General features: G+C 49.3%; 219 protein-coding genes, 2 tRNA genes, 1 other RNA gene, 14 pseudogenes and 1 other annotated feature (1 of these 237 cut by a window edge). Of the genes and pseudogenes, 99 read left to right on the forward strand and 137 right to left on the reverse strand.

The features are described 5' to 3' along the window. Positions 1-201: 201 nt before the first annotated feature. The 6 genes from narU (at position 202) to A7589_RS02335 (ending at position 9,310) form a co-directional block, all read left to right on the forward strand. Positions 202-1,590 (forward strand): nitrate/nitrite transporter NarU, encoded by a 1,389-nt coding sequence (gene narU / locus A7589_RS02310; protein ID WP_108188703.1) that lies wholly within the window; start codon positions 202-204, stop codon positions 1,588-1,590. Between the two features lie 93 nt (positions 1,591-1,683). Next, positions 1,684-5,424 (forward strand): nitrate reductase Z subunit alpha, encoded by a 3,741-nt coding sequence (gene narZ, locus A7589_RS02315; protein ID WP_108188704.1) that lies wholly within the window; start codon positions 1,684-1,686, stop codon positions 5,422-5,424. Next, entirely contained in the window at positions 5,421-6,965 is a 1,545-nt protein-coding gene (gene narH, locus A7589_RS02320; RefSeq protein WP_000702538.1) for a nitrate reductase subunit beta, read from the forward strand. Before narZ ends, narH (A7589_RS02320) begins: the two co-directional genes overlap by 4 nt. Next, entirely contained in the window at positions 6,965-7,660 is a 696-nt protein-coding gene (narW, locus tag A7589_RS02325; RefSeq protein ID WP_001166379.1) for a nitrate reductase molybdenum cofactor assembly chaperone, read from the forward strand. The genes narH (A7589_RS02320) and narW overlap by 1 nt, the downstream gene beginning before the upstream one ends. Continuing rightward, the gene (gene narI / locus A7589_RS02330) at positions 7,657-8,337 is read left to right on the forward strand and encodes a respiratory nitrate reductase subunit gamma (RefSeq protein ID WP_000617143.1); all 681 of its coding nucleotides are present in this window, start codon (positions 7,657-7,659) and stop codon (positions 8,335-8,337) included. The genes narW and narI (A7589_RS02330) overlap by 4 nt, the downstream gene beginning before the upstream one ends. A gap of 79 nt (positions 8,338-8,416) precedes the next feature. Beyond that, positions 8,417-9,310: a PhzF family isomerase gene (locus tag A7589_RS02335; RefSeq protein ID WP_000804306.1), complete on the forward strand. Its 894-nt coding sequence runs from the start codon at positions 8,417-8,419 to the stop codon at positions 9,308-9,310. A gap of 124 nt (positions 9,311-9,434) precedes the next feature. On the opposite strand, the gene nhoA is transcribed toward A7589_RS02335, so the two are convergent. Then, the gene (gene nhoA / locus A7589_RS02340) at positions 9,435-10,280 is read right to left on the reverse strand and encodes an N-hydroxyarylamine O-acetyltransferase (RefSeq protein WP_000187936.1); all 846 of its coding nucleotides are present in this window, start codon (positions 10,278-10,280) and stop codon (positions 9,435-9,437) included. 174 nt (positions 10,281-10,454) lie between these two features. On the opposite strand from nhoA, the gene A7589_RS02345 reads away from it, so the two are divergent. Next, on the forward strand, positions 10,455-11,024 hold the full coding sequence (locus A7589_RS02345; protein ID WP_000077276.1) for a flavin reductase family protein: 570 nt from the start codon (positions 10,455-10,457) through the stop codon (positions 11,022-11,024). 3 nt (positions 11,025-11,027) lie between these two features. Here A7589_RS02345 and pptA read toward each other — a convergent pair whose 3' ends face one another. Further along, positions 11,028-11,255: a tautomerase PptA gene (gene pptA / locus A7589_RS02350; RefSeq protein WP_001120153.1), complete on the reverse strand. Its 228-nt coding sequence runs from the start codon at positions 11,253-11,255 to the stop codon at positions 11,028-11,030. 311 nt (positions 11,256-11,566) lie between these two features. On the opposite strand from pptA, the gene A7589_RS02355 reads away from it, so the two are divergent. Together A7589_RS02355 and A7589_RS02360 are read left to right on the forward strand one after the other, a co-directional pair. Continuing rightward, positions 11,567-13,543: an alkyl/aryl-sulfatase gene (locus A7589_RS02355; RefSeq protein WP_001176570.1), complete on the forward strand. Its 1,977-nt coding sequence runs from the start codon at positions 11,567-11,569 to the stop codon at positions 13,541-13,543. 105 nt (positions 13,544-13,648) lie between these two features. After that, positions 13,649-14,698 carry a GGDEF domain-containing protein gene (locus tag A7589_RS02360; protein ID WP_000236734.1) on the forward strand — a complete coding sequence of 350 codons (1,050 nt, stop codon included), beginning with the start codon at positions 13,649-13,651 and terminating at the stop codon, positions 14,696-14,698. Here the strand turns inward: A7589_RS02360 and A7589_RS22720 are convergent. Next, positions 14,699-14,803: pseudogene (locus tag A7589_RS22720) on the reverse strand (thioredoxin domain-containing protein); the annotation flags it as partial. Between the two features lie 266 nt (positions 14,804-15,069). Here A7589_RS22720 and ansP point away from each other — a divergent pair. Continuing rightward, positions 15,070-16,563: an L-asparagine permease gene (gene ansP / locus A7589_RS02365; protein WP_000033724.1), complete on the forward strand. Its 1,494-nt coding sequence runs from the start codon at positions 15,070-15,072 to the stop codon at positions 16,561-16,563. Between the two features lie 125 nt (positions 16,564-16,688). Here the strand turns inward: ansP and yncE are convergent, their stop codons facing one another. Next, positions 16,689-17,750 (reverse strand): 7-bladed beta-propeller protein YncE, encoded by a 1,062-nt coding sequence (gene yncE / locus A7589_RS02370; protein WP_000550658.1) that lies wholly within the window; start codon positions 17,748-17,750, stop codon positions 16,689-16,691. A gap of 240 nt (positions 17,751-17,990) precedes the next feature. Between yncE and pqqU the strand changes: the two genes are divergently transcribed. Next, positions 17,991-20,093 carry a TonB-dependent receptor PqqU gene (gene pqqU, locus A7589_RS02380; protein WP_105282638.1) on the forward strand — a complete coding sequence of 701 codons (2,103 nt, stop codon included), beginning with the start codon at positions 17,991-17,993 and terminating at the stop codon, positions 20,091-20,093. A gap of 39 nt (positions 20,094-20,132) precedes the next feature. On the opposite strand, the gene curA is transcribed toward pqqU, so the two are convergent. Beyond that, on the reverse strand, positions 20,133-21,170 hold the full coding sequence (curA, locus tag A7589_RS02385) for an NADPH-dependent curcumin/dihydrocurcumin reductase (RefSeq protein ID WP_000531466.1): 1,038 nt from the start codon (positions 21,168-21,170) through the stop codon (positions 20,133-20,135). A 180-nt stretch (positions 21,171-21,350) separates the two neighbouring features. Between curA and A7589_RS02395 the strand changes: the two genes are divergently transcribed. After that, positions 21,351-21,869, forward strand: a complete 519-nt coding sequence (locus A7589_RS02395; protein WP_000027830.1) for a GNAT family N-acetyltransferase — start codon at positions 21,351-21,353, stop codon at positions 21,867-21,869. Next, entirely contained in the window at positions 21,866-22,315 is a 450-nt protein-coding gene (locus A7589_RS02400; protein ID WP_001076559.1) for a DMT family transporter, read from the forward strand. The genes A7589_RS02395 and A7589_RS02400 overlap by 4 nt, the downstream gene beginning before the upstream one ends. Here the strand turns inward: A7589_RS02400 and ydcY are convergent, their stop codons facing one another. Both ydcY and A7589_RS02410 read right to left on the reverse strand, forming a co-directional pair. After that, on the reverse strand, positions 22,316-22,549 hold the full coding sequence (gene ydcY / locus A7589_RS02405) for a DUF2526 family protein YdcY (protein WP_000018633.1): 234 nt from the start codon (positions 22,547-22,549) through the stop codon (positions 22,316-22,318). Between the two features lie 85 nt (positions 22,550-22,634). After that, positions 22,635-22,808, reverse strand: a complete 174-nt coding sequence (locus tag A7589_RS02410; RefSeq protein ID WP_000051844.1) for a GhoT/OrtT family toxin — start codon at positions 22,806-22,808, stop codon at positions 22,635-22,637. Positions 22,809-23,001: 193 nt separating this feature from the next. On the opposite strand from A7589_RS02410, the gene yncL reads away from it, so the two are divergent. Next, on the forward strand, positions 23,002-23,097 hold the full coding sequence (gene yncL / locus A7589_RS02415; RefSeq protein ID WP_071598995.1) for a stress response membrane protein YncL: 96 nt from the start codon (positions 23,002-23,004) through the stop codon (positions 23,095-23,097). A gap of 98 nt (positions 23,098-23,195) precedes the next feature. Here the strand turns inward: yncL and patD are convergent, their stop codons facing one another. The 8 genes and pseudogenes from patD to hicA form a co-directional block, all read right to left on the reverse strand. Then, positions 23,196-24,620 (reverse strand): aminobutyraldehyde dehydrogenase, encoded by a 1,425-nt coding sequence (patD, locus tag A7589_RS02420; protein WP_001163917.1) that lies wholly within the window; start codon positions 24,618-24,620, stop codon positions 23,196-23,198. A 21-nt stretch (positions 24,621-24,641) separates the two neighbouring features. Next, positions 24,642-25,436: an ABC transporter permease gene (locus A7589_RS02425; protein ID WP_000555449.1), complete on the reverse strand. Its 795-nt coding sequence runs from the start codon at positions 25,434-25,436 to the stop codon at positions 24,642-24,644. Further along, positions 25,426-26,367 (reverse strand): annotated as a pseudogene (locus A7589_RS02430) (ABC transporter permease). The gene A7589_RS02425 and the pseudogene A7589_RS02430 overlap by 11 nt, the downstream one beginning before the upstream one ends. Further along, positions 26,368-27,381 (reverse strand): ABC transporter ATP-binding protein, encoded by a 1,014-nt coding sequence (locus A7589_RS02435; protein ID WP_000220386.1) that lies wholly within the window; start codon positions 27,379-27,381, stop codon positions 26,368-26,370. A 17-nt stretch (positions 27,382-27,398) separates the two neighbouring features. Then, positions 27,399-28,544 carry a putative ABC transporter substrate-binding protein YdcS gene (gene ydcS / locus A7589_RS02440; protein ID WP_105282637.1) on the reverse strand — a complete coding sequence of 382 codons (1,146 nt, stop codon included), beginning with the start codon at positions 28,542-28,544 and terminating at the stop codon, positions 27,399-27,401. A gap of 241 nt (positions 28,545-28,785) precedes the next feature. Beyond that, a complete protein-coding gene (locus A7589_RS02445; protein ID WP_000760664.1) occupies positions 28,786-30,195 on the reverse strand; it encodes an aminotransferase-like domain-containing protein in 1,410 nt (469 codons plus the stop codon). 78 nt (positions 30,196-30,273) lie between these two features. Continuing rightward, on the reverse strand, positions 30,274-30,690 hold the full coding sequence (hicB, locus tag A7589_RS02450) for a type II toxin-antitoxin system antitoxin HicB (protein WP_077630331.1): 417 nt from the start codon (positions 30,688-30,690) through the stop codon (positions 30,274-30,276). Between the two features lie 44 nt (positions 30,691-30,734). After that, positions 30,735-30,911 carry a type II toxin-antitoxin system mRNA interferase toxin HicA gene (hicA, locus tag A7589_RS02455; protein ID WP_000812246.1) on the reverse strand — a complete coding sequence of 59 codons (177 nt, stop codon included), beginning with the start codon at positions 30,909-30,911 and terminating at the stop codon, positions 30,735-30,737. 221 nt (positions 30,912-31,132) lie between these two features. Between hicA and A7589_RS02460 the strand changes: the two genes are divergently transcribed. Further along, positions 31,133-31,363: a YncJ family protein gene (locus A7589_RS02460; protein ID WP_000494239.1), complete on the forward strand. Its 231-nt coding sequence runs from the start codon at positions 31,133-31,135 to the stop codon at positions 31,361-31,363. A gap of 93 nt (positions 31,364-31,456) precedes the next feature. On the opposite strand, the gene rlhA is transcribed toward A7589_RS02460, so the two are convergent. Together rlhA and A7589_RS02470 are read right to left on the reverse strand one after the other, a co-directional pair. Continuing rightward, the gene (gene rlhA, locus A7589_RS02465) at positions 31,457-33,418 is read right to left on the reverse strand and encodes a 23S rRNA 5-hydroxycytidine C2501 synthase (protein ID WP_010356229.1); all 1,962 of its coding nucleotides are present in this window, start codon (positions 33,416-33,418) and stop codon (positions 31,457-31,459) included. A gap of 72 nt (positions 33,419-33,490) precedes the next feature. Next, positions 33,491-34,027: a helix-turn-helix domain-containing protein gene (locus A7589_RS02470; RefSeq protein ID WP_000429072.1), complete on the reverse strand. Its 537-nt coding sequence runs from the start codon at positions 34,025-34,027 to the stop codon at positions 33,491-33,493. Between the two features lie 52 nt (positions 34,028-34,079). Between A7589_RS02470 and ydcO the strand changes: the two genes are divergently transcribed. Beyond that, the gene (ydcO, locus tag A7589_RS02475; protein WP_071988075.1) at positions 34,080-35,291 is read left to right on the forward strand and encodes a BenE family transporter YdcO; all 1,212 of its coding nucleotides are present in this window, start codon (positions 34,080-34,082) and stop codon (positions 35,289-35,291) included. 34 nt (positions 35,292-35,325) lie between these two features. Here ydcO and A7589_RS02480 read toward each other — a convergent pair whose 3' ends face one another. From A7589_RS02480 to tehA, 3 genes are all read right to left on the reverse strand, one after another. After that, the gene (locus A7589_RS02480; RefSeq protein WP_001261028.1) at positions 35,326-35,994 is read right to left on the reverse strand and encodes a DUF3313 domain-containing protein; all 669 of its coding nucleotides are present in this window, start codon (positions 35,992-35,994) and stop codon (positions 35,326-35,328) included. Positions 35,995-36,277: 283 nt separating this feature from the next. Next, positions 36,278-36,871 carry a tellurite resistance methyltransferase TehB gene (gene tehB / locus A7589_RS02485; RefSeq protein ID WP_108188705.1) on the reverse strand — a complete coding sequence of 198 codons (594 nt, stop codon included), beginning with the start codon at positions 36,869-36,871 and terminating at the stop codon, positions 36,278-36,280. Next, complete coding sequence (gene tehA / locus A7589_RS02490) at positions 36,868-37,860, reverse strand: dicarboxylate transporter/tellurite-resistance protein TehA (protein WP_001190281.1); 993 nt, start codon at positions 37,858-37,860, stop codon at positions 36,868-36,870. Before tehA ends, tehB begins: the two co-directional genes overlap by 4 nt. 123 nt (positions 37,861-37,983) lie before the next feature. Between tehA and ydcK the strand changes: the two genes are divergently transcribed. Then, a complete protein-coding gene (gene ydcK, locus A7589_RS02495) occupies positions 37,984-38,964 on the forward strand; it encodes a YdcK family protein (protein WP_001234029.1) in 981 nt (326 codons plus the stop codon). On the opposite strand, the gene rimL is transcribed toward ydcK, so the two are convergent. The 4 genes from rimL to hglS form a co-directional block, all read right to left on the reverse strand. Next, a complete protein-coding gene (rimL, locus tag A7589_RS02500; protein ID WP_108188706.1) occupies positions 38,959-39,495 on the reverse strand; it encodes a 50S ribosomal protein L7/L12-serine acetyltransferase in 537 nt (178 codons plus the stop codon). The genes ydcK and rimL overlap by 6 nt on opposite strands. A gap of 62 nt (positions 39,496-39,557) precedes the next feature. Beyond that, positions 39,558-39,782, reverse strand: coding sequence for an HP1242/YdcH family protein (locus A7589_RS02505; RefSeq protein ID WP_010351400.1), 225 nt, complete (start codon positions 39,780-39,782; stop codon positions 39,558-39,560). A 141-nt stretch (positions 39,783-39,923) separates the two neighbouring features. Further along, on the reverse strand, positions 39,924-41,579 hold the full coding sequence (opgD, locus tag A7589_RS02510; RefSeq protein ID WP_000375982.1) for a glucan biosynthesis protein OpgD: 1,656 nt from the start codon (positions 41,577-41,579) through the stop codon (positions 39,924-39,926). A gap of 224 nt (positions 41,580-41,803) precedes the next feature. Further along, entirely contained in the window at positions 41,804-43,147 is a 1,344-nt protein-coding gene (hglS, locus tag A7589_RS02520; protein WP_000013826.1) for a 2-oxoadipate dioxygenase/decarboxylase HglS, read from the reverse strand. Between the two features lie 216 nt (positions 43,148-43,363). Between hglS and A7589_RS02525 the strand changes: the two genes are divergently transcribed. Beyond that, positions 43,364-44,287, forward strand: a complete 924-nt coding sequence (locus A7589_RS02525; protein ID WP_000414571.1) for a LysR substrate-binding domain-containing protein — start codon at positions 43,364-43,366, stop codon at positions 44,285-44,287. A 37-nt stretch (positions 44,288-44,324) separates the two neighbouring features. Here A7589_RS02525 and A7589_RS02530 read toward each other — a convergent pair whose 3' ends face one another. Further along, complete coding sequence (locus A7589_RS02530) at positions 44,325-45,965, reverse strand: methyl-accepting chemotaxis protein (RefSeq protein WP_000557616.1); 1,641 nt, start codon at positions 45,963-45,965, stop codon at positions 44,325-44,327. Between the two features lie 400 nt (positions 45,966-46,365). On the opposite strand from A7589_RS02530, the gene A7589_RS02535 reads away from it, so the two are divergent. After that, the gene (locus A7589_RS02535) at positions 46,366-46,515 is read left to right on the forward strand and encodes a type I toxin-antitoxin system Hok/Gef family toxin (RefSeq protein WP_024165206.1); all 150 of its coding nucleotides are present in this window, start codon (positions 46,366-46,368) and stop codon (positions 46,513-46,515) included. A 352-nt stretch (positions 46,516-46,867) separates the two neighbouring features. Further along, positions 46,868-47,017, forward strand: coding sequence for a type I toxin-antitoxin system Hok/Gef family toxin (locus tag A7589_RS02540; protein ID WP_024165206.1), 150 nt, complete (start codon positions 46,868-46,870; stop codon positions 47,015-47,017). A gap of 72 nt (positions 47,018-47,089) precedes the next feature. Here the strand turns inward: A7589_RS02540 and A7589_RS02545 are convergent, their stop codons facing one another. Both A7589_RS02545 and cybB read right to left on the reverse strand, forming a co-directional pair. After that, positions 47,090-47,263, reverse strand: a complete 174-nt coding sequence (locus tag A7589_RS02545; protein ID WP_000712683.1) for a YdcA family protein — start codon at positions 47,261-47,263, stop codon at positions 47,090-47,092. A 273-nt stretch (positions 47,264-47,536) separates the two neighbouring features. After that, positions 47,537-48,067 (reverse strand): cytochrome b561, encoded by a 531-nt coding sequence (gene cybB, locus A7589_RS02550; RefSeq protein ID WP_000428981.1) that lies wholly within the window; start codon positions 48,065-48,067, stop codon positions 47,537-47,539. A gap of 188 nt (positions 48,068-48,255) precedes the next feature. On the opposite strand from cybB, the pseudogene gap reads away from it, so the two are divergent. Further along, positions 48,256-49,257, forward strand: a pseudogene (gene gap, locus A7589_RS02555) (type I glyceraldehyde-3-phosphate dehydrogenase). A 95-nt stretch (positions 49,258-49,352) separates the two neighbouring features. Here the strand turns inward: gap and A7589_RS02560 are convergent. The 8 genes and pseudogenes from A7589_RS02560 to hrpA form a co-directional block, all read right to left on the reverse strand. Further along, positions 49,353-49,597: pseudogene (locus tag A7589_RS02560) on the reverse strand (aldehyde dehydrogenase family protein); the annotation flags it as partial. 69 nt (positions 49,598-49,666) lie between these two features. Beyond that, a complete protein-coding gene (locus A7589_RS02565; RefSeq protein ID WP_108188707.1) occupies positions 49,667-50,368 on the reverse strand; it encodes a DUF2931 family protein in 702 nt (233 codons plus the stop codon). Between the two features lie 10 nt (positions 50,369-50,378). Further along, the gene (locus tag A7589_RS02570) at positions 50,379-50,696 is read right to left on the reverse strand and encodes a hypothetical protein (RefSeq protein ID WP_016158317.1); all 318 of its coding nucleotides are present in this window, start codon (positions 50,694-50,696) and stop codon (positions 50,379-50,381) included. After that, positions 50,644-50,781: pseudogene (locus A7589_RS23615) on the reverse strand (aldehyde dehydrogenase); the annotation flags it as partial. The gene A7589_RS02570 and the pseudogene A7589_RS23615, both read right to left, overlap by 53 nt. 90 nt (positions 50,782-50,871) lie before the next feature. Then, the gene (locus A7589_RS02575) at positions 50,872-51,558 is read right to left on the reverse strand and encodes a DUF2931 family protein (protein WP_001253647.1); all 687 of its coding nucleotides are present in this window, start codon (positions 51,556-51,558) and stop codon (positions 50,872-50,874) included. A gap of 10 nt (positions 51,559-51,568) precedes the next feature. After that, a complete protein-coding gene (locus tag A7589_RS02580) occupies positions 51,569-52,774 on the reverse strand; it encodes a phospholipase effector Tle1 domain-containing protein (protein WP_108188708.1) in 1,206 nt (401 codons plus the stop codon). Between the two features lie 526 nt (positions 52,775-53,300). Then, complete coding sequence (gene ydcF / locus A7589_RS02585; RefSeq protein ID WP_105282633.1) at positions 53,301-54,101, reverse strand: DUF218 domain-containing protein YdcF; 801 nt, start codon at positions 54,099-54,101, stop codon at positions 53,301-53,303. Between the two features lie 273 nt (positions 54,102-54,374). Continuing rightward, positions 54,375-58,277, reverse strand: a complete 3,903-nt coding sequence (gene hrpA, locus A7589_RS02590) for an ATP-dependent RNA helicase HrpA (protein WP_105282632.1) — start codon at positions 58,275-58,277, stop codon at positions 54,375-54,377. A gap of 200 nt (positions 58,278-58,477) precedes the next feature. Between hrpA and azoR the strand changes: the two genes are divergently transcribed. Then, positions 58,478-59,083 carry an FMN-dependent NADH-azoreductase gene (gene azoR / locus A7589_RS02595; RefSeq protein ID WP_000048935.1) on the forward strand — a complete coding sequence of 202 codons (606 nt, stop codon included), beginning with the start codon at positions 58,478-58,480 and terminating at the stop codon, positions 59,081-59,083. Between the two features lie 39 nt (positions 59,084-59,122). Here azoR and A7589_RS02600 read toward each other — a convergent pair whose 3' ends face one another. From A7589_RS02600 to A7589_RS02620, 7 genes and pseudogenes are all read right to left on the reverse strand, one after another. Next, entirely contained in the window at positions 59,123-59,989 is an 867-nt protein-coding gene (locus A7589_RS02600) for an aldo/keto reductase family oxidoreductase (RefSeq protein WP_108188709.1), read from the reverse strand. A 210-nt stretch (positions 59,990-60,199) separates the two neighbouring features. Beyond that, positions 60,200-62,617: an autotransporter domain-containing protein gene (locus tag A7589_RS23620; RefSeq protein ID WP_502693646.1), complete on the reverse strand. Its 2,418-nt coding sequence runs from the start codon at positions 62,615-62,617 to the stop codon at positions 60,200-60,202. A gap of 165 nt (positions 62,618-62,782) precedes the next feature. Further along, a pseudogene (locus tag A7589_RS23625) lies at positions 62,783-65,245 on the reverse strand (beta strand repeat-containing protein); the annotation flags it as partial. A gap of 120 nt (positions 65,246-65,365) precedes the next feature. Beyond that, positions 65,366-66,337 (reverse strand): annotated as a pseudogene (locus tag A7589_RS23630) (BigA/YdbA N-terminal beta-barrel domain-containing protein); the annotation flags it as partial. Between the two features lie 322 nt (positions 66,338-66,659). Then, positions 66,660-66,983: a YdbL family probable chaperone protein gene (locus A7589_RS02610; protein ID WP_000831644.1), complete on the reverse strand. Its 324-nt coding sequence runs from the start codon at positions 66,981-66,983 to the stop codon at positions 66,660-66,662. 7 nt (positions 66,984-66,990) lie between these two features. Further along, positions 66,991-67,176 (reverse strand): YnbE family lipoprotein, encoded by a 186-nt coding sequence (locus A7589_RS02615; protein WP_000706311.1) that lies wholly within the window; start codon positions 67,174-67,176, stop codon positions 66,991-66,993. Further along, positions 67,173-69,812, reverse strand: a complete 2,640-nt coding sequence (locus A7589_RS02620) for a YdbH family protein (RefSeq protein ID WP_108188711.1) — start codon at positions 69,810-69,812, stop codon at positions 67,173-67,175. Before A7589_RS02620 ends, A7589_RS02615 begins: the two co-directional genes overlap by 4 nt. A gap of 207 nt (positions 69,813-70,019) precedes the next feature. On the opposite strand from A7589_RS02620, the gene ldhA reads away from it, so the two are divergent. Then, positions 70,020-71,009 (forward strand): D-lactate dehydrogenase, encoded by a 990-nt coding sequence (gene ldhA, locus A7589_RS02625; RefSeq protein ID WP_000762228.1) that lies wholly within the window; start codon positions 70,020-70,022, stop codon positions 71,007-71,009. A 156-nt stretch (positions 71,010-71,165) separates the two neighbouring features. Then, complete coding sequence (gene hslJ / locus A7589_RS02630; RefSeq protein ID WP_010349010.1) at positions 71,166-71,588, forward strand: heat shock protein HslJ; 423 nt, start codon at positions 71,166-71,168, stop codon at positions 71,586-71,588. Here hslJ and A7589_RS02635 read toward each other — a convergent pair. After that, positions 71,585-71,851, reverse strand: coding sequence for a putative hemolysin (locus A7589_RS02635; protein ID WP_001203005.1), 267 nt, complete (start codon positions 71,849-71,851; stop codon positions 71,585-71,587). The two genes, hslJ and A7589_RS02635, sit on opposite strands and share 4 nt — an antisense overlap. Positions 71,852-72,124: 273 nt before the next feature. On the opposite strand from A7589_RS02635, the gene nifJ reads away from it, so the two are divergent. From nifJ to uspF, 3 genes are all read left to right on the forward strand, one after another. Beyond that, a complete protein-coding gene (nifJ, locus tag A7589_RS02640; protein ID WP_000628219.1) occupies positions 72,125-75,649 on the forward strand; it encodes a pyruvate:ferredoxin (flavodoxin) oxidoreductase in 3,525 nt (1,174 codons plus the stop codon). 365 nt (positions 75,650-76,014) lie between these two features. Next, a complete protein-coding gene (gene ompN / locus A7589_RS02645; protein ID WP_000836967.1) occupies positions 76,015-77,148 on the forward strand; it encodes a porin OmpN in 1,134 nt (377 codons plus the stop codon). 140 nt (positions 77,149-77,288) lie between these two features. After that, positions 77,289-77,723 (forward strand): universal stress protein UspF, encoded by a 435-nt coding sequence (gene uspF / locus A7589_RS02650; RefSeq protein ID WP_001082294.1) that lies wholly within the window; start codon positions 77,289-77,291, stop codon positions 77,721-77,723. 284 nt (positions 77,724-78,007) lie between these two features. Here the strand turns inward: uspF and A7589_RS22900 are convergent, their stop codons facing one another. Further along, positions 78,008-78,151: a hypothetical protein gene (locus A7589_RS22900; protein ID WP_165797956.1), complete on the reverse strand. Its 144-nt coding sequence runs from the start codon at positions 78,149-78,151 to the stop codon at positions 78,008-78,010. A gap of 949 nt (positions 78,152-79,100) precedes the next feature. Here A7589_RS22900 and A7589_RS02655 point away from each other — a divergent pair. After that, positions 79,101-80,444, forward strand: coding sequence for a sensor domain-containing diguanylate cyclase (locus tag A7589_RS02655; RefSeq protein ID WP_108188712.1), 1,344 nt, complete (start codon positions 79,101-79,103; stop codon positions 80,442-80,444). Positions 80,445-80,538: 94 nt separating this feature from the next. On the opposite strand, the pseudogene A7589_RS02660 reads toward A7589_RS02655, so the two are convergent. The 12 genes and pseudogenes from A7589_RS02660 to A7589_RS02720 form a co-directional block, all read right to left on the reverse strand. Further along, positions 80,539-80,658 (reverse strand): annotated as a pseudogene (locus tag A7589_RS02660) (tail fiber assembly protein); the annotation flags it as partial. An 18-nt stretch (positions 80,659-80,676) separates the two neighbouring features. Then, positions 80,677-80,970 (reverse strand): hypothetical protein, encoded by a 294-nt coding sequence (locus A7589_RS02665; RefSeq protein WP_108188713.1) that lies wholly within the window; start codon positions 80,968-80,970, stop codon positions 80,677-80,679. Between the two features lie 10 nt (positions 80,971-80,980). Next, positions 80,981-81,685, reverse strand: coding sequence for a tail fiber domain-containing protein (locus A7589_RS02670; protein ID WP_108188714.1), 705 nt, complete (start codon positions 81,683-81,685; stop codon positions 80,981-80,983). A gap of 12 nt (positions 81,686-81,697) precedes the next feature. Then, the gene (locus A7589_RS02675; protein WP_001544317.1) at positions 81,698-81,967 is read right to left on the reverse strand and encodes a hypothetical protein; all 270 of its coding nucleotides are present in this window, start codon (positions 81,965-81,967) and stop codon (positions 81,698-81,700) included. Then, positions 81,967-83,256 (reverse strand): phage head spike fiber domain-containing protein, encoded by a 1,290-nt coding sequence (locus A7589_RS02680; RefSeq protein WP_133174879.1) that lies wholly within the window; start codon positions 83,254-83,256, stop codon positions 81,967-81,969. Before A7589_RS02680 ends, A7589_RS02675 begins: the two co-directional genes overlap by 1 nt. Further along, positions 83,253-83,684, reverse strand: coding sequence for a hypothetical protein (locus A7589_RS02685; protein WP_133174880.1), 432 nt, complete (start codon positions 83,682-83,684; stop codon positions 83,253-83,255). Before A7589_RS02685 ends, A7589_RS02680 begins: the two co-directional genes overlap by 4 nt. Before the next feature lie 61 nt (positions 83,685-83,745). Beyond that, positions 83,746-83,955, reverse strand: a complete 210-nt coding sequence (locus A7589_RS02690) for a hypothetical protein (RefSeq protein WP_000126790.1) — start codon at positions 83,953-83,955, stop codon at positions 83,746-83,748. Further along, positions 83,933-84,865, reverse strand: a complete 933-nt coding sequence (locus A7589_RS02695; protein ID WP_053287080.1) for a GREB1-related protein — start codon at positions 84,863-84,865, stop codon at positions 83,933-83,935. Before A7589_RS02695 ends, A7589_RS02690 begins: the two co-directional genes overlap by 23 nt. Continuing rightward, positions 84,858-85,646, reverse strand: coding sequence for a ParB/Srx family N-terminal domain-containing protein (locus tag A7589_RS23460; RefSeq protein WP_001291102.1), 789 nt, complete (start codon positions 85,644-85,646; stop codon positions 84,858-84,860). The genes A7589_RS02695 and A7589_RS23460 overlap by 8 nt, the downstream gene beginning before the upstream one ends. Positions 85,647-85,783: 137 nt before the next feature. Further along, positions 85,784-87,241: a Trk system potassium transporter TrkG gene (gene trkG / locus A7589_RS02710; protein ID WP_001097897.1), complete on the reverse strand. Its 1,458-nt coding sequence runs from the start codon at positions 87,239-87,241 to the stop codon at positions 85,784-85,786. A gap of 137 nt (positions 87,242-87,378) precedes the next feature. Beyond that, a complete protein-coding gene (locus tag A7589_RS23635) occupies positions 87,379-87,813 on the reverse strand; it encodes a lysis protein (protein ID WP_502693645.1) in 435 nt (144 codons plus the stop codon). After that, a pseudogene (locus A7589_RS02720) lies at positions 87,803-88,054 on the reverse strand (DUF1367 family protein); the annotation flags it as partial. The pseudogene A7589_RS02720 and the gene A7589_RS23635, both read right to left, overlap by 11 nt. 867 nt (positions 88,055-88,921) lie before the next feature. On the opposite strand from A7589_RS02720, the gene A7589_RS02725 reads away from it, so the two are divergent. After that, complete coding sequence (locus A7589_RS02725; RefSeq protein ID WP_001445776.1) at positions 88,922-89,263, forward strand: TehB family protein; 342 nt, start codon at positions 88,922-88,924, stop codon at positions 89,261-89,263. Between the two features lie 82 nt (positions 89,264-89,345). Here the strand turns inward: A7589_RS02725 and A7589_RS02730 are convergent, their stop codons facing one another. Further along, positions 89,346-89,471, reverse strand: coding sequence for a Hok/Gef family protein (locus A7589_RS02730; protein WP_001445775.1), 126 nt, complete (start codon positions 89,469-89,471; stop codon positions 89,346-89,348). A gap of 522 nt (positions 89,472-89,993) precedes the next feature. On the opposite strand from A7589_RS02730, the gene A7589_RS02735 reads away from it, so the two are divergent. Then, on the forward strand, positions 89,994-90,767 hold the full coding sequence (locus A7589_RS02735) for a KilA-N domain-containing protein (protein WP_000200358.1): 774 nt from the start codon (positions 89,994-89,996) through the stop codon (positions 90,765-90,767). A 120-nt stretch (positions 90,768-90,887) separates the two neighbouring features. Here A7589_RS02735 and A7589_RS22735 read toward each other — a convergent pair whose 3' ends face one another. The 7 genes from A7589_RS22735 to A7589_RS02775 form a co-directional block, all read right to left on the reverse strand. Next, a complete protein-coding gene (locus A7589_RS22735) occupies positions 90,888-91,391 on the reverse strand; it encodes a hypothetical protein (RefSeq protein WP_000137958.1) in 504 nt (167 codons plus the stop codon). 162 nt (positions 91,392-91,553) lie between these two features. Further along, positions 91,554-91,976: a DUF977 family protein gene (locus tag A7589_RS02750; RefSeq protein WP_001141108.1), complete on the reverse strand. Its 423-nt coding sequence runs from the start codon at positions 91,974-91,976 to the stop codon at positions 91,554-91,556. A gap of 15 nt (positions 91,977-91,991) precedes the next feature. Then, a complete protein-coding gene (locus A7589_RS02755) occupies positions 91,992-92,753 on the reverse strand; it encodes a DUF1627 domain-containing protein (protein WP_000450662.1) in 762 nt (253 codons plus the stop codon). A gap of 22 nt (positions 92,754-92,775) precedes the next feature. Next, positions 92,776-93,522 (reverse strand): ATP-binding protein, encoded by a 747-nt coding sequence (locus A7589_RS02760; protein WP_000788970.1) that lies wholly within the window; start codon positions 93,520-93,522, stop codon positions 92,776-92,778. A gap of 6 nt (positions 93,523-93,528) precedes the next feature. Next, positions 93,529-94,386: a YdaU family protein gene (locus tag A7589_RS02765; protein WP_000899746.1), complete on the reverse strand. Its 858-nt coding sequence runs from the start codon at positions 94,384-94,386 to the stop codon at positions 93,529-93,531. Positions 94,387-94,398: 12 nt separating this feature from the next. Then, complete coding sequence (locus tag A7589_RS02770) at positions 94,399-94,821, reverse strand: toxin YdaT family protein (protein WP_000693801.1); 423 nt, start codon at positions 94,819-94,821, stop codon at positions 94,399-94,401. Then, positions 94,818-95,072, reverse strand: coding sequence for a helix-turn-helix transcriptional regulator (locus tag A7589_RS02775; protein WP_001072343.1), 255 nt, complete (start codon positions 95,070-95,072; stop codon positions 94,818-94,820). Before A7589_RS02775 ends, A7589_RS02770 begins: the two co-directional genes overlap by 4 nt. Before the next feature lie 79 nt (positions 95,073-95,151). Here A7589_RS02775 and A7589_RS02780 point away from each other — a divergent pair, with 79 nt between their 5' ends. The 3 genes from A7589_RS02780 (at position 95,152) to A7589_RS02795 (ending at position 96,162) form a co-directional block, all read left to right on the forward strand. After that, entirely contained in the window at positions 95,152-95,571 is a 420-nt protein-coding gene (locus A7589_RS02780) for a helix-turn-helix domain-containing protein (RefSeq protein WP_000233320.1), read from the forward strand. Between the two features lie 290 nt (positions 95,572-95,861). Continuing rightward, positions 95,862-95,996 carry a phage protein gene (locus A7589_RS23470; protein WP_000233809.1) on the forward strand — a complete coding sequence of 45 codons (135 nt, stop codon included), beginning with the start codon at positions 95,862-95,864 and terminating at the stop codon, positions 95,994-95,996. 10 nt (positions 95,997-96,006) lie between these two features. After that, positions 96,007-96,162, forward strand: a complete 156-nt coding sequence (locus A7589_RS02795) for a YdaF family protein (protein WP_001169151.1) — start codon at positions 96,007-96,009, stop codon at positions 96,160-96,162. On the opposite strand, the gene A7589_RS02800 is transcribed toward A7589_RS02795, so the two are convergent. After that, entirely contained in the window at positions 96,159-96,647 is a 489-nt protein-coding gene (locus A7589_RS02800) for a superinfection exclusion B family protein (protein ID WP_108188717.1), read from the reverse strand. The genes A7589_RS02795 and A7589_RS02800 overlap by 4 nt on opposite strands. A 441-nt stretch (positions 96,648-97,088) precedes the next feature. Between A7589_RS02800 and kilR the strand changes: the two genes are divergently transcribed. From kilR to ttcA, 10 genes are all read left to right on the forward strand, one after another. Further along, on the forward strand, positions 97,089-97,310 hold the full coding sequence (gene kilR, locus A7589_RS02810; RefSeq protein WP_000560230.1) for a killing protein KilR: 222 nt from the start codon (positions 97,089-97,091) through the stop codon (positions 97,308-97,310). Further along, positions 97,310-97,480, forward strand: a complete 171-nt coding sequence (locus A7589_RS02815; protein WP_108188736.1) for a YdaE family protein — start codon at positions 97,310-97,312, stop codon at positions 97,478-97,480. Before kilR ends, A7589_RS02815 begins: the two co-directional genes overlap by 1 nt. Before the next feature lie 74 nt (positions 97,481-97,554). Continuing rightward, positions 97,555-97,830: a hypothetical protein gene (locus A7589_RS02820; protein ID WP_108188718.1), complete on the forward strand. Its 276-nt coding sequence runs from the start codon at positions 97,555-97,557 to the stop codon at positions 97,828-97,830. Positions 97,831-97,931: 101 nt separating this feature from the next. Beyond that, on the forward strand, positions 97,932-100,532 hold the full coding sequence (recE, locus tag A7589_RS02825; RefSeq protein WP_108188719.1) for an exodeoxyribonuclease VIII: 2,601 nt from the start codon (positions 97,932-97,934) through the stop codon (positions 100,530-100,532). Further along, positions 100,525-101,334 carry a recombination protein RecT gene (recT, locus tag A7589_RS02830; RefSeq protein ID WP_108188720.1) on the forward strand — a complete coding sequence of 270 codons (810 nt, stop codon included), beginning with the start codon at positions 100,525-100,527 and terminating at the stop codon, positions 101,332-101,334. Before recE ends, recT begins: the two co-directional genes overlap by 8 nt. 56 nt (positions 101,335-101,390) lie before the next feature. Next, positions 101,391-101,585 carry a type I toxin-antitoxin system endodeoxyribonuclease toxin RalR gene (gene ralR, locus A7589_RS02835; RefSeq protein ID WP_001317028.1) on the forward strand — a complete coding sequence of 65 codons (195 nt, stop codon included), beginning with the start codon at positions 101,391-101,393 and terminating at the stop codon, positions 101,583-101,585. Continuing rightward, the gene (gene rcbA / locus A7589_RS02840; protein ID WP_000276809.1) at positions 101,578-101,787 is read left to right on the forward strand and encodes a double-strand break reduction protein RcbA; all 210 of its coding nucleotides are present in this window, start codon (positions 101,578-101,580) and stop codon (positions 101,785-101,787) included. Before ralR ends, rcbA begins: the two co-directional genes overlap by 8 nt. Positions 101,788-101,865: 78 nt before the next feature. Continuing rightward, positions 101,866-102,081 (forward strand): excisionase XisR, encoded by a 216-nt coding sequence (gene xisR, locus A7589_RS02845; protein ID WP_000079604.1) that lies wholly within the window; start codon positions 101,866-101,868, stop codon positions 102,079-102,081. Position 102,082: 1 nt separating this feature from the next. Next, positions 102,083-103,318 (forward strand): site-specific integrase, encoded by a 1,236-nt coding sequence (locus A7589_RS02850; RefSeq protein WP_000040858.1) that lies wholly within the window; start codon positions 102,083-102,085, stop codon positions 103,316-103,318. A gap of 51 nt (positions 103,319-103,369) precedes the next feature. After that, complete coding sequence (ttcA, locus tag A7589_RS02855; protein WP_105282424.1) at positions 103,370-104,305, forward strand: tRNA 2-thiocytidine(32) synthetase TtcA; 936 nt, start codon at positions 103,370-103,372, stop codon at positions 104,303-104,305. Between the two features lie 94 nt (positions 104,306-104,399). Here the strand turns inward: ttcA and dbpA are convergent, their stop codons facing one another. The 3 genes from dbpA to zntB form a co-directional block, all read right to left on the reverse strand. After that, positions 104,400-105,773 (reverse strand): ATP-dependent RNA helicase DbpA, encoded by a 1,374-nt coding sequence (gene dbpA / locus A7589_RS02860; protein ID WP_000123724.1) that lies wholly within the window; start codon positions 105,771-105,773, stop codon positions 104,400-104,402. A gap of 29 nt (positions 105,774-105,802) precedes the next feature. Then, a complete protein-coding gene (ynaL, locus tag A7589_RS22905) occupies positions 105,803-105,976 on the reverse strand; it encodes a proline-rich small protein YnaL (RefSeq protein ID WP_001296046.1) in 174 nt (57 codons plus the stop codon). A 274-nt stretch (positions 105,977-106,250) separates the two neighbouring features. Continuing rightward, positions 106,251-107,234 (reverse strand): zinc transporter ZntB, encoded by a 984-nt coding sequence (gene zntB / locus A7589_RS02870; RefSeq protein WP_016158374.1) that lies wholly within the window; start codon positions 107,232-107,234, stop codon positions 106,251-106,253. Positions 107,235-107,491: 257 nt separating this feature from the next. Here zntB and A7589_RS02875 point away from each other — a divergent pair, with 257 nt between their 5' ends. After that, the gene (locus tag A7589_RS02875; protein ID WP_000207189.1) at positions 107,492-108,724 is read left to right on the forward strand and encodes a sensor domain-containing diguanylate cyclase; all 1,233 of its coding nucleotides are present in this window, start codon (positions 107,492-107,494) and stop codon (positions 108,722-108,724) included. A gap of 20 nt (positions 108,725-108,744) precedes the next feature. Here the strand turns inward: A7589_RS02875 and smrA are convergent, their stop codons facing one another. After that, positions 108,745-109,308, reverse strand: a complete 564-nt coding sequence (smrA, locus tag A7589_RS02880) for a DNA endonuclease SmrA (RefSeq protein ID WP_001046817.1) — start codon at positions 109,306-109,308, stop codon at positions 108,745-108,747. A 447-nt stretch (positions 109,309-109,755) separates the two neighbouring features. Beyond that, positions 109,756-109,951: pseudogene (locus A7589_RS23640) on the reverse strand (LysR family transcriptional regulator); the annotation flags it as partial. A 14-nt stretch (positions 109,952-109,965) separates the two neighbouring features. On the opposite strand from A7589_RS23640, the pseudogene A7589_RS02890 reads away from it, so the two are divergent. From A7589_RS02890 to uspE, 4 genes and pseudogenes are all read left to right on the forward strand, one after another. Further along, positions 109,966-110,103, forward strand: a pseudogene (locus A7589_RS02890) (hypothetical protein); the annotation flags it as partial. 10 nt (positions 110,104-110,113) lie between these two features. Further along, a complete protein-coding gene (gene ogt, locus A7589_RS02895) occupies positions 110,114-110,629 on the forward strand; it encodes a methylated-DNA--[protein]-cysteine S-methyltransferase (RefSeq protein ID WP_000945003.1) in 516 nt (171 codons plus the stop codon). A gap of 194 nt (positions 110,630-110,823) precedes the next feature. Then, positions 110,824-111,576 carry a fumarate/nitrate reduction transcriptional regulator Fnr gene (fnr, locus tag A7589_RS02900; protein ID WP_000611910.1) on the forward strand — a complete coding sequence of 251 codons (753 nt, stop codon included), beginning with the start codon at positions 110,824-110,826 and terminating at the stop codon, positions 111,574-111,576. Between the two features lie 151 nt (positions 111,577-111,727). Beyond that, positions 111,728-112,678 (forward strand): universal stress protein UspE, encoded by a 951-nt coding sequence (uspE, locus tag A7589_RS02905; RefSeq protein ID WP_001262134.1) that lies wholly within the window; start codon positions 111,728-111,730, stop codon positions 112,676-112,678. Between the two features lie 49 nt (positions 112,679-112,727). Here uspE and A7589_RS02910 read toward each other — a convergent pair whose 3' ends face one another. Next, positions 112,728-112,985, reverse strand: a complete 258-nt coding sequence (locus A7589_RS02910) for a DUF2534 family protein (protein ID WP_000606103.1) — start codon at positions 112,983-112,985, stop codon at positions 112,728-112,730. Between the two features lie 243 nt (positions 112,986-113,228). On the opposite strand from A7589_RS02910, the gene ynaI reads away from it, so the two are divergent. Beyond that, positions 113,229-114,260, forward strand: coding sequence for a low conductance mechanosensitive channel YnaI (gene ynaI, locus A7589_RS02915; protein ID WP_000559884.1), 1,032 nt, complete (start codon positions 113,229-113,231; stop codon positions 114,258-114,260). Positions 114,261-114,317: 57 nt separating this feature from the next. Here ynaI and A7589_RS02920 read toward each other — a convergent pair whose 3' ends face one another. From A7589_RS02920 to mppA, 3 genes are all read right to left on the reverse strand, one after another. Further along, positions 114,318-116,243 (reverse strand): GH25 family lysozyme, encoded by a 1,926-nt coding sequence (locus A7589_RS02920; protein ID WP_016158375.1) that lies wholly within the window; start codon positions 116,241-116,243, stop codon positions 114,318-114,320. 3 nt (positions 116,244-116,246) lie between these two features. Next, the gene (locus A7589_RS02925; RefSeq protein ID WP_105282426.1) at positions 116,247-117,233 is read right to left on the reverse strand and encodes a glycoside hydrolase family 25 protein; all 987 of its coding nucleotides are present in this window, start codon (positions 117,231-117,233) and stop codon (positions 116,247-116,249) included. A 283-nt stretch (positions 117,234-117,516) separates the two neighbouring features. Then, positions 117,517-119,130 carry a murein tripeptide ABC transporter substrate-binding protein MppA gene (gene mppA, locus A7589_RS02930; RefSeq protein ID WP_105282427.1) on the reverse strand — a complete coding sequence of 538 codons (1,614 nt, stop codon included), beginning with the start codon at positions 119,128-119,130 and terminating at the stop codon, positions 117,517-117,519. Between the two features lie 182 nt (positions 119,131-119,312). Between mppA and mpaA the strand changes: the two genes are divergently transcribed. Beyond that, positions 119,313-120,041, forward strand: coding sequence for a murein tripeptide amidase MpaA (gene mpaA, locus A7589_RS02935; RefSeq protein WP_010344731.1), 729 nt, complete (start codon positions 119,313-119,315; stop codon positions 120,039-120,041). Here the strand turns inward: mpaA and ycjG are convergent. Next, the gene (ycjG, locus tag A7589_RS02940) at positions 120,016-120,981 is read right to left on the reverse strand and encodes an L-Ala-D/L-Glu epimerase (protein WP_010357011.1); all 966 of its coding nucleotides are present in this window, start codon (positions 120,979-120,981) and stop codon (positions 120,016-120,018) included. The genes mpaA and ycjG overlap by 26 nt on opposite strands. A 118-nt stretch (positions 120,982-121,099) precedes the next feature. On the opposite strand from ycjG, the gene tpx reads away from it, so the two are divergent. After that, positions 121,100-121,606: a thiol peroxidase gene (tpx, locus tag A7589_RS02945; protein WP_000078459.1), complete on the forward strand. Its 507-nt coding sequence runs from the start codon at positions 121,100-121,102 to the stop codon at positions 121,604-121,606. Positions 121,607-121,650: 44 nt separating this feature from the next. On the opposite strand, the gene tyrR is transcribed toward tpx, so the two are convergent. The 8 genes from tyrR to pspA all read right to left on the reverse strand — a co-directional run bounded on the left by tyrR (position 121,651) and on the right by pspA (position 127,838). Continuing rightward, complete coding sequence (tyrR, locus tag A7589_RS02950) at positions 121,651-123,192, reverse strand: transcriptional regulator TyrR (protein WP_010357009.1); 1,542 nt, start codon at positions 123,190-123,192, stop codon at positions 121,651-121,653. Positions 123,193-123,342: 150 nt separating this feature from the next. Continuing rightward, positions 123,343-124,401, reverse strand: coding sequence for a YcjF family protein (locus tag A7589_RS02955; protein WP_000138701.1), 1,059 nt, complete (start codon positions 124,399-124,401; stop codon positions 123,343-123,345). After that, positions 124,398-125,795: a YcjX family GTP-binding protein gene (locus tag A7589_RS02960; RefSeq protein WP_108188721.1), complete on the reverse strand. Its 1,398-nt coding sequence runs from the start codon at positions 125,793-125,795 to the stop codon at positions 124,398-124,400. Before A7589_RS02960 ends, A7589_RS02955 begins: the two co-directional genes overlap by 4 nt. Before the next feature lie 118 nt (positions 125,796-125,913). Further along, entirely contained in the window at positions 125,914-126,228 is a 315-nt protein-coding gene (gene pspE, locus A7589_RS02965; RefSeq protein ID WP_000473120.1) for a thiosulfate sulfurtransferase PspE, read from the reverse strand. Positions 126,229-126,302: 74 nt separating this feature from the next. Beyond that, positions 126,303-126,524: a phage shock protein PspD gene (gene pspD, locus A7589_RS02970; protein ID WP_001295585.1), complete on the reverse strand. Its 222-nt coding sequence runs from the start codon at positions 126,522-126,524 to the stop codon at positions 126,303-126,305. Between the two features lie 8 nt (positions 126,525-126,532). After that, positions 126,533-126,892 carry an envelope stress response membrane protein PspC gene (pspC, locus tag A7589_RS02975; protein WP_000907387.1) on the reverse strand — a complete coding sequence of 120 codons (360 nt, stop codon included), beginning with the start codon at positions 126,890-126,892 and terminating at the stop codon, positions 126,533-126,535. Next, positions 126,892-127,116, reverse strand: coding sequence for an envelope stress response membrane protein PspB (pspB, locus tag A7589_RS02980; RefSeq protein WP_001274965.1), 225 nt, complete (start codon positions 127,114-127,116; stop codon positions 126,892-126,894). Before pspB ends, pspC begins: the two co-directional genes overlap by 1 nt. Before the next feature lie 53 nt (positions 127,117-127,169). Continuing rightward, positions 127,170-127,838 carry a phage shock protein PspA gene (gene pspA / locus A7589_RS02985; RefSeq protein ID WP_108188722.1) on the reverse strand — a complete coding sequence of 223 codons (669 nt, stop codon included), beginning with the start codon at positions 127,836-127,838 and terminating at the stop codon, positions 127,170-127,172. A gap of 166 nt (positions 127,839-128,004) precedes the next feature. On the opposite strand from pspA, the gene pspF reads away from it, so the two are divergent. Beyond that, the gene (gene pspF, locus A7589_RS02990; protein WP_016158379.1) at positions 128,005-128,982 is read left to right on the forward strand and encodes a phage shock protein operon transcriptional activator; all 978 of its coding nucleotides are present in this window, start codon (positions 128,005-128,007) and stop codon (positions 128,980-128,982) included. A 121-nt stretch (positions 128,983-129,103) separates the two neighbouring features. Here the strand turns inward: pspF and puuE are convergent, their stop codons facing one another. The 5 genes from puuE to puuD all read right to left on the reverse strand — a co-directional run bounded on the left by puuE (position 129,104) and on the right by puuD (position 134,673). After that, positions 129,104-130,369, reverse strand: a complete 1,266-nt coding sequence (puuE, locus tag A7589_RS02995; protein ID WP_016158380.1) for a 4-aminobutyrate transaminase — start codon at positions 130,367-130,369, stop codon at positions 129,104-129,106. Between the two features lie 37 nt (positions 130,370-130,406). Continuing rightward, complete coding sequence (puuB, locus tag A7589_RS03000; protein ID WP_000134879.1) at positions 130,407-131,687, reverse strand: gamma-glutamylputrescine oxidase; 1,281 nt, start codon at positions 131,685-131,687, stop codon at positions 130,407-130,409. Position 131,688: 1 nt separating this feature from the next. Then, complete coding sequence (gene puuC, locus A7589_RS03005; protein ID WP_016158381.1) at positions 131,689-133,176, reverse strand: aldehyde dehydrogenase PuuC; 1,488 nt, start codon at positions 133,174-133,176, stop codon at positions 131,689-131,691. A gap of 149 nt (positions 133,177-133,325) precedes the next feature. After that, positions 133,326-133,883 carry an HTH-type transcriptional regulator PuuR gene (gene puuR, locus A7589_RS03010; protein ID WP_001278727.1) on the reverse strand — a complete coding sequence of 186 codons (558 nt, stop codon included), beginning with the start codon at positions 133,881-133,883 and terminating at the stop codon, positions 133,326-133,328. 25 nt (positions 133,884-133,908) lie between these two features. Continuing rightward, a complete protein-coding gene (gene puuD / locus A7589_RS03015; protein ID WP_010357809.1) occupies positions 133,909-134,673 on the reverse strand; it encodes a gamma-glutamyl-gamma-aminobutyrate hydrolase in 765 nt (254 codons plus the stop codon). 212 nt (positions 134,674-134,885) lie between these two features. Here puuD and puuA point away from each other — a divergent pair, with 212 nt between their 5' ends. From puuA to sapF, 9 genes are all read left to right on the forward strand, one after another. Then, on the forward strand, positions 134,886-136,304 hold the full coding sequence (gene puuA / locus A7589_RS03020) for a glutamate-putrescine ligase (protein WP_000449633.1): 1,419 nt from the start codon (positions 134,886-134,888) through the stop codon (positions 136,302-136,304). 150 nt (positions 136,305-136,454) lie between these two features. Continuing rightward, on the forward strand, positions 136,455-136,619 hold the full coding sequence (locus A7589_RS22740; protein ID WP_123058196.1) for a YmjE family protein: 165 nt from the start codon (positions 136,455-136,457) through the stop codon (positions 136,617-136,619). Continuing rightward, a complete protein-coding gene (gene puuP / locus A7589_RS03025; protein WP_010350589.1) occupies positions 136,609-137,994 on the forward strand; it encodes a putrescine/proton symporter PuuP in 1,386 nt (461 codons plus the stop codon). Before A7589_RS22740 ends, puuP begins: the two co-directional genes overlap by 11 nt. Positions 137,995-138,126: 132 nt before the next feature. Then, positions 138,127-138,372, forward strand: coding sequence for a YmjA family protein (locus A7589_RS03030; RefSeq protein WP_016158382.1), 246 nt, complete (start codon positions 138,127-138,129; stop codon positions 138,370-138,372). A gap of 307 nt (positions 138,373-138,679) precedes the next feature. After that, the gene (gene sapA, locus A7589_RS03040) at positions 138,680-140,323 is read left to right on the forward strand and encodes an ABC transporter substrate-binding protein SapA (RefSeq protein WP_001250189.1); all 1,644 of its coding nucleotides are present in this window, start codon (positions 138,680-138,682) and stop codon (positions 140,321-140,323) included. After that, positions 140,320-141,285 carry a putrescine export ABC transporter permease SapB gene (gene sapB, locus A7589_RS03045; protein WP_000583302.1) on the forward strand — a complete coding sequence of 322 codons (966 nt, stop codon included), beginning with the start codon at positions 140,320-140,322 and terminating at the stop codon, positions 141,283-141,285. The genes sapA and sapB overlap by 4 nt, the downstream gene beginning before the upstream one ends. Continuing rightward, complete coding sequence (gene sapC / locus A7589_RS03050; protein WP_001146145.1) at positions 141,272-142,162, forward strand: peptide ABC transporter permease SapC; 891 nt, start codon at positions 141,272-141,274, stop codon at positions 142,160-142,162. Before sapB ends, sapC begins: the two co-directional genes overlap by 14 nt. Then, on the forward strand, positions 142,162-143,154 hold the full coding sequence (gene sapD / locus A7589_RS03055; RefSeq protein ID WP_001128858.1) for a peptide ABC transporter ATP-binding protein SapD: 993 nt from the start codon (positions 142,162-142,164) through the stop codon (positions 143,152-143,154). Before sapC ends, sapD begins: the two co-directional genes overlap by 1 nt. 1 nt (position 143,155) lies before the next feature. Beyond that, on the forward strand, positions 143,156-143,962 hold the full coding sequence (gene sapF / locus A7589_RS03060) for a peptide ABC transporter ATP-binding protein SapF (RefSeq protein WP_000573415.1): 807 nt from the start codon (positions 143,156-143,158) through the stop codon (positions 143,960-143,962). Between the two features lie 59 nt (positions 143,963-144,021). On the opposite strand, the gene A7589_RS03065 is transcribed toward sapF, so the two are convergent. The 5 genes from A7589_RS03065 to A7589_RS03085 form a co-directional block, all read right to left on the reverse strand. Further along, positions 144,022-145,185 (reverse strand): multidrug effflux MFS transporter, encoded by a 1,164-nt coding sequence (locus tag A7589_RS03065; protein WP_000135026.1) that lies wholly within the window; start codon positions 145,183-145,185, stop codon positions 144,022-144,024. An 8-nt stretch (positions 145,186-145,193) separates the two neighbouring features. Beyond that, positions 145,194-146,567: an efflux transporter outer membrane subunit gene (locus tag A7589_RS03070; RefSeq protein WP_000946221.1), complete on the reverse strand. Its 1,374-nt coding sequence runs from the start codon at positions 146,565-146,567 to the stop codon at positions 145,194-145,196. Between the two features lie 3 nt (positions 146,568-146,570). After that, positions 146,571-149,678, reverse strand: a complete 3,108-nt coding sequence (locus tag A7589_RS03075; protein WP_165797958.1) for an efflux RND transporter permease subunit — start codon at positions 149,676-149,678, stop codon at positions 146,571-146,573. Then, positions 149,678-150,799 carry an efflux RND transporter periplasmic adaptor subunit gene (locus A7589_RS03080; RefSeq protein ID WP_000873795.1) on the reverse strand — a complete coding sequence of 374 codons (1,122 nt, stop codon included), beginning with the start codon at positions 150,797-150,799 and terminating at the stop codon, positions 149,678-149,680. The genes A7589_RS03075 and A7589_RS03080 overlap by 1 nt, the downstream gene beginning before the upstream one ends. Before the next feature lie 147 nt (positions 150,800-150,946). Beyond that, positions 150,947-151,513: a TetR/AcrR family transcriptional regulator gene (locus tag A7589_RS03085; protein ID WP_000203296.1), complete on the reverse strand. Its 567-nt coding sequence runs from the start codon at positions 151,511-151,513 to the stop codon at positions 150,947-150,949. Positions 151,514-152,026: 513 nt separating this feature from the next. Here A7589_RS03085 and fabI point away from each other — a divergent pair. The 3 genes from fabI to A7589_RS03105 all read left to right on the forward strand — a co-directional run bounded on the left by fabI (position 152,027) and on the right by A7589_RS03105 (position 156,100). Continuing rightward, on the forward strand, positions 152,027-152,815 hold the full coding sequence (gene fabI, locus A7589_RS03095) for an enoyl-ACP reductase FabI (RefSeq protein ID WP_000506490.1): 789 nt from the start codon (positions 152,027-152,029) through the stop codon (positions 152,813-152,815). A 143-nt stretch (positions 152,816-152,958) separates the two neighbouring features. Continuing rightward, on the forward strand, positions 152,959-154,098 hold the full coding sequence (locus tag A7589_RS03100) for a CMD domain-containing protein (RefSeq protein ID WP_000437864.1): 1,140 nt from the start codon (positions 152,959-152,961) through the stop codon (positions 154,096-154,098). Positions 154,099-154,165: 67 nt separating this feature from the next. Continuing rightward, on the forward strand, positions 154,166-156,100 hold the full coding sequence (locus A7589_RS03105) for an exoribonuclease II (RefSeq protein ID WP_108188724.1): 1,935 nt from the start codon (positions 154,166-154,168) through the stop codon (positions 156,098-156,100). 64 nt (positions 156,101-156,164) lie between these two features. On the opposite strand, the gene A7589_RS03110 is transcribed toward A7589_RS03105, so the two are convergent. Further along, positions 156,165-156,287 carry a hypothetical protein gene (locus A7589_RS03110; RefSeq protein ID WP_000221850.1) on the reverse strand — a complete coding sequence of 41 codons (123 nt, stop codon included), beginning with the start codon at positions 156,285-156,287 and terminating at the stop codon, positions 156,165-156,167. A 53-nt stretch (positions 156,288-156,340) separates the two neighbouring features. On the opposite strand from A7589_RS03110, the gene pdeR reads away from it, so the two are divergent. Next, positions 156,341-158,326, forward strand: coding sequence for a cyclic di-GMP phosphodiesterase (pdeR, locus tag A7589_RS03115; protein WP_016158387.1), 1,986 nt, complete (start codon positions 156,341-156,343; stop codon positions 158,324-158,326). On the opposite strand, the gene A7589_RS23645 is transcribed toward pdeR, so the two are convergent. Next, positions 158,308-158,436, reverse strand: coding sequence for a hypothetical protein (locus A7589_RS23645; RefSeq protein WP_235613308.1), 129 nt, complete (start codon positions 158,434-158,436; stop codon positions 158,308-158,310). The two genes, pdeR and A7589_RS23645, sit on opposite strands and share 19 nt — an antisense overlap. A 35-nt stretch (positions 158,437-158,471) precedes the next feature. On the opposite strand from A7589_RS23645, the gene A7589_RS03120 reads away from it, so the two are divergent. The 3 genes from A7589_RS03120 to osmB all read left to right on the forward strand — a co-directional run bounded on the left by A7589_RS03120 (position 158,472) and on the right by osmB (position 159,970). Next, the gene (locus A7589_RS03120) at positions 158,472-158,645 is read left to right on the forward strand and encodes a YciZ family protein (protein ID WP_001288366.1); all 174 of its coding nucleotides are present in this window, start codon (positions 158,472-158,474) and stop codon (positions 158,643-158,645) included. An 88-nt stretch (positions 158,646-158,733) separates the two neighbouring features. Beyond that, positions 158,734-159,483 (forward strand): DNA-binding transcriptional regulator YciT, encoded by a 750-nt coding sequence (yciT, locus tag A7589_RS03125; RefSeq protein WP_001088635.1) that lies wholly within the window; start codon positions 158,734-158,736, stop codon positions 159,481-159,483. 268 nt (positions 159,484-159,751) lie between these two features. Continuing rightward, complete coding sequence (gene osmB / locus A7589_RS03130) at positions 159,752-159,970, forward strand: osmotically-inducible lipoprotein OsmB (protein WP_000498252.1); 219 nt, start codon at positions 159,752-159,754, stop codon at positions 159,968-159,970. A gap of 125 nt (positions 159,971-160,095) precedes the next feature. Here the strand turns inward: osmB and yciH are convergent, their stop codons facing one another. From yciH to pgpB, 5 genes are all read right to left on the reverse strand, one after another. Continuing rightward, positions 160,096-160,422 carry a stress response translation initiation inhibitor YciH gene (gene yciH, locus A7589_RS03135; RefSeq protein WP_010355617.1) on the reverse strand — a complete coding sequence of 109 codons (327 nt, stop codon included), beginning with the start codon at positions 160,420-160,422 and terminating at the stop codon, positions 160,096-160,098. Continuing rightward, positions 160,422-161,159, reverse strand: a complete 738-nt coding sequence (gene pyrF, locus A7589_RS03140) for an orotidine-5'-phosphate decarboxylase (RefSeq protein ID WP_000176260.1) — start codon at positions 161,157-161,159, stop codon at positions 160,422-160,424. The genes yciH and pyrF overlap by 1 nt, the downstream gene beginning before the upstream one ends. 191 nt (positions 161,160-161,350) lie before the next feature. Further along, on the reverse strand, positions 161,351-162,520 hold the full coding sequence (lapB, locus tag A7589_RS03145) for a lipopolysaccharide assembly protein LapB (protein ID WP_000891365.1): 1,170 nt from the start codon (positions 162,518-162,520) through the stop codon (positions 161,351-161,353). 6 nt (positions 162,521-162,526) lie between these two features. Then, the gene (gene lapA, locus A7589_RS03150) at positions 162,527-162,835 is read right to left on the reverse strand and encodes a lipopolysaccharide assembly protein LapA (RefSeq protein ID WP_000876293.1); all 309 of its coding nucleotides are present in this window, start codon (positions 162,833-162,835) and stop codon (positions 162,527-162,529) included. 148 nt (positions 162,836-162,983) lie between these two features. Then, positions 162,984-163,748, reverse strand: coding sequence for a phosphatidylglycerophosphatase B (pgpB, locus tag A7589_RS03155; protein WP_001256524.1), 765 nt, complete (start codon positions 163,746-163,748; stop codon positions 162,984-162,986). A gap of 169 nt (positions 163,749-163,917) precedes the next feature. On the opposite strand from pgpB, the gene ribA reads away from it, so the two are divergent. Beyond that, complete coding sequence (ribA, locus tag A7589_RS03160; protein WP_001176295.1) at positions 163,918-164,508, forward strand: GTP cyclohydrolase II; 591 nt, start codon at positions 163,918-163,920, stop codon at positions 164,506-164,508. A gap of 63 nt (positions 164,509-164,571) precedes the next feature. On the opposite strand, the gene acnA is transcribed toward ribA, so the two are convergent. From acnA to topA, 6 genes are all read right to left on the reverse strand, one after another. After that, the gene (gene acnA, locus A7589_RS03165) at positions 164,572-167,247 is read right to left on the reverse strand and encodes an aconitate hydratase AcnA (protein WP_016158388.1); all 2,676 of its coding nucleotides are present in this window, start codon (positions 167,245-167,247) and stop codon (positions 164,572-164,574) included. Between the two features lie 162 nt (positions 167,248-167,409). Beyond that, positions 167,410-167,505, reverse strand: coding sequence for a small membrane protein YmiC (gene ymiC / locus A7589_RS22750; protein WP_016158389.1), 96 nt, complete (start codon positions 167,503-167,505; stop codon positions 167,410-167,412). A gap of 116 nt (positions 167,506-167,621) precedes the next feature. Continuing rightward, positions 167,622-167,792, reverse strand: a complete 171-nt coding sequence (locus A7589_RS03175) for a YciX family protein (RefSeq protein ID WP_000261430.1) — start codon at positions 167,790-167,792, stop codon at positions 167,622-167,624. Positions 167,793-167,795: 3 nt separating this feature from the next. Beyond that, positions 167,796-167,936: a YmiA family putative membrane protein gene (locus A7589_RS03180; RefSeq protein ID WP_010355623.1), complete on the reverse strand. Its 141-nt coding sequence runs from the start codon at positions 167,934-167,936 to the stop codon at positions 167,796-167,798. A 318-nt stretch (positions 167,937-168,254) separates the two neighbouring features. After that, the gene (gene cysB / locus A7589_RS03185; RefSeq protein WP_000776255.1) at positions 168,255-169,229 is read right to left on the reverse strand and encodes an HTH-type transcriptional regulator CysB; all 975 of its coding nucleotides are present in this window, start codon (positions 169,227-169,229) and stop codon (positions 168,255-168,257) included. A 209-nt stretch (positions 169,230-169,438) separates the two neighbouring features. Next, the gene (gene topA, locus A7589_RS03195) at positions 169,439-172,036 is read right to left on the reverse strand and encodes a type I DNA topoisomerase (protein ID WP_010355625.1); all 2,598 of its coding nucleotides are present in this window, start codon (positions 172,034-172,036) and stop codon (positions 169,439-169,441) included. Between the two features lie 379 nt (positions 172,037-172,415). Here topA and A7589_RS03205 point away from each other — a divergent pair, with 379 nt between their 5' ends. After that, complete coding sequence (locus A7589_RS03205) at positions 172,416-172,667, forward strand: YciN family protein (protein WP_001031530.1); 252 nt, start codon at positions 172,416-172,418, stop codon at positions 172,665-172,667. Between the two features lie 35 nt (positions 172,668-172,702). On the opposite strand, the gene sohB is transcribed toward A7589_RS03205, so the two are convergent. Then, entirely contained in the window at positions 172,703-173,752 is a 1,050-nt protein-coding gene (gene sohB / locus A7589_RS03210; protein ID WP_000422075.1) for a protease SohB, read from the reverse strand. A gap of 218 nt (positions 173,753-173,970) precedes the next feature. Here sohB and A7589_RS03215 point away from each other — a divergent pair, with 218 nt between their 5' ends. Both A7589_RS03215 and cobO read left to right on the forward strand, forming a co-directional pair. Further along, positions 173,971-174,729 (forward strand): YciK family oxidoreductase, encoded by a 759-nt coding sequence (locus A7589_RS03215; RefSeq protein WP_000559295.1) that lies wholly within the window; start codon positions 173,971-173,973, stop codon positions 174,727-174,729. Further along, entirely contained in the window at positions 174,726-175,316 is a 591-nt protein-coding gene (gene cobO, locus A7589_RS03220; protein ID WP_001278900.1) for a cob(I)yrinic acid a,c-diamide adenosyltransferase, read from the forward strand. The genes A7589_RS03215 and cobO overlap by 4 nt, the downstream gene beginning before the upstream one ends. Before the next feature lie 52 nt (positions 175,317-175,368). Here cobO and A7589_RS03225 read toward each other — a convergent pair whose 3' ends face one another. The 5 genes from A7589_RS03225 to rnm all read right to left on the reverse strand — a co-directional run bounded on the left by A7589_RS03225 (position 175,369) and on the right by rnm (position 179,354). Next, positions 175,369-175,677, reverse strand: a complete 309-nt coding sequence (locus A7589_RS03225; RefSeq protein ID WP_016158392.1) for a hypothetical protein — start codon at positions 175,675-175,677, stop codon at positions 175,369-175,371. Between the two features lie 10 nt (positions 175,678-175,687). Then, positions 175,688-176,710, reverse strand: coding sequence for a hypothetical protein (locus tag A7589_RS03230; RefSeq protein WP_016158393.1), 1,023 nt, complete (start codon positions 176,708-176,710; stop codon positions 175,688-175,690). Positions 176,711-176,879: 169 nt separating this feature from the next. Further along, a complete protein-coding gene (gene rluB / locus A7589_RS03235; RefSeq protein ID WP_001291217.1) occupies positions 176,880-177,755 on the reverse strand; it encodes a 23S rRNA pseudouridine(2605) synthase RluB in 876 nt (291 codons plus the stop codon). A gap of 100 nt (positions 177,756-177,855) precedes the next feature. Next, positions 177,856-178,476, reverse strand: a complete 621-nt coding sequence (locus A7589_RS03240; protein WP_001516499.1) for an L-threonylcarbamoyladenylate synthase — start codon at positions 178,474-178,476, stop codon at positions 177,856-177,858. Further along, positions 178,473-179,354: an RNase RNM gene (gene rnm / locus A7589_RS03245; protein ID WP_001285653.1), complete on the reverse strand. Its 882-nt coding sequence runs from the start codon at positions 179,352-179,354 to the stop codon at positions 178,473-178,475. Before rnm ends, A7589_RS03240 begins: the two co-directional genes overlap by 4 nt. Positions 179,355-179,491: 137 nt before the next feature. Here rnm and trpL point away from each other — a divergent pair, with 137 nt between their 5' ends. The 9 genes from trpL to A7589_RS03290 all read left to right on the forward strand — a co-directional run bounded on the left by trpL (position 179,492) and on the right by A7589_RS03290 (position 187,858). Next, positions 179,492-179,536: a trp operon leader peptide gene (trpL, locus tag A7589_RS03250; protein WP_001700591.1), complete on the forward strand. Its 45-nt coding sequence runs from the start codon at positions 179,492-179,494 to the stop codon at positions 179,534-179,536. Then, positions 179,513-179,606, forward strand: a sequence feature (Trp leader region). It overlaps the preceding gene by 24 nt. Before the next feature lie 23 nt (positions 179,607-179,629). Further along, positions 179,630-181,192, forward strand: a complete 1,563-nt coding sequence (gene trpE, locus A7589_RS03255) for an anthranilate synthase component I (protein WP_001194569.1) — start codon at positions 179,630-179,632, stop codon at positions 181,190-181,192. Next, complete coding sequence (gene trpD, locus A7589_RS03260; RefSeq protein ID WP_016158394.1) at positions 181,192-182,787, forward strand: bifunctional anthranilate synthase glutamate amidotransferase component TrpG/anthranilate phosphoribosyltransferase TrpD; 1,596 nt, start codon at positions 181,192-181,194, stop codon at positions 182,785-182,787. Before trpE ends, trpD begins: the two co-directional genes overlap by 1 nt. After that, positions 182,788-184,149, forward strand: coding sequence for a bifunctional indole-3-glycerol-phosphate synthase TrpC/phosphoribosylanthranilate isomerase TrpF (trpCF, locus tag A7589_RS03265; protein ID WP_000983854.1), 1,362 nt, complete (start codon positions 182,788-182,790; stop codon positions 184,147-184,149). An 11-nt stretch (positions 184,150-184,160) separates the two neighbouring features. After that, positions 184,161-185,354: a tryptophan synthase subunit beta gene (trpB, locus tag A7589_RS03270; RefSeq protein WP_016158396.1), complete on the forward strand. Its 1,194-nt coding sequence runs from the start codon at positions 184,161-184,163 to the stop codon at positions 185,352-185,354. Then, positions 185,354-186,160, forward strand: coding sequence for a tryptophan synthase subunit alpha (gene trpA, locus A7589_RS03275; RefSeq protein ID WP_000443099.1), 807 nt, complete (start codon positions 185,354-185,356; stop codon positions 186,158-186,160). The genes trpB and trpA overlap by 1 nt, the downstream gene beginning before the upstream one ends. A 380-nt stretch (positions 186,161-186,540) precedes the next feature. Continuing rightward, a complete protein-coding gene (locus tag A7589_RS03280; protein WP_000807651.1) occupies positions 186,541-186,720 on the forward strand; it encodes a con-10 family general stress protein in 180 nt (59 codons plus the stop codon). Between the two features lie 85 nt (positions 186,721-186,805). Then, positions 186,806-187,306, forward strand: coding sequence for a YciE/YciF ferroxidase family protein (locus A7589_RS03285; RefSeq protein WP_001056502.1), 501 nt, complete (start codon positions 186,806-186,808; stop codon positions 187,304-187,306). A 45-nt stretch (positions 187,307-187,351) separates the two neighbouring features. Continuing rightward, a complete protein-coding gene (locus A7589_RS03290) occupies positions 187,352-187,858 on the forward strand; it encodes a ferritin-like domain-containing protein (RefSeq protein WP_001079483.1) in 507 nt (168 codons plus the stop codon). Positions 187,859-187,916: 58 nt separating this feature from the next. Here A7589_RS03290 and ompW read toward each other — a convergent pair whose 3' ends face one another. Continuing rightward, complete coding sequence (gene ompW, locus A7589_RS03295; RefSeq protein WP_000737249.1) at positions 187,917-188,555, reverse strand: outer membrane protein OmpW; 639 nt, start codon at positions 188,553-188,555, stop codon at positions 187,917-187,919. 354 nt (positions 188,556-188,909) lie between these two features. Here ompW and A7589_RS03300 point away from each other — a divergent pair, with 354 nt between their 5' ends. From A7589_RS03300 to yciA, 3 genes are all read left to right on the forward strand, one after another. Beyond that, positions 188,910-189,653, forward strand: coding sequence for a YciC family protein (locus A7589_RS03300; protein ID WP_000028528.1), 744 nt, complete (start codon positions 188,910-188,912; stop codon positions 189,651-189,653). 29 nt (positions 189,654-189,682) lie between these two features. After that, the gene (locus A7589_RS03305; protein WP_000808667.1) at positions 189,683-190,222 is read left to right on the forward strand and encodes a septation protein A; all 540 of its coding nucleotides are present in this window, start codon (positions 189,683-189,685) and stop codon (positions 190,220-190,222) included. Between the two features lie 104 nt (positions 190,223-190,326). Further along, positions 190,327-190,725, forward strand: coding sequence for an acyl-CoA thioester hydrolase YciA (yciA, locus tag A7589_RS03310; protein WP_000108155.1), 399 nt, complete (start codon positions 190,327-190,329; stop codon positions 190,723-190,725). A 39-nt stretch (positions 190,726-190,764) separates the two neighbouring features. On the opposite strand, the gene tonB is transcribed toward yciA, so the two are convergent. Then, entirely contained in the window at positions 190,765-191,484 is a 720-nt protein-coding gene (gene tonB, locus A7589_RS03315; RefSeq protein WP_016158397.1) for a TonB system transport protein TonB, read from the reverse strand. A gap of 223 nt (positions 191,485-191,707) precedes the next feature. Here tonB and A7589_RS03320 point away from each other — a divergent pair, with 223 nt between their 5' ends. After that, the gene (locus A7589_RS03320; protein ID WP_000967596.1) at positions 191,708-192,004 is read left to right on the forward strand and encodes a YciI family protein; all 297 of its coding nucleotides are present in this window, start codon (positions 191,708-191,710) and stop codon (positions 192,002-192,004) included. Between the two features lie 300 nt (positions 192,005-192,304). Then, the gene (kch, locus tag A7589_RS03325; protein WP_010350461.1) at positions 192,305-193,552 is read left to right on the forward strand and encodes a voltage-gated potassium channel protein; all 1,248 of its coding nucleotides are present in this window, start codon (positions 192,305-192,307) and stop codon (positions 193,550-193,552) included. A 53-nt stretch (positions 193,553-193,605) separates the two neighbouring features. On the opposite strand, the gene A7589_RS22755 is transcribed toward kch, so the two are convergent. Then, positions 193,606-193,779 (reverse strand): YciY family protein, encoded by a 174-nt coding sequence (locus A7589_RS22755; RefSeq protein ID WP_001309467.1) that lies wholly within the window; start codon positions 193,777-193,779, stop codon positions 193,606-193,608. 142 nt (positions 193,780-193,921) lie between these two features. Here A7589_RS22755 and cls point away from each other — a divergent pair, with 142 nt between their 5' ends. Beyond that, positions 193,922-195,382, forward strand: coding sequence for a cardiolipin synthase (gene cls, locus A7589_RS03335; RefSeq protein ID WP_000214525.1), 1,461 nt, complete (start codon positions 193,922-193,924; stop codon positions 195,380-195,382). A gap of 34 nt (positions 195,383-195,416) precedes the next feature. Then, positions 195,417-195,746: an HI1450 family dsDNA-mimic protein gene (locus A7589_RS03340; RefSeq protein WP_000366958.1), complete on the forward strand. Its 330-nt coding sequence runs from the start codon at positions 195,417-195,419 to the stop codon at positions 195,744-195,746. A gap of 51 nt (positions 195,747-195,797) precedes the next feature. Here A7589_RS03340 and oppF read toward each other — a convergent pair whose 3' ends face one another. The 7 genes from oppF to ychE all read right to left on the reverse strand — a co-directional run bounded on the left by oppF (position 195,798) and on the right by ychE (position 202,767). Beyond that, positions 195,798-196,802: a murein tripeptide/oligopeptide ABC transporter ATP-binding protein OppF gene (gene oppF, locus A7589_RS03345; protein ID WP_000994881.1), complete on the reverse strand. Its 1,005-nt coding sequence runs from the start codon at positions 196,800-196,802 to the stop codon at positions 195,798-195,800. Beyond that, positions 196,799-197,812, reverse strand: a complete 1,014-nt coding sequence (oppD, locus tag A7589_RS03350) for a murein tripeptide/oligopeptide ABC transporter ATP-binding protein OppD (RefSeq protein ID WP_000110935.1) — start codon at positions 197,810-197,812, stop codon at positions 196,799-196,801. Before oppD ends, oppF begins: the two co-directional genes overlap by 4 nt. An 11-nt stretch (positions 197,813-197,823) precedes the next feature. Beyond that, positions 197,824-198,732: an oligopeptide ABC transporter permease OppC gene (gene oppC / locus A7589_RS03355; RefSeq protein WP_000979659.1), complete on the reverse strand. Its 909-nt coding sequence runs from the start codon at positions 198,730-198,732 to the stop codon at positions 197,824-197,826. Between the two features lie 14 nt (positions 198,733-198,746). Then, the gene (oppB, locus tag A7589_RS03360) at positions 198,747-199,667 is read right to left on the reverse strand and encodes an oligopeptide ABC transporter permease OppB (protein ID WP_000911117.1); all 921 of its coding nucleotides are present in this window, start codon (positions 199,665-199,667) and stop codon (positions 198,747-198,749) included. 84 nt (positions 199,668-199,751) lie between these two features. Beyond that, positions 199,752-201,383, reverse strand: coding sequence for an oligopeptide ABC transporter substrate-binding protein OppA (gene oppA / locus A7589_RS03365; protein WP_024257304.1), 1,632 nt, complete (start codon positions 201,381-201,383; stop codon positions 199,752-199,754). Between the two features lie 229 nt (positions 201,384-201,612). Continuing rightward, a complete protein-coding gene (locus A7589_RS22910) occupies positions 201,613-201,750 on the reverse strand; it encodes a hypothetical protein (protein WP_157945225.1) in 138 nt (45 codons plus the stop codon). 369 nt (positions 201,751-202,119) lie between these two features. After that, positions 202,120-202,767 carry an NAAT family transporter YchE gene (gene ychE, locus A7589_RS03375; RefSeq protein ID WP_000616769.1) on the reverse strand — a complete coding sequence of 216 codons (648 nt, stop codon included), beginning with the start codon at positions 202,765-202,767 and terminating at the stop codon, positions 202,120-202,122. A gap of 479 nt (positions 202,768-203,246) precedes the next feature. Here ychE and adhE point away from each other — a divergent pair, with 479 nt between their 5' ends. After that, positions 203,247-205,922: a bifunctional acetaldehyde-CoA/alcohol dehydrogenase gene (adhE, locus tag A7589_RS03380; RefSeq protein ID WP_000301665.1), complete on the forward strand. Its 2,676-nt coding sequence runs from the start codon at positions 203,247-203,249 to the stop codon at positions 205,920-205,922. Positions 205,923-206,227: 305 nt separating this feature from the next. On the opposite strand, the gene tdk is transcribed toward adhE, so the two are convergent. Further along, positions 206,228-206,845: a thymidine kinase gene (gene tdk, locus A7589_RS03385; protein WP_016158403.1), complete on the reverse strand. Its 618-nt coding sequence runs from the start codon at positions 206,843-206,845 to the stop codon at positions 206,228-206,230. 603 nt (positions 206,846-207,448) lie between these two features. On the opposite strand from tdk, the gene hns reads away from it, so the two are divergent. Next, positions 207,449-207,859, forward strand: a complete 411-nt coding sequence (gene hns / locus A7589_RS03390; protein WP_001287384.1) for a histone-like nucleoid-structuring protein H-NS — start codon at positions 207,449-207,451, stop codon at positions 207,857-207,859. A gap of 146 nt (positions 207,860-208,005) precedes the next feature. Here hns and galU read toward each other — a convergent pair whose 3' ends face one another. From galU to rssA, 3 genes are all read right to left on the reverse strand, one after another. Then, complete coding sequence (gene galU, locus A7589_RS03395) at positions 208,006-208,914, reverse strand: UTP--glucose-1-phosphate uridylyltransferase GalU (protein ID WP_000718987.1); 909 nt, start codon at positions 208,912-208,914, stop codon at positions 208,006-208,008. A 201-nt stretch (positions 208,915-209,115) separates the two neighbouring features. After that, a complete protein-coding gene (rssB, locus tag A7589_RS03400; protein WP_000193438.1) occupies positions 209,116-210,129 on the reverse strand; it encodes a two-component system response regulator RssB in 1,014 nt (337 codons plus the stop codon). A gap of 86 nt (positions 210,130-210,215) precedes the next feature. Continuing rightward, complete coding sequence (gene rssA / locus A7589_RS03405) at positions 210,216-211,127, reverse strand: patatin-like phospholipase RssA (RefSeq protein WP_010350469.1); 912 nt, start codon at positions 211,125-211,127, stop codon at positions 210,216-210,218. A gap of 112 nt (positions 211,128-211,239) precedes the next feature. On the opposite strand from rssA, the gene A7589_RS03410 reads away from it, so the two are divergent. The 5 genes from A7589_RS03410 to A7589_RS03430 all read left to right on the forward strand — a co-directional run bounded on the left by A7589_RS03410 (position 211,240) and on the right by A7589_RS03430 (position 213,133). Beyond that, complete coding sequence (locus A7589_RS03410) at positions 211,240-211,698, forward strand: YchJ family protein (RefSeq protein ID WP_016158404.1); 459 nt, start codon at positions 211,240-211,242, stop codon at positions 211,696-211,698. A 49-nt stretch (positions 211,699-211,747) separates the two neighbouring features. Next, positions 211,748-212,590 carry a formyltetrahydrofolate deformylase gene (gene purU / locus A7589_RS03415; RefSeq protein ID WP_000555850.1) on the forward strand — a complete coding sequence of 281 codons (843 nt, stop codon included), beginning with the start codon at positions 211,748-211,750 and terminating at the stop codon, positions 212,588-212,590. A 159-nt stretch (positions 212,591-212,749) separates the two neighbouring features. Beyond that, positions 212,750-212,834: transfer RNA gene (locus tag A7589_RS03420), tRNA-Tyr, on the forward strand. Positions 212,835-212,867: 33 nt separating this feature from the next. After that, positions 212,868-212,952, forward strand: a tRNA-Tyr gene (locus A7589_RS03425). Between the two features lie 48 nt (positions 212,953-213,000). Then, positions 213,001-213,133: non-coding RNA, RtT sRNA (locus tag A7589_RS03430), on the forward strand. Between the two features lie 16 nt (positions 213,134-213,149). Here A7589_RS03430 and A7589_RS03435 read toward each other — a convergent pair. The 8 genes and pseudogenes from A7589_RS03435 to narK all read right to left on the reverse strand — a co-directional run bounded on the left by A7589_RS03435 (position 213,150) and on the right by narK (position 224,513). Beyond that, a pseudogene (locus A7589_RS03435) lies at positions 213,150-214,241 on the reverse strand (fatty acid desaturase family protein). After that, positions 214,228-215,118 (reverse strand): annotated as a pseudogene (locus tag A7589_RS23180) (sterol desaturase family protein); the annotation flags it as partial. The pseudogenes A7589_RS23180 and A7589_RS03435, both read right to left, overlap by 14 nt. Beyond that, positions 215,113-215,805: pseudogene (locus A7589_RS23185) on the reverse strand (sterol desaturase family protein); the annotation flags it as partial. The pseudogenes A7589_RS23185 and A7589_RS23180, both read right to left, overlap by 6 nt. Before the next feature lie 262 nt (positions 215,806-216,067). Continuing rightward, the gene (gene narI, locus A7589_RS03445; RefSeq protein WP_001160106.1) at positions 216,068-216,745 is read right to left on the reverse strand and encodes a respiratory nitrate reductase subunit gamma; all 678 of its coding nucleotides are present in this window, start codon (positions 216,743-216,745) and stop codon (positions 216,068-216,070) included. Then, a complete protein-coding gene (gene narJ / locus A7589_RS03450; protein ID WP_000571677.1) occupies positions 216,745-217,455 on the reverse strand; it encodes a nitrate reductase molybdenum cofactor assembly chaperone in 711 nt (236 codons plus the stop codon). The genes narI (A7589_RS03445) and narJ overlap by 1 nt, the downstream gene beginning before the upstream one ends. After that, complete coding sequence (gene narH, locus A7589_RS03455) at positions 217,452-218,990, reverse strand: nitrate reductase subunit beta (RefSeq protein ID WP_000702663.1); 1,539 nt, start codon at positions 218,988-218,990, stop codon at positions 217,452-217,454. The genes narJ and narH (A7589_RS03455) overlap by 4 nt, the downstream gene beginning before the upstream one ends. Then, positions 218,987-222,730, reverse strand: a complete 3,744-nt coding sequence (locus A7589_RS03460; RefSeq protein WP_000032862.1) for a nitrate reductase subunit alpha — start codon at positions 222,728-222,730, stop codon at positions 218,987-218,989. The genes narH (A7589_RS03455) and A7589_RS03460 overlap by 4 nt, the downstream gene beginning before the upstream one ends. Before the next feature lie 391 nt (positions 222,731-223,121). Further along, the gene (gene narK, locus A7589_RS03465) at positions 223,122-224,513 is read right to left on the reverse strand and encodes a nitrate transporter NarK (RefSeq protein ID WP_000019814.1); all 1,392 of its coding nucleotides are present in this window, start codon (positions 224,511-224,513) and stop codon (positions 223,122-223,124) included. A gap of 338 nt (positions 224,514-224,851) precedes the next feature. Here narK and narX point away from each other — a divergent pair, with 338 nt between their 5' ends. Both narX and narL read left to right on the forward strand, forming a co-directional pair. Beyond that, on the forward strand, positions 224,852-226,648 hold the full coding sequence (narX, locus tag A7589_RS03475; RefSeq protein ID WP_000918093.1) for a nitrate/nitrite two-component system sensor histidine kinase NarX: 1,797 nt from the start codon (positions 224,852-224,854) through the stop codon (positions 226,646-226,648). After that, entirely contained in the window at positions 226,641-227,291 is a 651-nt protein-coding gene (narL, locus tag A7589_RS03480) for a two-component system response regulator NarL (protein WP_000070495.1), read from the forward strand. The genes narX and narL overlap by 8 nt, the downstream gene beginning before the upstream one ends. Here the strand turns inward: narL and A7589_RS03485 are convergent, their stop codons facing one another. Beyond that, complete coding sequence (locus A7589_RS03485; protein ID WP_000087128.1) at positions 227,292-228,686, reverse strand: YchO/YchP family invasin; 1,395 nt, start codon at positions 228,684-228,686, stop codon at positions 227,292-227,294. It lies immediately after the preceding gene. 183 nt (positions 228,687-228,869) lie between these two features. Here A7589_RS03485 and ychN point away from each other — a divergent pair, with 183 nt between their 5' ends. After that, positions 228,870-229,223: a DsrE/F sulfur relay family protein YchN gene (gene ychN, locus A7589_RS03490; RefSeq protein WP_001169665.1), complete on the forward strand. Its 354-nt coding sequence runs from the start codon at positions 228,870-228,872 to the stop codon at positions 229,221-229,223. A gap of 55 nt (positions 229,224-229,278) precedes the next feature. Here ychN and chaC read toward each other — a convergent pair whose 3' ends face one another. Both chaC and chaB read right to left on the reverse strand, forming a co-directional pair. Beyond that, the gene (gene chaC, locus A7589_RS03495) at positions 229,279-229,974 is read right to left on the reverse strand and encodes a glutathione-specific gamma-glutamylcyclotransferase (RefSeq protein WP_010355523.1); all 696 of its coding nucleotides are present in this window, start codon (positions 229,972-229,974) and stop codon (positions 229,279-229,281) included. Between the two features lie 157 nt (positions 229,975-230,131). Further along, positions 230,132-230,362 carry a putative cation transport regulator ChaB gene (gene chaB / locus A7589_RS03500; RefSeq protein ID WP_001146436.1) on the reverse strand — a complete coding sequence of 77 codons (231 nt, stop codon included), beginning with the start codon at positions 230,360-230,362 and terminating at the stop codon, positions 230,132-230,134. Between the two features lie 268 nt (positions 230,363-230,630). Between chaB and chaA the strand changes: the two genes are divergently transcribed. After that, positions 230,631-230,686, forward strand: the start of a protein-coding gene (gene chaA / locus A7589_RS03505; protein ID WP_000180147.1) for a sodium-potassium/proton antiporter ChaA. Its footprint extends 1,045 nt past the window's final position; the window shows 56 of its 1,101 coding nt (coding positions 1-56); the start codon lies at positions 230,631-230,633; its stop codon lies beyond the right edge, outside the window.

Genomic DNA, 230,686 nt, shown 5'->3' on the forward strand with positions numbered 1-230,686 from the left:
TAAGTTGGAGTCATTACCTTTGTTACATTCAGTAACACATAACCCTTCAGATAATCCGCATTCTCGCCGCGCGGCTGCGCTTTCTTATCTATCCTTTCAGTCAGTATCTCACCTGATTCTCTTAATTCTAAAAGTGGGTCATCGCGCCCAACGTCCTGTCTTTCTTTTTTTCATTACCAACGTGTGCATGTGAGGAAGAATATGGCACTGCAAAATGAGAAAAGTAATCGTTATCTTTTGCGCGACTGGAAGCCAGAAAATCCGGCCTTCTGGGAAAATAAAGGAAAACATATAGCACGAAGAAATCTCTGGATATCAGTCAGTTGTTTACTTCTTGCATTCTGTGTCTGGATGTTATTTAGCGCAGTCACCGTTAATCTCAATAAAATTGGCTTTAATTTTACGACCGATCAGCTTTTTTTATTAACCGCATTACCCTCCGTTTCTGGCGCATTATTACGTGTCCCCTACTCCTTTATGGTGCCTATATTTGGTGGGCGTCGCTGGACTGTTTTTAGTACCGCGATCTTGATTATTCCCTGCGTCTGGCTCGGTATTGCCGTACAAAACACCCATACTCCTTTTGGAATATTTATTGTTATTGCCTTGCTGTGTGGTTTCGCTGGCGCGAACTTCGCTTCCAGTATGGGTAATATCAGTTTTTTCTTCCCGAAAGCAAAACAAGGTAGCGCATTAGGGATTAATGGTGGATTAGGCAATTTAGGTGTCAGCGTGATGCAACTGGTTGCGCCACTGGTGATTTTTGTTCCGGTATTTGCCTTTCTCGGTGTTAATGGCGTACCGCAGGCCGATGGCTCGGTGATGTCACTGGCGAACGCCGCATGGATTTGGGTGCCACTGCTGGCGATTGCCACTATCGCCGCCTGGTTTGGGATGAACGATATCGCCAGTTCACGCGCGTCAATTGCCGATCAGTTGCCTGTGTTACAACGCCTGCATCTCTGGTTGTTGAGTTTGCTCTATCTTGCCACCTTCGGTTCGTTTATCGGTTTTTCCGCTGGTTTTGCCATGCTGGCGAAAACTCAGTTCCCGGATGTGAATATTCTGCAACTGGCGTTCTTTGGGCCGTTTATCGGCGCGATTGCCCGGTCAGTTGGCGGTGCTATCTCCGATAAATTTGGTGGCGTGCGGGTGACGCTTATCAACTTTATTTTTATGGCGGTTTTCAGTGCCCTGTTGTTCCTCACTCTGCCTGGTACAGGTTCCGGCAATTTCATCGCATTTTTCGCCGTGTTTATGGGGTTGTTCCTGACAGCGGGTCTGGGTAGTGGCTCCACCTTCCAGATGATTGCCGTCATCTTCCGCCAGATAACCATTTATCGCGTCAAGATGAAAGGCGGCAGCGATGATGAAGCGCAGCGAGAAGCGATCACCGAAACGGCGGCAGCTCTGGGCTTTATCTCAGCCATTGGCGCAGTGGGCGGCTTTTTTATTCCGCAGGCGTTTGGCATGTCGCTGAATATGACCGGCTCTCCGGTGGGCGCGATGAAAGTGTTTTTAATCTTTTACATCATCTGTGTACTGCTGACCTGGCTGGTCTATGGTCGGCGAAAGTTTAGCCAAAAATAAGAGATCGATGCCTGACGCGTCGTGTCGCACCCGTAAGCCGGATAAGGCGTTTGGCATCAGATCCCAAATCATTCCTGGAGCAGGAGTCATGTCATGAGTAAACTTTTGGATCGCTTTCGCTACTTCAAACAAAAGGGCGAAACCTTTGCCGATGGTCACGGACAGGTGATGCATAGCAACCGCGACTGGGAGGACAGCTATCGCCAGCGTTGGCAATTCGACAAAATCGTGCGTTCCACCCACGGCGTTAACTGTACCGGCTCCTGTAGCTGGAAAATCTACGTTAAAAACGGCCTGGTGACCTGGGAAATTCAGCAGACCGACTACCCACGCACTCGCCCTGACCTGCCCAATCATGAACCACGCGGCTGCCCGCGTGGCGCAAGTTACTCCTGGTATCTCTACAGCGCCAACCGCCTGAAATACCCGCTAATTCGTAAACGGCTGATTGAACTGTGGCGCGAAGCACTTAAACAACACAGCGATCCGGTACTGGCGTGGGCATCGATTATGAATGACCCGCAAAAGTGCCTGAGCTACAAGCAGATACGCGGGCGCGGTGGCTTTATCCGCTCCAACTGGCAGGAACTGAATCAACTGATTGCCGCTGCTAACGTCTGGACCATCAAAACCTACGGCCCGGATCGCGTTGCCGGTTTCTCGCCGATCCCGGCGATGTCGATGGTCTCTTACGCCGCCGGAACGCGTTATTTATCACTACTTGGCGGCACCTGCTTAAGTTTCTATGACTGGTATTGTGACCTGCCGCCCGCCTCGCCGATGACCTGGGGCGAGCAAACCGACGTGCCGGAATCCGCCGACTGGTATAACTCCAGCTACATCATTGCCTGGGGTTCTAACGTACCGCAGACGCGCACGCCAGACGCCCACTTCTTTACCGAAGTACGTTACAAAGGCACCAAAACTATCGCCATTACCCCGGACTACTCGGAAGTAGCAAAACTGTGCGACCAGTGGCTGGCGCCAAAGCAAGGCACCGATAGCGCGCTGGCAATGGCGATGGGCCATGTGATCTTAAAAGAGTTCCACCTCGATAACCCCAGCGACTACTTTATCAACTACTGCCGCCGCTACAGCGATATGCCGATGCTGGTGATGCTGGAACCGCGCGACGATGGCAGCTACGTGCCTGGACGCATGATCCGCGCGTCTGACCTGGTGGATGGTCTGGGTGAAAGCAACAATCCGCAGTGGAAAACCGTGGCAGTTAATACCGCTGGGGAACTGGTGGTGCCGAACGGTTCGATTGGTTTTCGCTGGGGAGAAAAAGGCAAATGGAATCTGGAATCCATTGCCGCAGGTTCAGGAACAGAGTTGTCGTTAACCCTGCTCGGTCAACACGACGACGTTGCAGGCGTGGCTTTCCCCTACTTTGGCGGCATTGAAAACCCGCATTTTCGCAGCGTAAAACACGATCCGATTCTGGTACGCCAGCTTCCGGTGAAAAATCTGACGCTCGCCGATGGCAGTACCTGTCCGGTGGTCAGCGTTTATGATCTGGTGCTGGCGAATTACGGTCTCGATCGCGGGCTGGAAGATGAAAACAGCGCGAAAGATTACGCTGAAATCAAAGCCTACACGCCGGCCTGGGGCGAGCAAATTACCGGCGTGCCGCGTCAGTATATTGAAACCATCGCCCGTGAATTTGCCGATACTGCCCATAAAACCCACGGACGTTCGATGATTATCCTCGGTGCTGGTGTTAACCACTGGTATCACATGGATATGAACTACCGTGGGATGATCAATATGCTGATCTTCTGCGGTTGTGTCGGGCAAAGCGGTGGCGGCTGGGCGCACTATGTCGGTCAGGAAAAACTGCGTCCGCAAACCGGTTGGTTACCACTGGCCTTTGCGCTTGACTGGAACCGCCCACCGCGCCAGATGAACAGCACCTCATTTTTTTACAATCACTCAAGCCAGTGGCGCTATGAAAAAGTCACCGCTCAGGAATTGCTCTCACCGCTTGCCGATGCCAGTAAATACAGCGGTCATCTGATTGATTTCAACGTTCGCGCCGAACGCATGGGCTGGCTACCTTCTGCGCCGCAGTTGGGGCGTAATCCGCTCACGTTGAAAGCCGAAGCCGACAAGGCCGGATTGTCACCCGCCGAATTTACCGCTCAGGCGCTGAAATCGGGAGATTTACGTATGGCCTGCGAGCAGCCAGATAACGGCAGCAATCATCCACGTAACCTGTTTGTCTGGCGTTCTAACCTGCTTGGCTCCTCCGGCAAAGGCCATGAGTATATGCAGAAATATCTGCTGGGTACGGAAAGCGGTATTCAGGGGGAAGAACTTGGGCCGACGGAGGGAATTCAACCGGAAGAAGTTGAGTGGCAAACCGCCGCGATAGAGGGCAAGCTCGACCTGCTGGTGACGCTTGACTTCCGCATGTCCAGCACCTGTTTATTCTCCGATATCGTCCTGCCCACCGCGACCTGGTACGAAAAAGACGATATGAATACCTCGGATATGCATCCGTTTATTCATCCGCTTTCAGCGGCGGTCGATCCGGCGTGGGAGTCTCGCAGCGACTGGGAAATCTACAAAGGTATCGCCAAAGCATTCTCGCAAGTCTGCGTGGGGCATCTTGGCAAGGAAACGGATATTGTACTGCAACCGTTGTTACACGACTCTCCGGCAGAACTCTCCCAGCCGTGTGAAGTGCTCGACTGGCGCAAAGGCGAATGCGACCTGATCCCAGGTAAAACCGCGCCGAATATTGTGGCAGTGGAGCGCGACTACCCTGCCACCTATGAACGTTTTACCTCGCTGGGGCCGTTGATGGACAAACTTGGCAACGGCGGTAAAGGGATTTCGTGGAATACTCAGGATGAAATCGATTTCCTCGGCAAACTCAATTACACCAAACGTGATGGCCCGGCACAGGGGCGTCCGCTGATTGACACCGCCATTGATGCATCAGAAGTGATTCTGGCGCTGGCACCGGAAACCAACGGTCATGTGGCGGTAAAAGCCTGGCAGGCGCTGGGCGAGATCACCGGGCGCGAACATACTCATCTGGCGCTGCACAAAGAGGACGAGAAGATTCGCTTTCGCGATATTCAGGCGCAGCCGCGTAAAATCATCTCCAGCCCCACCTGGTCCGGTCTGGAAAGCGATCACGTCTCCTATAACGCGGGATACACCAACGTTCACGAGTTAATTCCGTGGCGCACGCTGTCGGGGCGCCAGCAGCTCTATCAGGATCATCCGTGGATGCGAGCCTTTGGTGAAAGCCTGGTGGCTTATCGTCCACCTATCGACACCCGTAGCGTCAGTGAAATGCGCCAGATCCCGCCAAACGGCTTCCCGGAAAAAGCACTTAACTTCCTGACGCCGCACCAGAAATGGGGCATTCATTCTACCTACAGTGAAAACCTGCTAATGCTGACGCTCTCGCGCGGCGGACCGATTGTCTGGATCAGCGAAACCGATGCCCGCGAACTGACCATTGTTGATAACGACTGGGTGGAAGTGTTTAACGCCAACGGTGCGTTGACGGCTCGAGCGGTGGTCAGCCAGCGCGTGCCGCCGGGCATGACCATGATGTATCACGCTCAGGAACGCATTATGAATATCCCCGGATCGGAAGTGACCGGAATGCGCGGCGGTATTCATAACTCAGTCACCCGCGTTTGCCCGAAGCCGACGCATATGATTGGCGGTTACGCGCAACTGGCCTGGGGCTTTAACTACTACGGCACCGTCGGCTCGAACCGCGATGAATTCATCATGATCCGCAAGATGAAGAACGTTAACTGGCTGGATGATGAAGGTCGCGATCAGGTACAGGAGGCGAAAAAATGAAAATACGTTCGCAAGTCGGCATGGTGCTTAACCTCGATAAATGTATCGGCTGCCATACCTGTTCGGTGACCTGTAAAAACGTCTGGACCGGTCGCGAAGGCATGGAGTACGCATGGTTTAACAACGTCGAAACCAAACCGGGCATTGGTTATCCGAAAAACTGGGAAGATCAGGAAGAGTGGCAAGGCGGCTGGGTCCGCGATGTGAATGGAAAGATACGCCCGCGTCTGGGCAGCAAGATGGGCGTAATAACCAAAATCTTCGCCAACCCGGTGATACCGCAGATTGACGACTACTACGAACCTTTCACCTTCGACTACGAACATTTGCATAGCGCGCCGGAAGGTAAACACATTCCCACCGCCCGCCCACGTTCGCTGATTGACGGCAAACGGATGGACAAAGTGATCTGGGGGCCAAACTGGGAAGAATTGCTGGGCGGCGAGTTTGAAAAACGCGCCCGCGACCGCAACTTCGAAGCCATGCAAAAGGAGATGTACGGTCAGTTTGAAAACACCTTCATGATGTACCTGCCGCGCCTGTGCGAACACTGTCTTAACCCTAGCTGCGTGGCGACCTGCCCCAGCGGCGCTATTTACAAACGCGAAGAAGACGGCATTGTGCTGATCGATCAGGATAAATGTCGTGGCTGGCGCTTGTGCATTAGCGGTTGTCCATACAAAAAAATCTACTTCAACTGGAAAAGCGGCAAGTCAGAAAAATGCATCTTCTGTTATCCGCGAATTGAGTCTGGTCAGCCAACGGTCTGCTCCGAAACCTGCGTGGGTCGCATTCGTTATCTTGGTGTACTGCTCTACGACGCCGACCGCATCGAGGAAGCGGCGAGCACCGAGCGCGAAGTTGATCTCTATGAACGCCAGTGCGAAGTGTTCCTCGATCCGCACGATCCATCAGTGATCGAAGAAGCCCTGAAACAAGGTATCCCGCAAAACGTGATTGAGGCAGCTCAGCGTTCGCCTGTTTACAAAATGGCGATGGACTGGAAACTGGCGCTACCACTGCACCCGGAATATCGCACCCTGCCGATGGTCTGGTACGTGCCGCCGCTGTCGCCGATTCAGTCTTACGCCGACGCGGGCGGACTGCCCAAAAGCGAAGGCGTGCTTCCCGCCATCGAAAGCCTGCGTATTCCGGTGCAATACCTCGCCAATATGTTGAGTGCGGGCGATACCGGCCCTGTACTGCGGGCGCTGAAACGGATGATGGCAATGCGCCACTATATGCGTTCGCAAACCGTAGAAGGCGTAACTGATACCCGCGCAATCGACGAAGTCGGGCTGAGCGTCGCCCAGGTGGAAGATATGTATCGCTATCTCGCTATCGCCAACTATGAAGATCGGTTTGTCATTCCGACCAGTCATCGGGAAATGGCGGGCGACGCCTTCGGTGAACGCAACGGCTGCGGCTTTACTTTTGGCGACGGTTGCCACGGCTCTGATACTAAATTCAACCTGTTCAACAGTAGCCGGATCGATGCTATCGACATTACCGAAGTACGCAATAAAGCGGAGGGGGAATAATGCAAATCCTCAAAGTGATCGGCTTGTTGATGGAGTACCCGGACGAGCTGCTATGGGAGAACAAAGACGACGCGCTGGCGCTGATTCGCCACGACGCGCCGATGCTCACCGATTTCACCTGCGATCTGCTTAATGCGCCGCTGCTGGATAAACAGGCTGAATGGTGTGAAGTGTTTGACCGTGGACGTACCACCTCGCTGCTGCTATTTGAACATGTTCATGCCGAGTCACGCGATCGCGGTCAGGCAATGGTGGATCTGCTGGCGGAGTATGAAAAAGTCGGCCTGCAACTAAATTGTCGCGAGCTACCTGATTATCTGCCTTTGTATCTGGAGTATTTAAGTGTGCTACCCGACAACCAGGCTAAAGAAGGTTTGCTCAACGTTGCGCCAATCCTCGCCCTGCTTGGCGGGCGCTTAAAACAACGCGAGGCGCCGTGGTATCCGTTGTTTGACGCCCTGCTGCATCTGGCGGGAAGTACACTCTCAAGTGACAGTGTCACAAAACAGATACGCAGCGAGGAGCGCGACGACACCCGTCAGGCACTGGATGCGGTGTGGGAAGAGGAACAGGTGAAGTTTATTGAAGATAACGCCACGGCGTGTGACAGCTCGCCGCTTAATCAATATCAGCGACGCTTTAGTCAGGATGTCGCACCGCAGTATGTGGACATCAGTGCGGGAGGTGAGAAATGATTCAGTATCTGAACGTCTTTTTTTACGATATCTACCCGTACTTGTGTGGCACGGTTTTTATCCTCGGAAGCTGGCTGCGCTACGATTACGGGCAGTACACCTGGCGTGCCTCCTCCAGCCAGATGCTGGATAAACGCAGGATGGTGCTGTGGTCGAACTTGTTCCATATCGGCATTCTGGGGATCTTCTTCGGTCATCTGTTCGGCATGTTAACGCCGCACTGGATGTATGCGTGGTTCCTTCCGGTGGCGGTAAAACAGCAGATGGCGATGGTTCTCGGCGGTATTTGCGGTGTATTAACGTTGATTGGCGGTGCGGGGTTGCTGGTGCGCCGTTTAACGAATCCGCGTATCAGGGCGACGTCTTCTGGTGCGGATATCCTGATCCTCGCTATTTTGTTAATTCAGTGCATTCTTGGGTTAACCACCATTCCCTTTTCAGCACAACATCCGGACGGCAGTGAAATGATGAAGCTGGTGGGATGGGCGCAAAGCATCGTCACTTTCCAGGGCGGCGCATCGACGCATCTTGATGGCGTAGCTTACATCTTCCGCGTTCATCTGGTGTTGGGAATGACCATCTTCCTGCTCTTCCCGTTCACCCGACTGGTGCATGTATGGAGCGCACCATTTGAGTACTTTACCCGCAGGTATCAGATTGTACGTTCGCGGCGATAATTCTCATGCTGGCCGGATAGCCTTTCGCTCTCCGGCCGATTGCAGGCTATGATAGTTCTCCAGCCACAGGAGAACGTTAATGAAACCGCAGATTTACCACGTCGATGCTTTTACCTCTCAACCGTTTCGCGGCAATTCTGCCGGTGTTGTTTTCCCTGCCGATAATCTTAGCGAAGCGCAAATGCAACTTATCGCCCGCGAGTTAGGCCATTCGGAAACGGCTTTTCTGCTGCACAGTGACGACAGCGATGTACGCATTCGCTACTTTACGCCAACGGTTGAAGTGCCGATTTGCGGTCACGCGACGGTAGCAGCGCACTATGTACGTTCAAAGGTATTGGGTTTGGGAAATTGCACCGTCTGGCAAACATCGCTGGCGGGAAAGCACCGTGTCACTATCGAAAAACAAAACGGGGATTATCGTATTTCTCTGGAGCAAGGCACGCCGGGCTTTGAACCGCCGCTGGAAGGTGAAGCTCGCGCGGCAATTATCAACGCGCTTCATCTCACTGAAGACGATATTTTGCCAGGCTTGCCAATTCAGGTGGCAACCACAGGACACTCAAAAGTGATGATTCCGCTGAAACCGGAAGTGGATATCGACGCCCTTTCGCCTGACCTTGCTGCGCTGACCGCTATCAGTAAACAGATTGGCTGCAATGGTTTTTTCCCCTTCCAGATCCGCTCAGGCAAAAATGAAACCGATGGTCGCATGTTCTCGCCTGCGATTGGTATTGTGGAAGATCCGGTGACCGGCAATGCCAATGGCCCGATGGGCGCATGGTTAGTGCATCACAACGTATTGCCCCACGATGGCAACGTGTTGCGTGTTAAAGGCCATCAGGGGCGAGCTCTGGGGCGTGACGGCGTGATTGATGTGACGGTGACTATTCGGGACAACCAACCGGAGAAAGTCACCATTTCTGGCACAGCGGTGATTTTGTTTCATGCCGAATGGGCCATTGATCTCTGAAACCGTTGCCGGCCCCAATTGCCTGATGCGCTTCGCTTATCAGGCCTACAAGGCGTATCGTAATTTATTGAATGTGTTGGCTAATTTAGGCCGGATAAGGCGTTTGCGCCGCATCCGGCACAAACTATTTCCCTGCCTCCGGATGCGTATCAAACGCCGCCATCACCAGTGCCAGTTCATCCACGGTAAACCCATGTTTCGCATCATCCACTCCCAGCCCAAATTGTTCCTGCATCACGGCATATAACGACGCCACATCTGGCAGATTCCGCTGATCCACCGCGTGCCCATTTTCATAATGGGTGAAATGGAAATTGGTCAGCGTCAGTTTGCCACCGTCCGGCAAATGGCGGCACATCAACAGATGATGGCGAAAATGCGACTGCGGCCAGTGCGCCGACCAGAAATTGCCCATCACATAATCACTTTGTTGCTGCTCGCAGAGATCAAAACGATACATCGACTGCCAGTGCTGATGATGATTAAACTGCAAAACCCAGTTATCACCCTCCTGCAACAACCGATACTCTCCGTGTGGCGTGGTTTGCGCGATATCCGGCACTAAACGGATTGGCGCGGTCAGCGTCTGACCACCAAAACCGACGTCGGCAATCCATTGTTCACCTTCCAGTTCCACTAACAACAGACGGTGCGTGCGCGGCGGTAACGATGCGGGGTTAGATAACACTACGCGACCTAACAAACTGCGAACGTTAAATCCCAGCTCGCGTAACACCCGCTCAAACACACCATTCTGCTCAAAACAGTAACCGCCACGTCGCGCAGTCACCAGTTTCTCTTCCAGCGATTGATCATCAAGCTGGATTTCTCTCGGCAGCAAAACGTCGAGATTTTCAAATGGAATAGTGCAATTGTGTTTCAGGTGTAATGCTCTTAGCGTATCGATATTGACCGCAGCAGCACCCGTCCAGCGAATACGGGCAAAATAGTGATTCAGAATGGGCGTCATCAGGCGTTTCCCTTAGTGGTTTTCTCAACTTATAACCTGGAATAGATGCCACACCGGCTATTTTGTGCGATCGCGGACAAGCATCACGTTCGCAAATCGCCAATCCCGTTAATTTCGTTACTTATTGCGTTACGAGCTACGCTTTTAAAACAACCTTCTTAGCGAGGCGATACCGTGAGCCAGTTTATTCCCGTTGAGTTGCATCATGCCAGCCGTCTGTTAAACCACGGACCTACCGTCTTGATCACCAGTTTCGATGAGCAATCCCAGCGACGTAACATTATGGCTGCGGCCTGGTCGATGCCCGTAGAGTTCGAACCACCACGCGTGGCCATTGTGGTTGATAAATCGACATGGTCACGGGAGTTGATTGAACGTAGTGGCATGTTTGGCATTGTGATCCCAGGAGTCGCAGCAACTAACTGGACGTGGGCAGTGGGCAGCATTTCTGGGCGTGATGAAGATAAGTTTAACTGTTATGGCATTCCGGTTGTGAAAGGCCCGGTACTTGGCTTGCCGGTGGTCGAAGAGAAATGTCTGGCATGGATGGAGTGCCGCTTGCTTCCCGCGACTTCTGCGCAAGAAAAATACGACACGTTGTTTGGCGAAGTGGTATCAGCAGCGGCAGACGCTCGTGTTTTTGTCGAAGGCCGCTGGCAATTTGATGACGATAAACTCAATACGCTACATCATTTAGGCGCTGGCACCTTTGTTACCAGCGGCAAGCGTGTTACGGCAGGTTAAGCATTACATGCTGTAACCGGGTTTCTTTATCAACGTCTCCATTTGGGGCGCGATCTCGGCGTCCCAGACCGCTTGCCATGATTCCGGTTGTATCTGTTGTAGTGCAATGCTTATCGAACTCTCTTTACTGTTCAGATGGCGAATAATGACGTCGGTAATCTCCGCCGCCAGTGCCGTTTTTTGTTGTTCATCCAGTTCACGGGGAAAACATTTAATGTCTATGTGTGGCATTGTTGTGCTCCTTTTTAAAGACTGCCAGCAAAATTAGCACAAGCCGAAAACGTCATGTGTTATTTGATGCGAAATGATGTGCGATATATACGCCGTCACTTTAATAACGTACATATACTATTAGCTTCCGCGCCAATACGCACCCGTCCTGTAACATACAGAATCTATTCTTTATTTCTTATCATATTAAGAAAATTCACGACGTCCAACTTGCTGATTTATTAATGCCAATTATAGTTATTCTTGCCCTCAATCATAATTTTCACTCGTAATATCCTTTCTTTTATAAAGTCTTTCTGGAGACACTTGCGATGCAGCTTAACCATATTGCTAAAAGTCTGCTAGTCATGGGATTATTCACAACAAGTTCACTTCCTCTCATCGCAGCAGAAGCGCCAAAAGAGGCCTCCGCTGCCACCCAACAAGCGAATAACGCACTTTATAGTCAATTGCCGTTTTCCGATAACAGCGATTTTGCTGATGCTCATAAAGGTTTTATTGCTCCTTTACCTCAGGAAGTGATTAAGGGTGAACAAGGGAATGTTATCTGGAACCCACAGCAATATTCTTTTATCAAAGAAGGCGATAAAGCACCTGATACTGTCAATCCAAGTTTATGGCGTCAGGCGCAACTGATAAATATCAGCGGCTTATTTGAAGTGACTGAAGGCGTCTATCAGATTCGCAATCTCGATTTATCAAATATGACCATCATTGAAGGTAAAGAAGGTATTACCGTTGTTGATCCACTGGTTTCAGCAGAAACAGCTAAAGTTGGCATGGATCTTTATTATAAAAATCGCGGTCAAAAACCAGTGGTGGCGGTTATCTACACGCACAGTCATGTCGATCACTACGGCGGCGTTCGCGGTGTGGTTGATGAAGCTGACGTTAAATCAGGAAAAACAAAAATTTATGCGCCAGCCGGATTTTTAGAAGAGGCTGTTTCAGAAAATATTATGGCTGGCAATGTAATGAGCCGACGAGCCAGTTATATGTACGGTAACTTGTTGAAACCTGATGCTAAAGGTCAGGTCGGCGCTGGGCTGGGAACAACTACCTCAGCCGGAACGGTTACATTGATTGTCCCCACCAACTACATCACCAAAACCGGACAAAAAGAGACTATCGACGGGCTGACCTATGATTTTCTGATGGCGCCCGGTTCCGAAGCACCTTCCGAAATGCTGTGGTTTATTGAAGAAAAGAAACTGATCGAAACCGCAGAAGATGTCACGCACACCCTCCACAACACCTATTCGCTGCGTGGTGCCAAAATTCGTCAACCTCTTCCGTGGTCTAAATACATCAACGAAGCACTCAATCTGTGGGGCGATAAAGCGGAGATTATTCTCGCCCAGCATCACTGGCCAACCTGGGGTAACGATAACGTTGTCAAACTGCTAAAAAGCCAACGCGATTTGTACCGTTATATCAACGATCAAACGCTACGCATGGCGAATCAGGGGCTGACTCGTGATGAAATTGCCGCAAACTTCAAATTGCCCTCTTCGCTTGCTAACACCTGGGCGAATCGCGGTTATTACGGTTCAGTGAGCCATGATGTGAAAGCAACTTATGTACTTTATCTCGGCTGGTTTGATGGTAATCCTGCGACTCTCGATGAACTGCCACCAGAAGACGCCGCTAAAAAATTCGTGGAATATATGGGCGGTGCTGATGCCATTTTACAAAAAGCCAAACAGGATTATGACCAGGGAAATTTCCGCTGGGTTGCCCAGGTTGTCAGTAAGGTGGTGTTTGCCGATCCAAACAACCAGGCAGCAAGGAATCTGGAAGCCGATGCGCTTGAACAGTTAGGCTACCAGGCCGAATCCGGGCCATGGCGTAACTTCTATCTCACTGGCGCACAGGAATTACGCAATGGTGTGCAAAAACTGCCTACGCCAAATACAGCCAGTCCTGACACCGTTCGTGCCATGACGCCGGAAATGTTCTTTGATTATCTTGCTGTGCATATAAATGGCGAGAAAGCGGCAGACGCTAAAGCAGTATTGAATTTTGATTTCGGTGAAGATGGCGGCACTTATAAAGTGGAACTGGAAAACGGTGTGCTCAATCACACTGCTGATACGCAAGCCTCTGACGCCGAAGCGACTATCACCCTCTCCCGCGATGTCTTGAATAAAATTATCCTGAAGGAAGAGACATTAAAAGAAGCCACGGATAAGGGCGAAGTAAAAATCACTGGAAATGCGGAAAAACTCAACGAACTGTTAGGGTATATGGATAACTTTGAATTCTGGTTCAATATTGTAACGCCATAATTTTCGTGTAAGTCGGGCAGGTTCCCTGCCTTTTTTGGGTTATAAACAAAAATGAATTCTGACAAAAGAAAACACCCTCATTATTCATGGAAAAACCGCCAGGATATGGTTATTCGCGGTATGGCGATTAGCCTGCCGTGGTTTGCGTTGATTAACATCAGTTTTGCATCGTTGGTTTTGCTTCGAGGGGTTTTGTTTAATGAAGGCACGACTCCATGGTTTAATGAGAAAAATCTTGTACACACTATTGATATTTCATCATTAGGTATTTTGCTAATCAGTGGTCTTTTATTAGTTAGCCCACGCAACAAAGTACAGTATATTCAGCAGTTATTGGTCATACTAAGCCTACTATGGTCATGGTGTTGTTTTTATTTTATTGCACACTGGACGCTACCTTTTGCATATCCACTGTGTGTATTACTAATGCTTAGTGCCGTTGTTGCGCTATATTTCCACACCCCATCACTCCTCGCATTTGTCATTCCATTATGGTTTACCATCCCGATAGCCAGTCTTGTGCTCAATCAGCATGTGAATATCCATTTTGCTGTTATCTGGAGCATTTTTTCACTGGCTCTCTATGGCGGACGGTTTATTTTGTTGCGTTGGTTTGAAGAAGCATGGCAACAAAATAAGAACAACAACCAGTTGATTCATCGCCTCGATGCATTAGCTCATCGCGATCCTTTAACTGGAGTGGCAAACCGACGAGCGTTGGATAGTATTTTACGCGATGCCGTAGAACAAAAGACGTCGTTCGTTTTAATTATGCTAGATGTCGATTTTTTTAAACGCTACAACGACACTTATGGGCACCCTGCTGGCGATCGTTGTCTGATACAAGTTGCCAACGCACTGCAACGCGCAATTCGCCAGCCCGAAGATGTAGTTACGCGTTATGGTGGCGAAGAGTTTGCCATTATTCTTTTCAATGCGGGCTTGCAGGAAGCCGAAGCGATAGCAGCCAGAGTTAAGCAAGAACTTAAACTGGCAGCGATTGCGCATCAGACATCTTCCGTGAGTGAAGTTGTTACGGTTAGTCAGGGGATTACCTGTTCTACCCCCGCAAAAACGACTGAACAAATAGTTGCTGATGCCGATGCCGCGTTATATCGAGCGAAAGAAAATGGGCGAAATCGGTGGGCTAAATAACTCTATTCCGCTGACATCAACAAACTTATAGGGAATATCAGCCAGAGTCAGTATCAGTTCACTGATGGTGGAACCCCATCCTGGTACGCCATAAACCTTAATCATATCTCCCCCGTACAGCGTTAAAGCTTAAGTGTAGGTCAGTAAACAGGGCAACCCGGACTAAGATTTGTCATTTTTTCAGCAATCCTTTTAATCCCCACTCAACTTGTAAGGGGATATTTTGCATCGTTTATCGATAACAGGTAGGATGCTGCGCCGATAGTTTTATACCCATAAAGAATAATGGTGATAACTGTCATCGCCAGGATGAATAAACATTGTTCATGGCGACTTATAAGACTTTTTCAACGAAGCAATCAGGGAGAGCAATGAGTAAACACGACACCGACACTTCAGATCAACACGCCGCGAAACGCCGCTGGCTTAATGCCCACGAAGAGGGTTATCACAAAGCGATGGGCAATCGTCAGGTGCAGATGATCGCCATTGGCGGCGCAATTGGGACTGGTTTGTTTTTAGGCGCAGGTGCCCGACTGCAAATGGCCGGCCCGGCACTGGCACTGGTTTATTTAATCTGCGGCCTGTTTTCGTTTTTTATTTTGCGTGCGTTGGGTGAGTTGGTATTACATCGCCCTTCCAGTGGTAGTTTTGTCTCTTATGCCCGTGAGTTTTTGGGTGAGAAAGCCGCTTATGTTGCCGGCTGGATGTACTTCATCAACTGGGCGATGACGGGGATTGTCGATATCACCGCCGTCGCACTGTATATGCATTACTGGGGCGCGTTTGGCGGCGTGCCGCAATGGGTATTTGCGCTCGCTGCGCTGACCATCGTTGGCACCATGAATATGATTGGTGTGAAATGGTTCGCAGAGATGGAGTTCTGGTTTGCGCTGATTAAAGTGCTCGCCATTGTGACCTTTTTGGTCGTGGGTACAGTGTTCCTCGGTAGCGGTCAGCCGCTGGATGGCAACACCACTGGCTTTCATTTAATTACCGATAATGGTGGTTTTTTCCCGCACGGTTTGCTGCCTGCGCTGGTGTTAATTCAGGGCGTGGTATTCGCTTTTGCCTCCATTGAAATGGTCGGAACTGCAGCCGGAGAATGTAAAGATCCGCAGACTATGGTGCCAAAAGCAATTAACAGCGTGATTTGGCGTATTGGCCTGTTTTATGTCGGTTCTGTCGTGTTGCTGGTCATGTTACTGCCGTGGAGCGCCTATCAGGCCGGTCAAAGTCCTTTTGTGACCTTCTTCTCTAAACTCGGTGTGCCTTATATTGGCAGCATCATGAATATTGTGGTGCTGACCGCCGCGCTCTCCAGTCTGAACTCTGGCCTTTACTGCACCGGGCGTATTCTGCGTTCGATGGCGATGGGCGGATCTGCGCCGGGTTTTATGGCGAAGATGAGTCGCCAGCATGTGCCGTATGCCGGGATTCTGGCGACGCTGGTTGTGTATGTCGTCGGCGTATTCCTCAATTATCTGGTGCCGTCGCGCGTATTTGAGATTGTCCTGAACTTCGCATCACTGGGAATTATTGCCTCGTGGGCGTTTATCATTGTTTGTCAGATGCGCCTGCGTAAAGCCATCAAAGAAGGTAAAGCAGCGGATGTCAGTTTTAAACTGCCTGGTGCGCCCTTCACGTCCTGGCTGACATTACTGTTTTTACTGAGTGTGCTGGTGCTGATGGCATTCGATTACCCGAACGGGACTTACACCATCGCGGCGCTGCCGATTATCGGTATTCTGCTGGTTGTGGGTTGGTTTGGTGTACGCAAACGCGTTGCCGAAATTCACAGCACTGCGCCGGTAGTCGAAGAAGAAAAACAGGAAATTGTGTTTAAACCTGAGACGGCGGGTTAATTGCAAAATGTGCCCGGCTACGAGCCGGGCATATTCATATTGCTGACGAGGTGCTCCGCTTGCCGAATGCAGCGCTTGCGCCGCATCCGGCCTACGAAAGACAAACTCCTCCATGTCTGTGTCTGTTACAGCGCAATACGAATCACATCGTCCGGCTGAGTGGCTTCTTGCTGTTTAGTCGATTTTTGCTTCACGCTGACATACAGCGTTTTGCCATCGGCAGAAAGCGCCAGGCTGTTAGGATGGGTCGGCGTGTCGAACGTTTTCACCACTTTGTAGTTTTTCGCGTCAATCACACTGACTTTCCCCGCCTGCCGATGCGTCACGTAGGCTTCATTACGCGCCGGGTTAAACAATACAGCCAGTGATTCCGGTGCCGCTACCTTCGCCAGAATATTGCCGTTACGGGTATCGACCACTAACACTTCTGCCGCTTTGGAGTCAGTGATAAATGCTCGCTGGTTGGCAGTATCGAGACTGATGTTGATAAAGAAATGCTCTTTGCCATCATCCAGCAGCTTTTTACGGCTCAGGATTTTATTGTCGGCGGTGTCGATGGTAATCAATTCGCCGTCAGCGTTAGTGGTGTAAAGACGTTTGCCTTTGCTATCCAGCGCCAGACCGGTACTCATTTTACCGGTGTTCTGGATGGCAGTTTTCAGTTTGATATTCTCGCCATCAACCACCCAAATCACACTCTCTTTCCCAATACCGCTGATGTAAACAGTGTTCGTAGCATCATCAGCAACCAGCTCACGCGGCTGTAGCGGACGCACTTCTTCTGTACGTTTGCGATCGTCCAGTACCAGACGCCCTTTCACTTCGCCCGTTTTGGCATCAATTGCCGTGACCGCACTGTTTACTGTGTTACCAAACCACAACGTTTGAGTCGCGTTGTTGATAGTGGCGCCAAACGGCTTGAGATCGTTATGAATTGCCTGAGTGACTTCCAGAGTCACCGGATCGAGACGATAAACCACACCGCCTTTGTCCAGTTTGCGGCTTTGCGATGTGGCGAGCCACAGCGCGTTTTCCTGCTGGCTATAAGCCATTTCGTAGGCACCTTTACCTACCGCTTTACGCAGCATTTCTTCCGCTGCCTGCGTACTGAATGATGAAGCAACGAGCAATGAACCTAACAGTAGCGAACCACGCAGGCGCGATGAAAACAGATGACGTAAATGCATGACGACTCCCTTTGATGAACCGATTTATAGCTGCTTCACAATGCTTCGTTGAGCATAATCTTCGTTACGCCCTTGTTATAAATGGGAATGGTAATCATTATTTTCTCAAATGTGGAGCATTTCTTGTCGCTACGACTACAATTTTCCCAATTGATTAACGTATTGTGCCGTTTTGTTTTCTATAAATTTACAAATTCATTACCATGACGGTGTTTTCCCATTCTTAACCTGGCTTTTTTCATGAAGATCTTTTCCGTCCGACAGACCGTTTTGCCCGCACTGATTCTCCTTTCTCCTTCAACTTTTGCCGCTAATGAACAAACCATGATTGTTAGCGCCGCGCCGCAGGTAGTTTCTGAACTGGACACACCCGCTGCGGTAAGCGTGGTCGATGGCGAGGAGATGCGTCTGGCAACGCCGCGCATTAATTTGTCTGAATCACTGACCAGTGTGCCTGGTTTGCAGGTACAAAACCGGCAGAACTATGCGCAGGATCTCCAACTGTCTATTCGCGGATTTGGTTCCCGTTCCACTTACGGTATTCGCGGTATTCGCCTGTATGTTGATGGCATTCCCGCCACTATGCCTGACGGACAAGGGCAAACGTCTAATATCGATTTAAGTAGTGTGCAAAACGTGGAAGTGCTACGAGGCCCCTTTTCTGCCCTGTATGGCAATGCGTCTGGCGGCGTAATGAACGTCACCACACAAACCGGCGAACAGCCACCAACTATTGAAGCCAGCAGTTACTATGGCAGTTATGGTAGCTGGCGCTATGGACTGAAAGCGACGGGCGCAATGGGCGACGGCACACAGCCTGGCGATGTCGATTACACCGTCTCAACCACGCGTTTTACGACCCACGGTTATCGTAACCATAGTGGCGCACAGAAAAATTTAGCCAATGCCAAACTGGGCGTACGCATTGATGACGCCAGTAAGTTAAACCTGATTTTCAACAGTGTGGACATCAAAGCCGATGACCCTGGTGGGTTGACCGAAACAGAATGGAAAGCGAATCCGCAACAAGCGCCTCGTGCTGAACAGTACGACACGCGTAAAACCATCAAACAAACTCAGGCTGGATTACGCTACGAGCGCAGCCTTAGCGCGCAGGATGAGATGAGCGTGATGATGTACGCAGGCGAACGGGAAACGACCCAGTATCAGTCGATCCCGATGACCCCGCAGCTTAACCCGTCACACGCAGGCGGTGTAATTACCCTGCAACGTCATTACCAGGGTATAGACAGTCGCTGGACACATCGTGGCGAACTGGGTGTTCCGGTCACTTTCACTACTGGCCTGAACTATGAAAACATGAGTGAAAACCGAAAGGGTTACAATAACTTCCGCCTTAATAACGGCGTGCCGGAGTACGGACAAAAAGGTGATTTGCGTCGCAACGAACGCAATCTGATGTGGAACGTCGATCCCTATTTACAAACCCAGTGGCAACTAACCGACAAACTGTCGCTGGATGCTGGCGTGCGCTACAGCTCCGTGTGGTTTGATTCTAACGATCATTACGTTACCCCCGGCAATGGTGATGACAGCGGTGATGCCAGTTATCACAAATGGCTTCCTGCGGGATCGTTGAAATACGCCATGACCGATGCCTGGAATGTCTATCTGGCAGCCGGACGCGGTTTTGAAACACCAACCATTAATGAGCTTTCTTACCGTGCCGACGGGCAAAGTGGCATGAACTTTGGTTTAAAACCGTCCACTAACGACACAATCGAAATCGGCAGTAAAACGCGTATCGGCGATGGCTTGTTTACCGCTGCGTTATTCCAGACCGATACCGATGATGAAATCGTTGTTGATAGCAGTAGCGGCGGGCGTACCACTTATAAAAATGCCGGGAAGACGCGTCGTCAGGGGGCCGAGCTGGCGTGGGATCAGCGTTTTGCCGGAGATTTCCGTGTGAAAGCGTCGTGGACGTGGCTTGACGCAACTTATCGCAGCAATGTTTGTAACGCTCAGGACTGTAATGGTAACCGAATGCCCGGGATCGCCCGCAATATGGGCTTTGCGTCGTTAGGTTATGTGCCAGAAGAAGGCTGGTATGCAGGCACAGAAGCACGTTATATGGGCGATATCATGGCGGATGACGAGAATACGGCAAAAGCGCCCTCTTACACTCTCGTCGGTTTGTTCACCGGCTATAAATATAATTACCGTAATATGACAATAGATTTATTTGGTCGTGTCGATAATTTATTCGATAAAGAATATGTCGGCTCGGTGATTGTTAATGAATCCAATGGTCGATATTACGAGCCTGCGCCTGGGCGGAATTATGGTGTAGGCGTAAATCTCGCATGGCGATTTGAATAATATTCATTAGTGGCGGCAAGAATGCCGCCACCTGAAATGTTAATCATCATCCGCAACACGGATCACGACTTTGCCGAAGTTTTTACCATTCAGCAGGCCGATGAATGTCTGCGGGGCGTTTTCTAAACCATCGGTAATTTGTTCACGATAGTGAATTTTCCCCTCCTTCACCCATTGCCCCATCTCTTGCTGGAACTCATGGATGCGATGACCATAATCCTGACTAATAATAAACCCTTGCAGGCGAATACGTTTTTTCAGCACCGTAGCCATAAGTAGCGGTAAACGATCCGGCCCGGAAGGCAGTTCGGTGGAGTTATAACCGCTCACTAAACCGCAAACGGGAATACGCGCGGATGTATTGAGTAAAGGCAGCACCGCATCAAACACCTTACCACCAACGTTTTCATAATAGATGTCCACGCCTTTCGGACACGCTTTCGCCAGTTGTTCGGCAAAATCATCTGCGTGATGATCAAGACAAACATCAAAACCCAGAACGTCTATGGCATGACGACATTTTTCCGCGCCACCGGCAACACCCACCACGCGGCAACCTTTTAGTTTGCCGATTTGCCCCACTGTCGCGCCAACCGGCCCAGTTGCTGCAGCAACTACCAGCGTTTCTCCCTTTTTGGGTTGACCGATATCCAGCAGCCCCATATAAGCCGTAAAGCCAGGCATTCCCAGCACACCCAGTGACCACGAAGGATTTTCCGGATGATCGCCAAGTTTCACCAGATCATCGCCACTGGATATGTCGTAATCCTGCCAACCGCTGTAACCCAGCACCCAGTCGCCAGGCTGGTAATCCGGATGATTAGATTCCACCACCCGACTCACCGTGCCGCCGACCATCACGCCACCAATATCAACCGGTGGTGAATAGGATGGCTCATCGCTCATGCGCCCGCGCATATACGGATCCAACGACAGGTAGACCGTGCGTAATAACACCTGTCCTTCACCCGGTGTGGCGACATCATCTTCTTCAAGACGGAAATTCTCCGGAACCGGCGCGCCGTATGGACGCGACGCCAGAACCCAACGGCGATTACGCTGCTTTTGTTGCCCCATAATGCTCTCCTGTGCTTTTGGCATGAATCCATCAATAGTAGCAGGCTCACTGGATTGGTTTTGTTTTCAGCCGTCACATCCCCTCTGCAACACGCAATAATTTCATTGAGGAATCCGTTGCTTCGGGCTGTTTTCGATAGTATTGATAACGTCATCATCATTATTTTATCGAGGCTTAAGATGTCCATCCGTTCTGCCCGCAAAGCCGATTGTGCTGCAATTGCGGAAATTTATAACCACGCTGTACTGCATACGGCAGCTATCTGGAACGACCAGACTGTGGATACAGATAACCGCATTGCCTGGTTTGAAGCACGGACTTTATCGGGTTATCCGGTGCTGGTGAGCGAAGAAGATGGCGTAGTTACAGGATATGCCTCGTTTGGTGACTGGCGTAGTTTCGACGGTTTTCGCCATACCGTGGAACATTCGGTTTATGTCCATCCGGATCATCAGGGTAAAGGTCTTGGGCGAAAATTGTTGCGCGCGTTGATTGATGAAGCGCAGAACTGCGGTAAGCATGTGATGGTTGCCGGCATAGAATCACAAAATCAGGCGTCGTTGCATCTGCACCAGTCGCTGGGATTTGTCGTCACAGCGCAAATGCCACAGGTAGGCACTAAATTTGGTCGCTGGTTGGATCTCACCTTTATGCAATTACAACTTGACGATCGTAGCGAACCGGATTCACTCGAATGAATCAGTCGCTTACCCTTGCCTTTTTGATTGCTGCCGGGATTAGTCTTGTGGTGCAAAACACATTGATGGTACGCATCACCCAGACATCCTCCACCATCCTTATCGCCATGCTGCTGAACTCACTGGTGGGGATTGTGCTGTTCGTGTCTATTTTATGGTTTAAGCAAGGAACAGCAGGCTTTGGCGAACTGGTGTCCAGCGTGCGCTGGTGGACTCTAATCCCAGGTTTGTTGGGATCGTTTTTTGTTTTTGCCAGTATCAGCGGATATCAGAATGTTGGCGCGGCAACGACCATTGCTGTACTGGTCGCCAGTCAACTTATTGGCGGTCTGGTGCTGGATATTTTCCGCAGTCATGGCGTGCCACTTCGGGCGCTGATTGGCCCAATTTGCGGGGCAGTTTTATTGGTAGTTGGCGCCTGGCTGGTGGCCAGACGCACGTTTTAATCAGAGGATGGTGCCGCCTTTGGTTAACTGTTCGTGGCGCGCTTCCATATCTTCTTTATGCTTGCGACCGTGATGAGCAATTGCGGTGCGCAAACGCTGCTGCTGGGTGTAACGATCTTCCCGGCTTAACTCTGCGTCATCGCTCAGGGCGATTAACAACTCGTTCATATGGGCAATGACGCTCTCCTCAATCGCGGCATCCACGCGCGCGATGACTTCATCCAGATGCGACATACTTTCTCCTCAGCCACTTGTGAAATTTATCGATTCACCCAAATGATATAAGTCTGCGTTGTGCCGTCAAGCCAGCGAGTGAGATTTAAAATAGAGAAAACAGTAGCGCCACCGGAAAACTCATCGGCCATGTAATCCCCACCAGAAAGGCGCTCAGAAAGCGAATGCTCTTCTTATCGTGGGAAAGAAACCAGGTAATGAGAAAGGCGATTGCTGCCATGACAGCATAAAAAACAAGCAAACATTGAAAAAGAGACATGTACGGGCATCCAGCCAGATGAATAAAACGCGCGCAAATATGCGTCATTTCTTGATGTATATCAAGTTTTCAGTCCATTTGAGATAAATTCAATAACCTACGGCATGTTCTTGTCCATCTTCAGAATAAGTATGATTGCGGATTTTCTTAACCCGTACTATACACATAAGGGCTATGACAAAAGGTGGCAAAAATGAACGTTTCCAGTAGAACTGTAGTGCTGATAAATCTCTTTGCTGCTGTTGGGTTGTTTACTCTTATCTCTATGAGATTTGGATGGTTTATCTGATGTAGCAAAATTGCACGCAGTACGCACTGTCAGAGAAAAATCAACTCTCTGACAGTACGTTAGATCTTCTCACACTCTCCAGATTTACAACATTATCCTTAATGTTTAACCATTACGTGGCGTACTACGGTGTAATCTTCCAGCCCATAAAGTGACATATCTTTGCCATAGCCTGAGAGTTTCTGCCCGCCGTGCGGCATTTCACTTACCAGCATGAAATGGGTATTAACCCAGGTGCAGCCATATTGCAGACGCGCGCTGACGCGATGCGCCCGACCAACATCTTTCGTCCATACCGAAGAGGCCAACCCGTACTGGCTGTCATTCGCCCAGTTAACCACTTGTTCTTCGCTATCGAAAGCCGTCACGCTCACTACCGGCCCAAATACCTCTCTTTGGACGATGGCATCTTCTTGTAACGCACCCGCCAGCAGTGTCGGCGCATAATAATAACCATTACCCTGCCGTTTTTCACCGCCGGTGATCACCTTAATGTGTCCCGTCGCCTTCGCCTCTTCCACCGCCCGGCTGACGCGTTCGAGATGTGCCTGCGAACTTAAAGGACCAAGCTCTGTGGATTCATCATCCGGCGCGCCTGATTTTAACGTTGCCACTGCGGCACCAAGTTTTTCTACCAGCACGTCGTAAATGCCTTTTTGCGCGTAGATACGACAGGCAGCAGTACAATCTTGCCCGGCATTGTAATAGCCAAATGTACGCACACCTTCGACAACCGCTTCAATGTCAGCATCATTAAAGACAATCACTGGCGCTTTACCGCCAAGTTCCATATGAGTGCGCTTAATGGACGGTGCGGTATGACTGATGATGTGCTCCCCAGTGGCGATAGACCCCGTCAGCGACACCATCCGCACTTTGGGATGACCGGTCAGCGGATCGCCCACCGTTTTGCCTCTGCCAAACAGTACGTTGATCACGCCTGCCGGGAAGATATCTTTCGCCAGTTCTGCCAACTTCAACGCTGTCAGCGGGGTAATTTCTGATGGTTTAAGCACTACGCAGTTCCCTGCCGCCAGCGCCGGAGCCAGTTTCCACGCAGCCATCATCAGCGGATAATTCCACGGTGCAATAGAGGCTACAACCCCCAACGGATCGCGGCGGATCATCGAGGTATGACCTTCAAGATATTCGCCTGCCGCCAGACCGTTCAGGCAGCGCGCCGCTCCGGCGAAAAAGCGAAAGACATCGACAATCGCCGGAATTTCATCATTGAACGCACTATGCAGCGGTTTGCCACAGTTACGGGACTCCAGTTCGGCAAAAACCTGACCGTTTTCTTCGATAACATCCGCCAGTTTCAGCAGGCATTCTGCACGCGCTTTCGGCGTGGTTTGCCCCCATTCAGCAAATGCTGCATCTGCCGCGCGAACAGCAGCATCCACCTGTTCTGCGGATGCCTCGGCAATCTCCAGTAATACTTCCCCCGTTGCCGGATTATAGACAGGCTGTTTTTCCCCTTCGCCGCTAACCAATTCTCCGTTAATCAGTAACTTATGTTGCATAGCATATTCCTGTATCAGTGGTTATTGACCATTGTCGCCTTCGCGGGTTAGCCACCAGGCTCCCAGGATCGGCAAGGTTGTTACCAACATAACCAGCAGTGCCACCACGTTGGTTACCGGTACATCACGCGGTCGCCCAAGCTGATTGAGTAACCACAGTGGTAACGTTCGTTCATGACCTGCCGTAAAAGTCGTAACGATGATTTCATCGAACGACAAGGCAAACGCCAGCATTCCTCCTGCCAGTAGCGCCGAACTGAGATTCGGCAACACCACGTAGCGGAAGGTTTGCCAGCCATTGGCTCCAAGATCCATTGACGCCTCTACCAGACTCCACGAGGTACGGCGAAAACGGGCGATGACATTGTTAAACACCACCACTACGCAAAAAGTCGCATGACCGACTACGATGGTGAAAAATCCCGGCTCCAGATTGATAGTTTTAAACGCGGTTAATAACGCCAGGCCTGTGACAATGCCCGGCAACGCAATAGGCAGCAGCAGTAACAGCGAAATGGCGTTTTTGCCGAAAAAGTCTCGTCGCCAGAGCGCGGCGGCTGCCAGCGTCCCTAACACCAGCGCGATCAATATCGCCAGCGTCGCCACTTTAAGTGACAGTGTCACGGCATCAAGAATATCACTGCGCTGTGCCGCCACGCTAAACCAGTGCAGCGTCAAACCTTGCGGTGGAAAACTAAACGCCGCATCTTCAGTGTTAAAAGCATAGGCCGCGATAATCAGGATGGGAAAATGGAGGAAAACCACGCCGCCCCAGGCCGCCAGTTTGAGGAAAAACGGTGCGCGTTCAGAGTGCATCGAACGCTCCCAGACGTTTCACGAACGCCAGGTACAGTGCGATCAAAACAATCGGCACCAGGGTGAACGCTGCTGCCATCGGCATATTGCCAATCGCGCCTTGCTGCGAGTAAACCATGTTGCCAATAAAATACCCTGGCGGACCAACCAGTTGCGGGACAATAAAATCGCCCAGCGTTAGCGAGAAGGTAAAAATAGACCCGGCTGCAATGCCAGGGATCGCCAGCGGTAACACCACATAACGGAAGGTTTGCCGTGGACGTGCGCCTAAATCCGCTGAGGCTTGCAAAAGTGACGATGGCAAACGCTCCAGCGCCGCCTGTACCGGCAGGATCATGAACGGTAGCCAGATATAGAGAAACACCAGAAAGCGCCCAAGCCCGGAAGTTGACAGCGTATTGCCGCCCACCGCAGGTAATGTAAGGAACGCAGTCAGCAGTGGTTCCAGCCCAAGATGTTGTAAAAACCACTGAGCCACGCCATCTTTTGCCAGCAATAACGTCCAGGCATAGGCTTTAACAATGTAGCTCGCCCACATCGGCAACATTACCGCAATATAAAAAAACGCTTTCATCTTACCGCTGGTGTAGCGCGCCATATACCACGCCATTGGAAACGCCAGAAAAGCACTGGAGATGGTCACAGCAACTGCCATGGTTAACGTGCGCAGAATGATGTCATAATTGGCCGGATTAAACAGCGCGCGGATATTCGCCAGTGTCAGTTCCGGTGTTACCGACATGGTGAAATCATCAAAGGTATAAAAGCCCTGCCATAACAGCGTCAGCAGCGAACCGAAATAGACAATGCCAAACCACATCAACGGGCCAAGCAGCAGCAAAAACAGCCCCAGCCCCGGATTCCGCTAGAAGAAACCGGACACCTTGCCCAGACCTGGACGTGAAGGTGATTGCAATACGTTCATCGCCATTCACCTCTCCTCAACCAGCGGCACCATCACATCGCGCGCCCAGGAAACCATCACCTGTTGTCCTGGAGTAAGCGTAGCGGGGAGTTCTTCCCCCGTCATATTGGCCTGACTAACCAGCAGTTTTTCACCGCCGCTCAGTGTCAGTTCAAAACGGGTCGCCGCGCCCTGATACTGCACCGCCTGGATCGTGCCATTAGCCTGCACTTCGCCAGGTGTATTGAGGCGAATATGTTCCGGGCGCAATGCGAAGCTACCCATCATTCCGCAAAGTTTCTCTGCCATCAGCGCATCAAAAACATTTGATGTCCCAACGAATCCGGCAACAAACGGCGTGCGCGGGCGCATATAGAGATCACGTGGTGAATCGACCTGCTCAATGCGACCGTTGTTGAATACCGCAACACGATCGGACATTGATAATGCCTCGCCCTGATCGTGGGTAACGAAGATAAACGTAATGCCGAGAGACTGTTGCAGCTTTTTCAGCTCAAGTTGCATCTGCTCACGCAACTTGAGATCCAGCGCGCCGAGTGGTTCATCCAGCAATAATACGCGCGGTTCATTCACTAACGCTCTGGCGATAGCAACCCGCTGGCGCTGGCCTCCAGAAAGTTGTGATGGCTTACGTTGCTGAACAAAACCCAGCGCCACTTTTTCCAGCGCCTCTTGCGCCATGATGTAACGCTGTTTTTTCTCCACACCTTTGACCATCAGCCCGTAGGCCACATTATCGAGAATCGACATATGGGGAAACAGCGCATAGTCCTGGAAAACGGTATTAACATCCCGCTCCCACGGTGGCAGATTGCTGGCGGGTTTACCAAAGATAGCGATCGCCCCGCCGGAAAGTTGTTCAAATCCGGCAATCAGGCGCAGGCAGGTCGTTTTGCCGGAGCCGGACGGCCCCAGCATTGAAAAGAACTCACCATCTTTTATCGCAATACTGACGCCATCTACCGCGCGCACGTCACCGTACAACCGCGAGACGTTGTCAAACTCCACTGCGTACGTCATAAAACACCTCAGCGAAGTTAGCGACCGCCCATAATGGCAATGTAATCCTGCGTCCAGCGACTGTAGGGAACAAACTTGCCCCCTTCTGCTATAGGCGTTTTCCAGAAGGCGATTTTATCGAAATAGTTAAAACCGTTGGTCTCACAGCCTTTTTCGCCTAATAACGGACTGGCTTTACATCCTTCCGGCACTACCGGCAACGAGCCAAACCAGGCCGCCACATCGCCCTGCACTTTTGGCGTTAATGACCAGTTCATCCATTTGTAGGCGCAAACCGGATGTTTCGCTTCGCTATGCAACATGGTGGTGTCGGCCCAGCCGGTAACGCCCTCTTTCGGGAATACGGTAGCGATCGGTTGGCCTTCGGCTTTCAACGCGTTGGCCTGATAGGGCCAGGCACTGGAAGCCACGACACCCTCGTTTTTGAAATCGCTCATTTGTACGGTGGTGTCATGCCAGTAGCGATGGATTAACCCATGCTGATCGCGCAGCACTTTCAGCACCGCCTGATACTGTTCTTCGGTGAGTTGGTATGGATCGCTGATGCCCAACTGCGGCTGCGTAGCTTTGACAAACAACGCGGCATCGGCAATATAGATGGGGCCATCATAGGCTTGTACCCGGCCTTTGTTGCTCTTGCCGTCCGGCAGATTCTGCTCAACAAAAACCACTTGCCAGCTATCCGGCGGTGTCGGGAATGTTTTGGTGTTGTACATCAACAGGTTAGGCCCCCACTGATACGGCGTACCATAAACTTTACCGCCGACGTTAAACCAGTCGCCTTTTACTACACGAGGATCGAGTGTTTTCCAGTTAGGGATGAGCGCGGTATTAATCGGCTGCACGCGTTTACCCATAATCAAACGCAGCGAGGCATCGCCGGACGCCGTAACCAGATCGTAACCCCCTTTGGTCATCAGGCTGACCATTTCATCGGAAGTCGCGGCGGTTTTCACATTCACCGCGCAACCTGTCTCTTTTTCGAATTGCGTTACCCAGTCGTATTGTTTATCGGTTTGTCCGCGTTCGATATATCCCGGCCAGGCGATTATATCCAGGCGCCCTTCCGATTTATCTAAATTGGCGGGGGGCTCGGCGGCGTGGGCAGTCATTATTGCCATGGTGAGCGCACACAGGCTGCTGCGGGCAAATGTCTTGCTCATAAGGTCTTACTCCTGTCGTAATTAATTGTTCAGCCGCCGTGCCGTAAAAATATCTCCTTGTTTAACCATAGACGGCGGCTTGCAGGCACACCTTCGCCCCTGAGAAAATTTAATCAGGTTGTGAGCTAACGCGCATTATGCCGTCTGTGAAGCTATCTTCTGGAGTATAGACAAGGGGTTACGAAATATGGCTTCTATTCGAAATTCATATTACCCAACCTGAGAGGAATTAAATTGAAAGCTACTTAAGATGTTCTTGAATAAGTTTGCCTAATTCTTTTACTGCCTGCTCTTCACGCTCTCCCCATTGCCACGCGGTATTAAAACGGAAAAAACGCGACCAGCGTTCGCCAGTAGAAAACATTTTACCCGGCGCAATACTGATGTGATGCGCCAGTGCCGCCAGGCTTAATTCACCCGCATCTAACGGTTCGGGAAGTTCCAGCCAGAGAAAATAACCACTGTCGTTATGGTGTATTTTCACTTCCGCAGGCAGGTAACGCAGCAGCGCCTGCCAGGCGCGTTGTTTGCGTTCCGCAAGCTGACGACGTAGACGACGCAGATGGGCGTCGTAACGGCGTGTAGAAAGGTAATCCACCAGGGCAAGCTGCATCGGTGAACTGGTGGAAAGTGTACTCATCAACTGCAACCGTTGGATTTTACGCGCATGTTTTCCTGCGGCGACCCAACCGATGCGAAAACCTGGCACCAGACATTTGGAGAATGATGAACAATGCAGCACGCCATCGTGGCGATCCCACGCTTTTGCGGGCAGCGGTTTTTCCCGTCCAAAGTAAAGTTCGCTGTAGACGTCATCTTCAATCAGCATCACGTTGTACTGACTAAGGAGTTCTACCAGCTGTGCTTTTTTCTGTGGCGTTAAGGTAAAACCGAGCGGGTTCTGGCTGTTGGTCATTAACCAGCACGCTTTCACTGGATACTCTTGTAACGCCAGTTCAAGCGCCTGAAGGTCGATCCCTTCGTTAACATCCGTCGCCACCGATAACGCCTTCAGCCTTAGCCGCTCCAGCGCCTGTAACGCGCCGTAGAAACAAGGATTCTCGACAATCACCCAGTCACCCGGTTCGGTTACCGCTTGTAAACTGAGATTTAGTGCTTCCAGCGCCCCGGCGGTGATGACGATCTCATCGGGCGAAATTGTGATGCCCTGTAGAGCATAGCGACGAGCAATAGCCTGCCGCAGTTCTGCGTTTCCTGGCGGTAAGTTTTCAATCACGCTCATCGCCGTTGCGGTTTTGCTTACCTGGGCTAGGGAGCGATTAAGTTGTTGAAGCGGAAACAAGCGCGGATCGGGAAAAGCGGACGCAAACGGCACCACTGAAGGATCGCGACTGGCCTGCAACATGTCAAAAATATAGGTATTGATATCGACCGTTTCATCACGTGTGACCGGAATGACTGGCGCTTTCGGCAATTTTAATGCCTGTGGCGCAACGTAATAACCCGACTGCGGTCGCGCGATAATATGTCCCTGACTTTCGAGCAACTGATAGGCATGGCTGACGGTCATAAAGCTCATGCCAGAAAGCGCCACCTGTTCACGCAACGAAGGCAAACGATCGCCGGGTTGCCAGATGCCCGACACAATTTGCTCGCGTAATTGTTCTGCCAGTTGCTGGTATTTTTTCATTATCGGATCGTTTTTATGTGCAGATAATCCGGCAGTCTATATCAGTTGTTAAAAATGACAACTTTTCGTTAACTGTAATTAAACCATCACCAGCGATAACTCTTTGCCCAGAGCTTTAGCCGCAAGCTGGACGGCGTCGATTTTTGTCGCATGGTGCAAATCAAACAAGCGGGTGATCTCCTGCTTAGGTTTACCAATTCGCTTCGCCAGCTCTTGCTGGGTGATTTCTGACTGCAAAAAAGCATTTAGCAGCAATACCTTAGAGGCGACGCTTAAAGGTACTTCAATAAAGTGATCGTTATTATTTAATGGCGAAGGTAACGGGATAAGCTCGTTGTCTTCAAAATAAAAATCAAATGCGGTGATTAAGGCATCTTTTGCTGCCTCCATCGCTTCAGCGACAGTTTCTCCCTGAGTCAACGCTTCAGGAATATCCACAAAAGAAACCACATAACCGCCTTCCGGCGCGGGTGTAAGAGTGACGGGATAACGCATAATTTCGACTGTCTCTCGCATGTCATTAACCTTTTAACTGGCGATTAACTCAAACCGAGTTGTTTCAGAATGGCTTTACGCAATGGTTCTTTGATCTCATCGCTTGGGTGACGCGGCATGACACTGCGCCTCCCGCGAAACCGGAGTTTCAAATGGTTGCTGCCATTCGCCACATCGACGCCCTGAGATTCGAGCCAACGTCTGAACTCGTTTTGTTTCACATCGCCTCCCTGCCGCTGAGTATATCAACAAAGTAAACATTATTGTTTACCTCCGTGTGTAATTTGCTCGAAAATAGCACTTAATCGCCGCAACGGCAGAATGCGATGCAAAATCAGGAAGGCTGATTCCAGAATTTCTTTGCGCTAATTTGCAAAACTGAATAATAACCTCAAGAAACTATCGGCATCATAGCGGCAAAAGGTAAGAAAAAGGTGTCGGGATGTTTACGAAGGCGTTATCGGTTGTCTTATTAACGTGTGCGCTGTTCTCTGGGCAGTTGATGGCAGGACACAAAGGACATGAATTTTTGTGGGTAAAAAATGTGGATCATCAACTGCGTCATGAAGCGGACAGTGATGAATTGCGCGCCGTTGCGGAAGAATCGGCAGAAGGTTTGCGCGAGCATTTTTACTGGCAAAAGTCACGCAAACCAGAAGCGGGACAGCGTTGAGTCGTTTGTTGCCGGATACGGTATGAACGCCTTACCCGGCCTGTAATATCTTCAAATTCAATAAGTTGCGAAAAGGCCTGAAAACTTGCATTTTTACCCTTTTCGCTTCGGCAATGTTTTCATCAGTTCATCCGGGCTTACGGAGGCGACAACACTCCCCGGTAACGGCATTTTCAGAATGTGATTTTTGATTTTGCCGATGACGTGCATCTCACACGGGCGGCAATCAAACTTCAGCGTTAACACTTCATCACCATTAACCAGCTGCATTGGCGTTGCTTTCCAGCTTTTTATATTACCTTTCGCCTGCTTCGGACACAGATTGAAGGCAAAGCGCAGACAGTGCTTGGTGATCATTACCGGCACTTCGCCCTTCTCTTCATGCGCTTCATAGGCAGCATCAATCAGTTGCACACCATAGCGATGATAAAATTCACGCGCTTTCTGGTTGTAAACGTTCGCGAGGAAACTCAAATGTGTTTGCGGATAAACTGGCGCAGGGTCAGCAACCGGTTTACGACTACCGCGCTGATAACTGGCAAGACGCGCAGCATCCAGCATTTCAGCAGCCTCACGGCGGAACTGATTTAACAGACTGTTTGGCACAAACAGCGCACCCGGCAAGTTAATTTGTACATTACGAGCGTAATAGATAGTCTGCCCCAGCTTCGACAATCCTTCGGTCAGATTGTTGAGTGCTTTTTCGGCATTATTCGCCTCGTCGAACTGCCCGTCCAAGGTATGCGTGATATTGACGCCCTCTTCGCTGGTCAGAGTCAGAATCAATTGTTCCTGCCAGCCGCCCAGTTCAATGTCTACCGCCACCCGACGTTCGCTGGAGGTTTTGGTCAGCGCCTGCTGCCAGTTATGGTCCAGGTTGCGATTAAGCGGATGGTGTGGGCGAATTTTGTGCAGCTCCGCTGGCATCTCATTTGGCCAGACGCGGTACTGATTTTCCCCGGTTTTTTCTACCGTATTAGCGCGAAAACCGACGACTTCACGTTTAATCATCACGTTCAGGCCATCACCGTTAGCCAGTGGTTCGGTCACCTCAACATCAAGATGATCTTTCGCCACTTTCACGACTTCACCCACCGGCAGGCCGATAAATTTCGGCGAATCGAACGCGCCAATATCGCCTTTACGCGCGTTAACAAAGTAGTCTGTACTGCCACGATGGAAGGTTTTTTCCGTCGACGGAACAAAGAAATGTTCAGTACGACCGGATGAAGCTCGCGCCAGATCGCCACGTTCTTCAATAATGGCATCCAGCATCTGGCGATAATGGGCGGTGATATTCTTCACGTAGCTCATATCTTTGTAACGCCCTTCAATCTTGAAGGAACGCACACCTGCATCAATCAACGCGCCCAGGTTGGCAGTCTGATCGTTATCTTTCATCGACAGCAGATGTTTTTCATAGGAAACCACCCGCCCCTGATCGTCTTTCAACGTATATGGCAAACGGCACGCCTGGGAGCAATCACCACGGTTGGCGCTACGCCCTGTTTGCGCATGAGAAATGTAGCACTGACCGGAATATGCCACGCACAGTGCACCATGAATAAAGAACTCAATGGTCGCGTCCGTGGCCTGATGAATCGCGCGGATCTGCTCCAGATTAAGCTCACGCGCCAGCACAATCTGCGTAAAACCGACGTCCGAAAGAAACTTCGCTTTCTCTACAGTGCGAATATCACACTGCGTACTGGCGTGTAGTTCAATCGGCGGAATATCAAGTTCCAGAATCCCCATATCCTGAACGATCAGTGCATCAACGCCTGTCTGGTAAAGGTCGGTAATCAGTCGCTGCGCCGGTTCCAGTTCATCGTCATGCAAAATGGTGTTAAGCGTGACGAAAATTTTTGCACCATAACGATGGGCAAATGGCACCAGCCCGGCAATATCTTTCAGGCTATTACTGGCATTATGACGGGCACCAAAACCAGGGCCGCCGATATAAATAGCATCGGCACCGTGCAAAATAGCTTCGCGGGCAATGGCGGCATCGCGTGCCGGACTTAACAGTTCAAGGCGATGAGAAGATACGGTCACATTCTTATCCAGTAGCTGAAAAATGGCGGCTATTTTAGCCACAAGCGCGACGTTGCGAAATAGTTTTCCCGCTTAACTGCGTGGGTAATGAATGAGGGAATGAAAATGTACGGCTTGCTTGCCGCCATTACGATAGATATGCATGACGTCGGCAGCAAAACGAGCACCTTCTCCGCAATTAAGGCTACGCCATTCACCATCAACGCACAGATCTAGCTGCCCATCAATGACGACAACATGCTCAATTACCCCCTTTTCGTGCGGCGTCGATTCGCTTATTGCACCGGGTGCCATCTGAATCGAGAAGTGTTCAAAGCAAAGTTGCGGATCATAAGGAAACAGCGAAGTGATCACCATTGCCTGCTGTTGTGGATCATAAACTGATGGCGTGACGGTCTGTGGCGGCGAAATAAATGTCGAAAATGGCACGTTCATCCCGGTGGCAATTTTCCATAATGTCGCGACCGTCGGGCTGGATTCATTGCGCTCGATCTGCCCTAACATCGCTTTAGAAACGCCCGTGGCTTCTGCCAGTCGCGAAAGACTCCAGCCTCGCTGCTGACGAAGATGTTTTAGCGTGGCGGATAAATAGTGAGCGAGATTTTCCATGCGAGTCCTCCTGCAAAACAGGAGTTTATCACTTGTGCGTTATAACGGACAAATGATACGGTGCCTGTACGCTATAACGCACGAGGTGACTATGCGTCTGTTTTCTATTCCCCCACCCACGCTACTGGCGGGGTTTCTGGCGGTATTGATTGGCTACGCCAGTTCAGCAGCAATAATCTGGCAAGCGGCGATCGTCGCCGGAGCAACCACTACACAAATCTCCGGCTGGATGACGGCGCTGGGACTGGCAATGGGCGTCAGTACGCTGGCGCTGACATTATGGTATCGCGTGCCTGTTCTCACCGCCTGGTCAACGCCTGGCGCGGCGTTGTTAGTCACCGGTTTACAGGGATTAACGCTCGGCGAAGCCATCGGCGTTTTTATAGTCACTAATGCATTAATTGTCCTCTGCGGCATAACGGGACTCTTTGCTCGTCTGATGCGCATTATTCCGCACTCGCTTGCAGCAGCAATGCTTGCCGGGATTTTATTACGCTTTGGTTTACAAGCGTTTGCCAGTCTGGATGGTCAGTTTACGTTGTGTGGCAGTATGTTGCTGGTGTGGCTGGCGACGAAAGCCTTTGCGCCACGCTATGCGGTGATCGCCGCGATGATTGTTGGGATCGTGATAGTTATCGCACAAGGTGACGTTGTCACAACTGACGTTATCTTTAAACCCGTTCTCCCTGCTTATATCGCCCCTGATTTTTCGTTTGCTCATAGCCTTAGCGTTGCCTTGCCTCTGTTTCTGGTGACGATGGCATCGCAAAACGCACCGGGTATTGCGGCAATGAAAGCGGCCGGGTATTCGGCTCCGGTTTCGCCACTGATTGTATTCACTGGGTTGCTGGCGCTGGTTTTTTCCCCTTTCGGGGTTTATTCCGTCGGTATTGCGGCAATTACTGCCGCTATTTGCCAAAGCCCGGAAGCGCATCCGGACAAAGATCAGCGTTGGTTGGCTGCCGCCGTTGCGGGCGTCTTTTATTTGCTTGCGGGTCTGTTTGGTAGCGCCATTACCGGAATGATGGCAGCCCTACCGGTTAGCTGGATCCAGATGCTGGCTGGTCTGGCGCTGTTAAGCACCATTGGCGGTAGTTTGTATCAGGCGCTACATAATGAGCGTGAGCGCGACGCTGCTGTGGTGGCATTTCTGGTAACAGCGAGCGGGCTGACATTGGTTGGGATTGGTTCGGCGTTTTGGGGATTAATTGCCGGCGGCGTCTGTTACGTGGTGTTGAATTTAATTGCTGACAGAAACCGATAATAAGAAGCGCCATCTTACGATGGCGCGGCTGGCATTACTTTTTGTTAACGTCAAACATGGTGGCATCGGTCGCCATGTCATCAATAACTTGCTTAATGTTTTCAAAAGCCATTGGCGTACTTTCGTTATTCAGATCTTTACCTTCGCCCTGACGAACGACTTTGATAACAGGTTTATTGGTAGCCGCATCAATCAGTTCACCTTCAAAGTACAGGCGGGTATCCATGGTACGGTGACCGGTTGCCATTTGTGTTCCCGCTACCACTAATGCAACAGGAACCACTTCATAGAATTGCAGCCCTTCTTTGCTTGTATCAACACCGGTAATGGCACCACGGAAAATCAGACTACGCGGGCCAGCGGTAGTCACCAGTGGTTTACGCTGCGCAATCGCTTCTTTCATTTCGGTATTGGTATAACTCAAAATTCTATCCAGCACTTTCTGCCCTACCTGAGTAGAAGGTTTTGGCACCGGATAATAAGTGATTGGATTCCAGACAATACTGTCATATTTACTTTGGTCGAAATCAGGGGAAACCCAGCGTAAAACGGGTTTACCTGTTGCCGATGTTGTTTCTTGAAGATCAGAGTAATTCTTTAAAAAGCCAGAGTATTTATCCGGCTGGGTGATTTTAGAGGCACAGCCGGACAGAGCCAACAAGCCGCATAAAGCTGCAACTTTCGCAATTGATGTGGTACGCATGAATAGTTTCCTGAGATGATTATATTACTTTTTAAGTTATAGCAAAAAGCACCGCTTCGTGTTGTGGCAAAAAAAGTGTTGGCAGAAATAAATTTATCGGCCCCTTTTTCGACAATATAGTCAATGCTGAAAAAGGAGCTGAGTCAATCATCATTGATTTATTTTCAGAGACTTGAGGCGATAAAAAAGCACATCCGCTGTGACTTATTTCACATCATCCTGCTAAAAAATATGCTTACCGAATAGATCAACAGGCAAACTTCTTACGTTGATCCTTTTCAGGTCATTTTTTACGTGCCAGCATAGTCGCGAAACGCAGTTTAATACGATTACCGTTGGCATCGGTGCGGTGTAATTCACCGACATCTTCATTGTATTTCAAGAAATCCCAGCCTTCATAATAACGATGTAGCTCCCCTTCTTTGAAGGCAAACGGAAAGCCGACGGTACATGGAAAATCAGCGGTATCCATCGCCGCCACAATCAGATTGTAACCGCCAGGTTTAGTGCAACGTTGCATATTGCCAATCAGCCCTGGGATGGTTTTCGCCTCCAGGAACATCAGCACCACAGTCGAAAGAATAAAATCGTACTGTCCATCAAACGTGAGGCTATTCAGATCGACAACCTGAGTACGTAAATTTTCCAGATTTTCAATGGCTTTAATGCGCTCAACGTTGGCAATACTCATGGCATTTTTATCCCATGCGTCCACATCATAACCATTGGCTGCAAGGTAAAGACTGTTACGTCCATTGCCACAGCCCAAGTCCAGCGTTTTCCCCGGTTTAACGATTTTCACAGCTTCCAGAACTTCGGAGTGTGTGCGGGTGAGTTCGTATTTGTTAGTAAAGTAGTTTTCGGCACGAATGATCATTCTCTGTCCTCGGATTTCATTAAAACGGCGCGCTCAGTTCTGATTAACAATTTTCCCTGCATCAGAAGCGCGAAAGTACGGATGAGCAATAATGCAATAATAAAATTGGTAAAGATAAACAGCGGCACCGCCAGTGTATGGAAAAAGCCATTATCGCTGCCGCTTCCCAGATGCAAACCGGTGGTTGCCAGCGCAGAAACACCGAACGAAAAACTCCAGAATGAGGCATTAAACGGCTGTGAGAGATACCACGGCATCAGGCGCAGCATAAACAGCAATTGCAGCAGCCCATAGCCAAAGAGCATTTTCGCCAGCGTGTCACCCTCGCCGCCATTGACGCTCAACCAGGCGCTACAAGCCACCAGCGCAGGGGCAAGCTGAATGCCGAGCGATGTCCGCAGCGCCGTGGGTAATTCTCCCGAACTGCGCAGTCGTTGAAGGATCACCGGTTCAAGGCTTAACCAGGAGAAGACGCCAGCCCCTAAAAATACCAGTCCGGCATCGGTATAACCCAGCGCACCGCAGGCCATCGCGCTGATAAAGTTATTGGCAACCGTCGGCAAATAAAGCCCCGGTGTCGTCGCTTCTTCAGGGTGAGAACCGCGCCATAATCCGGCAGTTTGCCAGGCGGCGTAAACCAGTTGAATCACTACCCCAACGCTGAACAGACACACCGCCAGCGGGCGATACCACGGCACAAAACCAATTGCCACCAGCATCGTCGTCGCCGGAAACAAACTAACAAAACTGCTCATCACCGGATGGCGCACTTCCGCCAGCACGCTGTGCGGAAAGCGCATAAGTCGGGTAATAAATGCGGTGGTCAATAATCCCCAGATGACCATCGCCAGAATCACCAGCCCATCCCCCAACCAGTGACTGACCTGCCAAACCTGGCTGGCATAGCGCCAGGCAAATCCCATCCCTATCGTCCCCAACACAATGCCAAAATAACCTGCCGGTAAATTGAGCACTTTATCGCTCTGCATCTTCTTACTCATTTTGTTTAATTTATAAAGTATATTTGAAATGCATTTTATGGAAATTTCTCAAGCATAGCCAGAGCCGCAGAATTTGCTACGGTTATAGTAAGTCACCTGCGGGAAAAAGCTATGCGCAAATATCGTCTAAGTGAAGAGCAACGAGCCTTTAGTTATCAAGAAGATGGCCTCAAAAAAAGTGTGCTATTACGGCAGATTATTGCCATAGCCGATTTTAACGATGTGATAGCAGGAACGGCTGGTGGTTGGATCGATAGCGAAACTGTGCTGGCGCAGGAAGGAAATTGCTGGATTTACGACCAGAATGCCCTCGCGTTCGACGGAACGGTTGTTTCCGGTAATACGCGCATCACCGGGACCAGCGTGCTATGGGGAGAGGTTTTCACGGCGGATAACACCTGGATCGATAATAGTGAAATCAGCCAGGGCGTCCATATAAGTGACAGTGTCACCATTCGTGATTCATTAGTTTGCGGTCAGTGTAAAATTTTTGGTCAGGCCTGTATCGATCAACATTCAATGATCGTCGCCGCACAAGGGTTAACGCCCGACCACCATCTTCTGCTGCAAATTTATGACCGAGCCAACGTCAGCGCCTCGCGCGTTGTCCATCAGGCGCAAATTTATGGCGATGCCGTCGTCCGCCATGCTTTTATTGAGCATCGTGCCGAAGTTTTTGATTTTGCGCGTATTGAAGGTAATGAAGAAAATAACGTCTGGCTGTGTGACTGTGCGAAAGTCTACGGTCACGCACGTGTGATTGCCGGAACTGAAGAAGATGCGATTCCAACAATTCATTACAGTTCTCAGGTGGCGGAATATGCCATTGTAGAAGGCAATTGCGTGTTAAAACATCATGTTCTGATTGGCGGAAATGCCGTTGTGCGTGGCGGCCCGGTTCTGCTCGACGAGCACGTTATAATACAAGGTGAGAGCCGTATTGCAGGTGCGGTAATGATTGAAAACCATGTCGAGTTAACCGACCACGCCGTCGTTGAAGCCTTTGATGGCGACACGATTCATGTCCGTGGTCCAAAAGTCATTAACGGTGAGGAACGTATTACGCGAACGCCTCTGGCAGGGTTATTATGATTCGATAATGCGCGCGTATAAGTTCACATCATCATAAGCATCATTAAGGAACTCAGCCTGTTTCAGGCAACCTTCGAGGATAAAACCATTGCGCAAGGCAACCTGGTTGCTTTGCGGATTGTCCACCCGACATTTGATCACGAAGCGTCTAAGTTCACTAGACTGGGCGTAATGATGAATCAATGCCTGTAGCGCCTGAGAAATGATCCCCTGCCCCTGATGAAACTCGTCCAGCCAGTAGCCGATTTCAGCGGTTTTATTCAGCGGTTCAATTCGATTAAACGATATAACGCCGACGAGTTCATTTTCTTTAAAAATCATAAACATTTTGGCATAGCCGCGTTGATGCAGCATCACATTCCCCTGCACCGTTTTTCGCGTGTCCTCTTCGCTGAGAACAAACTGCGGCCAGTTTAGCGACTGCTGTAACCAGTTTTTATTTTTACAGGTTAACTGATAAAGAGGTGTGATATGACTTTCTGCAACGGCATGTAATTCAAGTGAGTCGCTTACTTTTATCATTTCAGTCATCTTATCTCCAGTCACTCTTTGCAGTCGTTAAAAAAGCCGCCTGCCAGGCGGCTCAGCAAAGTTTACACCTCTTTGACGCTCTCCTGTTGCAGGATTTTAAGCATCTCATCCTTCATTTGTAATTTCTGTTTTTTCATGCGGGCGACTTCCGCATTGTATCCTCGACCGTCAGAACCTTCCTTTCTGGCAATTTCATGATCAAGTTTATTGTGTTTATCGAACAAGGACATAAAGCGAGGATTTTCGTTTTTCAGACGGGATATTAAATCTCGATATTCTGGAAACATACGCACTCCCTGTTAGTGGCTGACAACATGTATATGAAATATACAACATCAGATTACCCATTTAACTTGAGGAAAAATGCGAGCGGGATCGTGTTTAACCAGACGGCACCCTCCCGAAAGAAGGTGCCGAAAAAATGACGCTTAGTTCATCACGCGATCGTCAACATACTGGCGCTTATCCGGTGCTGGAGGAAAATACTGATACAACCATGTTTCACTGATAGCATCGCCCTGGCAGCGCAAATACATACGCATATCGACCGGATCAGTTGAATCCGAAGTCGGATACCAGTCAAACTGAATACGGTAACCATCAATCGGCTCAATGTAGAGAATTTCTATTTGTTTCGCTTCACCACTGGAAAGTGTGATAACAGGCTCAATCCCTTTCGGCGCAGCAGCTTTCAGATCACCACCGACAAAATCGACGGCAAAACGACGAGCCCATATTTCCGGATAATGCTCACCTGGCGCCCAGCCTTCAGGGAAGCCCCCCATGCCAGTACGCGTCGCCAGGACTCGTGCTAATGGACAATGAACGGGAGGTTGCGCACTCCAGTAAAGGCGATACTGAAACGCCAGTTCGTCGCCCGCTTTGACTGCTTTTTCTGGTTGCCAGAAACAAACAATATTATCCAGCGTTTCGCCGGTCGTCGGGATCTCCATCAAACCGATAGTGCCCTTACCCCACTTGTTACGCGGTTCCACCCACAGACTTGGGCGTTTGTTATACCAACCCATAATGTCCTGATAATGGGAGAAATCACGATCCAGCTGCAACAAGCCAAACCCTTTTGGATTGTTATCGGTATAGGCATTGAACTGCAATTTCTGCGGATTATTCAGCGGACGGCAGATCCACTCGCCATTGCCCCGCCACATGGAAAGACGGTCGGAATCATGGATTTGCGGATGAATAGTGTCGCACATACGACGTTCGTTAGTCCCGCAACTGAACATACTGGTCATCGGCGCGATGCCCAGCTGTTTAATGTCTTTACGCGCATACAGGTGATTCTCGACATCCATAATCACCTGATTCTTCTCACAGTGGATGGTGAACTTGTAAGCACCAGTAATGCTGGCACTATCGAGCAACGCATAAACGGTAAAAGTGGTCGCGCCAGGTTTTACCGTATCGAACCAGAAGGCGGTAAAGTCGGGAAACTCTTCTTTGCTGTCGGTGTAAGTGTCGATCGCCAGACCACGCGCCGATAAACCGTATTGATAAGTGTCATCAACGGCACGGAAATAGCTGGCACCGAGGAAAGAAACCACGTCACGGCGCGCCAGTTCCGGGGCTTTAAACACACGGAACCCCGCAAAACCGAGATCGCTTTGCCCTTCTAATTGTTTGGTATCAACACCCGCATCGTTGTATTTGAACAACTCCGGACGGAAGTGTATTTCGCGCGCCAGATGTGTTGCTGGATCAACAGAGAACATGCGAACACGGCGACGGAATCCCATCCCCATATGGAAGAACTGAGCGTCCAGCTGGCGGTTCTCAACGTTATGCCAGAGTGATTTTTCGGCATCATACTGAATGCTGTTATAAGCCTGCGGCGTCATCGTCGCCAGCGTATCGGGTAACGGACGCGGCGCACCACGCCACGCTGTTTGCGCTAAGTCGTGCGCCATCGACTGTAAAACAGAGAAGTCAAAACGCTGGGTTTGCCCGTCGGCAATGTCAGATTCTGCTGCGAACGCAGCCTGAGAAAAAAGAGAAGCAATGCCGCTAGTCCCGCACACGGCGGCCATAGCCATTGAACCTTTAATAAATCGTCTACGATCCATACCTGAAAGTGAGTCCTTCTGGTGTAGTGAATGGTCCCGCGCTGGTCGTATTCAGCGGCAAGAAAATGCTTATTAATGACCGCTCACTCTAGACAATATTTATTAATAATCCAATTGTTGAACTCAGAGAATATGCATAAATCGGCAATTTTTTTCTGTCGATGGGATGAGCCTGATTCGTTTGTAAAATCAGGCAAATTTTTGCAAAGTCGGTTGGACAGAATTTAAAGCAAACCACAGCGGCGTTTACTGCGTTCTTCCGCTTCCTGGTACAACTGAAACTCATCAAATACCGGACACCCCAGCGCCAGTTCAAAAGCCTCCCGGCTGGCATTACCGTGACTGCGCATTTGCGTTTCATTACCCAGATTCGACTGGAAGATCCCCGCAGCACTAACCGGCAGGAAATCCTCATAGGTAATAGGTTGCGCCACTACCCAACCACGTTCGATCAAAGGCTGTGGATCGTCACCGGGATGGATCGCCTGACGATGCGCCTCACCCGATGGCGTCAGGCGATAGCGAAACCATGCCAATCCCTGCTGGCGCATCAGAAATTCACTGTCCGGGAAGGCGCTGAAGGTTTCCTGCAAATGCAGTTGGTGAGTGAGATTATCCTGTCCGATTCCGGCGTTACGCAGAAGCTCATCATACAGTTGCCGTCCTTTCGGCGTTAATGCCACACCACGTTGCTCTATCTCACCAAAGCGTGCGGTATGTGTTCCCTGCTTTTGCCCTGCAAACAACACTGTCTCTTCCAGCGCCTTAAAACTGGTCTGGCGCAGTAAAATCGGCACCTCGCGGCGCGGCGGCCCTTCGATCAGAATTTTGGGTTCAATACCGCATTCGGGCATCATCGACTGCACCCGGTCAATGTCGAGCGTGCGTGGCGTCAGGTGGTTAATATGACAGCCAGGAAAACAGACCACATCAGCAATCAGTCGATGTTCGTTGTGCAACGCGCGATAGGTTTCTTCATCTACTGTTGCTGACTGATGCCAGCGAAACGTCTCCAGGGCTTCCTGCACAAACTCCCGCGCCTGAGCTTTGCTAAAGCCGCCCTCCTGATCATATACATCTAACAGTTGTCGACAACGCGGGGTAAAGATATCGCGCTGGTGTAAAATCTCCGCCGCCTTCTGGCGCAAGGTTTCGTTTTCGATGAGTTCAAGGCGAAGTAATGAGGTAAAAACCCGGAAAGGATTACGCGCCAGCGAGGCATCATCGATAGGACGAAATGCTGTGGAATGTACCGGCACGCCCGCCTGCGAGAGATCGTAATAACTGACCGGATACATCCCCATAATGGCAAATATCCGCCGTAGAGTGGCAAGCTCTTGTGCGGTGCCGACGCGAATCGCCCCATGACGTTCAACGTTAAGTCGCGCCAGTTCGTCCGCATTTACCATTTTTTCATGCAATTGGGGATTGTTTTCCAGCACAGACAGATTGACGTCAGCCACCAGTTCCAGCAGCGTACCGTACTGTGGAACTTCTTGCTGATACATGGCTGACATAGCCTGCGAAAACTGTTCCCGAATCTCATCCGCCGTGATGCTGTTCGCCATAATCTCTGCCTCCAGTGGTCAGTAATCTGGAGTGTAGGTAACCACATTTACTCTGGTGGGAAGAATTTACAAACTGTGATCTCCCCACGAAATCAGTAAAACCACGACTGGAAACGTAACAAAATTGCTTTATATGTTAATAATATTTTGCAATCAAGTTATCATAATCAAACAACTTCACTTGTCAGCGGCACCGCTTCGTTTTTAACATCGCTTATGGAAAAAAATAGTCTGTTTAGTCAGCGCATCCGTTTGCGCCACCTTCATACTTTCGTAGCTGTCGCACAACAAGGAACTTTGGGGCGCGCGGCTGAAACCCTTAATTTGAGTCAACCTGCGCTCTCTAAAACATTGAATGAACTTGAACAATTGACAGGCACCCGCTTATTTGACCGTGGACGTCAGGGCGCACAGCTTACCTTACCTGGCGAGCAATTTTTAACCCATGCAGTCAGAGTGCTTGACGCCATCAACACCGCAGGTCAGGCGCTTAATCGTAAAGAAGGGCTTAACAATGATGTTGTAAGGGTTGGTGCATTACCCACTGCTGCACTGGGGATCTTGCCTTCCGTTATTGGTCAGTTTCATCAGCAACAAAAAGAGACCACTCTGCAAGTTGCCACTATGAGTAACACCATGATTCTGGCAGGCTTAAAAACGGGGGAAATTGATATCGGTGTTGGTCGGATGTCAGATCCTGAACTGATGACCGGGCTTAATTACGAATTGCTGTTTCTCGAATCACTGAAACTGGTTGTCCGGCCTAACCACCCGCTTCTTCAGGAAAACGTGACGTTAAGTCGGGTACTGGAATGGCCGGTTGTCGTATCGCCAGAAGGCACTGCGCCCCGCCAACATTCAGATGCGTTAGTACAAAGCCAGGGCTGCAAAATTCCTTCGGGTTGTATTGAAACGCTTTCAGCATCGCTTTCGCGTCAGCTTACGGTTGAATATGACTATGTGTGGTTTGTCCCTTCTGGCGCTGTAAAAGACGACCTGCGTCATGCCACGCTGGTGGCGCTACCTGTTCCGGGACATGGCGCAGGCGAACCGATTGGAATACTGACCCGCGTAGATGCAACGCTCTCTTCCGGCTGTCAGCTAATGATTAACGCAATTCGGAAATCAATGCCGTTCTGAAAGGTGAAGGGATCTGACGATCCCTTCTTTGACATTATCACGCCGTTGCCAAACTAACCGAGCGCCCTGCCCCTCGTTGATTCGCAGGTAACGATTGTTTCTTCAGGCGGAATACATCCACAGCCTCAGTTAATCGTGCCGCCTGCTCTTCAAGAGACACTGCCGCTGCAGAGGCCTCTTCCACCAGAGAGGCATTCTGTTGCGTTACTTTATCCATTTCAGAAATCGCCTGGCTGACCTGCGTTATTCCCCTGCTTTGCTCATCGGAGGCAGCGGCAATTTCCTGCATGATATGTGTGACGCTCGCCACGGCATCCACAATGGCACTCATCGTTTTCCCGGCGGTTGTAACCTCATCTGACCCTTGCCCAATTAATCTGACTGATTCGCTAATCAAGCTTTCAATTTCTTTCGCCGCCTGGGCGCTGCGACTGGCAAGTGTACGCACTTCGCTGGCGACAACCGCAAATCCGCGACCTTGCTCACCAGCTCGCGCAGCTTCAACGGCGGCATTGAGCGCCAGAATATTTGTCTGGAAAGCAATACTATTGATCACGGCGGTAATTTCGGAAATTTTTTTCGAGCTACTGGAGATATCGCCCATCGTTTTCACCACGCCGGAGACTGTCTTCCCGCCATCGCTGGCTTTAACGGAAGCCTCTTGTGCCAGACGGCTCGCGTGGTGTGCATTGTCCGCATTCTGTTTCACCGTCGCGGTGAGTTGCTCCATGCTGGCAGCGGTTTGTTCAATCGCCGCCGCCTGTTCTTCCGTGCGCGAAGAAAGGTCAGCATTGCCAGCGGAGATTTCGCTGGTGCCGCGATAAATCTCCTCCGCCCCCTGGCGTACCGTCCCGACGGTCATCACCAGAGAATGCTGCATTTTCTGTAGATGACGACTTAATCGTCCTATTTCGCTGCGCCCCGTCGGTTCGTCGTTCATTGTCAGATCGCCACCGGCGATTTGTTCAATACGTTGCGCGGCATGTTGCAGAGGTCGAATCACAATCCGACGCAAAACGATGAAGGTCATCAGCGTCATGACCAGGGCAAGGATAAACGCACCAATCATAAACATCACACCCAGTCGAGTGCGCTGATGCGCCTGCTCCGCCAGGTGGTTCGCTCTGGCGCTACGTATTTCAACGGCTTTGTTTAATATATGGGTATAACTATTATCCAGCGTTCGGATCTGCTCACTTTCATGATTAATAATCGCTTCAAACATGCCGTTTTTGGCATATTTCAGCATAGGCAGGAGGCCAGTTATATAAGCCTGAAAACGTTGATTTAATTCAGCATCCAGAGCTTCATCTGCAGCCGTTTTCACCTGGCGATTCTGGTAAGTACGATAACCTTGCTGCGATTGTTTAATCTGCAATTCCGCTTGTGCAATATTTCGCTTCATCTCTTCCATTTCTGCGATACGGCTCGCCGCCCCGGCCTGAATCATATTGATGCGGGCTGAACGCAGATAATCAGAGCTATTTGCCAAACCGGTGCGAGTCTGGATCTCCGCAGTAGCGTCACGCTGATCGCGGTCAGCCTGCCAGAGAAAATACCCAGCCAGAGCTGAACTCAGGGCAAATAGAAGTAATATGCCGCCCAGAATACAGGCAAATAGCGGAACCAGCCTGATGTGATATAAAAAACCTAAGCGGTGTGAGGGTGTTGTATGCATGGCCGTTGTCTCTCTTCCAGATTTACTCCCGAGAGAGAATCATCGGCAATCGGTGGTAATTGCTTACTGCCAAAAACGTTTTCACTTCACATTTTTACAACATTTTATGCGTTAACAGATCATCGGGCGCCGCAATGAATAGGCTGGCGAATAAGGATGCTTTGTGAGGTGTATTGCGTGAAATTCTGGAAAGCGTTACGCACTTTCGTAAAGTGATTATTTTCCTGCTAAGAGAAACTGCATAGGATGATCGCGGGTGCCTGAGACTTTCTGTTTTCAGGCTAACCGGGAATCAGAAAGACGAAGGCCCCGACCGATATTTCTATCAACCGAGGCCGACGAATGAACCCAACAATTCAGATGTTAGCCTCTTACCCGCCATCCGGCAAGGAGAAAGGCTATGAAGCGCAACCCTCTGGTGGTGTGTCTGCTCATTATTTGTTTCACAATACTGGCATTCACACTTCTGACCCGACAAACGCTCTACGAACTGCGGTTCCGGGACGGTAATAAGGAGGTGGCGGCTCTCATGGCCTGTAAGTCCAGGTAAGGGTCTGCGCGGGGAGTTTTCCCCGCGCATCTGGATGGCGGGTTCATTTTCTCATGGCACCCCTTTTCATACTGCAACTGCAACCGGAACCTGGCTCGCATTTAATCCTGTCGTTTATGTTATCTGTTTAAAATTTGCCGGAAGCCGTCACGCAATTTCGCAAAGTGATTATTCCCCTGCTAAGAGAGGCTGCATAGGATGATCGCGGGTGCCTGAGACTTTCTGTTTTCAGGCTAACCGGGAATCAGAAAGACGAAGGCCCCGACCGATATTTCTATCAATCGAGGCCAACGAATGAACCACACAATTCAGATGTTAGTCTCTTACCTGCCATCCGGCAAGGAGAAAGGCTATGAAACGCAACCCTCTGGTGGTGTGTCTGCTCATTATTTGTTTCACAATACTGGCATTCACACTTCTGACCCGACAAACGCTCTACGAACTGCGGTTCCGGGACGGTAATAAGGAGGTGGCGGCTCTCATGGCCTGTAAGTCCAGGTAAGGGTCTGCGCGGGGAGTTTTCCCCGCGCATCTGGCGGCAGGTTCATTTTCTCATGGCACCCCTTTTTTCCTTTCAGTTAGTACATGTCTTTTTCGATGCGCTGATAGATCCATCGTTACAAACAAATTTGCCACCAGCAGTACAGTGGGATATTCCACCTTTTGCACCAGAACACGGCTTGCGCCCGGCATCGGCATAAAACGAAACAAGCATTCCCATAAACAAGATAAGTGCAAATTTTTTCATATAACCTCCATTGTTTACCAAATCTTATGTTCGGTATAAAAGTTATACGCTGGGTGGACTTGATTTCACTTAGCGAGATCAAAGATTGAGGAAAATGGATTTCAATCTTAACTGAAAGATAAATTGGTTAAATATGAACCAGATAAACACATAAAGGCTAATTATGGTTTTATTTGTCATACAAATAAATATAATAGATGCTTCCGATGTAGACCCGTATTCTTCGCCTGTACCACGGGTCTGGTTTAGTACAGGCGCTTTCTTTTATTGTCGTCAGGAACGCTTACGCGGCATCATGCGCAGAAGCGTGTTGTCCTTCCAGAAATAGTGGTGTGCCAATGCAGCAGCAGCATGTAGCCCGATAACGAAATATCCCAAATTTGCCAGCGTTTCATGCCATGACTTTAAAATATCCACCAGATCGAAATTTGGCTCTGACGTGTAAGGCATCGTCACACCGAACGCAAACCAGGGATTGCCACGGTTATACATCATCACGATACCAATCAGCGGCAGCGCGATAAACAGCAGGTAAATGACCAGATGCCCGAGATGCGCGAGCCCCGTTATCATCGGTTTCGGTTTAGGCACAATTGGCGGGGTTGGGTATTTCAGCCTTAGCACAAGACGAAGTACCATTAGTACGAGAATTAAAATGCCGCAGGAAACATGGATCATGTTGATGAGCGGCCGATCGCTACGTGGGAAAAAGCCACGAAACTCCATTGCACAATAGGCTGCAATAACCAGCAAAAAGACCAGCCAGTGAATGCCAATTTGTAACCTTGCGTATTTATTTTCCATAATATTTCCTGATTTAAAACAACTTATCGTTAACATAACCAGCTTTTCTTAAAATTTCATTAAATATTGTTCGCCCTTTTTCAGTACGTTACGTTTCGCTGCACGAATGTAGATTGCTCATCCCGCCATCCTGGTCTAAGCCTGGAAAGGATCAATTTTCACCCAAGAGTTCCTTACAGGAGAAAACCATGAGTAAAGTTGGCATTAACGGTTTTGGTCGTATCGGTCGACTGGTGTTGCGTCGATTACTTGAGGTCAAAAGCAACATAGACGTTGTCGCTATTAATGATCTCACATCCCCGAAAATTCTCGCCTATCTGCTGAAACATGATTCAAACTACGGCCCGTTCCCCTGGAGCGTTGATTTCACTGAAGATTCACTTATCGTCGATGGGAAAAGCATTGCGGTTTACGCCGAAAAAGAGGCGAAAAATATTCCGTGGAAAGCGAAAGGTGCAGAAATCATTGTCGAATGTACAGGCTTTTATACCTCTGCAGAAAAATCGCAGGCGCATCTGGATGCTGGCGCCAGGAAAGTACTGATTTCCGCCCCTGCCGGTGAGATGAAAACTATCGTTTATAACGTCAATGACGACACTCTGGATGGTAATGACACCATTGTTTCTGTAGCGTCATGTACCACAAACTGTCTTGCGCCGATGGCTAAAGCCTTGCACGACAGTTTCGGAATAGAAGTCGGCACGATGACGACCATTCATGCCTATACCGGCACCCAGTCACTGGTGGATGGTCCGCGTGGTAAAGATCTACGCGCTTCACGTGCGGCGGCAGAAAATATCATTCCCCACACCACTGGCGCGGCAAAAGCCATTGGCCTGGTGATCCCGGAACTGAGCGGCAAACTGAAAGGCCATGCGCAACGCGTACCCGTGAAAACAGGTTAGGTCACCGAACTGGTGTCTATTCTCGGGAAAAAAGTCACTGCCGAAGAGGTGAACAACGCGCTTAAAAAAGCGACAAACAATAACGAGTCATTTGGTTATACCGATGAAGAAATAGTCTCTTCCGATATCATTGGCAGCCATTTCGGTTCGGTGTTTGATGCCACGCAAACGGAAATTACCGCCGTGGGCGATTTACAACTGGTGAAAACAGTCGCCTGGTACGATAACGAATATGGGTTTGTTACCCAGCTTATTCGCACTCTCGAAAAATTCGCCAAACTCTGACAGATACAGGCGGAGAAAAATGCCTCCGCCTGTTTTACACATTATGACTGTAAATAGACTACCTGGGTTTGAAGGTACTCATGCAAGCCATGTTTACCGGTCACTAGAGCAGGCGACATTTTGTGGGCAATCAATAAGGAAGAACGGGAAGTTCCACGGCAGAATACCAGTGGTCACGCCAAGAGCACGTTTAAACAGAAGAATATGATCGCTTTGAATAATTTTTCCCTCATAACGCCGCGCCCACTTCGATTTCAGCCAATTGCTGGATCTTGCCCCCTTACTCGACAATCAGCGTACTGATTTCACTGGCGCGTTCGCGGTATTGAAGTTTAACCCGTCAAAACAATCAGATTGATGCTCAAAAGGATCTCAAGAAGATCCTTTTGAGTTTTCTCATCGTTATGCCCTACCAGTTGCCATATGGATAGTGCTTTCCCTTGATAAAATCGCGGATAAAGGGGGCGTAACCGTTAGCCTTGATGTAACTGAAATCAATCTGGTTGGGAATGTTTTTGCATATCAGCATATCATCCCCCGTCAGGGTAAACTGTCTGGCTGGTTGCTGGAGTACGGATGGGTTCCCGTTATCCTCAAGCCAGACCCGTACAGTACCGCCTGGAGCCAGACCAACAGCCATTCGCTTCCGGTAGTAAGGTTTACCTGGATGATACGGATCAGGATATGCCGTAGCCATCTGCTGCCACGTCTCCCGGCTGAACCAGATCTCCGTTTCATACGCTTTCTTGTCGATAACCGAGTCCCAGCACACCGTCATTCGTACCGGCAGTGCTTTTCCCCGGTTAAAATACCCGCCATACCCCCCTATCAAATCATGCCAGCGCCCGACACTCAGATCACTGATGTCCATAGGATCTAACCGACGGAAGATACTTTCCCGAATATCCCCGTCCTCCAGGTACACCATCGTCACCCGTGCAGGCAGATTTTTCGGGTATATAAAACTAAAATTCCAGTTATCGTAAGGCAGCTTCTTTCCCCATTGCTCCACGCCGTCTCCCAGCAGCGTCTTCACGCCTGCCCGGCGGTCATGGCAGCCTGAAAGCAGAAAGCCCCCCAGCACGGCCACCATCAGCGGTAATCGTCTCATCCCTTCCTCCTCAGAACAGTTCGTCCAGCACGTCCACGTTCGCCCGCACCCGGTCTTCCCACTGCTGCTGGTCATCCATCCTCCACACCGTCCGCACCCATCCTTTGCCCGGAGCCATCGGCCACACGAACGAGCGGTCGTCAGTCGGCGCATAGTGGTTTCGCAGAAAAATCTCTCCCGAGGACGGACTCACCCACAGGCTCAGGTCCGAGTCGATGTTCCAGTTCGCCGAACAGTGCAGATAACGCCCGATGGTTCGCATCTCCTCCGCAGTGAAGCGCACGTTTAAACAGAATAATATGATCGCTTTGAATAATTTTTCCCTCATAACGCCACGCCCACTTCGATTTCATCCAATTGCTGGATTTTGCCCCTTACTCGACAATCAGCGCACTGATTTCACTGGCGCGTTCGCAGTATTGAAGTTTAACCCGTCAAAACAATCAGATTGATGCTCAAAAGGATCTCAAGAAGATCCTTTTGAGTTTTCTAATCGTTATGCCCTACCAGTTACCATACGGATAGGTTTTCCCTTTGATGAAATCTGGTGTCTTTCCGTAATAAACATACCCGTTAGGATGTTTCGTTACCCCTTTGCATATCAGCATATCATCCCCCGTCAGGGTAAGCTGCCGTGCTGGTTGCTGGAGTACGGATGGGTTCCCGTTATCCTCAAGCCAGATCCGTACAGTACCGCCTGGAGCAAGACCAACAGCCATTCGCTTCCGGTAGTAAGGTTTACCAGGATGATACGGGTCAGGATATGCCGTAGCCATCTGCTGCCACGTCTCCCGGCTGAACCAGATCTCCGTTTCATACGCTTTCTTGTCGATAACCGAGTCCCAGCACACCGTCATTCGTACCGGCAGTGCTTTTCCCCGGTTAAAATACCCGCCATACCCCCCTATCAAATCATGCCAGCGCCCGACACTCAGATCACTGATGTCCATAGGATCTAACCGACGGAAGATACTTTCCCGAATATCCCCGTCCTCCAGGTACACCATCGTCACTAGTGCAGGCAGATTTTTCGGGTATATAAAGCTAAAATTCCAGTTATCGTAAGGCAGCTTCTTTCCCCACTGCTCCACGCCGTCTCCCAGCAGCGTCTTTACGCCTGCCCGGCGGTCATGGCAGCCTGAAAGCAGAATGCCCCCCAGCACGGCCACCATCAGCGGTAATCGTCTCATCCCTTCCTCCTCAGAACAGTTCGTCCAGCACGTCCACGTTCGCCCGCGCCCGGTCTTCCCACTGCTGCTGGTCATCCATCCTCCACACCGTCCGCACCCACCCTTTGCCCGGAGCCATCGGCCACACGAACGAGCGGTCGTCAGTCGGCGCATAGTGGTTTCGCAGAAAAACCTCTCCCGAGGACGGACTCACCCACAGGCTCAGGTCCGAGTCGATGTTCCAGTTCGCCGAACAGTGCAGATAACGCCCGATGGTTCGCATCTCCTCCGCCGTGAAGCCCTCCGGCTCTGCGCCACGCCGGATCGCACGCCCCTGGGCTGTTGCTTTGTCACACAGGGGAACCAGCTCAGCAGGAAGAGCTGTGTCAGGGTTTTGCGGGTCAATATCTCCAAATATTACCCCGGCGTCCTGTGCCGCATCGAGCATCACCCGCATACACACCTTTTCCCAGTCGTTCGGCACCGCCCTGCGCGTCATAAACACCGCCGCGCCGGCTTTCTTCTCAAAAATAAAAGCCCGAGCCTTGTCAAGGTTAACCAGCGGCCACGAAATCATTTTTGTCTCCACCTTACCGTGTGGCATCAGGTACTTCAGCGCCGGCAGTGAAAACAGCGCCTGACGCATCTTCTCCGCCTGACGGTACACCGCAGTCTGCGTCTCGTCCGCGCTCTCCGGTATCACATCAAAGTCCGGCATCGTCAGCAGGGAAATCTCATCCTCACCCGCGTTGTAGCCCCCGCCAATGTCCGAATGCGCCCCCGGCAGTGCCAGCTCCGGCCACATCCCCGCGATGCTGTTCAGACTGAAGTTATAACGGCACTCGTGCATTGCGCTTATCTGAAACACCTTCTGCGCCACGGAAGGACGCAGCTCAAGGTTGACACCAGGATTACTGCGTCCGTTAATATCGTAGAAATTCAGCAGGCTCCCGATGGCTGCCACTGTGTCAAAAAGCCCCAGAAAGCGCACCTCTCCCGCAGGTTTTCCATGGTATCTGGACATATCCAGCCCGTTCTCTATTGCAGCCACTATCGCCGTATTCCCGGTACCATCAAAGAACACCCCCACCGTCAGCGTGATCCCTCTGACCGGCACCCGCCGGCACCGGATGACTTTTCCACTGCATAAAACATCGGTGTAGTGCGTGTTCTCCCCGGTAGTTTCATACCGGTGATAGCCGGTATTACCCGGCTCAGTATTCTCGCCTGCTGCCATAAAAAATCCATTTTGTCTGAAAGGTTAAATCAGGCACATCATACTCCCCCCTTCAGTTCTTAAATAAAATCAACGCTCTATCTTCTGCACAAGATGCAGTTGCCATATTCAAATGTATGGATTCCTGGTGTTCACCGACAGCAACGGAGCCACTGATATGCTCTGTCACCCGGATTTAACGGGAGGATACAAGGTGCGGTGCCTGCCGTCCCTGAAGCGGAAGAGATACCGGAGTGCATCCGATCTGCTGAGCAATAGCATTCACAACAACTGAAGGTGTATTCAGGATAATGGCCCTGTATTGGTCATTCCAGCTAGCAGGGAAAGCTCGTCAGTAAGCAAACGCGACTCGTCCCGGTCAAAAAAGTCTGTTCCTGTGTAAACATCAATCATCGTAGATGACAGCATCGTGGAAAAACGATTCTGTGAAGGGCTTCATAAAAACAAGTGTGAAAGGAATAAAAGGCAGAAGTAAAAGTAAAGAGTCATGCCCGTTTGCCAACGGTATTTCACAAACGGGCAATTTTTAACGTAGTGAACGACTTTCCATCGCTTCAATAAGCACAGCGTCGTGTTTCAGCGTCTGCCAGGATTGGGTGACTTCAGCGGGAAAGTCAACATGAACGATAAAATCGCGCCCGCGTGGCCCATAGCCATCGCTATCATCACGCAAACGAGGTAGCTCGCCAGTAAGAAGCGATAAATAACGCTCAATTGACCATAATCCTTCCAGTGAATTAGCAAATGCGACACTGTCTGTGTTATTCACTAATTGTGGTACAAATCCCGGATAACTTAACCAGCGTGGTGCATCGGGGTTGTCCCCGGTCATACGGCGGAACGTCGCCATCGTGCGCCGCTGCATGGTGGGGTCCTGCACAACGATAACCGTGTGAACCCGTTCTTTGGCCTGATTCAGTAACGCGATACTGAAGCGGGCATTTTCTCCGCAGTTTGTTGACTGGTCTTCAATCAAGATTTTTTCATGTGGAATATGCCAGAACTGATTGGCAATATCTGCGAGGATGGTAGCTTCTGACCTGCCTGTTGTGCGAATGGTGTTGTAATGCGGATGCTGGGCGATGGCACTGTATAAAAATGTTGTCGAGTGACCGATACCACCGCTAATCAGTAACGGAATTTGCTGATCTCGGGCAATCTTGCAAGCGGCGTCGATCGTAGGGATAACCGCATTACCTGCAAGGATCACGCAATCAGCCTGATATGGTGCAGCACCGGAGAAATCATCCTGCGCCAGCCATCGACCGATAACGTTTATGGCATTGATGGTTGCCGCCGAAAGCGTCGGAAACGGGGTAATATTCATGGTTCCTCCTTCTCATTCCCTTAAGAATACTGCGTGAGATAATAATGAGAAGCGGAGCACTCTGAAAGGAGGAGGTCGTATTTCGTTAATCGCCTCTCCGCAAACCTGGCATATGTTTTACAGAAAAGCTGTAGATAAACATTATTCATCTTGCAGCAGAGAATTGTATTTCTCCTGAATCCCTGAACTTTTGCCCTTACCGTTTTCAGATTTAATAAAAAACCCGGCAGCATATGCTTACCGGGTTTTAGATTTATCAGGCAAATAGCAGCGTTATCCGCTAATTTGCTCCATCGCTTGCAGAATACGCTTATCTGAAATCGGATACGGCGTACCGAGTTGTTGGGCGAAGTAACTGACGCGCAGCTCTTCAATCATCCAGCGAATCTCTTTTACGTCTTCATCTTCACGACGTGCTGGCGGCAATTTGTTGATCCACTGCTGCCACGCCTGCTGGACGTTTTCGACTTTCAGCATCTGGGCGCGGTCGCGGTGTGGATCAACCGCCAGTTTCTCCAGGCGTTTTTCAATCGCCTGCAAATAACGCAGCGTATCACCCAGACGTTTGAAGCCGTTACCGGTGACAAAACCGCGATATACCAGCCCGCCCATCTGCGCTTTGATATCTGAAAGTCCCAGCGCCATCGTCATATCAACGCGCCCTTTCAGGCGTTTATTGATATTGAACACCGCTGTGAGGATTTGCTCGACCTGCTTCGCAATATCCACCACCGTGTCGTTCAGTTCGGCGCGCACTTTTTCATGCAGCGCAGCAAAGCCTTCTTCCGTCCAGACAGGGCCACCGTTGGCATCGATCAATTTATCCACACCGCAGGAGATACAGTCGTCGATCAGCTCCAGTACTTTGCCATACGGGTTAAAGTACAGCCCTAACTTGGCTTTGTTTGGTAACTTTTCATGCAAGTACTTGATCGGCGATGGAATATTCAGCAGCAGCAAACGGCGAAGACCGTTCCACATCGCTTGCTTTTGTTCCAGCGGATTATCAAACAGTTTGATCGCTACGCTGTCGCGTTCATCCACCAGCGCCGGCCACGCTTTCACTTTGTAGTTGCCACGTTTCTGTTCATAGCTTTCCGGCAGTTGACCAAAACTCCAGATATGTAAGCCGCTCTGCTCAATACCGTCATCCGCCACTGCAGACAGCGTTTCCTGCACTTTGCCTTTCAGCGCGTCTTTCAAATCTTGTAATGAGCGCCCTTCTTTTAGCTTCTTGTTTTTGTCATCCACCACGCGGAAGGTGATTTTCAGGTGATCGGGCACCTGATCCCAGTGCCAGTCCTCGCGGTCAACGGTAACGCCGGTCATCCTACGTAGCTCGCGCTCAAGGCTGTCGAGCAACGGCAGCTCCAGTGGCGTGACGCGGCCTAAGAACGCTTCGGCGTAGTTTGGCGCGGGTACAAAATTACGCCGTACCGGTTTCGGCAACGATTTAATCAGAGCAATCACCAGTTCGCGGCGCAGACCGGGGATCTGCCACTCAAACCCACTCTCCTCAACCTGGTTAAGTAACGGCAGCGGGATATGCACAGTCACACCGTCAGCATCTGCCCCCGGCTCAAACTGATAACTCAAACGCAGCTTGAGATTGCCCTGATGCCAGAAGTTCGGGTAATCCAGCTTGCTGATTTTTTCCGCACCTTCTTTGATCAACATGCTCTTTTCAAAGTTGAGCAAATCAGGCGTTTCGCGGCTGACCTTTTTCCACCAGCTGTCGAAGTGGCGCGAGGAGATGACATCGTGACTGATGCGCTGGTCGTAAAACTCAAACAGCGTTTCGTCATCCACCAGAATATCGCGGCGACGTGATTTGTGTTCCAGCTCTTCCACTTCCGCCCGCAGTTTCAGGTTCTCGCGAAAGAATGCGTGGCGCGTCTGCCAGTCACCTTCCACCAGCGCGTGGCGAATAAAGAGTTCACGACATAACGCCGGATCAATCTGGCTGTAGTTGACCTTGCGCGCGGCAACAATCGGCAATCCATACACAGTGACTTTTTCCGTTGCCATCACCGCGCCCTGCGCCCGTTCCCAGTGCGGTTCGCTGTAGGTGCGTTTAATCAAATGCTGCGCAACGGGTTCCACCCATTCTGGATCGATACGCGCAGCAATGCGCCCCCACAGGCGGCTGGTTTCTACCAGTTCCGCCACCATTACCCATTTCGGTGGCTTTTTGAATAAACCAGAACCGGGGAAGATGGAAAAACGCGCGTTACGTGCGCCGGTATATTCCTGTTTATCGGCATCTTTCATGCCGATATGCGAAAGCAAACCGGTCAGTAAGGCGATGTGAATTTCGCGATACTCCGCCGGTTCGCTGTTCACCGGAATGCCGAGTTCTTTCACTACCTGGCGCAACTGGGTGTAGATGTCCTGCCATTCGCGCACGCGCAGATAGTTGAGGTAATCGGTGCGGCACAGGCGACGGAAGGCATTCGAGGAGAGCGCCTTTTGCTGTTCGCCGAGATAATTCCACAGATTAACAAATGCCAGGAAGTCAGACTCTTTATCGTGGAAACGACGATGTTTCTCGTCCGATGCCTGCTGTTTGTCCATTGGACGCTCACGCGGATCCTGAATGGAGAGCGCGGAAGTGATAATCATCGCTTCACGCACGCAGCCATGTTTTTGCGCTTCCAGCACCATTCGCGCCAGACGAGGATCGACAGGCAGTTGCGAGAGTTGGCGACCGAGCGGCGTCAGTTTATAGGCGCTGGCCTGTTCATCAGTGGTGATCGCGCCCAGCTCTTCGAGCAGACGCACGCCATCCTGGATATTGCGTTTATCCGGCGCTTCGACAAACGGGAACGCGGCAATATCGCCCAGCCCCAGCGCAGTCATCTGCAAAATAACCGAGGCCAGGTTGGTACGCAGAATCTCCGGGTCGGTAAACTCCGGGCGCGAGAGGAAATCGTCTTCGGAATAGAGACGAATACAGATCCCTTCTGACACACGTCCGCAGCGACCTTTACGCTGATTAGCAGAAGCCTGCGAAATTGGCTCAATCGGCAAACGCTGCACTTTGGTGCGATAGCTGTAACGGCTGATACGCGCCGTACCGGGGTCGATCACGTATTTAATACCCGGTACGGTCAGCGACGTTTCCGCGACGTTGGTCGCCAGCACAATGCGCCGCCCGCTGTGCGACTGGAACACCCTATTTTGTTCGCTGTTCGACAGTCGTGCGTAAAGCGGCAAGATTTCGGTATGACGTAAGTTCAGCTTGTTCAGCGCATCGGCGGTATCGCGAATTTCCCGCTCGCCGCTCATAAAGATCAGGATATCACCAGGAGTTTCCTGGCTTAGCTCTTCTACGGCATCGAAAATGGCCTGCAACTGGTCGCGTTCGGTGTCATCCGCTTCTTCAACAATCGGGCGATAGCGCACTTCCACCGGATAAGTGCGACCGGAGACTTCGATAATCGGCGCATTATTAAAGTGACGTGAGAAACGTTCAGGATCGATGGTCGCCGAGGTGATGATCACTTTCAGATCTGGACGACGCGGCAGCAACTCTTTCAGATAACCGAGCAGAAAATCAATGTTCAGGCTACGCTCGTGCGCTTCATCGATGATGATGGTGTCGTACTGCATCAGCTGGCGGTCTTGCTGGATCTCCGCCAGCAAGATACCGTCAGTCATCAGTTTGACCATCGTGTTATCACTAACGTGATCGCTAAAACGAACCTTATAACCGATGCAACCACCCGGCTCGGTCTGCAACTCTTCGGCAATACGATTCGCGACGGTTCTTGCTGCCAGACGGCGCGGTTGGGTATGACCGATCAGCCCTTTAATTCCGCGCCCCAGTTCCATACAGATTTTCGGTAACTGAGTGGTTTTACCTGACCCCGTTTCCCCGGCAACGATGACGACCTGGTGGTCACGAATCGCTTCGAGAATGTCCTGTTTTTTCTGACTAACCGGCAAATTGTCCGGATAAGTAATCTCCGGACGCGCCGCTTCACGCAGCAGGACTTTCCCTGCCGCCTGGTCAATCTCTTTTGCCATTTCCTGGAAAATGGCCTGTTGTGCATCAGGATTTTTAACCTTTTTCACACCATGCAGACGGCGGGAAAAGCGCAGCCTGTCACGCAGCATTAGCGAATCCAGCCGCTGTTGCAAGACATTAAAGGTCAATTTTTGTTGTTCTGTCATAACGTTAGAGGGCAGTAGTCTGCCTGATTAATTTTCTTTTAAATGATAGATATAGAGTACCACATCGCGGCTTTCTATGCGTTGTTCAATAAATTCGAACATAGGCTTCGATTTATTGCGCTATCTCTGTGGCAGGATTGTGAATAAAGTGTCAACAAGCAACGGGGCATCGCCCATTCAAACATCTATAAGGAAACACCATGAGCAAGGTATTAGTTCTTAAATCCAGCATCCTGGCAGGGTACTCTCAGTCTAATTTGTTGTCCGATTATTTTGTTGAACAATGGCGCGAAAAGCACACTGCTGATGAAATCACCGTTCGTGACCTGGCAGCAAATCCGATTCCGGTGCTGGATGGCGAACTGGTTGGCGCTCTGCGTCCGAGCGATGCGCCGCTGACCCCACGTCAACAGGAAGCTCTGGCGCTTTCCGATGAGCTGATTGCCGAGCTGAAAGCCCATGACGTTATCGTGATTGCGGCACCAATGTATAACTTCAACATCTCGACTCAGCTGAAAAACTATTTTGACCTGGTTGCGCGTGCAGGCGTTACTTTCCGCTACACCGAAAACGGTCCGGAAGGTCTGGTAACAGGTAAAAAAGCCATCGTGATTACCAGCCGTGGCGGTATCCATAAAGATGGGCCGACGGATCTGGTGACGCCGTATCTGTCCACGTTCCTGGGCTTTATCGGCATTACCAATGTGAAATTCGTCTTTGCGGAAGGTATTGCTTACGGTCCGGAAATGGCAGCGAAAGCGCAGGCAGACGCCAAAGCAGCAATTGACGCAGTTGTTGCAGCATAAGTTTTAAGAGGCCTCCTGCAAGTGCGGGAGGCTTTTTACTTAACCCGCCTTTTTCGCAATGCTTTCCAGTGTTGCCAACACATCATCAGATAACACTAATTTCCCTGCAGCCATATTCTCACGCAAGTGCGCAATGGAAGACGTCCCAGGGATCAGCAAAATATTCGCTGAACGTTGCAACAGCCACGCCAGCGCCACCTGCATTGGTGTCACGCCCAGGCTTGCAGCAACATCCGAAAGTGTGGAGGATTGCAGCGGCGTAAAACCGCCGAGCGGGAAGAACGGCACGTACGCAATACCATCGCGAGCCAAAGTATCAATTAATGCGTCATCGGCACGGTGTGCAATGTTGTATTCGTTTTGCACACAAACGATTTCAGCGATTTTGCACGCTTCAGCGACTTGTGTCGGCGTGACATTGCTCAAACCGATATGTTTTACCAGTCCCTGCTGCTGCATCTCTGCCAGCTCGGTCAGGCTGGCTTCAATCGATCCTTCCGTCGGACCGTGACCATCCCCCAGCATTACGCGCAGGTTAACCACATCCAGCACATCAAGCCCCAGATTTCGCAGGTTGTCATGCACCGCCTTTTTCAGTTCAGCGGGAGAGAATGCGGGCAGCCAGGAGGCATCCTCACCACGGCGAGCGCCAATTTTGGTGACAATCGTCAGGTCGTCAGAATAGGGATGCAGTGCTTCACGGATGATCTGGTTGGTGATGTGCGGGCCATAAAAGTCGCTGGTATCAATGTGATTAACGCCCAAAGCAAGTGCCTCACGCAGCACGGTAATAGCAACATGGCGATCTTTCGGCGGACCGAAAACACCAGGCCCTGCCAGCTGCATCGCGCCATAACCAAGACGGTTAACGTTTTTTGTCCCAAGAGTAAATGTGTTGCTGCTCATAACATCCTGCCCTTTAATAAAACGGATAAAGAAAAATCAGTATAGAAATGAAAAGAGATAAATGATGTGAAGGCATAAATAAGATTACCGGATGCGCAGCACTTATTTGACCTGAAAGACAGCCAAAACTCAGGCTGTATAAGATCGTATTCGGCAATAAAAAACCGCAACCAGTATCAGCGTTGCGGTTTTTGTGTCACATGCGAAAAATTAGAACGTTTTCTTAAAGTTCAGCATCACGCCTTTGTCGCTGATGCCGTCCTCTTTCCAGTGGTAAGCATCCAGATGCAGCGAACTTTCTTTGCTACTGTACTTCACGCCGACGCTTGCCAGGCTGTTGATACCGCCGCCCTCCAGCGTGGCGTTCACGCTCCAGCCGTCTTTCCCTGCGTAGTTCAGTTTCAGCCCGACGATGCTGTCCACCGCCGTTTCGCTGCCACTGTTCATATTCAGGTTAAAGTCACCGGCATTACGTTCCTGATAACCGCCTTCCAGCGTGTGGCGCAGTTTCACTCCGGCATACGGCGTGATTTTCAGCCCTTCGCGCGGTTCAAAGGTTTTCGCCCCTTCGCTGCGGAATTCCAGGTACTGCTGCTTCACGTCGGTATCGGCTGTTTTGTTGACGCCGTTGTAGGCCACGGTTCGGCTGCTGTCCAACTGGTGAACGTCGTAGCGCAGGGCGTTATTCCAGTTCACGCCATTCTCAAAGGTCATCTGATGTTGCAGGCCAAAGAACTGGCTGTAACCACCGGTCACGCCGTTGTCCCCGGCCTTATCTGAACCGTCGCCGTCAAGACGGGCGATGCCGTATTCCAGGCTCAGGTTCTGGCTGTCGGTCAGCGCCAGCGACTTGCGCAGCGCCAGCATGTCGTATTGCGTGTCGTTGCCCAGTTCCGCGCGCGGATCGCCTTTTGCCACCACGTTGAACGCAAGACCATTGCCCACCTTCAGCGCGGCATCCGCCAGCATACTGAAGCGGTTGCTTAACACACGCGCTTCGCGGAACACGGTGGTTGCCTGGCTGCCGCTGATTTGTTTCAGTGCGCTGTTCAGTTCCGCCGTGGTGCCCACGTTCAGGCTGGTGTACAGCTCGTTGTTGGTGTAGCCCGCGTCCAGCGCCTTCGCCACATCATTCACACTGCCATCTGTCGCGACATCGGTGTAGGTGTTTTTGGTCATTGTCACGTCTACGTTACCGCTCGCATCCGTACTTCCTTGCGCATTCCACATCACAGTAGTGGACGTGATGGCGTTCGCGTCAGTGAGGTTGCTGCCCTGTACTACGTTATCAAAGTTAACGGTGGTCTCTGCTGTACCCGCAGCGAAGCCAGTGTTGATCTCCACGCCGTTCATGCTGGCGTTATTGACCATCAATCGACCCGCGCTGCCGTCGGCGTTAGTGCCCACAACATAGCCGTTGAGGTTGTTGGTAGCGCCAGCGTCGCCACTTGAGTTATCAGCAAACGATGTCACTGTAGTATTTGGTACATCCGGTAATGTGTAATCGCCGTAATGAACTTCGGTGGTGTTATCGTTGTTGCCGTTCTTCCCTTCCACATTCACGCTGTCGCCCTGTTTGATCAGGCCAGACCCGGTCACACCATCAGCGATCACCACCGAACCGTTGTTGACGACGTGGCCATTCGTCCCCAGCACACTGAAAGCAAAAGAATCATTGGCATAAATATTAATGGTGCCGTTGTTCTCAATGACTGCGTCTGCCGTTGCATTGGCATCCAGTTGCATTGCAATCAGGCCAGTATCGGTCGTGCCTTCCGTACCCAGGTTAATGATGCCCTCGTTGACCAGTTGCGCATTATTGTTCCCTTCCATCGCCACGGCATTGTTGCCGCTGATGTTCATGGTGCCGTCATTCTGCGCGACATAGTTGTTATGGGTGAATTTCACCGCGCTGGCGTTATCATGGTCGAAATTAATCTCGCCTTCACTCATATTCCAGAAGAACGCGTCGGTCGCCGCCGCGTTACTGGCGCTGACAACGACAGATTTGGCGGTTGAATCCACTTTACCGTTGTTGATAAAGCGCCCGTTATTCCCCCAAATATTCACGGCTCCGTTATTTGAGGAATCGATCAACGACATATGCCCAGTGTTGTACAGCGTACCAGACTGATTCAGGTGAATAGCATTTTTAGCATTATTAAGAATAAACTCACCGCTGTTATTAAATACGGCGTTATTGTTTATTTCTAACATGCCGGCATTGGTGCCACCACTGCTCTCGCCAAGAATCCATTCACCTTCGTTATTCACCACGGCTTTATTGGTTAACATAGCACCGTTTTTAACCGTGCCGCCCTGCTGGTTGTTGAAGGTGCCGTTTTGTTGAGTGATACGGCCGGTAATTACACCGCTGTTATTAACAGTACCGTCTTTCTGTACCAGTTTATTGATGGTCCCTGTATTGCTCACCAATGCATTACTGGCGCCAGCATATATCGTTACCTGGCCTGACACCGTACCGTCGTTATTCAGCGTGCCGCCGTTCACATCAATGTTGTTAATTGTACCTGCGTTATCAACTACGCCGCCGTCATTCAGTTTAATCATGTTACTGATATTTCCGGTTGCGGTATTATCCAGTTCACCGCTCAGAACTGTCAGCATCTGGCTGGTAACAGTTCCTGCGTTGGTAACGCTACCCGGCGTGGTATTGGTTATTACAACGGATTGAGTAAAGTTGGTTGACTGCCCTTCGGCGGTGATCGTATCTCCCCCGGTGTAGACAAGGCTAACTGCCGGATCGGTCGGGTTATACACACCGGCGGTTTGGCAATTGCCAAACGTACAGATAGTGCCGTAATTGATAATGGTGCCCAAACCGTCAGTATAAAAAGCCTGGCCGACATCGGTATCAATATTGATCACACCGGTTTTGTCATTAATCGCCACGCCGGTGCCAACAGCGCCCATTGCGAACAGTTGGTTATTCTGTTGCTTCGTGACGTTTTCATCCGTCGTCAGATTGATAGTGCCCTGGTTTACCGCTGTACCGCCGTTCAGCGCCAGCATACCAAAACCTTCATTGTTGACGTTGATTGTGCCTGTATTCAACCCGGTGGCATCTGCCCAGCCAGTCTCGGTCGATCCCACCAACATACCACCGCCCATTAGATATGGAGTATTCGTCTGCCAATAGGCTTCGCTGGTGATATTGCCATTATCATCCAGAGTCGGGATAAAACTATCGACGTTAATTTCTCCGGCATTAATGGCAGTACCTTTTGCTGAAGAAACGCCATAGGTTCCTGCGCCATGCAGATTAATCAGCGCATTAGCTTCGTTAGTGGCCTGCCCATAATTATCCGCCATTAAGGCGAAGAACACTCTGTTATACCAGGGAAGGGGGTAAGCCGCTTCGCCATCACCTCCTTGTGGCGTGGTGGCGGAAACTACGTTAATTGTACCGCCAGTCGCATTTATCGCATTTGATCCCTCTCCGCTGGCGTGAACCATCGCAACCTTTGAGTCACTGACCTGATTTTCTCCCGGCAACGCCGTTATGGTGCCGAAATTAGTGACGGTTCCGCCTGCGCGAGCCACCATCAACTCCTGTGAGGTAGCCGCATTAATGGTTCCGTAGTTATCAATATGCGTTCCGGAGTCATTTGCCATAAGAACGGCGTAAGGATAAATATATTGGGTATTGATTAAATTGCCGGTAACGTCAATAACGGAGTCTCTGTTGAGAGTGACCGTTGCACCATCCGAAGCTGCAACAAGCGTAACCTGACCCCGCAGCGTGCTGGCATCCACGCTGGAGTGACCACTGACGTTAACCGTATTCATGCCAGAAACGTTTACACCGGTTACAACCTCCTCAGCGCCTGTTCCTGAAACGTTAATACCGCCCTGCAGATTAACGGTATTACCTTTACCAGTAACGTTGAGCCCCCGCATATTGGCTTCCACCGTAGCCATCCCCTCATTGAATGAGAAGTTTATGCTGCCGTTTAAATCAATGGTGTTATTATCACCGCTAATATTTATCCCATCCAGCGGTGACGGTACGCGGGTACTTTCGGTCCCCATACTCGATATCAGGTTGATATTTCCGTCCAGGGTGATATCGCTACCATTACCCGTCATATTGATGCCCGTTGCACCCTGGAACAATCCGCTATCGTCTTTTTCCTGGATAACGTTGATATCTCCCCGCAACTCGACCTGCTCGCGATCGCCCGTAATAGCGACACCCGTTCCATTTTTTGAGATGTCGATTTCGCCAACATTGGTAAACTGTACGTCATCGCCGTCGATCATGACGCCGTTCGAATTCTTATCCACAACGGTAATTTTGCCCGTGTTGCCGATGGTCGCGCGATCGCCGCTGACATCAATGCCGTGCGCTGCACCGCTAACAAACAGGTCGCCATTCTGGAGGACACGGGTATCATCACCAGTTAACCGTGTACCCACCGCGTTCACCCCATCAACGGTCATATCCCCTGAAATTTCGAGGTTGTTTCCGTTGCCAGATAAACTTACGCCCGTTGCATTTTCACCTTCAATACTCAGCTCATAAGTTGTCAGCGTGATGCTGTTGCCGCTGCCGCTTACCTCCAGCCCGGTCGTGGCGTCGTTGACGGACATCTTGCCTGAAAGTGAAATACTGCCCTCATCACCGGCAACGTTAACGCCCGTACCACTATTTTTGGTGGTGATATCCCCCACGTTGACGAAGGTGGCGTTGTCGCCGTCGATCAGCACGCCGAATGGATTGCCATCGTGCCCCGTCTCGCCAACCGTAATATCACCGATATTCATAAACGTGACATCACTGCCATCCAGCAATACGCCAATGGATTTATCATCCACTACGGTAATATTGCCTTTGTTACTGACAATGGTGCCGTTACCCTCGACGTCAATACCGTGTGCAGCGCCGCTGACGTAAAGATCGCCTTCCTGCTTAATAAGCGCGTCATCACCGATAATTTTGGTCGCCGCCGAGTTTTCACCATCGACGGTCATATTCCCTTTATTATCAATAACAGCATCGTCACCGTTAATCAGGCTACCTGTACCGCCGTTAGTAAATGTGGCGTCACCCTGGGTATTAATCGTCGCGTTGTCACCGTTGACAATAACGGCCGTACCGCCATCCACTTCGGTTTCACCATTGTTATTGATGGTGATGTTATCGCCCGTCAGGATACCGACAATGGAACCTTCGCCAATCGCAGTGGTTTTACCGTCATTGTTCAGAACAATATTATCGCCTTCCACGGTCATTACCGTACCGCCATTCAGCGCGGTGTTGCCGCCCTGGTCGGTAATAATGGCGTCACTGACTTTGATATCGTTGCCCGTGGTTCCATCAACTACCACACCAGCTTCTTTGGTGATGTGGATTTTGCCCTCGTCGTCGTAGCTCCAGGTGATTCCACCCGCTTTGTTAACACCTTCGAAGACTGCCGTGTTGCTGTCTTCATTTACCTTCCACTGTTTGACAATTGTCTGGCGACCGTCTTTTGCCGTCAGGGTATAGCTGCCATCCGCATTCTCGGTGTAGGTAAACGCTGCGTTACGGATTTGCAGCGTTTTTTCAGCTTGATCCCAGGTCACGTTGTTGTTGTATTTGATCGGGTCCGGTTTATCATCCGGTGGTACTGGCGTGTCTCCGCCATCGTCCGGCGGCACTGGCGTGTCACCACCATCATCTGGCGGTACTGGTGTATCACCGCCATCATCCGGTGATACTGGCGGGTCACCACCATCATCTGGCGGTACTGGTGTATCACCGCCATCATCCGGTGGTACTGGCGTATCACCGCCATCGTCCGGCGGTACTGGCGTATCACCGCCATCGTCCGGCGGTACTGGTGTATCACCGCCATCGTCCGGCGGTACTGGCGTATTACCGCCATCATCCGGCGGTACTGGCGTATTACCGCCATCATCCGGCGGTACTGGCGTATTACCGCCATCATCCGGCACCGGAGACCGATCGTCGTGATGGTGATTATTATCATCGTGTAGGGCATAGACCGCGACACCTGTTACTACCGCCGCCAGACCAGCGGCAGCCCAGGGTAAAACGGCACTGTCTTTAAGATCTCTACATTCTGCCGGTAAATTCTCAAGCTGTTCTTTATTTAATATGTGAATATTTGCCGGACAGGATATTTTGCTGGATTTCCGTGTTTCGTCGGCTGACTCGGTTGTAGTGGTATCCGCAGCCCATGTCTGGCTACTTAACGCCATCGCAACACAGACAGACAACAATTTTTTCCTTTGCATATATAACTCCTTAAAAATAGTTCTTGCATAACAAACTACACAAGACTTAAAGACAGAAAGCACTAAATGCTTGCAACGAAGCATTTAATAAACAAAATTTATTTTATTCATGCGGCGAATACTAAGGTAGATCAGTTCAGAAATAACAATAAAACAATTATTAAATTATATTCTGCGAGAAAATCATTTTAAACAAATAATTAAAGACCGGAGAGAAAAAGACATTAATAATTCATTCATACAGAAAATAAAATATTAAATTTTATCTATTTTGATGATGAGTTGAAATTATTTACCGCTATAACAAGAGGATATATAAGAAATATTAATAACAATGACTTACACTCTAATAATGCTCAGTATTATAAAATAATGCCAATATAGATATTTTGTTTCTAATAGTAATTTATTTTCGCAACCATTTACCATTAATCCCCTGCACATATTCACCCGGCTTCGCGCGAGCGACAAGTTTTTGCCCTGCCAGTTTCGCTATCTCATCTGTGGATACATTATTCTGCTTTGCCAGTTGCTGGTAACTACGATTACGAGCTTCATTAATATCTCTTACCAATGCCTGTGTTTCGGCATCCGTTTCCAGCGCCACCAGGTAACCGTTAAGCGTTTCACCGACCCGCCCCTGACTTCTGGCTTCATTCAGGGTCAATGCCATCGCACTGCTGCTCATCAGGCCAATAATCCACACCATTATGAGTAATGTTCTTTTCATCATTACCTCAAAAAAGATCGCTACGGGTTTTAAGCAGGTCTTCAACATCTTTGTCCGCTTTGATGATGATCTCATGCTCAATTTTAACGTTCATATTAATGGTGATTGGCTCCTTCGGCGCAGCCACCTCTATGCGCGGAGTGCAACCAACCAACATAAAAGAAGACGCGAGCGCGGCTATCACTATTTTCATTGTTTTTCCTCACATTCTTTTCCTGACGGGCAGCCATTTTCCGGGATACGGGCATTCTGTTCCAGCCACGCCTGGAGATTATCGCCAAAGCGTAAACTGCGCCATAACGTAAAAATATTCTCTTCGTGACTGTAATTAAGATTCACAGTGCCTGTTTTGCCATCAACCCGACTATTACCGCTGATCGTTGCCTGCATGGTTAATACACCGAGATTATCTAAATTAATTTTTGTCGATGAACGGCTAATTTCCATATAGCGCAACCAGTTGATAGCAGTTCCGGCGGTCATATTGTCTTTTGCTACTGCATCCGCCGTGTCTTTATCCAGACGTAAAGTCATGGGGCCTGAGTTTGCCAGCCAACCATCTTTTACAATCCATTTTTCATTATTCAGCCATAATGGCAAGGCACCACTAAATGCCCCTGACATAGCGAATTGTTTCGGGTTGACGGCGCTAATCAGTTCACTGGATGAGAGATTATTCAGGCGCAATAGCGCCGGATCGTGCTGCGGCATACGTAATTGTTTCATCAGCACGTTACCGCCTAAAACATCAACACTCACATTGGTCAGTAGCAAGGGTTCATCTTCGGTCCACGGATAACGCCCCTGAAGATCGGCAGTGATATTTTTTGCCGTCACAAGGTTAACCACTTCAGCAATACGTAATGATACAGGTCGTCGCGTCCCCAGGTGCCACGCACCGTCGCCAAAACGGAACGGTAGTACAAAGTCGACGCCGTTGACCTGGTTATCAGGCATCCAGGCGCGGCCACCTTTTAATACGCCATGCCCCCCCGCACGGAAGCCTTGATCAGGCGCAGCGGAAAAGGCCACCTGAGCATACAGCTCGCCATCGCGTAGGTTCATCTTCCAGTCAGGTGGCACCAGCGGCTGAAATACAGTGAGTGATTGTTTAGGCCACCAGGCGTTACCGCGCAGACGAATACCGTCCCAGCGACCATTTACCCGTACCGGACCAATCTCGCCAGCATGTAAATCGCCTTTGAAGAGGAAATAAGTTGGTTCGCGCCCTTCAACACTAAATTTTAAGGTTGATGGCGGTAACACGCTGCCCCCCGTGAAAAGCGTTTGCCCTGCATCCAGCGAAAGCGCACCACTAAAAGACGGATTCTGAGCGTCGCGTACCCAGACAACGGGTTTATCAAGAATTAAGTGCGGCGTTTCCACCGTCATTGTGCCATATTGCAACTGGTCGAAACCGGTCGAAAGATCGGTAAGCGTAATCGTGCTGTCATGCCACTCACCTTTTCCTGCGACATCCCAGTTGGCATTCATCGGGGTAAAACTGCCTTTTCCCCAGTAACGCCACTGCCAGCGTCCTGCATCAGGGAGAAAATCGTTCGCCTGACCATCCATATGCAGCACAAAGTCGCCCAGTTCATTTTCATGTGCCTGCAAAATAGCCTGCAAGCGCCCGTCAACACCACGTTGAGTGACTTTTACCCCCGCTAAAGGCCAGCGGATTTCATCGATGTCCAGTGAATCGATGACTCTCCCCTTTGAACGTAATAACGCGCCAGGCTCAAAGGCCAGCGTTGGGTCAGTCAGACTTCCGCTTAGCTGCGCCGGTAAGCGAGCATATAAAATAAGATCCGCCTGTTTCGCTTCACCGGTCAGCTGCAGTGGCATCTGACTGTTATCCATGCTTAATTTTCCTGGGCCAAAATTAAGCACCGCATTGCCCTTACCCGCTTTTCCCTGGGTCAGCACACTCAGCCGACCACTGACTAATGCGTTCTCAAGCCCGGCCTGCCAGTTATCGACTTTGACACCCAACCGTCCACTAAGGGGAAAACCTGCATACGGCCAGCTCCAGCGACCATCACTTACCGTCAATTGCTGACGTGTAATTTCCCATGGTAAATCGAGCAACGGATCGCCGTTATCTCGTGTCATCACAATCAATTGCCCGCTATTTTCCTGCCACTCAAGTTCAGCATCCACCAGCGACGGTTCCTGCGGCAAATTCAACGTCGCAGTAGCATGGCCACTTACAGGAAGCCCATCCGGCACTAGCGGCAGGGTAAATTCTCCCACCAGTTTTACCGGCGGCTGATTTTCGAACGCGGCAACATCCAGCTCGCTGACTGTAAGTTGTTGCCCTTTAAGCTGGCCTTGAAATTTAACTTTTTCGCCCTGATAACGCAGTTGCTGGATATCAGAGGTTAACGCGAGAGAGAGTTTTCCCTGCCATTCCTGCCAGGGAGAAAAGATCAGTTTATCAATATTGATCCAGGTGTTAGGCAACATGGCTTGCCACTGCGCGAGGGTCTTCGGCGCGGCTGGAGAGGGTTCTTCCTGTGGCAATTTCGCCAGGCAATTAGAGTCAAGTTCTACGGTACCGACATTCAATAACCAGCGGCTGGGATGTGAAAGACTGGCGTTGGTGATATGTGCAAGCTGACAATCTCCCACCAGATAACGGAGATCGGGAATGATTAAACCTTTACGCGTAATGCGTGGACTTTCATCTAATGCAATACGTGTACCGAGCGGTAGCCAGATGCCCGCCAGCGTGGGCACCCACAATCCGAGCGTCATCAGCAACGTCAACGGCACAAGAATAATCAGTAATAGCAGCGCGAGAACAGCTTTATATTTACCCAACATGGGTAGTTAATATCCTGATTTAGCGAAAAATTAAGCATTCAATACGGGTATTGTGGCATGTTTAACCGTTCAGTTGAAGGTTGCGCCTACACTAAGCATAGTTGTTGATGAATTTTTCAATATCGCCATAGCTTTCAATTATATTTGAAATTTTGTAAAATATTTTTAGTAGCTTAAATGTGATTCAACATCACTGGAGAAAGTCTTATGAAACTCGCCGTTTATAGCACAAAACAGTACGACAAGAAGTACCTGCAACAGGTGAACGAGTCCTTTGGCTTTGAGCTGGAATTTTTTGACTTTCTGCTGACGGAAAAAACCGCTAAAACTGCCAATGGCTGCGAAGCGGTATGTATTTTCGTAAACGATGACGGCAGCCGCCCGGTGCTGGAAGAGCTGAAAAAGCACGGCGTTAAATATATCGCCCTGCGCTGTGCCGGTTTCAACAACGTCGACCTTGACGCGGCAAAAGAACTGGGGCTGAAAGTAGTCCGTGTTCCAGCCTATGATCCAGAGGCCGTTGCTGAACACGCCATCGGTATGATGATGACGCTGAACCGCCGTATTCACCGCGCGTATCAGCGTACCCGTGACGCTAACTTCTCTCTGGAAGGTCTGACCGGCTTTACTATGTATGGCAAAACAGCGGGCGTTATCGGCACCGGTAAGATCGGTGTGGCGATGCTGCGCATTCTGAAAGGTTTTGGTATGCGTCTGCTTGCGTTCGATCCGTACCCAAGTGCGGCGGCGCTGGAGCTCGGTGTGGAGTATGTCGATCTGCCGACCCTGTTCTCTGAATCAGACGTTATCTCCCTGCACTGCCCACTAACGCCGGAGAACTACCACCTGCTGAATGAGGCGGCGTTTGATCAGATGAAAAACGGCGTAATGATCGTCAACACCAGTCGTGGCGCATTGATTGATTCCCAGGCGGCAATTGAAGCTCTGAAAAACCAGAAAATTGGCTCGCTGGGGATGGACGTGTATGAAAACGAACGCGATCTGTTCTTTGAAGATAAATCCAACGACGTGATCCAGGATGACGTGTTCCGTCGTCTGTCTGCCTGCCATAACGTGCTGTTTACCGGACACCAGGCATTCCTGACGGCAGAAGCTCTGACCAGTATTTCCCAGACCACGCTGCAAAACTTAAGTAATCTGGAAAAAGGCGAATCCTGCCCGAACGAACTGGTTTAATCCTGCTGCTCCCCTGCAAACCAGGGGAGCTTATTCAGATAATCCCCAAAGATCTTTCATCCACTATTCTTAAAATATATTTTGTAGGACGGGTAAGGCGCGTCGCGTTGCATTCGGCAGTCAGCACCTGATTTATACCTTAAGTTGAGAACCAAAATGAAGAAAGTAGCCACGCTTGTTGCGTTAAGCCTGCTGATGGCGGGATGTGTAAGTAATGACAAAATTGCTGTGACGCCAGAACAATTACAGCATCACCGCTTTGTGCTGGAAAGTGTCAACGGTCAACCTGTTACCAGCGATAAAAACCCGCCAGAAATCAGCTTTGGTGAAAAGATGATGATTTCTGGCAACATGTGCAACCGCTTTAGCGGCGAGGGTAAACTTTCTGGCGGTGAACTGAAAGTTAAAGGACTGGCAATGACCCGCATGATGTGTGCCAACCCACAGCTTAACGAACTCGATCACACCATCAGCGAAATGCTGAAAGAAGGTGCGCAGGTAGATCTGACCGCCAACCAGTTGACGCTGGCAACCGCGAAACAGACATTAACTTATAAACTGGCAGATTTAATGAATTAATAGCTGCCACAGCTTCCGGCGGCAAGTGACTGTTCGCTACAGCGTTTGCCGTTGGGTAATGCACACATTCCAATAGCCGTTCCGTCAAGTTGACGGGCAACGGATAGCGAACCACCAATCATCGCGCAATTTGCTTCACCGCTACTGGACATGGACGCTTTTAAACCTGGCGCCACATGCGCCGCAGTTGCCTGCTGAACTGGTTCACTACTACACGCCGATAACAATAAAGCGGCACACCCGACCCACAACACTGCTCGCATCTTTACTTCCTCTAATCTTTAAACCAAACGACACCGCCGTAAATAATAGGCAGCACAGACGACGACGTCGAGAACAACTATGTGTGTTGCAACGCATTGTTACTTTTTTATGGCTATTTTTTTGTCCACTGTTTGATCAAAACATTCATTACGCTGATATGGGGGACACAAAAGCGAAAATGCAACAGAAAGCCATTTGCTAAAATTGAGAGATAACTACTGGGCGCGCAGCTTTTTCGTGTGCCCCTCATTTGCGCAATGTAAGGGTGTCGTATGATCACAATTGATGGTAATGGCGCGGTAGCTTCGGTGGCATTTCGCACCAGTGAAGTTATCGCCATCTACCCTATTACCCCAAGTTCCACGATGGCGGAACAGGCCGATGCATGGGCCGGAAACGGCTTGAAAAACGTGTGGGGAGATACGCCCCGCGTGGTTGAAATGCAGTCAGAAGCTGGTGCTATCGCGACTGTGCACGGCGCTTTGCAAACGGGTGCTCTCTCGACATCATTTACATCATCGCAGGGTTTACTGCTGATGATTCCGACGTTGTACAAACTGGCGGGCGAACTGACGCCGTTTGTACTGCATGTAGCAGCGCGTACCGTCGCTACTCATGCGCTCTCTATTTTTGGCGATCATTCAGACGTGATGGCCGTGCGCCAAACCGGTTGCGCCATGTTGTGTGCAGCAAACGTTCAGGAAGCGCAGGACTTCGCTCTCATTTCACATATCGCAACACTAAAAAGCCGTGTGCCGTTTATTCATTTTTTTGATGGTTTCCGCACGTCCCACGAGATCAACAAAATCGTTCCACTGGCTGACGACACGATTCTTGAACTGATGCCGCAGGCAGAAATTGATGCCCACCGCGCCCGCGCGCTGAACCCGGAACATCCGGTAATTCGCGGCACCTCGGCTAACCCGGACACCTACTTCCAGTCACGTGAAGCCACCAACCCGTGGTACAACGCAGTTTACGACCATGTTGAACAGGCGATGAATGATTTCGCCGCCGCTACGGGTCGTCAGTATCAGCCTTTTGAATACTACGGGCATCCACAAGCAGAACGGGTGATTATCCTGATGGGATCTGCCATCGGTACTTGTGAAGAAGTGGTTGATGAGTTACTTACCCGTGGCGAAAAAGTCGGGGTGCTGAAAGTTCGACTATACCGCCCGTTCTCCGCCAAACACTTACTGCAAGCATTGCCAGACTCCGTGCGAACTGTCGCGGTGCTGGATCGTACCAAAGAGCCGGGCGCCCAGGCAGAGCCACTGTATCTGGACGTAATGACCGCGCTGGCGGAAGCCTTTAATAATGGCGAGCGTGAAACACTGCCACGCGTCATTGGCGGGCGCTATGGCTTATCATCCAAAGAGTTTGGCCCGGATTGTGTGCTGGCAGTATTTGCCGAACTTAACGCAGCCAAACCCAAACCCCGTTTTACCGTCGGTATTTACGATGATGTAACCAATCTGTCGCTACCATTGCCAGAAAATACCCTGCCAAACTCCGCGAAGCTGGAAGCCCTGTTTTATGGTCTGGGCAGTGATGGCAGCGTTTCCGCGACTAAAAACAATATCAAGATTATCGGTAACTCCACGCCGTGGTATGCACAGGGTTATTTTGTTTACGACTCCAAAAAAGCCGGTGGTCTGACAGTTTCTCACCTGCGCGTAAGCGAACATCCCATTCGTTCTGCATATCTGATTCCCCAGGCTGATTTTGTTGGTTGCCACCAGTTGCAGTTTATCGACAAATATCAGATGGCAGAACGTCTGAAACCCGGCGGTATTTTCCTGCTTAACACGCCGTACAGTGCCGATGAAGTCTGGTCGCGGTTGCCGCAAGAAGTGCAGGCGGTGCTGAATCAGAAAAAAGCACGCTTTTATGTCATTAACGCAGCGAAAATCGCGCGTGAATGTGGACTGGCGGCTCGTATTAATACCGTAATGCAGATGGCGTTTTTCCACCTGACACAAATTCTGCCTGGCGACAGCGCCCTGGCTGAATTGCAGGGCGCGATTGCCAAAAGCTACAGCAGCAAAGGCCAGGATCTGGTGGAGCGCAACTGGCAGGCACTGGCGCTGGCGCGAGAATCCGTGGAAGAAGTCCCGTTACAGCCGGTCAATCCACATAGTGCAAATCGTCCGCCGGTGGTTTCCGATGCTGCACCTGATTTCGTTAAAACCGTTACCGCTGCGATGCTCGCCGGACTTGGCGATGCCCTCCCCGTTTCGGCGCTACCGCCAGACGGCACATGGCCAATGGGAACCACTCGCTGGGAAAAACGCAATATCGCCGAAGAGATCCCCATCTGGAAAGAGGAACTCTGTACCCAATGTAACCACTGCGTCGCTGCTTGCCCACACTCCGCTATTCGCGCAAAAGTGGTGCCACCCGAAGCAATGGAAAACGCCCCTGCCAGCCTGCATTCGCTGGATGTCAAATCGCGCGATATGCGCGGGCAGAAATATGTGTTGCAGGTCGCACCGGAAGATTGCACCGGCTGTAATCTGTGCGTTGAAGTCTGCCCGGCGAAAGACCGACAGAATCCAGAGGTCAAAGCCATCAATATGATGTCGCGTCTGGAACATGTGGAAGAAGAGAAAATCAATTACGATTTCTTCCTGAACTTACCAGAAATCGACCGCAGCAAACTGGAACGTATTGATATTCGGACTTCGCAGTTAATCACACCGCTGTTTGAATATTCTGGTGCTTGTTCCGGTTGTGGCGAAACGCCATATATCAAATTGCTTACTCAGCTCTATGGCGACCGGATGTTAATCGCTAACGCTACTGGCTGTTCGTCAATTTACGGCGGTAACCTGCCATCCACACCGTATACCACTGATGCCAATGGTCGAGGTCCTGCCTGGGCGAATTCACTGTTTGAAGATAACGCCGAATTTGGCCTGGGCTTCCGCCTGACGGTCGATCAGCATCGTGTCCGCGTGCTGCGTCTGCTGGATCAGTTTGCCGATAAAATCCCGGCGGAGTTACTGGCAGCGTTGAAATCAGACGCCACGCCAGAAGTTCGTCGCGAACAGGTTGCCACGCTGCGCCAGCATCTCAAAGATGTGAGTGAAGCTCATGAACTGCTACGCGACGCTGATGCGTTGGTGGAAAAATCAATCTGGCTGATTGGTGGCGACGGCTGGGCTTACGATATCGGCTTCGGTGGTCTGGATCATGTATTGAGCCTGACGGAAAACGTCAACATTCTGGTACTGGATACGCAATGCTACTCCAATACCGGCGGTCAGGCGTCTAAAGCAACGCCGCTTGGCGCGGTGACTAAGTTTGGTGAACACGGCAAACGCAAAGCGCGTAAAGATCTCGGCGTCAGTATGATGATGTACGGTCATGTTTATGTGGCGCAGATTTCTCTCGGCGCGCAGTTGAACCAGACGGTAAAAGCGATTCAGGAAGCGGAAGCCTATCCGGGGCCGTCGCTGATCATTGCTTACAGCCCGTGTGAAGAGCACGGTTATGACCTGGCATTGAGCCACGACCAGATGCGCCAACTCACCGCAACCGGCTTCTGGCCGCTGTATCGCTTTGATCCACGTCGTGCCGATGAAGGCAAACTGCCACTGGCGCTGGATTCTCGTCCGCCATCAGAGGCTCTGGAAGAGACATTGCTCCATGAGCAACGTTTCCGCCGTCTGAATTCGCAACAGCCAGAAGTGGCGGAACAGTTATGGAAAGATGCCGCAGCCGATCTGCAAAAACGCTATGACTTCCTCGCGCAAATGGCAGGAAAAACGGATAAAAGTGGCACCGAGTAGCGTCGTCGGATAAGGATTATCCGGAACGAAAAAAAGCCCGAATGAAAGTTCGGGCTTGTCTTTTTATTTGTTGGGAAAGAAATAGCTATAGCAATGACCCAACGATAAATAATATCTGTGACAATAAAGGCATATAACCCACGCAGAATAACGCATCATTTTTTAAAAGTATAATTTTTATTTTGTATGTATAACCATCAAATCATTCACCAAACTAATCATCATTTCCCAGGAATTATTTGATTAAGGTTTTACTTAAGGCGTAACAAATGACACTTATCGGCTAATGGAACTTTTCCTTTAGGATGTTTTCACTTCCCAAACGGGGAGAGAAAGGCAAATAAAATAACTAAAGGATTTTTTCAATGAAAAGCAAAATACTGGCACTCTTAATCCCTGCCCTGCTCGCCGCAGGTGCTGTACATGCAGCAGAAATTTATAATAAAGACGGCAATAAATTAGATCTTTATGGCAAAGTTGATGGCCTGCACTATTTTTCTGATAGTTCTGCAAAAGATGGCGATCAGAGCTATGCACGTCTTGGATTTAAAGGCGAAACACAAATTAACGATCAACTCACTGGCTATGGTCAGTGGGAATATAATATTCAGGCAAACAATACTGAATCCTCAGAAAACCAATCCTGGACTCGTCTGGCATTCGCCGGATTGAAATTTGCAAATTACGGTTCTTTCGATTACGGACGTAATTACGGTGTAATGTACGACGTAGAGGGCTGGACCGATATGCTGCCAGAATTTGGCGGTGACTCCTACACCAATGCAGACAACTTTATGACCGGTCGTGCTAATGGCGTAGCGACATATCGTAATACTGATTTCTTCGACCTGGTTAATGGTCTGAACTTCGCAGTGCAGTATCAGGGTAATAACGAAGGTGCAAACAACGGTCAGGAAGGCACCAACAACGGACGTGATGTTCGTCATGAAAACGGCGACGGCTGGGGGCTTTCCACAACCTACGATTTAGGTATGGGCTTTAGCGCGGGCGCGGCATACACCTCCTCAGACCGCACCAATGACCAGGTTAACCATACTGCGGCGGGTGGCGATAAAGCCGATGCCTGGACTGCCGGGATTAAATATGATGCTAACAACATTTATCTGGCAACCATGTATTCCGAAACGCGTAATATGACACCATTTGGCAACAGCGATTACGCCGTTGCGAACAAGACCCAGAACTTTGAAGTCACTGCCCAATATCAGTTTGACTTTGGTCTGCGTCCGGCAGTGTCTTTCCTGATGTCTAAAGGGCGTGACCTGAACGCTGCTGGTGGTGCTGATAACCCGGCCGGTGTTGACGATAAAGATCTGGTCAAATACGCCGATGTTGGCGCAACATATTATTTCAACAAAAATATGTCTACCTATGTTGACTATAAAATTAACTTGTTGGATGAAGATGACAGCTTCTACGCCGCCAACGGTATCTCTACCGATGATATTGTCGCTTTAGGTCTGGTTTATCAGTTCTAATCCTGCCTGCCCGCCTCTCTGGCGGGCTTTTTCTACTTATTAAATCCTGCTTAATCTAAATTAAAAATGTGAACTCCGTCATTATACAAAAGACCTCATCTGGCGTTACACTTTATGCGGATACTAAAACAGGAGGTTTTATGAACAGAACGATTCTTGTCCCTATCGATATTTCCGATTCAGAATTAACTCAACGCGTGATTAGCCATGTTGAGGCCGAGGCAAAGATTGATGATGCAGAGGTTCATTTCCTGACGGTAATACCTTCGCTGCCCTACTATGCCTCTCTGGGTTTAGCGTATTCCGCAGAATTACCGGCAATGGATGACCTGAAAGCGGAAGCTAAATCGCAACTGGAAGAGATAATTAAAAAATTCAAGCTGCCGACTGACAGAGTGCATGTTCATGTTGAAGAAGGTTCGCCAAAAGACCGCATTCTGGAAATGGCGAAAAAGATCCCTGCTCATATGATCATCATTGCCTCCCATCGACCGGATATCACCACCTACCTGCTCGGCTCTAACGCCGCCGCCGTCGTGCGTCATGCAGAGTGCTCCGTGCTGGTCGTGCGCTAAAAACTAACGCCCGCACGTCGCTGCGGGCTTTTTGATTCATTTCGCAAATGTGCTGACATTTTCCCCTCTAATCCGTACCATACACGCCACAGTTTTTATATCAGATTTCTTATGCTGGACATTCCGGCATGACGCATACTCTTCTGATGCCATATAACGAATTGAGTCGCTTTTAAATGTCGCAAAATCAAGAAATTAGTAAGAAAGAACAATACAACCTGAACAAGTAAGGGCAAAAATCACAACTATCTGACTCATAAGTATTTTATTTATTTTTCAATATGTTAAACATTATCGGCAACTACAATAAGCCACGATAACCCACTCTTTTTTTGCCCCATTTTTGCCCCTTTTGCAGCGTTTTGCCCCATTTTTGCCACCGAAAAAATTCTAAGAATTCTCATTCTGTGGCCTGTGAGTTGGCCCATGATTTCTTTCCTAGAGAATCAGTTCCGGCTGTAAATCCACTAACGGAATTTCACCAGCCAACCACAATACATTCTCGCATACAGCGTAGCGTGGTTCTCTTTACGATTTAAAGCTGTGCTGGTGAATTATGAGCAATTCGAATCCATGCATAACGTGTGGTGCCTGTTGTGCATTTTTCCTCGTCTCTTTTACCGGGCTGAAATCGATGATGCTGGCTGTACCATCCCCGTTAGGTTCACAGAGCACATATCCCCTTATCTCCGAAGCATAAGCGGTACGAATCAGGAAAACCCAAGATGTATTGCCCTAGCCAACCGCTCTAGGAAAAACGCTTACTGCACAATATATAAAAATCGCTCATCTACATGCAGTGAATTCGCGATGCCTGGTCTGAATGGAGAAGTAAAGGAGGAGTGAAATCGAGCCAGAGCCAAGCTGGACTTCCCCCAATTTAAACCCTTTTTCAGCCTGAAACAAAGTTACATGACTTCGCATCAAAATAGTACGCTCTAACAAAAAATGTCAGATGTCTGCAGGCTTGTTAGTTCGGCTAAAAAATCTAAATCGAGTTCAACATGACATGACCAACAACGCAATAAAAGATATCGGATTCACCGCAAATAGGTACAATCGAAGTCTGCTCTTCCCCTACATATGCCATACACAGAGCATAATTTCACACTAATTATCAGTATGAATACTGACCGCCTCAAATGGCTCTGTGACATACATCACAAATAATAACACATTAAAAATTTCACTCAAAATTCACTATATACACCTTAAATTAGCAGGCATATTAATAACCAGCAAACCATTCAAAAGTCATCTTTACAGAAAAAGATAATTTCAGCATCTATAACAAATGGTATACTGATTTAGAATAAGTTACCCTGAGACATATTTATTGATACACATGAATAAATATGCATTTTTTTAGGTGGCAGCATGACTACTCGTACAGTACCTGTAAGTTTAAAAATATTTTCCATTATATTCATCTTTGTTTCATTTTTTCTCATGCAGTTACATGAGAAAAATTGGCTATACCTTACACAAACAACCCAAACCAACTATATTATCTTTATTGTAGGCCTGTTTTTTATAAACCTTATGATTTGTATATTTATGTTTTTATACTATACATCTCATCAAAAACAAATTTGCCTGCTGATTCTAGCCATTGCATTCCTGAACAATCTCTATTATTTTGTAGAGACAATAATTATTGTGCAAACACCAATATCTTCTGAATCCTTAATAATCCAGAAGGCAAATGACGCCGCAATATTTTACTTTTTCCGTCAAATAAGCTTTGTGTTAATTTCCTGTGTTGCTATTTTTTCAAGCCATTCAAAAGAAATTTACACTTGTGCAAATAGAAAAAATACATTCACAATACTATTTGCCATACTAATTCTTATTTTCATATCATTTACAGCCAAAATATTAAGTAGCGCGAATGAAAGCTACTCTATTAATATAGTATACTATTCCTCCGTCAGCCATCAATTGACATGGAATACATTCTACATTAAGACGATAATTTATTTCTGGCTATTACTTCTTGTTTCTTCATGTTTTTTTATTAAAAATTATTCAAAAATATGGTTTTGCATTAGCTTTATCAGCATTGCTCTAGCATGTGATAACTTAATATTATTGCATTTTATGGATTCACGTTATCCTATATGGTATTGGGCCAAAGGGTTTGAACTAGCATCCAGCCTATATATCATATGCACTCTAATGTATTTTATATTTTTGAAATTAAAATATTCAGATTATCTGGCATCACACGATTTTTTAACTAACACTTATAATAGAGGTGGTTTTTTAAATGCCTTCAAGACAATATTAAAAAATAACAATAATAATTCCATTTGTGTATTAATGCTCGACATTGATCACTTCAAGAAGATAAATGACCAGCATGGACATCACACTGGAGATATAGTAATAAGCACAGTAACAAAGATTATTGCAAAGACAATCAGGAACAAAGATTTATTCGGCCGACTTGGAGGGGAAGAATTCGCCATTGTATTCAATGATCTTTCATTTTCTCAGATCTCAGCAATCAGCGAAAGAATAAGAAGGAATGTTGAAGTGAAAACACAAAATCTTACTGTTAAATATGGGGTTGAAAGAGTCACTATCAGCATAGGTGGGTTCATCACTCTTTCAAATAAACTCATGCCTTCAGAAATCTTGGCTCAAGCAGATGAATCGCTATATGAAGCCAAAAGAACTGGCAGAAACAAGGTAATCATACATAGCGAGCTATCATAGCTATTTAGTGGCAACAGACGATATTATACTTACTGATCATTAAACCGCAGCATATTACCAGTATAATTTGCTGCGGAATATAATTAACTAGTTTTCAATTAGCTGCAGGAATGAGAGGCCACTCAGTATCCGGTGCAGTTGATGTATCAACACGGTTCAGCAACACCCGATACTTCTTCCAGGCTTCCAGCAACGAGGTTTCGCCCTCCGTTGCATATACAGCTCACCTTTTTCACCCGCGATTAATCAACAGCCAGACCAGCAGACACGCCACCACCGGCACAGCAAAATCCATCAGGCTTGCCACATCCCATGCACGTGGATCAAAACCGCCCCACCACGGCATATTCATTCGCTTGCCATGCCCGAACATTTCAATCCAGCGATATTCTGCCTGGGTGTGTTCACGCGCAATGAAGAACGTACAACCGGCTATCGCTCCGTAAGCCCAGTTCCCGGTAAAAAGACCAACCAGTACCTGCGCAGCCACAGCACAAAGCGCGTGAAGGAAAGGTGTTATATCCATTACTCCTCCTTTATCCAATATCGCTTCGGGAAGTTAATAACAACTTTAATTCTGACTCAAGTTCATCAACTCTTTCAGTCAGCTTCTGGATATGGTGAATCAGTGGAACAACCAGACGTTCGTACATTACACCTTCGGCAACAAGGCCATTGCTGGAAATGGTTTCCGGTGCATCATCTTCGTTAGCTGGTCGCCAGTGAACAAACTGAGGGGCAATTTCTCCTACTTCCTCGGCAATCAATCCATAGAATCCCCAATCGCGCCTGTCATTTTCGCATTGCGACCTGTACCATACAGGGCGCATCTTGAAAATGAGATCGGCGTGCTCCGAATCTATCGTCTCTACTGAATGTTTATAGCGGATAGACGATGTTGACCGCAGCACAGACGAAATTGCGGGGTCAGGATTAAGATAAAGGTTTGCCGCCGCAGTAGTCGTGCCCAACCCCCATAAATAAAACGCTTCACGGCCAGTCAGCGGGTAAAAATCTCCACCATAACGACCACTTTCCAGATCGTTCACTTCCAGTTTGTTTTTCAGCTTATTATCAACTTCAGTTTTTGTGTATCTGGAGCTGATATCCTGCTTTGCACTGGTCATATCAGCCTGAAGCGTTGATACTTTTACGTTAATTGAGGAAATATCTTCCTTGGCTTTACTGACATCTCCCTTTAACGTGGTGATGTCTCCTGGAATTACTGTTTTTGTAACCATTGTCTTACTCCATTAAGCCCATGTCCTTACATGCTGATCTGTCGTAATGAAAGGCATTAAAGAAGATATGTTTTTACTGCCATCAACAATCCTCATGTTTACGAAAAAACCACCGCGATCAATGCCTGTACATCTTTCGTTTTCTGGTTCCTCGTAATCAATAATGCAGCCAATAACATCAACAAGAACCCCATTTTCTTCTTCAAGACTGAACAGGCCACTGTCATATACAATTGCGTTAAACTGTTCTCTGTTATCGAATCGTAATGTTATATCCCGCATTATACGTATTCCTTAAGCTGCGTATCTGACAATGCTCTGTTCCAGAAACGGAGGTTTTTTATATGACCATTAAGGTGTCGTAATCCTGTCGTCGTTTGCCCCCCGATACGAATCACGGCTGCTTCACGAATATATTTCCATACTGTTTTGGTTTCAGTGCTTATATTCTTATTTGCAAATGAACATGTCATGCCGTCAGCCTTAACCCTGAATCCCATAACGAGATCTCTTACTCCGCATGACTCATATACACGCCGGTTAGCCCCGCCTATATCGCAATACGAATAACCATCCTGACTGATAGTTCCAGAAGAACCAAACCCCATAATAAATGGGCCTCCGGACTGGTGATTTTCTGAATCAATGACACGCGGTGCAGCATTATGAGAAATAAACCAGTTTTTATGGACTTCCACCATGAACGTAAAAGGCATGGTATACATATTTTTCATCAGCGGAAATTTACATAAATCTGATGCACGAGTCGCTGGCTCTGTTGTCGTTATGATAAAGGAAGTTGCACAAGCACCATACTCGAATTGCGGGGTGGTTACTTCTATCCAGTCACCTGTTGCAAAAGACCCCACAGCTCTGTCGGCTGCAATTTGCAGCTGCGTACCAACCATTCCCCATTCTGGCAGACATTTCAGTGTTGCCTGAAAATATATCCATCCACTACCAGGGTCGATTTCAAAGTTTGCTGTTAATAGCTGGGCATTACCACCCGTAATTTGTAGTTCATGAGTCTGTAATGACAAATAGGCGTCACAAAGGAAAGTGTATCCTTCCGAGTTATACCGTTCAAAACGGATACGTGCGCGAACATTGAGATCACTTCTTACCCTGAACGACGCGGTAACATACGGACCTTTACTGTACTGATCATCGCCAGTCACATCTATGCCTTTATTACCAGCAACTGTGCATATATTTCTCCCTGTTGTCGTTCCTGCTATATCGCTTCCTACTGTGAAACGTCCATATTTAAACTCAAATTCATCTGTTGATGATGTTACAGATATACCACCGCTTTTATTCCAGGCATCAGGATTAAAACTATTTACGAACATGTTTGTTCGCTGATTCTCTATCAGCAAACCATATTTTTCAAAACGAGGAACGTTATTACCTGCTACGGTAATATGCCCGGACTTATCAATATACGTTGCTGATGAAGCCCGGCTAAATTGGCATATGCCATTAACAGGCATTGTTATTTCATCACTGCCGATGGTTATTGTTTTATAGCCCGGCGCATACCCTGTTATCGCTTCCAGAGAATCATTCAAGGGTAGCCAGATATCAGGAAGCGGAGGGACAGAAGCAGGATCAGCGGCATCTTCTGCAATCCGGGCTGCATTCTCTGCTCTTGTTGCGGCTGACGTTGCTTCTGTCTCGCTGGCTGCTGCTTTTGTTTCACTCGTCTTTGCGTTAGTTTCACTGGTTTTTGCAGCTTTTTGGCTATTAGCTGCCGCTGTTGCAGAACCAGCTGCGGCACTCTCGCTTTGGGCTGCTGCATCCTGACTGTTTTTCGCCGCAGTTTCGCTGGCTTTGGCATTCGTTTCGCTGGTCTTCGCTGCCGTCTGGCTGGACTTTGCGTTAGTTTCGCTCGTCTTCGCTGCTTTCTGGCTGTTAACCCGTCTATAGGTTTTAAGTCCTTCATTGGCGTAAACCAGCGTTCTCCACCGATGATAATTTTCTGATTAAGAATAAACATCCATAACCTCATTCAATGCGTCCCCCTGTAGTGCAGTACCACAGTCCGGTCTGCTCATCAGTTAGTCCTGATTTTTATCCACCCTGAGTAGTTCGCGCAGGGCAAAGGCATCCCCTTTTCTGGCAAGCTTAAACAATGCCGCCCGTAGCTCGGCTTCACCTTTCGCTCTGCCCTTACGGATGGACGCGTAAAAATTTGTCATTGCTTCCCGATTTTCTTTCAGTCGGTTCAGATCAACATCCAGAACGTCAGCGATTTGTTGTGCAGTCATCCGGCACGCTGCCAGAGACTCGACTTTCGAATACGGAATCATTTGTCACCCCCATTAATATGCAGGGTGTCTTCTTCCTGTATTTTTCGTGAAGGATTTTTACTGCAGCGTTGTTCCAGGTGACCTGATGGTGAATGCGTTTATGGCTGGCGCCCATCAGTGAGATTTTTACGCACGACGGCGCATACATGACGGAATAAAAACTTTTAACGTAGGTCCCGGAATCCAGATACAGCTCGGTCATTCCGCCGCTGTTTTTCTGCGTCTGTTTCTGCCCTAACTGGACAGCACCGATCGTCATAAACAATTCACCACGGCGACCGAGATTCGTGTACGTATTCACATCCTCGTTAATGCGCCCCATGAATGAGAACGGTCGATCAACCGAACAGATAAAGCTGTTCATTGCCTTGCGTTTCACCCACGAAGCATGGCCGCCATTGTCACCAAGAAAATCCCCGCCCTGCGACATAGCGATGGAAAGCGCGGGTATTGATTCGTAATACGCCAGCATTTCAGAAAGGATCGCATCCAGTTTCCTTATCGGGAAATAGGCCTGGTCATAGTTGCGATCCACCCGAAACTGGAACTCGTGATAATCATCATCGAGCTGAATGAAGTATTTACACCCGACCAGTTTTGCCAGGTCGAAACAGGCATTACGGGCGTAAAAAATTGAGCGGCGGTCACCAAAATTATCGGCTTCGTCAAAACGACTGGCAATATCGGCTTTGGAAAATACCAGCACCTGTTCACCAAATTCAGCCATGTACTGATGCCGTGTCTTATCTTCATCATCAACAACGATAAAAATTTTCCCGGTATAGCCAGCACGACGCAACGTCCGGTAAGTCAGAACTTTGTCCGGTCGCCCGTGAGTCAGAATAAAGGCGCAAAAATCATCACGCATATTCCTCCTCCCCGCTATGCATGATCGCCACCATGCGCTGCGTCATTCGGACAAATCCATTTTCAATAGCCTGCTGATAATCAATGATCACCAGCGCCGACTCCTCGAAAAGGCACTGAATTTCAGCGGGGGCATGAGCGTAATAGTCCGCAATTCTGCTGAAATTAAACACCGTGTGACGTTCTGCCGCACACAGGAGGAATTTCTCAATATCAGGATCAAGGGACGCCGAACGTATCCGGCTGATCAGCTCCTGAGTTTTCGTATCGTCGTACAGTTCACTGATATCCGGTTTACCGCCCGACGGCTCATAAACAGGCGTATCAATTTTCGTCGTATACGGCTCCTCCTTATTTCCTGTACCGGGCAAAACATCCGTCAACAGTTCATCAATTTCTGTCGGGCCGAAGCCTGTCAGGGAGACATCAAAATCAGCATTGATTAGGTCCGACAGCTCCATCCGCAACAGATCTTCATCCCAGCCAGCATTCATTGGTAGGCGATTATCTGCCAGGCGGTACGCCTTTTTCTGCTCATCCGTCAGGCCAGACAGAACAATGACCGGAACAGAATCCATTTTGAGCATTTCAGCCGCCATAACACGACCGTGACCCGCAATAATTTCGCCCTTTTCGTCAATCAGCACCGGATTAGTCCAGCCGAATTGCTTAATACTTTCTACCAGTTGTGCCACCTGCTCAGTACTGTGCGTCCTGGCGTTGTGCGCATACGGTGACAATTCTTGTAATGGGCGATAGACTATCTTTAATTTCTCGCTCATACAGCCTTGCTTTATGAATAAAACGCACCCCAGCAGCCAGTGCTACTGGGGGCGGAGGTGTTGCTGGTAAAGTTAGGTATTGGATCAATGAGTGAGTCAATATAATATTAAACTCACAATTATAAATTAGCCATATATTAGGAGCGCCAAAAAAAACCTGAAAACAATATAATAACAGGATAAATTTCAAGGCGACCAAGAATCATAGCTATGCACATTAAATATTTTGCAATGTCATTAAGCACTCCGAATGACGATGCAGTAGCCCCAAAACCTAATCCCATATTATTAATACATGCAGCCACTGTTGCAAATGATGTAAGAAAATCATATCCCATACCATTTAACACCAGTATAAAAAACACCGTGAAGAGAGTATAAAGAAAAAAGAAACTCCATACAGACCTCATTACACGATCTGTAACTATCTTCCCTCCTACATTTACACTCAACAACGCTCTGGGATGAGAAAGCTGATTTATCTCGTGTTTGCTTTGTTTGAAAAGTATAAGAAATCGAAGTGACTTAATTCCACCACAAGTTGAACCTATACATCCCCCAAAGAAACTTGACGACAGCAAAAACACTATCGTGTGCGTGGGCCAGCTTGCATAATCCTGCGTAGCTAAACCATTATCAGTGAGCATGGAGCTGGCAAGAAAAAACGAATGAATAAAACTTCCATGCAAGTCATACATACCTATATGCCAGACCTGGAAAGAGGTAACAATGATCACCCCTAAGGCTATTAACAGAAAGAAACGAAGTTCAATATCTCTGATTAAAGGTTTTATCGTTTTCCTGCTAATAACAATATACCAAAGAGTGAAGTTGAAAGCCGATAGCAGGGAAAAAGAACCAGCCACCAGCTCAACCAAATAGTTATTAAAATATCCGATACTCTCGCTATGAGTTGAGAAACCACCAAGCGAAACTGTGGAAATCCCGTGACAAATAGCATCAAACAAAGGCATTCCTGCAAGTCTATAACAGACAATACAAGCAATACCTAATAAAGAATAAGTTATCCACAGTGTCCGTGACGTATCGGCCAGGCGGGGAGTGAGTTTGTCATCCTTAAATGGCCCCGGCATTTCTGACTGATAAAGCTTTGCACCACCAATACCCAATAATGGCAATACTGCAACCGCCAGAACAATAACTCCTAAACCACCTATAAAATTTAACTGTGACCGATAGTACAAATATGCCCGAGGTAATGAACTAACATCATCAATTACAGTTGCTCCTGTTGTTGTTATTCCAGAAACCCCTTCAAACAGAGCATCAATGAACGTTAAATTAAGTTCTGAGTCAATCCATAAAGGGAATGCACTAATAACAGAAAACAAAATCCAAAACATTACAATTATAATAAACCCATCACGGGTACGTAATTGAATGCCAGATTTCTTAGTTGTATACCACGCTCCGCCACCAATGCAAAAAAATATAACGAAAGTTATAAAGAAAACGAACAGGCTTTTTTCTTTATAAAACAATGCTACAACCATTGGTGGCAACATTGAAAGACTATAGAGCCAAACCAGGAACCCACACATATGAGTAACAACTCTTACATGAGATGTATTCATATCTAAATATTCTTTCAATTATAACCACCTTGCTGCAATATTATGATTATACTGTATAAAATTTAACTCCTCTTAGATCTTACTTCACTGTTCCTTATGAAACAATCATCAAAATGAATCATATTGTAGTTAAGATTTTACTTTAAACACTGCTCGGTTATGTATTGCTGAGCACCTTCAAGTTGGGCCTGCATCATTACCAGTCGTTCCCGGAGGGTGAAATAATCCCGTTCAGCGGTGTCTGCCAGTCGGGGGGAGGCTGCATTATCCACGCCGGAGGCGGTGGTGGCTTCACGCACTGACTGACAGACTGCTTTGATGTGCAACCGACGACGACCAGCGGCAACATCATCACGCAGAGCATCATTTTCAGCTTTCGCATCAGCTAACTCCTTCGTGTATTTTGCATCGAGCGCAGCAACATCACGCTGACGCATCTGCATGTCAGTAATTGCCGCGTTCGCCAGCTTCAGTTCTCTGGCATTTTTGTCGCGCTGTTCTTTGTAGGCGATGGCGTTATCACGGTAATGATTAACACCCCATGACAGGCAGACGACGATGCAGATAATCAACGAATCCTGAAACCAGCTTTCGTTCGCGAGGCGTGATCGCCCCACCGACCGGAGTCCAGTAATCGAATCCCAGTTGCAGGAGTTTGAAAAAACGCTTGTGGAATGCGTAGTTACGCACACGCTTAAAGTCTGCGTGTATCCACTCGCCTATTTTGATTTGATGCAAAAAATCGCAACTCTCCGGCGTCGCCGGGAGAAGTAGTCCAGAAGAGGTTTGTTTGACCAGTTGTATATGCGCCATTTCTCAATCTCTCGATGGCGCAGTGCAGCAGATGCCAGTTGTTCAGGCTGACGAATAAAGTATAAATAAACTGGCTATGGTGTAAAGCTCCACATAACATGAACAAACACTACATATCAAATAGCTGATACAAGGATAGAAATACAACACTTATTATTAAAAACGATTAGATAAATTACATTTTAATGTTATGAAAAAGTTCTTTTTTATCATAACATTTCAACAAAAGCATTACAGATGCACATCCCGTCATCATCAATTATTTAAGGTGGTTAAACATGGAAAATAACAACTATGCACATCTCGCTCCTTTTTTATCCGTAATCCTTTTCGCTGGCTGTTTTATATGGGCATTATTTTTATAAAGTAGCCGCATGATTAGTTTCTGGAATCATGTTTCCCACTCAAATCATTAACATTTGATAAGATATATCTAAAAGGATGCCTTTACATTATTTGATGCGTATATGATTTATTTATATGCACAGTAAAGGCATCCTGGAAATAATCAAGATTAATGATATATTGCTTATCTCATCCCCCACTGTCTTTCACCCGGAAAACATTTATCGTTAAAAATATATCATAAGTAATTAAATTGAAATTTCAGAACACAACTAATGCACACAATAAGATTCAGTAACAGTAATCTATGCGGACTATATCGAGATTTTTTAGTTAAACTTTAATAAGTTATTCCTAACACACAGAATGCACAAACTAAAAGTAAAACAAATAGTTATACGAAAAACAACCATATTGATTCTATCTTCTCCTCTAATCAACATATCAATTATGTGTTTCATAACAGCTTGACATAACCCTCAAAAAGGTGCATTTATAATGCATGTTTTATGGGAGGTGGTTATGACACACAAGAGAATTCCTAAAGACTGGGTAATCAAACGCTCAACTCCGTTCTTCACAAAAGAGAACGTACCTTCAGCGTTATTAACACATCATAATACAGCAGCAGGTGTTTTTGGACAGTTATGCGTGATGGAAGGTACTGTAACATATTATGGTTTTGCTGATGAGAATGCTACTGAACCGGAGATAAAAGTAGTCATTAATGCTGGCGCTTTTGCAACAAGCCCACCACAATACTGGCACCGTGTTGAACTAAGCGATGATGCTCAGTTTAATATTAACTTTTGGGTAGCTCCAGACTTCTCAGGCGAAAAAGTCTATACCGCAAAAAAAGAATAGCCACGCTATAAATATCTTATTAACTAGTCCCGGCGTGGTTCTTTCCCCGCTGGGTCTTTTACTCAGATTAGTAGTCTACGAATCAGAGCCTCCGTCTGCCAGTTCGGATTCGTACCTCGCAGAGGTCTTTCCTCGTTACCAGTGCCGTCACTATGACGGTTAAACAGATGACGATCAGGGCGATTAACATCGCCTTTTGCTGCTTCATAGCCTGCTTCTCCTTGACCTTTCGGTCCGTAAGAGGCTAATCTCTATGTGTCGCATAGATATGGCCTCAGATTAATGTTAAACGTCTTGCAGGACGCGTAATGTTAACTGGGGCTTTTCTCTATCTACCTTTGGTGTTCATGCCCGAGGCAGATAGCCTCAAGCACCCACAGCAATTCTAACTATCCAATACATCACTGCCAACACTTTAAACTCTTACCCTTTAAAACAAGAACAAAATTCAACCAATCAGCATTGGGCGTATACTCATATCCTAGAGAAAACAACTCTTTCTGTACTATTTATATCCATATGATTTATAAGCATTTGCCACTTGCCATAGCCGCACAATGACAGTTTGCCATTTGATGTCAATAGATAAAAATGATCGTTTTCAATGAGTTACATACTTGCAAGGCGTTGCACATCAGGCCCGATTACGTCAGTATCAAAAGATTACAGATGGTGCATTACTGCCACCTCGCCTTAATGTTCCAGAACTCTCCAACTTGAGGAATTTTCAATGACATCCTTTCAATTATCTTTGATTTCTCGTGAAATTGACGGCGAAATAATACATTTACGTGCCAAAGATGGTTACATAAACGCCACATCAATGTGTAGAACTGCGGGCAAACTGCTCTCTGATTACACTAGACTCAAAACTACTCAAGAGTTTTTTGACGAATTATCACGCGATATGGGAATTCCCATATCGGAGTTAATTCAATCATTTAAAGGTGGAAGACCTGAAAACCAAGGGACATGGGTGCATCCTGACATCGCTATTAATCTAGCGCAGTGGCTATCGCCCAAATTTGCAGTCCAGGTTTCAAGATGGGTTCGTGAATGGATGTCAGGGGAAAGAACTACAGCAGAAATGCCTGTACATTTAAAACGGTACATGGTTAATCGTAGTAGAATTCCTCACACGCACTTTTCTATTCTTAATGAACTGACATTCAACTTGGTTGCACCTCTTGAACAAGCAGGGTACACACTCCCAGAAAAAATGGTTCCTGACATTTCACAAGGAAGAGTATTTTCACAATGGTTAAGAGATAATAGAAACGTAGAACCCAAAACATTCCCTACCTATGACCATGAATATCCCGATGGTCGCGTATACCCTGCAAGGCTGTACCCAAATGAATATTTAGCAGATTTCAAAGAACATTTTAACAATATTTGGTTGCCGCAATATGCCCCGAAATACTTCGCTGACCGGGACAAAAAGGCTCTCGCCTTGATTGAAAAAATTATGCTACCTAACCTCGATGGCAATGAACAGTTCTAAATGATTAGCCAGCCCCATAAGGGCTGGTTATTTAGTATTATCAACCCCAGCGGCAAATCGAATACACCACCAGCGCCACCGCCATCGCAATTCCTACCGTTGTGAATGCTTCAGGCCAGGTCATCGTAAAACATCCTCCACGCTTATAAGTCCGCTTCGCTCCAGGTAGTCCATCACTTTATCCGGCAATTTGCAGCCCGGTTTCGGTTTCTTCAGTTGACTAACCAATTGTTTAACCAGCATTGTCAATTCGCGAACTTGTTTCCCGGGCTCCCCTTTGCCCTGAAGCAGGGCAGCGCGGCAAGCGTTCCATCCCTCAGCATATGTTTCAGTTACACCATCGAGATGGCATGTAAGCAAATCCATTTCTTCCGGCACTACGGGCGCTGGAAAAACGGCATAGGGTGGCGTCCATTTTGGCGCTTTATCTCCAGCCGAACGCTGATACCAGTCATCCGGTTTGTATTCATAAAAATCACCAACTGGCTCTGCTTCCAGCGATGCCAGAGCAATTTTGAATAATTCGCCCTCTACCCGTGCCATCCCTGAATTGGGGTGGCATTTCTCAATCGCTATTTTTAATTTAGCTTCTTCGATTAATTGCTTTTTGGTTAATTCAGTCATTTTTCATTACCGCCCTTTCGGGCCGCCTCCTAATATTTTGAGGGTGCAGCCCCCCCCCTCCGGTTAAGGATTAAATTTTATTTACAGTGCTAAATTTAATTATTCAGATTTGGATTATGATTTCTCTTTCAGTTCACGCAGTTCCCTGATTGTTAATTTGGCTCACAACAGCACATCCTGAAAATTACCCTGATAGAACGCCAGTACACGCTGCATGACTTCGCTCTTCCGGCACTCGCGACAGATTATATTCAGACGCCTGTCATAGCGGCGTATTTCTCCGTCTGGTAATGACCAGATAAGGTCCGGATCAACTACAGCAGGTTTCTTCACCTTTGCCCTCGATAGTTTTTTGCGGGCGTTTTGCCAGTCTTTACGCGCCTGTTCAGACGGGAATAACCCGTAACCAGAGTTGTATACATCGCCACTGGCAACCAGCTCACTGGCGAGAACACTCATCAGATATCTTGTCTCACCTGTCTTGGCTTCCAGTTGCCGTAACGTCTCGCGACCGCTCAGAGGTACAAGTTCAACAACCTGTCCTTTAATTTTTTCTCGCTCTTCTGGTGTAAATACTTTTGCCATAGGTGCCTCCGGCAATCACTTTTCCGATGCAACATGGCGGGAAGAATCAGTAATCTGTCGTACAATATCCCTGTGCTTGTTCAACTCACGCAGCGCGGCGCAGACACGCTCCCACTTCTGGACATGATTTTTCGCCCGACGCAGTTCGCGGTTTGCCATATGCAGTGATGGTAAAACCAGGTCATCCGCTCGCGTTTCAGTAAACGATGGCAGCGACTGCACAATGTCCGCCACAGTTTCTGTTTTAATATCTTCCTGTGTTGCAGCCTCCTGTACTGGTAACGCAACACCTGCGGTCTGAGGAAAGGCCTTACCATCAGTTTCCGCTACCGATGCTGCTTTCGGCTCTGCTGGTAAATTATCGCCCGGTATGCAGTAACGAAATTTACCGCCCTGATTTACGCGAATCAGACGACCTTTGCTGATTGCCATTGCCAGCGTTGAAGCCACTTTGCGTGATGTGGTACCAAACAATGTAGCCAGCTCATCAGCCGTTTGTGGTCCTCGTTGTTCAATCGTCGCGGTTAAATCGCACTCTGAGATTTTCGCTACTGTTGCTGTGGTGATTTCTTCCGGCAGTTCTGCCTGCGCTGGCTGTTCCTGCTGAACGTTGTTATCAGCCACACGCCAGGTGTACGCGCTTTTATCAACAAAACCAGCCTTTTTCAGTTCCCATAGTTCGTTCAGCACTTCTTCACGACTGATATCAAGTCGCGCAGCAAGTTCTATGGATGTGGCTTTTCCCATTGCTTTCAGTGCGTCAAAAACAGTCTCCATTAAATTTTTCTCCCGGTAAAAATTACTTCGCAATTCCTGGCTGGACGACATTCGGACGCCAGCTCTCCCAGTTAAAATTCACCCATCGCCCGCCGTTCATGGTCATGCGATCCATAATCCGCTCGCCGAGCAATGTTTTCATGGCCTCATAGTTCAGGTTTGTCAGCATCCCCACGCTGCGCATCGACGCTGTCCGGCGATCAACAATCTGGTGCAGTACCACCTGCTCGTTTTTCGTCTCGCGCTGAATGCCAATTTCATCAAGAACCAGCAGATCCACTTCGCACAGTTCCCGCAAAAATTTTTCGCCTGACTGCCCATCGTCATAGCTGGCGTGCAGGGCACTCATAACATCAGCCACGGTAACCACAATCACTGTCTGACCGTCTTTCAGCAGGCGATTCCCGATAGCTGCCGCTAAGTGGTTCTTCCCGGTACCAGGTTTTCCGCTGAACGCAAAATTTGTACACCCGGTCATCAGTTCATCAGCGATGGATTTCGCCTGACTCAACGCGTATCGCTGCCCTTCGTTCTGCACCTGGTAATTCGAAAACGAGCATTTGCGGTGCAATGGCTGGATGCCAGAGCGATTCAGAATTTTTTCCACCCGCAACTGACGATTCTGACGGTTGATCTCCTCACAACGTTTCTGGCCTTCGGAAAGTTGCCACTCGCGCCACTCCGCTACCGTCTTGAATGGCGCGGTTACATGTGACGGGGCCAGTCTGCGGATACGTTCAAGAACATCGCCTGTCGCAATATTTTTCATGGTCAGTTACCCCCTGAAGCCTGGCGGGATCGCACTATCCGGTAACGAGACGGTGTTAACCTGTCGGAGTAACGTCTCAGGTCGAACACCTTTCGGCGCGAACAAGCCCTGGTATTCATTGGCGATGCTGTGTCGAATCACCTGCTCAGGTGAAAAACCCTGCTGGCGGAATTTTTCCAGCTCCCGTATCGCCCCGTTAGCGCCCTGCTCCGTTCGAATCGGTTTTCGCAATGCCTGGCGAAATTCAACCCACTCACGCCAAAGCGAGACAGAAATCCAGTTCGGCAAAGCAATATCCAGAGGGTCAAACTTTTTGACACCTCGATTCCCCCGGGGGGGATTTAGGGGGGGATCTGTTTTTAGATCTTTATCTGTATCTTTATTAGTTGCCTTTGTGTTGACATCATGTTCAAACACCACTTCAACATCTGTTTGAACACCTGTTAAATTTCTCTCTTGTTTTGTTTGAACATCTGCTTCCTTTCTGCTTCTTCTGGCCTGAACAGATGCTTTTCCTGCGGCTGATTTTTTGGTTAATTTTTCCCTGACTGATGCCAGATCTTCCTCAATCCGAAGATGCACCCATTCCTCGCCGTTATCGCAAAAAAACTCCTGCAAGGATGGTTCAACATCAGCCCATCGCTCGTTAGTCAGACGGGCAATTTTTGCCAGCCTGTTTTTAGGTATTGGCTTTCCTGTTTGCCAGTAATTGAACATCAGCAACAAATACGCACCATGCTCCTCTGCTGACAAATGCATGGTGTCAGCCAGGTAATCAGCTATGTACAGTTGCATGTATGGTAATGCGGCCATAATTGCCCCGTATGATGCTGCCCGGTGGCTTAGAATAAGCACAAACAGCATGGAAACTTTTGCTTAATGAACAATGACAGAATCGTCGGAAGACCCGCCGCCGCTGAAATGCGCTTTCCGGTAAACGGCCTGGACTGCATCATCATGCGCATCAATTGCCGTACTTAACGCTTCCTGCGCCGCCAGTAATGCACGGCGTTCCAGGGTATCGAAGATGCAGAGTCGGTGACGCAGCTCGCGCGGAAGGATTGCCAGAATTGCAGGGATCAGTTTCTGAATTTTTTCCCTTTGCGCTTCCGTTTCACCTTTTAACCAACGGTGATAGATGTTCTGCTGATTATTCCAGTCCTTGCCTGGTACCAGGGGCAATTCGCCGCCCCCCTGGCGCAGATATTCTTCAGTAATGGCATTGGCTACCCATGCCTGCCCTTTTTCGGCTGCCAGGGCTAACAACACTGACTCGATGTGCTCATGCTTGATTTTCATGAATCAACTCCCATCAGCTTTTTCGTAGTAGTTTTATTTCTGCCAATAGTTAAAATTACATCGGCAGAAAATAATCCGTTTGATGCATGAGCGATTTTTTCAGCGTAATTTGTTTCGCCGGTATATTCTGTGCGAGGCAATTTTCCGTTATCCATCCATTTGTAGATTGCTCTTTGGCTGACACCACAAACGTCGGCCACAACAGAAACGCGAACAGTTTTGATTACATCTTCAAGTGTTTTCTGGTTCATATCACCCTCACAATGTGAACTTTGAGTACATGCTATAACAGAACTGACAGTACATTCAAGAGCGAATATCATTGAACTTATGGTTCATGAAGATAAAGCGCGTAAAGAGTTCGCCAGTAGGCTTGCGCTAGCCTGTGAAAACGCTGGTTATGAACAACATGGAAGGCAGGCAGAAATTGCCCGTCGAATGAAATTAACACCAAAAGCGGTTAGCAAATGGTTTAATGGCGAAACAATTCCTCGCCGAGAGAAATTAAGGGAATTAGCAACACTCATTGGAACAACACCAACCTATCTTTTGGGAGAGGATACAGAAGAAAGTGGACAGGTACGTTTCTATCAGGAGTTAAATCCAAGACAAAAAATCATCATTGACCTTCTGGACGAGCTCCCTGACAGTGAGACAGATGAACTTTTAAAAACTCTTGAGGAGAAAAAACAGAAGTACAATGCAATTTACGAAGAGTTAGCACGAAAGAAAAAACAAAAAGCCTCTTAAACCAGCATAAATCCGGTAGCGCCCCCCTCCGGGTTTGTGCTTCACTTTATCCCATCTCATTTTTTTACACACAAAATGTACTTAAAGTACTTTACATCAATGAACACAAAGTACATCATATACCTACCAACCCACCCCGCCCCACAGAACGCAGGGCAATACTTCGAGTTACCAGGCAGTGGTCAGGGGTTAAGTAGCCAGCCCGAGGCGTATGAACATGACGGCAGGGTTCAGATTTTGCAGTGCAGCAGGTTTCAGTTCCGCCACCCGGCGTTAAGGGGAGAGATAAGATGGTGCATTACGAAGTAGTTCAGTATTTGATGGATTGTTGCGGTATCACTTACAACCAGGCTGTGCAGGCTTTACGCAGCAACGACTGGGATCTCTGGCAGGCAGAAGTCGCTATACGTAGCAACAAGATGTGAGATTCGCAAAATGCAAAAAATCGACCTCGGCAACAACGAATCCCTGGTGTGCGGCGTGTTCCCCAACCAGGATGGAACGTTCACTGCCATGACGTATACCAAAAGCAAAACATTTAAAACCGAAACTGGTGCGCGCCGATGGTTGGAGAAGCACACAGTAAGCTAACGATTAAAACGTCTACTCCTGCTGTTCCAGAATAACTTCATAAAATGGGAGTATTTTTCGGTGACGAGATAATAAGAACAGTTTGCGCTATCACTCTGATGTTGAATGATGCCCTTCCGTTCTAATTTTTTCATAACCGGGTTACGGCAAGGAGAAGTGATAATAAGATTTCCTGTTTTAAGGAAATCTTTAAATACAGCGATTTCTTTCTCAGATAAACGAAGCAATACTCGTTGCTCTGGTAGTAATGAATAATGCTTTTGAATATGTGCTCGCAATCTTGAGAAGGAAATGGCGACCACGAAAGAAAAGGCAAAAACGATAATCTGAAAGAGCCAAGGTATTTCAGTATAAGCATTGAATGCGACAGTAAACTCTTTCGGTATCAGCCAGAGAGTGAGACCAAAAATGATAATCGTATACATAAATCTTTCGAGTGGCTCGTTAGCAAAAAGTTTCAACAATGGAGTAAATACATCCAACATATCAATAACTCTCAACTGTAAGGGTATTGAAATGTTAACACAAGCTCTCGCTGTAGGGGTATAGCCGAGACCACCGAAGCCCGGAGGTGGTGAAATAAAACCGGGCACAACACGAAGGCGCATTTCCGATATCCATAAAGAGTCGGTCTTGTCTGTTAAATTTAAATGGTGGGAGTGCGCCTCCGGTTGTAAATAACGACATTGCTGTGTGTAGTCCTGGCGGCATCAGTTTTTTTCTTGAAGTTCGGCTGATGTCCGCCCTTTTTAAAGTGAATTTTGTGATGCGGTGAATGCGGCTAAGCGCACGTGGCACAGTTAAAAGTCATGTTAGTCCTTATTGGTTTGGGTGGGAAAGCCGACTGTAATTGTTAACTGGTTGCAGTCACCTGGAGGCACCAGGCACCGCATCAACAAAGTTCATTTGTAAAAATGGAGATAATTATGATTGCACATCACTTCGGAACTGATGAAATACCACGTCAGTGTGTGACTCCTGGTGATTATGTTCTTCATAACGGCCGGACATATATTGCCTCGGCAAACAATATTAAAAAGCGAAAACTTTATATTCGTAACCTGACCACAAAAACATGCATTACTGACTGCATGATTAAAGTCTTCCTCGGTCGTGATGGTTTACCTGTAAAGGCGGAGTCATGGTGATGACTAAGAAAATAAAATGTGCTTACCACCTTTGCGATAAAGAAGTTAAAGAAAGCAAAAGCATTAAAAGACCACTTCATTTCATGCGTGGAGTTATCCCAACGACGGAAATGAAAAAATATTGTAGTGAAATATGTGCCGAAAAAGACCAGGTGGCACACGAAATTTAATTAACTGACTATGCGAAACTGAATTTATGCCAGCAATGGCAGGGATTCGCTCAACCTTAATTAAGGAGAAAAACATGATTACCAGTTATGAAGCCACTGTTGTAACTACTGATGACATTGTTCACGAAGTTAATCTGGAAGGAAAGCGTATTGGCTACGTGATTAAAACAGAAAATAAAGAAACCCCATTCACTGTGGTTGATATCGACGGTCCATCAGGCAACGTTAAAACACTTCACGAAGGTGTCAAAAAAATGTGCCTGGTGCATACCGGAAAGAATCTGCTCGCAGAAAAAAAAGCCGAATTTCTGGCAACTCTAATTGCAATGAAATTAAAAGGTGAAATCTGAAAGAAATAGCCTGCGTATGGCGCAGGCTATGAACAGTGTGTATCCGGCAAGATCATTCACTGAACAAAACGAATTTTAATCTGAGTTGAGGTTAAAAAACAATGAGCACAAAACCACTCTTCCTATTACGGAAAGCGAAAAAATCATCCGGTGAACCTGACGTCGTCCTGTGGGCAAGCGACGATTTTGAATCGACCTGTGCCACTCTGGACTACCTGATCGTTAAGTCAGGTAAAAAACTGAGCAGCTATTTTAAAGCTGTTGCCACGAATTTTCCTGTCGTTAATGACCTGCCCGCTGAAGGTGAGATCGATTTTACCTGGAGTGAACGCTACCAACTCAGCAAAGACTCCATGACATGGGAACTAAAACCGGGAGCAGCACCAGACAACGCTCACTATCAAGGCAATACCAACGTCAACGGCGAAGACATGACTGAGATTGAGGAGAATATGCTACTCCCAATTTCTGGCCAGGAACTGCCCATTCGCTGGCTTGCTCAACACGGCAGCGAAAAACCGGTAACGCATGTTTCACGCGACGGACTCCAGGCATTACACATTGCTCGGGCTGAAGAACTACCGGCTGTTACTGCCCTGGCTGTTTCCCACAAAACCAGCCTGCTCGACCCGCTGGAAATTCGCGATCTCCACAAACTGGTTCGTGACACTGACAAAGTTTTCCCTAATCCTGGTAATTCAAACCTGGGACTGATAACTGCTTTTTTCGAAGCATACCTGAACGCTGACTACACCGATCGAGGACTGCTGACAAAAGAGTGGATGAAGGGTAATCGTGTTTCACACATCACTCGCACGGCTTCCGGTGCTAATGCTGGCGGCGGAAACCTCACCGATCGCGGCGAAGGTTTCGTACACGATCTGACGTCACTGGCGCGCGACGTAGCCACTGGCGTACTGGCCCGTTCAATGGATCTGGACATCTATAACCTTCATCCGGCACACGCTAAACGCATTGAGGAAATTATCGCTGAAAATAAACCGCCCTTTTCTGTTTTCCGCGACAAATTCATCACCATGCCTGGCGGGCTGGATTATTCCCGCGCCATCGTGGTTGCGTCCGTAAAAGAAGCACCAATTGGGATCGAGGTCATCCCCGCGCACGTCACTGAATATCTGAACAAAGTACTGACTGAAACCGATCATGCCAACCCTGATCCGGAAATCGTGGATATTGCCTGCGGTCGCTCCTCTGCCCCGATGCCGCAGCGAGTAACAGAAGAAGGAAAACAGGATGATGAAGAAAAACCGCAACCATCTGGAACAACGGCAGTTGAACAGGGAGAGGCTGAAACAATGGAACCGGACGCAACTGAACATCATCAGGACACGCAGCCGCTGGATGCTCAGTCACAGGTAAATTCTGTTGATGCGAAATATCAGGAACTGCGGGCAGAACTCCATGAAGCCCGGAAAAACATTCCATCAAAAAATCCTGTCGATGCCGATAAATTGCTTGCTGCATCACGTGGTGAATTTGTTGACGGAATTAGCGACCCGAACGATCCGAAATGGGTAAAGGGGATCCAGACTCGCGATTGTGTGTACCAGAACCAGCCAGAAACGGAAAAAACCAGCCCAGATATGAATCAACCTGAGCCAGTAGTGCAACAGGAACCGGAAATAGCCTGCAATGCCTGCGGCCAGACTGGCGGGGATAACTGCCCTGACTGTGGTGCGGTGATGGGCGACGCAACATACCAGGAAACATTCGATGAAGAGAGTCAGGTTGAAGCTAAGGAAAATGATCCGGAGGAAATGGAAGGCGCTGAACATCCGCACAATGAGAATGCTGGCAGCGATCCGCATCGCGATTGCAGTGATGAAACTGGCGAAGTCGCAGATCCCGTAATCGTAGAAGACATAGAGCCAGGTATTTATTACGGAATTTCGAATGAGAATTACCACGCGGGTCCCGGTATCAGTAAGTCTCAGCTCGATGACATTGCTGATACTCCGGCACTATATTTGTGGCGTAAAAATGCCCCCGTGGACACCACAAAGACAAAAACGCTCGATTTAGGAACTGCTTTCCACTGCCGGGTACTTGAACCGGAAGAATTCAGTAACCGCTTTATCGTAGCACCTGAATTTAACCGCCGTACAAACGCCGGAAAAGAAGAAGAGAAAGCGTTTCTGATGGAATGCGCAAGCACAGGAAAAACGGTTATCACTGCGGAAGAAGGCCGGAAAATTGAACTCATGTATCAAAGCGTTATGGCTTTGCCGCTGGGGCAATGGCTTGTTGAAAGCGCCGGACACGCTGAATCATCAATTTACTGGGAAGATCCTGAAACAGGAATTTTGTGTCGGTGCCGTCCGGACAAAATTATCCCTGAATTTCACTGGATCATGGACGTGAAAACTACGGCGGATATTCAACGATTCAAAACCGCTTATTACGACTACCGCTATCACGTTCAGGATGCATTCTACAGTGACGGTTATGAAGCACAGTTTGGAGTGCAGCCAACTTTCGTTTTTCTGGTTGCCAGCACAACTATTGAATGCGGACGTTATCCGGTTGAAATTTTCATGATGGGCGAAGAAGCAAAACTGGCAGGTCAACAGGAATATCACCGCAATCTGCGAACCCTGTCTGACTGCCTGAATACCGATGAATGGCCAGCTATTAAGACATTATCACTGCCCCGCTGGGCTAAGGAATATGCAAATGACTAAGCAACCACCAATCGCAAAAGCCGATCTGCAAAAAACTCAGGGAAACCGTGCACCAGCAGCAGTTAAAAATAGCGACGTGATTAGTTTTATTAACCAGCCATCAATGAAAGAGCAACTGGCAGCAGCTCTTCCACGCCATATGACGGCTGAACGTATGATCCGTATCGCCACCACAGAAATTCGTAAAGTTCCGGCGTTAGGAAACTGTGACACTATGAGTTTTGTCAGTGCGATCGTACAGTGTTCACAGCTCGGACTTGAGCCAGGTAGCGCCCTCGGTCATGCATATTTACTGCCTTTTGGTAATAAAAACGAAAAGAGCGGTAAAAAGAACGTTCAGCTAATCATTGGCTATCGCGGCATGATTGATCTGGCTCGCCGTTCTGGTCAAATCGCCAGCCTGTCAGCCCGTGTTGTCCGTGAAGGTGACGAGTTTAGCTTCGAATTTGGCCTTGATGAAAAGTTAATACACCGCCCGGGAGAAAACGAAGATGCCCCGGTTACCCACGTCTATGCTGTCGCAAGACTGAAAGACGGAGGTACTCAGTTTGAAGTTATGACGCGCAAACAGATTAAGCTGGTGCGCAGCCTGAGTAAAGCTGGTAATAACGGGCCGTGGGTAACTCACTGGGAAGAAATGGCAAAGAAAACGGCTATTCGTCGCCTGTTCAAATATCTGCCCGTATCAATTGAGATCCAGCGTGCAGTATCAATGGATGAAAAGGAACCACTGACAATCGATCCTGCAGATTCCTCTGTATTAACCGGGGAATACAGTGTAATCGATAATTCAGAGGAATAATTCAGCCTGGCGGTGTAATGCACCGCCAACTTGAAATATTTTTTATGAGAAAAATTATGAGATATGACAATGTTAAACCATGTCCATTTTGTGGTTGTCCATCAGTAACGGTGAAAGCCATTTCAGGATATTACCGAGCGAAGTGTAACGGATGCGAATCCCGAACCGGTTATGGTGGAAGTGAAAAAGAAGCACTCGAAAGATGGAATAAACGAACCACTGGAAATAATAATGGAGGTGTTCATGTATAAAATTACCGCCACTATTGAAAAGGAAGGTGGCACTCCTACTAACTGGACAAGATATTCAAAATCTAAACTAACGAAATCAGAATGCGAAAAAATGCTCTCAGGTAAAAAAGAAGCAGGCGTTTCCAGAGAGCAGAAAGTAAAACTGATAAATTTTAATTGCGAGAAACTTCAGTCCTCGAGAATTGCATTGTATTCAAATTAAAACTTCATAGCTGATTATTAATAATCAACATCGGGCGTCAATTTCAGTCTAACATTGGCGCCTGCCAGAGGTGATGCGATGGCACAAGTAATCTTTAATGAAGAGTGGATGGTTGAATACGGCCTGATGCTTCGCACTGGTCTGGGGGCCAGACAAATTGAAGCATACCGCCAGAACTGTTGGGTGGAGGGCTTCCACTTCAAACGAGTATCTCCTTTAGGTAAGCCAGACAGCAAACGAGGGATTATCTGGTACAACTATCCAAAGATAAATCAGTTTATCAAAGACTCATGATATGTCTAAATTACCAACAGGTGTCGAGATTAGAGGTAGATACATTCGCATCTGGTTCATGTTTCGAGGAAAACGATGTCGGGAAACATTAAAAGGCTGGGAGATTACAAACAGTAATATTAAAAAGGCCGGAAATTTAAGATCGCTGATAGTTCATGAAATAAACTCCGGTGAATTTGAGTATTTAAGACGTTTTCCCCAGTCCAGCACTGGGGCAAAAATGGTGACAACGAGAGTCATAAAAACGTTCGGAGAGCTTTGTGATATCTGGACAAAAATTAAAGAGACAGAGTTAACAACAAACACAATGAAGAAAACGAAATCACAATTAAAAACACTCAGAATAATAATTTGTGAAAGTACCCCGATATCACATATTCGTTATAGCGATATCTTAAACTACCGGAATGAACTGCTGCATGGAGAAACGCTTTACCTGGATAATCCAAGATCCAACAAAAAAGGAAGAACCGTGCGCACAGTTGATAACTATATCGCCCTGCTCTGTTCGCTGTTGCGTTTTGCGTATCAGTCGGGATTTATATCAACTAAACCATTTGAAGGAGTAAAAAAATTACAGCGAAACAGAATAAAGCCTGATCCGTTATCTAAAACAGAATTCAATGCATTAATGGAAAGTGAAAAAGGACAGAGCCAGAACTTGTGGAAATTTGCCGTTTACTCAGGACTTCGTCACGGGGAACTGGCAGCTCTGGCGTGGGAGGATGTGGATCTCGAAAAGGGAATAGTGAATGTCAGAAGAAACCTGACGATACTTGATATGTTCGGTCCCCCAAAAACAAATGCCGGGATCCGAACAGTAACACTACTGCAGCCTGCTCTTGAAGCACTGAAGGAGCAATACAAACTGACCGGGCATCATCGCAAAAGCGAAATCACCTTTTATCATCGGGAGTACGGCAGAACCGAAAAGCAAAAACTGCATTTTGTTTTCATGCCCAGGGTGTGTAACGGAAAACAAAAACCTTATTACTCGGTAAGCAGTTTGGGGGCAAGGTGGAATGCAGCAGTAAAACGTGCTGGTATTCGCCGCCGTAATCCGTACCATACGCGGCATACTTTTGCCTGCTGGCTGTTGACGGCAGGAGCGAACCCGGCATTTATAGCCAGCCAAATGGGGCATGAAACTGCGCAGATGGTGTATGAAATTTACGGTATGTGGATTGATGACATGAACGACGAACAGATAGCCATGTTGAATGCGCGGTTATCGTAGTTGCAAAGTTTGCCCCCAATTTGCCCCATTTAGTACCAGAGAACTGAAATAATGCAAGAAAATCAACAAATTACAAAGAAAGAACAATACAACCTGAACAAATTGCAAAAACGTCTGCGTCGTAACGTAGGCGAAGCTATTGCTGACTTCAATATGATTGAAGATGGCGATCGCATTATGGTTTGCCTCTCCGGGGGTAAAGACAGCTATACCATGCTGGAGATTCTGCGTAATTTGCAGCAAAGTGCGCCAATCAGTTTTTCGCTGGTTGCCGTTAACCTCGACCAGAAACAACCTGGCTTCCCGGAACATGTGCTGCCGGAGTATCTCGAAAAACTGGGCGTTGAGTACAAGATTGTTGAAGAGAACACTTACGGTATCGTGAAAGAGAAGATTCCTGAGGGCAAAACCACCTGCTCACTGTGCTCTCGTCTGCGTCGCGGTATCCTTTACCGCACCGCAACGGAACTGGGTGCGACGAAGATCGCGCTGGGTCACCATCGTGACGATATCCTGCAAACGTTGTTCCTGAATATGTTCTACGGCGGCAAGATGAAAGGTATGCCGCCGAAGCTGATGAGCGATGATGGCAAGCACATCGTTATTCGCCCGTTGGCCTACTGCCGCGAAAAAGATATTCAACGCTTTGCCGATGCGAAAGCATTCCCGATTATTCCGTGCAACCTGTGTGGTTCACAGCCTAACCTGCAACGTCAGGTGATTGCTGATATGCTGCGTGACTGGGATAAGCGTTATCCGGGGCGAATTGAGACGATGTTCAGCGCGATGCAGAATGTGGTGCCGTCTCATTTGTGCGATACCAGTCTTTTCGATTTCAAAGGCATTACCCACGGTTCCGAAGTGGTTAACGGCGGTGATCTGGCGTTCGATCGCGAAGAGATCCCACTACAGCCTGCGGGCTGGCAGCCTGAAGAAGATGAGAATCAGCTGGATGAATTACGGCTGAATGTGGTTGAAGTGAAATAACCAGGATAACGCCCGATGCGCAAACTTATCGGGCTACTCTTGCATAGGCCGGATAAGACGCAACCAGCGTCGCATCCGGCAATTCAACATTTCGTTATTTTAATAATCGCACCCGGCACGTTTTCCCTTTAACCTTCCCGCCCTGTAACTGCTTCCATGCCTTATGGGCGACACTCTGACGCACTGCGACATAGACATGCGCCGGATGCACAGCAATTTTGCCAATATCTGCGCCATCAAGGCCGATATCGCCCGTCAACGCACCTAACACATCGCCCGGTCGCATTTTGGCTTTTTTCCCGCCATCAATGCACAACGTCGCCATCTCTGCTTCCAGCGGCACAATGGAACTACTGGCTGGCGGCGTTTGCCAGTTAAGTTTTATCTGCAACATGTCAGAAATGATATTGGCGCGCTGTGCTTCTTCCGGGGCACAGAAACTGATCGCCAGTCCGCTATTTCCTGCACGCGCTGTACGCCCGATGCGATGTACATGAACTTCAGGATCCCACGCCAGTTCAAAGTTCACTACCAGCTCAAGAGATTTGATATCCAGACCGCGCGCTGCGACATCGGTCGCTACCAGCACGCGGGCGCTACCGTTAGCAAAACGTACCAGGGTCTGATCGCGGTCACGTTGCTCCAGATCGCCATGTAACGACAATGCACTTTGCCCTACTTCATTCAGCGCGTCACACACAGCCTGACAATCTTTTTTAGTATTACAAAACACCACACAAGACGAGGGTTGATGCAAACTTAATAACCGTTGTAATAACGGAATTTTAGCCTTGCTGGATGTTTCATAAAATTGTTGTTCAATAGGCGGTAAAGCATCTGTCGAATCAATTTCAATCGCCAAAGGATCGCGTTGTACACGACCGCTAATCGCAGCAATTGCGTCTGGCCAGGTCGCCGAAAACAAAAGCGTCTGACGAGAAGCAGGAGCAAAACGGATCACATCATCAATGGCATCACTAAATCCCATATCCAACATGCGGTCAGCTTCATCCATCACCAGCGTATTCAACGCATCCAGCGATACCGTGCCTTTTTGCAGGTGATCGAGCAAACGACCCGGCGTTGCCACGATAATATGCGGCGCATGTTGCAGCGAATCACGCTGCATACCGAACGGTTGACCACCGCATAAGGTCAAAATTTTGGTATTTGGCAGAAAACGCGCCAACCGACGCAATTCCCCGGCAACCTGATCCGCCAGCTCACGCGTAGGACACAGTACCAAAGCCTGGGTCTGAAACAGCGACGCATCAATTTGCTGTAACAACCCGAGGCCAAATGCCGCCGTTTTGCCGCTGCCGGTTTTCGCCTGCACGCGAACGTCTTTTCCGGCAAGGATCGCCGGAAGCGCGGCGGCCTGTACAGGCGTCATGGTTAAATAACCCAACTCATTAAGGTTAGTGAGCTGGGCGGGAGGCAAAACGTTCAGGGTAGAAAAAGCGGTCACAATCTATTCTCGTGGTCATCGACGCAAAATTAGCAGGCGCGTATCCTCGCAGATCTACGCTCACGATGCGACAATTTAATCGGTTCTTCATCTGGCGGCGGGTCGGGCATAGGTTGCGGACGAGGAATCGGATCAGGCACTGGAACAGGATCGCCAGGAATCGGTTCAGGGACAGGAATTTGCAAATAAATGAGTGTCGTCATATTTCCCTCCGGTCATTGGGTAGACTCTTAAAGGGTAGACGCTGACAAATAACAGGCAAAAAAAAGCCGACTCATCTAAGTCGGCGTCGTACGAATCAATTGTGCTATGCAGTAATTCAAAAAAGGAAGTAAGACAATATGGAGCGCAACGCCCATCGCTTGACGTTGCATTCACCTGCGAGGAAGATATTGCCCTGAATGGGTAGAGAGTTTATTGACTTCGCTCAAACTTTAAGGCGTTTTTGTATACAGTAAGTAGACAAATTTTCTTTTGTTACAACCATTTACTACGATGCAACCATAAAGCAACACCACCAATAAGAACAACTAACAGAATACAAAAAAGCGAAAAGCCGAATTGCCATCCCCCGCCAGGAATACCACCAAGGTTGACGCCAAATAACCCCGTTAAAAACGTACTGGGTAAAAAGACCATTGCCATCAAGGACATTGTATACGTGCGACGCGCTAAATTTTCCTGCATGACCTGAGCGATTTCATCCGCCATCACGCCAGTTCGGGCAATACAGGCGTCAATCTCATCCAGACCACGTCCGAGGCGGTCGGCAATATCCTGCATTCGACGGCGTTGGTCGTCATTCATCCACGGCAATCGCTCGCTGGCAAGACGAGCATAAACATCACGTTGCGGCGCCATATAGCGACGCATAACAATTAATTGTTTACGCAGTAGCGCCAGGAAACCGCGCGGAGGAATTTGTTGATCGAGTAGATTATCTTCCAGGTCGATAATTTTATCGTGCAGTTGTTCTATAAACTCACTGGAATGATCGGTCAACGCATCACACACATCCACCAACCAGCCGCCGCAATCGGTCGGACCAGTGCCCTCTTCCAGATCGCTAACCACATCATCCAACGCCAACACTTTACGTTGTCGGGTCGAGACAATTAACCGTCCGTCCATATAAACACGCATGGCCACCAGCTGGTCGGGACGTTCATCAGTACTGCCATTAATGCAGCGCAAAGTAATCAGCGTCCCTTCGCCAAGACGACTGACTCTGGGCCGTGTACTTTCTCCCGCCAGCGCATCGCGCACATTATTTGGCAGCAGTGGTGTCGTCGCCAGCCACTGGGCGCTGTCATGGTGCACATAATTGAGGTGGAGCCAGCAAGGATGCGCTTCATCTATCTCATCTGTATTTTCCAGCGGTTTAACGCCACCTTTGCCATCCAGAATCCAGGCAAATACTGCATCCGGGACATTTACGTCCGCTCCCTTAATCACTTCCACAGTGCCTCCCATCATCAACGGATTATTTTGTAGTCTAGTCTTCTGGTCATGTTACGCAAAATCTCATCACCCCATTACCCTGAAATGATTAATAAAATCCTGTCAAAATTAAATACAGAAAGCAAAATACTTTTCCTGATTCGAAAACGTGTGAAGCGTTAAATAGCGTCTATCATTATCAGAATTATCTGATCATTTGTCGTGGCATTTTTGCGATCAGGTAGCAACAAAAGATTGATAAAAATAACGGGATTTCAATGACTACGCACAACTTCAATACCCTGGACTTATTAACCAGTCCTGTCTGGATCGTTTCACCCTTCGAGGAACAATTAATTTATGCCAATAGTGCTGCGCGACTGTTGATGCAAGAACTCACTTTTAGTCAGCTACGTACCGGCCTCTATTCCATCTCCTCGCAAAACGAACTGCCTAAATACCTTACGGACCTGCATAACCAGCTTGATATTGTAGAAATCCTCACTGTCCAGCGTAATGGTGAAGATACAGCATTAAGCTGTCGGTTGACCCTCAAAGAGATTAATGACATAGAGAAAGTAATTATATTTGAAGGAATGGAAACACCCGCAACTCTGGGTTTAAAAGCCAGCCGCTCTGCGAATTATCAACGTAAAAAACAAGGGTTTTATGCGCGTTTTTTTCTGACTAACTCCGCGCCAATGTTGTTGATAGATCCCTCGCGTGATGGCCAAATCGTCGATGCCAATCTGGCCGCGCTTAATTTCTATGGCTATAACCATGAAACAATGTGTCAGAAACACACCTGGGAAATTAATATGCTTGGGCGTCGCGTTATGCCTGTCATGCATGAAATTTCACGTTTACCCGGCGGGCATAAGCCCCTCAATTTTGTCCATAAACTGGCAGATGGTTCCGTTCGACACGTACAAACTTATGCTGGACCAATTGAGATTTACGGTGACAGGTTAATGTTATGCATCGTACATGATATTACTGAGCAAAAAAGGCTCGAGGAACAGCTGGAACATGCGGCCCACCATGATGCGCTAACGGGATTACTTAACCGTCGACAGTTTTACTACATAACTGAACCAGGACAGATGCAGCACCTGGCAATCGCTCAGGACTACAGTTTGCTACTCATCGACACCGATCGTTTTAAACATATCAATGACTTATACGGTCATCAGAAAGGGGATGAAGTGTTATACGCACTTGCCCGTACACTCGAAAGCTGCGCCCGCAAAGGTGATTTGGTGTTTCGCTGGGGTGGTGAAGAGTTCGTCTTATTATTGCCCAGAACCCCTCTGGATACTGCACTTTCGTTGGCTGAAACTATCCGCTTGAGCGTGGCAAAAGTGAGCATTTCGGGCTTGCCGCGCTTCACCGTCAGTATTGGCGTGGCGCATAACGAAGGAAATGAAAGTATTGATGAACTGTTTAAACGGGTCGATGATGCGTTGTATCGGGCAAAAAATGATGGACGCAACCGCGTGCTGGCAGCATAAGCCACGGAAGCGTCCCGTGATCAACGGCTGCGTTTAGCGTGGCGCTCCCAGTTTTCCTGCTTCGCCTGCGCCGTTTTACGGAGTGCGACGTAACACGCCCCGCTGCCGCCATGATGCGGTAGCGCGGTACAATATGCCTGAACATCATCAAACTCGGTCAGCCAGCGCGCCACATAGCTGCGAACAATGTTGGCGTGCGATTTATCGTCCCGCCCCTTGCCATGAATAATCAGCACGTTACGCAAACCATCCGCCAATGCCTGTTGAATAAAACTGAACACTATTTTGCGGCACTCTTCCACCGGCTGACGTAGAAGATTCAGGCTGGCCTGCTGCGGATATTTACCGCTGCGTAACTTATCCAGCACCCCATGTTGCAGCCCTTCCCGCCGAAACTCCAGCGGCTGGCTTAGCGGGATGATGTCGAGAAATCCAGTGGTAAGGAAATTATCAAGTTGCAGCGTGTCGATACGCTGCGGCGCACGTTGGTTACGCGTTGGATGCCAGTGGACATCTGTAGCGCGCTTCAGTGGCTGGACATCTTCCATGGCGTCAAGAAACAGCGATTTGTCGTCAAGGTTCATGTAACCTCCTATGCACCTTCACACATCTGATATTTGCTGCATCGTTCACTTCGCAGATTGAAACAATACTTTGCTCCATACCTGCTGGTGTCTGCACAGGCGGGGCATTTTATACTAGCCTGGTGACAGTATCGAACAGTTTAGGCCGGGTTTAATTCAGCACAGGCATCCGATCAGGGTGATTTATTCATAGCAGGAACTAACAAAAATGCGATGAAGAGCAGAACGCAGATTAGCGATGCATGATTATGCAATCACGAGACGAATGATTTAACTTATATTTTCGTGAAATCTGTCACTGAAGAAAATTGGCAACGGATGGGCAAAACCGTTATAACACTGTCACCGGTCACGAGGAACCCAGGCCGGATTTAAGACGCGGATGCACTGCTGTGTGTACTGTAGAGTCTGGCGGATGTCGACAGGCTCTATTTTTTTATTCATTTTTTAGCTCTGTAAATAACTACATTCTCGCCGGGATTGGGTGATGAATGGCGAGTTCAGTGGTGCCAGGCGGCTATCACGCTGCTGAATCAAATAACAGGTCGCCTTCGGTAAAATTTCGCTGACTGGAATTATTCCAGCCTCGATCCAGGTGATGGAACACCCCCATTTATTCAGGCAGAAAAATCAAAAAATCGCTTTATGCGACCAGATCGCGACAAACCAGACGCGAAACCAGGTACTTACTCTTTGTTAGTCTTAATCTTTTTGGTGGTATGGCTGCTAATGTTGCTGGCGTGGTATCTTATCGGTCAGCCTATTGGTTCGGGGATTTACCCACGTTTGTCTTAAGAGAGAACGGATGCTGAGATTACTTGAAGAAAAAATTGCCACGCCACTGGGACCTCTGTGGGTAATTTGCGATGAACAATTTCGTCTGCGGGCGGTTGAATGGGAAGAGTACAGCGAACGCATGGTGCAGCTGCTGGACATCCATTATCGCAAAGAAGGTTATGAGCGCATTTCTGCCACCAACCCAGGGGGCTTAAGCGACAAACTTCGTGACTATTTTGCCGGGAATCTTAGCATTATTGATACCCTTCCTACCGCCACAGGAGGCACGCCATTTCAGCGCGAAGTCTGGAAAACACTGCGCACTATCCCCTGCGGGCAGGTAATGCATTACGGTCAACTTGCTGAACATCTGGGTCGACCAGGCGCAGCGCGTGCCGTTGGCGCAGCAAATGGCTCTAATCCGATCAGCATTGTCGTCCCTTGCCACCGGGTTATTGGACGAAACGGCACGATGACAGGATATGCAGGCGGAGTGCAGCGAAAAGAGTGGTTATTGCGCCATGAAGGCTATCTGCTGCTATAAACCTTAAACAATTTGTGCCGATTTGTTCACAGTTTTATGTAAAGTCACCCTTAACAATTTAAAGGTTTTCAACGGGATAGACATAAATTTACATCTATTATCGGAATTCTCCGCTGTTAAGGTTTGCTTAGACTTACTTGCTCCCTAAAAAGATGTTAAAATTGACAAATATCAATTACGGCTTGAGCAGACCTATGATCCCGGAAAAGCGAATTATACGGCGCATTCAGTCTGGCGGTTGTGCTATCCATTGCCAGGATTGCAGCATCAGTCAGCTTTGCATCCCGTTCACACTCAACGAACATGAGCTTGATCAGCTTGATAATATCATCGAGCGAAAGAAGCCTATTCAGAAAGGCCAGACGCTGTTTAAGGCTGGTGATGAACTTAAATCGCTTTATGCCATCCGCTCCGGTACGATTAAAAGTTATACCATCACAGAGCAAGGCGACGAGCAAATCACTGGCTTCCATTTAGCAGGCGATCTGGTAGGTTTTGACGCTATTGGTAGCGGTCATCACCCGAGTTTCGCCCAGGCGCTGGAAACCTCAATGGTATGTGAAATCCCGTTCGAAACCCTGGACGATCTGTCTGGTAAAATGCCGAATCTGCGTCAGCAGATGATGCGTCTGATGAGCGGTGAAATCAAAGGCGATCAGGACATGATCCTGCTGTTGTCGAAGAAAAATGCAGAAGAACGCCTGGCTGCTTTTATCTACAACCTGTCCCGTCGTTTTGCCCAACGCGGCTTCTCCCCTCGTGAATTCCGCCTGACGATGACTCGTGGCGATATCGGTAACTATCTTGGCCTGACGGTAGAAACCATCAGTCGTCTGCTGGGTCGTTTCCAGAAAAGCGGCATGTTGGCAGTCAAAGGTAAATACATCACCATCGAAAATAACGATGCGCTGGCCTTGCTTGCTGGTCATACGCGTAACGTTGCCTGATTTTTCCGCATAATCAACTATCCTTCTGTCATATCATTAAATTTTTCTGATTTATTGATCTGGCAGAAGGTTCATCACTGTTTCATTCACCAGATATGGGTTAATCTTTTAATTACAAACTGCGTTGACAGTTGTTGTAAGGAGACCCTGTATGGCTATGTATCAGAACATGCTCGTTGTTATCGACCCTAACCAGGACGATCAACCGGCATTACGGCGAGCTGTTTATTTACATCAACGGATTGGTGGCAAAATTAAAGCCTTTTTGCCGATTTATGACTTCTCATACGAAATGACTACCCTGCTCTCTCCCGACGAGCGTACCGCTATGCGTCAGGGGGTTATCAGCCAGCGTACTGCCTGGATCCATGAGCAGGCAAAGTATTATCTCAACGCTGGCGTCCCGATTGAAATTAAAGTGGTATGGCATAACCGTCCTTTCGAAGCCATCATTCAGGAAGTGGTTAGCAGTGGGCACGATCTGGTGCTAAAAATGGCGCACCAACATGACCGTCTGGAAGCGGTTATTTTCACCCCTACCGACTGGCACCTGTTACGCAAATGCCCAAGCCCGGTGTGGATGGTGAAAGACCAGCCGTGGCCGGAAGGTGGTAAGGCGCTGGTGGCGGTGAATCTCGCCAGTGAAGAGCCGTATCATAATGCGCTCAATGAAAAACTGGTGAAAGAAACGATCGAGCTGGCGGAACAGGTAAATCACACCGAAGTCCATCTGGTTGGCGCCTACCCCGTAACACCTATCAATATTGCCATTGAACTGCCGGAATTTGATCCAAGCGTTTATAACGATGCCATTCGTGGACAACATTTGCTGGCGATGAAAGCCCTGCGGCAGAAATTCGGCATTAATGAAAACATGACGCACGTTGAAAAAGGTTTGCCTGAAGAAGTGATTCCAGATCTGGCCGAACATTTGCAGGCAGGGATTGTCGTTCTTGGCACTGTGGGACGCACCGGTATCTCTGCGGCATTCCTTGGTAATACGGCAGAACAGGTGATTGATCATCTCCGCTGCGATTTGCTGGTGATTAAACCTGACCAGTACCAGACGCCTGTCGAACTGGATGACGAAGAAGACGATTAATTGTTTATCAATTACTTGCAAGGCCCGATATCTCGGGCCTTTCTTTTATTTACTTCTCATCACCACCGAGGAAATAAATTCCCAGCGGGATTGCCAGCAATACAGTAAAGACCAGACTATAAACAAGAATCATCGATGACTGAATCACATACATTGATGTCGTCCAGTCAGAAAGCGGAATATTATATTGTTCGATAACACCGCCGATAGTCGCGCGAGTCACAACTGACGCCGCAATAATGAAAACCGCCAACAGACCAAAGAGAAACTTCTTCCCCTTTGCTGACTTCAGCTTCGTCATGATCATGATGTAATCCTTATGCAGATAAACTCTTTGTTACTTGTGCGTAACAATATCATGACATTTCCTCGTTGTCTGCCCCGAAAGCATGAGATTGTTGCCGTTCAAATCATCAACCCATTGATAAATTCGCTAATGTTGCTACTTCCTTCCCTGTCTATTGATGATATGAATGAATTATCGCGATAAAATACCCCCGCCAGGGGTTTCCGGCATGACATCAATTATCTGGAGGAGCCTGATAAAACAATGATCGCTGAACTGTTTACAAATAATGCGCTTAATCTGGTCATTATTTTCGGTAGCTGCGCAGCATTGATTCTGATGAGCTTTTGGTTTCGTCGTGGAAATCGTAAAAGAAAAGGATTCTTATTCCATGCGGTTCAATTTTTGATCTACACCATAATTATCAGTGCTGTCGGCAGCATCATTAATTATGTTATTGAAAATTACAAACTCAAATTTATCACCCCAGGCGTTATCGATTTTATCTGTACGTCACTGATTGCGCTTATTCTGACGGTTAAGTTATTTCTCCTGATTAATCAGTTTGAAAGGCAACAGATAAAAAAAGGTCGAGATATCACCAGCGCGCGGATTATGTCGCGCATCATCAAAATCAGCATTATCGTAGTGATTGTTCTGCTTTATGGCGAACATTTCGGCATGAGCCTTTCTGGCTTGTTGACCTTTGGTGGTATTGGTGGTCTGGCTGTCGGTATGGCCGGTAAAGATATTCTGAGTAACTTCTTTTCCGGGATTATGCTCTATTTCGATCGCCCCTTTAGTATTGGCGACTGGATCCGTTCACCGGACAGGAATATCGAAGGCACAGTAGCAGAAATTGGCTGGCGTATCACAAAAATCACCACCTTTGATAATCGCCCACTGTACGTACCAAACTCGCTTTTTTCGTCCATTAGCGTAGAAAACCCAGGGCGGATGACCAACCGGCGTATTACCACTACCATTGGTTTACGTTATGAAGATGCCGCAAAAGTTGGGGCTATTGTCGAAGCCGTACGTGAGATGCTGAAAAATCACCCTGCTATCGACCAGCGACAAACCTTACTGGTTTATTTCAACCAGTTTGCAGATTCGTCATTAAATATTATGGTCTATTGCTTTACTAAGACCACGGTCTGGGCCGAATGGCTGGCCGCCCAGCAGGATGTTTATTTGAAGATTATTGATATTGTGCAGTCACACGGCGCGGACTTTGCCTTCCCCAGCCAGACGCTGTATATGGATAATATTACACCTCCCGAACAGCTTAAATAACACTCAACAAAACCGGATGACGATAATAATATTCGACATCCGGTTTTATTTATTTCCTCAATTTACCGCAGCCAGAGCGACATTATTCTCACCCGCTTTAAACTGGGCATACTGTTCTTCAGTACCAAAGAAAACTTCTGACTCTGTGCTGTGACCAATGCCCGGCACCTTTTCGTTTCCTGAATATTGCCAAAGCGTCCAGGGATTACGCCCCTCGAGCTTCACACCAGCTTGTCCCCAATACCCCATCCACACCATATACTGGTCGAACCGACTGTCCATGAAATGGGACAAATTATTATGATTGCCATAAAATATTGGTATTTTATGGTAATTTTTATATATCAGGGCAGCAAAACGTAAAATATCATTCCGTGCATTCACCATTCCCGATTTTTTAAAACAAGCCAGTTGGGTTGTATCTTCACCTTCTGGATTCACCAGTAAAATACCGGGAGGCAACATTTTCGGGTCTTCAGGCAGCAGGCTTTTTGCTGTTTCCAGTTGCGCCTCAGGAGTGAGGCAAAAATCAAATTTAAAATAGCCTCCGCGATCAAATTTTGAATCTGCTAATTGCTTCCAGTGAGCCTTAAACGACGAGTCTGGCCCTCTCCAGCCAACCACTCTCACGTAGACAAAACGCGCAGGTGATTTCTCCTGAAACAATTTCCAGTCGATTTCGCCATCGTTAGACGAGATATCATGGCCACTGATTGGGTAAATATCCGGTGTTTTGAAGATACGGATGTCAGGTCGGTTGGGAATTGCACTCACGGGGCCATAAGGAATTTCAATAGGTGTTATATCTTTGTTCTTTGGTTCATCTGGCGCAGTAGGCGGTTCTTTAATAGAATATGCGGTCTTATCAATATTCGTAAATTCATCTGCATTCCCGGCTGATAATTGTGTTTTTTTATCCAGACGACTGACCGCAGGATCGTTAATAAAGAAGAATCCCCCCGGTCCGGCTGGGTTTTCTGTTGCTCCTATCCAGGCATCACTAAGATGTATTCCTTTCCCTTCCTCGTCCAGTTTTTCATTGATTTTTATATATTGGTCGTTCACATAGATAAACAAACTTAATGTTCGGGTAATTCCCGCGTAGTATTCCTTTTTACCATCAATTTTTACCATATACGATTTCCCGAAGCGTTCGTCGGCAACGCCATCAGCAACGCCTTTTATAAGGGTATCAAAAAATACACTGCCTTTATCTTTTTCCAGGGAATAAACTTCTGTTTTATCATCACCAGCGGCTATCGCATACGCACCTGGTTTACTATACGCGTTTGAATTCCCTGCGCCATCTGTCATGCCAAAAAGACCTGAACCAAAACAAGCATTAACTAAAGTCAAAACATGGAAATAACGCTTTGCCAGAATGTTGAGTTGAGCATTCAAAGCTGGCATTTCATACATGCCTTTTGAACCATCAATATCTGTAGCATTACTCAAAACAAATGCCGGTGCCTTATCAGAATTACCATTTTGAGTGCCAAAACGCCCATGACCTGAATAAGCAATTAACAAGCGAGCTTTCTTATCAAACATCATCCCTCTGGCAGGTAGATATTCTTTCAGAAAATAATTAATGTTATCCAGTGACGCATCCTGATCTTTCAGTAAAATAACCTCATCAAACTTTTGCCCATTAATAAGAAAATCAGCCATTCTTTGACCGTCTACTGCAGCTGCTGGAATATCTGCATGTAACAGTGGATATTTTGAAATTGAAATAATCAGCCCAATCGCGCGAGTTTTCGCTGCATCCTGATCTGGTATTTTTAACGCATCACTGATTCGGATATCCAGTTTACCAGGAGCCTCAGGTCCATAATGGATAAAAAAACGACAATACTCATCAGGAACCATTGCACCATTTTTACAAATATCATCTGCACGTGCATCTGATATTCCCTGCGATATTCCGGCAACGAATAGCCCCAGAACCGATATACATAAAGTAAGCCATCGTCTGTTCATAAGTTAAAATTCCTGCACGCCCAACGTGGTATAAAATTCAGCAATTGGACCTTTATAAATACTGGCATCAAACTTCTTACTCGATCCTAAATTAAGCTGTGCTGCGTCGGTGAACTGCCAGATCGCCCATTTTGTCTGGTTGATTGAGCGCGGGGTTTCACTGGCCTGAGCCTGATTAGAGTAATCAGCCAGCCACAGTTTGTGATCTGCAACCTGGGCAAAACTATTTTCCCCACCAACGGCATCTTTCCACCAGGCTCGCGCAGTGTAGATAACCGGTTTACGCCCTAAATCGGCTTCGACCTGTGCGGTAAACGCCTTGATCATCGTTATAATTTCAGCAGGTTTACGCTTTTGCCAACGATCCTTACCCGTTGATGAGTCCACATCCCACTCCACATCCACCGCCGGTGGCATATCCGTTGCGCGTAATCCCCCGTTAGCTTTAATAATTTTAACAAACGTCATCGCCTGCTTACGTCCCCATGTTTCAGCGTCGTCTGCCGGAGTGCCGCTGGAAAGAAAATGATATGCTCCACGGTGTAATTTTACTCCCCGTTCCGTAGCCCCGGCCCGTTGCCAGAAACCGGCAAATTCGGGATCGACATAACGCGTTCCTTGACTGGACTTCATATACAGAAACACAGATTTATTTTTTGCCAACAGTTCGATTGGAAAATCCTTATCGTTATGATGGCTGATATCCACTCCAAATAAAGAACTTGGTCGAGGTTGATTTAATACCGAGTCATAAGAGACATCAGTCGGAAATTTAAAGTATTTTTTTACTGCGAACGTGTCATATTCCATTTTACGGGAAAGATCTGATCCCAGGATTTTTACAAATAACTGCTGTCGTGAGAGATCATTAGTTAAGTTTTCCAGTCCCAGTGATGCGGCATCGGGAAGCGGCTCTGCGGCCAGACTAAAAGAAGAATAATAAGAGAAAAATAGCGAGATAACTAACGGAATAGCGGAGGCTTTTTTCATTTTACCACCCCATGTTTAGCTGTGTGTTTATTTTCATATGAAGATGTTTTACAAGTGATGAAATACACTTCACGTTATAAAAAAAAGTAAAGCACAGCTTATATTTGGAGTATGTAATACAGCAGATAAATAAAATTTATGATTAGAGTTTGTACTTAATATAGTCTGAAAATTTCACAGTCTCATCTTGAGAGTAATCTTTTATAGGGTGAATTTAAAAAAGAGAGGAATTTTATCGGGGTTGTAAAATCTGGCGCAATTTTTGCGCCAGATGACATCATAATCAATGTTTTACAATATACATAGTCCGGCTATAAGCCACATCTTCCGGGTTATTAATGGGATAACCTTTCAGCCACGGTTTGATTAACCGTCCATTTGTATATTGATAAATTGGCGCAATCGGTGCTTGCTCCATGAGGATTTTCTCTGCCGTGTTGTAATCGGCGTTGCGTGCTTTAACGGTGTTTTCAGTCGATGCCTGAGCCAGCACTTTGTCGTATGCCGGATTGTTAAAGCGGGAAATATTTCCTGAGTGTGTTGACGTTAACAGCGTCAGGAAGGTTGATGGTTCATTATAATCCCCAACCCACGAGGCGCGGATAACATCAAAATTGCCGGTATTACGGCTATCGATATAGGTTTTCCATTCCTGATTTTGCAGTTTGACATCTACGCCAAGATTCTTTTTCCACATCGACGCCACAGCGATAGCAATTTTCTGGTGATTTTCCGACGTGTTATATAATAGTGTAAGTTTCAACGGTTTCTGTGGGCCATACCCGGCGGCGCTCAACAATGTTTTCGCCTGAGCATTCAGTTCTTCCTGACTCATTTGTTCAAACGGCGAAGGTTCTGGCGTAAATCCGGCAGTAACATCTGGCGTGAAATGCCATGCTGGTTTTTCACCCGTGCCCAGCACTTTTTCCGTCATCAGACGGCGATCAATCGTCATACTTAATGCCAGACGCACCCGTTGATCTGCCGTCGGGCCTTTTTGCGTGTTAAACGCATAATAATACGTCCCCAACTGTGGCGGCGTGTAAACCTGCCCTGGAATATCCTTCAACAGCTTTTGATACATATTTTTCGGGAAGGATTCAGTGATATCAATATCACCTGCGAGATAGCGTTTAGTGGCAGCAGATTCCTGGTTAATCGGCAAGAAAGTGACTTTTTGCAGCACCGTTTTGGCGTTATCCCAATAATGAGTATTCGGCACAACGACCAGCTTTTCATTAACCACGCGCTCTTTAAGTACATAAGCGCCATTGCCGATCAGATTCCCTGGTTTCGTCCACTCTTTACCACTTTCAACGTTGGCTTTTTGCACCGGGAAGAAAGCAAAGTTAGCCGTTAAATTCACAAACCAGGGCAATGGTTTATCAAGCTGAATTTTCAGGGTATGAGCATCAACAGCGGTGACGCCTAGTTGGTCAGGCGTAGCCTTACCATCAATAATCGCCTGAGCGTTATTGATCCCTGCCAGCGCGGCAAACCAGGCAAACGGAGACAACGTTTTCGGGTTCACCAGACGCTGCCAGCTATAGACAAAATCCTGCGCCGTTACCGGCGTACCATCGGCCCATTTGGCGTTCTCGCGCAGGGTAAAAGTCCAGATACGATTGTCATTACTTTTCCACTGCGTGGCGACACCAGGCACAATCTCCCCTTTCTCGTTTTGATTCACCAGACCTTCAAACAAATCGCGAATGACCTGAATCTCTGGCAAACCCACGGCTTTCGCGGGATCTAACGAAGCTGGCTCATCTTTAATGTGGCGTACCAGCTCTTGCTTCTCTGCCAGTACTGTGCCGCCCGGAACTTCTGCAGCATACGACAGGGAAATGCTGCTGACTAACAGCGCACAACAAGTAACTGAAACAGAGTGCTGCATAAGATACCCTCAAAATGATGTTAAGATTGATGCGTAATTATTTGTTTCTCCTTGAAGAAATGCAAATAACTTCCGGCAAAAAAGTGATAAAGGATCGATAACATATCGTTGTCGAAAAGGATTTGATAATCCGCAAAATTTGCACAACACTGCCTGTAATACTTCTTATATTCGAGACGATTATGACCGTGACCCGCCCGCGCGCCGAACGGGGCGCTTTTCCGCCAGGAACCGAACATTACGGACGTTCTTTATTAGGTGCGCCGTTGATCTGGTTTCCGGCTTCTGCCGCCAGCAGCGAAAGTGGTTTAATCCTGGCTGGCACCCACGGCGACGAAAATTCTTCCGTCGTCACCCTCTCCTGCGCATTACGCACGTTAACACCGTCTCTGCGCCGCCATCATGTCGTGCTCTGTGTGAATCCTGACGGTTGCCAGCTTGGTCTGCGGGCTAATGCCAATGGTGTGGATCTAAACAGAAACTTTCCGGCGGCGAACTGGAAGGAAGGTGAAACGGTGTACCGCTGGAACAGTGCCGCCGAAGAGCGCGACGTGGTCTTGCTGACCGGCGATAAACCCGGCTCCGAACCTGAAACCCAGGCGTTGTGCCAGCTCATTCATCGTATCCACCCCGCCTGGATTGTCTCTTTTCACGATCCTCTGGCTTGTATTGAAGATCCCCGACATAGTGAATTAGGTGAGTGGCTGGCTCAGGCATTTGAATTGCCGCTGGTGACCAGCGTCGGATACGAAACCCCCGGCTCCTTCGGCAGTTGGTGTGCAGACCTGAACCTGCACTGTATTACCGCTGAGTTCCCGCCCATCTCCTCCGATGAAGCCAGTGAAAAGTATCTCTTTGCAATGGCGAATTTACTGCGCTGGCATCCTAAAGATGCAATTCGCCGGTCGTAAACTGTAGCGCCGGCTCCACATCCACCGCCAGCCAGGTCGGTCCATCAAGATCGGCAAAACTGACCTGTGGCACCAATGGTAAAGCGGCGCTAATGGCGCGCGAGGTGCACAACATGCAGCCCAACATCAGTCTGAACCCCTGGGCGCGCGCTTCGGTCGCCAATGCCAGGGCTTCGGTCAGCCCCCCCGTTTTATCGAGTTTGATATTAACCATCTCATAGCGCCCTTTCAGCGCCTTCAGATTGCTACGGGTATGACAACTTTCATCAGCGCAAATGGGTAACGGATGAATAAAATTCTCCAGCGCCGCATCGTCCTGTGCGGGAAGCGGTTGTTCCAGCATCGCAACGTCTAAATCAGCCAGCAACTGACATCGCGCTGCCAATCCCTCTGCGCGCCAGGATTCATTCGCATCAACAATCAACGTTGCATCGGGTACAGCCGAGCGAATTGCCACCATCCGCTCGCTAATAAGATGGTTATCCAGTTTCACTTTCAGCAATTTCGCCCCTGCTTGCCATAGTGCCACAGCACTGCTGGCCATTTGATCAGGCGTACCGATGACAACCGTCTGTGCAGTGGTAATGGTGTCGGGAAGCGTTATACCGATACATTCAGCCAGAGTCTGCTGCTGTTTACGTGCACTGAGATCCCACAATGCGCAATCCAGCGCATTACGCGCCGCGCCCGCAGGCAGAATTTTTTGTAATTCTTCACGTGTCAGCCCTTTTTCCAGTTGCGGCACAACACTCATAATTTGCGCCATTACTGAAGCGTCACTTTCACCATAGCGCGGATAGGGAGTGCATTCCCCGGCACCTTTAACGCCATCTTCTTCCAGTTCAACAACTACCACACGCGCTTCACTGCGGCTGCCACGAGCAATTACAAATGGGGTATGTAACGGCCAGGCTTCCTCAAATACCTTTACGGTTCTCATCTTTACTCCTTGTTGCCGCGATGGACTGCGGATTAAGCGCAAATAGCGATTGCTGTGTTATTGACAGTTAGCATAAACTAGGTGTGACGTTAACTATATGTAAACAGGAAAGATAATCATGTCACAAATCGTTCATTTCCAGGGCAACCCGGTTACAGTCGCCAATTCCATCCCGCAAGTGGGTAGCAAAGCGCAGACTTTTACTCTCGTGGCAAAAGATCTGTCTGACGTCACCCTCGGTCAGTTTGCGGGTAAACGCAAAGTGCTGAACATTTTCCCGAGTATTGATACCGGTGTTTGCGCCGCATCAGTACGTAAGTTTAACCAACTGGCGACAGAAATCGACAACACCGTTGTACTGTGTATTTCCGCCGATCTGCCGTTCGCCCAGTCTCGTTTCTGCGGTGCAGAAGGTCTGAACAACGTCATCACCCTTTCCACTTTCCGTAATAGCGAATTTCTGCAAGCTTACGGCGTTGAGATCGCTGAAGGCCCACTGAAAGGTCTGGCTGCGCGCGCAGTTGTCGTAATTGATGAAAATGACAATGTGATTTTCAGCCAGCTGGTGAATGAAATCACCACTGAGCCGGATTACGAAGCAGCTCTGGCGGTACTGAAGGCGTAATTTATTATGCCTGATGGTATTGTGCCATCAGGCATTTTACGTGTTTACTCTTCGCTCTTCTTCTGGCTCAGGCCGTATTCACGCAATTTGTTGGCAATCGCGGTATGTGAAACGCCCAGACGTTTTGCCAGTTTGCGCGTGCTGGGATAATTGCGATAAAGCTGGGTTAACACCGAACGCTCAAATCGACTGGTGATTTCATCCAGCGAACCTTCCATCGCATCTTCACCCACGGCAACGGTTGTCGCGTCATAATCTGGCAGCAAAATGTCTTGTGGACGCAGTTCGTAGCCGTCCAGTTGCGTGAGTGCACGATAGATAGCATTTTTCAACTGCCTCACGTTACCCGGCCAGCCATAACGCGTCAGCACAGTATTCAGATCGGCAGCCAATTTCGGCCGGGGTACTCCCTGCTCGTCAGCAAAGCGGGCGACGAACAATTCGGTTAACGGCATGATATCCTGCGGACAGTCGCGCAGCGGTGGCAGATTTAGCGTCAACACGTTCAGACGATAATAGAGATCTTCCCGAAATACGCCTTTTTGCACCAGCTCAACCAGATTCTTTTGCGTCGCGCAAATCACCCGCACATCGACATGCACTTCGTGATCTTCGCCAACCCGACGGAAAGTGCCGTCATTAAGGAAACGCAGCAATTTAGCCTGCATCCGTGGAGACATCTCACCAATCTCATCCAGCAGCACCGAGCCGCCGTTCGCCTGCTCAAAGAACCCTTTCTTCCCTTCCGGGGCATGTCCAAACAGTTCGCTCTCAACGGCATCTTCCGGTATAGACGCGCAGTTCAGCGCCAGATAAGGTTTACCGGCGCGAGGGCTGGCCTGATGACAGGCATAAGCAAAGAGATCTTTACCTGTACCAGTGTCACCCGTGATCAGCAGTGGCGCGCTTAACATCGCCAGTTTCTGCGCCTGCTCGACAACGTGTTTCATTTTCGGGCTAACGGCGACAATCTGACTAAAGGCGCTGACATCCTGCGCAGCCACATTTTGCAACTGACGCCCCATACGAATCGTTGAGCGCAGCATCACTACCGCACCGGTCAGGACGTGTTGGTCGTGTTCATCCTGCAAATAAACCGGTGTTATCTCCATCAAGAAATTTTGCCCGTTAATCACCACATGTTCGTTATGCGAATCCTGCGGGTCACTCTCCAGCCAGCGTAAAAAATTAAATCCGTTAATCAATTGCGCAGCGGTATGATTGCGTAAACGATCAAGTTTTTGACCAAATAGCTGACAGCTCGCCGGATTCGCCATATCCACTTTGCTTTTCATATCGACAGAAAGCACGGGTTCAGGCAACGCCTCAAGCAATGCGCTCAACGCCAGATGTTCGCGCTCGGAAGGCATCCATGACACAGTGCGCACATCGGTAACACCTGCAATACGGCGAATTTCCGCCATCAGGCTGCTGAAACTGTCAAAATCCAGTTCGGCAAAATTGAGGTAAATCCGCCCGATTGGGTCAATCTCAATACCGCGTAAATCGATGCCTCTTAGAACCAGTAGATCGAGTAATTCGCGGGTCAGACCGAGTCGGTCTTCACAAAAGACTTCCAGACGCATGGGAACCTTCACCTGAGAAAAGAACAATTAATATGATGATATGACACTATTCGAGTGGCAGGAAGATTTCTGTCAACAAAGATTGACACAAAGACGGATTATCGGGCACTTCGGCGTAAAGATATCCGATCAGCACCCGATATTGCGTTATTATTCGCTGGTCGTTTTGCCTTTTTGCAGCGTCTCCTTTACCTGACCGATAAGCTGGCGACGAAAATCCCCCAGGCGAGGTTTGTCATCGTCGATCCACGGCAACGGACGGCAAAGTTCCATAGCTTTTATTCCCAGTCGCGCGGTCAGGAGTCCGGCGCCAATCCCTTGGGCAGCACGTGTCGACAAACGAGCGGCGAGATCTTGTGACATCCAGTCCATCCCCACTTCGCGCACCAGTTCGCTGGCACCGGCAAAAGCGATATTCAGCAATACCAGTTTGAACAGGCGCAAACGGCTGTAATAACCCAATTCAATGCCATAGAGCGTGGCGATACGATTAATCAACCGCAGATTGCGCCAGGCAATAAATGCCATATCCACCAGCGCCAGCGGGCTGACGGCAATCATCAGGGTAGATTCTGCCGCCGAACGGCTGATTTCTCTACGCGCCTGCGCATCCAGCACTGGCTGAACCAGATGTGCGTACAGACTGACGACTTCACGATCGTTCTGCGTTTCATGGATTGAGGCATACCAGCGTTGCAGCGCCGGATGCGACTGATCGATGCCGGCCTGCTGCGCCAGTTTCTCGCAAAATGCGCGCCCCTTACCCGTGCCGTGACTATGCAACAAATCGCGCGCTTCATCGCGTTCGTGCGCACGCTGGCGCAAGCGCCATAAGCGCCGCCACTCTGTTACCACAGAGCCAACGCCAGCCCCGATAATCAATGCACCAGCCGCACAACCGCCCAGCGCCACCCAGTCCTGAGTTTGCCAGGCATTCATCGTCCACTGCACACCCTGACCAACAACGCTCACACCAAACAGCGCCAGCCCGCCTATGACCATTTTGCGCCACAAACTGCGCTTCGGACGCAGCGCCGCATCCATTACCGCTTCGACTTGCCCCTCTTCTTCCGGCGCTTCGTCGAGCGTCGCCGGGGCAAAATTTTGCGCCTGATTTTCATCAAAGGTCTGCTGCGCCTTAAATTTAGGGTTCTGATCGACCTCCAGCGGACCGTCGAAATCAATACGTGGTTTTAACGGTTCGGTCATCGCAATTTATCTCCTATTAAAAATTCCAGCGCGGCATCAAGGCAAATATGCGGCAGTGGTTTATCGACATCCATCACCTGCGGGCGAAACGCTTCAAACTGGAAGCCTTGTTTATCCCAGAACGCCTGACTGGGCAAACGTGCGGGAACTTCACCTGGGTAAACGGTAAGCGGTGCGCCATCGCTCAGTCGATTACCGCGCAGAGCCGGGATTTTCTCACCGTTGACGTCGATGATGCCGCTGGTGGTCGCCTGTACTGAGGCCAGTCCCAGACAATCCATGCTGATCCCTTCAAATGCCGCATTTTGCCAGGCGTCCTGAATTAGTTGTTGCAGTAATGAAACCATATTGGCGTGCTGATCGATGGTCACATGGTCCGCTTTAGTCGCGGCAAACAGCAATTTGTCGATAACTGGCGAGAATAAGCGCCGGAAAAGTGTACGTTGCCCGTAGTGGAAACTTTGCATCAACTGCGTCAGCGCCAGACGCATGTCATTAAACGCCTGCGGCCCACTGTTCAGCGGTTGCAGGCAATCCACCAGCACAATCTGGCGGTCAAAGCGCAGAAAGTGGTTTTTATAGAACCCCTTCACCACTTTCTCGCAGTAATAATTAAACCGCTCGCGCAGCATTCCGGCGTTGGTATGCTTATCGGCCTGTGCCAGTTTAGACTCGCCCCAGGCATCGACATCCGGCCACGGGAAGAATTGCAGCGCGGGCGCGCCTGCCATATCCCCCGGCAGAACAAAGCGGCCTGGCTGGATAAAGTGCAGCCCCTGCTGTTTGCAGTGGTGAAGATAATCGGTCCACGCGGCGGCGATATCAGCAAGACGGTTTTCGTCGGCAGGCGCTAACGGATCAAGCCCTTCGCACATCATCCGCCATTTTGCCGACCACTCGCCGCGCTGACCATTAAGCAGGCCCGTCATCTGCCGTGACCAGCTTAAATAGTCCTGCGCCAGCATTGGCAGATCGAGTAGCCACTCGCCGGGATAATCCACAATCTCCAGATACAGCGTGGAGGTGTCTTTGAAGTGACGCAGTAGCGAATCGTTCGATTTATAACGCAATGCCAGGCGGATTTCACTGACGCCACGCGTTGGCGTCGGCCAGGCGGGAGGGTCGCCGTACAGCTGCGCTACCCCTTCGTCGTAAGTAAAACGCGGAATGCCAAAATCGCGCTGTGGAATACGCTTCACACCCAGCAGGCGCTCTTCACGCACCGCGCTTAACAGCGGCAAGCGTGCTCCTGCATGAATATTGAGCAACTGATTGACCATCGCGGTGATAAACGCCGTTTTGCCGCTGCGGCTAAGTCCGGTTACCGCCAGTCGCAGGTGCCTGTCGACGCCACGATTCACCAGCGCGTTAAGTTCATTTTTGAGTCGCTTCATTGCTGTCCTGTGCCAGAAAGCTGTAGAAAGGATGAGATGCTGGAGATAATAATGTGGGTTAATTTTGATTTATCAAATGAATAAGCGGCGTTATTTACACCGCTCAATACGTAATTTGTTAACCTTTGACCTTCGGCATCGCAATGTCTTTAAGACCACCGGCGTTCTCAACGTGGGTATATCCCATTTCGTTGAGGATCTCTTTTGCCTGCCCGGACTGGCGTCCGGCGTTGCAATACACTTTAACGGTGTCGTTTTTATCCGGAACGGCGGTGGCAATGCGCTCTTTCACTTCCTTCAGGGGAATATTGATGGCCCCCTGAACGTGCTCTTGCTGATACTGTTCTGGAATGCGAACATCGATCCAGTGTTCAGCGGCGAAAACGGGCAGTGAAAACACCAGTGTCAGAGCAAGTAAGCCTTTTTTAAACATGTAAGCGTCCTTCTATGGATGAAAATTGCCATCCATTATACGCCTGAGATTTAACAATTTTTGCGAAACTCCCCTCACCTTTTATAACGCTGTGCCAGTTTATTGGCAGCCCGACTTAACAGCGGTTCCAGCGCCACGGCCAGCAACATTTTCAGTGGTCGGCGAGCAACTGATTTTATCGCCCAGCCAGCTACACCCGCCGGGCCATAGCGCAGCGCGGTAAGAAGTACCAGCTTGCCTGCTAATTTGAAACCAGGCTTCACCTTTTGCCCGGCCTGTTGCCAGCGAGTATTCATAACTTTCCTCACAGTTGACGGAAACGGCTACGTAACGTGAAAGTATCGGAAGTGACATAACGTTCCATCTCGCGTAAACGCGTTTCACTGGCCGCCAGTTCACGGTCGACTTCATCCAGCAATTCGCTGCTGGAAGGTAGCTGCTCACCAAAGGCCATGTTGTCCGGCATTGGATCAAGCGCAAATGACAAAATGATGTAAGCAACCAGGGTAAACAGCGCCAGACCGAAGAAAATCGACAGCACCACCAGGATACGCACCAGTTTTACCGGTACATCAAAATAATTAGCAATCCCCGCGCAGACGCCGCGCACCATGCCCTGTTGTGGAATACGCCATAATTTTTTATTGAGATTAATGCCCGCCATTAGCGATCCCTCCAGTTCGGATGTTCTGCATCAAGAATGGATTCCAGCGCCTGAATACGCTCGCGCATCCGTTTTGCTTCATCAGCCAGTTGCGCTAATCGCTGCTGTTCGCTTTGCGACAATTCACCGCGACTGGAGCGGTTGCTGTAATGCAGCCATAACCAGATAGGTAAAACAAACAGCACAAAAATGGTTAACGGAATAGCCAGGAATAGCGCGCTCATAAGTACTCCTTAAAGAATGAGCGGCGGCGCGTTCAGACGCCGCCTGGGTGTTATTATTGATTATCTTGCTTCATTTTGGCTTTTAATTGTGCCAGTTGCTCGCTGATTGCATCATCGGCTTTCAGTTCGGCAAACTGATCGTCCAGCGATTTTTGTTTGCCGAAGCTGTGGCTTTCTGCTTCCGCTTCCATCTGGTTGATACGACGCTCGAAAGATTCGAAACGCGCCATCGCCTCATCCAGTTTGCCACTGTCCAGTTGACGACGCACGTCACGCGACGAGTTTGCAGCCTGATGACGCAACATCAATGCCTGCTGGCGAGCGCGAGTTTCGCTCAATTTGTTTTCCAGCTCGCCAATCTCTTTCTTCATACGCTCCAGCGTATCGTCCACCAGCGTCACTTCATGTTCCAGGCTCTTAATCAGATCGGTCAGTTTCTGTTTTTCAATTAGTGCCGCACGCGCCAGATCTTCTCTCTCTTTCAGCAGCGCCAGTTCGGCTTTTTCCTGCCACTCAACTTCACGCGCCGACGCTTGTTCAATACGGCGAGTCAGCTGTTTCTTTTCTGCCAGCGCACGCGCCGAGGTAGAACGCACTTCAACTAATGTATCTTCCATTTCCTGGATCATCAGACGCACCAGTTTCTGCGGATCTTCCGCTTTCTCTAACAGAGCGTTGATGTTGGCATTCACGATGTCGGCAAAGCGAGAAAAAATACCCATAATGTTGTCCTCTTGATTTCTTCGTTCAGGATTGTCCTGCTGAACTGTTAATACAATTTGCGTGCCAATTTTTTATCTTTTTGATTTATAAAGATCTGATTGAAGATTCAACAGCAACATGCCAGGATAAATTAGCGAATTACACTAACAAGTGGCGAATTTCATCATGGCAGAATACAAAGATAACTTACTCGGTGAGGCGAACAGCTTTCTTGAAGTGCTGGAACAGGTTTCGCATCTCGCGCCGCTGGACAAACCGGTTTTGATTATTGGCGAGCGCGGCACCGGTAAAGAGCTGATCGCCAGCCGTTTGCATTATCTCTCCTCCCGCTGGCAAGGGCCGTTTATTTCCCTTAACTGCGCGGCGTTAAATGAAAATCTGCTGGATTCCGAGTTGTTCGGGCACGAGGCGGGCGCGTTTACCGGAGCGCAAAAACGCCATCCGGGACGATTTGAACGTGCCGACGGCGGAACGCTGTTTCTTGATGAACTCGCTACGGCACCAATGATGGTGCAGGAAAAATTATTACGCGTAATTGAGTACGGTGAACTGGAACGCGTTGGCGGTAGCCAGCCATTGCAGGTCAATGTGCGGCTGGTATGTGCGACAAATGCCGATCTTCCGGCGATGGTCAATGAAGGTACTTTTCGCGCCGACCTGCTGGACCGCCTGGCTTTCGATGTAGTGCAACTGCCGCCCCTGCGCGAGCGCGAAAGCGACATTATGCTGATGGCAGAACACTTTGCCATTCAGATGTGTCGGGAAATCAAGCTGCCTCTGTTCCCGGGGTTTACCGAGCGCGCCAGAGAAACGTTACTGAGCTATCGCTGGCCGGGAAATATCCGTGAATTGAAAAACGTGGTGGAACGTTCGGTGTATCGCCACGGCAACAGCGATTATCCGCTTGATGAGATCATTATTGATCCCTTTAAACGGCGTCCGCCTGAAGACGCTATCGCCGTTTCAGAAACCACCTCTCTTCCGGCATTGCCGCTGGATTTACGTGAGTTTCAGATGCAGCAGGAAAAAGAGTTGCTGCAACTCAGTTTGCAACAGGGGAAATATAACCAGAAGCGCGCGGCTGAGTTGCTGGGGTTAACCTATCATCAGTTCCGCGCATTGCTTAAAAAGCACCAGATTTAGCGGAGTTGGGCAATGTAGCTTGCCGGATGAGGCGATCAAACCTACAAAATCAAGACGCCGTTTGCAGGCCTGATAAACGCAGCGCATCAGGCATTATTGCGTTGGCCTCCGCTTCTGCGTATTAATCCCTCAGCGCATCCTGCAAAATTTTCATGGCCGCATCGAACTGCGTATCCGGGATGGTCAGCGGATACAAGAAACGAATCACGTTACCGTAGGTGCCGCAGGTCAGCAGTAACAATCCCTGTGCCAGCGCGCGTTGCTGGATTTTCTGCGCAATCGCCGCCGACGGCTCACCCGTTTGCGGGTCGTTAAACTCTGCCGCAATCATTGACCCCAGACCGCGTACCGCAGCAATTGCCGGAACGCTTTCTTTAGCCTCAATCAGCGTTTGCGTCAGGCGCTGACCAAGTTGATTCGCACGGTCGCAAAGGGATTCTTTGTCGATAATGTTGAGCACTGCGTGCGCGGCGGCAACTGCCAGCGGGTTACCGGCATAGGTGCCGCCAAGCCCGCCCGGCGCGGGTGCGTCCATAATGTTGGCATTACCGACCACGCCCGAAAGTGGCATCCCACCCGCGAGGCTTTTCGCCATCGTCATTAAATCGGGCTTGTCAGCATAATGATCCATGGCAAACAGTTTGCCGGTACGCGCGAAACCGCTTTGCACTTCATCGGCAATCATCACGATGCCGTGCTCGTCGCACAGGCGACGAATCGCAGAAACCAACTCTTTTGGCGCCACGTTGAAACCGCCCTCGCCCTGCACCGGTTCGAAAATAATCGCCGCGACTTGTTTCGCTTCGATGTCTGATTTAAACAAGCGTTCGATGGCGTCGAGGGAATCTTGCGTCGAAACGCTATGCAAATCTGACGGATACGGCACGTGATAAACCGAACCGGGGAACGGGCCAAAGCCAATTTTGTACGGTGCGACTTTTCCGGTTAACGCCATGGTCATATACGTGCGACCGTGGAAGCCGCCGCTAAACGCAATCACGCCAGGGCGTCCGGTATGGGCGCGAGCAATTTTCACCGCGTTTTCCACCGCTTCCGCGCCGGTAGTGAAGAACGCGGTTTTGGCCTGCCCGCTCACCGGGGCAAGGGCGTTGATTTTCTCCGCCAGGGTGACGTAGCTTTCATACGGCACAATCTGATACGCCGTGTGGGTAAACTGTTGCAGTTGCTGCTCCACCGCCGCGACCAGATCAGGGTGGCGATGCCCGGTATTCAGCACCGCAATGCCTGCGGCAAAATCGATGTACTCGTTGCCCTCAACATCCTTCAGCGTGGCATTTTCAGCCGACTGGGCGAAGAAGTTACACATCACGCCAACCCCGCGCGGGGTGGCAGAAAGACGACGCTGATGGAATTCATTGTTGCTCATGTTTCACACCTTTTGACTCTTCACTGTTAATCGGAAATTAAACGCCCAGACGATCGCGCAGGCTGTAATAGGCTGCGCCCATCGCGGTAAACGGCACGCGCAGCGTGCGCCCGCCGGGGAACGGGTAATGCGGCAGATTGGCGAACGCGTCGAAACGCTCGGCATCTCCGCGAAGCAGTTCAGCAATTAAACGCCCGGCGAGATGGGTACAGGTCACGCCGTGGCCGCTGTAGCCCTGCATGTAGTAAATGTTTTTATCGAGGCGGCCAAACTGTGGCATACGCGACAGGGTCAGCAGGAAGTTGCCCGTCCAGCGGTAATCAATTTTCACTCCCTGCAACTGCGGGAAGGTTTTCAGCAGTTTCGGCACCACAAGACGCTCGACATCATCCGGGTCGCGCGCACCGTACACCACGCCGCCGCCGTACAACAGGCGGTTATCGGCGGTAAGACGGTAGTAATCAAGCAGATAGTTACAGTCTTCGACACAGTAGTTTTTCGGGATCAGCGAACGGGCTAAATCATCGGAAAGCCGCTCGGTGGTAATTACCTGCGTGCCGCACGGCATACTGCGCTTCGCCAGTTCCGGCTCCACTTTATCGCCCAGATACGCATTCCCGGCGACAATCACATACTTCGCCGTCACCTGGCCTTTAGCAGTGCGCACAACGGCTGGCGTGGTGTGCTGGATCTGCGTCACCGCAGAAAGCTCATACACGCGTCCGCCGTTCAGACGAATTGCGTCCGCTTCGCCAATGGCGAGGTTCAGCGGGTGAATATGCCCACCGCTGTGATCCAGCAGCGCACCGGTGTAGCGATCGCTGGCAACTTCGCGGCGAATGGCACTGGCGTCCAGCAGTTCCAGTTGTTTATTACCGTAGCGTTCCCAGTTCTCTTTCTGCTCTTCGAGCGTGGCGAGCTGTTTATCATTCATCGCCACAAACAGGCCGCCGGGGCGGTAATCGCAGTCAATCTGATAACGTTTGATACGTTCGCGGATGATCTCTCCGCCTTCGAACATCATGCTGCCGAGCATACGGGCGGTGTCCATGCCGTAGCTTTTTTCAATAACGTCGATGTCACGGCTGTAGGAGTTCACAAGCTGGCCGCCGTTGCGCCCGCTGGCGCCAAAGCCGATGCGTGAGGCTTCGAGTACCACCACGTCAAAGCCCGCTTCCGCCAGATGCAGCGCAGAGGAAAGCCCGGTGTAGCCGCCGCCAACCACGCAAACATCACATGTGATTGACTCATTCAGCGTGTCGAAAGGCGCATATTTATTCGCACTGGCGGCGTAATAACTGCTGGTATGTTCGGTCATTTCAGGCCTCCAGGCTTATCCAGATGGTTTTCAGTTCGGTGAATTTTTCAAGGGCGTGCAGGGATTTGTCGCGACCGTTGCCGCTCTGCTTATAACCGCCAAACGGTACGGTCATATCGCCATCGTTGTAGTTGTTGACGAAGACGGAACCAGCTTTCAAACGGCGGCTCATGCGGTGCGCGCGGGAGAGATCGCGCGTCCATACCGCCGCACCGAGGCCGTACTGGCTGTCGTTGGCAAGCTGTAGCGCCTGATCTTCTGATGTGAAACGGGTGACCACCAGCACAGGGCCGAAAATCTCTTCGCGACTTAAGGACGCATTCGGATCCACATCCACAAAGATGGTCGGGCCGATGGCCGCAGCCAGTTCAGCGTTGCGGCCATCCAGCAGCAGTTGCCCTTTGCCTTCGCCTTCACGGATAAAGGTGTGTACCGAGTCGGCGTGAGCGCAGTCGATTAACGTGCCCATCGAGGTTGCAGGATCAAGTGGATGCCCTGGCTGCCAGTTTTGCGCCTGCTGTTTTAACAGGGCTAAGAATTCATCGGCGATACTCTCTTCCAGCAATAAACGGGTTCCGGCGATGCACACCTGGCCCTGGTTGTAGAAGATGCCTGCGGCGGTGGCGCTTGCAGCCTGTTGCAAATCCGGGCAGTCGGCGAAAACGATGTTGGCGCTTTTACCACCTGCTTCCAGCCAGACGCGTTTCATGTTGCTGTCGCCTGCGTCTTTCAGCAGCTGTTTCCCGGTGCGGGTTGAACCAGTAAAGGCGATGGCATCGATATCGTTATGACGCGACAGCGCCTGCCCGGCTTCATGACCAAAACCAGTTACCACGTTCAACACACCATCCGGCAGACCGGCTTCTTTCGCCAGCCCGGCAAGGCGAATCGCACTGAGCGGCGATTTTTCGGACGGTTTCAGGACAACGCTGTTCCCCGCCGCCAGCGCCGGGCCGAGTTTCCAGCAGGTCAGCAGCAGCGGGAAGTTCCACGGTACAATGGCGGCAATTACGCCGACCGGTTCGCGCACAATCATCGCCAGCTCATGGCAACTGGTGGTAGCGACTTCGCCGTAAACTTTATCGATAGCTTCGGCGTACCAGCGAATGGCGCGCGCAGCGCCGGGAATATCATCACGCAGGCTGTGACGAATCGGTTTACCGGTGTCGAGGGTTTCCAGCAGCGCCAGTTCTTCCGCGTTGGCTTCCATTAAATCGGCGAGTTTATTCAGTACCACTTTGCGTTTAGCCGGAGAAGAGAGCGACCAGTCGCCGCGTTCAAATACGTTGCGTGCCGCGCTCACCGCGCGGTCAATATCGGCGCTTTTACCGCGCGCAATATTCGCCAGCGGTGCCTGGGTGACCGGATCAATAGTTTCAAAGGTTTCGTTTTCCGCCGCAGCGGTATATTCACCGTTAATAAATAAGCGGGTTTCAATGGCGAGACTTAACGCTTTATCCTGCCAGTAAGCCAGATGATGAAAATTCATTATGACTCCTGTTTCACGTCTATCAGATATATGCAGTTTGTGAACGTCAGTGCGCAGAGATCCCCGGGCGATGAGCCCGTTTATTTCCGGCGACATTCCTTATGGATTGCCGGGCGCATTGCGCTTACCCGGCTTACAGAACAAAAAGATTAAAACGTGGTGGGGGTATGGGCGCTGATAATCCGGCAAATACCTGCCGACGTATTGCTGAAACTGTGCGGGATGCCGGTATTAATGGCATAACTTTGCCCCGCGACGAGGTGATAATCCTGTCCATTAATGGTCAGAACAATTTCACCTTCCAGTACAGTGCCTATTTCCTCACCCTGATGCTTAATTCTTTCCCCAGTGGTTGTGCCCGGCTGGTACGTTTCAAAGATCATCGCCAACGTGCGATTCGGGTTACCGTTATGCACCAGCTTCATTGACACACCCTGACTACCCATTTCAATTAAGTCGTCCTGATTAATGACGACCTGCGGCTCATCAGGTTTCTCCGGCTCGGAAAAGAATTCCGAGAGTGACAGTCCATACACCTTCAGCAGCTTTTGCAGCGTACTGATGGCAGGGCTGACTTTATCCTGTTCTATCGTACTGATAGCACTGTGAGTCAGCCCGGAGAGTTCGGCGGCACGACGTTGTGAAAGCCCCTGCTGCTGGCGGATTTCCGACAAGCGTTTTCCTGGCGCCAGTCCCTCATCACTCATATTTGCATTTCCTTAACTGTAGTGGTCAGAGTCGCTGTTTTTCAGCGATATGGTTCTGACAAGCGGTGATAAAGCCCTCGAACAATATACGCGAAAGCGCATACTCGCTACTGTTCCATTCCGGGTGCCACTGTACGCCCAGCGCGAAAGGATGATTGATGACGCTAACCGCCTCAACTAAGCCATCCGGCGAGCGAGCTTCCACACGTAACCGTGGGCTAACAACCTTCGCCCCTTGTCCATGCAGAGAGTTTACCCAAAAGTTGCTACATTCAGGTAACAGCGCAGACAGTAATCCCCCCTCTTCAACCTGAACCTCGTGTGACGGTGCATATTGCTGCTCCACCGGCAGTTCGGGATCTTCACGATGTTCCAGTAGCTCAGTCTGTTCGCACAACTTGCGATGCAACGAACCACCTGTTGCCACCACCATTTCCTGTAAACCCCGGCAGATGGCGAAAATGGGGATGCGCCTTTCGAGTGCGGCGTTAATTAACGCCATGCTCAGAAGATCACGCCCGGGATCGGCGTCAGGCTCATCGCCGTTTTCACCATATAGGTGCGGCTGCACATTGCTGGGGCTACCAGGAAGATAAATACCGTCAAGTTTCGGCAGAAGTTGTTCAAGTAATGACGGCTCCGCCAGCGCATGGGGCAGCGCAATCGGCAAACCACCTGCGTGAATGATGGCATTCAGGTACTTTTCTTGCAGAGTCTGGGTCTCATGACCCTTAAGCCTGTTCCTGCACATTACGACACCGATAACAGGATTGTTCATTATATTTTCCATGCTCAATCTCACAAAGTGGACTAAATTATCGCCATTACTGCGGTTTAAATGACCTTTCTGTTCAATATTTTTTCAATCTAGCAGTGAGTTTTCTTTTTTGCAAACTAAATTTAACATTTGACAAACATTTAGTTTGCATACAGATTCGAAGAGTGGTCATTATATTTTACGCTCTGATAACGAGTGGAAAACAAAACCAAAGGCGAAGAATCATGGAAACCAATATCGTTGAAGTAGAGAACTTTGTTCAGCAGTCAGAAGAGAGGCGGGGTAGCGCCTTTACGCAGGAAGTGAAACGCTACCTGGAACGCTACCCTAATACGCAATATGTTGATGTTTTACTTACCGATCTTAATGGCTGTTTTCGTGGAAAACGCGTCCCCTTCTCCAGCCTGAAAAAACTGGAGAAAGGATGCTACTTCCCGGCTTCGGTGTTTGCGATGGATATTCTGGGCAATGTGGTAGAAGAAGCTGGGCTAGGACAAGAAATGGGCGAACCCGATCGTACCTGTGTCCCCATTCTCGGTTCTTTGACCCCTTCCGCTGCCGATCCTGAGTTTATTGGTCAAATGCTTCTGACCATGGTCGATGAAGATGGCGCTCCCTTTGACGTTGAGCCGAGGAATGTACTCAACCGCCTGTGGCAGCAGCTACGCCAGCGCGGATTGTTCCCGGTCGTAGCGGTAGAGCTGGAGTTCTATTTACTGGATCGCCAGCGCGACGCCGAAGGGTATCTGCAACCGCCCTGCGCGCCAGGCACCGATGACCGCAATACCCAAAGCCAGGTCTACTCTGTCGATAACCTCAACCACTTCGCCGATGTGCTCAATGATATTGATGAACTGGCGCAATTACAGTTGATTCCGGCAGATGGTGCGGTCGCCGAGGCTTCGCCAGGTCAGTTTGAAATCAACCTCTACCATACCGATAACGTGCTGGAAGCCTGCGATGATGCATTAGCCCTTAAACGCCTGGTGCGCTTGATGGCGGAAAAGCATAAGATGCACGCCACTTTTATGGCGAAGCCGTATGAAGAGCACGCGGGCAGCGGGATGCATATCCATATCAGTATGCAAAATAATCGTGGCGAGAACGTGCTGTCTGACGCGGAAGGCGAAGATTCGCCGCTGCTGAAAAAGATGCTCGCCGGGATGATCGACCTGATGCCGTCATCAATGGCATTGCTGGCGCCGAACGTAAACTCATATCGCCGCTTCCAGCCAGGCATGTATGTGCCGACGCAGGCATCGTGGGGTCATAACAACCGTACCGTTGCCCTGCGAATTCCGTGCGGCGATCGTCATAACCACCGCGTGGAGTATCGCGTGGCGGGTGCCGATGCCAACCCGTATCTGGTGATGGCGGCGATTTTCGCCGGTATTCTGCACGGTCTTGATAACGAGCTGCCGTTACAGGAAGAAGTCGAAGGCAACGGTCTGGAACAGGAAGGCTTACCCTTCCCGATTCGCCAGAGCGATGCCCTAGGTGAGTTTATCGAGAATGATCACCTGCGCCACTATTTAGGCGAACGTTTCTGTCATGTGTATCACGCCTGTAAAAATGATGAGCTGTTGCAGTTTGAGCGCCTCATCACAGAAACAGAAATTGAGTGGATGTTGAAAAACGCGTAGTGCCCCCTTGCGGGGGTTGTCTCATCGGCCTGAGCGGAGCCAGGCCTGACATTTGCTGGTAATCCAGACATTTCCCGGATGTCGCGTTATGGAGCGCAGGCGGCAACGGGCTTCCGTTAACGATTAAGACTGTGACGAGGAAATGAGATGATGCCGATGATGAAATTCCCGCATGGCGAGGGAGGCTGCGTATGCGCTCCCCCTGCGACTGACCGGACTCCGCCCCCTTTGCTTCCCCTGCTAAACAGGTTTGATTTCAGGTCGACGCGACCGCAAACCCGATTGCGCAGTGGAGGCAGCGATTATGGCTATTAATTCATCGCTGGACATTACTACACAACCGGGCAAAACCCGCCTGCGAAAATCACTGAAATTGTGGCAGGTGGTGATGATGGGTCTGGCCTATCTCACACCGATGACCGTGTTCGATACTTTTGGCATTGTATCTGGCATTAGCGACGGTCACGTTCCGGCATCCTACCTGCTGGCGCTGGCAGGCGTGCTGTTTACCGCGATCAGCTACGGCAAACTGGTTCGCCAGTTCCCGGAAGCTGGCTCGGCCTATACCTACGCGCAAAAGTCGATTAACCCGCACGTCGGCTTTATGGTCGGCTGGTCATCGCTGCTGGATTATCTCTTTTTGCCGATGATCAACGTCTTGTTGGCGAAAATCTATCTCTCCGCCCTCTTCCCGGAAGTGCCGCCGTGGGTGTGGGTGGTAACCTTCGTCGCCATTTTAACCGCCGCGAATCTGAAGAGCGTCAACCTGGTCGCCAACTTCAATACCCTGTTTGTACTGGTACAAATCTCCATCATGGTGGTATTCATCTTCCTGGTGGTTCAGGGGCTACATAAAGGTGAAGGCGTCGGCACCGTCTGGTCGCTACAACCGTTTATTAGCGAGAACGCGCATCTGATTCCGATTATTACCGGGGCGACGATAGTCTGCTTCTCGTTCCTCGGTTTTGATGCAGTGACTACGCTTTCGGAAGAGACGCCAGACGCCGCACGCGTGATCCCGAAAGCCATCTTCCTGACGGCGGTATACGGCGGCGTTATCTTTATCGCTGCGTCGTTCTTTATGCAACTGTTCTTCCCGGATATCAGCCGCTTTAAAGACCCGGATGCCGCACTGCCGGAGATTGCACTGTACGTCGGCGGCAAGCTGTTCCAGTCGATTTTCCTTTGCACCACGTTTGTGAACACGTTAGCGTCTGGCCTCGCGTCGCACGCCAGCGTCTCGCGTCTGCTGTATGTGATGGGCCGCGACAATGTGTTCCCGGAACGCGTGTTTGGCTATGTGCACCCGAAATGGCGCACGCCTGCGTTGAACGTCATTATGGTAGGAATTGTGGCACTGTCGGCGCTGTTCTTTGATTTAGTCACCGCCACGGCGTTGATTAATTTCGGCGCACTGGTGGCGTTTACCTTCGTTAATTTGTCTGTGTTTAATCACTTCTGGCGACGCAAAGGGATGAATAAAAGCTGGAAGGAACACTTCCACTATTTATTAATGCCGCTGGTTGGCGCTCTAACGGTGGGCGTGTTGTGGGTTAACCTTGAGTCGACCTCATTGACGCTCGGTCTGGTGTGGGCCTCGTTAGGCGGCGCATATTTGTGGTATCTGATCCGCCGTTATCGCAAAGTGCCGCTGTACGAGGGCGACAGAACGCCGGTGAGCGAAACGTAATACGTAGGATGCGCGGCGCATTGTCCTGCCGGGGGCAATGCGCCGCGCCATTATCTATAAAAAGATGTATGACCCGGATCACGAGTGCTATCATCCGCCCTTATGCTTAACGCATTAACCCCAGGGCAAAAAATGAACCACGATATCCCACTGAAATATTTTGATATTGCCGATGAGTACGCGACTGAATGCGCAGAACCTGTCGCAGAAACTGAACGCACGCCACTGGCTCACTACTTCCAGTTACTGCTCACCCGGTTGATGAATAATGAAGAGATCAGCGAAGCAGCCCAGCATGAAATGGCCGCTGAAGCGGGGATTAATCCCGCACGCATTGATGAGATCGCAGAGTTTTTGAATCAATGGGGTAATGAGTAATCATTTAATTGCGGATGCCCGGTCAGTATCGCAGACCGGATAAGGCGTTCATGCCGCATCCGGCTAAAAATGACATGAACCCAGCTTTAATGGGTTTCTCACGATCGCGCCACGCTGTTCCTCGCTAAGTAGTTCTGTGAGTTATAGTTATAGAGAAATCACGGGTACGAATGTTGAACAGATGGCGACGCCACATGTGCAACAACCAACCATACTGCCCTCATTGCGACCCCTGAACACAAACGGTAATGGCAAATGTCATTAAATATTAGTAAGATAGCCTCTTTACATAAAATCCCTTAATATTATGCGCCAGGTATTATCGTCTCTTTTGGTGATTGCTGGACTTGTGAGTGGTCAGGCAATCGCCGCGCCTGAACCCACCCCGCACGCTGATATCCGCGACAGCGGTTTTGTCTATTGCGTCAGCGGGCAGGTCAACACCTTTAACCCATCCAAAGCGAGCAGTGGGTTAATTGTCGATACCCTTGCCGCCCAGTTTTATGATCGACTACTGGATGTCGATCCCTATACTTATCGTCTGATGCCGGAACTTGCCGAAAGCTGGGAAGTGCTCGACAACGGCGCAACCTATCGCTTCCACCTGCGTCACGATGTTCCGTTTCAAAAAACCGACTGGTTTACGCCTACTCGCAAAATGAATGCTGATGATGTGGTGTTTACCTTCCAGCGAATTTTTGACCGTAACAACCCGTGGCATAACGTCAACGGTAGCAACTTCCCCTATTTCGACAGCCTGCAATTTGCTGATAACGTGAAAAGCGTCCGCAAGCTGGATAATCACACCGTTGAGTTCCGTCTCGCCCAGCCGGATGCTTCCTTTTTATGGCACCTGGCGACCCATTATGCGTCGGTAATGTCTGCCGAATATGCGCAGAAATTAGAAAAAGAAGATCGTCAGGAACAACTCGACCGCCAACCCGTAGGCACCGGACCGTATAAACTGTCGGAAAATCGCACGGGACAATATATTCGCTTACAACGGCATGATGAGTTCTGGCGAGGCAAACCGTTGATGCCACAGGTGGTGGTGGATTTAGGTTCTGGTGGCACCGGACGTCTGTCGAAACTCTTGACCGGTGAATGTGACGTTCTGGCCTGGCCTGCTGCCAGCCAACTGTCTATTTTGCGCGACGACCCGCGTTTGCGTTTAACGCTGCGTCCGGGGATGAACGTCGCCTATCTGGCGTTTAACACTGCCAAACCACCGCTGAATAATCCGGCAGTACGTCATGCGCTGGCACTGGCGATTAATAACCAGCGCCTGATGCAATCTATCTATTACGGTACGGCTGAAACGGCAGCCTCTATTTTACCGCGCGCCTCGTGGGCTTATGACAACGAGTCTAAAATTACCGAATACAATCCGGCGAAATCACGCGAACAGTTGAAGGCGTTGGGGCTGGAAAATTTAACGCTGAAACTGTGGGTGCCAACACGCTCGCAAGCGTGGAACCCCAGTCCGCTGAAAACTGCCGAACTGATTCAGGCGGATATGGCGCAGGTCGGCGTGAAAGTGGTGATTGTGCCGGTAGAAGGTCGTTTTCAGGAGGCGCGGTTGATGGATATGAGCCATGATCTGACGTTATCCGGCTGGGCGACGGACAGTAACGACCCGGACAGTTTCTTCCGCCCGTTACTGAGCTGCGCGGCAATTCATTCGCAGACCAACCTTGCCCACTGGTGCGATCCGAAATTCGACAGCGTGTTGCGTAAGGCGCTCTCCTCGCAGCAACTGGCGGCGCGTATTGAAGCCTATGACGAAGCGCAAAGTATTCTGGCGCAGGAGTTACCCATTCTACCGCTGGCCTCATCACTACGCTTGCAGGCCTATCGGTACGATATCAAAGGGTTGGTTCTTAGCCCATTTGGTAACGCCTCCTTCGCTGGTGTGTACCGCGAAAAGCAAAATGAGGTGAAAAAACCATGATTATCTTCACCTTACGCCGCGTTTTATTATTGATCGTGACCTTGTTCCTGCTGACTTTTGTTGGCTTCAGTTTGAGCTATTTCACGCCACATGCGCCGTTACAAGGCGCTTCACTGGGGAATGCCTGGGTATTTTGGTTTAACGGCCTGATTCACTGGGATTTTGGTGTTTCCAGCATTAACGGTCAGCCGATAGCCGAACAGTTAAAAGAGGTCTTTCCGGCGACGATTGAGCTATGCATTCTCGCTTTCGGTTTTGCGTTGATTGTCGGCATCCCGGTGGGCATGATTGCCGGAATTACGCGCCATAAGTGGCAAGATAACTTGATCAATGCCATCGCGTTGCTGGGCTTTTCAATCCCGGTTTTCTGGCTGGCGCTTCTGTTGACGCTGTTTTGTTCGCTGACGCTGGGCTGGCTGCCCGTTTCAGGGCGTTTCGATTTGCTCTATGAAGTGAAACCTGTTACCGGCTTTGCGTTGATTGATGCCTGGCTTTCGGACTCTCCGTGGCGGGATGAAATGATCATGAGCGCAATACGCCATATGGTATTGCCGGTCATCACCCTGTCGGTTGCGCCAACAACTGAAGTGATCCGATTGATGCGTATCAGCACCATCGAAGTCTATGACCAGAATTATGTGAAAGCAGCGGCGACTCGTGGTTTGTCACGCTTTACTATTTTGCGTCGCCATGTGCTGCATAACGCGTTACCCCCTGTCATCCCTCGTCTGGGTTTGCAGTTTTCCACCATGCTGACGCTGGCGATGATCACCGAAATGGTCTTTAGCTGGCCTGGTTTGGGGCGCTGGTTAATTAACGCCATTCGCCAACAAGATTACGCAGCGATTTCCGCCGGTGTGATGGTGTGTGGTTCGCTGGTCATTATTGTTAATGTGATTTCTGATATTTTGGGTGCTATGGCTAACCCTCTGAAACATAAGGAATGGTATGCCTTACGATAGCGTATACAGCGAGAAGCGCCCGCCGGGCACGCTACGTACCGCCTGGCGCAAATTCTATGGTGACGCCGCTGCAATGGTCGGCCTGTACGGCTGCGCGGGGCTGGCTGTACTGTGTATTTTTGGCGGCTGGTTTGCGCCTTACGGCATTGACCAGCAGTTTCTCGGTTATCAATTGTTGCCACCGTCATGGTCTCGCTATGGCGAAGTCTCTTTCTTCCTGGGGACTGACGACCTCGGACGCGACGTTTTAAGCCGTTTATTGAGCGGCGCGGCGCCTACCGTTGGCGGCGCATTTGTGGTGACACTTGCTGCTACCATCTGCGGTCTGGTGCTCGGCACCTTCGCCGGCGCGACGCATGGTCTACGGTCAGCGGTGCTTAATCATATTCTGGATACCTTACTGGCGATCCCGTCCCTGCTGCTGGCAATTATCGTTGTGGCGTTTGCCGGGCCGAGTTTGTCGCACGCGATGTTTGCCGTCTGGCTGGCACTACTGCCGCGTATGGTGCGTTCGGTCTACAGCATGGTGCATGATGAGCTGGAAAAAGAGTACGTTATCGCTGCTCGCCTGGATGGTGCAACGACGCTGAATATTCTCTGGTTTGCCGTGCTGCCAAACATCACCGCAGGGCTGGTCACGGAGATCACCCGCGCACTGTCGATGGCAATTCTTGATATCGCCGCACTGGGCTTTCTTGATCTCGGCGCGCAACTCCCCTCACCTGAATGGGGAGCGATGCTCGGCGATGCGCTGGAACTGATTTATGTCGCCCCGTGGACCGTCATGCTGCCTGGTGCTGCAATTATGATCAGCGTGTTGTTGGTTAACCTCCTTGGTGATGGTGTGCGTCGTGCAATTATTGCGGGGGTGGAATAATGCCGTTACTGGATATTCGTAACCTGACCATTGAATTTAAAACTGGTGATGAGTGGGTTAAAGCCGTTGACCGCGTGAGTATGACCTTAACCGAGGGCGAAATCCGTGGCCTTGTTGGTGAATCCGGCTCCGGCAAAAGTTTGATTGCGAAAGCGATTTGTGGCGTCAATAAAGATAACTGGCGTGTTACCGCTGACCGTATGCGTTTTGATGACATCGATCTGCTGCGCCTCTCCGCGCGCGAACGGCGCAAGCTGGTTGGGCACAACGTGTCGATGATTTTTCAGGAACCGCAATCGTGTCTAGACCCTTCTGAACGTGTGGGGCGTCAGTTAATGCAAAACATCCCGGCCTGGACCTATAAAGGCCGTTGGTGGCAGCGATTTGGCTGGCGCAAACGCCGTGCCATTGAGCTGCTGCACCGCGTGGGGATTAAAGATCACAAAGATGCGATGCGCAGTTTTCCGTATGAGTTGACCGAAGGTGAATGCCAGAAAGTGATGATTGCCATCGCGCTGGCGAATCAACCACGTCTGCTGATAGCTGACGAACCAACAAACTCGATGGAGCCAACCACCCAGGCGCAAATATTTCGCCTGCTGACGCGTTTGAATCAAAACAGCAATACCACTATTTTGCTTATTAGTCATGACTTACAAATGCTTAGTCAATGGGCGGACAAAATCAACGTGCTTTACTGCGGACAAACCGTGGAAACAGCGCCGAGTAAGGAGCTGGTGACGATGCCGCATCATCCTTATACCCAGGCGCTGATCCGCGCGATACCAGATTTCGGCAGCGCAATGCCGCATAAAAGTCGCCTCAATACGCTGCCTGGTGCAATCCCGCTTCTGGAACAATTGCCCATAGGTTGTCGTCTGGGGCCACGTTGCCCGTATGCACAACGAGAATGTATAGTGACGCCGCGCCTGACGGGCGCGAAAAATCATCTCTATGCCTGTCATTTCCCGCTGAACATGGAGAAAGAGTGAGATGATAGAAACTCTGCTCGAAGTGCGTAATTTAAGCAAAACGTTCCGCTACCGAACTGGCTGGTTTCGTCGTCAGACCGTAGAAGCCGTAAAACCCTTGAGCTTTACGCTACGTGAACGCCAGACGCTGGCGATTATTGGTGAAAACGGTTCCGGTAAATCGACGCTGGCGAAAATGCTGGCAGGAATGATTGAGCCAACCAGCGGTGAGTTATTGATTGACGATCATCCGCTGCATTTTGGCGATTACTCCTTCCGCAGCCAGCGGATTCGCATGATTTTTCAGGATCCTTCGACCTCGTTGAATCCGCGTCAGCGTATCTCGCAGATCCTGGATTTTCCTCTGCGTTTGAACACCGATCTGGAGCCTGAACAGCGCCGCAAACAGATTATTGAAACAATGCGTATGGTCGGGCTGCTACCGGATCACGTCAGTTACTATCCGCATATGCTGGCACCAGGGCAAAAACAACGTCTGGGTCTGGCGCGCGCGCTGATATTGCGCCCAAAAGTCATTATCGCGGATGAAGCTCTCGCCTCGCTGGATATGTCGATGCGTTCGCAGTTGATTAATCTGATGCTGGAGCTACAAGAGAAACAGGGCATTTCTTATATTTATGTTACCCAGCATATCGGGATGATGAAGCATATCAGCGACCAGGTTCTGGTCATGCATCAGGGCGAGGTGGTCGAGCGCGGTAGTACGGCTGACGTGCTGGCATCGCCGCTACATGAACTCACCAAACGGCTCATTTCCGGGCACTTTGGCGAAGCGTTGACGGCGGATGCGTGGCGTAAAGATCGTTAGTGTTCTGCACCTCATTCTGGCAGGGAAATCCCCGCCAGAATGAGGTATTCATTAAGCCATTACTTCTGATTGCCGATTCTGGTGAGTGCAACCAGCAATGCCAGCGTGTAACACACCGTAATTGCCAGGCTCATTTTTAACAGAGTTTCCCCACCTACCCCCGATAACGGCGCGGCTATACCGCCAAAGACAAACATGCTCATCCCCATCAGCGCAGACGCCGTTCCTGATTCTTGTGTCCCTACCGCACTCATTGCTTCTGCCCCACCAACAGTGCCTATGCCGCTACAAAATGCGATGGTGAAAAATAATGCCACCAGTGCCGGAATGGGTAACTGCAACCATGCACACAAGACAGTGAGCGATGCACACAGAATCGCCGCTACCAGGCCGCCTCTCAACAAATTCATCGCGTTAATCCGTCGGGCTAGCCGTGAGAAGATCCATGAAGCGATGATAAGTCCGATGCCGTTAAGGCCAAATACCAGGCTGAATTGCATTGGGCTAAAGCCAAATTCTTTCTGCAACACGAAAGACGAAGAGCCGATGTACGCAAACAAACCTGCCAGCATAAAACTTTGAATCAGGCAAAAGCGCATAAAACGGCGGTTCTGCACCACACTTCGTCCGGTTAGTAGCAATGATGAGCCCCTTTTATTTTCTGGCAACGTCTCATTGATAAATAACAGGCAGCCCAGCAACAGTACGGTACTAATTCCTGCCATCACCCAGAATAAAATACGCCAGTCAAAGGCGCTGACAATGTAACCGCCCAGCACTGGCGACAACACCGGAGCCAGGCCATTCACCGTCATTAAAAGCGCAAAGAACTGGGTCAGCGTGACTCCCTGATATTTGTCACGAGCAATAGAACGGGAGAGCACCGAACCACCTGCCCCCGCGATCCCCTGAATAAAACGCCAGACTACCAGCCAGTAAATATTGTTAGTTGCCGCGCACAAAATGGAGGAGACAATAAACAATAACAACGACAAGATTAACGGACGTTTACGCCCTATTTTGTCGCTCAAAGGGCCAAATAACAGTTGTCCGACGCCAAGACCGATCAGTGACGCAGTCAGCGTTAATTGCGTTATGGTCGTGGTTGTCGCCAGTTGTTCCGACATCTCAGGTAATGCAGGCAAATAAAGGTCGGTACACATCGGGCCGATACCGGCTAAAAGACCGAGAATCAATGCCCATGAAAGAGAAACTCTAGCCATACTATTCCTTACTTGAGTGATGACATGCCGCCGCCCAGCGACTGCCAGAGCGTGATTCGGTTTGTAAAATCTGTCAGTTGCAGTGCCAGTAACTCCTGCTGCGCGCTCCACAAGCTGCGTTGTGCCGTCAACACGGTCAGGTAATCACCGACGCCGGCTTGATAGCGACGCAGGCCAATATCGACCGTTTGTTGCTCAGCTTTGACATACTGACGCTGTGCATCCAGTTGCTCTTCAAGCGTGGCCCGTCGAGCCAGTGCGTTAGCGACATCTTTAAACGCGCTTTGAACGGTTTTCTCATAGGTGGCAATAAGCCCGCGTTTTTGTGCTTCAGCGTAACGAAGCTGCGCCAGATTACTGCCGCCGGTGAACAGCGGTAATGTTACCGAGGGCGCGAATGACCAAACCTGCATTCCGTGGCTGAACAGCGACGATAATGCGTCACTGCCAACACCCGCACTGGCAGTCAGCGAAATAGTCGGGAAAAAGTTAGCCCGCGCGGCGCCAATATCAGCATTGGCGCTCTTCAGATTATGTTCTGCTTCCTGGATATCAGGGCGACGCAGCAGAACGTCAGATGACACTCCCGCAGGAACCAGGCTTATCATCTGTTCCGGCAGGCTTTCCAGTGTTTCCGGTAGCAGATTTTCCGCAAGCGTAGTACCTGCCAGTAAGTTCAGAGCATTTTTATCCTGCATCACTTGTGTCTGATAGCTGGCAACGCTGGCGCGCGCCTGCTGATAAACACTCATCGCCTCACTGACATCTGTCGCTGCAGCCGTGCCAACCTGCTGCTGGCGCTGGATAATTTTCAATGAGTTCTCTGCACTGGCCATCGTTTCTTTTGCCAGAGCCAGGTTGCTGTTATCGGCCGCCAGGGTCAGCCAGGCGTTGCTGATTTCGGCAATCAGCGTTAAACGGGTGTTCTGGGCTGTAAATTCACTGGCAAGCCAGGTTTCTCGCGCCGCCCGTGACAAACTCTGATTACGACCAAACAGATCTAACGTAAAGCTGGACACCGTGCCATCCGCCTCGGCAGTGGTTCCCGTGCCATTCGCCAGCGAACGACTGCGGGTCGAGCTTAAAGCCGCATTTACCGTCGGGAATAACGACGCATTAGTTTGGCCATATAGCGCCCGTGCTGAGTCAATATCAGCAATCGCTTTTTGCACATCGCGGTTACTGTTCAGTGCAATGGTCACCACCTGCTGCAATCGGGGATCGTGGATCACCTGTTGCCAGTCATGGCTGATTGCCTTCCCCTGCCCCTGTGCTCCTGGCAAGGTCGCCGGGATTGGGGATTCAGGCGTGCTGTAGTGGGGATCGAGCGAGACGCATCCCGCACTCAACAGCACCAGAAAAATAAGAGAACGACGCAACATAACTTACTCCTGACGGCGCGGTTTACCGGCAAACAAACGTTTAACCAGGACAAAAAACAGAGGAACGAAGAAGATGGACAGTAATGTAGCGGTCAACGTACCGCCAATAATGCCCGTACCAATGGCGATGCGGCTGTTCGCACCTGCGCCGGTTGCCATCGCCAGCGGCATTACCCCCGCAATAAACGCCAGCGAGGTCATGATGATTGGGCGTAAACGGGTCTGCGCCGCGCGTAATGCCGCACGGCTCAGGGAATAGCCCTCAGCCACCGCCGCTTCAGCAAATTCCACAATCAGAATGGCATTTTTCGACGACAAACCGATGGTGGTTAATAGCGCCACCTGGAAGTAAACATCGTTGTTTAAATTACGCATCCAGGCCGCCAGCGCCGCACCAAGTAGCCCCAACGGGATCACCAGAATGACCGAGAACGGGACTGACCAGCTTTCGTACAGTGCTGCAAGGCAGAGGAAAACCACCAGAATAGAGACCGCATACAGACTCAGTGCCTGACCGCTGGCCAGTTTCTCCTGCAATGACAAGCCACTCCAGGCCCAGGTTGTTCCTGCCGGAAGGTTGCTTGCCAGAGCTTCCATTTTTGCCATCGCGTCGCCAGAACTAAAACCGCTCGCATTTTCCCCCTGAATTTCATAAGCCGCAGAACCGTTGTAGCGCACCAGTTTTTCCGGGCCGTAGATCCAACGCGTAGTGGCAAAAGCAGAGAACGGCGTCATGGCGTTATCGCTCCCGCGCACAAACCATTTCCCTAAGTCTGACGGCGCAGAACGAAACTCACTGTCGCCCTGAATGTAGACTTTTTTCACACGACCACGGTCAATAAAGTCATTCACATAAGTACCGCCCCACGCGCTGGCCAGCGTGTCGGTGACATCGCTTAAGCTCAAACCCAGCGATACGGCTTTATTGTTATCAATATCTACCTGCAATTGCGGCATTTGCGGCAGGTCATTGGCACGTACAGAAATCAGCTCAGGGCTTTGATTAGCCTGTTCAATCAACTGATTACGCATTTGAAGTAAGGTTTCGCGGTCAGTCGCACCACTTGCCATTAATTCAAACGTAAAGCCATTGCTATGCCCCAGACCATCAACCGCAGGCGGCGTCATGGCAAACACCGTAGCATCACGAATTGCCCCCAACTCTTTGGTTGCCCGTAAGGCAATGGCCTGGGCGGTATTTTCAGCGCCTTTACGCTGTGACCAGTTTTTCAACGAGACAAACGCCATCCCGGTGTTCTGTCCGCTACCACTGAAACTAAAACCATCAACGGTAAAAATGACATCGGTGTTTGCTTTTTCGTTTACCAGGAACCAGTCAACAATCTGACGGTTTACTTCTGCTGTACGAACGGCGGTCGCTCCGGCTGGCAGCGTGTACTGCACCATGATTTCGCCCTGGTCTTCAGTGGGTAAGAAACTGCCCGGCAGTTTCCACATCATCAAAGCCATTCCACCGCCCAGCACGACATAGACACCCATAGCCCGCACCGCCCGACGCAAAACATAAAGGACGCCATGCTGATACTTTTCTTCAGTACGACGGTAAAAACGGTTAAATGCACCGAAGAAGCCTTTTTTATGCGGTGGGACATGCTGGAGGACAGAACCACAAAGCGCAGGAGTCAGCGTTAATGCGACCACCACGGAAAGCAGCATTGCAGAGATAATAGTTATCGAAAACTGACGATAAATTACCCCCGTAGATCCCCCAAAGAACGCCATTGGCAGAAATACGGCAGACAGCACCAAAGCAATAGCAACCAGTGCGCCAGAAATTTCGCCCATTGATTTTTCCGTGGCTTCACGGGCAGGCAATCTTTCGTCGCGCATAATACGTTCGACGTTCTCCACCACCACAATGGCATCGTCCACCAGCAAGCCGATCGCCAGCACCATTGCAAACAAGGTAAGGGTATTAATCGAATAGCCAAACAACGCAAGGACACCAAACGTCCCCAGCAAAACGACCGGCACGGCTAACGCCGGGATCAGCGTAGCGCGCAGGTTTTGCAGGAATAAATACATTACGCAAACCACCAGAACGATGGCTTCAAACAGCGTCTGAATTACGTCCTCTACGGAGATTTTAATAAATTCAGTGCTGTCTTTCGGGTAAGCAATGTCGTATCCCTGTGGCATGTTCCGCTGGAATTCGGCAATCTTATCCTTGACCAACGTCGCCGTATTCAGCGCATTCGCCCCCGGAGAGAGCATCACGGCTACCCCTGCGGCCGGATGACCGTTCAACTTACTGATGGCGTTATAATCTTCGCTCCCCATCTCGACGCGAGCCACATCTTTTATGCGAACAACTGCGCCGTCGGACTGGCTTTTAACAATGATATTTTTAAATTGCTCAACGGTTTGCAAGCGTGACTGAGCACGAACTGTTGCCGTCAATTGTTGCGTGTTCGATGATGGTAAAGCGCCGATTTTCCCGGCAGTAACCTGTACGTTTTGCGCTTCAATTGCACTTTGTACATCTGATGGCATCAGCGAGTATGAGGCCAGTTTGGCGGGATCAAGCCAGATGCGCATAGCATATTCAGCCCCAAAAACTTGCAGGCTACCTACACCTTCAACACGCGCCAGCGGGTCCTGAAGATTACTCACCAGCCAGTCAGCGATATCGGAACTGGTCGCTTTATCGGTAGTGTCATATACGGCAGCAATCAGCAAAAAGTTGCTTTGTGATTTCTCCACTGTGACGCCGGTTTGCTGCACTTCGCTCGGTAAACGTGACTCCGCCTGCTGTATTTTATTTTGTACCTGCACCTGCGCGGTATCAGGGTCCGTGCCTTGTTCAAACGTCACGTTAATACTGACTGAGCCATCCGAACTACTGGTGGAGCTGAAGTAGAGCAAATTATCCAGCCCGGTAAGTTGTTGCTCGATAACCTGAGTTACGCTGTTTTCCAGCGTTTCGGCTGAAGCTCCGGTATAAGTGGCTGAAATTCTAATAGTCGGCGGTGCAACGTCAGGATATTGCGCGACGGGTAATGTGCGAATAGCCAGAATACCCGCCAACATAATCAAGATGGCGATAACCCAGGCAAAGACGGGTCTGCGAACAAAAAAACGCGAAAACATCAGGCGTTGCCTCCATTAGCCTGAACCTCAACGGCCTTGACGGTCTGCCCTGAAATCACTTTGGCGGAACCTTCGACAATCAGCCGGTCACCGTTGTGCAGACCGTTCAACACCAGCCATTTATCACCATAAGTTTCTCCCGTTTCGAGCGTGCGCTGCTCTACTTTATTGTCTTTATTCACCACCAGCGCGGTAGCATTGCCTTTAGCATCGCGCGTCACGCCCTGTTGAGGCGCGAGAATAGCGTCTTCCATCACGCCTTCATCGACACGAGCGCGAACAAACATGCCTGGTAATAACTGCTGTTGTGGATTAGGGAAAATCGCCCGTAATGTCACCGAACCGGTAGATTCATCCACAGCCACTTCAGTCAGTTCCAGACGGCCTTTTTCGCTGTAGGTTGTGCCATCTTCCAGAATAAGTGAGACGCTCATGGTGTCACTGTTTGTCGCCAGTGACTGTTTGCGCAGACGCAGTAAATCGACACTGGAGCGAGTGAGATCAACATACATCGTTTCCAGACCACGAATAGTCGTTAACGCCGTATCCTGCGACGCGGTCACCAGTGCGCCAGGCGTCACCGATGAAATGCCTATGCGCCCGGAAATCGGCGCGGTCACCGTGGTCCAGTCAAGATTAATGCGGGCAGTTTCCAGTGCGGCTTTTTTCGCCTCTACACTGGCTTTATCTTGTGCACAGGTAGACTGAGCATCATCAGCATCCTGTTGTGACACACCGTTATCTTTCACCAGTCGGGCATAACGCTGCGCTTTCTGGCAATCGGCTTTTACCAGTGCCTGCGCCTGTTGCAACGCGGCACGAGCTTCATTCCATGCCGCCCGATAACTGGCCGAATCAATCTGGTAAAGCGGCTGTCCGGCCTTGACCAGATCGCCTTCCTTAAACAAGCGTTTCTGGATAATCCCCCCAACCTGCGGACGTACTTCAGCACTGAGCGCAGCACTGGTGCGTCCGGTTAATTCACTAACGACCGAAACCGGTTGATATTTGAGCGTAACAACGCCCACTTCTGTTTCCGACGGGGATGAATTGTTATTTTGCGTATTATCACAACCAGATAAGAGCAGCATTGCCACTACAGACGTTGCTATATACTTCATTATTTTCTCCAGGGTGAAAATACCCTCCTCATTAAAATTAATGAGGATATTTCAGGGATATTCAGATATAACGAGCCCGCATCGCGAAATAAATTTCGCAATGAAATAAGGGGGATTAATATCCCCCGCTATCGGTTAATTCTGTCCTTATTTATTTATCAACATACTAATAATATCCTGATATATTTCCTGCAGACGTTGTGGATCGCTTTTTTGCGGTGTTAAGCGACGATAAACCGTACCTTCCACCATGGTAGCAAGCACTTCAACGCAACATCGAATGTGCTCATCGCTAAGATGGGGATGCATTCTTTTCATATGCGCACAACCGTTAGCAAACATTCTGGCGTCAGCTTCCTCAAGCATAGCCATCACCCGTGGGTTGCGTGTGGCTTCTGCAGCCACTTCCAGCATCAACGCGTCGTCGTCCTCATTTAAGGATTTGCGCAAGGCAAGGACTTCCGGGAAGCGATCGGTACGCGCGTCAATGTCCATCTGGGCAATACGGAAGTCGATGATACGGCGAACCATCTCTTCAATAATGGCGTCTTTATTGGCGAAGTAACGGTAGATCTGCCCGACGCTAAGCTGAGCTTCGCTGGCAATTTGCGACATACTGGCGGCATGAAAACCGCAGCGATGAAAACACCGACGGGCGGCGTTGATGATTTCATCCTGACGCTGTTTGTGACGTATCTCCAGATTACTGGTCATCTCTGTCTCCTGCCCTTTCACTTAGTGAGAATGATCGTTCTCATTTAGGCTAATTATACGTTTCTCCAAAGTAATGGAAAGTATTTTTATACTATTCATGGTGCATGTTCTGATAATGAAGAGATTGTGGAGGTTCTGTGAAGATGATTGAAATATTTCGTTGATGTCAGTTCATCAGAGAAAGACCGCGACTTGTTTTCGCCAGATTATTAATTGCCGATGACACAACAGAAGCCAGGGCTGATAAATCCGCGTCTGTTTTCATCATCAAACTTACCGGAAGTAATACAAATAGTTTTAAAGCCAGACTCTATAAGATATTTCCACAACCTGCCCCTTGCGGGCGTCGCAAAATGCTCTGTACCGCTGATTCTCCCCCGTACAGAAAGCTCAACTATAGCCACCTACAGCCTGGTTGATTATAATAACCGTTTATCTGTTCGTACTGTTTACTAAAACGACGAATCGCCTGATTTTCAGGCACAACAAGCATCAACAATAAGGATTAAAGCTATGGGTTTTCTTTCCGGTAAGCGCATTCTGGTAACCGGTGTTGCCAGCAAACTGTCCATCGCCTACGGTATCGCTCAGGCGATGCACCGCGAAGGAGCTGAACTGGCATTCACCTACCAGAACGACAAACTGAAAGGCCGCGTAGAAGAATTTGCCGCTCAATTAGGTTCTGACATCGTTCTGCAGTGCGATGTTGCCGAAGATGCCAGCATCGACACCATGTTCGCTGAACTGGGTAAAGTCTGGCCGAAATTTGACGGCTTCGTACACTCTATTGGTTTTGCACCTGGCGATCAGCTGGATGGTGACTATGTTAACGCCGTTACCCGTGAAGGCTTCAAAATTGCCCACGACATCAGCTCTTACAGCTTCGTTGCAATGGCAAAAGCTTGCCGTTCCATGCTGAATCCGGGTTCTGCCCTGCTGACCCTCTCCTACCTGGGCGCCGAACGCGCTATCCCGAACTACAACGTTATGGGTCTGGCAAAAGCGTCTCTGGAAGCGAACGTACGCTATATGGCTAACGCGATGGGTCCCGAAGGTGTGCGTGTTAACGCCATCTCTGCTGGTCCGATCCGTACTCTGGCGGCTTCTGGCATCAAAGACTTCCGTAAAATGCTGGCTCACTGCGAAGCGGTTACACCGATTCGTCGTACCGTTACCATCGAAGATGTGGGTAACTCTGCAGCGTTCCTGTGCTCCGACCTCTCCGCAGGTATCTCCGGTGAAGTCGTTCACGTTGACGGCGGTTTCAGCATTGCTGCCATGAACGAACTGGAACTGAAATAATCGTTCTATTGATAAAGATGGGCGGCGTTCTGCCGCCCGATTTCTCTGTTATACCTTTCTGATATTTGTTATCGCCGATCCGTCTTTCTCCCCTCCCAGCCTTGCGTCAGGATAACGATTTCCTTTACGACCAAGGAGTCCCCATGGAACAACGCCACATTACCGGCAAAAGCCACTGGTATCATGAAACGCAATCCAGTACTTCGGAGTATGACGTTTTGCCACTGGTTCCGGGAGCCGCAAAGGTAACCGATCCTTTTCTGCTCGACGTGATCCTTGATGAAGAAACACTTGATCCCTTTCATTCGTGGCTGATCCCGGCGCGTGCTCTTGCTGTAGAATTCTTCCCCGACCAGCTTGCGGTGACCCGTTTACAGACATTCACCGCCTATGAACGCCTGACGACCGCACTGACCGTTGCTCAGGTCTGCGGCGTCCAGCGGCTATGCAACTACTATTCCGCGCGTCTGACACCGCTTCCCGGGCCTGACTCCTCCAGGGAAAGCAATCATCGGCTGGCGCAAATCACGCAATATGCCCGTCAACTGGCCGGTTCTCCATCAATCATCGACGGTCAGTCCCGCCAGCATCTTAACGATGTCGGGCTTACCGCCTGGGATTGTGTAATTATCAACCAAATCATCGGCTTTGTTGGTTTTCAGGCACGAGCGATCGCCACATTTCAGGCTTATCTTGAGCAACCGATACGCTGGCTACCCGGTCGGGAAGTGCAAAGCTACGCAGACGGTTCACTTTTTGCTGAAGCATCAACTGGCTGGCGTGCCTGCTACGAAGTGGAGATATCTTCGCAAGAGCAAGAGATGAATGCTCACCGACAGTTACCATCCGAACTTCGCCAACTGGTAGCAATCCTGAATCTGCACCCTGCCTCACTTTCACTCTTTGTGACGTTGCTATCCAGCTCGTTGGTAACAACAAAATCCAGCCATCAACTTGCTGCCTTACTCAGTGCGCGAATTAATGGTAGCGTTGCCTGTTTCACCTCTTTAATTCATTCAAATTTTGAATATAAAGAAGCAATATGCATTTTGCGTCAGGGCGAAAACGAAATAAACCAATGGGCTGACCGTCATTCTGTTGAGCGCGCTACCGTTCAGGCGATACAATGGCTGACACGAGCACCCGATCGCTTTAGCGCCGCCCAGTTTAGCCCATTACTCGAACATGAAATATCATCAGCTCAGGTTATCAATCTGCTGGTATGGAGCGGGTTTTGTGGTTGGATAAATCGCTTAAAAATCGCGTTGGGTGAAACACATTAACCTTGCTGCGTCAGGCAGAATCGCGTAAAACTGTCAGCCGCTCTAATGGCCACCAAAATAGACAATTATGTTTCAGGACAACCCGCTGCTAGCGCAGCTTAAACAGCAACTGCACTCCCAGACGCCCCGCGCTGAAGGGGTGGTAAAAGCCACTGAAAAAGGCTTTGGCTTCCTGGAAGTCGACGCACAGAAAAGTTATTTCATTCCGCCGCCGCAGATGAAAAAAGTCATGCATGGCGACCGAATTATCGCGGTGATCCACAGTGAAAAAGAACGTGAATCCGCAGAGCCAGAAGAACTGGTTGAACCGTTTCTGACTCGTTTCGTGGGTAAGGTTCGGGGCAAAAATGACCGTCTGGCCATCGTTCCTGATCATCCACTCTTAAAAGACGCCATTCCTTGTCGCGCGGCTCGTGGCCTGACCCATGAGTTTAAAGAAGGCGACTGGGCGGTTGCCGAAATGCGCCGCCATCCGTTGAAAGGCGATCGCTCCTTCTATGCGGAACTGACACAATACATCACTTTTGGTGACGACCACTTCGTACCGTGGTGGGTAACCCTGGCACGCCATAATCTGGAAAAAGAAGCGCCAGACGGTGTTGCTACCGAAATGCTCGATGAAGGTCTGCAACGTGAAGATCTGACTGCTCTGGACTTTGTCACCATTGACAGCGCCAGCACGGAGGATATGGATGATGCCCTTTTCGCTAAGGCGTTGCCGGATGACAAACTACAGTTGATTGTCGCGATTGCCGACCCAACCGCGTGGATCGCAGAAGGCAGCAAGCTGGACAAAGCCGCGAAAATTCGTGCGTTCACCAACTATCTGCCAGGCTTCAATATCCCAATGCTGCCACGGGAACTTTCCGACGACCTCTGCTCCCTGCGTGCCAATGAAGTGCGTCCGGTGCTGGCATGTCGGATGACGCTATCCGCTGACGGCACCATTGAAGACGACATCGAATTTTTTGCTGCTACCATCGAATCCAAAGCCAAGCTGGTTTATGACCAGGTTTCCGATTGGCTGGAAAACACCGGTGACTGGCAGCCAGAAAGTGATGCGATTGCGGAACAAATCCGCCTGTTAGCGCAAATTTGCCAGCGTCGCGGCGAATGGCGTAATAACCATGCGTTGGTGTTTAAAGATCGCCCGGATTACCGTTTTATTCTCGGTGAAAAAGGTGAAGTGTTGGATATCGTCGCTGAACCGCGTCGTATTGCTAACCGTATCGTCGAAGAAGCGATGATCGCCGCTAACATTTGTGCGGCTCGCGTGCTGCGCGATAAGCTCGGTTTCGGTATCTATAACGTACATATGGGCTTTGATCCGGCAAATGCCGACGCGCTGGCAGCATTACTGAAAACGCACGGCCTACATGTTGACGCCGAAGAAGTGCTCACACTGGACGGCTTCTGCAAACTGCGCCGTGAGCTGGATGCGCAACCGACAGGTTTTCTTGACAGCCGCATTCGCCGTTTTCAGTCTTTTGCAGAAATCAGCACCGAACCAGGCCCTCACTTTGGCCTCGGTCTGGAAGCATATGCCACCTGGACTTCACCGATTCGTAAGTATGGCGACATGATCAACCATCGTCTGCTGAAAGCGATCATCAAAGGCGAAACAGCGACGCGCCCGCAGGATGAAATCACCGTCCAAATGGCAGAGCGTCGCCGTCTTAACCGGATGGCAGAACGTGATGTCGGCGACTGGTTATACGCACGTTTCCTGAAAGACAAAGCCGGAACCGACACCCGTTTTGCGGCAGAAATCGTCGATATCAGCCGTGGCGGTATGCGTGTGCGGCTGGTCGATAACGGCGCTATTGCCTTTATCCCTGCACCATTCTTACACGCTGTGCGCGATGAACTGGTTTGCAGTCAGGAAAACGGCACCGTACAAATCAAAGGTGAAACAGTTTACAAAGTAACCGACGTTATCGACGTCACCATCGCCGAAGTACGCATGGAAACCCGCAGTATTATTGCGCGCCCGGTCGCGTAATCCCCCTTCACGGCCCGTTCATTACGGATGGGCCGTTTGCTTTCCCCCTCCCTTCGCATTCGTTTTATCTCAGCAGATTTTTTTTAATGACTTCCGTTTGAAAACTGGCGTTTTCCCAAAACTGGATTACAAATAAATATATAAAAAAAACAATACGTTTAGCCGACATCAATTTCATGTAAGTCATGTTGGACCTTTCATTTAATGGCATGGTTCGCCGTTAACCGTAGGGTATGCATCATGAAAACCGTTAGGGAGTCCACAACGTTGTACAACTTTCTCGGATCGCACAACCCATACTGGCGGTTGTCGGAAAACAGTGATGTTTTGCGCTTTTCCACCACTGAAACAACAGAACCTGAACGTACTCTGCAGTTATCCGCCGAACAGGCTGCTCGCATCCGGGAAATGACGGTCATCACCTCCAGCCTGATGATGAGTCTGACAGTCGATGAGAGCGACCTTTCTGTCCATCTGGTGGGACGAAAAATCAATAAGCGCGAATGGGGTGGCAACGCGTCGGCATGGCATGATACACCGGCAGTTGCTCGTGATTTATCACACGGACTTTCCTTTGCCGAACAGGTAGTTTCTGAAGCCCATTCCGCAATTGTGATTCTGGACAGCCGGGGAAATATCCAGCGTTTTAATCGGTTATGTGAAGAATATACAGGGCTGAAAGAACACGATGTCATTGGGCAAAGCGTGTTTAAATTGTTTATGAGTCGCCGTGAAGCTGCGATCTCACGGCGTAACAACAGCAGTTTTTTTCGTAGTGGCAACGCCTATGAAGTCGAGCGTTGGGTACAGACGCGCAAAGGTCAGCGACTGTTTCTGTTTCGCAACAAATTTGTCCACAGCGGTAGCGGCAAAAATGAGATCTATTTAATCTGTTCCGGCACCGATATCACCGAAGAACGTCACGCCCAGGAACGATTGCGAATCCTGGCTAACACTGACAGCATCACCGGGCTACCGAATCGTAACGCAATGCAGGAATTAATCGACTACGCCATTAATCAGACCGACGAGAGTAAGGTCGGAGTGGTTTATCTCGATTTAGACAATTTTAAAAAAGTGAACGATGCCTACGGGCATTTGTTTGGCGACCAGCTGTTACGCGAGGTTTCACTGGCCATTTTAAGCTGTCTTGAACAGGATCAGGTGTTGGCACGTCTTGGCGGCGATGAATTTCTGGTACTCGCACCAGACACCTCACAAAGTGCCCTGGAAGCAATGGCATCGCGGATTTTGACCCGCCTGCGCCAACCCTTTCGCATCGGTTTAATCGAAGTTTATACTGGCTGTTCGATTGGTATTTCACTTTCACCGCAACACGGTCCAGACAGCGCGGCGATTATTCGCCATGCCGATACGGCAATGTACAGTGCCAAAGAAGGCGGACGAGGACAATTTTGCGTCTTTTCGCCGGAAATGAATCAACGGGTATTTGAGTATCTGTGGCTGGATACCAACCTGCGTAAAGCACTGGAAAACGATCAGTTAGTCATTCACTATCAGCCGAAAATCACCTGGCGCGGTGAAGTACGCAGTCTGGAAGCTCTGGTACGCTGGCAGTCCCCCGAACGTGGCTTAATTCCCCCTCTGGACTTTATTTCCTATGCCGAAGAGTCTGGTCTGATTGTGCCACTGGGCCGTTGGGTTATTCTCGACGTCGTGCGTCAGGTTGCAAAATGGAGAGATAAAGGTATTAATCTTCGGGTGGCGGTGAATGTCTCAGCACGCCAACTCGCCGATCAAACCATTTTCACTGACCTGAAACAGGTACTCCAGGAACTTAAATTTGAGTATTGCCCTATTGATGTCGAACTGACTGAAAGCTGTCTGATTGAAAACGATCAGTTGGCGCTTTCCGTTATTCAGCAATTCAGTCAATTAGGCGCACAGGTTCATCTGGATGATTTCGGCACGGGTTACTCTTCTCTTTCCCAACTGGCACGATTCCCCATCGATGCTATAAAACTCGACCAGGTTTTTGTTCGTGATATTCACAAACAGCCAGTCTCGCAGTCGCTGGTACGTGCGATCGTCGCCGTGGCTCAGGCGCTCAATCTTCAGGTGATTGCCGAAGGTGTAGAGAGTACAAAAGAAGATGCCTTTTTGACCAAAAATGGCATCAATGAGAGACAAGGATTTTTGTTTGCCAAACCGATGCCTGCCGTAGCTTTCGAACGCTGGTATAAACGTTATCTGAAGCGCGCATAAAGAGACGAATATATAAATGTAACGGTATATAATTCCATTACATATCGTATTAATGAATGATAATTAGCCTTTGTCGTTAAGCACTTCTCTTTTAGCGGCAATTTTTGCATTATTCATTTTCACTTTTTGCCTTGAGGATACCCTGATGTCTGAATTTGATGCCCAACGCGTTGCCGAACGTATTGATATTGTGTTAGATATCCTTGTGGCGGGCGATTACCACTCTGCGATCCATAATCTCGAGATACTTAAAGCAGAACTGTTGCGCCAGGTTGCTGCATCTACGCCAGACATCCCGAAGGCACCGTGGGAGATTTAACAATCGTGCTTTCAGTTTTCCCTATTTAAGGATGCCCGGCACGTCAGCATTTTTTATTTAGTATTATAACGTTATAAGAATTACAGCGATGAATTCCCGACAACAAACTATTCTACAGATGGTCATTGAGCAGGGTCAGGTTAGCGTAACCGATCTGGCGAAAGCCACTGGAGTTTCCGAAGTTACCATTCGCCAGGATCTCAACACCCTCGAAAAACTTAGCTATCTACGCCGTGCACATGGCTTTGCAGTTTCGCTTGATAGTGATGACGTCGAAACCCGTATGATGAGTAATTATACGCTGAAGCGTGAACTCGCCGAGTTTGCCGCCTCACTGGTTCAACCGGGTGAAACCATCTTTATCGAGAATGGTAGCAGTAACGCCCTTCTGGCTCGCACATTAGGTGAGCAGAAGAAAAATGTCACCATCATTACGGTCAGCAGCTATATAGCGCATTTACTGAAAGACGCGCCTTGTGAGGTCATTTTACTTGGCGGCGTGTACCAGAAAAAAAGCGAAAGTATGGTTGGGCCACTGACACGTCAGTGCATCCAACAGGTGCATTTCAGTAAGGCATTTATTGGTATCGATGGCTGGCAACCTGAAACTGGATTTACAGGTCGCGACATGATGCGTACCGATGTGGTCAATGCCGTGCTGGAAAAAGAATGCGAAACCATAGTCCTGACTGACAGTTCTAAGTTTGGTGCCGTACACTCTTACTCCATCGGTCCTGTGGAGAGAATCAAAAGTGTTATAACCGATTCGAAGATTCGCGCCAGCGATATGATGCTTTTGGAACACAGTAAATTAATCGTTCACGTCGTTGACATATAATCACTTTCCCTCCCTACGGATGGTTTGCCCCGACGCAAATCATCCGCTCTAAGATGATTCCTGGTTGATAATTAAGACTATTTACCTGTTATTAACATCCTAAAGTTATAAACTTATTATCAGCGATATAACAGGAAGTCACTATCACCTGCGTGATATAACCCTGCGCGCGAGAAGATTTCACGGAATTATTTTACCAGGCGTATTCTAAACTATTATAGTTATAGAGAGCTTACTTCCGTGAATCATAAATTCAGGAGAGAGTATTATGTTTGTAACGAGCAAAAAAATGACCGCAGCTGTTCTGGCAATTACACTGGCAATGTCTCTAAGCGCCTGTTCTAATTGGTCAAAACGAGACCGTAACACCGCAATCGGTGCGGGTGCAGGGGCTTTAGGTGGTGCAGTACTGACTGATGGCAGCACGCTGGGTACATTAGGTGGTGCAGCAGTTGGTGGTATTATCGGTCACCAGGTCGGTAAATAATCGTAAATAAATGTCGATAAGCGACTCGCAATTATAATACGCTTGACTCTGTTCATTACGAAATAACTGAATAGTACACACAGTAAAATAAACGAAAGCCACGGAATATTTCCGTGGCTTTTTTGTTAACCGCCAGCGAGTTTTACTTTCATTCCTTTCGCTTCAAGGAGTGCTTTTAATAAATCACGCTTATCTCCCTGGATTTCGATAATTCCGTCTTTTACTGCTCCACCGCAGCCGCATTTTTTCTTCAGCTCCGCCGCCAGTTTTGTCAGTTCTGCATCATCGAGATCGACTCCAGTGATCAGGCAAACGCCCTTTCCTTTACGTCCACTGGTTTGACGTTGAATGCGCACCACGCCGTCGCCTTTAGGGCGTACAGGGGCCGCTTTTGGCTCATCAATACGTCCGGTTTCCGTTGAGTAAACCAGACGGCTATTGGAATCACTCATCATGCACTCCGTTGTAATGAGGCGTTGATCACTTTCAGCGTTTGCGCTGGATCTGCCGATTGCGTTACCGGGCGACCAATCACCATATAATCAACTCCAGCCGCCAACGCCTGTTCTGGCGTCATAATGCGGCGCTGGTCACCAGCGTCACTCCCCTGCGGACGAATGCCCGGCGTAACCAGTTTGAACTCCTGGCCGAATACCTGTTTAAAACGCACAGCTTCCTGAGCAGAACACACCACACCATCAAGCCCACATTTTTGCGTCAATGCCGCCAGACGTTCTGCATAATCCGCTGGTGACAGTGTCACGCCAAGATCAGTCAGGTCACTGGCTTCCATGCTGGTCAATACAGTCACGGCAATTAATAACGGTGCATCTTTACCAAACGGAACCAGAGCCTCACGCGCTGCGGTCATCATACGTGCCCCACCGGAGGCATGAACGTTAACCATCCACACGCCTAAGTCAGCCGCTGCAGCCACAGCGTGCGCTGCGGTGTTGGGAATGTCGTGAAATTTCAGATCGAGGAAAATATCAAAACCACGATGTTGCAGTTCATGCACAAACTGCGGCCCAAACAGCGTAAACATCTCTTTGCCGACTTTCAGACGACAATCACGTGGGTCGATCTTGTCGACAAATGCCAGCGCGGCGTCACGATTATGGTAATCAAGGGCAACAACGACAGGAGAATTCGTAACAGCGCGGGAAGAAGATGAAGCAGTTAACGTCATGACCAGACCTTCTTGATGATGGGCACCGGAAGTGGCGCGAAACAGGTAAACGGCGAGCATTCTACCCGTGGAAATAAAAAATTAACAGTTGCGATTTTTCCCCTGCCAGGCTTTTTTACGCTGGAGTTGCCGAAGCAAAATGTGGGAACAACCATTAGGATGTTGTAACTAAAGCTGGATTTTTTTAAAAATTACAGACCATCAAGGCCGCGAATAGGTTTAATGGTTGACCACGCCCGACATGACGGGCAATGCCAGTAGAGCGTATATGCAGTAAAACCACACTTCTGGCAACGATAACGCGGCTTACTACGCACCTTCTCACCTACCATGTCACGCAGCACCATCAGGCTCTCTTTAGCGCGCCCTTCTTCTGCTTCATTCAGGTGGTAATCCATTAACTTGTGGAACACGCGCATGGTCGGGTGACGTTGTAGCTGGCGCGTAATATAGACCTGTGCGGCATCACTGCCGTCGCGCGCTTCGATAATGTCTGCAAGCATCAATTCAGCATCGGCACCGGTATTCTCTTCCACCGCGCGTTGCAGGAACTCTGCCCATTCGACAGTTTTACCCAGTTGCTGATAGCAGGTTTGCAGCATTTCCAGCGTTTCGCTGACCAGTTCTCTGTCCTGGGAAATGACACGTTGCAGGCTTTCGACCGCTTTGGCGTATTCTCCTTTCGCCATAAACACACGTCCCATCATGATGGATACGCGGGCGCTGTTTTTGTCTGCCGCCGCCCCTTTTTTCAACAAGGTCATAGCGCGATCAAGATCGTCGCTGGCCATGTGCTGGAGCGCCAGTTCACAGTAGAAATGGGCGATCTCAACGCGTTGCTTATCTTTGCCCAGCTTCACCAGGCGTTCTGCAACATCAATTGCTTTCTGCCATTCACTGGTGGACTGATAGATTTGTAACAGCTGTTGCAATGCGCCAACACGGAAGTCCGTTTCATCGGTCAGTTGATTAAACATATCTTCCGCACGATCGTATAAACCCGCCGCCATGTAATCACGCCCCAGTTGCTGAATTGCCAGCAAGCGTTGCTCATAGGTCAACGAGGCACTTTCCATTAAGGTTTGATGAATACGAATCGCGCGATCGACTTCGCCACGCGAACGGAACAGGTTTCCGAGCGTAAGGTGGGCTTCAACGGTGCCGGTGTCCTCTTTGAGCATATCGAGGAACAGATCAACCGCTTTATCCTGTTGATTACTAAGCAGGAAGTTAACACCTGCTACGTAATCACGTGACAGGCGGTTGGCTTCATCTTGCTTGTTTTGTTGCGCACTTCTGCGGCCCATATACCAGCCATAGGCAGCGGCTACAGGCAAGAGCAGAAACAACAACTCCAGCATAGAAAGTTATTCCTTCGCCGCTGACGAATCAGGCGCTACCGCCACGCCAGTCGCAGGTGAAAGCTGGTTTTCCAGTCGCTTTATTTTACGTTCAGCGCGCACCAGAGAAACACGAACTCGCAGCCAGAAAAGGCCACAAATCAACCAACCAATAGCAAAACCCGCAGCAAACAATACAGCGAGCAATGTGGAGATACGATACTCCCCTTGCGCTAACAGATAATTAAACGTTACCTGTTGATCATTCTGCGCACCTAATGTGACGGAAATCACAAAAATCGCTAACACCAGTAAGAAAATGAGTAAATATTTCACATTACTTCCCGTTATGTGGTTAGAGCGAATAAATTATGGTCAACTTACCGCAATAGCCCTTTAAATTACCATTTTCACGACGTCTGCGAAATGGTAGCCACAATCATTGTTGATGATTTGAGGGTTAAATTCAGAAATTCAACCAGTATTAACTTTCTTGTTCTCGTTGCGCTATCTCACGATTTTCTTCCGGCGGTGGTGTTAATGGCCCACAAATACGTTGCGCAAGCCAGGTTGCTACCGCGACCAGCGCCCACGAAATCAACGTAGCCACCACCAGATCGCGCGGCCAATGCATCCCAAGCAGCAGGCGGCTTCCCATGACTCCCGTTGCCCAAACCAGCAAGAGTGCAATGGTTACGGTTCGCCGACGCGGCCATAACAACCCAACGGCCAGCAGAGCCCAACTGGCAGCAAACATTGTGTGACCAGAAGGAAAGGCAAAACCGGTCTCTTTCTGCCAATGAGAACGCAAATATTGCGGGATATTTTTCTCTTCAGCCAACTGTTCTTTCACTAAATTTCCGCGCTCTGCACGCTTTAAAGTGTAGAACTCATCAACCGGAATATGATGTGTTTTTTCCAGCCAGATAACAAACGGGCGCGGTTCCTGAACTTTGTCTTTAATCCAGGATTTTACCGCTTGCCCGACAAGGATCGCCGCCGCCAGTATGGCAAACAACATAATTGCAGCTTTGATACGAAAGCGCAGACACCAGAGAAACCAGCCGAATAAAATCAGATGCGTAATGACGCCCCAGGGCTGAGTGACGGTTTCAGTGACCCAAAAGGCCGCTTTTAACAACCCATTTTGCTCTCCTGGTTGCCAACGCCAGCCAGAAATCCATACCGCTACAGGCATGATAAGTAATAGTGCAGCTCCAACTGCGGTACGTCTGGCAATCGAACGCATGGTCTCTCCTTTCTTATAAGTCTCACAATCATAACTGAAAATGCCCTGACCTGGAAAAATTGACAGATTTGTGCCATTCAGTGAACGATCGACGCGTCGTGATTAGGTGAACGCCTTCGCGTTATGGCAAAATAAGCCAATACAGAACCAGCATTATCTGGAGAATTTCATGCAGCTTAAACGTGTGGCAGAAGCCAAACTGCCAACCCCATGGGGCGATTTCCTGATGGTGGGATTTGAAGAACTGGCAACCGGACACGATCATGTCGCGCTAGTCTATGGCGATATTTCCGGGCATACCCCGGTACTTGCGCGCGTCCATTCCGAATGTCTGACCGGTGACGCCCTGTTCAGCTTGCGCTGCGATTGTGGCTTCCAGCTGGAAGCGGCGCTGACACAAATCGCCGAAGAAGGCCGTGGTATTTTGCTGTATCACCGCCAGGAAGGTCGTAACATTGGTCTGCTGAATAAAATTCGCGCTTACGCATTGCAGGATCAAGGCTACGACACCGTAGAGGCTAACCACCAGTTAGGCTTCGCTGCTGATGAGCGCGACTTCACTCTTTGCGCTGATATGTTCAAACTCCTTGGTGTCAATGAAGTCCGTTTGTTAACCAACAACCCGAAAAAAGTCGAAATTCTGACCGAAGCCGGGATTAATATTGTTGAACGCGTGCCGTTGATTGTTGGTCGTAACCCCAATAACGAACATTATCTCGATACCAAAGCCGAGAAAATGGGTCATCTGTTGAACAAATAACCCACTTGCGTTGTGAAGTTAATTTGCTTGCCGGTTATCTGACTTCCGGCAAGCAAATACTCGTTACTTCAACATATTACGGATGACATAATGCAAAATCCCGTCGTTCTGGTAATAGGTTAATTCCGTCGCAGTGTCGATACGACAACGGCACGGCACAACTTCCTGACTACCATCAGCTCGCGTTAGCGTCACTGGAACCGTTGCGCCGGGTTGTAGATTTTGCAGATCGCTAATATCAATCTTCTCTTCCCCGGTCAGCCCTAATGTTTTACGCGTCACGCCTTGCGGAAATTCCAGCGGCAGAATGCCCATGCCAATTAAATTCGAGCGGTGAATACGTTCAAACGATTCGGCAATAACCACCCGGATACCAAGCAGACGCGGACCTTTTGCCGCCCAGTCACGGCTGGAGCCAGAACCATATTCTTTACCGGCAATCACCGCCAGCGGCGTTTGCTCCTGCTTATAGCGCATCGCTGCATCGTAAATAGAGACAACATCGCTGGCAGGTAAATGCCGCGTCATCCCCCCTTCAACACCAGGCACCATTTCGTTACGAATGCGAATGTTGGCAAACGTGCCGCGCATCATCACTTCATGGTTACCACGCCGCGAACCGTAGGAGTTAAAGTCTTTCCGCTCAACACCCCGACCTTGTAGATATCGCCCCGCCGGACTGTCGGGCTTAATACTGCCCGCCGGAGAGATATGGTCAGTAGTGACCGAATCCCCCAGCATTGCGAGTATCCGCGCGCCGTGAATATCCTCCACTGGCGCAGGCATTGCCTGCATCTCATCAAAAAACGGCGATAACCGAATATAGGTCGAATCATCCTGCCATCCGTAGGTATCGGATCGCACAACGTTAATTTCTTTCCACTCAGCTGTCCCTTCGAAAACTTCTGCGTACTCTTTACGGAACATTTCTGTAGAGACTTGTGCTACCGCACGGGCAATTTCTTGTGCTGATGGCCAGATATCTTTCAGATATACCGGTTCGCCTTTACGATCATGACCGATAGGCTCTGAAGCCAGATTGATATTCATATTGCCCGCCAGCGCATAGGCAACCACCAATGGCGGCGAAGCCAGCCAGTTAGTTTTAACCAGCGGATGAATACGTCCTTCAAAGTTACGGTTGCCAGACAGCACCGCACCGACGGTCAAATCGCCTTTTTTGATTGCAGTTTCGATAGGATCGGGCAACGGGCCAGAATTACCAATACAAGTGGTACAGCCGTATCCCACAAGGTTGAAGCCAAGCTCATCGAGATACGGTGTCAGTTTGGCTTTTGCCAGATAATCAGAAACGACTTTTGACCCCGGTGCCAGCGACGCTTTGACCCACGGTTGCCGCTTGAGGCCCAGAGTTACGGCTTTTTTCGCCAGCAAGCCTGCGGCCATCAGTACACTTGGATTAGAGGTGTTGGTGCACGACGTTATCGCGGCAATGACCACTGCACCATCAGGCAACTGATACTGATGTCCGTTCATAACATAATCGACCGGTTGGCGATCTTTATGCGTGGCATTCACTTCCAGTTCGTTACTGGCGGCAAAAGCTTTTGGTACATCGGGCAGTGCAACGCGATCCTGTGGGCGTTTTGGCCCCGCCAGACTCGCTTCAACGTCATTCATGTCCAGTTCTAACGTACTGGTAAAAATCGGTTCATCGCCAGGGTTACGCCACATGCCCTGCGCTTTGGCATATTTTTCGACCAGCTCGACCTGATCTTCACTGCGCCCGCTTAAACGCATGTAATCGAGGGTGACCGCATCGATTGGGAAGAAGCCGCAGGTCGCGCCGTATTCTGGCGACATATTGGCAATGGTGGCGCGATCTGCCAGCGGCAGCGAATCCAGCCCATCGCCGTAAAATTCGACGAATTTACCCACTACGCCATGTTTACGCAGCATCTGGGTAACGGTGAGAACCAGGTCTGTGGCGGTGATACCTTCACGTAATTTTCCGCTGAGTTTAAAGCCCACTACATCCGGGATAAGCATGGAAACCGGCTGACCTAACATTGCGGCTTCCGCTTCGATCCCGCCAACGCCCCACCCCAGTACGCCAAGACCGTTGATCATAGTAGTGTGCGAGTCAGTACCGACGAGCGTATCCGGATAAGCAATCCATTCACCGTCCTGCAATTCGCTCCACACTGCTTTGCCGAGATATTCGAGGTTAACCTGATGGCAAATGCCTGTGCCTGGTGGCACGACGCTAAAACGACTGAACGCCTGCTGCCCCCATTTCAGGAATACATAACGTTCGTGGTTTCGCTCCATTTCCAGACGCACGTTTTCCTCGAATGCTTCATCATCGCCAAAACGATCGACGGTCACCGAATGGTCAATTACCAGGTCGACCGGTGAGAGCGGATTCACTTTCGCGGTATCGCCACCGAGACGTTTTACCGCTTCTCGCATCGCCGCAAGATCAACGACAGCGGGCACGCCGGTGAAGTCCTGCATCAGCACTCTTGCCGGACGGTAGGCAATTTCACGGTCAGCATGGGCATTTTTCAACCAGCCAGCCAGCGCGTGGATATCCTCTTCGGTAACCGAGTTACCATCCTGCCAGCGCAGCAGGTTTTCGAGCAGAACTTTGAGTGACTTAGGCAGACGGGTGATATCGCCCAGTGATTTGGCAGCAAGCGGCAGGCTGTAGTAGTGGTAAGTTTTATCTTTGGCCTGCAAAGTGTCCTTACTGGCTTCTCGTAGGGTTGACGACATAGCTCCTCCTTAATAACAGGGTTGCGATGCCCTGATTCTCTTCAGGGTGAATATTAAAGATAACACAAACACCGCGTAACGATTTGATAACAACCCGAATTGATAAAAGAGGGAAACCTTGCGGATAAGAAAAGAAAAACCTCGCCGTAGCGAGGTTAGAGATTAGTGAGCAACTATCCAGATGAGTTCAACCCAGAAGAGCATCGACAGAGAAAATGCGCCCATCCAGGACCAGTATTTCATATTTGTGGTGATCATAGGCTACACCCTTCACTTGTTATTACTTTCTGTTGAAATTATTCAACCTTTTATTGCTGTGGTGTATTAAAAACCGTTTATTTCACGAATATATCGGATAATAAGAATGATGATAATTATTGTTTCTGCTGATCATCTTCAGCAAACATCTCTATAAAAGCTTGCTGTTGCGACGTCAGTTTCCAGCCATCTGGAATAACGACTGAACATTCCCGTTTCGTTTCCGTTTCATTGTCACTATGCTGAGACAGTGGCAAAGCAACCTGATGCTGTTCCTGAACGACCATGCTTTACCCCCACACTTTCCAAATTAGCAGTGCGACAAGCACCCAGAAGAGCGCAGACCCAAGAAATACCGCAAGCCAGGCTTTACGTTTCATTTCAGGGTCCCTGCGGGGTTCCTGATTTTCAGAAGGCATTGCTAACCTCATATAATCGCCATCACTTATCAGCAAGACGCTAAACGATTGGTATAATTAATCAATTGATGAGACAAATCCTAATGAAACTTTAGCCAAAAATCCAGCTAATTTACGAATCGTCTCCAGTGAATAATTCAATCTTTTGACCTGAAATAGATATTTGAAGACTGACGTTTGCGAGGCAGGTAATTAGGCACTACTTTATGTCCGATTTACCATAAAGATTTCAGGGATAATTATATTGTGAGCGGTGTACAAATAAGAAAGAACAGAGGATATATTCCGGCACCCTGAAAACATAAAAGGTGCCGGAAATAATGCAGGTAATTATTTTTCCGGCAATTTGATATCTTTAAACATGATCTCAATTTCTTCATTGGAACGCAGTGCTACGGCGGCATCAACGACATCGCGAGTTAAATGCGGCGCAAAACGCTGAATGAAATCATACATATAACTGCGCAAAAACGTACTGCGGCGAAAACCAATTTTGGTTGTGCTATGACTGAAAATGTCATGCGCATCAACACGAACCAGGTCGGGATCCGAAACCGGATCCACCGCCATGCTGGCAATCACCCCTACACCCAACCCTAATCGAACGTAAGTTTTAATCACGTCAGCATCGGTAGCAGTGAAAACAATACGCGGCGTCAACCCTGCGCGGTTAAAGGCGGTATCCAGCTCGGAGCGTCCGGTAAAACCGAAGGTATACGTCACCAACGGATACTGCGCCAGTTCTTCAATGGTAATTGCTTTTTTGCCCGCCAGCGGATGGTCAGGTGTCACCACAATAGCCCGATTCCAGTGATAGCATGGCAGCATCACCAAATCTTCATACAAATGAAGTGCTTCCGTGGCGATAGCGAAATCGGCATTACCTTTAGAGACGGCATCGGCGATTTGTGTCGGCGATCCCTGATGCATATGCAAAGAAACGCGAGGATAACGCTCAATGAAACCTTTGATGACATTCGGTAATGCATAGCGCGCCTGAGTATGCGTGGTGGCGATATATAGCGAGCCTTTATCTGGCCAGGTGTGTTCTCCGGCGACCGATTTAATAGCATCAACTTTCGACAGAACTTCACGAGCGATACGGATTATTTCCTGCCCGGCTGGAGTAACCTGCGTCAAATGCTTGCCGCTACGGGAAAAAATTTGAATACCCAGCTCATCTTCCAGCATTCTGACTTGCTTACTGATCCCAGGTTGTGATGTGTAAAGTCCTTCAGCCGTTGATGAGACGTTCAGGTTATGATTGACGACCTCAACAATATAGCGAAGTTGTTGTAATTTCATGTTAAACCATCCAATTAGACGCCATCAGAACATCGTTTTTTCGTCACACCTGACGGGTGACTAATACGATTTAATAATAAAAAAGGTGCTAACTATAACCACTATATCATTTATAGCTTTAGTGTATAGGTGTGGAGATAAAATAATATGCAATAAAAAAGGGTCGCTTTTGCGACCCTTTGTTTTAAAAAACCAGAAAGAATTAAAGGTTATTTTTTCCCTTCAACCCATTTGCCATCAGCATAAAATGCTGACCAGCCAGTTGCCTTTCCGTCTTTTTCCGAAGAGACATATTGCTGCCTGGTTTTCCGGCTAAAACGAACCATTGTCTTATTACCTTCTGGATCTTGCTGTGGCGCATCAGCCAGATAACGCAATTTTTCTGGTAAACGGTCGCGGAAGCGATAAAGCTCTTCCACCAGCGGCGCACGCGTTTCACGTGATTTCGGGAAAGTATTGGCCGCCAGGAACACGCCGGCAGCGCCGTCACGCAACACGAAATAAGCATCCGATTTTTCGCACGGTAATTCTGGTAGCGGAACCGGATCTTCTTTCGGCGGCGCGACTTCACCGTTACGTAAAATCTTACGTGTGTTTTTACACTCTTCATTGGTGCAGGCCATGTATTTACCGAAGCGCCCCATTTTCAGGTGCATTTCAGAACCACATTTTTCACACTCAACGATCGGGCCGTCATAACCTTTAATACGGAATTCGCCCTCTTCGATCTCGTAACCGTCGCAGGTTGGATTATTACCACAGACATGCAACTTACGTTTTGGATCGATGAGATAGCTGTCCATCGCTGTACCGCATTTCGGGCAACGACGTTTGGCACGCAGCGCGTTGGTTTCAGCGTCTTCGCCTTCCAGCACGTTCAGCACTTCGTTTTCCGGCACCAGGTTGATGGTGGTTTTGCAACGCTCTTTCGGCGACAGCGCATAACCGGAACAGCCCAGGAATACCCCGGTGCTGGCGGTGCGAATCCCCATTTTTCGACCACAGGTCGGGCAGTCAATACTGGTCAGAACCATCTGGTTCGGGCGCATACCGCCCTCTTCCGGATCTTTTTCCGCTTTATCAAGCTGCTGAGTGAAATCAGAGAAGAAGTGATCCAGTACAGCTTTCCACTCTGCTTCGTGATTTGCCACCTGGTCGAGGCTGTTTTCCATCTGCGCGGTAAAGTCGTAATTCATTAACTCGCGGAAATTTTCTTCCAGGCGATCGGTAACGATCTCACCCATTTTTTCCGCATAGAAGCGACGGTTTTCCACACGCACATAGCCGCGATCCTGAATGGTCGAAATGATCGACGCATAAGTAGACGGACGACCGATCCCGCGTTTTTCCAGCTCTTTAACCAGAGAAGCTTCGCTAAAACGAGCTGGCGGCTTGGTAAAGTGCTGCGCAGGCGTCAGTTCAACAAGCGACAGGGAGTCACCTTTATCGACAGCCGGTAAAATACGATCTTCATCGCCTTTACGCAGAGCTGGCATAACTTTCGTCCAGCCGTCGAAACGCAGAATACGACCGCGCGCTTTCAGGCGGAAGTCACCCGCGCCAACGGTCAGCGTGGTGGAGTCATATTTCGCCGGGGTCATCTGACAGGCAACAAACTGACGCCAGATTAACTGGTACAGCTTCTGCGCATCTGCTTCCATATCTTTCAGCGATTCCGCCATCACATTGACGTCAGAAGGACGAATTGCTTCGTGCGCTTCCTGTGAGTTTTCTTTGCTGGCGTATTGGTTTGGACTTTCCGGCAGATATTTATTACCAAAATTATCGCTGATATAACCGCGAACCATGTTTACCGCGTCCTGACTCAGGTTAGTGGAGTCGGTACGCATGTAAGTGATATAGCCTGCTTCATACAGACGCTGCGCCATCATCATGGTTTTTTTCACGCCAAAACCAAGACGGGTGCTGGCAGCTTGTTGCAGCGTAGAGGTAATAAAAGGAGCGCCAGGTTTACTGGTTGTCGGTTTGTCTTCACGTTCCAGCACGCTGTAGCGCGCTTTTTCCAGCAGACTTACCGCAGCCAGAGTTTGTTCTTTGTTGACCGGGCGGAACGGTTTGTCGTTCTGATGAGTCACCTGCAAAGCCAACGCTTCGCCAGATGGCGTAGTCGTGCTGGCATCGACTTCCCAGAATTCTTCCGGCACGAAGGCTTTAATTTCACGCTCACGCTCGACTACCAGGCGGACCGCTACGGATTGCACACGCCCGGCGGAAAGACCGCGAGCGATCTTTTTCCACAGCAGCGGAGAAACCATATACCCCACAACGCGATCCATAAAGCGACGCGCCTGCTGGGCATTAACACGATCAATATTCAGTTCGCCGGGTTTGTTGAACGCCTGGCGGATCGCGTTTTTAGTAATTTCGTTAAACACCACTCGGCTATAACGCGCATCATCACCCCCAATCACTTCCCGCAGGTGCCATGCAATGGCTTCCCCTTCGCGGTCAAGGTCGGTTGCGAGATAGATGTGGTCGGCTTTTTCAGCCAGTTGTTTCAGTTCAGAGACGACCTTCTCTTTACCAGGCAACACTTCATAGTGCGCCTCCCAATTGTGCCACGGGTCAACCCCCATACGGTTGACGAGAGCGCCACGTTCATCCTTTTTAGGCTTTTTAGCCGTTTTGGTGGAGGTAGAGTCGGCACTCTTTTTAGCAGCTGAGCCACTGGTCGGCAAATCGCGGATGTGACCGACGCTGGATTTCACCACGTAGTCACTACCCAGATACTTGTTGATCGTTTTGGCTTTTGCCGGGGACTCAACGATGACAAGAGCTTTACCCATATTCACCTTACCTAATTTGATTCTTCCAGGAATGCGTCGCACATTGATAAACCTTCCACTGGCAACGAGTTACCGATATGGACTCGCTCTCTGCGGATATCAACCCCTTGTCGTGACTCTGTTCACGAAAATTCCGGTGACTGAGTTAACAGGTCTTGGCCTACAGGCGCTATAGCACGACGGAATTTTGGTCGAATGTCAAGCAAATCTATTGCCAGATTGACGAAAGCGTCACACTGTACCTGATAAAATCCGTTACGCAACTTTATTAGCATGCAAAATCCAAAGTTGCCAGTAAGGCGCTCCTGACGCCAGCGTGGTATATTTGTCTGTATGCCATGCCTGGCGTAGACTAATGTCCTTGTTTAAGGAGTAAATAATGAACAAAGAGACACAACCCATCGACCGCGAAACGCTGTTGAAAGAGGCCAACAAAATCATTCGTGAGCATGAGGACACGCTCGCAGGAATTGAAGCCACCGGCGTCACGCAGCGTAATGGCGTGCTGGTGTTCACCGGCGATTACTTTTTAGATGAGCAAGGACTGCCGACAGCGAAAAGCACTGCGGTGTTTAATATGTTCAAACACCTGGCACACGTGCTCTCGGAAAAATACCATCTGGTGGATTAAAGCAAAACGCGAGGTTTTACCCTCGCGTTTATCTTTTACATCAACGGCTTTTGCCCGCGTTGCCACCAGCGTAGCAACAATCGGTCGGCGCTCTCTGCCGCACTGCCGGTGAATCGGTCGATCAACCGTTTACGCTGCATATAACGTACATTGACCACTTCACGACCTTCCATCAGGCTAAGAATGACTTCATCACTGGTGTTGATTTCGTCAACCAGGCCTTTCTCTACCGCCTGTTGCCCATACCAGTGTTCACCGGTAGCCACCTCTTCAATATCCAGAGACGGACGCATACGTTTTACAAAATCTTTAAATAGCTGATGTGTTTCGTTCAGTTCTTCGCGGAATTTTTCGCGCCCCTCTTCGGTATTTTCACCCAGCAATGTCAGCGTGCGCTTATATTGCCCGGCGGTGTGCAGTTCAATATCAATATCTTTGCTTTTCAGGAAGCGGTTAAAGTTGGGCATTTGCGCCACCACACCGATGGAGCCTACAATGGCAAACGGCGCGGAAACAATTTTGTCAGCCACGCAGGCCATCATGTACCCGCCGCTGGCAGCTACTTTATCTACCGTAACGGTTAAAGGAATGTTTTTATCGCGCAGACGCCGCAACTGCGAAGCTGCCAGGCCATAACCATGAACCATGCCGCCGGGGCTTTCCAGACGCAAAACAACCTGATCCCGTGGCTTAAATGCCGCGAGTACTGCGGTTATCTCTTCGCGTAACGAGTTAACTTCATGCGCGTCCATGCTGCCTTTGAAATCCAGTACCCAGACTCGGGGTTTACTGTCAGTCACCACCTCGCCCAGTTTGGCTTTCGCTTTCGCTGCTTTCGCTTCTTGCTTGTGCTTCTTCTTCTGCGCTTTGTGCCACTGCTTTTGCTGATGCGGATCCATCAACGCTGCTGCCAGTTCTTCTTTCATCTCCTTATATTGTTCGCTGAGATTGTTAACCCGTAACTCGCCACGCTGGCGTTTATTACGTTGAGCAACATTGACAATAATGGCGGCAACAGCCGCAATCGCCACAACAACAGTGACAATTTTCGCCAAAAACAAACCATATTCAGACAACAATTCCACGAGTCCCACCTTGGTTAAACAACGCTTTGCCTCACAGTTTACAACAGGCATCTTAAGCCGTCTCGCAGAGATATTCTTGACGAGAAAGTATGACAAAGTATTCATTTTGCGGCGTTATCGCCCCAGGCCGATTGAAATGCGCCTCTGTTTAAGGCATAACCCCTCAAAGTCATAAAGTACACTGGCAGCGCGACTGATGATGTCGTTGAGGAGTAGCCATGCATTACCAACCAAAACAAGATTTACTCAATGATCGTATTATCCTGGTAACCGGCGCCAGCGACGGCATTGGTCGTGAAGCCGCTCAGACTTATGCGCGTTATGGCGCGGCAGTGATTTTACTGGGTCGTAATGAAGAAAAATTACGTCAGGTCGCCCAGCGTATGTTCGAAGAGACCGGACGTCATCCACAGTGGTTTATTCTCGATTTACTGACCTGCACATCCGAAGATTGCCATCAACTGGCACAGCGCATTGCCGTTAATTATCCGCGTCTGGACGGCGTTCTGCATAATGCCGGATTGCTTGGCCAAGTTTGCCCGATGAGCGAACAAAATCCACAGGTCTGGCAGGATGTCATGCAGGTCAACGTTAATGCCACCTTTATGCTGACCCAGGCACTGCTTCCTTTATTACTCAAATCGGACGCCGGTTCGCTGGTCTTTACCTCATCAAGCGTCGGCCGTCAGGGGCGAGCCAACTGGGGCGCGTACGCTGCCTCAAAATTTGCCACCGAAGGAATGATGCAGGTACTGGCCGATGAATATCAACAGCGCCTGCGCGTGAACTGCATTAACCCGGGCGGTACACGAACTGCCATGCGTGCCAGCGCCTTCCCGACGGAAGATCCGCAGAAACTCAAAACCCCCGCTGATATCATGCCACTTTACCTCTGGCTGATGGGCGATGATAGCCGCCGTAAAACCGGCATGACCTTTGACGCCCAACCGGGCCGTAAACCAGGAATTTCCCAATGAGTGATGAACGCTACCAACAGCGTCAGCAGCGAGTTAAAGAAAAAGTGGATGCCCGTGTGGCGCAGGCCCAGGATGAACGCGGCATTATTATCGTTTTTACTGGCAATGGAAAAGGCAAAACCACTGCGGCATTTGGTACGGCAACGCGCGCGGTAGGTCACGGAAAAAAAGTGGGCGTCGTGCAGTTTATTAAGGGCACCTGGCCTAACGGCGAACGAAATCTGCTGGAGCCGCACGGCGTCGAGTTTCAGGTGATGGCAACCGGCTTTACCTGGGATACACAAAACCGCGAGTCTGATACCGCCGCCTGCCGCGAAGTCTGGCAACATGCAAAACGAATGCTGGCTGATTCCTCGCTAGATATGGTTTTGCTCGATGAGCTGACGTATATGGTGGCGTATGACTATTTGCCACTGGAAGAAGTGATGCAGGCCTTAAATGATCGTCCACATCAGCAAACGGTGATTATCACGGGTCGTGGCTGTCATCGGGATATACTTGAGCTGGCAGATACCGTCAGTGAATTACGCCCCGTCAAACATGCGTTTGATGCAGGCGTTAAGGCGCAAATCGGGATTGATTATTAAGTGAAAGCACCTCAAAAGATCGCCTCTTGAGGTGCTTTAATCATAATTATATTCAAGCGGCAATAGCGAAATTCAGAATGCGTTTAATCTCACTCAAATGTCCCGGATATGTTTCATGATTCTCAGCGTCAACATCTTCAATAAATAATATCAGCTCAGTAATTAACGCATTCGCGTCTTCATAACTGATTGCGCTTAACTCTGGTGAGGTTTCAGTACCATAGTTAATCGTCAGGTTGTTCATAACCGAGAGGATAAGGATAAAATATTTATGGCAAACCTTGCATGTGGTTTTGTTGCCCAGGGTATTATACAGCATGTCGAGTAATGCCAGTATTCTACGATTTTGTACATCGTTCATAAAAATCCTCCTATAACATTATTCCGCTAGCAAGAAGTAGTTTTGCCAGCCCCTCAGACGCCTTTAATCCACTAATTACTTGTGCACGTAATATTTCATTTAGCCTTTTTTGTTCAGCCGCTGTGCGTGTTTTATTAGTGTATAAATCCTTAAGGTGATTCCCCTCGTCAAGAAATGAGTTCAGTGCTTGTATTGCTGGAATTGCTGGATCTGCTGCACGAAGACGTGTTTCATTAATACTGATAATCGCAGCCAAGAATTCTTGTCTGCTCTTCAATGTCTTAAATTCATTACCTCCTCCTTTTTTTAAGGAGGCATTGTAATAAACGAGATTATTATGTACCGTCGCAAAGGTATTTCTTCCAGTTTGTTTACCTTTTGTCGCGATATCGTTTCGTATATCAGTTAGATCATTTTTTATTCTTTGCCAATGATTATTTACCGTACTACCTATATTCCCTGCGCTTACCCTTGTTTTATACAACCCATTGAAATAAACCACTAAATCTTTAACCGCTGCTGCAGATTTTGTTAATGTTCCACCATCATTGATGCCCAGAAGTGCCCCCGCATTATTCGCGTGATCCAGAGCTTGTTTAAGCAATATGAACTGTTTACTGTCTTTAACATCTAAATCCTCATTCAAAAGTTCGACATAAGAACTCATACTGCTAATGATTTCCATAGAAGCTAGCAATCTTTCTTTTTCAGTAGCGACTATCTTTGTAGTAAAAAGATCTTCTTGAGATTTTTTGTGCTTATCTCCAGATTGCTGACATAATGACTCATCACTGGTACTGTTTTCAATAACTACCTCATAATCTGGTCGAGGTGCACACTCTGGATTAGTCGCATAAAAATTAACAAGAAAGTTTTCACGGGAAGCGTAGTATTGTTTAAAGAAACTTGCATTCGCCGCAACCGCCTTGTTACCCGCAGAAATAACAGATTCAGCTTGTTCATTCTTTAATGCTTCGGTTGCACATCCTGAAAGCATTAACAGAGATAGAAATATTCCACTATATCTAATCATAACCCACCTCTTGACGTTGAGTTTATCTCAGATAATTAAATATTAATGTGGCTATTTCCGGGTATTATTCATAAGCAAGTATGAAATTAAATTAAAATACTGCGACTATTTATCATGCTTCAAATGAAGAAAAGGCCCCGTAGGGCCTTTATTTTATACTTAACTTAAATTAACCGTTATTATTACGTCCACCAGAACGACGACCGCCACTCACCTGACTGTGACGTTTCACCGCACGTCGAATTTGATTCGCCTTCATACGACGACGATCTTTTTCTACGGCAACTTTAGAACTGGTTTCTGGCGGTAGTTCCACCAGCTCACGCAAATAGTTAGTCTGGGCGAGATCCAGCTCCGTCCAGCCACCACGTGGCAGACCTTTCGGTAGAGGGATATCACCGTAACGCACACGAATCAGGCGGCTAACCTGCACGCCAACCGCTTCCCACAAACGACGAACTTCACGGTTACGGCCTTCGGTCAGGGTAACGTTGTACCACTGGTTGATCCCTTCGCCGCCGCTGAACTTGATGGTTTTAAAGGCTGCCGGACCATCCTCCAGCTGCACGCCACGACTCAAATCACGCAGCTTTGCGTCGTCAACCTGTCCAAATACACGCACGGCATATTCACGTTCAACTTCACGGCTGGGATGCATTAACCGGTTTGCCAGCTCACCATCAGTGGTGAACAGCAGCAGACCACAAGTGTTAACGTCGAGACGCCCAACGGCAATCCAGCGCGCACCGCGCAGCTTCGGCAGACGGTCAAATACTGTCGGACGCCCTTCCGGATCATTACGGGTACATAACTCACCTTCCGGCTTGTAATAGGCCAGAACGCGACAAATTTGCTCAGCGGACTCACGCACCGAAATAAGATGACCATCAATACGGATTTTCAGTCCAGGGGTAACTTCAACGCGATCGCCGAGTTTAGCAATTTTGCCATCAACACTCACACGACCGGCTTCAATAATAGATTCGATTTCACGGCGAGAACCGTGGCCGGCACGCGCCAGCACTTTCTGTAGCTTTTCGCTCATAGAGCTTCCTTTTGGTGTCGCCTTCACAGGCGTCGAACAGGAGAATGAATGGCACCATTCAGTGCCATTTTAAGGCCGCGTAGTATACAGAGTTACGCTCTTATAAGAAAGGCTTCACATCACCCACGCCTTCACGCACCACGACTGGCGTATCATCGGTGAGGTCGATGACCGTTGTTGGTTTCTGGCCGAGATAGCCGCCATGAATAATTAAATCCACCTGTTTTTCCAGACGGTCTTTAATCTCTTCCGGATCGGATTCAGTAAATTCGCTACCCGGCAGCATTAACGAAGTGGAAAGCATCGGTTCACCCAGCACCTCAAGTAACGCCTGAGCGATGGGGTTAGACGGTACGCGCATCCCGATGGTTTTGCGTTTTTCCTGCAACAAACGGCGTGGCACCTCTTTCGTTCCCTTCAGGATGAAAGTGTAGTTACCTGGCGTGTTGTTTTTCATCAGGCGAAACGCGACGTTATCCACAAAGGAATAGGTCGAGAGTTCAGAAAGATCGCGACACATCAGGGTAAAGTTGTGACCGTCCGGCAGCTGGCGAATACGACAAATACGCTCCATGGCGTTTTTATCTTCAATTTTACAGCCGAGCGCATAGCCGGAATCGGTTGGATAAACAATCACCCCGCCTTTACGCACGATCTCCACCGCCTGGTTGATCAGACGTTGCTGCGGGTTATCAGGATGAATATAAAAAAACTGACTCATAATTCCCTCTCTGTGGTGTTCTGCGGCTGTTCCCATAGCTGCCAGACGCCTTCAACGCCTGCGGGCAGCCAGAGTTTACGACCCAGTTCAATCCACGGGCACGGCTGATGAAAATCAGATCCTTGTGATGCCCATAAATGGTGCTGGCGGGCAAGTGTCGCCAGTTGGGTGCGTTCATTGGGCGATTGCTGGCACTGCGCGACTTCCATCGCGTCGCCGTGGTGTTCGGCAAAATGCGCAACCAATCTTTTCAGCCATTTAGCACTAAGATTGTACCGCCCAGGATGAGCTAGCACCGCCTTACCGCCAGAATGATGAATGACATCAATAGCTTGTTCTATTGTACACCACTGCGGCGGAACGTATCCGGTTTTCCCACGCGCCAGATATTTTTTAAAGACATCCGCCATTGAACTGGCTTTGCCGCATTCGACCAGAAAACGAGCAAAATGACCGCGCGTCACTGCGCCCCCCTGCGCCAGTCTTTGCGCGCCTTCCAGAGCACCAGGTATTTGCGCTTTTTCCAGTCTTTCAGCGATTAACTGCGCCCGCTGATTGCGCCGTGCTGTTTGCTGCGCCAGGAACTCACACATTAGCGGATGAGTAATATCAATATTCAGCCCGACAATATGAATTTCATGATTTTCCCATACGGTAGAAATTTCCACGCCGGGAATAAGATTCAGCGCCAGTCCTGAACGTGAAATTTCTTCTCTTGCTGGTGCGATTGCTGCTGTGGTGTCATGGTCAGTGATCGCCAGGGTGCCGACGCGCATGTCTACAGCACGGTGTACCAGCGCCTCTGGCGTCAGGCAGCCATCGGAAGCCGTGGTATGGCTGTGCAGGTCATAAATGACTGCGTAATTTGTGTCGCTCAAGGCGCACTCCCGTTCTGGATAATGTTTTTTGCGCCGACATCATAACGGTTCTGACAAATATTCTGAAATGAGCTGTTGACAATCAATCATCGAACTAGTTAACTAGTACGCAAGTTCACGTAAAAAGGGTATCGACAATGAAAGCGATTTTCGTACTGAAAGGTTGGTGGCGCACTTCCTGAAACGGGCAGTGTATTCACCATGCGTAAAGCAATCAGATACCCAGCCCGCCTAATGCGCGGGCTTTTTTTTGAACAAAATTAACGAGAATAACAATGCAAACACAAAAACCGACTCTCGAACTGTTAACCTGCGAAGGTGCTTATCGCGACAATCCAACCGCACTTTTTCACCAGTTGTGTGGGGATCGTCCCGCAACGCTGCTGCTCGAATCCGCAGATATCGACAGCAAAGATGATTTAAAAAGCCTGCTGTTGGCGGACAGTGCGCTGCGCATTACAGCTTTAGGTGACACTGTCACAATCCAGTCGCTTTCCGGCAATGGTGAAGCCCTGCTGACACTACTGGATAACGCCCTGCCTGCGGGTGTGGAAAATGAACAATCACCAAACTGCCGTGTGCTGCGCTTCCCCCCTGTCAGCCCACTGCTGGATGAAGACGCCCGCTTATGCTCCCTTTCAGTATTTGACGCCTTTCGCTTGTTGCAGGATCTGCTGGATGTGCCAAAGGAAGAACGAGAAGCAATGTTCTTCGGCGGCCTGTTCTCTTATGACCTTGTGGCGGGGTTTGAAGATTTACCGCAATTGTCAGCGGAAAATAACTGCCCTGATTTCTGTTTTTATCTCGCTGAAACGCTGATGGTGATTGACCATCAGAAGAAAAGTACCCGTATTCAGGCCAGCCTGTTTGCTCCAAATGAAGAAGAAAAACAGCGCCTCACCGCACGCCTTGCTGAACTTCGCCAACAGCTAACCGAAAGCGCACCGCCGCTACCGGTGGTTTCTGTGCCGCATATGCGTTGTGAGTGTAATCAAAGTGATGAAGAGTTCGGCGGTGTCGTTCGTTCATTGCAAAAAGCGATTCGCGCCGGAGAGATTTTCCAGGTCGTACCCTCTCGCCGTTTCTCACTGCCCTGCCCGTCACCGCTGGCGGCCTATTACGTGCTGAAAAAGAGTAATCCCAGCCCGTACATGTTTTTTATGCAGGATAATGATTTCACCCTGTTTGGCGCGTCGCCGGAAAGTTCGCTCAAGTATGACGCCACCAGCCGCCAGATTGAAATCTACCCGATTGCCGGAACACGCCCACGCGGTCGTCGCGCCGATGGTTCACTGGACAGAGACCTCGACAGCCGCATTGAACTGGAGATGCGTACCGACCATAAAGAGCTTTCGGAACATCTGATGTTGGTGGATCTCGCCCGTAATGATCTGGCGCGCATTTGCACCCCCGGCAGCCGATACGTTGCCGACCTCACCAAAGTTGACCGTTACTCTTACGTGATGCATCTCGTCTCCCGCGTTGTCGGTGAATTGCGTCACGATCTCGACGCCCTGCACGCTTACCGCGCCTGTATGAATATGGGCACATTAAGCGGTGCGCCGAAAGTGCGTGCCATGCAGTTAATTGCCGAAGCAGAAGGTCGTCGACGCGGCAGTTACGGCGGCGCAGTAGGTTATTTCACCGCGCACGGCGATCTCGACACCTGCATTGTGATCCGCTCGGCGCTGGTGGAAAACGGCATCGCCACCGTGCAAGCCGGTGCTGGCGTGGTTCTTGATTCTGTTCCGCAGTCGGAAGCCGACGAAACCCGTAATAAAGCCCGCGCTGTACTGCGCGCTATCGCCACCGCGCATCATGCACAGGAGACTTTCTGATGGCTGACATTCTGCTGCTCGATAATATCGACTCTTTTACTTACAACCTGGCAGATCAGTTGCGCAGCAATGGTCATAACGTGGTGATTTACCGCAACCATATTCCGGCGCAGACCTTAATTGAACGCCTGGCGACGATGAGCAATCCGGTGCTGATGCTTTCTCCTGGCCCTGGTGTGCCAAGCGAAGCCGGTTGTATGCCGGAACTGCTTACCCGTCTGCGCGGCAAGCTGCCGATTATTGGCATTTGCCTCGGTCATCAGGCGATTGTCGAAGCCTATGGGGGGTATGTCGGACAAGCGGGCGAAATTTTGCACGGTAAAGCGTCGAGCATTGAACATGACGGTCAGGCGATGTTTGCCGGGTTAACAAACCCACTGCCGGTGGCGCGTTATCACTCGCTGGTTGGCAGTAACATTCCGGCCGGTTTAACCATCAATGCCCATTTTAATGGCATGGTAATGGCGGTTCGTCATGATGCGGATCGCGTTTGCGGATTCCAGTTCCATCCGGAATCCATTCTCACCACTCAGGGCGCTCGCCTGCTGGAACAAACGCTGGCCTGGGCGCAGCAAAAGCTGGAACCCACCAACACGCTGCAACCGATTCTCGAAAAACTGTATCAGGCGCAGACGCTTAGCCAGCAGGAAAGCCATCAGCTTTTTTCAGCGGTGGTGCGTGGCGAACTGAAACCGGAACAACTGGCGGCTGCGCTGGTGAGCATGAAAATTCGCGGCGAGCACCCGAACGAAATCGCCGGAGCAGCAACTGCGCTTCTGGAAAACGCTGCGCCGTTCCCGCGCCCGGATTATCTGTTTGCCGATATCGTCGGCACCGGCGGTGACGGCAGCAACAGTATCAACATTTCTACCGCCAGTGCTTTTGTTGCAGCAGCCTGTGGCCTGAAAGTGGCGAAACACGGCAACCGCAGTGTCTCCAGTAAATCGGGTTCGTCGGATCTGCTGGCAGCGTTTGGTATCAACCTGGATATGAATGCCGATAAATCGCGCCAGGCGCTGGACGAGTTAGGCGTTTGCTTCCTCTTCGCACCGAAATATCACACCGGATTCCGCCACGCGATGCCGGTTCGCCAGCAACTGAAAACCCGCACCCTGTTCAACGTGCTGGGGCCATTGATTAACCCTGCTCATCCACCGCTGGCGTTAATTGGTGTTTATAGTCCGGAACTGGTGCTGCCGATTGCCGAAACCTTGCGCGTGCTGGGGTATCAACGTGCAGCGGTTGTGCACAGCGGCGGAATGGATGAAGTTTCCTTACACGCGCCGACAATCGTTGCAGAACTTCATGACGGCGAAATTAAGAGCTATCAGTTGACCGCAGAAGATTTTGGCCTGACTCCCTACCACCAGGAACAACTGGCAGGCGGAACGCCGGAAGAAAACCGTGACATTTTAACACGTTTGTTACAAGGTAAAGGCGACGCCGCCCATGAGGCAGCCGTCGCGGCGAATGTCGCCATGTTAATGCGCCTGCATGGCCAGGAAGATCTGCAAGCCAATGCGCAAACCGTTCTTGAGGTACTGCGCAGTGGTTCCGCTTACGACAGAGTCACCGCACTGGCGGCACGAGGGTAAATGATGCAAACCGTTTTAGCGAAAATCGTCGCAGACAAGGCGATTTGGGTAGAAGCCCGTAAACAGCAGCAACCACTTGCCAGTTTTCAGAATGAGATTCAGCCGAGCACGCGACATTTTTATGATGCGCTACAGGGTGCACGTACCGCATTTATTCTGGAATGCAAGAAAGCGTCTCCGTCAAAAGGAGTGATCCGTGATGATTTCGATCCGGTACGCATTGCCTCGATTTATAAGCATTACGCTTCGGCAATTTCGGTGCTGACTGATGAGAAATATTTCCAGGGGAGCTTTGATTTCCTCCCTATCGTCAGCCAAATCGCGCCCCAGCCGATTTTATGTAAAGACTTTATTATCGACCCTTACCAGATTTATCTGGCGCGCTATTACCAGGCCGATGCCTGCTTATTAATGCTTTCAGTACTGGACGACGAACAGTATCGCCAGCTCGCTGCTGTCGCCCATAGTCTGGGGATGGGTGTGCTGACCGAAGTCAGTAATGAAGAGGAACTGGAGCGCGCCATTGCGCTGGGGGCAAAAGTCGTTGGCATCAACAACCGCGATCTGCGTGATTTGTCGATTGATCTCAACCGCACGCGCGAGCTTGCGCCGAAACTGGGGCACAACGTGACGGTGATCAGCGAGTCGGGTATCAACACTTACGCGCAAGTACGCGAGTTAAGCCACTTCGCTAATGGTTTTTTGATTGGCTCGGCGCTGATGGCGCACGACGATCTAAACGCCGCCGTGCGTCGGGTACTACTGGGTGAGAATAAAGTGTGTGGCCTGACTCGCCCACAAGATGCCAGAGCTGCTTATGACGTAGGCGCGATTTACGGCGGATTGATTTTTGTTGCGACATCACCGCGCTGCGTCAGCGTTGAACAGGCGCAGGAAGTAATGACTGCGGCGCCACTACAGTATGTCGGCGTGTTTCGTAACCACGACCTTACCGATGTGCTAGCAAAAGCGAATACCTTATCGCTGGCAGCAGTACAACTGCATGGCAATGAAGACCAGCAGTATATCGACGCACTGCGTGATGCTCTGCCAGCAAACGTTGCCATCTGGAAAGCATTGAGCGTTGGAGAAACCCTGCCCGCGCGCGATTTTCAGCACATTGATAAATATGTTTTCGACAACGGTCAGGGCGGGAGCGGGCAACGTTTCGACTGGTCACTGTTAAATGGTCAATCGCTTGGCAACGTCCTGCTGGCGGGGGGCTTAGGCGCAGATAACTGCGTGGAAGCGGCACAAACCGGCTGCGCCGGGCTTGATTTTAATTCTGCTGTAGAGTCACAACCGGGCATCAAAGATGCACATCTTTTGGCCTCGGTCTTTCAGACACTGCGCGCATATTAAGGAAAGGAACAATGACAACATTACTTAACCCCTATTTTGGTGAGTTTGGCGGCATGTACGTGCCACAAATCCTGATGCCTGCCCTGCGCCAGCTGGAAGAGGCCTTCGTCAGCGCGCAAAAAGATCCTGAATTTCAGGCTCAGTTCAACGATCTGCTGAAAAACTATGCCGGACGTCCGACCGCGCTGACTAAATGCCAGAACATTACGGCGGACACTAAAACCACGCTGTACCTGAAGCGCGAAGATTTATTGCACGGCGGCGCACATAAAACCAACCAGGTGCTGGGTCAGGCGTTGCTGGCGAAGCGGATGGGTAAAACCGAAATCATCGCCGAAACCGGTGCCGGTCAGCATGGCGTGGCGTCTGCCCTTGCCAGCGCCCTGCTCGGCCTGAAATGCCGCATTTATATGGGAGCCAAAGACGTTGAACGCCAGTCGCCCAACGTTTTTCGTATGCGCTTAATGGGTGCGGAAGTGATCCCGGTGCATAGCGGTTCCGCGACGCTGAAAGATGCCTGTAATGAGGCACTGCGCGACTGGTCAGGCAGTTATGAAACCGCGCACTATATGCTGGGCACCGCAGCTGGCCCGCATCCTTACCCGACCATTGTGCGTGAGTTTCAGCGGATGATTGGCGAAGAAACCAAAGCGCAAATTCTGGAAAGAGAAGGTCGCCTGCCGGATGCCGTTATCGCCTGCGTTGGCGGCGGTTCAAATGCCATCGGTATGTTTGCTGATTTCATCAACGATACCGACGTCGGCCTGATTGGCGTGGAGCCTGGCGGTCACGGTATCGAAACCGGCGAGCACGGCGCACCGTTAAAACATGGTCGCGTGGGCATCTATTTCGGTATGAAAGCGCCGATGATGCAGACCGAAGACGGGCAGATTGAAGAATCTTACTCCATCTCCGCCGGACTGGATTTCCCGTCCGTCGGCCCGCAACATGCGTATCTCAACAGCATTGGACGCGCAGATTACGTGTCAATTACCGATGATGAAGCACTGGAAGCCTTTAAAACGCTGTGCCTGCATGAAGGGATTATTCCTGCGCTGGAATCCTCCCATGCCCTGGCTCATGCGCTGAAAATGATGCGCGAAAATCCGGAAAAAGAGCAGCTGCTGGTGGTTAACCTTTCCGGTCGCGGCGATAAAGACATCTTCACCGTTCACGATATTTTGAAAGCACGAGGGGAAATCTGATGGAACGCTATGAAACTCTGTTTGCCCAGTTGAAGGAGCGCAAAGAAGGCGCATTTGTTCCTTTCGTGACTCTCGGTGACCCTGGCATTGAGCAGTCGCTGAAAATTATCGATACGCTAATTGAAGCTGGTGCTGACGCGCTGGAGTTAGGCATCCCCTTCTCCGACCCACTCGCGGATGGCCCGACCATTCAAAACGCGACTCTGCGTGCTTTTGCGGCAGGAGTGACCCCGGCGCAGTGCTTTGAGATGCTGGCACTGATTCGCCAGAAGCACCCGACCATTCCCATCGGCCTTTTGATGTATGCCAACCTGGTGTTTAACAAAGGCATTGATGAGTTTTATGCCCAGTGCGAGAAAGCCGGCATCGATTCGGTGCTGGTTGCCGATGTGCCCGTGGAAGAGTCTGCGCCCTTCCGTCAGGCCGCGTTGCGCCATAATGTCGCCCCTATCTTTATCTGCCCGCCGAATGCCGATGATGATTTGCTGCGCCAGATTGCTTCTTACGGTCGTGGTTACACCTATTTACTGTCGCGAGCAGGCGTGACCGGAGCTGAAAAACGCGCCGCGTTACCCCTCAATCATCTGGTCGCGAAGCTGAAAGAGTACAACGCTGCGCCTCCGTTACAAGGGTTTGGTATTTCTGCCCCGGAACAGGTAAAAGCAGCGATTGATGCAGGAGCTGCGGGCGCGATTTCTGGTTCGGCAATTGTTAAAATCATCGAGCAACATATTAATGAGCCAGAGAAAATGCTGGTAGCATTGAAAGCTTTTGTACAACCGATGAAAGCGGCAACACGCAGTTAATCCCACAGCCGTCAGTTCTGCTGACGGCATTTTGTATTCCTTTAACGAAGCCAGAAAAATCTTAATTTTATTTATTATTTGCCTTTTTACCGTTTTGCTTAACCCTAACATACGTCAACTTACGTCATTTTTCCGCCCAACAGTAATATAATCAAACAAATTAATCCCGCAACATAACACCAGTAAAATCAATAATTTTTCCTAACTCACTTATTCCTCAGGCAATTGTTAATATATCCAGAAGTTTCCTCAAAATATATTTCCCATCCTCATTCTTGTCACACTTAATTTGACTAATTCTCATTAGCGGCTAATTTTAATGAGTGTCGACACACAACACTCATATTAATGAAACAATGCAACGCAACGGGAGAAATAACATGGCCGAACATCGTGGTGGTTCAGGAAATTTCGCCGAAGACCGTGAGAAGGCATCCGACGCAGGTCGTAAAGGCGGTCAGCACAGCGGAGGTAATTTTAAAAATGATCCGCAACGCGCATCCGAAGCGGGTAAAAAAGGCGGTCAACAAAGCGGTGGTAATAAATCAGGAAAATCCTGATTCACCGTTAATTATTAATATCAGCTGATAAAGATAATTGCATCTGCGAGCCTTCTGGCTCGCAGTAATTTCACTGGAGAAAAATATGAATATGAAGACCATTGAAGATGTATTTATTCACCTGCTTTCAGACACCTACAGCGCAGAAAAACAGTTAACTCGCGCGCTGGCAAAACTTTCCAGAGCGACATCTAACGAAAAATTAAGCCAGGCCTTTCATGCGCACCTTGAGGAAACTCATGGACAGATAGAACGTATTGATCAAGTCGTAGAATCCGAATCAAATCTTAAAATTAAACGCATGAAGTGTGTAGCAATGGAAGGACTCATTGAAGAAGCTAATGAGGTCATCGAAAGCACCGAGAAAAACGAAGTGCGTGATGCCGCACTGATTGCCGCCGCACAGAAAGTCGAGCACTATGAGATTGCCAGTTACGGGACATTAGCGACCCTGGCTGAACAGTTAGGTTATCGTAAAGCAGCGAAGCTTCTTAAAGAAACCCTGGAAGAAGAAAAGGCTACCGATATCAAACTGACTGATCTGGCCCTTAATAACGTAAATAAGAAAGCCGAAAATAAAGCCTGAAATATGAACTTAAACTTTCAGTAATTTTATAAAGAGGACATTTTCATGAATCGTATTGAACATTATCATGACTGGCTACGTGATGCCCATGCAATGGAAAAGCAAGCAGAATCTATGCTTGAATCAATGGCCAGCCGCATAGATAATTATCCTGATTTACGCGCACGTATTGAACAACATCTTAGCGAAACTAAAAACCAGATTGTTCAACTGGAAACTATTCTTGACCGTAATGACATTTCGCGCTCAGTCATTAAAGATTCGATGAGTAAAATGGCGGCGCTTGGACAGTCTATTGGTGGTATTTTCCCTTCTGATGAAATTGTAAAAGGTTCAATTAGCGGCTATGTCTTCGAGCAATTTGAAATCGCCTGCTATACCTCACTATTAGCTGCGGCAAAAAATGCCGGTGATACCGCCTCTATTCCGGTCATCGAAGCGATTTTAAATGAGGAAAAGCAGATGGCCGACTGGCTGATTCAGCATATTCCGCAAACAACTGAGAAATTTTTAATTCGCTCTGAAGCTGATGGCGTAGAAGCGAAGAAATAATACCCTTTATGCCATGTCCTTATTGACCCCGTAATTACGGGGTCATTTTTGCGGGGAATTAAAAGCGATAACCTGCTGAGAACATAAACACCCACGGATCGAGGCGTACGCTATCGTGTTGCTGTGCACCGCCCAGCTTATAATTGGCGGTAGTATCGATATCCATGTACCAGACTGACATGTTAACCAACCAGTCACGGTTAATCAGATAATCAACCCCCACCTGCCCGGCCGCTCCCCAGGAATCTTTCAGACTGAGATCGGAAAGCCCGGCCTCTTTGCCATGATCGTTAAATCCATTATCAAAGAACGTGGTGTAGTTAATACCGGCACCAACGTAAGGACGGAATTTGCTGCTGGCATCACCAAAATACCACTGCGCCATCAGTGTTGGCGGCAGATGATGGACTGTTGCAATATCACCGGTCGCGCGAGTACCAATTTTATGGCGGAAAGGCGTCGCTGCCAGTAATTCAACACCGATATTGTCAGTCGCCATATACGTAAACGTCAGGCCCAACTGAGTGTTATTAGTCACACTAAACCCACCCAAACTTCCTAATGTACCACCAGCGCCTTCTGTCGGACGCACAGTCGCAGAACCTGCACGCATAAAAAACTCGCCTGCTTCATGCGCAAAGGCCGTGCCAGAGAGAAGAGTTGTTACTGCCAAAGCCGCCACTGTTAATTTTTTCATATCCGCTCCGTCGTTATGGTTATAAAAACGTGACAAATATACCTACATTGGGGTAACAAATGATCCTACACAGATCACACTACATTCTCTAAATCACCATTTATTGATCTGGATTAATTTAGAAGTTGTATCAAAAATCCTGGTTAACGTGATTTAAATCAATTTTTATATATTTTCGCTGCGCAAATATTAACGCGCTCGCTACTTGCTCCTGTCTGCACACATAAATGTCAACAATTACCTCCGCTTTACAAAGATATGCTTTTCCATACATGACCTGATGCTGCCACTGAGAGGCTAACCAGGGTACAATTGCCCGCTAATTAACACCTGCATAAAACTCAAGGAGAGTGCATGTCTATCACGGCGCAGTCCGTATACCGTGACACCGGAAATTTCTTCCGTAATCAATTTATGACCATTCTGTTGGTATCGTTGCTTTGTGCATTTATCACAGTGGTGTTAGGACATGTTTTCTCACCCAGTGACGCTCAACTTGCGCAGCTCAATGACGGTGTACCCGTTAGTGGCGGCGGTGGGTTGTTCGACCTGGTACAAAATATGTCCCCGGAACAACAGCAAATTTTGCTGCGTGCGTCTGCCGCTTCTACCTTTTCAGGATTAATCGGTAACGCCATTCTTGCGGGCGGCGTATTATTAATGATCCAGCTAGTGTCCGCCGGTCAGCGGGTCAGCGCGTTACGGGCAATTGGCGCGAGCGCTCCGGTATTACCGAAGTTATTCTTGCTAATCCTCCTGACGACATTGATTGTGCAAATAGGCATCATGCTGGTGGTCGTTCCTGGTATCATCATGGCCATCCTGCTGGCGTTGGCTCCCGTGATGCTAGTCCAGGATAAAATGGGCGTTTTCGCCTCCATGCGCAGCAGTATGCGGCTGACATGGGCGAATATGCGTCTGGTGGCACCTGCGGTATTGAGCTGGTTACTGGCAAAAACTCTGTTGTTGCTGTTTGCCTCTTCATTTGCCGCATTAACCCCAGAAATTGGCGCTGTACTGGCGAACACCTTGAGCAACCTGATTTCAGCCGTATTGCTCATCTATCTGTTCCGTCTGTACATGTTGATTCGCCAATAACCCTAAGCATTTGATTACGGAATCGTAAAATGAAGCAGTTTCTTGATTTTCTACCGCTGGTTGTCTTCTTCGCGTTCTATAAGATTTATGACATCTATGCGGCAACTGCGGCGCTGATCGTCGCCACAGCGATTGTGCTTATTTATAGCTGGGTTCGCTTTCGTAAGGTTGAGAAGATGGCCCTGATCACCTTTGTTCTGGTGGTCGTCTTCGGCGGTCTGACGCTTTTCTTCCACAATGATGAGTTTATTAAATGGAAGGTCACCGTTATTTACGCACTGTTTGCCGGTGCCCTGTTGGTTAGCCAATGGGTAATGAAAAAGCCGCTGATTCAACGTATGTTGGGTAAAGAGCTTACCCTGCCGCAGCCAGTATGGTCGAAGTTGAATCTGGCCTGGGCAGTCTTTTTTATCCTTTGCGGGCTGGCAAACATCTATATCGCTTTCTGGCTGCCACAAAATATTTGGGTCAACTTCAAAGTGTTCGGTCTGACCGCCCTCACCTTAATCTTCACGCTGTTAAGCGGTATCTATATCTACCGCCACATGCCACAGGAAGATAAATCATAACCAGACAGCCAGTCCTTCGGGGCTGGCGCTGTATCTCCTCTGTTCTCCTCAGGAAAATCATAGTAGCATCGCGCCTGTGATTTTCCTTTTTAGTCGGTTTTACCATGTCAACAACACATAACGTCCCCCAGGGCGATCTGGTTTTACGAACTTTAGCCATGCCTGCCGATACCAATGCCAATGGCGATATTTTTGGTGGTTGGTTGATGTCGCAGATGGATATTGGTGGTGCCATTCTGGCAAAAGAAATTGCACATGGTCGCGTCGTGACCGTTCGCGTGGAAGGCATGACTTTTCTGCGACCTGTAGCAGTCGGTGATGTGGTGTGCTGCTATGCGCGCTGTGTCAAGAAAGGGACAACATCTGTCAGCATTAATATTGAAGTGTGGGTGAAAAAGGTAGCGTCTGAACCACTTGGGCAACGCTATAAAGCGACGGAAGCATTATTTAAGTATGTCGCGGTTGATCCTGAAGGAAAGCCTCGCGCCTTACCTGTCGAGTAATAGTCAAAAGCCTCCGGTCGGAGGCTTTTGACTTTTTGCTTACTGAATTTCGGTGGTGCCGTTAATTTTAAACAGAATATTTACCACAATTCCACTTCCTGGCTTACCCGGCTCGTAGCGCCATCTACGCATCGCGTTTTTCACTTCGCGCTCAAACATGTTTGCGGGTTTGGCGGAAAGAATTTGTACGTTATCCACGCGACCATCCGGTGTAACGTCAAATTTAACTTTAACCTGCCCTTCAATGCGCAATGCCTGCGCGCGCGCTGGATACTGCGGCTGATTACGGCTTAATGCGCGTGGCCCTGACGCCACACTGGTGACCGGTTTGCTGGTTGCAGCCGTTGCCGTACTTGATGTCGGGCGTGCGGGTGCCGTATTTTCAAACGGTGATGCCGGACGCGACTCCGCTGGTTTAACATCGCGCTTTGGCTGTTCCTGCACCTTTTTCACTGGCTTCGGTTTTGGCTTAGGTTTCGGCTTCGGCTTTTCAATGACCACCGGCGCTTCTTTTGGCGGTTCTGGTACTGGTTCAGGTTCCGGCTCTGGCTCCGCCACCGGCTCTGGTGGCGGTTGAACAGCTTGTGGCGGTTCAAGATCGGCTGGCGCAACCATGGTGACAGAAATCGGCTGCGCGGGCGCAGGTAGTTCAATAACCTGATGTACCGAGGTATAGAGTAGACCCGCCACGACAGCACCGTGAATGCAGACTGAAAGTAACGTCGGCCAGGGGAAGCGGCGAGGTAAATCAAGGGTCATTGAAGTCATAATCATTTCAGTAGAAAAACCAGGCCTCAATTTTAAATGCAAATAGCAATCATATTCAATAACGCAAAACGATCAGGATCAGTGAAAACGCAATTTTTGGCGTAATTAGCCTGACTTTACCCAGACTCTTAACAAAGACATCATCTTTCCGTTGCAGATCTTCGCCCTTTCAAATAACGTACTTTACAACTTTTCCGAACAAGGAGTTGTGCCCGTGTTGTATGTAATTTACGCTCAAGACAAAGCCGATAGTCTCGAAAAACGCCTTTCCGTTCGTCCGGCACATTTAGCGCGTTTGCAGTTACTGCATGATGAAGGTCGTTTGCTTACTGCGGGACCCATGCCAGCAGTTGATAGCAATGATCCTGGTGCCGCTGGTTTTACCGGTTCGACGGTGATTGCTGAATTTGAATCTCTGGAAGCAGCGCAAGCCTGGGCCGATGCCGATCCTTACGTGGCGGCCGGAGTGTATGAACAAGTTTCAGTAAAGCCCTTTAAGAAAGTGTTCTGAATAGAGGCTCCACATCTTAGAACACGGTTTTAGCAACCGTGTTCTTGTTTGGCCTTTCCTTGTAGGTATGCCATCGCAGCCACCATCACAAACAGATAATAACTTTATCTGTATTTCTTTATACGATGTCAGCATATTCAGGAAAAATGCCCCTCCCGGACAAGGTATTGCTCAATCAAATCCTTTGATTACTGCGGATAAAGTCATCTACTATTGTTTAACATATTCACGCGTCGCATGTATGTTCACATTATGTACGCGTAGAGATAATTAAACAAAATTGTGGTTACAGAGGTATCAGTGAGTCACTGGGCTACATTCAGGCAAACAGCAGTAAATTTATGGGTGACCCTGCGGCACGATATTATCGCGCTAGCCGTCTTTTTAAATGGATTGCTTATTTTTAAAACAATCTATGGCATGTCGGTCAATCTGCTCGATATCTTCCATATCCAGGCGTTTTCGGAACTTGATCTCTCCTTGCTGGCCAATGCGCCGCTGTTTATGCTCGGCGTCTTTCTTGTTCTGAACTCGATCGGCTTGTTATTTCGGGCAAAACTGGCATGGGCAATCAGTATTATTTTGTTGTTAATAACACTGATTTACACCCTTCATTTTTATCCCTGGCTGAAATTCAGCATCGGTTTTTGCATCTTTACGCTGGTAATTTTACTGGTGCTGCGCAAAGACTTCTCACACAGTAGTGCCGCAGCCGGGACAATTTTTGCTTTTATTAGTTTTACGACGTTACTGTTTTACTCCACCTACGGCGCGCTGTATTTAAGTGAGGGTTTCAATCCACGAATAGAGAGCCTGATGACTGCCTTCTATTTTTCGATAGAAACGATGTCAACCGTGGGCTATGGCGATATCGTCCCCGTTTCTGAATCGGCACGCCTGTTTACTATTTCCGTCATTATTTCTGGCATTACCGTTTTCGCCACCTCCATGACCTCTATTTTTGGTCCCCTTATCCGAGGAGGATTCAATAAACTTGTGAAAGGAAACAAGCATACGATGAATCGTAAAGATCACTTTATTGTTTGCGGTCACTCCATTCTGGCAATCAACACGATTCTACAACTGAATCAACGCGGACAAAACGTAACTGTTATCAGTAACTTGCCAGAAGATGACATCAAACAACTTGAGCAACGCTTAGGCGACAATGCTGATGTTATTCCCGGTGACAGCAATGACAGTTCGGTATTAAAGAAAGCGGGAATCGATCACTGTCGAGCTATTCTGGCACTCAGTGATAACGATGCAGATAACGCTTTTGTCGTCCTGTCAGCCAAAGATATGAGCAAAGATGTCAAAACGGTGCTTGCGGTCAGTGATAGCAAAAACCTGAACAAAATTAAAATGGTACATCCGGATATCATTCTTTCGCCGCAGCTTTTTGGCAGCGAAATTCTGGCGCGGGTTTTAAATGGTGAAGAGATTAATAATGATATGCTCGTCTCAATGTTGCTGAACTCCGGGCATGGTATTTTCAGCGATGACGATGAAACGAAAACTGGCAGTAATGAATCGGCGCAAAAATAGATTATAAAGGCTGAAGGCAAACTTATCGGGCACCGCGATGGTGCCCGGAACATTCAGATATTGTAGATCGCAAACAATAACGAGTTACGCTGTTTGTTTAGAATGCACTTCCTGATGCTGTGGATACGCATATTTCGGCGAGACTGCCCCTCAAGCCAACGCGATTTACGCCGGCTAGCCTGACGCTGCATACGCCAGCGTCCCACTTCCGTTCTACTCCGCTTCATGTTAACTACTCTATGCAATAACAGAGCGGTCATTATACCCTCGCCCCCGACGCTGACCAGTGCTTTTCCCGCGTTTTTATTTGCCAGATGAATCCATATGCGTAAACTCATAACAATGCGCTTTCAAAAGGATTTCTAATCTATGACAACCGTTTATACGTTGGTGAGTTGGTTGGCCATTCTGGGATACTGGTTGCTCATTGCAGGCGTAACATTACGCATTCTGATGAAACGACGTGCAGTTCCCTCCGCCATGGCCTGGCTGTTGATCATTTATATTCTGCCGCTGGTCGGAATTATTGCCTATCTTGCAGTCGGCGAACTCCACTTAGGTAAACGCCGTGCCGAACGCGCCAGAGCGATGTGGCCTTCTACCGCTAAATGGCTTAACGATCTTAAAGCCTGTAAACATATCTTCGCGGAAGAAAACAGCAGTGTCGCCGGGCCGTTATTCAAGCTCTGCGAGCGTCGTCAGGGGATCGCCGGGGTCAAAGGAAATCAGCTACAACTGATGACCGAATCTGATGATGTAATGCAGGCGTTAATCCGCGACATCCAGCTCGCCCGGCATAATATTGAGATGGTGTTTTATATCTGGCAACCCGGCGGTATGGCGGATCAGGTAGCTGAGTCATTGATGGCAGCAGCCCGACGCGGTATTCATTGCCGACTGATGCTCGATTCCGCCGGTAGCGTCGCGTTCTTCCGCAGTCCGTGGCCAGAACTGATGCGTAATGCCGGTATCGAAGTGGTCGAGTCCCTAAAAGTTAATCTGATGCGCGTATTTTTACGCCGTATGGATCTGCGCCAGCACCGCAAGATGATCATGATCGATAACTACATTGCCTATACCGGCAGCATGAACATGGTCGATCCGCGCTTCTTCAAACAGGATGCAGGTGTAGGACAATGGATTGACCTGATGGCGCGTATGGAAGGTCCTATTGCTACCGCAATGGGGATTATTTATTCCTGTGACTGGGAGATTGAAACTGGAAAACGCATTCTGCCACCACCGCCAGACGTCAATATTATGCCGTTTGAGCAGGCCAGCGGCCATACGATCCATACCATTGCTTCTGGCCCCGGTTTCCCGGAAGACCTGATTCACCAGGCCCTGCTCACCGCTGCATATTCGGCGCGCGAATATTTAATTATGACGACGCCCTACTTCGTGCCCAGCGATGATTTGCTTCACGCTATTTGCACGGCAGCGCAACGTGGTGTTGATGTCAGTATTATCCTGCCACGTAAAAATGACTCAATGCTGGTTGGCTGGGCCAGCCGCGCGTTCTTTACTGAACTACTGGCTGCAGGGGTTAAAATTTATCAGTTTGAAGGCGGATTACTGCATACCAAGAGCGTGCTGGTCGATGGCGAGTTAAGTCTGGTGGGCACCGTTAACCTCGATATGCGTAGTCTTTGGCTGAACTTTGAAATCACGCTGGCGATCGACGATAAAGGTTTTGGTGCTGACCTCGCCGCCGTTCAGGACGATTATATTTCGCGTTCACGTTTACTTGATGCGCGATTGTGGGCGAAACGACCACTCTGGCAGCGCGTTGCCGAGCGACTGTTTTACTTCTTCAGCCCGTTGCTGTAAAACGTGGCCAACAGATGTTAAACGGGTAGTGACTATGGATATGGATTTAAACAATCGCCTGACCGAAGATGAAACACTTGAACAGGCCTATGATATTTTTCTCGAACTGGCCGCAGATAATCTCGATCCGGCTGATGTTCTGCTGTTCAATCTTCAGTTTGAAGAGCGCGGCGGTGCGGAGTTATTCGACCCGGCAGAAGACTGGCAGGAGCATGTTGATTTCGACTTGAACCCGGACTTTTTTGCCGAAGTGGTGATTGGCCTGGCGGACAGTGAAGATGGTGAAATTAACGATATTTTCGCCCGTATCCTGTTATGCCGCGAAAAAGATCACAAACTTTGCCATATTATCTGGCGAGAATAAATAATCGCTTTTGGCGTGATAAAGGGCTGACAGTTGTCAGCCCTTTTTGTTTTAAAGCGGATCGACTTTCAGGCAAGAAACGGCATGTCTGAAACTCCCCTCCAGCACAGGTCGCGTTTTGGCACACTCAGGACCGGCAATCGGGCAGCGGGTACGGAAAACACAACCAGAAGGCGGGTTGATCGGCGACGGTAATTCCCCTTCCAGTAACTGAATAGATTTATTCTTTTCCAGATCCGGGTCAGGAATGGGCACTGCCGACATCAATGCTTTGGTATAAGGATGCAGCGGATTATGGTAGACCTCATCATACGTCCCCAGTTCTACCGCATGTCCGAGATACATCACCAGCACGCGATCGGAAATGTGTTTTACCACTGCCAGATCGTGGGCGATAAAGATTAATGACAATCCCATCTCACGTTGCAACTGCTGGAGCAGGTTGACTACCTGCGCCTGAATTGACACATCCAGCGCCGACACCGGCTCATCGCAGATAATCAGCTTCGGTTCAAGAATAAGTGCACGAGCAATCCCAATACGCTGACACTGCCCGCCGGAGAACTCATGCGGATAGCGGTTAATCAGATTGGGTAGCAAGCCAACTTTCATCATCATCGCCTTCACGCGCTCACGAATTTCCTGACGTGACATTTTCGGATGATAGGTGCGCAGCGGTTCTGCGATGATCTCGCCGATGGTCATACGTGGATTCAGCGACGCCAGCGGATCCTGAAAAATCATCTGGATATCACTACGAACGGCACGCCATTCATCGGGCTTCATCCCCAACAACTCTTTGCCTAACCAGGCAACACGACCGTCAGTAGCCTTGACCAAACCGATGATGGCACGAGCAAAGGTGGACTTACCGCATCCCGATTCCCCTACCACACCTAATGTTTCCCCTTCATACAGGCGAAGCGTGACACCATCGACCGCTTTCAGCGTTTTTGCCGGTTGCCAGAACCACTGTTTGCCATCTTTGATCTCAAAGTGCACTTTCAGGTCAGCGATTTCGAGGAGGACTTTTCTTCCTTCGGTTACAGCATTCATAACAGCTCCTCCACCGGTTTAAAGCAGGCACGCAGGCGACCAGGCGTAAACTCTTCCAGCGGCGGCGCACTACTACAAATCTCCATCGCATACGGACAACGTGGCTGGAACGGGCAACCTTTCGGTAAACGTAGCAGGTTTGGCGGATTACCCGGGATGGTCAACATGGTTTCACCTTCCGCATCAAGGCGCGGCACCGCATTCAGCAAACCGATAGAATAAGGATGAACGGGTTGATAAAAGACATCGCGCGCATTGCCATATTCCATCGTGCGCCCGGCGTACATCACCAGCACTTTGTCACAGATCCCCGCCACGACACCAAGATCGTGAGTGATCATAATGATGGCGGTATTAAATTCCCGCTTCAGTTCATTCAATAGCGTCATGATCTGCGCCTGTACGGTCACGTCCAGCGCGGTTGTCGGCTCATCGGCAATCAGCAGTTTAGGCCGACACAGCAACGCCATCGCAATCATGACGCGCTGACGCATCCCACCAGAAAATTCATGCGGGAACATCTTCATGCGCTTACGCGCTTCTGGCATTTTTACTGCATCAAGCATCCGCACCGACTCTTCAAACGCTTCAGCCTTGCTCATGCTTTTATGTAGCATCAGCACTTCCATCAACTGTTCACCGACGCGCATATAAGGATTTAATGAGGTCATCGGATCCTGAAAAATCATCGAGATTTGTTCAGCGCGCAGTTTGTTGAGTTCTCGCTCTGGAAGATTGAGGATTTCTCGCCCATTGAACGTTGCCGAGCCGCCAATATGTCCGTTGGCAGCCAGCAGCCCCATTAAGGCAAACGCGGTTTGCGATTTACCCGAGCCAGATTCACCAACGATACCCAGAGTTTCCCCGGCACGCAGGGAAAAATTCAAATCATTGACCGCCGTGACGTCGCCATCCGGGGTACTAAAGGTGACACGCAAATCTTTCACGTTCAGCAGTGCGTCAGCCTGTTGTTGTGCGAGCGGCACAGTTGCAGTTTCAATTACGCTCATGGCTGCACTCCTTAACGATCTTTCGGGTCGAGGGCATCACGCAAGCCATCGCCGATAAAGTTGAAACAAAACAGCGTCACCACGAGGAATCCCGCAGGGAACAGCAGTAACCACGGAGAGACCTCCATTGAGTTCGCGCCATCACTCAGCAATGCGCCCCAGCTGCTTAACGGCTCTTGTGTACCCAGCCCCAGGAAGCTTAAAAAGGATTCAAAGAGGATCATGCTGGGCACCAGTAGCGATGCGTAGACCACCACCACGCCGAGCACGTTGGGCACAATATGGCGAATTACAATGCCGGGCGTAGATACACCGCCAACTTGTGCCGCCTCAATAAACTCTTTGCGCTTCAGACTCAGGGTTTGCCCACGCACAATACGCGCCATATCCAGCCAAGAAACCATGCCAATCGCCACGAAAATCAGCAGGATGTTTTGGCCGAAAAAGGTCACCAGCAAAATGACGAAGAACATGAATGGGAAGGAGTTGAGGATTTCCAGCAGACGCATCATTACCGAATCCACTTTGCCGCCAAGATAACCGGAAAGTGAACCATAAAGTGTACCTACGACCACTGCCACCAGCGCCGCAGCGACACCGACCATGAGTGAGATTCGTCCGCCAATCGCAACGCGCACCAGCAGGTCGCGACCAGATGAGTCAGTACCGAAGTAGTGACCAGATTCCATATCCGGGGCGCTGGACATCATTGCCCAGTCGGTATCATCATAGGCAAATTGCGAAAGCATCGGTGCCAGGATAACAAACAGCGCAATCAGCACCAGTACAATCAGACTGGCGACCGCCGCACGGTTATGCATAAAACGTCGGCGTGCGTCCTGCCACAAGCTGCGCCCTTCGACCTCCAGCTTTTCACTGAAATTTTCCAGCGTCTCGCTGTTTTTCTTACTTAACATCATCGCGAGCTCCAGTATCAGTAACGGATTTTCGGGTCGATAACCGCATATAGCACATCGACAATGGCATTAAACAAAATGGTTAATGCACCAACCAGAATGGTCAGGCTTAATACCAATGAATAGTCACGGTTCAACGCACCATTCACAAACAATTGCCCGATCCCTGGTAAACCATAAATGGTTTCGATAACCATAGAACCGGTAATAATGCCGACAAATGCGGGACCCATATATGAGAGTACGGGTAACAGAGCGGGTTTTAATGCGTGGCGAAGGATGATCCTGCGCATAGGTAAACCTTTCGCGCGGGCAGTACGAATAAAGTTGGAATGTAAAACTTCAATCATCGAACCACGGGTAATACGCGCAATACTGGCGATATAGGCAAGAGACAACGCCACCATCGGCAGTATCATGAATTTCAGCGCCCCGCCATTCCAGCCACCGCCTGGTAGCCAATGCAATATGATCGCAAATATCATGACTAATAACGGCGCAACCACAAAACTGGGGATAACTACCCCGGTCATTGCCAGCCCCATCACGGTATAGTCCCATTTGGTGTTTTGTTTTAATGCGGCAATAACGCCAGCACTAACACCCAGCACTACCGCAAGTATAAACGCGGCTGCCCCCAATTTTGCAGAAACAGGGAAGCTGGATGCGACCAGGTCATTGACCGAATAATCTTTATATTTAAAAGACGGACCGAAATCACCATGCGCCAGTTGTTTCAGGTAGCTGAAATACTGTGTCATGATCGGATCATTAAGATGATATTTCGCTTCGATATTGGCCATCACTTCTGGCGGTAATGTACGTTCGCCGGTAAAAGGACTTCCCGGCGCAAGGCGCATCATAAAGAACGAAATAGTAATAAGAATAAATAGCGTCGGAATCGCTTCCAGACAGCGACGTAGAATAAATTTTAACATTGCCCTACCTTCTGGCCTGTGCCTTCTGTAATGCGATAAAAATCAGACACCGTGGAGCAAGTTCCCCTGCCCCACGTATTGCCATTAGTGCTTCACAATGTACATATTTCTGGTGTAGGTATTATCCAGCGGATCTTTGCCGGTATAACCCCCAACCCACGGTTTCACCAGACGCGCGTTCACGTAGTAATAAACCGGAACAATGGCCGAATCTTTATCCAGCTGCTGTTCTGCTTTGGTGTACAGTGCAGTGCGTTGCGCCTCGTCAGTCGCTTTCAGCGTTTCCGCCATAATACTGTCAAAGGCCGGGCTCTTATAATGCGCGGTATTCATCGAACTGTTCGACAGCATGGTGTTCAGGAAGGAAGTTGGTTCGTTGTAGTCAGCACACCAGCCTGCACGAGCCACATCAAAAGTTCCCTGGTGACGGGTATCGAGGAAGGTTTTCCACTCCTGGTTAACCAGTTTGACGTTTACACCAATGTTTTTCTTCCACAGTGAAGAGGCGGCAATCGCCAGCTTTTTATGCAGATCGGACGTGTTATATAGCAGGTTAATGGTCAACGGTTTGTCTGCGGTATAGCCCGCTTCAGCCAGCAATTTTTTCGCTTCTTCGTTACGTTTTTCCTGGCTCCAGCCAAACCATTCCGGCTGAGTTAATTTTGCACCATCTGTGTAAGGAGGAGTGTAACCATAGGCTGGCATATCGCCCTGTGCTTTCACTTTATTAACAATAATATCGCGATCCATACCCAGTTTCAGTGCGGTACGCACACGCACGTCGTTGAATGGCGGTTTCTGGTTGTTAATTTCGTAATAGTAGGTGCACAGATACGGATCGACGTGAACTTCGTTCGGGATCTCTTTTTTCAGCTTCTGGAACAGCTCGATCGGCATGTTGTTATAGGTCATATCAATTTCGCCGCTACGATAGCGGTTAACATCGGTGACTTCAGAAGCAATAGGCAAATAGGTGACCTGGTTAATGACGGTTTTCGCGTTGTTCCAGTAGGTCGGGCTGCGTTCAAGAACGATACGTTCGTTAACGACCCAATCTTTTAAGGTATAGGCGCCATTGGTGACAATATTTCCTGGCTGGGTCCATTTCTCGCCGAATTTCTCAATAGCGGCTTTTGGCACCGGAGAAGTCGATGGGTGAACCAGTAATTTATAGAAATACGGAACAGGCTCACTTAATGAGACTTCTAAAGTGTGGTCATCGACGGCTTTCACGCCGAGATCGGTAATCGGTTTTTTTCCTTCGAGAATTTCATCAATACCGGCGATATGCCCATATTGTAGATAACTGGCATAGGGAGAAGCGGTGTTCGGATCAACAGAACGTTGCCAGCTGTATACAAAGTCCTGCGCAGTGACTGGCGTGCCGTCGGACCATTTCGCATCTTTACGCAGATGGAATGTCCAGACTTTGGCATCTTTATTATCCCAGGACTCCGCAACGCCAGGCGCCGGATGACCATCGAGATCGCTGACCAGCAAGCCTTCAAACAGGTCGCGACTGATATTAGACTCCGGAACCCCTTCAATTTTGTGCGGATCTAATGACTGAACTTCAGAACCATTGTTACGCACCAGCGTTTGGTTTTCTGCAAGCTGAACACCAGCGGGTACATCAGCCGCCAGCGCAACATTCCCTGCCATAAGCGCAGCCAGAACGCCTGCTGCTACTAAACTTCTCTTGGTGATGTTGGTCATTGTTTTTTGGACTCCCTCATTATAATTACTGGCTTTAACCAGCATGTGTAATCCCGGGTTGGGACCCTGGACAGATTCGGAGACTTTCTGCTGCCAGGTTGATATATCGTTACGCTTTGCTATCACCGACTTTATTTATTCTGGTGATTCGAACGACCACCTTACGTCGGTTCCTACTGTGTCTCCCCTGTCGAGACACATTTATTCTTTAATGCAGCAATTTTTATTGTTAATTATTCTCATTACCAAAAAAATCGCCTGACGGTTGGCCGGAAAGTATCAAATGCGCTTCTTGCCCGCCAATACATTTTGCAAAATTGTTAAGTAATTCTCTTTTGCTGACCGCGCCAATATCTAAAGACCTCATCAGACTTCCAATAAAATCATTTAAAAACAATTATATAAAACCGCAGAAAGCAAGTCTGTTTTTCCTTGTTGCCGTCACGACAGAGAAATACACAATAATTTAACAACAGACCATTATTTAGCACATTCCTCTGCCAAACGCAGTGGAATTACTAATATCATTTCAATTATTCTTCAGCAAGACCCAGGATTATGATGTCGCGAAAATAACATGATGAGGAGGATGGCGGGGTAAGGATATTCTTATAACTAGCTGTAATATGAGGAAAAATATTTATCTATTTCGTTTGCTTTTGATAACTGCGCTGGGCAAAAGTAAAAATAATGACGAAAAAACGGAGCACCATGGCTCCGTTTCGTATGAAAGGAATTAATTGAGCAGACCAGGGAAAATCCCTTTGATTCCATTAACGATAAATTCAATCCCTAATGCCATCAGCAGCAACCCCATAATACGAGTAATCACGTTTATACCGGTCTGGCGCAGAACTCGCACCAGCCAGGGCGCCATGCGGAATAAGCCCCAGCAACATAAAGCAAACAATGCAATTGCCACAAAAAAGCCGAACAGATAACCAATGCTGTGATAACGCGTTCCCCAAACGATAGTTGAACTGATCGCCCCTGGCCCCGCCATCAAAGGCAATGCGAGCGGTACAACGCCGATGCTTTCTCGAATTGCGGTTTCTGATTTCTCTTGTTTGTTCTGTTTATCCTCACCAAGCTTACCGCTGATCATCGACATCGCAATTGTAACCACCAGTATGCCGCCCGCGATGCGGAACGAATCAATCGATATTCCAAAAAGTTGCAGAATCGTGTCGCCGAGAAAAAGCGAGATCCACAAGATAATCGCTACCGACAGGTTGGCAGTCAGATTTGTTTTGTTTCTCGCTGCCGCAGTCTGATAGCTGGTCATACTGATAAACACGGGGATAATCCCAACCGGGTTAACCAGCGCAAATAACCCGATGAAAAATTTAAAGTAAACGGGAAAATCAAAGAGTGTCTGAATCACGGTTAGCTCCGAAGCAAAAGCCGGATAATGTTAGCCATAAACAAAGGTAAAAAAATACGCGCTGACAATACGCCTTTTGGCAGCATTTTTCACCTCCTAACCGCTTAAAATTACTATCATTCATTATTGTTATCTAGTCGTGCAAAACATGCTAATGTAGCCAACAATAAATACTACAATTTATTAACTATTAGCTTTTATAGCTAAAAGCGGAGCTGAAAGGTGTCAGCTTTGCGGAATTTTGATCTGGATCACGTAATCAGTACCCAGAAGTGAGTAATCTTGCTTACGCCACCTGGAAGTGACGCATTAGAGATTAGTCTCTCTAATGTTTAAACTCTTTTAGTAAATCACAGTGAGTGTGAGCGCGAGTAAGCTTTTGATTTTCATAGGTTAAGCAAATCATCACCACACTGACTATACTCTCGTATTCGAGCAGATGATTTACTAAAAAAGTTTAACATTATCAGGAGAGCATTATGGCTGTTACTAATGTCGCTGAACTTAACGCACTCGTAGAGCGTGTAAAAAAAGCCCAGCGTGAATATGCCAGTTTCACTCAAGAGCAAGTTGATAAAATCTTCCGCGCCGCCGCTCTGGCTGCCGCAGATGCTCGAATCCCACTCGCGAAAATGGCCGTTGCCGAATCCGGCATGGGTATCGTCGAAGATAAAGTAATTAAAAACCACTTTGCTTCTGAATATATCTACAACGCCTATAAAGATGAAAAAACCTGCGGTGTTCTGTCTGAAGACGACACTTTCGGTACTATCACTATCGCTGAACCAATCGGTATTATCTGCGGTATCGTTCCAACGACTAACCCGACTTCAACGGCAATCTTCAAATCGCTGATCAGCCTGAAGACCCGCAACGCCATCATCTTCTCTCCGCATCCGCGTGCAAAAGATGCAACCAACAAAGCTGCTGATATCGTTCTGCAGGCTGCTATCGCTGCTGGTGCACCGAAAGATCTGATTGGCTGGATCGATCAACCTTCTGTTGAACTGTCCAACGCGCTGATGCACCACCCTGACATTAACCTGATTCTCGCGACCGGTGGTCCGGGCATGGTTAAAGCAGCATACAGCTCCGGTAAACCGGCAATCGGTGTAGGTGCTGGTAACACTCCGGTTGTTATCGATGAAACCGCAGATATCAAACGTGCAGTTGCATCCGTACTGATGTCCAAAACCTTCGACAACGGCGTAATCTGTGCTTCTGAACAGTCTGTTGTTGTTGTTGACTCTGTTTATGACGCTGTACGTGAACGTTTCGCTACCCACGGCGGTTACATGCTGCAGGGTAAAGAGCTGAAAGCCGTTCAGGACGTTATCCTGAAAAACGGCGCACTGAACGCAGCTATCGTTGGTCAACCGGCTTATAAAATTGCTGAACTGGCGGGCTTCTCTGTACCAGAAAACACTAAGATTCTGATCGGTGAAGTGACCGTTGTTGATGAAAGCGAACCGTTCGCACATGAAAAACTGTCCCCGACTCTGGCAATGTACCGTGCAAAAGATTTCGAAGACGCGGTAGAGAAAGCAGAGAAACTGGTTGCCATGGGCGGTATCGGTCATACCTCTTGCCTGTACACCGACCAGGATAACCAACCGGCACGCGTTGCCTACTTCGGTCAGAAAATGAAAACTGCCCGTATCCTGATCAACACCCCGGCTTCTCAGGGTGGTATCGGTGACCTGTATAACTTCAAACTCGCACCTTCCCTGACTCTGGGTTGTGGTTCCTGGGGTGGTAACTCCATCTCTGAAAACGTTGGTCCAAAACACTTGATCAACAAGAAAACCGTTGCTAAGCGAGCTGAAAACATGTTGTGGCACAAACTTCCGAAATCTATCTACTTCCGCCGTGGCTCACTGCCAATCGCGCTGGATGAAGTGATTACTGATGGCCACAAACGTGCGCTCATCGTGACTGACCGCTTCCTGTTCAACAACGGTTATGCTGACCAGATTACTTCTGTACTGAAAGCTGCCGGCGTTGAAACTGAAGTCTTCTTTGAAGTTGAAGCTGACCCGACACTGAGCATCGTTCGTAAAGGTGCCGAACTGGCGAACTCCTTCAAGCCAGACGTGATCATCGCGCTGGGTGGTGGTTCCCCGATGGACGCCGCGAAAATCATGTGGGTTATGTACGAACATCCAGAAACTCACTTCGAAGAACTGGCGCTGCGCTTTATGGATATCCGTAAACGCATCTACAAGTTCCCGAAAATGGGCGTGAAAGCGAAAATGATCGCCGTCACCACCACTTCCGGTACAGGTTCTGAAGTGACTCCGTTTGCGGTTGTAACCGACGACGCAACAGGTCAGAAATATCCGCTGGCAGACTATGCACTGACCCCGGATATGGCGATTGTTGACGCCAACCTGGTTATGGATATGCCGAAGTCTCTGTGTGCTTTCGGTGGTCTGGACGCAGTCACTCACGCCATGGAAGCTTATGTTTCTGTACTGGCATCTGAGTTCTCTGACGGTCAGGCTCTGCAGGCGCTGAAACTGCTCAAAGAATATCTGCCAGCGTCTTACCACGAAGGGGCTAAAAACCCGGTAGCGCGTGAACGTGTTCACAGTGCGGCAACTATCGCGGGTATCGCGTTTGCGAACGCCTTCCTGGGGGTATGTCACTCAATGGCGCACAAACTGGGTTCCCAGTTCCATATTCCGCACGGTCTGGCCAACGCCCTGCTGATTTGTAACGTTATCCGCTACAACGCGAATGACAACCCGACCAAGCAGACTGCATTCAGCCAGTACGATCGTCCGCAGGCTCGTCGTCGTTATGCTGAAATCGCAGACCATCTGGGTCTGAGCGCACCGGGTGACCGTACTGCTGCGAAGATCGAGAAACTGCTGGCATGGCTGGAAACGCTGAAAGCAGAACTGGGTATTCCGAAATCTATCCGTGAGGCTGGCGTTCAGGAAGCTGACTTCCTGGCGAACGTAGATAAACTGTCTGAAGACGCATTCGATGACCAGTGCACTGGCGCTAACCCGCGTTACCCGCTGATCTCCGAGCTGAAACAGATTCTGCTGGATACCTACTATGGTCGTGATTACGTAGAAGGAGCACCGGCGGCAGCAAAGGAAGCAGCTCCAGCTAAAGCAGAGAAAAAAGCGAAGAAATCCGCTTAATCAGTAACTCTGTACATCCTCATAAACGGTCCCTTTTGGGGCCGTTTTTTTGTTTTCGCCACACGCTATGCAAAGTCAAATAACCCAACAGCATTAGTATTCTCATATATATACTGTTATCTAATGCGCACAAACCGCGATAACCTGAAAATGACTCAACATCGTAGATGACGAAGCACTAAATCGTTCTGTTACGTTTTTAGCGATGGTTAGGAGTAGAGAAAGGATTATGACTCGGAAGAAGTTAGTAAAACGAACTGACAGGATAAAAGCCTCGATTCATCCTGTCAGTAAAGAAAATCTTATTAATCGTGTTGATGTCTTTCTTGAATAGCCGTCAAAGAACCGACTTCTAACGCTTCTTTATAGTGTTTACGACAAACCGAGACATAACGCTCATTACCACCAATAACTACCTGTTCGCCTTCGTTATAAGGCCTACCCTCTTGATCAAGACGTAGCACCATGCTTGCTTTACGACCACAAAAGCAGATAGTTTTTAATTCGACCAGTTTGTCTGACCATGCCAGTAAGTATTGACTGCCGGTAAATAATTCACCGCGAAAATCTGTACGTAAACCATAACAAAGAACGGGTATATCGAGTTGATCGACAACCTCCGATAATTCATATACTTGTTGTCTGGTTAAAAACTGGCATTCATCAACCAGTACACAATGAATTGCCTGTTGTTCATGTTCCGCACGAATCTCATCAAATAATGATGAATTTTGGTTAAATAATTTTGCCGGTGATGACAAACCTATACGCGAGCTGACTTTCCCTGCCCCGAAACGATCGTCAATTTCCGCCGTATATACGACGGTCCGCATACCGCGTTCCTGGTAATTGTATGAAGATTGCAACAATGCCGTAGACTTACCCGCGTTCATTGCGGAATAGTAGAAATATAGCTGTGCCATCAGCCACAGGCCCTCAATGATATGAAATAAAGTTGGCTGAAGTTTATCATAATTCGCCAGTTTTACAGCCCAACAGTACACGCAGAAGAGCGTATATACATCATTCCTTAAGAAGGATGACATAATCCTTCAGAGCTATCATTGCGTCTGTTTTTGCTTGTTATAACTGCGTAAATGACTCCTGGTAACTATTCACAATCTTTAACTTGTTGCACAAGTAATAACCCTCTGTTGACCTCCAGGATACGGCAATACGAAGTCCCTGCACTTATTGCGACTGTTCTTCTTTTCATCATTCTCTTAATAGAGGATTTTTCGTAAACATGACTAATACCGAAGAGTAAAAGACGTCAGCGCGTGTTAATCCCTACATAAAATGTGACATGAATCAGGAAGTTTTAACCTTAGGTGATGCGAAATCATCGGTGCAAATAGGGCTATATGCCGCATCTTTTCTGGCTAATTTTATGAAAAGATATTTATTGGCGGCACAAAATAAAGAACAATTTTGAATTCCTTACATTCCTGGCTATTGCACAACTGAATTTAAGGCTCTATTATTACCTCAACAAACCACCCCAATATAAGTTTGAGATTACTACAATGAGCGAAGCACTTAAAATTCTGAACAACATCCGTACTCTTCGTGCGCAAGCAAGAGAATGTACACTTGAAACGCTGGAAGAAATGCTGGAAAAATTAGAAGTAGTTGTTAACGAGCGTCGCGAAGAAGAAAGTGCGGCTGCTGCTGAAGTTGAAGAACGCACTCGTAAACTGCAACAATATCGTGAAATGCTGATCGCTGACGGTATTGACCCGAACGAACTGCTGAATAGCATGGCGGCTGTTAAATCCGGCACCAAAGCTAAACGCGCACAGCGTCCAGCTAAATATAGCTACGTTGACGAGAACGGCGAAACCAAAACCTGGACTGGCCAGGGTCGTACTCCGGCTGTAATCAAAAAAGCAATGGATGAGCAAGGTAAATCCCTCGACGATTTCCTGATCAAGTAATAATCTTTTTTAGATTACGCTCGCTTAAAATCCCGCCATTGGCGGGATTTTTTATTGTCCGTTTTAAGACTATCCAATAAGAATAAGCTATAAAAAAACGGCATTGATAACTCAATGCCGTTTCGTAGAAAACACCGCTATTGGTGTTACTTCTTAATGCCCATCTCTTCTTCAAGCCAGGCTTTAAATTCAGCACCCAGCGAGTTGTGACGAATACCGTATTCAACGAAAGCCTGCATGTAACCTAATTTATTACCGCAGTCATGGCTCTTCCCTTTCATGTGATAGGCTTCAACCGTTTCTTTTTCGATCAGCATATCAATAGCATCGGTAAGTTGAATTTCATCGCCTGCTCCCGGAGGAGTTTTTGCCAGCAGCGGCCAAATATCGGCGCTAAGTACGTAACGACCAACAATAGCGAGATTGGACGGTGCAACATCTGCTTTCGGTTTTTCTACTACACCGACCATAGGCACACTTTCACCCGGCGCTAAATCCACGCCTTTGCAATCCACAACACCATATGCAGTCACATCAGCAACAGGCTCAACCATGATCTGGCTATGGCCAGTTTCATCAAAGCGGCGGATCATCTCTGCGAGGTTATCCTGCGACAAATCGGATTCATATTCATCCAGAATAACATCAGGCAAAATAACAGCCACAGGTTCATCACCAACTACCGGGTGAGCACACAATACTGCGTGCCCTAAACCTTTCGCCAGCCCCTGACGAACTTGCATAATAGTTACGTGCGGAGGGCAAATAGACTGCACTTCATCAAGCAGCTGGCGTTTTACACGTTTTTCCAGCATTGCTTCCAGTTCAAAACTGGTATCAAAGTGGTTTTCAATAGAGTTTTTCGATGAGTGAGTAACCAGCACAATTTCAGTAATACCAGCCGCAATACATTCATTCACGACGTATTGAATTAATGGCTTATCGACAAGCGGTAGCATCTCTTTCGGGATAGCTTTCGTCGCCGGCAACATCCTGGTTCCTAATCCCGCTACGGGGATAACGGCTTTTTTGACTTTCGTGTTAATGGCAGCCATTTAAATTCTCCTGGACTGTTCGTGTATTGAACGTGTTCATATTTCTGTATCACATCCCAGTATATCAGTACCCTGGCGACGCCTGGTTCCGAAAAGGAAGCGAGTTAACATAATTAAGACAATTACTTATACGAATGGCGACGATAGTACCACCAGCCGACATTAGCGGGTAATGCAATTTTATCCCAAATTATCGTTTGCTCAATTCGCAGACAACATCAAGCGTAGCCTTCCACCAGCGCCCCAAATTTGGCATTGCCAGGCATCACATCTCTGACTCAATTGATTCAAATAAGTGTTGCCTAATGTTCCTAACGGAACGCCATTACTGATTTGAATCTGGTGTTCACCCGCATTCAACGTCGCATTCAAGCCTGCGGATACCAGAATGAGATTTTTTAATTCACGATGATAATAGCCGACTAATAGAGGAAATTGACCGGGCAGATTGGCCTGGCGTAGTAAATGGTTTACCTGCTTCAATAACGCGCCTAACTCAGGCAAAGGTTGATTCTGGTGCGCAAGCTGTTCTTGTAATAAGCCATTAAACAACGCACGTAATAACAAGGCGGCAAGGACGCCATTATGTCCAGCACGGGTTACATCAAGGCAATAAAAAGCCAGATCGTTTTCCGAAAGTGCTGCAATATCAAGTACCAGACCAGGTTTATCAACAGCAACGAGTTGGCGATAATTAACCCGGCAATGGGAAATCTCCTGCTGAACCGGTGGTTGTAATTCTTGCAATAATTTCGCGGCAGCTGTCGGATTATCGACCATTGCATCCCAATCGCGAAAAAGTCTTTCTTCTTCCTCAACCCTGGAGTTAAACATGCTGGGATACAGGCAAGCAAAAACCATCTCACGCAAGCGATTAAGGTCTTTAACTGGTTTCAGCAAAACATCTTCCACACCCAGCCGTAATGCTTTCGCAATATCTGCCATATTTTCCGTAGCAGAAATCACCAGAACCGGGGTTTGGTCTCCCCGGTTGCGTATATGTTCCAGCAGTTTTAAGCCATTCATTCTTGGCATTGCAATATCACATATCATCAGATCGGGTGTAAAACCGCCCAGTAGCTCAAGGGCATCCACCCCATCAGCCGCCAGTACTGTCGTTGCTCCCAATGAGGAAAACCATGAATCCAGAAGCGAGCGAAAGACTGGCTCATCTTCAACTATGAGAATCTGTTTTCCGACCAATGGCTGCGTCATGTTCTCTCCCCTGACTGGCTTTATTCAATAGTGACATGCTATTGCCATCAGTGCCTGTCAGAATTAACTTAAGTGTAGATAAAAAATCAGGTCAAAACGTTGGTTCGAACCAGCGGTAAAAGTTCATCCATTTTCTTCTCTACCGCTAATTGTCCTGCCGCAATGGCAGCATTTGCACGATGAAAATCCAGAGTGGATATCTGCGGGCATAAAGGTTGAATCAGAATATCAGGCGGATCCCCAGCCATACGGTTTCGTTTAAGACGGTTTTCCAGCACCTGGATAGACGTGGTCATAATCTCTGTTGCGGTTGGCGCAGTCACTGCCCGACGTGCCGTTATACTGCTTAATCGTTCTTTCAAACGCGCATGCCACGGGAGAGGATCGTCGTTCTCGCCATTATCTTCACTGACATTAAATGAAAGGAGATCTTGTTGCATTAAATGAGCATCGTGCTGCAGATCGACCGCAATCACAATATCAGCGCCCATCGCACGCGTGAGGGAAATAGGAATCGGATTAACAACTGCGCCATCAACCAGCCAATAGCCGTTATGAGCGACCGGCGCCATTAGGCCGGGGATGCTGCATGATGCACGAATAGCAAGATGGAGGTCGCCTTCGGTAAACCAGAGTTCTCGCCCCGTGCTTAAATTAGTGGCAACCGCAGCGAAACGGCGTGAACAATTTTCGATCTCTGTTTCCGGCATTATTTCGCGGTACTGGTTGAACACACGCTCACCGCGCAACAATCCACCACGCTGCCAGGAAAGATCCATCAGCCGTAAAACATCCCAATAGCTAAAAGAGGTAACCCACTGTTCAAGCGCGGTCAGGCGATCACATGCAAAAGCAGCGCCCACCAGCGAACCGATTGAACATCCAGCGACGATATCTATTTCAATGCCCATTTTTTTAAGCGCGTTAATGACGCCAATATGCGACCATCCTCGCGCCGCGCCAGATCCTAGCGCCAGCCCTATTTTTATCTTTCTCATTGTTCCTGAAGGCTTCCCCTGGAATGCAGCCGTAGCCACATCGCTACTGCTCGGTTAACATAGTGCTACGCAGGCGATTAATACGCCGTTATTGTTTCCAGGGAGATTATTTGTGTCTGAGCTTTGTCCCTGTGGTAGTGCTGTCGAGTATAGCCTATGTTGCCACCGTTATGTGTCTGGTGAAAAGGTCGCACCTGATCCAGAACATCTCATGCGTTCGCGTTACTGCGCTTTTGTGATGCAGGACGCAGATTATTTAATTAAGACCTGGCATCCGTCCTGTGGCGCAGCGGCGTTACGTGCCGAATTGATTGCCGGATTTGCGCATACCGAATGGTTAGGGCTGACCGTATTTGAGCGTTCATATCACGAAGGAGATAACGTAGGTTATGTTAGCTTCGTCGCCCGATTTGCCGAACAGGGTAAAACAGGAGCGATAATTGAACGTTCGCGATTTTTGAAAGAAAACGGTCAGTGGTACTATATTGACGGTACACGTCCACAGTTTGGCCGCAACGATCCCTGCCCTTGTGGTTCAGGTAAAAAATTTAAAAAGTGCTGCGGCCAATAATGGTTGACGGTACGGTTTAGCAAACACTCTCAACAAGGTTTTTCCAGCAATGCACTCACTCCAACGAAAAGTTCTGCGTACTATTTGTCCGGATCAAAAAGGTCTGATCGCGCGCATTACTAATATTTGCTACAAGCACGAGTTAAATATCGTGCAGAACAATGAATTTGTTGATCATCGTACCGGACGCTTTTTTATGCGCACGGAACTGGAAGGCATTTTTAATGATTCGACCCTGCTGGCGGATCTCGATAGCGCATTGCCGGAAGGCTCTGTGCGCGAACTAAATCCCGCCGGTCGTCGCCGGATAGTCATTCTGGTCACTAAAGAAGCGCATTGCCTTGGCGATCTGCTGATGAAAGCCAATTACGGTGGACTGGATGTGGAAATCGCGGCAGTCATCGGCAACCACGATACCTTGCGTTCGCTGGTTGAACGTTTTGATATTCCATTTGAACTGGTCAGCCATGAAGGATTAAGTCGCAACGAGCACGATCAAAAGATGGCAGATGCCATTGATGCTTATCAGCCTGATTACGTTGTGCTGGCGAAGTATATGCGCGTATTAACGCCGGAATTTGTGGCGCGCTTCCCGAATAAAATTATCAATATTCACCACTCATTCCTGCCGGCGTTTATTGGGGCACGTCCGTATCATCAGGCCTATGAACGCGGCGTGAAGATAATTGGCGCAACGGCACACTATGTAAATGACAATCTGGATGAAGGTCCAATCATTATGCAGGACGTTATTCATGTGGATCACACTTATACAGCCGAAGATATGATGCGTGCAGGTCGTGACGTCGAGAAAAACGTATTAAGCCGCGCCCTTTACCAGGTTTTGGCGCAACGTGTGTTTGTTTACGGTAACCGGACGATTATTCTTTAATCGCCAGCAAAAAGAACTGGTTGCCTTTAATCCGTTACGGATGAAAATTACGCAACCAGTTCATTTTTCTCAACGTAACGCTTTACAGCGGCGTGTCATTTGGTATGATGCGCCCCGCTTCCCAATGAGGGAGCAGGCCAGTAAAAAGCATTACCCCGTGGTGGGGTTCCCGAGCGGCCAAAGGGAGCAGACTGTAAATCTGCCGTCATCGACTTCGAAGGTTCGAATCCTTCCCCCACCACCATCTTGAGCATTACCTACAATTTGATTTTCCCCTGGTGGGGTTCCCGAGCGGCCAAAGGGAGCAGACTGTAAATCTGCCGTCATCGACTTCGAAGGTTCGAATCCTTCCCCCACCACCATTACTTCCTGAATAACACCTGAATTACCTAACGACTCCGTCAGTAAATCATTCTGCCCATAGGGGAAGGATGAGAAGCTTCGACTAAGGTTCGACTCGAGCGTCAGCGAGAGAGCGTTGCCGCAGGCAACGACCCGAAGGGTGAGGAGCTTTAGCTCCGAATAATCCTTCCCCCACCACCATCTCTTAATTCGTTTCTCACTCTATCGGTTTCTCCCCCATTTTCCGCAAAAACTGCTGCTGTAGCCTCAACAAATCCGCTAACGTTAACAACTGATAATCCAGCCCTTGCTGTGTGGCGATTTGCGCAATAATGCGGCTTAACGCTGGGTAATGACGATGGTGCCAGTGAGGAAACAGATGATGGGTAAGATGCAAATTAATCCCGCCCAGCCAGTAGCCAAACCATGCAGGTTGCGGTGCCTAGTCAAAGGTGGTGGCGAAGGTATGCGCCAGCCTGCCTCTTACCATTTTGCCCTCTTCCGGCGGTAACTGCGTATGCCCCTTTGCCCAGTGCGTTCCGATAATCAACATCACAAAGATCAGTGACGCCAGCAACTGGCTAAGCAGATACGTTAGCAGGATGGTCATAAAACCAAATTCAGACAGAAGCCAGGGAAGTATCAGGCACAGCACACAATGCGCCAGTTTTCCGGCTAAGAAATACCCCCAGCCAGCAAAGCCACGCTCAGCCAGATGACGCGTTACCGGCGTAAAGCCCGTACGATCGAGCCAGTCCACCACCCAGATATACCAGGGAAAGGTTAGCGCAGCGACCAGCGGCCAGTAGCGATGTTGCTGGCGCATAAAAGGTCGCCACCGTTGCCACGGAGTCTGGCGAAGAATGCCATTTTCTGCGGTATCTGGATCGTAAAATTCAATATTGGTAAAGCCGTGATGAAAGCGAACGTGGCGCACCCGCCAGCAATCCGGATCAAGCCCCATCGGGAACGCAACCCACCGGTTAAGCCAGGCATTGGCCTTTTTACCGCGCATAAACGCATCGTGCGAAGCGTCATGCACCACATTGACCGCTAATAGCATGGCGCAAAACATCATCGCCAGATACCACAATAAGTACAGTCCCCACTGACTTTGAGACAACGCCAGCGAATAACAGGATAGACCAGCAAAAATCAACACCACCATTTTGGCGAATGCCCATCCGTCGGCATACCGATGATCGCCTGATTTCGCCAGATAAACTTTCGTACCGTTTTGCAGTTGTTTCACCAGTTGCGGATCATCGGCAGGAAAAGTAATCAACCTGTCGGGATTAAACAGGTTCATAGTGTATCCTGAGCGATTTACGTCCCACCCCGATTACGAATAACACGCAATGAGCCAGCAAAATGCCCGCTAATCCCTTCCAGAGCAAAGTGCTCCATGAACACATATAAAGAATAAAATAGAGCAGTGACAACGTCACAGAACACCAAAGAATCATTCCCCAACGCAGCCCGTCGCTCATCCCCCCTAAGGCTACTGAACCTGCCACCAGCAACACAAATAATACAGCCTGCTCACTGGTAATAAACTCAATGCCATAGCCATATTGCTGGATGTAGCCAAGCACCAGCATAAACAGCAGGATCACCCCTGCCCCCACCGCCCACAGAGAACTCTGGTGGCGACGTTCAATCGTTTTGCCAAATGAGCGAAAGCCCATTAAGCGTAAAAACGGCAGATTACTCTCGCGCATCGGGTTACAGGACAAGCGACTATTTTTTACGCCATAGGCCACGTCATGATCCGGCCCTGCACTCCAGGAACCGAAAAGTTTATCCCATAACAAAAAGGTGCCGCCGTAATTGGTATCGGCATATTGCTTTTCATTCAGATGATGGACGCGATGATGCGAAGGCGTAATCAGCACTTTTTCCAGCCAACCCAGTTTCGGCGTTAGCGCGTTATGGTTAAAAAATTGCCAACTATAGTGAATAATAGAAACTGCCAAAAAGACCTGCAATGGCACACCAAGCATCGCCAGCAGCATAAAAAACGGGATTGAGGTTAACGAGGAGTACCACGAGTTCCGCACGCCTAATGACAGGTTGTAATGTTCCCCCTGATGATGCACCACATGTACCGCCCACAGCGGGCGCATCTCATGATGCCAGCGATGTAGCCAGTAAAAGCCGAAATCCCACGCCAGCAAAGTAAACAGCGGTTTCCCCTGCATATGAAAAAGGAAGTCGCTATCTCTGATGCCTGAACGAGGATTACGCCGCGTGCCGCCAGCACGAATTTCACACAGCTCGTTACCTTCGGGATACATTTCGATCAGGCTGGCGATAATCCCGCTGCGACCATCGCCCCGCTCAACAATCGCGCACGCCGCGCCGTCACCAAAAATTAAAGACGACTCTTCATGATCCCAGTCAATACCGCGTGAAGCGATATCTGCCGAGACGATGGCAATCCGTCGGTATGCCCCACAGTTTAATAATCCGGCAGCGACTTCCAGAGCGGAAATAAAGCTGACGCAGCTGCTGTTGATATCAAACCCGGCAACGCCTGCGGGCATGGCAGCGGCTTTAAGAATATGAATTGCGCTACAGGGTAATGCCTGTACGGCAATGGCTGACGCACAAATTAGCAGATCGATATCAGAAGGTTTTAAGGCAGCCGCTGTTAACGCATTATGCAAAGCTTCTGCCGCCAGTTCGGCCTGGCTGGCGTCGTTGCTGGCAAAATAACGCCAGCAAATGCCGGAACGTCGCTCAACGTAGCCCGCAGGTTTATTTAACTGAACATCCAGTTGTTGAGAGGTGATTTTATCAGGGGGTAAGGCGATCCCCGTGGCGATTATTTTTAACGCCGCAGAGAGCGTCGGATGATTAGGTAGATCCACGGTCAGTGCTCCTTCACTGCTCCAGGGGGACCTATCATATAGATGAGCTATGTTTGCCTACAATCTGAAAAAATCGACAGAGTGTAACTGGCGATTTCAGCAGACTGACAACGTGCGTTACGTTATGCCGGATGCGGCGTGAACGACTTATCCGGCCTACAAAAATCTGCAAATTCAATACATTGCAGAATTTTCGCAGGCCTGATAAGCGCAGCGCATCAGGCATTTTGCCGTTTCGCGCCAGACGACTTATTTTCCTGACTTAGTGGCGAGCACGCACCAGCTGATATTTCCGTGTCAGATACTCCACCGGTACGCTCCAGATGTGTACCAGACGCGAGAACGGGAACAGCAGGAATAACGTCATCCCCAGCACCAGGTGCAGACGGAAGATAAACGCCACACCATCGAGGTGTTGAGAAGCGCCACCGTGGAAGGTCACCACCGACTGCGCCCAGCCAACCAGTTTCATCATCTCTCTACCGTCCATATGCTGAGCGGAGAACGGAATGGTCAGCAGGCCCAGCGCGCACTGGATAACGAGCAGCGACAGGATCAGGATATCCGCTCCGGTAGTCGTTGCACGCACGCGTGGGCTGAACAGACGACGCTTCAGCAACAGCACGCCGCCAATCAGACACAGCACGCCGCTGGCACCACCAGCAAACATCGCCATTTTCTGTTTCACTTCAATTGGCAGCCAGGCTTCATACATCCAGTGCGGCGTCAGCATACCGAAGAAGTGACCGACAAAAATCCCCAGAATCCCGATATGGAACAGGTTCGACGCCAGGTTCATCCCTTTGCGATCCAGCATCTGGCTGGACGCCGCGCGCCAGGTGTACTGCCCGTAGTCATAACGCAGCCAGCTACCAATCAGGAAGACCGCCCCGGCTATGTACGGGTAGATATCAAAGAAGAACATATTCAGGAATTGCATTAGTGCTGTCCTCCGGTGGTGATATTCAGATATTGCGGCGCGACGGCACCGGCAAAGCGACGCTGATGAGCAGTGATTGCTGAATCACCGCAGCCTTTGTCAGCAAAGAATTTAACCTGCTCTTCTTCCCAGACAGCATCCAGCGCCTGCGGCGTATCATCGCGCGCTTCGTCGGCAATTTTTTCCGCCACTTTGTCGCTGTCGATAGCGGTATTGGCCAGTTTCAGCAGCAGATCAAACAGCACGGCATAACGGCTTTCACGCTGTTGCAGACGCGCGCTCAGCAACGCCAGAATCGGCGCGATATCTTTCAAACCTTCCACGGCTTCGCTTTGCGCCAGCTGCGCCAGGTACTCCAGATACAACGGCAGATGATCCGGCAGTTCACGACTGTTTAACTGCAAGCCGTGTTGCTCATACTGCGCCAGCAAATCCACCATCGCCTGACCACGATCGCGGGATTCGCCGTGCACATGTTCAAACAGTAACAGCGACGTGGCGCGACCACGGTCGAACAGTTCGCTGTACTGTGCCTGAGCGTCCAGCGGATCCATCGCGGTTAAATCGCGCAGGAAAATGCCCAGCGCATGGGCATCCTCTTTTGACAGATTTTCCGACGCAGCAATCGCCTCAAACATCTCTTGTTGATGCTGCCATAAGGCAGCATCCGGATATTCAAGGAGACGCGATACAATCACGAGTTCGATCATGGATGCGGCTCCGTTTTGCTGGTCACATCGATGGCATCAATACGACGGCTGTTGAACAGATTGAATTTGGTATCTGAACCGTGGCAGCCGTCACCAAAGGTAAAGCCGCAACCATTTTTCTCCGGGAAGGCTTCCCGCGCCAGTTCACGATGGCTGCTCGGCACCACAAAGCGATCTTCGTAGTTTGCAATCGCCAGATAACGATACATCTCCTGTGCCTGGGCTTCGGTCAGGCCGACCTCTTCCAGCGCACGGGTATCAACTTTACCGTCAACGGTTTCAGCTCGTTTGTAATGACGCATTGCCAGCATACGTTTCAACGCGAGCAGTACCGGTTGGGTATCACCGGCGGTCAGCAGATTCGCCAGGTACTGAACCGGGATACGCAGGCTTTCTACATCTGGCAGAATGCCGTTGCTACCCAGCTCGCCCGCGTCTGCCGCAGACTGAATCGGTGACAGAGGCGGCACGTACCAGACCATCGGCAATGTGCGATATTCCGGGTGCAGCGGCAGCGCCAGTTTCCATTCCATCGCCATTTTATAAACCGGCGACTGTTGTGCGGCTTCAATAACGCTCAGCGGAATACCGTCTTTAATTGCCTGCTCGATGACTTTCGGATCGTTTGGATCGAGGAACACTTCCAACTGACGCTGGTAGAGATCTTTCTCGTTCTCGGTGCTGGCCGCACGTTCAATGGCGTCAGCATCGTACAACAGCACGCCAAGATAACGGATACGACCAACACAGGTTTCTGAGCACACCGTCGGCTGACCGGCTTCAATACGCGGATAGCAGAAGATGCACTTCTCAGATTTACCGCTCTTCCAGTTGAAGTAGATTTTTTTGTACGGGCATCCGGTGATGCACATACGCCAGCCACGGCATTTATCCTGATCGATCAGTACGATGCCATCTTCTTCACGTTTGTAGATAGCCCCGCTCGGACAGGTCGCCACACATGCCGGGTTGAGGCAGTGTTCACACAGACGCGGCAAATACATCATGAAGGTGTTTTCGAACTGGCTATACATCGCCTTCTGGATGTTGTCGAAGTTCTTGTCTTTCGCCAGTTTGTCAAACTCGCCGCCCAGGTCATCTTCCCAGTTCGGCCCTTTTTCGATTTTCGCCATCCGTTCGCCAGTAATCAGCGAACGTGGACGGGCAATCGGCTGCGATTTGCTACCTTCCGGCGCGGTATGCAGATTCTGATAATCAAAATCGAACGGCTCGTAATAATCGTCGATCCCCGGCAAATGCGGGTTGGCGAAGATTTTACCCAGCAGCATCGCGCGGTTACCCATACGCGGTTGCAGTTTGCCGTTGATTTTACGGATCCAACCGCCTTTGTATTTTTCCTGGTTTTCCCAGTCGGTAGGGAAACCCTGACCCGGCTTGGTTTCAACGTTGTTGAACCACGCGTACTCAACGCCTTCGCGGCTGGTCCAGACGTTTTTACAGGTAACTGAACAGGTGTGGCAGCCGATGCACTTATCGAGATTCAGCACCATGCCGACTTGTGAACGAATTTTCATTTTACGCTCTCCTGTACCTGGTCATTGCCTTCGCCATCTAACCAGTCAATGTTCTTCATCTTACGCACTACAACAAACTCATCGCGGTTAGAACCTACGGTGCCGTAGTAGTTAAAGCCGTATGCCAGATGGGCATAGCCACCGATCATATGCGTCGGTTTCGGCGTGATACGGGTGACCGAGTTATGAATCCCCCCACGCTGCTGCGTGATTTCCGAACCTGGCAGGTTAACGATACGTTCCTGCGCGTGGTACATCATGGTCATCCCTGCCGGAACACGCTGGCTGACAACCGCACGGGCAGTCAGCGCACCGTTGCTGTTGAAGACTTCAATCCAGTCGTTGTCGGCAATACCCAAATCTTTGGCATCGGCTTCGCTCAGCCAGACCACCGGCCCACCGCGACCTAAAGTCAGCATCAGCAGGTTGTCGCTGTAAGTGGAATGAATACCCCACTTCTGGTGTGGCGTCAGGAAGTTCAGGGCTTTTTCCGGGTTACCGTTGGATTTCTGTCCCATCACTTCTTTCACCGAACGGGTATCGATCGGCGGACGATAAACCAGCAGGCTTTCACCAAAATCACGCATCCACTGATGATCCTGATACAGCTGCTGACGACCAGAGAGCGTACGCCACGGGATCAGCTCGTGAACGTTGGTGTAACCGGCGTTGTAAGAAACGTGTTCATCTTCCAGACCAGACCAGGTCGGGCTGGAGATAATTTTGCGCGGCTGTGCCTGAATATCGCGGAAGCGGATTTTCTCGTCTTCTTTATTCAGCGCCAGATGCGTATGGTCGCGACCGGTAAACTCGCTCAGTGCCGCCCAGGCTTTCACGGCTACCTGACCGTTGGTTTCCGGTGCCAGCGTCAGGATCATCTCTGCCGCATCAATTGCGGTGTTGAGCATCGGCTGGCCTTTCGCCGGACCTTCAGCCTTGGTGTAGTTGAGCTTACGCAGCAGATCCATCTCGCTCTGGGTGTTCCAGGCAATCCCTTTACCGCCGTTACCGATTTTCTCCATCAGTGGGCCGATAGAGGTAAAGCGTTCGTAAGTGGCCGGATAATCGCGCTCAACCACCATAATGTGCGGTGCGGTTTTACCTGGGATCAGGTCGCATTCGCCTTTTTTCCAGTCTTTCACATCCAGCGGCTGCGCCAGTTCGGCGGCGGAGTCGTGCTGAATTGGCAGCGTAACGATGTCGGTTTCTTTACCCAGATGACCAACGCACACTTCGGAGAATTTCTTCGCGATGGCTTTGTAGATTTCCCAGTCGCTTTTCGCTTCCCAGGCCGGATCGACCGCCGCAGACAGCGGGTGAATAAACGGATGCATATCCGAAGTATTCATGTCGTCTTTTTCGTACCAGGTCGCCGTCGGCAAAATGATGTCGGAATAGAGACAAGTGCTCGACAGACGGAAGTCCAGCGTCACCACCAGATCCAGCTTGCCTTCCAGACCGTTATCCTGCCAGTCCACTTCTTCCGGCTTCACGCCGCCCTGCTGCCCCAGATCTTTACCCTGGATACCGTGTTCCGTCCCCAGCAGATACTTGAGCATAAACTCATGACCTTTACCGGAAGAGCCCAGCAGGTTAGAACGCCAGATAAACAGGTTACGCGGATGGTTTTTACCGTTTTCCGGCTGTTCCGCAGCAAAACGGATTGAACCCTCTTTCAGGGATTTCACCGTATAGTCCACCGGATTCATGCCCGCTTTTTCTGCTTCGCGAGCAATAGTCAGCGGGTTAGTGCCTAGCTGCGGCGCAGACGGCAGCCAGCCCATACGTTCCGCACGCACGTTGAAGTCGATCAGGTGTCCGGTATAGCGGGATTTATCCGCCATCGGCGACAGCAACTCTTCTGCGGTCACGGTTTCATAACGCCACTGGCTGGAGTGGTTATAAAAGTAAGAGGTGCTGTTCATGTGACGCGCCGGACGCTGCCAGTCAAGGGCAAACGCCAGCGGCTGCCAGCCGGTTTGCGGACGCAGTTTTTCCTGCCCCACGTAGTGTGCCCAGCCACCGCCGCTTTGACCGACACAGCCGCAGAAAATCAGCATGTTGATCAGACCGCGATAGTTCATATCGAGGTGATACCAGTGGTTCAGACCGGCACCGACGATAATCATCGAACGACCGTGAGTTTTATCAGCGTTGTCGGCAAATTCACGGGCAATACGGATAATCTGGCTACGAGAAACACCGGTGATCTGCTCAGCCCACGCAGGGGTGTAGGCTTTCACGTCGTCATAGCTGGTCGCGCAGTTAACGTCGTTCAGACCACGCTCCAGGCCGTAGTTTGCCAGCGTCAAATCATAAACGGTGGTCACCAGTGCAGTGCTGCCATCAGCCAGTTGCAGGCGTTTTACCGGCAGCTTGTGCAGCAGAATGTTTTCCAGCTCCACTTTATTGAAGTGTTCCGTGCCGTCGCCGCCAAAGTACGGGAAGCCCACTTCAGCGATCTCATCCTGACTACCCAGCAGACTCAGTTGCAGTTCGGTTTCTTCACCAGTTTTGCCGTCGCGCTGTTCAAGATTCCATTTGCCCTTCTCGCCCCAACGGAAACCGATCGAACCGTTCGGCACAACCATTTCACCTTGCGTATTAAAGGCTACGGTTTTCCATTCCGGGTTGTTTTCCTGACCCAGCGCATCAACCAGATCGGCGGCGCGCAGCATACGACCCGCAGCGTAATAACCGTCGCGCTCTTCCAGCATTACCAGCATCGGCATGTCGGTGTAGCGGCGCACATAATCGGTGAAATACTGGCTTGGGTTATCGAGATGGAATTCACGCAGCATCACGTGACCCATTGCCAGCGCCATTGCTGCGTCGGTGCCCTGTTTCGGTGCCAGCCACAGATCGCACAGTTTGGCGATTTCAGCGTAGTCCGGCGTGACGGCAACAGTTTTGGTGCCTTTGTAACGCACTTCAGTAAAGAAGTGAGCATCCGGGGTACGCGTCTGCGGCACGTTTGAACCCCAGGCGATGATGTAGCTGGAGTTGTACCAGTCAGCAGATTCCGGTACGTCAGTTTGCTCGCCCCAGGTTTGCGGAGACGCAGGAGGCAGGTCGCAGTACCAGTCGTAGAAGCTTAAGCAAGTACCGCCAATCAGCGAGAGATAGCGCGCACCTGATGCGTAAGAAACCATCGACATTGCCGGAATTGGCGAGAAGCCGGCGACACGGTCCGGGCCGTAGTTTTTGATGGTGTAAACATTAGATGCGGCAATCAGTTCGTTCACTTCCTGCCAGGAAGAACGAACAAAACCACCGCGTCCACGCGCCTGTTTAAAGCTTTTCGCTTTATCGGCGTCTTCGATAATAGAAGCCCATGCCTCAACCGGATCGCTATGCTGCGCCTTCGCTTCACGCCACATTTTCATCAGGCGTTTACGCATCATTGGGTATTTCAGGCGATTGGCGCTATAGAGATACCAGGAGTAGCTGGCACCGCGCGGACAGCCGCGAGGTTCATGGTTTGGCAGATCCGGACGAGTACGCGGATAGTCAGTCTGCTGGGTTTCCCAGGTCACCAGACCGTTTTTAACGTAGATTTTCCAGCTGCAGGAGCCGGTGCAGTTTACCCCGTGGGTAGAGCGGACGATTTTGTCATGCTGCCAACGCTGGCGATATCCATCCTCCCAGTCACGGTTGGTATTGAGAAGCTGGCCATGCCCATCGGCAAAGGTATCACCCTTCTGTTTGAAGTAGCGAAACCGGTCCAGGAATTTACTCATCGGTTTTCTCCTGTGGGAGCCTGTCGGCTCTCTGATAAATCGACATTGCTAATGTTTAAAACGAAGGTAACGCTCTGAAACGTCGTGGGAATTGATAACGATCAAGAGTGGTGGGGATGAAAAATAAAGTAAATTCCTAATATACCCCTTTGGGATAATTAATATTTATTACGCAACTTATTGTAAATTAATGGTTTTTACATCGATCACCATTTAAACACTTCGGATTTTTATACAGATGGGTATTAAGGAGTATCCCCCATGGATGACATATTAATGGCGCTTAATTGACGCCGTTGAAATAATTATCCTCTTAAAGTATGTTGTAACTAAATGAGAAATAAAAAAAGCGCGACATTACGCCGCGCAAAGGATAATCAAATATTACGATTTATTTTTTAGAATGCCGACCGTATACCGCCCAGGTAATTACCACGCAGGCGATATAGAAAATCAAAAATACTTTCATTGCACCGACTGGCGACCCTGTTAATGCCAGTGAGCTACCGAACGCTTTCGGGATAAAGAAGCCACCAATAGCGCCAATCGCGGAGATGAAGCCCAGCGCCGCCGCAGTGTCGGTTGCCGCTTCACGCATGGCACGTTCGTCAGAACCGCCTTCTGCTTTCACGCGATCCATCGTCAGTTTACGGAAGATCACGGAAATCATCTGGAAGGTGGAACCACTACCCAGCCCCGCCGTCAGGAACAGCGCCAGGAAGACTACAAAGAACGCCATGAAGTTTCCGCCTTGCCCGTCAGTCGGTAAGGTGAGGAACAGCAGACCACTGAAAATCGCCATCAGCACGAAGTTCACCAGCGTTACACGAGTACCGCCGAGACGGTCAGATAATGCTCCCCCCGCAGAACGCGCCAGTGCGCCAATAAACGGTCCGAAGAAGGCGTAGTGCAGGATCTGTACATCCGGAAACTGCGTTTTAGACAGCATGGCAAAACCCGCAGAGAAGCCGATGAAGGAACCGAAGGTTGCCAGATACAGCAGGCTCATAATCCACAGATGACCCCGTTTGAGTACCGGCAACTGCTCCTTGATAGAGGCTTTCGAGGTAGCAAGGTCGTTCATGCCAAACCACGCTGCAATGGTGAAGATGGCGAGGAACGGCACCCATACCCAGGACGCGTTAGCCAGATACAATTCGGTGCCATCCGGCTGTGTTACGCCCTGGCTGCCAAATGCAGCAAAAATTGACAGTGATACCACCAGCGGAGCAACCAGCTGCATGACGCTAACGCCCATGTTGCCCAGACCACCGTTCAGCCCCAGCGCGCCACCCTGCTTCTGCTTCGGAAAAAAGAAGCTGATGTTTGCCATACTGGAGGCGAAGTTCGCGCCAGCAAAGCCGCACAGCAGAGAAATGATGATGAATACGCTGTATGGCGTAGTGGTATCCTGCACGGCAAAACCCAGCCAGACGCAAGGAATAATCAGAATACCGGTGCTGAACGCCGTCCAGCGACGACCGCCGAAGATTGGAACCATAAAGGAGTATGGCACACGCAATAATGCGCCAGAAACCGAAGGTAGTGCAGTCAAAAGAAACAGCTGATCGGTCGTAAAATTAAAGCCGACTTTCGGCAAATTCACCGCGACGGCACTGAATAACATCCATACACAAAACGCCAGTAGCAGACAGGGAACGGAAATCCACAGATTGCGGCTGGCTATACGCTGGCCGCGCTGTTGCCAGAACGCAGGATCTTCCGGTCGCCAATCAGTAATGACAGCTCCAGTAGCCCTTTCGGGGGCGGATGAGTGACTCATAGACACCTCTGATACTCGTTTCGATGTCTGCCACCTTAGTGTCTGTAGCCAAAGGTAATTTGATGTAAATCAAACGATAAGATAACTTTATCTATCATTGATATTTATCATTACCCATAGTGAGTACAGAGATTTCATAAAAATTATGAGATTTTTCACAGTACTGTAAAATCCCTACTCTTACTGATGTAAATCGACTAACCACACGGCAAATAAGGAGTAACTCTTTCCGGGTATGGGTATACTTCAGCCAATAGCCGAGAATAACGCCATCCCAGAATGTATCGTCACATTCATTAAGGTTATTGCTCATTCAAAGCCTGAAGGAAGAGGTTTACATGCTTAAACGTTGTCTCTCTCCGCTCACCCTGGTTAATCAGGTTGCGCTTATTGTTTTGCTTTCTACCGCTATTGGACTGGCGGGGATGGCGGTTTCTGGCTGGCTGGTACAAGGCGTTCAGGGCAGCGCCCATGCTATTAACAAAGCGGGATCGCTGCGTATGCAAACTTATCGGCTACTGGCGGCAGTGCCATTAAGCGAGAAAGACAAGCCCTTAATCAAGGAGATGGAACAAACGGCATTTAGCACCGAATTAACTCGAGCAGCAGAACGAGACGGGCAACTGGCGCAATTGCAGGGTTTGCAGGATTACTGGCGCCATGAGCTGATTCCTGCGCTGCTACACGCACAAAGCCGCGAAACGGTGTCGGCTGACGTCAGCCAGTTTGTTGCCGGGCTTGATCAGTTGGTATCTGGTTTTGACCGCACCACGGAAATGCGTATTGAGACGGTCGTACTGGTCCATCGGGTGATGGCTGTGTTTATGGCACTTCTACTGGTATTTACCATCATATGGCTGCGGGCACGGCTGCTACAGCCGTGGCGGCAATTGCTGGCGATGGCGAGTGCCGTCAGCCATCGCGATTTTACCCAGCGGGCGAATATCAGCGGGCGCAACGAAATGGCGATGCTCGGAACAGCACTGAACAATATGTCTGCGGAACTGGCGGAGAGTTATGCCGTACTTGAGCATCGGGTACAGGAGAAAACTGCCGGGCTGGAGCATAAAAATCAGATACTCTCGTTTTTGTGGCAGGCTAACCGTCGTTTGCATTCTCGCGCCCCGCTGTGTGAACGCCTGTCACCTGTACTCAACGGCTTGCAAAATTTAACCCTGCTGCGTGATATCGAACTGCGGGTATATGACACTGAAGATGAAGAGAATCATCAGGAGTTCACCTGCCAGCCGGACATGACCTGCGACGACAAAGGTTGCCAGCTCTGCCCGCGCGGGGTATTACCCGTCGGCGATCGCGGCACGACCCTGAAATGGCGACTGGCGGATTCTCATATGCAGTACGGCATTTTGCTGGCGACCCTGCCTCAGGGCCGTCATCTGAGCCATGATCAACAGCAACTGGTGGATACACTGGTTGAGCAATTAACCGCCACTCTGGCGCTGGATCGCCATCAGGAACGCCAGCAGCAGTTGATCGTGATGGAAGAGCGTGCCACCATTGCGCGCGAACTACATGATTCTATTGCCCAATCTCTCTCTTGTATGAAGATGCAGGTGAGTTGTTTACAGATGCAAGGCGACGCACTGCCAGAAAGCAGCCGCGAATTGTTAAGCCAAATCCGTAACGAACTGAATGCGTCGTGGGCGCAGTTGCGTGAGTTGCTCACCACATTCCGTTTGCAGCTCACCGAACCGGGATTACGCCCGGCACTGGAGGCGAGTTGTGAAGAGTACAGCGCCAAATTTGGCTTCCCGGTGAAGCTGGATTACCAGTTGCCACCGCGTCTGGTGCCCTCGCATCAGGCAATCCATCTATTGCAAATTGCCCGTGAGGCTTTAAGTAACGCCCTCAAACATTCGCAAGCGAGCGAGGTCGTTGTAACGGTGGCGCAAAACGATAATCAGGTCAAACTGACCGTCCAGGATAACGGCTGCGGGGTGCCTGAAAATGCCATCCGCAGCAATCACTACGGCATGATAATTATGCGTGACCGTGCGCAAAGTCTGCGTGGCGACTGCCGCGTCCGCCGTCGTGAATCAGGTGGCACCGAAGTGGTGGTCACCTTTATTCCCGAAAAAACTTTCACAGACGTCCAAGGAGATACCCATGAGTAATCAGGAACCGGCTACTATCCTGCTGATCGACGATCACCCGATGCTGCGAACTGGCGTAAAACAGCTTATCAGCATGGCCCCCGATATCACTGTGGTTGGCGAAGCGAGCAATGGCGAGCAGGGTATTTTACTTGCGGAATCTCTCGATCCTGATCTGATTCTGCTTGATCTGAATATGCCCGGTATGAACGGTCTGGAAACGCTGGATAAACTGCGCGAAAAATCTTTATCCGGCCGCATTGTGGTATTCAGCGTCTCGAACCATGAAGAAGACGTCGTCACCGCGCTGAAACGCGGCGCAGATGGCTATCTGTTAAAAGATATGGAGCCGGAAGATCTGTTGAAAGCGTTACACCAGGCTGCTGCTGGCGAAATGGTACTAAGCGAGGCATTAACCCCTGTTCTGGCCGCCAGCCTGCGTGCTAACCGCGCCACGACTGAACGCGACGTCAACCAGTTAACGCCGCGCGAGCGCGATATTCTGAAACTGATTGCTCAGGGCTTACCGAATAAGATGATCGCCCGCCGCCTGGACATCACTGAAAGCACGGTCAAAGTGCACGTGAAGCACATGCTGAAAAAAATGAAGCTAAAATCTCGTGTGGAAGCCGCAGTATGGGTGCATCAGGAACGTATTTTCTGATTATGGTTCCCAGCGCAGTTCGTCCTTTGCCATTGCATCGAAAGGTTCGGCAAGCGTTAGCGTGATCTCATTGGAGGAGACACGCTGTCCCTGGTTATCTTCCACCACCACCGACAAGCGCCATCGATTGGTCGCCTCTTCTCCACTTTGCCAGTCCGGCACGATCAGCGTCCAGCCATCCGCACTGTTGGCAGTTGCTCCCGATGTCAGACTTAACATCTGCGTATCTCCCTGCCAGATCAATTGTCGAATACCGTAACGACTGTGGATTTGTAATTTCAGCGGCACCGTTTCACCAGGTTTAAGATCCCAGGGGGGCGTCGCCAGAAATACCGTTAAGGTTTTACGCTGATGATACTCAATGACCGGCAGATTATTCCGCTGCGGATTGTCATAGCGACTGCCGCGCAACGACTGACTCTCAGCAACTTCGCCAGCAGAAAGTTGTTTGTTTAGTGGCACCCCAAAGCGGTAGTTAATATTCAGCCCGAGATTATTTTGGCTTTCTCCACTTTCGCCTTGTTTATGCTGGGCGGTCATAGTAACGAGTGGGACAGGGGTGTAATTAAGCCCCAGACTCATGGCGACAGGATTATGATAACCCGTACCAGAATTAAACAGATCGACACGCTGACCAAAATATTGTTCGAGGCTGACACTGGTGTTGAGATGCTGGTAAAACGGCATTCGCATCCGGGCAGTCAAATCATAACCACGCGCCATACGCTGCTCGAGCGAGGCAGTCTGTTCATGCCATGAGGCAAAAGGCTGATAATAATTTGCCGACAGACGCAGATATTCTCCCCAGGCTTCAGCGCCAAACCCTGCCCGCTGAAGATTTTCATCTAACAAGTTGTCATAAAACGTGTTGTATCCCATCAACCATGTGCCATGCCTCCAGCGTTGACCAACGCCAAGGTTACTTACGAGTCCATCGTCCTGCTGGGTGAGTCCAAGTTGGCTCCATGTGAGATAACGCTCGTTATCCTGCAACGGTACAAACCAGCTCCCCCGGCTGTCGGTGAAATGCCCTTCGTTATCCACTTTGACGTCAACACTGGCGTTCCCCCACGGCGAAAGCCACGATTCCACATGCTGATTAACCTGCTGACTGAGCGCATCACGAACTTTTCCCAGCGCAAAGGCTTTTGCCTGCTCACCTGTATCCTGACCGTTATCGGTCATACTGGTTTCACCAAAATCTTTCACGATTTCGGCGAAGTGTTTTTCACCGTCATGATTTTCCGGTGCCATTCCTAAGTCCGGCAGACCATCCTTATCGTTATCAAAAGGATTTGCCGATCGCTGCTCAACGGATGGCTGTGCGCTGGCTATACCGCCTGCCAGCAGCAAGAGTAAATAAAGTGGGGTAACACGAGAGACGATACGGCTCAAAACGTCAGTAATTTCCGGTAAAAATGAACACCCATTACTTTATAGAATAACGATTACTGGTAACTTTTCTCGTACTTTCTCATGCTTTATGGAAAATCCTAAAAATGTGGCAAATTGGTCAGACAGCGTAAAAGCAGTAAGATAGAAGTCGGAAATCTAATTATCTGAATACAGGAGTGAGTAATGCAAAAAATCGTGATCGTTGCCAATGGCGCGCCCTACGGGAGCGAATCCTTATTTAACAGCCTGCGGCTGGCCATTGCGCTACGGGAGCAGGAGAGCAACCTGGATCTGCGTCTGTTCCTGATGTCTGATGCGGTAACTGCCGGATTACGCGGACAAAAACCGGGAGAAGGCTACAATATTCAGCAAATGCTTGAGATCCTCACTGCGCAAAATGTGCCTGTGAAATTGTGCAAAACCTGCACCGATGGTCGCGGTATCAGCCCACTTCCGCTGATTGATGGAGTTGAAATTGGCACACTGGTCGAGCTGGCGCAATGGACGCTGGTTGCCGATAAAGTGCTCACGTTTTAATTGCAGTATGGGGCGCTCAAGGTTACAGAAACGCCCCGCTGTGATGACTGTTTCATCAGGCAAAACCGGGCCGTAAGACACCATCCGGGAAATTCTCCGCCAGCAGTTTTTTCACCGACACCAGTAAATCCTTCAGCCCGTCATCCTGCATCCCCAGTTTGTTGAGCTCTTGTTCCAGAGAAAATAAATACTGTGCATTGGTTCCAAGTGGACCACTCGCCGCAGCAATCAACGGAGCAATCACCTGAGCTCGGGTATCGGACTCATATTCAGGATGGCGCGGATCCATAATAAACACCAGCGCGTTGACTGTGCGCCCGTCATCAAGATCAAGCTGGCACCAGGTTGGCAGATAGCAGCCGGTAATCATCTCCCGTTTCCACAGCAGGGTCAGTTCCTGCTCCAGCGTCTCTTCCGGCAAGCGATACGCCACTCCCGTGGTGCGACCGCCCTCTTTCAGGGCAAGCATCCTTCCCGGCTGGTGTGCAGTCCCCCTTCCGGCGGTCAGGCGCAGACAGAACGCCCGGTGCCAGCCAACCAGCGTACCGGTACAGGACTCGATAAACTCCAGCGCCGGATTCCACATCAACGATCCATAACCGAAGATCCACACCGCCCCCTCATCAGGACGACAAGCCAGCGTAGCTGACAGCGAGGCTGCCCGCTGTTCTGCCGACCATAAGAGTGATTCTTCAATAGTGCCAAATGCCGTTTTACAATCGGCATTCATCAAGAAATCCCGAGTTATCACCTTATACCTCCGCCACTGCATACTTCCCTGCGACAACTTTTTGGTGTCTTCCGGACATTTTTACTGCTCATTTTGGAACCATTACCGGGACAATATGCAATCTGCAGACCACTTGCAAGGCGGCGCCGCACGAATAGCTTTAACTCATCACCGGGAGTTATAACTTTTTATGCCATTTATCATCACTCCCTTTGGCATATTCATGTTTCACTGCTGCCCAGGCCACTTTATGCGCTGTCTCCTCCCGACTGGCATCATCACGCCGATCTTCTTTATCTTTATATTGATCCCAGGCGCTGTTGAATGCCTCTTTATAGATATCCTGGGCATGGGACGGTAGAACGTGTTTTACATTTTCCGGCAGATCGCTTTTTGTTTTATACGGCATTGTTGACTCCTTTTTTAAAGGTGAACTTTAAGTGTGGTCAACAATATCCACGCTTGCCAGCATATAAGACTTTTCACATCAGACTCTTCTTAAGAGGTGCTAATACAAACGTTGTCTAAACACGTTGATTATTTTTATACCCCAAAGAGTAAAAAAGCGACAGCGGGGTAAAATTTCGTAAAATGTTACCGATATCCAGACACTTTCTGTTATTTTTTCTGCCTATTTATTACATTTTCGACAAATTCATCTGCAAAGGATAACCATAATGACAAATGCTCACGAGGCGGTAAAAACCCGCCACAAGGAGACCTCGCTTATTTT

This window comes from Escherichia sp. MOD1-EC6475, assembly GCF_003046645.1.
Classification (GTDB): Bacteria; Pseudomonadota; Gammaproteobacteria; order Enterobacterales; family Enterobacteriaceae; genus Escherichia; species Escherichia ruysiae.

Coding starts and splice junctions, on each gene's coding strand:
- A7589_RS02920 (WP_016158375.1), bottom strand. CDS start 116,243: ATGAACAGACGATGGCTTACTTTATGTATATCGGTTCTGGGGCTATTC.
- narJ (WP_000571677.1), bottom strand. CDS start 217,455: ATGATCGAACTCGTGATTGTATCGCGTCTCCTTGAATATCCGGATGCT.
- oppF (WP_000994881.1), bottom strand. CDS start 196,802: ATGAATGCTGTAACCGAAGGAAGAAAAGTCCTCCTCGAAATCGCTGAC.
- A7589_RS23470 (WP_000233809.1), top strand. CDS start 95,862: ATGGTGCATTACGAAGTAGTTCAGTATTTGATGGATTGTTGCGGTATC.
- narI (WP_000617143.1), top strand. CDS start 7,657: ATGATTCAGTATCTGAACGTCTTTTTTTACGATATCTACCCGTACTTG.
- pspA (WP_108188722.1), bottom strand. CDS start 127,838: ATGGGTATTTTTTCTCGCTTTGCCGACATCGTGAATGCCAACATCAAC.
- lapB (WP_000891365.1), bottom strand. CDS start 162,520: ATGCTGGAGTTGTTGTTTCTGCTCTTGCCTGTAGCCGCTGCCTATGGC.
- ribA (WP_001176295.1), top strand. CDS start 163,918: ATGCAGCTTAAACGTGTGGCAGAAGCCAAACTGCCAACCCCATGGGGC.
- A7589_RS03205 (WP_001031530.1), top strand. CDS start 172,416: ATGAACAAAGAGACACAACCCATCGACCGCGAAACGCTGTTGAAAGAG.
- puuR (WP_001278727.1), bottom strand. CDS start 133,883: ATGAGTGATGAGGGACTGGCGCCAGGAAAACGCTTGTCGGAAATCCGC.
- A7589_RS03120 (WP_001288366.1), top strand. CDS start 158,472: ATGTCTGAATTTGATGCCCAACGCGTTGCCGAACGTATTGATATTGTG.
- A7589_RS02535 (WP_024165206.1), top strand. CDS start 46,366: ATGAAGCGCAACCCTCTGGTGGTGTGTCTGCTCATTATTTGTTTCACA.
- A7589_RS02730 (WP_001445775.1), bottom strand. CDS start 89,471: ATGAAGCAGCAAAAGGCGATGTTAATCGCCCTGATCGTCATCTGTTTA.
- A7589_RS02675 (WP_001544317.1), bottom strand. CDS start 81,967: ATGCGGGATATAACATTACGATTCGATAACAGAGAACAGTTTAACGCA.
- tonB (WP_016158397.1), bottom strand. CDS start 191,484: ATGACCCTTGATTTACCTCGCCGCTTCCCCTGGCCGACGTTACTTTCA.
- rcbA (WP_000276809.1), top strand. CDS start 101,578: ATGTATAAAATTACCGCCACTATTGAAAAGGAAGGTGGCACTCCTACT.
- trpE (WP_001194569.1), top strand. CDS start 179,630: ATGCAAACACAAAAACCGACTCTCGAACTGTTAACCTGCGAAGGTGCT.
- purU (WP_000555850.1), top strand. CDS start 211,748: ATGCACTCACTCCAACGAAAAGTTCTGCGTACTATTTGTCCGGATCAA.
- A7589_RS02820 (WP_108188718.1), top strand. CDS start 97,555: ATGATTACCAGTTATGAAGCCACTGTTGTAACTACTGATGACATTGTT.
- A7589_RS22910 (WP_157945225.1), bottom strand. CDS start 201,750: ATGAGGTCTTTAGATATTGGCGCGGTCAGCAAAAGAGAATTACTTAAC.
- A7589_RS02395 (WP_000027830.1), top strand. CDS start 21,351: ATGTCCATCCGTTCTGCCCGCAAAGCCGATTGTGCTGCAATTGCGGAA.
- A7589_RS02635 (WP_001203005.1), bottom strand. CDS start 71,851: ATGCGAGCAGTGTTGTGGGTCGGGTGTGCCGCTTTATTGTTATCGGCG.
- uspE (WP_001262134.1), top strand. CDS start 111,728: ATGGCTATGTATCAGAACATGCTCGTTGTTATCGACCCTAACCAGGAC.
- ldhA (WP_000762228.1), top strand. CDS start 70,020: ATGAAACTCGCCGTTTATAGCACAAAACAGTACGACAAGAAGTACCTG.
- opgD (WP_000375982.1), bottom strand. CDS start 41,579: ATGGATCGTAGACGATTTATTAAAGGTTCAATGGCTATGGCCGCCGTG.
- ynaI (WP_000559884.1), top strand. CDS start 113,229: ATGATCGCTGAACTGTTTACAAATAATGCGCTTAATCTGGTCATTATT.
- rssA (WP_010350469.1), bottom strand. CDS start 211,127: ATGAGAAAGATAAAAATAGGGCTGGCGCTAGGATCTGGCGCGGCGCGA.
- yncE (WP_000550658.1), bottom strand. CDS start 17,750: ATGCATTTACGTCATCTGTTTTCATCGCGCCTGCGTGGTTCGCTACTG.
- cybB (WP_000428981.1), bottom strand. CDS start 48,067: ATGGAAAATAAATACGCAAGGTTACAAATTGGCATTCACTGGCTGGTC.
- A7589_RS03285 (WP_001056502.1), top strand. CDS start 186,806: ATGAATATGAAGACCATTGAAGATGTATTTATTCACCTGCTTTCAGAC.
- A7589_RS22735 (WP_000137958.1), bottom strand. CDS start 91,391: ATGACTGAATTAACCAAAAAGCAATTAATCGAAGAAGCTAAATTAAAA.
- hicB (WP_077630331.1), bottom strand. CDS start 30,690: ATGCGTTATCCCGTCACTCTTACACCCGCGCCGGAAGGCGGTTATGTG.
- A7589_RS03225 (WP_016158392.1), bottom strand. CDS start 175,677: ATGAACGATGTACAAAATCGTAGAATACTGGCATTACTCGACATGCTG.
- A7589_RS02750 (WP_001141108.1), bottom strand. CDS start 91,976: ATGGCAAAAGTATTTACACCAGAAGAGCGAGAAAAAATTAAAGGACAG.
- A7589_RS02690 (WP_000126790.1), bottom strand. CDS start 83,955: ATGACTGCACAACAAATCGCTGACGTTCTGGATGTTGATCTGAACCGA.
- A7589_RS03075 (WP_165797958.1), bottom strand. CDS start 149,678: ATGTTTTCGCGTTTTTTTGTTCGCAGACCCGTCTTTGCCTGGGTTATC.
- hrpA (WP_105282632.1), bottom strand. CDS start 58,277: ATGACAGAACAACAAAAATTGACCTTTAATGTCTTGCAACAGCGGCTG.
- ychN (WP_001169665.1), top strand. CDS start 228,870: ATGCAAAAAATCGTGATCGTTGCCAATGGCGCGCCCTACGGGAGCGAA.
- A7589_RS03460 (WP_000032862.1), bottom strand. CDS start 222,730: ATGAGTAAATTCCTGGACCGGTTTCGCTACTTCAAACAGAAGGGTGAT.
- narI (WP_001160106.1), bottom strand. CDS start 216,745: ATGCAATTCCTGAATATGTTCTTCTTTGATATCTACCCGTACATAGCC.
- A7589_RS02505 (WP_010351400.1), bottom strand. CDS start 39,782: ATGTTTCCAGAATATCGAGATTTAATATCCCGTCTGAAAAACGAAAAT.
- A7589_RS02800 (WP_108188717.1), bottom strand. CDS start 96,647: ATGTTGGATGTATTTACTCCATTGTTGAAACTTTTTGCTAACGAGCCA.
- adhE (WP_000301665.1), top strand. CDS start 203,247: ATGGCTGTTACTAATGTCGCTGAACTTAACGCACTCGTAGAGCGTGTA.
- A7589_RS02665 (WP_108188713.1), bottom strand. CDS start 80,970: ATGGATATAACACCTTTCCTTCACGCGCTTTGTGCTGTGGCTGCGCAG.
- acnA (WP_016158388.1), bottom strand. CDS start 167,247: ATGTCGTCAACCCTACGAGAAGCCAGTAAGGACACTTTGCAGGCCAAA.
- A7589_RS02435 (WP_000220386.1), bottom strand. CDS start 27,381: ATGACGTACGCAGTGGAGTTTGACAACGTCTCGCGGTTGTACGGTGAC.
- cls (WP_000214525.1), top strand. CDS start 193,922: ATGACAACCGTTTATACGTTGGTGAGTTGGTTGGCCATTCTGGGATAC.
- A7589_RS22740 (WP_123058196.1), top strand. CDS start 136,455: ATGCCGATGATGAAATTCCCGCATGGCGAGGGAGGCTGCGTATGCGCT.
- tpx (WP_000078459.1), top strand. CDS start 121,100: ATGTCACAAATCGTTCATTTCCAGGGCAACCCGGTTACAGTCGCCAAT.
- A7589_RS03100 (WP_000437864.1), top strand. CDS start 152,959: ATGGAACAACGCCACATTACCGGCAAAAGCCACTGGTATCATGAAACG.
- yciT (WP_001088635.1), top strand. CDS start 158,734: ATGAATTCCCGACAACAAACTATTCTACAGATGGTCATTGAGCAGGGT.
- recT (WP_108188720.1), top strand. CDS start 100,525: ATGACTAAGCAACCACCAATCGCAAAAGCCGATCTGCAAAAAACTCAG.
- A7589_RS02460 (WP_000494239.1), top strand. CDS start 31,133: ATGTTTACGAAGGCGTTATCGGTTGTCTTATTAACGTGTGCGCTGTTC.
- yciH (WP_010355617.1), bottom strand. CDS start 160,422: ATGAGTGATTCCAATAGCCGTCTGGTTTACTCAACGGAAACCGGACGT.
- A7589_RS02480 (WP_001261028.1), bottom strand. CDS start 35,994: ATGCGTACCACATCAATTGCGAAAGTTGCAGCTTTATGCGGCTTGTTG.
- A7589_RS03065 (WP_000135026.1), bottom strand. CDS start 145,185: ATGGCTAGAGTTTCTCTTTCATGGGCATTGATTCTCGGTCTTTTAGCC.
- A7589_RS02755 (WP_000450662.1), bottom strand. CDS start 92,753: ATGGAGACTGTTTTTGACGCACTGAAAGCAATGGGAAAAGCCACATCC.
- pyrF (WP_000176260.1), bottom strand. CDS start 161,159: ATGACGTTAACTGCTTCATCTTCTTCCCGCGCTGTTACGAATTCTCCT.
- narK (WP_000019814.1), bottom strand. CDS start 224,513: ATGAGTCACTCATCCGCCCCCGAAAGGGCTACTGGAGCTGTCATTACT.
- trpCF (WP_000983854.1), top strand. CDS start 182,788: ATGATGCAAACCGTTTTAGCGAAAATCGTCGCAGACAAGGCGATTTGG.
- A7589_RS02725 (WP_001445776.1), top strand. CDS start 88,922: ATGACACACAAGAGAATTCCTAAAGACTGGGTAATCAAACGCTCAACT.
- A7589_RS02955 (WP_000138701.1), bottom strand. CDS start 124,401: ATGACCGAACCGTTAAAACCACGTATTGATTTCGACGGTCCGCTGGAG.
- ymiC (WP_016158389.1), bottom strand. CDS start 167,505: ATGATCACCACAAATATGAAATACTGGTCCTGGATGGGCGCATTTTCT.
- ydcS (WP_105282637.1), bottom strand. CDS start 28,544: ATGAGCAAGACATTTGCCCGCAGCAGCCTGTGTGCGCTCACCATGGCA.
- A7589_RS02570 (WP_016158317.1), bottom strand. CDS start 50,696: ATGAGGGAAAAATTATTCAAAGCGATCATATTATTCTGTTTAAACGTG.
- A7589_RS02425 (WP_000555449.1), bottom strand. CDS start 25,436: ATGCACTCTGAACGCGCACCGTTTTTCCTCAAACTGGCGGCCTGGGGC.
- tehB (WP_108188705.1), bottom strand. CDS start 36,871: ATGATCATTCGTGCCGAAAACTACTTTACTAACAAATACGAACTCACC.
- A7589_RS02565 (WP_108188707.1), bottom strand. CDS start 50,368: ATGAGACGATTACCGCTGATGGTGGCCGTGCTGGGGGGCTTTCTGCTT.
- cysB (WP_000776255.1), bottom strand. CDS start 169,229: ATGAAATTACAACAACTTCGCTATATTGTTGAGGTCGTCAATCATAAC.
- narL (WP_000070495.1), top strand. CDS start 226,641: ATGAGTAATCAGGAACCGGCTACTATCCTGCTGATCGACGATCACCCG.
- ynaL (WP_001296046.1), bottom strand. CDS start 105,976: ATGACGACACTCATTTATTTGCAAATTCCTGTCCCTGAACCGATTCCT.
- trpB (WP_016158396.1), top strand. CDS start 184,161: ATGACAACATTACTTAACCCCTATTTTGGTGAGTTTGGCGGCATGTAC.
- rimL (WP_108188706.1), bottom strand. CDS start 39,495: ATGACTGAAATGATAAAAGTAAGCGACTCACTTGAATTACATGCCGTT.
- puuP (WP_010350589.1), top strand. CDS start 136,609: ATGGCTATTAATTCATCGCTGGACATTACTACACAACCGGGCAAAACC.
- yciA (WP_000108155.1), top strand. CDS start 190,327: ATGTCAACAACACATAACGTCCCCCAGGGCGATCTGGTTTTACGAACT.
- narH (WP_000702663.1), bottom strand. CDS start 218,990: ATGAAAATTCGTTCACAAGTCGGCATGGTGCTGAATCTCGATAAGTGC.
- A7589_RS03030 (WP_016158382.1), top strand. CDS start 138,127: ATGAACCACGATATCCCACTGAAATATTTTGATATTGCCGATGAGTAC.
- sapA (WP_001250189.1), top strand. CDS start 138,680: ATGCGCCAGGTATTATCGTCTCTTTTGGTGATTGCTGGACTTGTGAGT.
- ogt (WP_000945003.1), top strand. CDS start 110,114: ATGCTGAGATTACTTGAAGAAAAAATTGCCACGCCACTGGGACCTCTG.
- hns (WP_001287384.1), top strand. CDS start 207,449: ATGAGCGAAGCACTTAAAATTCTGAACAACATCCGTACTCTTCGTGCG.
- smrA (WP_001046817.1), bottom strand. CDS start 109,308: ATGAACCTTGACGACAAATCGCTGTTTCTTGACGCCATGGAAGATGTC.
- A7589_RS03230 (WP_016158393.1), bottom strand. CDS start 176,710: ATGATTAGATATAGTGGAATATTTCTATCTCTGTTAATGCTTTCAGGA.
- A7589_RS02695 (WP_053287080.1), bottom strand. CDS start 84,865: ATGCGTGATGATTTTTGCGCCTTTATTCTGACTCACGGGCGACCGGAC.
- puuE (WP_016158380.1), bottom strand. CDS start 130,369: ATGAGCAACAATGAATTCCATCAGCGTCGTCTTTCTGCCACCCCGCGC.
- A7589_RS03085 (WP_000203296.1), bottom strand. CDS start 151,513: ATGACCAGTAATCTGGAGATACGTCACAAACAGCGTCAGGATGAAATC.
- pdeR (WP_016158387.1), top strand. CDS start 156,341: ATGAAAACCGTTAGGGAGTCCACAACGTTGTACAACTTTCTCGGATCG.
- mpaA (WP_010344731.1), top strand. CDS start 119,313: ATGACCGTGACCCGCCCGCGCGCCGAACGGGGCGCTTTTCCGCCAGGA.
- ydcY (WP_000018633.1), bottom strand. CDS start 22,549: ATGTCGCATCTGGATGAAGTCATCGCGCGCGTGGATGCCGCGATTGAG.
- A7589_RS22900 (WP_165797956.1), bottom strand. CDS start 78,151: ATGGGCCAACTCACAGGCCACAGAATGAGAATTCTTAGAATTTTTTCG.
- sapF (WP_000573415.1), top strand. CDS start 143,156: ATGATAGAAACTCTGCTCGAAGTGCGTAATTTAAGCAAAACGTTCCGC.
- ralR (WP_001317028.1), top strand. CDS start 101,391: ATGAGATATGACAATGTTAAACCATGTCCATTTTGTGGTTGTCCATCA.
- tyrR (WP_010357009.1), bottom strand. CDS start 123,192: ATGCGTCTGGAAGTCTTTTGTGAAGACCGACTCGGTCTGACCCGCGAA.
- A7589_RS03240 (WP_001516499.1), bottom strand. CDS start 178,476: ATGAGTCAGTTTTTTTATATTCATCCTGATAACCCGCAGCAACGTCTG.
- A7589_RS22755 (WP_001309467.1), bottom strand. CDS start 193,779: ATGAAGCGGAGTAGAACGGAAGTGGGACGCTGGCGTATGCAGCGTCAG.
- A7589_RS02960 (WP_108188721.1), bottom strand. CDS start 125,795: ATGAAGCGACTCAAAAATGAACTTAACGCGCTGGTGAATCGTGGCGTC.
- pqqU (WP_105282638.1), top strand. CDS start 17,991: ATGAAGATCTTTTCCGTCCGACAGACCGTTTTGCCCGCACTGATTCTC.
- trpD (WP_016158394.1), top strand. CDS start 181,192: ATGGCTGACATTCTGCTGCTCGATAATATCGACTCTTTTACTTACAAC.
- recE (WP_108188719.1), top strand. CDS start 97,932: ATGAGCACAAAACCACTCTTCCTATTACGGAAAGCGAAAAAATCATCC.
- puuB (WP_000134879.1), bottom strand. CDS start 131,687: ATGACCGAACATACCAGCAGTTATTACGCCGCCAGTGCGAATAAATAT.
- hglS (WP_000013826.1), bottom strand. CDS start 43,147: ATGGCGAACAGCATCACGGCGGATGAGATTCGGGAACAGTTTTCGCAG.
- galU (WP_000718987.1), bottom strand. CDS start 208,914: ATGGCTGCCATTAACACGAAAGTCAAAAAAGCCGTTATCCCCGTAGCG.
- A7589_RS02575 (WP_001253647.1), bottom strand. CDS start 51,558: ATGAGACGATTACCGCTGATGGTGGCCGTGCTGGGGGGCATTCTGCTT.
- A7589_RS02545 (WP_000712683.1), bottom strand. CDS start 47,263: ATGAAAAAATTTGCACTTATCTTGTTTATGGGAATGCTTGTTTCGTTT.
- oppA (WP_024257304.1), bottom strand. CDS start 201,383: ATGACCAACATCACCAAGAGAAGTTTAGTAGCAGCAGGCGTTCTGGCT.
- A7589_RS03290 (WP_001079483.1), top strand. CDS start 187,352: ATGAATCGTATTGAACATTATCATGACTGGCTACGTGATGCCCATGCA.
- A7589_RS02850 (WP_000040858.1), top strand. CDS start 102,083: ATGTCTAAATTACCAACAGGTGTCGAGATTAGAGGTAGATACATTCGC.
- A7589_RS02655 (WP_108188712.1), top strand. CDS start 79,101: ATGACTACTCGTACAGTACCTGTAAGTTTAAAAATATTTTCCATTATA.
- curA (WP_000531466.1), bottom strand. CDS start 21,170: ATGGGGCAACAAAAGCAGCGTAATCGCCGTTGGGTTCTGGCGTCGCGT.
- narU (WP_108188703.1), top strand. CDS start 202: ATGGCACTGCAAAATGAGAAAAGTAATCGTTATCTTTTGCGCGACTGG.
- narZ (WP_108188704.1), top strand. CDS start 1,684: ATGAGTAAACTTTTGGATCGCTTTCGCTACTTCAAACAAAAGGGCGAA.
- fabI (WP_000506490.1), top strand. CDS start 152,027: ATGGGTTTTCTTTCCGGTAAGCGCATTCTGGTAACCGGTGTTGCCAGC.
- A7589_RS03105 (WP_108188724.1), top strand. CDS start 154,166: ATGTTTCAGGACAACCCGCTGCTAGCGCAGCTTAAACAGCAACTGCAC.
- A7589_RS02615 (WP_000706311.1), bottom strand. CDS start 67,176: ATGAAAATAGTGATAGCCGCGCTCGCGTCTTCTTTTATGTTGGTTGGT.
- A7589_RS03300 (WP_000028528.1), top strand. CDS start 188,910: ATGTCTATCACGGCGCAGTCCGTATACCGTGACACCGGAAATTTCTTC.
- oppD (WP_000110935.1), bottom strand. CDS start 197,812: ATGAGCGTAATTGAAACTGCAACTGTGCCGCTCGCACAACAACAGGCT.
- ydcF (WP_105282633.1), bottom strand. CDS start 54,101: ATGAATATTACCCCGTTTCCGACGCTTTCGGCGGCAACCATCAATGCC.
- A7589_RS02685 (WP_133174880.1), bottom strand. CDS start 83,684: ATGTTTATTCTTAATCAGAAAATTATCATCGGTGGAGAACGCTGGTTT.
- A7589_RS03175 (WP_000261430.1), bottom strand. CDS start 167,792: ATGGTCGTTCAGGAACAGCATCAGGTTGCTTTGCCACTGTCTCAGCAT.
- sapD (WP_001128858.1), top strand. CDS start 142,162: ATGCCGTTACTGGATATTCGTAACCTGACCATTGAATTTAAAACTGGT.
- pspF (WP_016158379.1), top strand. CDS start 128,005: ATGGCAGAATACAAAGATAACTTACTCGGTGAGGCGAACAGCTTTCTT.
- A7589_RS23645 (WP_235613308.1), bottom strand. CDS start 158,436: ATGCAAAAATTGCCGCTAAAAGAGAAGTGCTTAACGACAAAGGCTAAT.
- pspD (WP_001295585.1), bottom strand. CDS start 126,524: ATGAATACTCGCTGGCAACAGGCCGGGCAAAAGGTGAAGCCTGGTTTC.
- A7589_RS02360 (WP_000236734.1), top strand. CDS start 13,649: ATGGTTATTCGCGGTATGGCGATTAGCCTGCCGTGGTTTGCGTTGATT.
- oppB (WP_000911117.1), bottom strand. CDS start 199,667: ATGTTAAAATTTATTCTACGTCGCTGTCTGGAAGCGATTCCGACGCTA.
- A7589_RS03110 (WP_000221850.1), bottom strand. CDS start 156,287: ATGACTTACATGAAATTGATGTCGGCTAAACGTATTGTTTTTTTTATA.
- A7589_RS03080 (WP_000873795.1), bottom strand. CDS start 150,799: ATGAAGTATATAGCAACGTCTGTAGTGGCAATGCTGCTCTTATCTGGT.
- pspE (WP_000473120.1), bottom strand. CDS start 126,228: ATGTTTAAAAAAGGCTTACTTGCTCTGACACTGGTGTTTTCACTGCCC.
- narW (WP_001166379.1), top strand. CDS start 6,965: ATGCAAATCCTCAAAGTGATCGGCTTGTTGATGGAGTACCCGGACGAG.
- kilR (WP_000560230.1), top strand. CDS start 97,089: ATGATTGCACATCACTTCGGAACTGATGAAATACCACGTCAGTGTGTG.
- A7589_RS02335 (WP_000804306.1), top strand. CDS start 8,417: ATGAAACCGCAGATTTACCACGTCGATGCTTTTACCTCTCAACCGTTT.
- pgpB (WP_001256524.1), bottom strand. CDS start 163,748: ATGCGTTCGATTGCCAGACGTACCGCAGTTGGAGCTGCACTATTACTT.
- A7589_RS23620 (WP_502693646.1), bottom strand. CDS start 62,617: ATGCTGACAGTTCTGAGCGGTGAACTGGATAATACCGCAACCGGAAAT.
- A7589_RS23460 (WP_001291102.1), bottom strand. CDS start 85,646: ATGAGCGAGAAATTAAAGATAGTCTATCGCCCATTACAAGAATTGTCA.
- A7589_RS02670 (WP_108188714.1), bottom strand. CDS start 81,685: ATGGTTACAAAAACAGTAATTCCAGGAGACATCACCACGTTAAAGGGA.
- A7589_RS03070 (WP_000946221.1), bottom strand. CDS start 146,567: ATGTTGCGTCGTTCTCTTATTTTTCTGGTGCTGTTGAGTGCGGGATGC.
- A7589_RS02600 (WP_108188709.1), bottom strand. CDS start 59,989: ATGAGCAGCAACACATTTACTCTTGGGACAAAAAACGTTAACCGTCTT.
- A7589_RS02875 (WP_000207189.1), top strand. CDS start 107,492: ATGACTACGCACAACTTCAATACCCTGGACTTATTAACCAGTCCTGTC.
- pptA (WP_001120153.1), bottom strand. CDS start 11,255: ATGCCACACATAGACATTAAATGTTTTCCCCGTGAACTGGATGAACAA.
- xisR (WP_000079604.1), top strand. CDS start 101,866: ATGGCACAAGTAATCTTTAATGAAGAGTGGATGGTTGAATACGGCCTG.
- chaB (WP_001146436.1), bottom strand. CDS start 230,362: ATGCCGTATAAAACAAAAAGCGATCTGCCGGAAAATGTAAAACACGTT.
- A7589_RS03340 (WP_000366958.1), top strand. CDS start 195,417: ATGGATATGGATTTAAACAATCGCCTGACCGAAGATGAAACACTTGAA.
- A7589_RS02445 (WP_000760664.1), bottom strand. CDS start 30,195: ATGAAAAAATACCAGCAACTGGCAGAACAATTACGCGAGCAAATTGTG.
- A7589_RS02610 (WP_000831644.1), bottom strand. CDS start 66,983: ATGAAAAGAACATTACTCATAATGGTGTGGATTATTGGCCTGATGAGC.
- A7589_RS02400 (WP_001076559.1), top strand. CDS start 21,866: ATGAATCAGTCGCTTACCCTTGCCTTTTTGATTGCTGCCGGGATTAGT.
- A7589_RS02775 (WP_001072343.1), bottom strand. CDS start 95,072: ATGAACCAGAAAACACTTGAAGATGTAATCAAAACTGTTCGCGTTTCT.
- A7589_RS02925 (WP_105282426.1), bottom strand. CDS start 117,233: ATGAAAAAAGCCTCCGCTATTCCGTTAGTTATCTCGCTATTTTTCTCT.
- ompW (WP_000737249.1), bottom strand. CDS start 188,555: ATGAAAAAATTAACAGTGGCGGCTTTGGCAGTAACAACTCTTCTCTCT.
- A7589_RS02760 (WP_000788970.1), bottom strand. CDS start 93,522: ATGAAAAATATTGCGACAGGCGATGTTCTTGAACGTATCCGCAGACTG.
- topA (WP_010355625.1), bottom strand. CDS start 172,036: ATGGGTAAAGCTCTTGTCATCGTTGAGTCCCCGGCAAAAGCCAAAACG.
- puuC (WP_016158381.1), bottom strand. CDS start 133,176: ATGAATTTTCATCATCTGGCTTACTGGCAGGATAAAGCGTTAAGTCTC.
- A7589_RS02815 (WP_108188736.1), top strand. CDS start 97,310: ATGACTAAGAAAATAAAATGTGCTTACCACCTTTGCGATAAAGAAGTT.
- ycjG (WP_010357011.1), bottom strand. CDS start 120,981: ATGAGAACCGTAAAGGTATTTGAGGAAGCCTGGCCGTTACATACCCCA.
- narH (WP_000702538.1), top strand. CDS start 5,421: ATGAAAATACGTTCGCAAGTCGGCATGGTGCTTAACCTCGATAAATGT.
- pspB (WP_001274965.1), bottom strand. CDS start 127,116: ATGAGCGCGCTATTCCTGGCTATTCCGTTAACCATTTTTGTGCTGTTT.
- patD (WP_001163917.1), bottom strand. CDS start 24,620: ATGCAACATAAGTTACTGATTAACGGAGAATTGGTTAGCGGCGAAGGG.
- A7589_RS02765 (WP_000899746.1), bottom strand. CDS start 94,386: ATGCTGTTTGTGCTTATTCTAAGCCACCGGGCAGCATCATACGGGGCA.
- nhoA (WP_000187936.1), bottom strand. CDS start 10,280: ATGACGCCCATTCTGAATCACTATTTTGCCCGTATTCGCTGGACGGGT.
- nifJ (WP_000628219.1), top strand. CDS start 72,125: ATGATCACAATTGATGGTAATGGCGCGGTAGCTTCGGTGGCATTTCGC.
- A7589_RS02580 (WP_108188708.1), bottom strand. CDS start 52,774: ATGGCAGCAGGCGAGAATACTGAGCCGGGTAATACCGGCTATCACCGG.
- ompN (WP_000836967.1), top strand. CDS start 76,015: ATGAAAAGCAAAATACTGGCACTCTTAATCCCTGCCCTGCTCGCCGCA.
- puuD (WP_010357809.1), bottom strand. CDS start 134,673: ATGGAAAATATAATGAACAATCCTGTTATCGGTGTCGTAATGTGCAGG.
- A7589_RS02620 (WP_108188711.1), bottom strand. CDS start 69,812: ATGTTGGGTAAATATAAAGCTGTTCTCGCGCTGCTATTACTGATTATT.
- tehA (WP_001190281.1), bottom strand. CDS start 37,860: ATGCAGAGCGATAAAGTGCTCAATTTACCGGCAGGTTATTTTGGCATT.
- rluB (WP_001291217.1), bottom strand. CDS start 177,755: ATGAGCGAAAAGCTACAGAAAGTGCTGGCGCGTGCCGGCCACGGTTCT.
- tdk (WP_016158403.1), bottom strand. CDS start 206,845: ATGGCACAGCTATATTTCTACTATTCCGCAATGAACGCGGGTAAGTCT.
- cobO (WP_001278900.1), top strand. CDS start 174,726: ATGAGTGATGAACGCTACCAACAGCGTCAGCAGCGAGTTAAAGAAAAA.
- A7589_RS03280 (WP_000807651.1), top strand. CDS start 186,541: ATGGCCGAACATCGTGGTGGTTCAGGAAATTTCGCCGAAGACCGTGAG.
- osmB (WP_000498252.1), top strand. CDS start 159,752: ATGTTTGTAACGAGCAAAAAAATGACCGCAGCTGTTCTGGCAATTACA.
- A7589_RS02770 (WP_000693801.1), bottom strand. CDS start 94,821: ATGAAAATCAAGCATGAGCACATCGAGTCAGTGTTGTTAGCCCTGGCA.
- ydcO (WP_071988075.1), top strand. CDS start 34,080: ATGATACGGTGCCTGTACGCTATAACGCACGAGGTGACTATGCGTCTG.
- A7589_RS03180 (WP_010355623.1), bottom strand. CDS start 167,936: ATGAGGTTAGCAATGCCTTCTGAAAATCAGGAACCCCGCAGGGACCCT.
- ttcA (WP_105282424.1), top strand. CDS start 103,370: ATGCAAGAAAATCAACAAATTACAAAGAAAGAACAATACAACCTGAAC.
- A7589_RS02780 (WP_000233320.1), top strand. CDS start 95,152: ATGGTTCATGAAGATAAAGCGCGTAAAGAGTTCGCCAGTAGGCTTGCG.
- rssB (WP_000193438.1), bottom strand. CDS start 210,129: ATGACGCAGCCATTGGTCGGAAAACAGATTCTCATAGTTGAAGATGAG.
- narX (WP_000918093.1), top strand. CDS start 224,852: ATGCTTAAACGTTGTCTCTCTCCGCTCACCCTGGTTAATCAGGTTGCG.
- A7589_RS02735 (WP_000200358.1), top strand. CDS start 89,994: ATGACATCCTTTCAATTATCTTTGATTTCTCGTGAAATTGACGGCGAA.
- A7589_RS02540 (WP_024165206.1), top strand. CDS start 46,868: ATGAAACGCAACCCTCTGGTGGTGTGTCTGCTCATTATTTGTTTCACA.
- trpA (WP_000443099.1), top strand. CDS start 185,354: ATGGAACGCTATGAAACTCTGTTTGCCCAGTTGAAGGAGCGCAAAGAA.
- ydcK (WP_001234029.1), top strand. CDS start 37,984: ATGCGCAAATATCGTCTAAGTGAAGAGCAACGAGCCTTTAGTTATCAA.
- A7589_RS02910 (WP_000606103.1), bottom strand. CDS start 112,985: ATGATCATGACGAAGCTGAAGTCAGCAAAGGGGAAGAAGTTTCTCTTT.
- sapC (WP_001146145.1), top strand. CDS start 141,272: ATGCCTTACGATAGCGTATACAGCGAGAAGCGCCCGCCGGGCACGCTA.
- A7589_RS03215 (WP_000559295.1), top strand. CDS start 173,971: ATGCATTACCAACCAAAACAAGATTTACTCAATGATCGTATTATCCTG.
- A7589_RS02470 (WP_000429072.1), bottom strand. CDS start 34,027: ATGGAAAATCTCGCTCACTATTTATCCGCCACGCTAAAACATCTTCGT.
- trkG (WP_001097897.1), bottom strand. CDS start 87,241: ATGAATACATCTCATGTAAGAGTTGTTACTCATATGTGTGGGTTCCTG.
- ansP (WP_000033724.1), top strand. CDS start 15,070: ATGAGTAAACACGACACCGACACTTCAGATCAACACGCCGCGAAACGC.
- A7589_RS02795 (WP_001169151.1), top strand. CDS start 96,007: ATGCAAAAAATCGACCTCGGCAACAACGAATCCCTGGTGTGCGGCGTG.
- yncL (WP_071598995.1), top strand. CDS start 23,002: ATGAACGTTTCCAGTAGAACTGTAGTGCTGATAAATCTCTTTGCTGCT.
- hslJ (WP_010349010.1), top strand. CDS start 71,166: ATGAAGAAAGTAGCCACGCTTGTTGCGTTAAGCCTGCTGATGGCGGGA.
- A7589_RS02525 (WP_000414571.1), top strand. CDS start 43,364: ATGGAAAAAAATAGTCTGTTTAGTCAGCGCATCCGTTTGCGCCACCTT.
- A7589_RS03305 (WP_000808667.1), top strand. CDS start 189,683: ATGAAGCAGTTTCTTGATTTTCTACCGCTGGTTGTCTTCTTCGCGTTC.
- sapB (WP_000583302.1), top strand. CDS start 140,320: ATGATTATCTTCACCTTACGCCGCGTTTTATTATTGATCGTGACCTTG.
- A7589_RS02410 (WP_000051844.1), bottom strand. CDS start 22,808: ATGTCTCTTTTTCAATGTTTGCTTGTTTTTTATGCTGTCATGGCAGCA.
- fnr (WP_000611910.1), top strand. CDS start 110,824: ATGATCCCGGAAAAGCGAATTATACGGCGCATTCAGTCTGGCGGTTGT.
- uspF (WP_001082294.1), top strand. CDS start 77,289: ATGAACAGAACGATTCTTGTCCCTATCGATATTTCCGATTCAGAATTA.
- pspC (WP_000907387.1), bottom strand. CDS start 126,892: ATGGCGGGCATTAATCTCAATAAAAAATTATGGCGTATTCCACAACAG.
- A7589_RS02530 (WP_000557616.1), bottom strand. CDS start 45,965: ATGCATACAACACCCTCACACCGCTTAGGTTTTTTATATCACATCAGG.
- puuA (WP_000449633.1), top strand. CDS start 134,886: ATGGAAACCAATATCGTTGAAGTAGAGAACTTTGTTCAGCAGTCAGAA.
- mppA (WP_105282427.1), bottom strand. CDS start 119,130: ATGCAGCACTCTGTTTCAGTTACTTGTTGTGCGCTGTTAGTCAGCAGC.
- A7589_RS02355 (WP_001176570.1), top strand. CDS start 11,567: ATGCAGCTTAACCATATTGCTAAAAGTCTGCTAGTCATGGGATTATTC.
- azoR (WP_000048935.1), top strand. CDS start 58,478: ATGAGCAAGGTATTAGTTCTTAAATCCAGCATCCTGGCAGGGTACTCT.
- oppC (WP_000979659.1), bottom strand. CDS start 198,732: ATGATGTTAAGTAAGAAAAACAGCGAGACGCTGGAAAATTTCAGTGAA.